Genomic DNA, 162,411 nt, shown 5'->3' on the forward strand with positions numbered 1-162,411 from the left:
CCTGCGGCTGGCTGGCCTCGCTGACGAGATCCTCGACGCTTTGCGGCAGGGCCAGATCAGCCTCGAGGTGGCGACGGAATACGCCAAGACCGCCGATCAGGCACTCCAGTCGCGCGTGTTCAGGCGCGAGTGCCGGCCCAACAACTACCAGCGCCACAGTCTGTGGAATATCCGCGCGGCCTACAGCGCCGAGCAGCTGACGGAGGCGTGCAGCGTCTTCCAGTTCATCGATCGCGATACCTACGAACGCGAGGGTGGGGGCTACGAGGAGGATCTGTTCTCCACCGCAGCCGATGGCGCGCCTCGCAAGCTCGCGAAGGGTCAGCTTGCCCGCGACATCGCGAACCGCTGCCTGCAGCTGCAGGCGGTGAGGGTGCAGATGCAGGCGCAGCGGGAATATCCCAGCGTGTCGGGCATGGTCATCACCGCAGATCTGACGGTCAACGGCAAGGTCGATGCGCCGGCCGGGCATGCTGCGATCACCGGCGGGTGGAACGGCGATCTCGGTACGCACGTCGGCATCGATGACTGTTGGAAGCGTGCCTTGGACCGCAACGTCCCCATCCAGATCGTGGTCGGGATCGGTCAGGAGGAGCCAATCGGCGAGGACGACGACGGTAGCCCGCTTGGCTATGTTGCGCGCTGGGACCGGACGCGGTTCTTCGTCCCGCGCGAACACCGCAAGGCGGTCCTGCCGGAAAGGCGCGAAACGTCCTATGGCGGCCCCCAGCTGACACCGGAACAGGAAGAGGCGCAGGCGATCGCCCGCCTGGGGCGCGTCTGGGCTGCTCGCCTGTCCGTGCCGAAGTTCAGCGAGATCCCCGGCATGGATGGCCGCGCCTATTATGCCAACGACTGGCTGGGTGAGAGAACGAAGCCGGGCGACCTGCACTCCGGCCCGCGCACCCCCTGCTTCGAAATCCATATGTTCGTCACCGAGGACGAGATCGCAGCGAACCTGTCCGCCGGCATCGAGCTCGCGCGGGAGGAAATCGCCGACCGGAAGCGTCGGAAGGAGGAGCGCGAGGCCGCCGCCATCGCAGCCAAGGATGCCGTGGAAGCGAGCTGGCAAGAGCTATGCGCGGCCGACCCGGCCCCCGAGGTGCTGCTAACAGTCGACGGCGACCTATGGGTGAAGGGGCCGCAGGGCTGGGGGGTCGATGGCGAGGACGGCGACAACATCGCCGAGGACTTCAGCGAGCTCCTGGAGGTGCTCGACCCCGGTTACGTCGAGGGCTGGTGGGCGACGCGTGCGGATTACGATGCGCATCGGGCACAGCAAGCCGGGGAGGGTGGTCGATGAACCGCCAAACCGCAGTCGAAGAACGCTGCGCCGCTGTCGCCGACACCCTTGTGCCGAATTATCGGAATGGCTCGCGCGCTTATAGCTGTGCCGGTCACGTCGCCAAGATGTGGCAGGCGGCATACGACGGTGCTGCGGCTGTCCTGGCGGACCCGCTGCCCGCTGACGTGCGCCGGCTGGTAATTGCCGCACGCGAAGTGACGGACTGTGGAACGGACGAAGACGAGACGCGCGAATTGCTCGATGCCGTCGAGGCGTTCAGCAGCCGGGTGCCTTACGAGGACCAGCCCGACGACATGGCTGATGCGTCTGTTCCGGATCGCCTGGCACGTCGGATGGGTGCCGAGTTCGTTGCCCGCGATGCCACCCCACCGGTGGAGGGGCTGACCTGCGGGGAGGGAGAGCCGGCTGGCGCGGTGCTGATCTGCGATCAGACCGGTGGCACCATGTTTACGTGGTGGCCTGTGCCGCAGCACCAGAAGCAGGAAGCGGACAGCATCTATGGCAGTCACGGCGGATACCGCACCGTGCCGCTCTACGCCGTCTCCCCCAAGGCCACCGTCGCTTCACAGGAGCAGCTGGAGAGCGCTTTCCCACTAGAGATAGGTCGTCTGCACCGTGGCGAGCGCCGATCCGATGGCGAGCGCCTGTGCAGCCACAGCCACGCCGTCCCCGCCGGCCATCCGCTCTACTGGCCCCAGCAGATCAGCCAGTATGACGACAGCGACCCGCTGTGCCTCCAACACGCGATCGAGCAGGCCGTAGATGATAACGGCTATTGCGAGAAATGCACCGCTGACGACTTTTCCCCCAAGGCCACCGCGAGCGTGCGGGAGGATCAGGCATGAGGCTGTCCTTCGCGATGTTGGAGCGATTGAGCGCGATCAGTCGCGCCGGCCTCGACGGGTGCAAGTCATGGCACGGCCGAACGAACGACGCGCTCTTGCGCCGCGATCTTATCCGGTTTGAGCCCGCGCCCGGTAAGGTTGCCCATGCCCTGTTCTTCGTCACCGACAAGGGACGCGCTGCCCATCAACCTGCGGACAGCGGTACTGCCGCCACCATCGGGGGAGAGCGGGCGTGAGCGGGCAGACGTGCGAGCGCTGCGGTGGGCGTGGCGAGATTGAGACTGGCACCGTCTCGAAAGGTCCGGGCGGCTATGGCTACGACACCGTTCCATGCGGCTGCGAAGAACGGCAGGCATATCACGATGCGGCCGAGGATGCTGGCTGGCTGATCGAGATGCAGACCTTCGACGCCCATGAAGGTCCGCTTCCCACCGCGTGGGCTGCTGCCGGCACCTACACCTTAGGCCCGCCGATCCCGCGGCATCAGGTGCCAGCCGGCGCTGTCTATGAATACGGCTACGATCTCGGCAAGCTATGGCTGAACGACGAGCCTCACCTGATGACGCGGGATGATGGACCATTCGCGCCAACATACCGGGTCGCCACCATCGGGGGAGAGCGGGCGTGAGCGATATGCCGCCGATCAGCGCGACCGAGTTCGTCGGCATCGCCGCGATCGCCGAGCATCTGCGCGACGCTCGCGCTGCCGGCGACCAGCGGCTGGTCGACGAGGGCAAGATGACGGCGTCGGTCGCGGCCGATCGGCTTCGGGTGGCGACGGCGCTGGCCGCTGACTGGCGGCGGGTCGCCGATTGCTCGCAGCGGCCGCCGCAAACCGCGGACGACTCCGAGATCCTCGCCATGCTTGCCCAGGCTCTGCCGGCCGCGATCGCTAGGCGGGACAAGGCATACAAGGCGCTCGTCGCCGGCGCGCCGCACTACCGGCACTACGACCTGGACGAACTCTACGCCCTATGCGCTCGGCTTGGGTGCTTCAGCGAGACGGTGCAGGACGACATCGTCGAATATGTCCGCCCGTGGTTACAAGCACAGAACGTCGCGAGCGGCCTCGCCGCGATGCTCTGGTGGCAGCAGCGCACCGGCGTTGAGTCGGTCCACTTCCTGGTCGACACGACGATCGCCCTGCGCGAGCGCGCCCGGGCTGAAGGCGAGGCGAGGCTAGCAGCATGAACCTCGCCCGCCTGGAGCGGCTTCCGGATTGGCCCGCCCGCATGACGGCCGAGATCGCAGCCGCCTACATGGGCGTGTCAAAGACGACGTTCCTCAACCGCTTCGGCGCCACGGGCGTGAAGGAGGGCACCAACACCCTTTGGGCCAAAGTCCAGCTGGACAGCATGATTGCCAAGCAGTTCTCGATCAAGCAGCCTCGCGCGGGCGCGCAGGATCGGGACACGTCATGGGACGACTTTCGTTGAAAAACGTCACGGAGCGGAAGGGTCTGCTCTACTTCCGTCGTAAGATCGGCGGGAAGGACACATACATCCGCCTCCCGGATCTCGATGACCCTGACTTCCATGCGGAGTACCGCCGGCTGATGGAGGAAGGGCCGAAGAAGGAAGGACCGGCGCCCGGGACCATGGCTGCGTTGATCGCGGCCTACCGTGGCAACCCCGAGTTTGCGGCCCTGGAGCTCAGCACGCGCACGAATCAGATGCGCTACCTCGACATGATCGTGGCAGAGATCGGCGAGCGCGGCGTGAAGGGCCTGCGACCCATGCACATCTACACCATGCGGGATCGGATGGCCGACACCCCGGGCAAGGCCAACGCCTGGCTCAGCGTGATGCGCGCGCTGCTCGCCTACGCTACCCGCATCGACATGCGGGCCGACAACCCGGCGTCGGGGATCAAGCGCCTAGAGCTTGGGGAGCACGAGCCATGGCCCGCCGATCTGCTCCGGGTCGCGCTGGAGGAGGCTACTCCGATGACACGCCTCGCGATCGTCACCGGCCTATGTTCCGGGCAGCGGGTCAGTGATTGCATCAGGATGCAGTACGGCTGGATCGAGGGCGGCATCATGGAATTCGCGCAGAAGAAAACGGGCAAGGACGTCGCGGTCCCAATGCACCCCTTCTGGCTCGACGAACTGAAGAAGCTACCGCGCCGGTCGACCACGCTGCTCTACGAGCGCAGCGGGGCGCCGTTTAACACCACTGGCGCCATTCAGGCGCGCCTGCGCGATCTGATGGCCATGAAGGCCGTACGGGAGGTTCACGCTGACCTGGTAGCGCGTGAGGTGATCTCGGCCGACGCGACCTTTTCGTTCCACGGCTTGCGCAAGAACGCCTGCTGCTACCTGCTGGAACTCGGGCTCAGCGACACAGAAACCGGCTCGATCCTAGGCATGTCGAGCGAGATGGTGCGGCACTACGGGAAGCGCGCGCGGGCGCTGATGATCGCCCGCGGAGCGGCCCAGCGGGTGACCGGGGGCAAAATCGTTCCGATTGCGGGGGCAACCGCTTCAAGCCGACCAGCCAAAAACGGCTGATTTCTGCGGCTGGTGACCCCTACGGGACTCGAACCCGTGTTTTCGCCGTGAGAGGGCGACGTCCTAGACCGCTAGACGAAGGGGCCGTGTGCGGTGGAGGGGCGCGTCTAGGCTTGGGGGCGGGGGGCGTCAAGCGGGATTGTTGACGCCCCCTTCGCGAATTGCTGCGATCAGGCGGCGGCCTTGCGGCGTTCGGCCATTTCGGTGTTCAGCATTTCGGCGAGCAGGAAGGCGAGTTCCAGGCTCTGGCCGGCGTTGAGACGCGGGTCGCAGTGGGTGTGGTAGCGATCCGCTAGGCTCTGTTCGGTCACGTCGATCGCGCCGCCGGTGCATTCGGTGACGTTCTGGCCGGTCATCTCCGCATGGATGCCGCCGGCATGCGTGCCTTCGGCGCGGTGGACGTCGAAGAAGCCGCGCACCTCCGCAAGAATGCGGTCGAAGGGGCGGGTCTTGTAGCCGGTCGCGGCCTTCACCGTATTGCCGTGCATCGGGTCGCACGACCAGATGACGGGGTGGCCTTCGCGCGTCACGGCGCGGACGAGCTTGGGCAGATGCGCCTCGATCTTGTCATAGCCGTAGCGGGTGATGAGCGTCATGCGGCCGGGCACGCGACCCGGGTTGAGCGTGTCGAGCATGCGGAGCAGCGCGTCGGGATCGAGGCTGGGGCCGCACTTCACGCCGATCGGGTTGCCGATGCCGCGCAGGAACTCGACGTGCGCCGAATTTTCGAAGCGGGTGCGGTCGCCGATCCAGAGGAAGTGGGCGGATGTGTCGTACCAGTCGCCCGTCAGGGAATCCTGGCGGGTCAGCGCCTGTTCGAACGGTAACAGCAGCGCTTCGTGGCTGGTGTAGAAATGCGTCTGCGACAGCTGCGGCACGGTTTCGGGATCGATGCCGCACGCCGCCATGAAGTCGAGCGCTTCGCCGATGCGGTCCGCCGTTTCCGCATATTTGCGGCTCCACGGGCTCCGACCCATGAAGTCGTGCGTCCAGCGATGCACCTGGTGCAGGTTCGCGTAACCGCCCTGCGCGAAGGCGCGCAGCAGGTTGAGGGTCGCGGCCGACTGCGAATAGGCGCGGATCATCCGCTGCGGATCGGGGATGCGGCTTTCGGGCGTGAAGGCGATGTCGTTGACGTTGTCGCCGCGGTAGCTGGGCAGTTCGACGCCGTCGATCACCTCGGTCGGCGCGGAGCGCGGCTTGGCGAACTGGCCGGCCATGCGGCCGAGCTTCACCACCGGCAGCTTCGAGGCGAAGGTGAGGACGACCGCCATTTGCAGGATCACGCGGAAGGTGTCGCGGATGTTGTTCGCGCTATGCTCGGCGAAGGATTCGGCGCAGTCGCCGCCCTGGAGCAGGAAGGCCTTGCCCTCTGCGACCTTGGCGAGTTCCGCGGTCAGGTTGCGCGCTTCGCCGGCGAAAACGAGCGGCGGAAAGCTCGCGAGCGTGTCCGTCGCGCGCGTCAGTGCCGCGGTATCGGGATAGTCGGGAAGCTGGCGGGCTTCGGCGCGGGTCCAGCTGTCGGGGGCCCAGTTCGCGGCCATAATGTCGTCCTTCGGGGTGTAAACGTCGCGGCACATGCGCCCAAAACGGATTTTGCGCAATGAAGGAACGCTTAAGGGGCGTATCGATCGGCCGGTGGCGTGCTATGCACACGATACAGATATAGGTGGCGATGATGCGGAAGCGACTGGCGGCGGTGCTGATCGGAACGGCGATGGTGGCTGGCGCGATGGTGTCGGCCCGCGACCTGCCGGTGCCGGCGGACAAGGGCTGGCGTCATGCCGAGACGGGTGTCGCCCTCATGGCGCAAAACGCGGGGCTGACGCGCACGGCGTTGACCGATGCGACGCAGGGCGAGTTCGATGTCGCCGCGCAATATTGGGCGCCGGACAAGAGCGTCACGGCGACCGTCTATATCTTTCGCCCCGCGATCGCCGACGTCGGCCTGTGGTTCGATCGGTCGCAGACGGCGCTGGAGACGCGTGCCGAGTTCCGCAATGCGGCGCCCGCGAGCGCCGATCCGATCGCCTTCGCGCTGCCGGGCGCGGCCGCGGGGTCTGCGTTGCGCCAGACCTATGCCAATGCGAGTGGAGCCTATCGCAGCACGGCGCTGGCCGTCATGCCGCTCAACGGCTGGATCGTGGCGATTCGCATGAGCGCGACGACGCTGACGGCGGACAAACTCGATGCGGAGTTGCAGCAATTCATCGCGGGCGTCCGCTGGCCGAAGGTGACGGCGGCCGGCACGGCGGCAAGGCTGGTGAAGCCATGCGCGACGCCGCTGGTGTTCGGAAAGGCGAAGGAGGTGGCGGCGGGCGCGGGCGACCTGCTGATGTCCCTGATGATCCCGAGCCTCGCTGCGAGCGAAAAGGCCAAGACGCCCGCCAAGGCCGATGACGCACCTTTATGGTGTCGAGACGGCGAAGGTCGCACCGAATATGGCGTCTATCGCAATATGCGAGACGATCGGGGGTATACGATGGCTCTGTACGACGCCGGGCGCTCGGTGAGCGTGTTCCCCTCGGTCATGGGGCAGATCGACAAGACGGGCACGTACAGCGTCTCGCTGACGGACGTCGACGGATCGACGGCGGTCCTGCCCTCGTTCAGCGCGATGCCGCAGCCCAAGCAGGTGTGGGCGGTGGTGTCCCAGGGCAAGGTGCAGGGCAAGGCGGTCGGCAAGACGATCACGCTCGATGCGAAGGCGTTGAAATAGTGCGACGGGCGGTTCCGCTGCGTCGCGCGCTGCCGTAAGGAGCGGGGTCGAGTAAGCGTAAGGATGGTCGGCATGCGCTATGGGATTTCGTGGGCGGTCGCAGCGGCCGTGGCGGTTGCGGCTCCGGCGGTGGCGGCGGACCCGGATACCGCGGCGACGTTCGATGCGTTGCGGCAGGTCGACGGCCGGATGGCGGCGATCGCCTATCGGTTGACCACGGCCAATGCCCCGCTGTGTCGCTCGCTGGCGCCGACGCCGGGCTGGGCGATCCATAGCCTGGGGCAATATGATCCGGCGCTGCGCGACCAGGCGCGGGCGAGCTTCGGATTCGAAACGCCGATCGCGGTCGAGGCGGTGGTGCCGGGGTCCGCGGCGGCCAAGGCGGGGGTTCGAGCCGGTGATTCGATCGTGTCGGTCGATGGTCGGCCGATCGGTAGCGGCGCGCCGGGCAAGGACGCGAGCAGTGCCGCGAGTGATGCGGCGGTGGAGCAGATCGCGGGGCTGCCGGCCGATCGGCCTTTGGCGGTCGAGCTGATGCGCGAGGGGCGCACCCGTACCGTGACGATCCCCGCCTCGCCGGGCTGCCGGAGCGCGTTCGAGGTGCTGCTGGGGCCAGGCATGACCGCGTCGGCCGATGGGCGGATCGTGCAGATCGGGGTCCGCTTCTTCGAACGCTATAATGATGACGAGGTGGCGGTCGTGGTCGCGCATGAGCTGTCGCACAACATCCTGCGCCACGCCACGCGGCTGGAGGCGGCAGGCGTCAAGCGTGGCCTGCTGTCCGAAGTGGGGCGGAACGGCCGGCTGTTCCGGTTGACCGAAGATCAGGCCGATCTGCTGGGTGCCTATCTGCTGCGCAATGCGGGCTATGATCCGCAGATTGCGGTGCGGTTCTGGCGCGAGCATGGCGGGGACGTCGACGGCGGGCTGTTCCGCAGCCGGACGCATCCGTCATCCTCGGCGCGCGCGAAGGCGTTGGAGGCGGCGATCGCCACAATGCCGGCTGGCCATGGCTTTTACGCGCCCCCGCTCGCGGCGGAGGCAGATCGGCCGCTTCAGTAACCCGCGTCGAGGTCGGCGACGTTGCGCATCGGTTTGCCGGCGACGAAGGCCTGCACGTTTTCGAGGAAGAGCGCGGCGGCACGCTGGAACATCGTGTTCTGGCTGCGACCCGACAGATGCATCGAGATGAGGCAATTGGGCGCGCTCCACAGCGGATGATCCGCTGGGAGCGGCTCCGGCGTGGTGGGATCGAGGAAGGCGCCCGCGATCGTCCCGTCGGTCAGTGCAGAGACCAGCGCGTCCTGATCGATCATGTCGCCGCGGGCGATGTTGATGAGCCACGCGCTGCGCTTCATCGCCGCGAGTTGCTCCGCCCCGATCATCGTGCGGGTCGCATCGGTCGAGGGGGCGGCGAGGACGATCCAGTCGTATTCGCCGATCTGCGCCGCCCATTGATCGGGGGCGAGCGTGCCGTCGCGGCCGGAGCGGGTGACGCCGTTGACGTCCACGCCGAAAGCGGCGAGACGCTCGCCGATCAGGCGGCCGATCGTGCCATAGCCGATGATGAGCGCGCGCGTGTCTGCCAATTCGATGCGGCCCGGCGACACCATCGGCCATTCGCGGCGATCCGCCATGCGAACGACCTCATCATAGCGCTTCGCGGCGGCGAGGATGCCGAGCAACGCATATTCGGCCACCGCAACCGCATTGATCCCGGCGCCGTTGGTGACGGTGACGCGGCGATCGCGCAGCAGGTCGAGCGGGAAGGCATCGAGGCCCGCGTAGAGCGTCGAAACCCATTGCAGCTTCGGCCCCGCCGCGCGGATCGCCTGTTCGGTGAGGTGGGTCGGCTGCATGTCGACCCAGGCGATCGTCGCGTCGGCGATCATCGTTTCCGCTTCGGCCGGTGTGGTGAACCACATAGGCTCGACCTCGGTGGGGAGGTGCGGCTCGAGCAGGCCACGGGCGATGGCGGGCAGGACGGCCTTCACAGCGACAGCCTCCAGTCCCAGCCCAACGGATCGCCGTCCATCACCTCGACGCCGGCCGAGGCAAGTTCGTCGCGCAGCGCGTCGGAGCGTGCGAAGTCCTTGGCGGCGCGGGCCTCACGGCGCTCGGCGAGCGCGGCGGCGATGCCGGCTTCGTCGATCGTCGCACTGGCGGGGCGGACGCGCAGGTCTTCGCGCGAGAGGGTGAGGAGGTCGAGGCCGAGCACGGCGTCGAAGTCTTCGAGCGCGGCGAGGCGATCGGCCGGACTCAAGCGCTTGTCGGCGAGCAGTTCGTCGAGCACGGGCAGGGCCTTGGGCGTGTTGAGGTCGTCCGACAGCGCGGCGTCGAGCCGTTCGGCATAGGGCGCGACGGACGCGGCGCCCTTGGCCTCGCCGCGGGCGCGCAGGGCGGCGACGGTTTGGATCAGGCGCTTCAGGCGCGTCTGCGCGGCGGCGAGATTCTCCCACGAAAATTCCAGCTCGCTGCGATAATGCGCCTGCAGGCACATCAGGCGATAGGCGAGCGGGTGGAAGCCGCGGGCGACGAGGGCGGGCAGGGTGAGGAACTCGCCAGAGGATTTCGACATCTTTCCCGTGCGATCGACGAGGAAGTTGTTGTGCATCCAGAGCGTCGCACCGGTATCGGCGGTGCCGCCGATCGCCTGGTTCTGCGCGATCTCATTGGGGTGGTGGATCTCGCGATGATCGATGCCGCCGGTGTGGATATCGAAATGATCACCCAGATACTGCCGGCTCATCACCGAGCATTCGAGGTGCCAGCCCGGCGCGCCGCGGCCCCAGGGGCTGTCCCACTCCATCTGGCGGTTCTCGCCCGGCGCGCTGGTGCGCCAGATCGCGAAGTCGGCGGGGTGGCGCTTGCCCTCGACGCTGTCGATGCGGCCCTCGACCGGACCCTCATCGCGCGTGCCGGCGAGGCGGCCGTAATCGGGGACGGTGGTGGTGTCGAAATAGAGGCCGTCGGCCAGGCGGTAGCAATGCTTGTCGGCGATCGCCTGTCCGAAGGCGATCATGCCGTCGATATGGTCGGTTGCCAGCGGGAAGCGGGCGGGGTCGCGGACGTTGAGGTCCTTCAGATTGGCTTTGAACGCCTGCGTGTAATGGTCTGCGATCGCCCAGATATCCTGGCCGCTCTTCTTCGCGGCGGCCTCCATCTTGTCGTCGCCGGCATCGGCGTCGCTGGTCAGATGGCCGACGTCGGTGATGTTGATGATGTGGGTGAGGCCATAGCCCTTCCACGTCAGCGTCCGGCCGAGCGTATCGGTGAAGAGGTACGCGCGCAGATTGCCGATATGGGCGTAGTGATAGACCGTTGGCCCGCACGAATAGATGCGGACGTTGGCGGGGTCGGCGGGCTGGAACGGCTCCGCGGCTCGGGTCAGGCTGTTGTACAGCGTCATCGGCGTCATGCGCGCGGCCATAGCGCGGGCCGAGCGATGCCGCCAAGCCTCCAGCGGTACGGCTTTATCGACGAAGGGGCAGATCGCGGCGGAGATAGACGAGCAGGTGGGCGTCTTCGCGCGGGACGGTGAGGACCTGCCGATAAGAGCGGCCGAGCGTGGCAGTCATGATGCTCTCGGTCGCGGGATTCCACGGCGCCATCGGTTCGTCCATCGTCACGATCACCGGCGGACGGGTGGCGAGGATGCGGTTAAGCTCGGCGACCTCGTCAGCCCCGGACGCGCCACGCTCGGCGTCGTACGCGAGTGTCGAGGGGAAAGCGTAGCGCGTCGGGATGCAGGCGTCGGCGAGCAAATACAGCACCGAATCGCCCGCGAAGACATAGGGGCAGCCGCCGCGATCGTTGGCTTTCATCACCTGTGCGACGGCGCGGGCGGAGCTGGCATCGGTCGGCGGCAGCAGCACGCGGGCGACGAACAGGATCAGGCCATAGCCGATCAGCGCGACCGGCGCGGCGCGGTGGCGGTCCAACACCGGCGCGGCGATCATGGCGAGCGGCAACATCAGCGGCAGCGCGTAATGATCGAAGAAGGCCCCGATCATCGCGAAGGCGATCAGGGCGGCGGCGAGCCAGCCGAAGGCGATCCACCGCTCGGGCGCCATCGGGCGCTGGCCAAGGGCGATCACCGTACAGACGACGAAGGGGAGCAACTGGGCGCCCGTGCCGGCGAGCCGCGCGGCGATCTTGGCGGCGGGATAGCCCTTGCGCAGCGAGACGGAGGCGAAATTGGAGAACCAGAAGGCGTCGAAGACCGCCGGGCCGCGGCGCCAATACTCCGCGACGACCAGCCCGGTCGGCAGGATGCCGAGCAGCATCCACAGCAGCGCCGCGCCAATGCAGAGCCGTAGCGTGGCGCCCGCGCGATGCAGATACCAGAGGTGGGCCGCGCCGAAGAACGCGCCTTCGACGACGGGCGTGTATTTGGTCTGGATCGCGAGGCCGGCGAGCAGGCAGGCGGCCGCGCCGTTGAGGACGATCGCGCGCGTCGCACGGGCCTCAGCCAGCACGGGCAGACGCAGCGTCAGTACCGCGGCGCCGGCGGTGAAAAGGTTGTAGAAGACGGGCGACTGCCCCCCGCGACCGCTGAGCAGCGACAACCACAGGATGTAGGCCGCGCCCGCCATCAGGGCCGCCGCAGGTCGCGCGCCCAGCATCCGCCCGCCGCGTGCCACCAGCCACGCCGTGGCGGCGGCGAACAGCGTCGCGACCAACTGGTAGGCGAGGATGCCATCGCCGGGCAGCAGCCGGATCGCGGCGAAGATCAGGAACAGGCCGACGGGCTTGCGGTCCCACAGATCGACATACGGCAAGGCGCCGTGCAGCATCCGGTCGCCGACGAGCAGATAATATTGCTCGTCGACATGGATGATCGGATTGCCGAAATCGTGCGCACGCAGGGCGATCGCCCAGAGCAGCAGCAGCACGAACGCCACCCATCCGGTCGACGACAGCCGTGTGTCAGGGGCGGACGATGCGCTGTGGGCCATGGCGCGCGCTCATAGCAGCGCCGCCCGCGGCGTCATGCTCGAAATTAATTTCGCCGCCGCGGTGCGGGTCCGGACGATCGGCGTCGTCCTGTCAGCAAGGAACGGACGTGCGTGTCGCATGGCCGGCTGAAGCGTGGCTCGTGGGGGGCGTTGGAATGTATCTTGTTGTCGACCAGGATCGGATGGAGACGGGCGGTTCGCCGCTGTCGGCCGCCATGTTCGGCCCGGAGCGGCGCGCGACGCCGCTGTGGACCGTGCTGATCCCGTTCTTCAACGAAGCGGCGTTCTTAGGCCACACGATCGCCAGCCTCGCCTCGCAGACGGTGCCGTTCCAGCTGCTGCTGGTCGACAACGGTTCGACCGACGACAGCGTTGCGATCGCGCGCGCGGCGATCGCTGCGCATGGCCTGGATGCGACGATCATCAGCGAGACCGTTCCCGGCAAGGTCAGCGCGCTGCGCACGGGCCTGGGGCGCGTGCGGACCCGCTATGTCGCCACCTGCGATGCCGACACGCTGTATCCGCCGCATTATCTGGCCGAAGCGGAAGCGCTGCTGGCGCAGGACGGCTGCGTCGTTGCGGGTGCCTATTTCGTCGATCCGGGCGCGGACCAGAGCGCGCTCGACGCCGAGGCGCGCCGGATCCTGACCGCAGCACGCATGCTGCCGCGTCAATGTCATGCCGGCGGGGCGGGCCAGTGCTTCGACGTCGCGGCGCTGCGGGCGGTGGGCGGCTTCGATGCGGCGCTGTGGGGCTATATCCTTGAGGATCACGAGGTGATCCATCGCACCATGTCGCAAGGCGACATGCGGTATTCGAAGGACCTGTGGTGCATGCCGTCGCCGCGCGAGCGGGATCGCGCCTCGATCCGGTGGACGCTGTTCGAACGGCTCGTCTACGCCGCGGCGGCGCCCTGGGCTGGCGACTGGTTCTTCTACCATTTCCTGGCCCGCCGGTTGCAGCGCCGTCGCCTGATGAGCGTGCAGATCCGCGAGCGCGCGTTCCAGACCGTCACCAGCTTTGCCCATTTGCCCGTCCCGTCGAACCATGGAGGACCGATCCGTGCCGCGTCTCATCCTGTGCGCTGACGATTTCGCCTTTTCGCGCGATGTCAGCGAGACGATCGCCGGTCTGGCGCGCGAGGGGAAGCTCAACGCGACCAGCTGCATGACGCTGATGCCGGGCTGGGCGACCGATGCCGCGCTGCTGCGCGACCTGCCGCGCCATGTCGAGATCGGCCTGCACCTGACGCTGACCGGTGAGCGGCCGCTGACCGATATGCCGCAGTTCGCGCCCGATGGCGTGATGCCGGAGATCGATCCGCTGACCCGTTCGGCGGCGCGTCGCGAGCTGCCGCTCGACGAGATCGCCGGTGAAGTGGCCGCGCAGTTCGACGCCTTCGTCGCCGCAATGGGCCGTGCGCCGGACTTCGTCGACGGCCACCAGCACTCGCACGCGCTTCCCGGGATTCGCGACATCGTGCTGTTCGAAACCGCCCATCGCGCGCCGAACGCCTGGGTGCGCGACTGCGTCGACCGTGTCGGCGCGATGCTGCGGCGGCCGTTTGCGGGCAAAGCGATCGGCAGTGCCTTCCATTCGCGGGGCCTGAAACGGGACGCCGCGCGTTACGGCCTGCGTTGCAACGACAGTTTCGCGGGGCACTACGATTTCTCAACCGATTATCGGGGATTATTCCCACGGTTTCTACGCAAGGCGGCGAGCATGCATCTCGTGATGTGCCATCCCGGAGCGGGTAAACGACCCGGCGACGCGATCGCGGCAGCGCGTCCGCGTGAAGCCGATGCCTTGCGTACTTGGTCGATTGCCGACATGGCAGCGGCTGAGGGTCTGGCCTTTCCGGCCTGACATGAGGAGCTTGGGCGCAGATTGGCTGACGGGAGCACGGCGGATGGGGGGCTGCGTGCCGTCTTCCTCGCGCAGCGCGCGATGCTCCTGCGCCTGTTCGTCGCGCGCCTTGGCTCGCGGGAGGAAGCCGAAGACGCGCTCCACGATCTGTGGCTGCGGCTCGATCAGCTCGGCGCGACGCCCATCGCCCAACCTGCTGCCTTTCTATACCGCGTCGCCAACAATCTCGCGACCGATCGGCGCATCGCCGGCGCTCGGCGTGATGCACGCGACGGCGCGTGGCTCGCATCGCAGCCCGCGGCCGATGATATGCCGGATGCCGAACGGGCGCTCGTCGCGCGCGATGCCCTCCGCGTCGTCGAGCAGGCGATCGATGCCATGCCCGAGCGGATGGGGCGAGCGCTCCGTCTGTTCCGTATCGAAGGGCGCAGTCAGCGCGCCATCGCCGATGAATTGGGCATTAGCGTGAGCGGCGTGGAAAAGCTTCTGCAGCGCGCCTATCGCATCCTGCACGCGCGCCTCGCCGAGGTGAATGGCGCGATGCCGGTGCTCGGCATGGAGCAGGATCGATGAGCGCGGCCATGGCAGCGATCGTCGATCAGGCCGCGCTGTGGCACGTTCGTCAGGCGGACATGTCGGCCGACGAATGGGAGCAATTCGTATTCTGGCTGGAAGCGGATGACGAGCATGCGCGCGTCTATGATGCGATCGCCCTGCAGGATGCGCTGATTGCCGAAGCGCTTTTTCCAGACGCGCCGGCAACGCCGGTGGCCGCAAACGACGACGAGCGCGTGTTCCGTCGTCGCTGGCCGCTTGCCGGCACCGCGGGGGCGGCAATCGCCGCCGCGCTGGCGCTATGGCTGGTGCCGGGCGTGTTGTTCAAACCGTCGCCCCAGGCTGGCATGAGCGAGGTGATTGCCACTCGTGATGGCGAACGGCGCGATATCCGCATGGCGGACGGGACCCAGATCGCGATGAACGGCGGGACGGTGCTGCGGTTCGATCCGGCCGATCCGCGGACGATCGCGATGGATCGGGGCGAGGTGGCGCTGCACGTCGTCCATGACGCGGCGCATCCGTTTACGCTGCACGCTGGCGATCAAGTCATCCGCGACATGGGCACGACCTTCGACGTCACGCGCGACGGCGGCGATCTGTCGGTCGCGGTCGGCGAGGGATCGGTGATGTTCGAGCCGGACGGCGCCGCGGTGACACTGAGGGCTGGCGACGCTCTCACCCGCGACGGGGCGACCGGCCGGATCGTGCGTAGCACGATTCCCGCGGACAGTGTGGGTGGCTGGCGCCAGGGTGTGCTCAGCTTCGATGCGGCGTCGGTCGCCGAGGTCGCGGCTAGCCTGCGGCGATTACACGGGTTTCGCCTGCGGATCGCGAGCGGCTTGTCCACGCGTCCGTTCACCGGCATAATCCACCTCACGGGGGAAGCCGATCGCGACATTCCGCATCTGGCCGATCTGATCGGGGCAACTTGGCGGCGTGACGGGGCGGATTGGGTGTTGGCGGAACGGTAAGCGGCGATCCCGACGGGGTGCCGGCTGGTTTCTTGCCGCCTGTTCGCTGAGCCTGCCCGCCTCCGCATCGGCCAGTCCGCCGCAGCGGCGCGTCGCCCTCGCCATCGCGCCCATGACACTCGACCGTGCGGTGATCGCGCTCGCGCGCGTCGCGGGGGTCGATATCGTCAGTACGGAACGCGGTTTGCATGCCGTGCGGACGGCGGAGCTGCGCGGCACGCTGACGGTAAAGCAGGCGCTCGATCGCCTGCTGGCGGGCAGCGGCTTTCGTGCCGTGGCGAGCGGCCCCGGCAGCTATCGCATCGTCGTCGCGCCGCCGGCGCCACCGCCGCGGCCGGTCGCCCGCCCGGCAGCGCCCCCACCCCCCGAACCGGCGCCGGCGGATATCGTCGTGACCGCCAGCAAGCAGCGCGTGCCGCTGCTCCGCTATCCGGGTAGCCTGACGTTGGTGAGCGGCGTGCCGCGCCGCGCGAATGGGGCGACGGCAGACCTCAGCCAGATCGCGGGACAGCTCCCTATTCTGCAAAGCACGCAACTGGGGCTCGGCCGCAACAAGGTGTTCATTCGCGGGATCGCGGACAGCAGCTTTAATGGCACGACCCAGTCGACTGCGAGCGTCTATCTCGACGACGTGCAGCTCAACGCCTCCGGCCCTGATCCTGCGTTGCGCCTGTACGACATGCAGGCGGTCGAGATCCTGGAAGGACCGCAGGGTACGCTTTACGGGGCGGGTGCGATCGGTGGGCTGTTGCGGCTGACGACGCGCGCACCGGTGCTGGACGGTTTCGCGGGTAGTGCGAGTGCGGGCACCACGCTGACGCAGGGCGGCGCGCCGGGGTACGATGTGGCGCTGATGGCGAACGTGCCGCTCGTTGCGGGTAAGGCGGCGCTGCGGGGTGTTGCCTATCAGGTGCGCGACGGCGGATATATCGACGCGGCACGGCGGCGTGTGGTCGACGCCAACCATAGCGACACGACGGGGGCACGGCTGGCGTTGCGCGTCGATCCGGGGAGCGGCTGGCAGATCGATGCGAGCGGGGCGGCACAGCGGGTCGAATCGGCGGACGGGCAATATGGCGACGTGCGCCGATCGCCCTTTGCACAGCGCAATTATATCGCGCAGCCGTTCTTCGGGCGCTTGCTGTTCGGCCGGGTGACGATCGCCAAGGATTGGGAGAGCGGACTGCGGCTGGTGTCCGCGACCGGCGTCGCCGATTACCGGACGGTCGAGACGTTCGACGCGACGGGATTTGCGGCGCCGGTGTCACGGGGGGCGGCGCGGTACGACCTAGACAACGACAAGCTGCTGGTGTCGCAGGAACTGCGGCTGTCGCGATCGCTGGATGGCGGACGCTCGTGGTTGGCGGGCGTGAGCCTGTTGAGCGATCGGTCGATCCTGACGCGCTCGGTGGGGCTGGGCGGTGCGGCGATCGATATCGTCGGCGTCACCAACGTCACGCGGTCGGCGTCCGGGTTTGGCGAGGTGACGGCGCGGCTGTGGCGGGATCTGTCGGTGACGTTGGGCGGCCGCGTCACCACGGCGCGGGTCGATGGCGAACCGTCGAGTACGCGGCGGCCGGGCAATTACATCAAGGGCCGATCGACGCAGCGGTTCGATCCGACGATCGCGCTGTCCTATCGCATCGCGCCGGAGCTGGCGGCGTTCGCCCGCTATCAGACGGGCTTTCGCACCGGTGGTCTGGCGGTGGCGCAGGGCATCGGGCGGGTCGCCAATTACGATCCCGATTCGATCCGCTTTGCCGAGATCGGGCTGCGGCGGCTACGCAGCGGAGTGCGGGGCGTCAGCTTTGCGATCAGCGGGTCGACCGCGGCGTGGAGCAATATCCAGGCGGACCTAATCAACCGGCGCGGCCAGCCCTATACGACCAATCTGGGCGATGCCCGGATCCAGACGGTGGAGGCGTCGTTCGACTGGACGCCGACGACGCGGCTGACGATCGACGGGTCGGCGTTGTACACCCACAATATCGTCTACGGCGCTATCGCCGATCAGTCGCGGCTCAACAACCGGCGCCTGCCGCAGACGCCGCCGTTCGCAGCGCATGCCGGGGTCGCCTATCGCTGGCCGGAGGGACGGGTGACGCCGCGGATCGCGGCGAGCGCGGATTACGTCGGGCGGTCGGTGCTGGGGACTGGGGACCTGCTGGACGTGAGCCAGGGCAAGTATCTGACGATCGGCCTGACCGCGGGACTGCGTTGGCGGGGGATCGACCTGGGGTTGGGCGTCGAGAACCTGACCGACACCGCCTCCAACCGCTTCGCCTTCGGCAACCCGTTCGGCCTGCCGGGGCGGAACGAGACGACGCCGCTGCGCCCCCGCAATGTGCGGATCGGGGTGTCAACCACCTGGTAAATCAGCGTTTTCTGGTGAGTTCGCGCATCGCGTCGTCGAGGCCGGCGAGGGTGAGCGGGTACATGCGATCGGCCATCAATTCGCGCAGGATGCGGATCGACTGGCTGTAGCCCCATTGGTCCTTGGGCATCGGGTTGAGCCAGACCGCGGCCGGGTAGGTCGTCGTCAGGCGCTGCATCCAGACGGCGCCCGCTTCCTCATTGAAATGTTCGACCGAGCCGCCCGGATGCGTGATCTCATAGGGGTTCATTGACGCATCGCCGACCAGTACCAGCTTGTAATCATGACCGAATTTATGAAGCACCTCCCACAACGGCGTGCGTTCGGCGAAGCGGCGGCGATTGTCCTTCCACACGCCTTCGTACGGGCAATTGTGAAAGTAGAAGAATTCGAGGTTTTTGAATTCGGACGTCGCGGCGCTGAACAGCTCTTCGCACAGCTTGATCCACGGGTCCATCGACCCGCCGACGTCGAGAAACAGCAGCAATTTCACGGCATTGCGTCGTTCGGGCCGCATGCGCACGTCGAGCCAGCCGGCCCTTGCGGTGCTGTCGATCGTGCCGTCGATATCGAGTTCGTCGGCGGCGCCTTCGCGCGCGAAGCGGCGCAGGCGGCGTAGCGCGACCTTGATGTTGCGCGTGCCGAGTTCGCGGGTGTTGTCGAGGTTCTTAAATTCGCGCTGGTCCCAGACCTTGAGCGCGCGACCGTGCTTGCTCTCCCCGCCGATGCGCACGCCTTCGGGGTTATAGCCCGAATTGCCGTACGGGCTGGTGCCGCCCGTGCCGATCCATTTGTTGCCGCCCTGGTGACGCCCTTCCTGTTCGGCGAGGCGCTGTTTCAGCGTCTCCATGATCTCGTCCCACGAGCCTAAGGACTTGATCTGCTCCATTTCCTCGGGCGTCAGATATTTCTCGGCGACGGCCTTCAGCCAATCGGCGGGAATCTCGGTCGGCTGGGTGCCGTAGGTTGTCGCGATGCCGCGGAAGACCTTGGCGAACACCTGGTCGAACCGGTCGAGCAGCCCCTCGTCTTTCACGTAGGTGGCGCGGGCGAGATAGTAGAATGCTTCCGGCGTGCGGTCGATCACCTCGGCGTCGAGCGCCTCCAGAAGCACCAGATGCTCCTTCAGGCTGGCCGGAATACCGGCGAGTCGCAGCTCGTCGAGGAAGGTCAGGAACATGGCTGACTTCCGCCATTTCGAGCGTGGAAGTGGACGAAGTGGACGGTACGTACCGTCCCGAATGCGGCTGCGTGCAGGGGCGTCGGCAAGGCGGGGAACAGCGTCGGGGCGAACGGATCGGTCATGGCCTGCCACCGACGCTAGGAGCATTCGGTCGTGTAGGACAGCCCCTTTTTGAAGATCGGGTTTCGGCCGGCGATCAGCGTGCGGCGTAGGCGTCGATCAGCGCGCCGACGTAATCGGGGTTGCGGGTGGTGATCTGGGGCGAGGGGCGACCGCCGTAGATGAAGCCCTTCACCGGATAGATGCTGCTGCCCAGACCTTCCGAATCGCGGAACCAGACCTTCACTTCGCTCCAATCGTTGTCGGGCGACACGTCGTACAGCGTGACGTCGCGTTCGGCATGGCCGCGTTCGCCGTTGAAGCGCGACCAATTGGCGTGGGTGAGCATCAGCACGCGGCGTTCGACGACGCGGCTGACGACGGCGACATGGCCGAGCGGCAGGCGCCCGCTCTTGGCGAAGACGATGACCGAACCGACACGCGGATCGTGGCCGCGATCATAATGACCGTCCGCCTTCGACCACCAGGTCCAGGCGTCGCCGTAGATCTGGATGCCCGATGCCTCGCGTGCGAAGGGGACGCACTGGCCGACGTAATCGAGCAGATTGCCGCCCGCTGCGTTTGCCGGGGCGGCAAGCTGCGTTGCCGCTCCGATTGCCGCGGCGATCATGCCGCACTTGCGAAGAATGCCCTGCATTCGATGAGTTTTAGGGAAGGGGCGGTGACCGTTTGGTTGGGATTCGTGGTTAAGAAACGGTAATGCGGCAAAATATTGCCGGTCGTTTCGCTGCTGCAATGAGTGATTTTGTTCCGGCTGGACGGTGATTTTTTGTTGGTGCTGCTGGCACGCCGGTGGGTCCTAGGTACGCGTGGCGCCACCTAGCCGTCACCCTGGACTTGATCCGGGGTCCCGCTTTCCGCCGCCGCGAAAGAAGAAGCAGGATCCCGGCACAAGGCCGGGATGACGATGGAGGTGGGGTGAGGGGCGGTGGGGGTTCGCTGCTGTTATGTTTTGGGTGCAGCCGTTTGTGGTCGGTTGTTAGATGGGGCGGTTTGTTTTGGGGGTAAGGGCGGCCCTTACCTCCCCCTCCGTCACCGCTGCGCGGTGCCACCTCCCCCTGGCGGGGGAGGACTTTGGCGGGTCGGGTGCTGGGCACGGTGTTTTCTCCGTCATCCCGGCCTTGAGCCGGGATTCCGCTTCTTCTTTTGCCGCGGCGGCAAGCGGGACCCCGGATCACGTCCGGGGTGACGGTGGGGGCGCTTAGCGTCCCTGGCGTTTCGCCATGAAGGCCAAGCGTTCGAACAGCATGATGTCCTGTTCGTTCTTCAGCAGCGCGCCGTGGAGCGGGGGGATCGCCTTGGTAGGGTCGCGGTTCTGGAGGACGTCGAGCGGCATGTCTTCGTGCAGCAGCAGTTTCAGCCAGTCGAGCAGTTCGCTGGTGCTGGGCTTCTTCTTGAGGCCGGGCACCTCGCGGACGTCATAGAAGATGTCCATCGCCTTGCTGACGAGGATCTTCTGGATGCCGGGGAAGTGGACGTCGACGATCGCCTGCATCGTGTCGCGGTCGGGGAATTTGATATAGTGGAAGAAGCAGCGGCGCAGGAAGGCGTCGGGCAGCTCCTTTTCGTTGTTGCTGGTGATGACGACGATCGGGCGTTCGGTGGCGCGCACGGTTTCCTTCGTCTCGTAGACGTGGAATTCCATGCGATCGAGTTCCTGCAACAGGTCGTTGGGGAATTCGATATCGGCCTTGTCGATCTCGTCGATCAGCAGGACGGGCGGGGTAGGCCGGGTGAAGGCTTCCCACAATTTGCCGCGGCGGATGTAATTGGCGATGTCGTGGACGCGCTCATCGCCCAGCTGGCCGTCGCGCAGGCGGGCGACGGCGTCATATTCGTACAGGCCTTGCTGCGCCTTGGTGGTCGATTTGACGTTCCATTCGATCAGCTCGGCGCCGGTCGCCTTGGCGATCTCATGCGCGAGCACCGTCTTGCCGGTGCCGGGTTCGCCCTTCACCAGCAACGGACGGCGCAGCGTGACCGCGGCGTTGACCGCGACCTTCAGGTCGTCGGTCGCGACGTAATTCTGCGTGCCTTCGAAGCGCTTCATGGCCGGATCCCGGATATTGAATATCGGGTACGTCGTTGCCGGATCACAGCCGCGAGCGCAAGCGGGGGGAGTGGGGTACGCGCGCAACCGATTGCCGTACCTGCCGGCCTGATCCATGATCGACGAGGTTTCAGGGGGAGACAATATGATGATCGCGTTTCGTGCGCTGCTGATCGCTGCCTGGACTGCGCTGGCGATCTACACGGGGGTTGTGATCGCCAGGCATGGCATGGATCTGCTCCCGATCTTTTTCGGGGATATCGCACGCATGACGTGGTCCGGCCAGTTCAATGCAGACTTCTCATGCTTCCTGCTGTTGTCCGCATTGTGGACCGCTTGGCGTCATCACTTCACCCCCGTCGGCCTCGGTCTCGCGATCTTGGCGTTCTTCGGCGGCGCTGGATTTCTGCTGCTGTATCTTCTGCTGCTCAGCATCCAGACGCGAGGTGACATGACGGCCCTGCTGACGGGCGGTCGTCACGCAGCAGCGGGTGGCCGCGGCACAGTCCAATAGCCGCCTTACCCCTCCCGCGCGCTGGCCCTTGCCTCCAGCAAGTCCCAGATCGCGCGATGTTGCGCGAACAGTTGCTGCGCGCCGAAGCCGATGGCGCGTTCGGTCGCTTGGGTGCCGCCGAGGGCGTCGATGCTGGCGCCCGTTTCCAGATGCGGCGGGAAGGCGCGAGGGGCCGGCTCCACGCCGAAGCGGAGCGCGGCGGCGTCGAGCAGGCGACGGATCATGCCCCAGTCGTGGACCAGCGCGGCGACCGCGCCGGTCGCGCAGCCGCGGCGTTCGGAGGCGCCAAGCGTTTCGAGCGTGTGGCGGCTGGTGGTGAGCGCGGTCTCGCTATCTGCCTGTCCGGGCGTGGAGGGCAGCGGGCCGGCGGCGGCGGCGAGATGGGCGATATAGGCGCGCTCGACGGCAAAGGCATCGGCGATCCGATCGAGCCAGTCGCAGGCGTCGGGCTGCGCGCACTGGCTGCGCGCCGCGGCGGCGAGGCCGGGGTGGACGCCATGGACTCCACAGAGCGCATGCACCGCATCGGACACGTCGCGCGCCGAGGCGCGTGGCGAGACGAGGCGGGCGAAGTGCGGATGCGCCGCGCTGCCGTCGACGGCCCCCAATCGGGCAACCATGTCCCATGCGCTTGGCGACCAGGCCGTCTGTACGGTGTTCAACATATCACTCCGGGACATTTACTGATGCCGCCCGCCGATCCGGTGCGACACGCCACCCTTGTCGCCCCGTACCTATACCGAACCACGTAAAGACACGGTTGATGCGCCGCTAACCCTGCCGCAATCCCGCTTTACGTCGGCGGATCGTGCCCTAAGAACGGCGATACGTTGGAGTTGGAGTAGGTGATGCGGACATGGTGGTTGGGGCTGGCGCTGGCATCGGTGGGCGCGATGGCGATAGGCGCTGAGGCGGGCGCGCAGACGGCCGCGGCGCCGCAAACGGACAAGCTGACGCTGGCGCGCGTCTTCGGCAGCCCCGATTTGTCGGGGTCGCAGCCGCGCGGCGTACGCCTGTCGCCGGACGGCACGCTGCTCACCTTCCTGCGCCCGCGCGCCGACGAAAAGGAGCGCACCGATCTGTGGGCGCGCGACACGCGCACCGGCGCGGAGCGGATGCTGGTCGACAGCAAGAAGGTGGGCACCGGCGCCGAACTGACCGAGGCGGAGAAGATGCAGCGCGAGCGCGCGCGCATCGGCGGGTCGAAGGGCATCGTCGCCTATGACTTCGCGCCCGATGGCCGCTCGATCCTGGTGCCGCTGGACGGCGATCTGTATCTTGCGACGCTGGACGGCAAGGTCCGTCGGCTGACCGCGACGCCGGGTGGTGAGCTCAACCCGATCATCTCGCCCAAGGGCAATTACGTCAGCTTCGTGCGCGACCAGAATCTGTTCGCCCAGCCGCTGAGCGGGGGAGAGGCGCGCGCGCTGACCACCGGTGGTGGCGGTACGGTGCATTTCGGCGAGGCGGAGTTCGTCGCGCAGGAGGAAATGGATCGGCGCACCGGCTATTGGTGGTCGCCGGACGAACGCTATGTGGCGGTCGAGCGGTTCGACGAGGCGCCGGTGCGCGTCTTCACCCGTGCGTCGATCGGCGCGGCGGGGACCAAGACCTATGAACAGCGCTATCCCGCGGCGGGGACGCCCAACGTGCTGGTCGACCTGTATGTGATGCGGCCGGACGGGTCGGGGCAGGTGAAGGTCGATCTGGGCAGCGACCCGGACATCTATCTGGCGCGGGTCGACTGGACGCCGGACGGCAAGACGCTGCTGGTGCAGCGCGAGAGCCGCGACCAGAAGACGCTCGATATGCTGGCCGTCGATCCGGCGACGGGCAAGGCGAAGGTGCTGTTCACCGAGAAATCGGGCGCGCGGAGCTGGATCAACCTCAGCGACGATTATCGCGTGCTGAAGGACGGCAGCCTGATCTGGCGGTCCGAGCGGGATGGCTATGGCCATTTGTACCTGCGCAGCCCGGCGGGCAAGTGGACGCAGCTGACCAAGGGGCCGTGGGTCGTGACGGGCCTGGTCGGGGTCGATGAGGCGAAGGGGCGTATCTACCTCACCGGCACGAAGGACGACGTGCTCGAGCAGCACCTCTATGTGGTCGATATCGCGCGGCCGGACGTGCTGACGCGGCTGACCGAGCGGGGGTGGACCAACAGCGCGTCGATGGACGGCGCGGCCAGCCGCTTCATCATCTCGCGCTCCAATGCGGGGCAGCCGACGCAGGTCTATCTCGCCGATACGACCGGCAAGCGGCTGGAATGGATCAACGAAAATGCGATCCGGCCGGGGCACCCCTATTATCCGTATCTCGCCAGCCACCAGCCGACCAAGTTCGGGACGATCAAGGCGAAGGACGGCAGCACGCTGTATTGGGAAATGATCACCCCGCCGCTGGTGCCGGGCAAGAAATATCCCGTGTTCTTCGAACATTACGGCGGTCCGGGTACCGGCCAGCAGGTGACGCGCGGCTGGCAGGGGGCGCTGCCGCAATATCTGGTCAGCCAGGGCTGGGTCTATTTCAAGATCGACAATCGCGGCTCGTACAACCGCGGCAAGGCGTTCGAGGACCAGATCTATCATGCGATGGGCACGGTGGAGGTCGAGGACCAACTGGCCGGCGCCAATTACCTGAAGTCGCTGCCGTTCGTGGATGGCGGCAAGATCGCGACCTATGGCTGGTCGTATGGCGGATACATGTCGCTGAAGATGCTGGAGAAGACGCCGGGCGTCTATGCGGCGGCGGTGTCCGGCGCGCCGGTGACCGACTGGCAGCTGTACGACACGCATTACACCGAACGCTATCTGGGCGATCCGGCCAAGGACCCCAAGAGCTATGCGACGTCGCAGGCGGTGGAGGATTCGCCGAAGATCAAGGACCCGCTGCTGCTGATCCACGGCATGGCGGACGACAACGTCTTCCTCGACAATTCGACCAAGGTTGCCGCGAAGATGCAGGCGACGGCGACGCCGTTCGAGATGATGTTCTACCCCGGATACACGCACCGCGTCGGCGGGCCGATGGTGAGCCAGCATCTGTGGGGGACGATCCTGGAGTTCCTGGATCGGAACGTGAAGAACAAGAAGTAAGGTTTTATAATTCCTCCCTCGCTTCAGCGGGGGAGGGGGACCGTTCGCGTAGCGAATGGTGGAGGGGGCGATGCCGCAAACGGTGAGGTCGCCGTATCCTCCCCTCCGTCACCGCTTCGCGGCGCCACCCCACTGGCGGGGGAGGACTGGTGGTGACGTGCGTTCGTCACGGTCCGGCGCTAAGGCGCCACCCCATGCACTTCGTCGCCGCCTTTCATCTGTGGCCGTTTCTCGACACGGTCGTCAGCTATCTCACCGCCTTCGTGCTCGGCACTGCGATCGGGGCGGAGCGGCAGTATCGGCAGCGGACCGCGGGGCTGCGGACCAATGCGCTCGTCGCGATCGGGGCGGCGGCGTTCGTCGATCTGGGGCAGCGGCTGGGCGGGGACGTCGAGTCGATCCGGGTGATCGCCTATGTCGTGTCGGGGATCGGCTTCCTCGGCGCGGGCGTGATCATGAAGGAGGGAATGAACGTCCGCGGGCTCAACACCGCGGCAACGCTCTGGTGTTCGGCGGCGGTGGGATCGATCGCGGGGTCGGACATGATCGCTGAGGCGACGCTGCTGACCGGCGTCGTGCTGTTCGCCAATACCGCGCTGCGGCCGCTGGTCGATGCGATTAACCGCATTCCGATCGCCGGCGGCACGGTGGAGGCGACGTATAGCGTGACGATCACCGTGCCGGTCGCTGCGGCGGGACCGATGGGGGACGTGCTGGTCGGGCATCTCGAGGAGGCGGGACTGCCCGTCGCCGACCTCGACACGCAGGTGCGCGACGACGAGCATGTCGCGCTCGTCGCGACGCTGGTCGGTAGCGGCGTGGTGGATGCGGAGCTCGACGCATTGGTCGAGCATCTGGGCCGCGTACACGGGATCGACCACGCGACATGGCAGCTGAGCACGCACGATTAGGAAAGTCGGTGGACGTTTCCGCGCAACCGTATTAGGCGGCGCACACTGAATTGGAGGACGTGATGGGTTATCGGGTGGTGGTCGCGGGCGCGACGGGCAATGTCGGGCGTGAGATGGTCAACATCCTCGCCGAACGCGACTTCCCCGCGGACGAGATCGCGGTGCTGGCGTCGAGCCGCAGCCAGGGCGACGAGATCGAGTATGGTGACACCGGTCGCATGCTCAAGGTGCAGAACATCGAATATTTCGATCCGACCGGCTGGGACATGGCGCTGTTCGCGATCGGCAGCGAGGCAACCAAGGTCTATGCGCCCAAGTTCGCCGCCGCCGGCTGCACGGTGATCGACAATTCGTCGCTGTACCGGATGGACCCGGACGTGCCGCTGATCGTGCCGGAGGTGAATGCCGACGCGATCGACGGCTACAAGGCGAAGAACATCATCGCCAACCCCAATTGCTCGACCGCGCAGATGGTCGTCGCGCTGAAGCCGCTACATGATGCCGCCAAGATCACGCGCGTCGTCGTGGCCACGTACCAGTCGGTGTCCGGCGCGGGCAAGGTGGGCATGGACGAGCTGTTCGAACAGAGCCGCAACATCTTCGTCGGCGATCCTGCCGAGCCCAAGAAGTTCACCAAGCAGATCGCGTTCAACGTGATCCCGCACATCGACAGCTTCCTGGACGACGGATCGACCAAGGAAGAGTGGAAGATGGTGGTCGAGACGAAGAAAATCCTCGATCCCAAGATCAAGGTGACCGCGACCTGCGTGCGCGTGCCCGTGTTCGTCGGCCATTCCGAGGCGCTGAACATCGAGTTCGAAAACGAGATTTCGGCCGAGGACGCCAAGCGTATCCTGCGCGAAGCGCCGGGCATCATGCTGATCGACAAGCATGAGGACGGCGGATACGCGACGCCGATCGAGGCGGCGGGCGACGACGCGACCTATGTCAGTCGCGTGCGTGAGGATCCGACGGTGGAGAACGGGCTGGCGCTGTGGTGCGTCAGCGACAATCTGCGCAAGGGCGCGGCACTGAACGCGGTGCAGATCGCGGAACTGCTGGGCCGGCGGCACCTTCAGAAGGGCGGTTGAGCGGCTGATAGCGGAGTGATAGCATCTGTCCCATGGGACAGGTGCTGATCCGCAATCTCGACGACGCGCTGATCGCCGACTTCCGGCGCGTCGCCAAGGCCAATGGTCGATCTTTGGAAGCCGAGTTGCGCGAGGCGCTGGCGCAGGCTCGACCTAAGGTGCGGTTGGATGGCGATGCACTCCGAACGCTGGTCCACGGTCTGTGGGCGATGACTCCACCCGAGGCGGCAGCGGTCGATAGCACCCCGTATATTCGCGAGGCCCGGGACGCAGGATGATCGTTCTCGACGCGAGCGTCGCGATCAAGTTGGTTACGCGCGAACCGGGTGCAGAGGCCGTATTGATCCGGGTAGTCGGGGAGGTGGAGCGGATCGCACCCGACTGGTTCCACGTCGAAGTAGCGAACGCGCTGGCCAAAAAAGTGCGGAATGATGGCCTGTCCGAAGCCGCAGCGGCGGCGGGTCTGACCGCTGCGCCCGACCTGCTGACCGATACGGTCGCTACGCTATCGTTACTCGACGAGGCCTTCGCATTGTCTATGCAGGCAGGTCATGCGGTGTATGACTGCCTGTACCTTGTGCTGGCTGTCAGAACTGATGCGATCGTCTTGACGGCCGATGCCGGCATGGCCCGGGCGGCAAAACGAGTGGGATTGGTCGGGCACGTTGAACTGATCGGTTGACGTCGATCCCCCCCTCCTCACACCCGCCGGTGTTTACCGCCGTAATGTTGGCCGACATATTGCCCGATGCGGGCCATTTCGGTGGCGGCGGCGCGGGTGGCTTCGGCGCAGCAGGGCAGCGGATCGCGTTCGGCCTGAGCGGCGCGCATCGCGACGCGTTCGGTGAGTTACTCGATGTCGGCGCGGCTGAGCACGTTCTTTTCACGCAGCAGGCACAACAGGCTTTGCAGGATCACGAGGCTCTCGTCGCCCGTGCCGGTCCGATGCAGGTCCATCATCGCTCTCCTTGCTTGTTTTGAAGAGAGAGTATGCCTTTTTGGGGAGATTGGGAAGCGGGTAGGTGGAGGTTTGGGGATGGGCTTTGTGCTGGGTGTGGATCGGTGTTCGTGATGCCGAATTAAGATAGCCTTGTTCCGTCACCCCGGACTTGATCCGGGGTTTCGCTTCGGGGCTCGGGGGAAAAGCGGGACCCTGGATCAAGTCCGGGGTGACGGGTGGGGTGGGGGGCGGCCGCAAGACCCCAGTCTACGATCGGTGCTGGACAGGCGCGGGATCACGACCCACGTGGGGTCACGCTCGCAACCGATGGATGACGACCCTTGGCCCTTTCCCCCACCGATCCGCAGTATTTCGCCAGCTTCGACGGCACCCGCATCGCCTATCGCGAGCTGGGCGAGGGGCGGCCCGTCGTCCTGATCCATGGCTATTTCTCCACGGCGGAGGTCAATTGGATCAAATACGGCCATGCCGGCGCGATTGCGGCCAAGGGCTTTCGCGTCATCATGCCGGACCTGCGGGGCCATGGGTCGTCGGACAAGCCGCATGACCTTGCCGCCTATCCGGCGGATGCGCTGATGCGCGACGGGATGGCGTTGATCGCGCATCTAGGGCTGAGCGAGTACGATCTCGGCGGTTATTCGCTGGGGGGGCGGACGACGATGCGGATGCTCGCCAACGGGGCGAGGCCGCGCCGCGCGGTCATTGCGGGCATGGGGCTGACCGGGATCGTCAGCACGGCGGGGCGCGGCGGTTATTTCCGGCACGTGCTGACCAACCTCGGCAGCTTCGAGCGCGGGTCGGGCGAGTGGATGACCGAGGCGTTCCTGAAGACGACTGGCGGCGATCCGGTGGCGCTGCTCAACGTGCTCGAGACGTTCGTCGATACGCCGATCGAGGCGGTCGAGGCGATCGACGTGCCGACGCTGATCGTTGCCGGGATCGACGACGACGACAATGGATCGGGCGCGGCGCTGGCCGACGCGCTGCCGCAGGCGATCTTCCGCGAGATTCCCGGCAATCACATGAGCGCCGTCACCAAGCCGGAACTGGGCCAGACGATCGCCGACTTCCTGAGCGCCTGACCACAGGCGCTTGACCAAAAGGGGCGCCCCCGCGCATCGTGTCGGCAACGACAAGAAGTCAGTAGGGGATTGTTTTCATGCGTCTCGTTTCCACCGCCGCGCTCGTCGCGGCGCTGTTTGCCGCGCCCGTCGCGGCGCAGACTGCACCGGCTGGCCAGGCCGCGCCGGCGAAGCCGACCGCGGCCGAGGCCGACGCTTATGTCGCTGCGGTCGAGAAAGAGGCCGCCGACCTGTCGGTGCCCGCGCAGCAGACCGCCTGGGTCAACGCGACCTATATCACCGACGATACCGATGCGCTGGCGGCGAAGTCGGGCGCGGAGTTGACCGAAAAGGCGGTCCAATGGGCGAAGGGCGCGGCGCGCTTCAACGGCGTGACCGGCCTGTCCTATGACACAAAGCGCAAGCTCGACCTGCTGAAGAATGGCGTCGGCCTGCCTGCGCCGACGACACCGGGTGCGGCGACGGAGCTCGCGACGCTGACGACGCGCATGTCGTCGCGCTACGGCAAGGGAAAGGGCACGCTGGACGGCAAGCCGATCAACGGATCGGACATCGAGGCGGCGATGGGGACGACGCGCGATCCCGCCAAGCTGAAGGAGATGTGGGTCAGCTGGAACGACAATGTCGGCGCGCCGATGCGGGCGGATTACACGCGGATGACCGCGATCTCGAACGCGGGCGCGAAGGAGCTGGGCTTCGCCGATGTCGGCGCGATGTGGCGGTCTGGCTATGATATGACGCCGCAGCAGTTCGAGGCGCTGACCGACCAGATTTGGAAGGAGGTGGAGCCGCTCTATTTGTCGCTGCACACCTATGTCCGCTGGAAGCTGAACGAGAAGTACGGCGATGCCGTCCAGCCCAAGACCGGGCCGATCCGCAGCGACCTGCTTGGCAATATGTGGGCGCAGGAATGGGGCAATATCTATGATCTCGTCGCGCCCAAGGGGGCGGGCGACCTGGGCTATGACACCGGCGATCTGCTGAAAGCGAAGGGCTATGATCCCGTTCGCATGGTGAAGCAGGGCGAGGCCTTTTACTCGTCGCTCGGCTTCGCGCCGTTGCCCGAGACGTTCTGGCAGCGTTCGCAGATCGTGAAGCCCGCCGATCGCGAGGTGATCTGCCATGCGTCGGCATGGGATATCGACAATATGGACGATATCCGCATCAAGATGTGTACCAAGGTGAACGGCGACGACTTCGTCACGATCCACCATGAGCTGGGCCACAATTACTACCAGCGGGCGTACAAGAACCAGCCGTATCTGTACAAGAACGGCGCCAACGACGGCTTCCACGAGGCGATCGGCGATACGGTCGCGCTGTCGATCACGCCGGATTATCTGGTGAAGATCGGGCTGTTGCAGCCGGCGCAGGTGCCCGCTGCGGACAAGGACATCGGCCTGCTGCTCCGCCAGGCGATGGATAAGGTGGCGTTCCTGCCGTTCGGCCTGCTGGTCGACAAATGGCGCTGGGACGTCTTTTCGGGCAAGATCGCGCCGGGCCAGTATCAGCAGGGCTGGGACGCGCTGCGCCTGAAATATCAGGGGATCGTGCCGCCGGTGGCGCGCGATGAAACCAAGTTCGATGCCGGTGCGAAATACCACATTCCGGGGACGGTGCCCTATGCGCGCTATTTCCTGGCGCGGGTGCTGCAGTTCCAGTTCTACAAGGCGGCGTGCGAGCAGGCGGGCTGGAAGGGGCCGCTGCATCGTTGCTCGTTCTACGGCAACAAGGCGGTCGGCGAGAAGCTGAACGCGATGCTGAGCATGGGCCAGTCGAAGCCGTGGCCGGACGCGTTGCAGGTGATGACCGGCACGCGGCAGATGTCGGGCAAGGCGCTGGTGGAGTATTTCGCGCCGCTGAAGACGTGGCTGGACCAGCAGAACAAGGGCAAGCCGCAGGGCTGGTGATGGAGCGGGGTGTTCGGGGCGATTGCTCCGAATGCCGCGTCACCCCGGACTTGGTCCGGGATCGATGCCGCGGGGGCAGCGCCTGAGCCTCAGGCCGTCGCCCTCGCCGCGGAGTGGACCCCGGACCAAGTCCGGGGTGACGGAGTGGGTGGGGTGAGCGGAGCGCGTCGCCCACCCCCTTCGCATCAGAGCGCGTCGAGCAGGTGTTCGGCGCTGCTGACCTTGAATTCGCCGGGGGCTTCGACGTGGAGTTGCTTCACGACGCCGTCTTCGACCAGCATCGCATAGCGCTGGCTGCGCAGGCCCATGCCGAACTTGCTGCCGTCCATCGTCAGGCCGACCGCTTTGGCGAAATCGCCGTTGCCGTCGGCGAGCATCGTGATGCCCTCGGCCTCCTGCGACTTGGCCCAGGCGCCCATGACGAAGGCGTCGTTGACCGAGGTGCAGGCGATTTCGTCCACGCCCTTCGCGGCGAGCGCGTCGCGCTTCTCGACGAAGCCGGGCAGGTGGCGGGCGGAGCAGGTCGGCGTGAAGGCGCCGGGCACCGCGAACAGCGCGACGGTGCGACCGCGGAAGAAATCGTCGGAGGACACCTGATCGGGGCCATCGGACGTGACCTTGGTCAGGGTGGCGCTGGGGATCGTATCGCCGACGGTGATCGTCATCATGGGTCTCCGGGTAGAAAGGTTGCGCGCGGGACCGTCGGCCACATCGCCGCCGATTTCAAGCATGGCGCCGGCCGACGGGACGGTTATGGTGGCAAGGTTATGGAAGGTCCCGTTTATCTGTCCGGCCAGTTCCTGCTCGCGATGCCGGGCATGGCCGATCCGAGTTTCGACCATGCGGTGATCGCGATGTGCGCGCATGACGCGGGCGGCGCGCTGGGCGTGGGGCTCGGCGCGACGATCGATGGGCTGACGCTGCACGACCTGCTCGACCAGTTCGAGATCGCGCACGGCGCTGCACCGCCCGCCCCGGTACACTTCGGTGGGCCGGTGGAGCCGCGCCGCGGGTTCGTGCTGCATGCGCTGGATTGGGCGGGACAGGACACGGTCGAGGTAGCCGGGCGGTGGGCGCTGTCGGGCACGATCGACGTGCTGCGCGCGATTGCCGACGGAACGGGGCCGTCGCGCTACGTCGCCACGCTGGGCTATGCCGGCTGGTCGGCCGGGCAGCTCGACGCGGAGCTGTCGCAGCCGGGGTGGTTCCATGTCGCGGGCGACGATGCGCTGCTGTTCGACACGCCCGCGCCGCAGCGATGGAGCAGCGCCTTCGCCAAGGCGGGGATCGACCCGCGGCTGCTGGTGGTGGGCACCGGAACGGCCTGACGCGAGATATAAAGATATCTTTATATTTGATCTGTAGAGGCGGAGCGGTTAGGGGCAACCCATCCAAACCTCTTCAGGAGCATGCCACGTGGCTACTGCGCTCGCGCCCAACGGCACGAACACCGATTACGTCATCAAGGACATCGGCCTCGCCGATTTCGGTCGCGCCGAAATCAAGATCGCCGAAACCGAGATGCCTGGCCTGATGGCGCTGCGCGACGAATTCGGCGCTGCTCAGCCGCTGAAGGGCGCGCGCATCACCGGTTCGCTGCACATGACGATCCAGACCGCCGTGCTGATCGAGACGCTGACCGCGCTCGGCGCCGACGTTCGCTGGGCGACCTGCAACATCTTCTCGACGCAGGACCATGCCGCCGCCGCGATCGCCGCGACGGGCGTGCCGGTGTTCGCGGTGAAGGGCGAGAGCCTGGCCGAATATTGGGACTATGTCGGCGACATCTTCACCTGGGACGGCGACGTCGAGGGTCAGACCGCCAACATCATCCTGGATGATGGCGGCGACGCGACCATGTTCGCGCTGTGGGGCGCGAAGCTGGAAGCCGGCGCGACCTTCGCCGAGCCGGAGAATGAAGAGGAAGTCGAGTTCCAGCGTTCGGTCAAGGCGTTCATCGCCAAGAAGCCGGGCTATCTGACCGAGACCGTCAAGAACCTGAAGGGCGTGTCGGAAGAGACGACCACCGGCGTTCACCGCCTGTACGAGATCGCGAAGAAGGGCGAGCTGCCCTTCCCGGCGATCAACGTCAACGACTCGGTGACGAAGTCGAAGTTCGACAACCTCTATGGCTGCAAGGAATCGCTGGTCGACGCGATCCGTCGCGCCACCGACGTCATGCTGGCGGGCAAGGTCGCCGCGGTCGCCGGTTTCGGCGACGTGGGCAAGGGTTCGGCCCAGTCGCTCCGCAATGGCGGTGCGCGCGTCCTCGTGACCGAAATCGACCCGATCTGCGCGCTGCAGGCGGCGATGGAAGGCTTCGAGGTCGTGACCATGGATGAGGCCGTGAAGCGCGCCGACATCTTCGTCACCGCGACCGGCAACGCCGACGTCATCACCGCCGATCACATGAAGGCGATGAAGCCCATGTCGATCGTCTGCAACATCGGTCACTTCGACAGCGAGATCCAGATTGCGGCGCTGTCGAACTACAAGTGGACCGAAGTGAAGCCCGGCACCGACCTGGTCGAATTCCCGGACGGCAAGCAGATCATCGTGCTGGCCAAGGGCCGCCTGGTGAACCTGGGCTGCGCGACCGGCCACCCCAGCTTCGTGATGTCGGCCTCGTTCACCAACCAGACGCTCGCCCAGATCGAGCTGTGGACCAAGGGCGAGAACTACAAGAACGAAGTGTACGTTCTGCCCAAGCACCTCGACGAGAAGGTCGCTGCGCTCCACCTCGAAAAGCTGGGCGTCCAGCTGTCGAAGCTGAGCGAGAAGCAGGCCGCTTATATCGGTGTGCCGGTGGAAGGCCCGTTCAAGCCGGATCATTACCGCTACTGATCCGAACGGCGCCCGGTATCGGGTGCTGCGGATACGAAGAGGGGCGACACCGCGAGGTGCCGCCCCTTTTTTGTTTGCCCAGTGAACCCTTCCGTCACCCGAGCGAGGGCTGGTGTTTCCAGCGGCTCTCGCAATGCCTCTTGATGGGGCGATGCCGACCTTCGCTGGGATGACGCCCATGGCCGATCGACATTCGGGACAACGCGTTCATTCCTCCCCCGCCAGGGGGAGGTGGCGCCGCCGGAGGCGGTGACGGAGGGGGCGGATAGGAGTCGCTGCGTAACAGGACGCTACCCTTACCTCCCCCTCCGTCATGCCTGCGGCATGCCACCTCCCCCTGGCGGGGGAGGATTTGTCATCACGCTGATTGTCGATCGGCCTGCGGGGAATAGGAATAGTTCGCGGGCTGGCGCCGGACCGATGGGGGCGGTGGCCCGCCCCCAAGGCCTTACTTCGGCGCGGCGCTGCTGGTGGCGGCGCCGGTCGCCGAAGCCGCAGTTGCGGCGGCGAGCTGGGCGGCGGTGATGCCGACGATCACCTTGCCGCTGGCGTCGGCGCTGAAGCCGTTGATCGGCAGCTTCACCTCACCCTTGGCGGTGTTGAGCGTCACGAATTCGGCGTCGGCCGACTTGATCGTGCCGAGTGCCGCGCCGCCGAGACCGGTGACGGCGGTGCCGGGGACCAGCTTTGCCTTCACCGCGGCCTGGGCCTGCGCCTGCGAGCTGGCGATCGCCGCGTCGAGCTGTGCCTTGGTCATCGCCATGGCGAAGCCCTTCTCGGTCTTGCCGATCGAGGCCGGCGGCACGGGCACCTGCGCGGTGCCGGTGTTGAGGACGATCGCCTGCGGCGTGACGCTGGCGACGGTGCCGAGCGAGACGCCCGCGCTGTCATAGATCGTGGCGCCGACCGTCGGGGTGGTCGCGGTCGCGCTGGTACCGGCCTGCGCGCTCGCGCCGGCGGCCGGGGCCTGTTGTGCCACAGCCGCGGCGGGCATCAGCATCAGGGTGCCGATCGTCAGGGCCAAGGTACGCATCGAGTGTCTCCATTGTTGCTCGTTGTGACAAAGTAACGATGGGATTTCGGATGCGGTTCCGCCCGTTTTTGGCGGCGAGGCGAGTGTCCTTTCAGATCAACCGGTTATGGGCAGGCGGACCGTCCCGTCTTCGGCACGCTTCAGCGGACCGTAGCCTAGGACGGCCTCCAGCGGCAGCGGGCCGTAGAGGTGCGGGAACAGCTGGCCGCCGCGCGATTCCTCCCACTTCAGCGATGCGCCGAAGCTGCCGAGGTCGACCGCGGCGACGTGCAGGTCGGTCTGCCCGGCGAAATGCTTGTCGACCGTTTCGGTCAGCTGCTCGGCGGTCGACATGTGGATATAGCCATCCGCCAGGTCGACCGGCGCGCCGGCGAAGCTGCCGTCCCGTTCCAGCGCGGCCATCTGCTCCGCGGTCAGCACCTTATAGGCGACGAGGGGGAGGGCGCTCATGCGTCCTCCTCGCCATCGTCGCTTTCATCGACGCGTTCGTCCATCGTCGCCGGGCCGGTGCCGTCGTCCACGACCAAGGCGTCATCGGTGGGGGCCGCGGGGACATCGCCGATCTCGTCGGCAACGATCGCCTCCGCCTCGTTCTCGGGCTCTTCCTCCTCGTCGATCCGCGCGGCGGAGACGACATGCTCGTCCTTCGCCACGCTGAACAGCGTCACGCCCTGCGTGTTGCGACCCGTGACGCGGACGTCGCCGACCGACATGCGAATGAGCTTCGCCTGATCGGTCACCAGCATCAGCTGCTCGCCCGAATGCGCGGGGAAGCTGGCGACGACGGGGCCGTTGCGGCCCGCCGACACGATGTTGGTGATGCCCTGGCCGCCACGGTTGGTGCGGCGATATTCGAAGGCGGACGTGCGCTTGCCATAGCCGTTCTGGGTGACGGTGAGGATGAACTCCTCCGCCGCTTCGAATTCGGCCATGCGTTCGGGGCTGAGCGACATCTCACGCTCGCCTTCCTTCCACGGGGCGGCCTTCAGATAGGCCTCGCGCTCCTCGGTCGTCGCCGTGAAGCCGCGCAGGATCGACAGGCTGATGACCGCATCGCCCTCGGCGAGGCTGACGCCGCGGACGCCGGTGGAGGTGCGGCTCTGGAATTCGCGCACGTCGGTGGCGGCGAAGCGGATCGCCTTGCCCGCCTTGGTGGCGAGCAGGACGTCGTCGCTTTCGGTCAGCACCGCGACGCCGATCAGCCGGTCCTCGCTGCCCTCATCGAAGCGCATGGCGAGCTTGCCGTTCGACGGGATGTTGGCGAAGGCGTCCATCGCGTTGCGGCGGACGGTGCCGTTGGCTGTCGCGAACATGACGTGCAGGTCGCCCCAGCGGCCCTCATCCTCGGGCAGCGGCAGGACGGTGGAGATCGTCTCGCCCGGCGCCAGCGGCAGCAGGTTGATCATCGGGCGGCCGCGCGTCGCCGGCCCGCCCTCGGGCAGACGCCACACCTTCATGCGATACACCTTGCCGGCGGTCGAGAAGAACAGCACCGGCGTGTGCGTGCTCGTCACGAACAGGTTGGTGATCGCATCCTCGTCCTTCGTCGCCATGCCGGCGCGGCCCTTGCCGCCGCGCTTCTGCGCGCGGAAGGCGTCGAGCGGGGTGCGCTTGATATAGCCCTGCACGGTGACGGTGACGACCATCTCCTCGCGCTCGATCAGGTCCTCGTCGTCGATGCCGTCGGCGGCCGCGGCGATCTCGGTGCGGCGCGGGGTCGCGAAGATCGAGCGGACGTCGACCAGCTCCTCGCGCATCACCTCGTACAGGCGGGCGCGGTTGCCGAGGATTTCAAGCAGCGCGGCGATCGATTCGGCGAGGCCCTTCAGCTCGTCGCCGATTTCGTCGCGGCCGAGCGCGGTCAGGCGGTGGAGGCGCAGGTCGAGGATCGCCCGGACCTGCGTGTCGCTGAGCTTGTAGCCGTCGCCGACCTGCTCGCCTTCGACTGCCTCGACGAGGCTGAGGTAGGGCGCGATTTCCGCGATCGGCCATTCGCGCGCGAGCAGCGCGGCGCGTGCCTCGGCGGGGCTGGACGAGCCGCGGATGATACGGACGACTTCATCGAGGTTGGTGACCGCGATGACGAGGCCGAGCAGGATGTGGGCGCGGTCGCGTGCCTTGTTCAGCTCGAACTTCGAGCGGCGGGTGATGACCTGTTCGCGGAACTGGACGAACGCCTGGATGATGTCCTTGAGGTTCAGCGTTTCCGGCCGGCCGCCGCGGATCGCGAGCATGTTGGCGGGGAAGCTGCCCTGCGCAGGCGTGTGGCGCCATAGCTGGTTGAGGACGACTTCGGGGGTCGCATCGCGCTTCAGGTCGATGACGATGCGCACGCCTTCGCGGTTCGACTCGTCGCGGATGTCGCTGACGCCCTCGATCCGCTTGTCCTTCGCCGCCTCGGCGATCTTTTCGACGAGCGCGTTCTTGCCCTGCTGGAACGGGATGGCGGTGAGGACGATCGAGCGGCGATCGCCACGACCTTCCTCGATGACGTGGCGCGAGCGGACGATGATCGAGCCACGGCCGGTGTGATAGGCCGAGCGTGCGCCCGCCTTGCCGAGGATGATCGCGCCGGTGGGGAAGTCGGGGCCGGGGACGATCTCGATCAGCTCGTCGATGCTGATCGATTCGCCGGCCATCGTCTTGTCGATATAGGCGAGGCAGGCATCGACCACTTCGCCGAGGTTGTGCGGCGGGATGTTGGTCGCCATGCCGACTGCGATGCCGCCGGCGCCGTTGACGAGCAGGTTGGGGAAGCGCGCCGGCAGGACCTGCGGCTCGCGCTCGCTGGCGTCGTAGTTCGGCTGGAAATCGACGGTATCCTTGTCGAGATCCTCCATCAGATAATTGGCGGCGCGGGCGAGGCGCGCTTCGGTGTAGCGCATCGCGGCGGGCGGATCTGGGTCCATCGAGCCGAAGTTGCCCTGGCCGTCGATCAGCGGCAGCCGCATCGACCAGTCCTGCGTCATGCGCGCCAAGGCGTCGTAGATCGCGGTGTCGCCGTGCGGGTGGTATTTACCGATCACGTCACCGACGATGCGGGCGGATTTGCGGTAGGGCCGGTTGAAGAAGAAGCCGCTTTCCTGCGCGGAAAAGAGGATGCGGCGGTGGACCGGCTTCAGGCCGTCACGCACGTCGGGCAGCGCGCGGGCGACGATGACGCTCATCGCATAGTCGAGGTAGCTCGACTTCATCTCGTCGACGATCGAGATCGTCGAAATGCCCTCGGGATGGGCGGGGGGTTCGGCGAGGGTGGTCTCGTCGGCCAAGGTGTGACGCTTTCGGATTGTTACAGATGTATGGCCCCGGTTTAGGGGCATCCGTTCCGAAAGTCACGCGCGCGTACGCACACGCGTACGCGCGCGGGCCTATAGAGCGTTACTTCTTGCAGGCGGCCTTGTTCGCGTTGCCGGCCTTGCTGCAATTGTAGGTGATCGTCTTGCCCGTGCTGGTCTTGGTGGTGACCATGCGGCCGTTGGCGGCGACGGCGGTCTTGGTCGTCGTCCGGGTGGTGGCGGTAGGCTTGCCGACCGCGGGCTTGGTGGTCGTGGTCGTCTTGCTGGTGGCGACCGTCTTGGCCTGGGTCTTGGCCTGCATCTGTGCGCCGGTGGCCATCGCCGCGGAGCCGCAGCAGAGCGAGGCGGTCGCAAGCAGGACGAAGGGCAGGGACGTCTTCATGGGGTTCCTCTCCACCTTGAACGGACGCAACGGGATGGCGTCGTGATGCAGGGGATGCGCCCCGTGGAATAACAACGGGATGGCCGGATCATGACGTTTTCGTCATGTTGGGTGGGCACTTCGCGGCCCGTCACCCCGGACTTGATCCGGGGTCCCGCTTTCATTGGGTGTAGCAGGAGAAGAAGGAGCGGGACCCCGGATCAAGTTCGGGGTGACGGTGCGTTGGTGGGGCGGCTCCCCGCTAGGGCGCGATTTCCTTGCCTTCGAAGTCGAACAGGCGGCCGGTGTCGGGCGCCTTCAGCCCGTCGATCACATCGAGCAGTTGCGAGGCGGCGCGGTCGGGGGTGAAGAGCGTGCCGGGGCGGACGTTGGCCTGGAACGGCTTGGACAGAGCGGTGTCGACCGTGCCGGGGTGGAGGCCGACGATGATGCTGCGATCGTTGCGGCGCTTGTCCTCAATGCTCAGCGTGCGGACGAGCTGGTTCGCCGCCGCCTTTGCCATGCGATAGCCGTACCAGCCGCCGAGACGGTTGTCGGAGATACTACCGATCCGCGCCGAGAGGATCGCGAAGACGCTGCGGCCCTGTTTGGGCATGATCGGCAGGATGTGCTTGGCGATCAGCGCCGGACCGATGGCGTTGACGCGCAGGTTGGCAGCGAGCCAGTCGGGATCGAGCTCGCGATAGCTCTTTTCGGGCAAGCGATCGCCCTGATGCAGCAGGCCGGTGGCGACGATCACCAGCACCGGCGCGGGGCCGGTGGCGATGCGCGCGGCGGCGGCGGCGATGCTGGCCTCGTCCTCGAGATCGATCGGATCGCTGCCAGAGCGCGAGAGCGCGTGGACGACGTCATACGTCCCCTCGTCGCGCAAGGCCTCGACCAGCGCGGCGCCAATGCCGCCGCTGGCGCCGATGACGACGGCGCTGGTTCCCTTCGTACTCATCGGACGAAGCGCCACTGGTCGTCGCTGCTGGCCGCCGCATCGAAGGCATAGCCGTCGCTATCGAAGCCGCGCATCGCGTCAATATCGGTGATGCGGTGTTCGATCATCCAGCGCGCCATCAGCCCGCGCGCCTTCTTGGCGTGGAAGCTGACGAAGCGGTCGCCCTCGCGGAAATCGACCGCGACGACGCGGATGCCGGCGGGCAGGCGCCCGGCGACCGCCGCCCAATATTCCTGGCTGGCGAGGTTGAGGACGACGCCGGTCTCTTCCGCCGTCACGTCCTCGGCCAGTGCCTGGGCGATGCGGTCCCCCCACCAGTCGGTCAGCTTGGGCTTCCGTGGTGCCCAACGGGTGCCCATTTCCAGCCGGTACGGCCGCATCGCGTCAAGCGGGCGGAGCAGGCCATAGAGGCCCGACAGCAGGCGCAGATGGTCTTGCGCGAACGTCACCGCTTCCGGCTCCAGCGTCTGCGCGTCGAGGCCGGTATAGACGTCGCCGGCGAAGGCGAACATCGCCGGCCGCTCGGGTGCCTCGGGGAAGTCGCGAAAACGGTCCGCGTTAAGCTTCGCCAGCGCGGGCGAGATCTTCATCAGGTCCGACAGGCGTTTCTGCGTCAGGTGCGACGCTGCGGCGGCGAGCGTGGCCGCTTCGGAATCAAAGCGGGGCCGCGTGGAACCCAAATCGGGCAGCGGCGTCTCGTAATCGAGGGTCTTGGCGGGGGAAAGGACGGCGATCATGCCGGTCCGGTACTGCGCCTTCGGCCACCGTTCAATTCCCGTTCACGGGCTTCAAGCCACTGCGGGATCAGTCCCCAGCGTCGCTTGTACCCGCTGCGGCGGCCGGTTACAGGCCGCGCGTACGTTAGCGGCAGCGATGCCCCAATTGTCGGAGAGAGAGTTAGCATGAAGACCCTTTCGAAGCTCGCGCTGGCCGCGGTGCTCGCTACCGGTGTGAGTGGCCTTGCGTTCGTCGCCCCGGCGATGGCCAAGAAGGAAGAGCAGCAGGCGCCGGGCTTCAAGCTCAGCAAGCCGGTGCAGGCGATCGCCTACAATGCGCAGCAGGCCGTGAAGGCAAAGGACGTCGCCACGGCCGAGCCGCTGGTCGCGCAGATCGAGGCGGCCGCCACCACCGACGACGACAAATATGTGGCCGCGGCGCTGCGCTATGACCTGGAAAACACCAAGCTGGTGCTGGCGCAGCAGGCGAACCCGAATGCGCCGCTGAACGAGACCGCGCTGGCCAAGCCGCTCGACGCGCTGATCGCCGCGGCGAACACGCCGGCGGCCGATCGCGGCAAGTATCTGTTCCGCCGCGGCCAGCTCGCGTTCAACGGCGGCCAGTATGCCGTCGCGTCGCAATATTTCACCAAGGCGAAGGAAGCGGGCTTCAACAGCCCCGATTTCGATCTGCAGCTCGCCAAGGTGAAGGTGCAGGCGGGTGACGTCGCGGGCGGCCTGGCCGACCTCGACCGCTATATCACCGCGCAGAAGGCGGCGGGTCAGGCCGTGCCGGAATCCTATTACCGCTTCGCGATCGCGACCGCGAACAACAAGAAGATGGCGCCCGAGACGCTGGCGTGGATGCAGAAGTACGCCGCCGCCTTCCCGAATGCGAAGACGTGGCGCGACGTGATCCTGCAATATGCCTTCGCGCAGAACAGCATCGCGACGCCGGACAAGGCGCAGACGCTGGATCTGTACCGCCTGCTGCGCGCGGCCGGCGCGATGCCGGACCAGTCGAGCTATGAGGATTATGCCCGCATGGTCAGCGACCGCGGCAATCCCTACGAAGCGGCTGCCGTGCTGAAGGAAGGCATGGCGTCGGGCAAGATCCCGGCGAGCAGCACCTATGCCAAGAGCCAGCTGGCGGCGGCGAACACCGCGATCCAGCGCGACGGTTCGCTGGCGTCGAGCGAGAAGACCGCGCTGGCGTCGAAGGACGGCAAGATCGCCTCGGCGACCGCCGATGCCTATCTGGGCCAGAACAACTACGCCAAGGCGGCAGAACTGTACCGTGCGGCGCTGTCGAAGGGCGGCGTCGATGCGAACGAGGTGAACACGCGCCTCGGCATCGCGCTCGCCAAGTCGGGCGACAAGGCTGGCGCGCAGGCGGCGTTCGGTGCGGTGACGGGCCAGCCCCGCGCGGGCATCGCGGCGCTGTGGAACACCTGGACGCAGGTCGGTTCGGCGCCCGCTCCGGCGGCGTGATCGCGGCGATGATGGAATGAGAAGGGGCGGTCCGGCGACGGGCCGCCCTTTTTCGTTGCGGGTGGTGGCGACGGTGAACGTCGCCTTCGCTTCGGGACCTTTGTCACCTCGGCGGTGGCTGGGGTCGTTCGCGGCACCTGGTTCGCGCGCCAACGGGGAAAGCCCAGCCTGCGCTGGGATGACGGACTGGGAGGGCGTAGGGCGCCCAGGATGCGGGGCGTCACCCCCTCATCGCGGTGGATCAGTCGACCGAGACGGGGATGCCCGAGGTCGATTTGGCGGTGCGGATCGTCAGCGAGGTCTTGACGCTGGCGACGTTGGGTGCCGGCGTCAGATGGGTGGTCAGGATTTCCTGGAAGCTCTTGAGATCGCTGGCGACGATCTTCAGGATGAAGTCGATTTCGCCGTTGAGCATGTGGCATTCGCGCACTTCGGGAATGTCGGCGACATGCGTTTCGAAGGCGGCGAGGTCGTGCTCGGCCTGGCTGCGCAGCGAGACCATCGCGAAGACGGTAATTGGGAAGCCGAGGCTGGCGGGATCGAGATCGGCGTGATAGCCGCGGATCACACCCGCTTCCTCCAGCGCACGCACGCGGCGCAGGCAGGGCGGCGCGGTGAGGCCGACGCGTTCGGCGAGCTCGACGTTGGTCATGCGCCCATCCTGTTGCAGATGAGCGAGGATTTGACGATCGATCCGATCGAACGACATTGCGTGAGCCACTCCTAAGACGCGCCGAACGATATCGGCGATTTCCTCTAAGCATAAGAAAATTGCGGCGCAACGCAATTGTCCCACTTTGCGACGGCCTGCGGACAGTCGGAAAATCACCTGTTTCCCCTGCGACTCCGGCTCGTTAAGGAATCGGTGTTGCGCCCCGCTGGCGTAACGCCTTCCGGGAGTGAGCGTGCGCTTCGACGACAGCCTCAAGACGGTGCTTTCCGCCGACATGGACAGCGGCTTCGGCGCGCAGTCGGCGTGGCGGCAGCTCGTCGACCTGATGGGGCGCGGACGGATCGCGGCGGACGAGCCGGGCCTGGCGCGGCTGCGGATGCTGCGGCAGGCGGTGCCGCTGGCGGTGCGGTCTGCCAGCGCGCGGGCGCTCGCCTTTGCAACACCACCCGCGCCGCTCGTCGGGCTGTTTGCGGAGGATGCCTTTGCGGTTGCGGCGCCGTTGCTGCGCACGGTGACGCTGGACGCGGATACGTGGATCGCACTGCTGCCGCGCCTGTCGCCGCAGGGGCGGGCGTTGCTGCGCCACCGGCGCGACCTGCCCGCGGCGGTGGAGCGGGCGCTTGAGAGCTTCGGATCGGTCGATTTCGTTTTGCCCGATGCGGCGGTCGCGGCCGATGTCGCTCCGGTGCCGGTCGCGTCGGATGTGGGGCCCGCTGAGGTAGAACCGGCGGTCGCGCCGACGCCTGTGGTGGACGCGTCGGAGCCCGAGCCTGTTGTAATCGCGCCGCTCCCTGCACCGGTCGAAGCGGAGCCGATCGTTGTCGCTCCCCGCGTGGTCGCGATGCCGACGGTCGCCGTTGCGCCGCCGGAGCCGCGGCCGATCGCGGCGGGTGGGTTTCAGATTGCCGATGTCGTCGCGCGTATCGACGCCTTTCAGCGCCAGCGCGAACCGCTCGCGGCGCCCGCCGAGGCGGTGGAGCAGGCGCCTGCCACCTGCTTCCGCTTCGATACCGACAGTGCCGGCGTGATCTTCGCGGTGGACGGCGTGACGCGCGGGCCGCTGATCGGCGTGTCGCTGGCGGTGGGCGCGCCGCAGGGCGTGGTTCGCATCGATGCCGGCATCAACGGCGCGTTTCGTCAGCGCCAGCGCTTCGCCGACGTGCGGCTTGACGTCGGCGGATCGTCCGATGCGGGCGGCGCATGGCGGGTGACGGGCGAGCCGCAATTCGATGCCGCGACGGGCCGCTTCACCGGCTATGCCGCGATCGCCCGCCGACCGCGCAGCGACGAGGAAGCGGGACGGCCTGCGCAGGGTAGCGGTGCGTCCGATTCGCTGCGCCAGCTGGTGCATGAGCTGCGGACGCCGACCAACGCGATTTCGGGCTTTGCCGAGCTGATCGAGGCGCAGCTGCTGGGGCCGGTATCGCCCGTGTATCGCGATCACGCCGCGACGATCCGCCGCCACGCCGACGGCCTGATCGCGGCGATCGAGGATTTGGATACCGCCGCGCGGATCGAAGGCCGCGCGCTGGAGCTGCGCCCGCGGGCCGTCGCGATCGAGCCGCTACTGGAACGGATCGCGGCCGATCTGGCACCGCTGGCGGCGTTGCGCGGGACCGCGCTCGACATCCATCCGATGGGCGATCATGCCGCGCTGGCCGACGATCGGGCGATGGAGCGGCTGCTGTCGCGCCTGCTCGCCACCTTGACCTCCGCTGCCGTCGCCGGGGAACGGATCGATATCGCCGAGGCGCCGGCGCCGGCGGGGCAGGTGGCCCTGTGCTTCGCGCGCCCGCAGGCGCTGGGCACCGGCGGTGAAGATGCGTTGCTCAGCATCGACGCCGACGCCGGTGAGGAGGGTGCGCCGCTGCTGGGCGCGGGCTTCGCACTGCGGCTGGCGCGCAACCTGGCGAGCGAGATGGGCGGCGCGTTGATCTTCGGCGACCATCTGTTGACACTGCGCCTGCCTGCCGCCGTACAAGAGGGGATGGAGCAGGCGGCCAACTGACCCGTGCGACGAGGCACCATCCCGCCGTATCGGCCGCCCGCCCCGACGGTCGACACGCTGATTCGCTGGCCGGAGAGTTTCGGCGTCCGGTTCCTCGTGTTCGTCGACGTCGAGGAGGAGTTCGACTGGTCCGCCCCACTGGAGGCGCGGCATCGGTCGGTCACCGCGATGCGGGCGCTGCCGGCGGCGCATGCGCGCTTTGCGGATCGGGGCGTGGGGCTGGTCTGCCTCGTCGACCATCCGGTGGCGAGCGATACCGAGGCGGTGGCGATCCTGCGCGACGTCGTGGCGGACGGGCGATCGACGATCGGGGCGCAGCTGCATTCCTGGGTCACGCCGCCTTATGGTGCGCCAACGCCGGGCGACAGCTATCCGGGCAATTTGCCGCGGGCCGCACAGGCGGCGAAACTGGATGTGTTGACCGATGTGCTGGGCGCAGCGTTCGGCGCGGCGCCGATCGCCTATCGCGCGGGACGGTACGGCATCGGCCCAGATACGGCGCAGCTGTTGGCGGAGCAGGGCTATCGCGTCGAAACCTCGATCCGTGCGCGCTACGACTATTCGGCCGATGGCGGGCCGGATTTCAGCCGGATCGGCAGCGAGGCCTATCGATTGGGGTCGTTAATCGAGGTGCCGTTGACCAGCGTGTTCACCGGCGCGCTGCGCGCTCGCGGCCCTGAGTTTTATCCGGTGCTGGGGCGCGTGCCGCATGGTCGGGGCATCGCGGCGCGAAGCGGACTGTTGCAGCGAATCGCGTTGACGCCGGAGGACATGCCGATCGAGCAGGCGTTGGCCGCCGTGCGAATCGCGGTACGCGACCAGGGACAGCGGCTGCTCACCTTCTCCTTTCATTCGCCATCGCTGGAACCGGGGCACACGCCCTATGTGCGCGATGCACGCGATCTCGACCGGTTCTGGCGCTGGTGGGACCGGATGTTCGCCGAACTGGATGCGCTCGGCGTGAGGCCGACGACGCTGGAGGCGATGTTGACCGCTGCCGACGGCCAGGTATGACGCGCCGAAGGGGGCGTATTGCAGGCGGATTTGCGGTGACAGAGGCAAAACCGAAGATTGGGTACGCCCGATATTGACGCTGATAAACATCCGGTGCGGCTTGTTCGGCCAGATGTGCGCACATGCAAATAGGACGATACGCGGTCATCATTCGCTGGGATAACGCACGCCGTCATGAGACAGTAACACTAGAGCACATGCTGCCGACTTGCTTGGTACATTTGCAACACTGGCGCCTGCCTTTTGGGCGATGCGACGATTTTACCTTGAATTCGATGAATTATATGTCATTGGAGCATCTCAACCTACCAAAGAGGGGACCATCATGGTTGCCAAGTATCTGATGGCTGTCGCTGCAGCCGCCCTCGCCGTGGCCCCCGCTGCGGCCGCTCCGTCGAACCCCGCCGCGAGCCTGTCGGTTGCCAAGTCGGTTCGCACCGGTTCGGCGTCGGCCAAGAAGAACGAACTGGCCGGTGGCGGTCTGATCGTTGCCCTGGTCGCGGCGGCTGCCGTCGTTGCCGGCATCGTGATCGTCGCTGACAGCGGCGACAGCAACTAAGAGTTTTTGACGATCCGGCGGAGTTCCCAAGACGCTCGCCGATCGACATGACTTTAAAGGCAAGGGGGGCTTCGGCTCCCCTTGTTGATTCTGGGGCCTGTCGAACGGTCCAAAGTGACGAACTGAAGCGGCTTCGCGGTCGTCGGCGGTCCGCATCGTCAGCCAGTTACGGGGCGACGGCATTGCCGTGAATTGGTGGCGTCGGGCAAATCGGTTCGCAACATGAACAAGGCGCCCGGACTGTACGATCCGAGCGCCCCTGATCACTTCTAAGGAAGTGCTACGTCGGCTTACGCAGCCTTGGCGGCGTCCGCGTTGTTGTCGACGGCGGCCAGCGGCGCACCGGTCTTGATCGCGATGCTCTTAGGCTTCATCGCTTCCGGCACTTCGCGGACCAGATCGATCACGAGCAGACCGTCGTTAAGCCGCGCGTCTTCGACGAACACGAAATCGGCGAGTTCGAAGCGCCGCTCGAAGCTGCGGTTGGCGATGCCGATGTGCAGGAAATTGGCGTTGGCCGCCTTGTCGTCCTTCTTGCCGGCCACGAGCAGCAGGTTCTGCTGCGCCGTGATCTCGATTTCGTCGCGGCTGAAGCCGGCGACGGCGAGCGTGATCCGGTAACGGTCGTCGGCGATCCGTTCCAAGTTGAAGGGCGGGTAGTTTTCCGCGGTCGCGGCGCGCGCGTTGCTTTCCAGCATGTCGAATAGACGGTCGAAACCGATGGTCGAGCGGCGATACGGGGTCAGGTCGAGTCGCATGTCAAATCCTCCAAATGAAGCGAGTTGAACGACGGCATCCACAACGGTGCAATGCCGGCGCATGGCCCATCGTTGGCGCCATGCGTCCCCGAATTTGGGAAGATCCGTATCGGCTTCAAGAGGGGATGGGCCGGAAAAAATCGTAAGTGATTTCAGCGCACGAAGCCCGGCTATCGCGACCCCAAGCTTCTCCATCTTTGTAATCCCATCGATTCGGGGGAGTTTGGCGGCAACGATAAAAGGGAGCTTTCGATGTCGCTGACGCTTGCCATGCTGCTTGCCGGCCAGACCATGCCGCAGCCTACGCTCGAGCCGGTGCCGACACCCGAAAGCGCGCAGGCGCAGGACGACGCCGGCACAGGGCAGGGCGCCCCCGCCCCGGCGGGTGCCGGCGACATCGTCGTTACCGCGCGCCGTCGCGCCGAATCGGTGCAGCGGGTGCCGATCGCGATTTCGGTGATCGGCGGCGCCGAGCTGGACAAGACGGGGGCGTTCAACGTCAACCGCCTGCAGCAGCAGCAGCCCTCGCTGCAATTCTATTCGAGCAACCCGCGCAACTCGGCAATCAACATCCGCGGGCTCGGCGCGCCGTTCGGCCTGACTAACGACGGGATCGAACAGGGCGTCGGCTTCTACGTCGATGGCGTGTACATCGGGCGGATCGGCGCTTCGACCTTCGACTTCGTCGATGTCGAGCGGGTGGAGGTGCTGCGCGGGCCGCAGGGCACGCTGTACGGCAAGAATACCACGTCGGGGGCGCTGAATATCACGACCCGGCCGCCGAGCTTCACCCCCGAGGCGCGAGTCGAGCTGACCGCCGGCAATTACGAATTCGTCCAGGCCAAGGCGTCGGTATCGGGCCCGCTGTCGGATCGGGTCGCGCTGCGCCTGTCTGCGTCGTCGACGCAGCGCCAGGGTACGATCTATGACGTCACATCGGGGCGCAACCTGCACCGGCTCGAAAACAATGGCGTGCGTGGGCAGTTGCTGTGGAACGCGAGCGACAGCCTGAACTTCACGCTGTCGGGCGATTACAACGTGCAGAATCCGCTCTGCTGCGTGCAATATTACGCTCGGGTCGGCACCACGCAGCGGCCGATCGCGCGGCAATATGCGGCGCTCGCCGCGGCGTTCAATTATCGGCCGCCCAGCACCAATCCGTTCGATCGCGTGACCGACCTGGATGCGCCGATCAATTCGCGGCAGGAGATCGGCGGCGTCTCGCTGGTCGGCAATTGGGATTTGGGGCCGGCGACGCTGACCTCAGTCAGCGCGTGGCGCTATTGGGATTGGCAGCCGCAGAACGATCGCGATTTCATCGGCCTGCCGATCACGACGGTGTCGCAGAACCCGTCGCAGCAGAAACAGGTGTCGCAGGAGCTGCGCCTCGCCTCTAATGGCACCAACCGGCTGGACTATACGGTCGGCGCGTTCTTCTTTCACCAGACGATCAACACGCAGGGGTCGCAGGTCCAGGGATCCGCGGCGAGTCGGTTCCTGCTGTCGGGCAATGACGCGAACAATCCCAATGTACTCAACGGCCTGACGTCGACGAACACGATCAACTTCGACAACACCAGCTTCGCGGTGTTCGGCAAGCTGAACTGGGCGCTGACCGATGCGCTGCACATCCAGCCGGGCCTGCGCGTCAATTACGACCGCAAGTCGGGCTTTTACGAATCGGTCGTCAGCATCCGCAACGCGCAATATGCCTTCACCGCGACGGCGGACAATGTGGCCGCTCTGCTGGCATCGCAGCCGACTGCGGCGGCGCGCACGACGTTTCAGAACCAGATCAACACGCTGGCGCCGCAGCGCTACAGTCCGCGGTTCAGCGCGTGGAACACGTCGGGCGACATCACCTTGTCGTATGACGTCAGTCCCGACATTCACGCTTATGCGACCTATGCCCGCAGCTTCAAATCGGGCGGTATCAACCTGTCGGGCTTGCCGCTCAATTCCACCAGCACGGGTGTCGATTTGTCGACGCAGACCGTGAAGCCCGAGAAGGTCAACAATTACGAGATCGGCTTGAAGACGCAGTTCCTCAACCGGCGGCTAACGCTGAACCTTGCCGGATACTGGACCGATGTGTTCGATTATCAGGCAACGGTGAACAACAATGCGATCAACGTGATCCGCGGCTATCTTGCCAATGCGGGTCAGGTGCGGTCGCGCGGATTCGAATTCGATACGAGCTTCCGGCCGAGCAGCCGGCTGAACCTGTACGTCAACGGCGCCTTTACCGACGCGAAATACGTCCGCTTCGCCAACGCGCCCTGTCCGCCGGAATTGTCGGGCGGTTCTGCGGCCAGTGCCACGAACCCGGCGAGTCGGGCAGGGCAGGCCGGCAGTGCCACCCAACCGTCGTACAGCCCGGCCCAATGCGATATCTCCGGTCAGCGGCTGCCCGGCATCTCGAAATGGTCGTTCTCGTTCGGCGGTGAGTATAACGTGCCCGTCGGGAGCAAGGGCGGCGAAGCCTATGTCGGCTATGACGGCAGTTACCGCTCGCGCTTCTCGTCCAACCCGTCGCCGTCGGCCTATACCTGGATCGAGAGCTATTCGCTGTCCAACGTCCGCGCCGGCTATCGCGAGGGCGGTATCAACGTCTTCGGCTGGGTGCGCAACGTGTTCGATAAGCAGTATTTCGAGCTGCTCTCGACGCAGTCTGGCAGTACGGGGTTGATCGTGGGACAGCCGGGCGATCCGCGGACTTATGGTTTGACGCTGTCGACGCGGTTCTAGAGGTTTCCCCCGTCGTCTTGGCATAGCCCAGGATGACGAAGAGTGCGGCAGTATACGCTCTTCGTCATTCCCGCGGAGGCGGGAATCCAGACGCGCTAGGCTCGCGGCTCGATTCGCGGACGTTCGCCAATCTGGATTCCCGCCTTCGCGTGAATGACGGTTGGAGGGTGGTTGGGCGCGGCCTCGCGTACCGGCCAAACCGGCGTCCATCATGAGAACGGCCCCGCGTTCGGACGACGTTCAGCTTTGATCTGCGATAAGAGACGATGCCGGACGGGGGGCGTGAATTGGAAGCTCCCGCCCTTCGCCCGGCGCCGTCGAGGCGGTCCGGACAAGCAAACGCCCGGACCGTTTCCGATCCGGGCGCCTGCGTGACGAGAAACCCGTCAGCCCCCTTAGGTCGTGTCGTGGACGATCGCGCGTTTTCGCTGCGTCGCCGGAACACTGTTTCCCCGAACCACGGCCGTTGCCTGTGTCTCAGATGAGTCTGTGCTAGGCAGGGGCAGGGGCTTTGTCACCGGATATTGTCGCCCGTCATTTCGATTGCGGCTGCCCTGTGTCGAATCCGCAACATTTGTTGCTTGTCGCCGTCTCTCCGCCTAGAGCCGCGGCCATGATCCTCTCTACCTATGAACGGATGATCGCGCGGCGATATCTGCTGCCGGGCAAGGGGGAGGCGTTCATCTTCCTCGTCGCCTCGATCAGCCTCGTCGCGGTGATGCTCGGTGTGGCGGCGCTCGTCATCGTCATGAGCGTGATGAACGGCTTTCGCGCCGAGCTGTTCGACAAGATCGTCGGCCTAAACGGCCACGCGGTGATCCAGTTCGATCCCACTCGCCCCGTCGACTGGCGGCAGGTGGTGGCCGAGGCGAAGCGCACGCCCAACATCACGTCGGCGGTGCCGATGATCGAACAGCCGCTGGCCGCGACCTATAACGGGCGGGCGGAGGCAGTGCTGGTGCGCGGCGTGCGGATGCAGGACATCGCGCCGGTGATCGGCAACAAGGTGGTGATGGGGTCGCTTGCCGGCGTGACGCCGGGCAGCGGCCGGATCGCGATCGGCAGCCGGCTGGCCGAAGCGCTGGGCGCGACCGTCGGCAGCGACATATCGCTGTTCAGCCCGCAGGGGCAGACGACGCCGTTCGGCACCGTGCCGCGTATCGTCAGCTACAAGGTTGCCGCGATCTTCGAGATCGGGCTGTACGATTACGACAAGCAATATGTCTTCATGCCGATCGAGGATGCGCAGACACTGCTGCTGCTCGGCGACAATGTCGGCATGGTAGAGATCGAGACGAACAACGCCGACAAGGTGGGGCAGATCCTGGCGCCACTGGGCGACAAATTACCGCCCGGCGCGGTGATCAGCGACTGGCGGAGCATGAACGCGCAGCTGTTCCAGGCGCTGGAGGTCGAGCGGGTGGCGATGTTCACCGTGCTGTCGATCATCATTCTGGTCGCGGTGTTCAACATCCTGTCCAGCCTCATCATGCTGGTGCGCGCCAAGACGCGCGACATCGCGATCCTCAGGACGATGGGTGCGACGCGGGGCGGGTTGATGCGCATCTTCATGGTGGTCGGCACGACGATCGGCGCGCTCGGCACGGTGGCGGGGCTGCTCCTGGGCTTCGTGTTCCTGTTCTATCGCCAGGCGGTGGTGAATTTGGTGCAGATGGTAACGGGGCAGAATCTTTGGGATCCGTCGATCCGCTATCTCACCGAACTGCCGTCGAAGCCCGATCCCGTCGAGATCATCGTGATCGCGATCATGGCGCTGGTGTTCAGCTTCCTGGCGACGCTGTATCCGGCGTGGAAGGCGGCGAGCACCGATCCGGTACAGGTCCTTCGCTATGAATAATGTCCTCGAAACCGGTCGGCTGACGCGCAGCTTCACGCAGGGCGGCGAGACGATCCACGTCCTGCGCGGGGTCGACTTGACCGTGGCGCCGGGCGAGATCGTCGCGCTGGTCGGGCCGTCGGGATCGGGCAAGTCGACGCTGCTGCAGGCGGTGGGCTTGCTGGAGGGCGGGTTCGAAGGTTCGATCCGGATCGCCGGCACGGAGGCGGCGAAGCTCGACGCGCATGGCCGCACCGTGATGCGTCGCGATCATCTGGGCTTCGTGTACCAGTTCCACCATCTGCTGCCCGACTTCAACGCGACCGAGAATGTCGTGCTGCCGCAGCTGGTGCATGGCGCGGCGCGCAAGGCGGCGGACGATCGCGCGGTCGCGTTGCTGACTGCACTGGGGCTGGGGCATCGCCTGACGCACCGGCCGAGCCAGCTCTCGGGCGGCGAGCAGCAGCGCGTCGCCGTGGCGCGTGCGCTGGCCAACCGGCCGGCGCTGGTGCTGGCGGACGAGCCGACGGGCAACCTCGACGAACATACGGCCGACATCGTGTTGGCCGAGTTCCTGCGGCTGGTACGCGGAGAAGGTTCGGCGGCGCTGATCGCGACGCATAACGAGCGGCTGGCGCAGAAGATGGACCGCGTCGTCCGCTTGCATGAGGGCGTGCTGTCGTGAGCGATGCGTGGCGGACCACCCCGACCTTGGTCGGCCGTCACGTCACATTGCGGCCGCTCGTGGCCGAGGATAAGGACGCGCTGGTCGCCGCCGCTGCGGCGGATGACCTGTGGGATATATTCTACGCGAGCGTCTCGCAATTAAAGGATGCGGATCGCTGGTTTGCCGCGACGTTCGCGCAGGTCGAGCAGGGGCGGGCGCTGGTATTCGCGGTCTGCGATCCGGCGGGAGCGGTCGTCGGCACCACGCGCTACATGCGGATGAACGAAGGCCATCGGCGTCTGGAGATCGGCGGCACCTTTTATGCGACGCGGGTCCAGCGCACCGGCGTGAATACCGAGGCAAAGCGGCTGCTGTTGACGTATGCCTTCGACACGATGGGCGTGCAGTGCGTGCAGATCCGCACCGATGCGCTCAACATCCGCAGCCAGCGCGCAATCGAACGCTTGGGCGCAAAGCGGGATGGCGTGCTGCGCGGTCACCAGATCGTCGGCGGGCGGCTGCGCGACAGCGTCGTCTATTCGATCCTGGACCGTGAATGGCCGGGCGTGCGCCAGAATCTCGATTATCTGCTTGCGAGGTACGCATGAGCGGCATCACCGATCTCACTGTGCGGGGGGCGGACGGCAACCCGCTGTCGCTGGACCGCTGGGCGGGGCAGGTGCTGCTGATCGTCAACACCGCGTCGAAATGCGGGTTCACGCCGCAGTATGAAGGCCTGGAGGCGCTGCATCGGCGGTTCGCCGACAAGGGTTTCGAGGTGCTGGCCTTTCCCTGCAATCAGTTCGGGGCGCAGGAGCCGGGCGATGCGGCGGAGATCGCGAATTTCTGTTCGCTGACCTATGACGTGACGTTTCCGGTGTTCGCCAAGATCGACGTCAACGGTGCGGCGGCCGATCCGTTGTTCGAGCGGCTGAAGACGGCGGCGCCCGGCGTGCTGGGGTCGAAGGCGATCAAGTGGAACTTCACGAAGTTCCTGGTGGATCGGTCGGGGCAGGTCGTGCGGCGCTATGCGCCGACGGCGAAGCCCGAGGATCTTGCGGCGGATATCGAGGCGTTGCTGTAGGGCTGGCTTCGCCCCACACTCGCGTCACCCCGGACTCGTTCCGGGGTCCACTGCGCGGCGAGGGGGACGGCTAGAGCCTCTTGCCATTCCCGGGCGGCCCGGTGGACCCCGGAACGAGTCCGGGGTGACGGGGTGGGTGGGGCCGGCGGCGTGGCTTACAGCGCCGGGGCGGCGAAGGGCTTGGCGCCTGTCTTGTGATGCAGTGCCGACAGGATCGAGGTCACGCCGCCGAACACGAAGCTGATGCCGAGGATGAAGCCCGGCAGCGTCAATGCCGACCAGGGCAGGGTGGCGAGGACGTAGATCGCGAGCAGGATGTTGACGACGCCAAGCGCGACCATCAGCCCACGGCCGCGCTTGAAGCGTGCGCCGAGGCCGATTTCCATCGCGCCGCGGATACCGAGCCACACGCCGACCAGCAGCGTCAGCGACAGCGCGCCGGACATCGGATCGAACGCCATCAGCACACCGATGACCAGCGACAGCAGGCCGAAGCCGATCGCATAGCCGCGCCCTTCGTGCTTGCCCATCACGCCCGCCGCGAGCGAGACGATGCCGGCGGCGATGAAGAAGGCGCCGATCACCAGGGTCGCGGCATAGGTGGCGGCGAAGGGATTGAGGAACGCAAGCACGCCAAGCGCCAGCGACAGCACGCCATAGGCGAGGATCCAGGCCCAGCCCGCACCTGCGGCGGCCGGTGTGAGCGGATCATTGAACGTACGCGTGTCGGTCATGGCGATGTCTCCTCGTTGTGGGCGCGAAACGAGGTTATCCACCGCTGGTTCCGTCCATTCCGGGCGGGTCGCCTGTTCGAATCGGGTCGGAGTCGCTAAGTGGTTCGCATGGCTCATTCGGGTTTCGTGCCGCTTCGCATTTTTTCGTCCTACACGATGCTCGACGGGGCGATCGATCCGAAGGCGATCGCGAAACAGGCCAAGGCACAGAAGTTTCCGGCAGCCGGCCTGACCGATCGCAACGGGCTATACGCGGCCATGGCCTTTTCGGACGCGGCGAAGAAGGATGGCGTGCAGCCGGTCATCGGGACGATGCTGTGCGTCGCGCGGCCGGATATGCCCGATGGCGTCGCCGCGCCGCTCGACTGGATCGCGCTTTATGCGCAGGATATGACGGGCTACGACAATCTGTGCGCGCTGGTCAGCATGGCGCATCTCGACCGACCGATCGAATTGCCGGCGCATGTCGATTTCGCCGCACTGGAAGGCCGGACCGATGGCCTGATCGCGCTGACCGCGGGGGCCGAAGGCGGACTGGCGCGCCTGTTCCACGAGGATCAGCCTGACCGCGCGCGTGCCTATTGCGACCGGTTGCAGGCGCTGTTCCCCGACCGGCTGTACATCGAGCTCGTCCGCCGGGGCGACGTGGTGGAGGAAGCGGCCGAACAGGCGCTGATCGACCTGGCCTATGATCGCGACCTGCCGCTGGTCGCGACCAATCCGTGCTGCTTTTCCGACAGCGGTTTCCTCGACGCGCACGACGCCATGCTGTGCATCGCGCATTCGACCTATGTCGAAAGCGAGGATCGCGTCCGCTCGTGCCCCGATGCATGGCTGAAGCCCGCCGAGGTGATGAAGCAGCTGTTCGCCGATCTGCCCGAGGCGATCGACAATACGCTGGTCGTGGCGCAGCGCTGCGCGGTGATGGCGCCCTATCGCAAGCCGATCCTGCCCAGCCTGGCGGGCGATCGCGACGGCGAGGCGGCGATGCTGCGCGATCAGGCGGCGGCGGGACTGGAAGCGCGGCTCGACCGGATCGAGGAGCTGGGTGCGCAGCCCGACGATCCCAATTGGCGCGACGTGTATCGCGAGCGGCTGGCGTTCGAGGTGAACGTCATCGTCCAGATGGGTTTCCCCGGATACTTCCTGATCGTCGGCGACTTCATAAAATGGGCGAAGGATCACGACATTCCGGTGGGGCCGGGGCGTGGTTCGGGCGCGGGCTCGGTCGTCGCCTGGGCGCTGACGATCACCGATCTCGACCCGATGAAGCTGGGCCTGCTGTTCGAGCGATTCCTGAACCCGGAACGCGTGTCGATGCCCGACTTCGACATCGACTTTTGCGAAACCCGGCGTGGCGAGGTCATTCGCTACGTGCAGGAGAAATACGGCCGCGATCAGGTGGCGCAGATCATCACCTTCGGTAAGCTGAAGGCGCGCGCGGTGTTGAAGGACACCGGCCGCGTGCTCCAGATGAGCTATGGCCAGGTCGATCGCCTCGCCAAGCTGGTGCCCAATCACCCGACCGATCCATGGGACCTGAAGCGCGCGCTGAACGGCGTGCCCGAGTTGGCGAAGGAATATGCCAACGACAATCAGGTCCGCCGCCTGCTCGACTTGGCGACCAAGCTGGAGGGCCTGCCGCGCCATTCGTCGACGCACGCCGCGGGCGTGGTCATCGGCGACCGGCCGCTGAGCCAGCTCGTCCCCCTCTATCGCGATCCGCGGTCCGACATGCCGGTGACGCAGTTCGACATGAAATATGTCGAGGGCGCGGGGCTCGTAAAGTTCGACTTCCTCGGCCTGAAGACACTTTCGGTTCTGAAGAAGGCCGTGCAACTGCTTGGCAAGCGCGACATTTCGATCGACCTGGATGCGCTGCCCTGGGACGACGAAGCGACGTACAAGCTGCTCCAGAAGGGCGACACGGTCGGCGTGTTCCAGCTGGAATCGGAGGGCATGCGGCGCACGCTCAGCGCCGTCCGCCCGACCAATTTCGGCGACATCATCGCGCTCGTGTCGCTGTATCGCCCCGGCCCGATGGACAACATTCCCTCGTTCGGCCGGCGCAAGCAAGGGACGGAGGAGATCCTCTACCCCCACCCGCTGCTGGAACCGATCCTGAAGGAGACCTACGGGATCTTCGTCTATCAGGAACAGGTGATGCAGGCCGCGCAGATCCTGGCGGGCTATAGCCTGGGCGGCGCCGATTTGCTGCGCCGCGCGATGGGTAAGAAGATCAAGGCGGAGATGGACGCGCAGCGCGCGACCTTCGTCGCAGGATGCGCCGAGCATAACGGCATCAAGGCGGATTACGCCAACCAGCTGTTCGACTTGATCGACAAGTTCGCGGGCTATGGCTTCAACAAGAGCCACGCCGCCGCCTACGCCCTGCTCGCCTATCAGACCGCGTGGCTGAAGGCGCACCACCCGCACGAATTCTTCGCCGCCTCCATGTGTTACGACATGGCGCAGACCGACAAGCTCTGCATCTTCGTCGACGACATGCGACGGCTGGGCGTCGATATCGTCGGGCCGGACATCAACCAGAGCGATGCCGAATTCGATGTGCAGACGGTGGGAGAGGGCGAGGAACGCCGCCTCGCGGTCCGCTATGCATTGGGTGCGCTGAAATCCGTTGGCGAAGGCGCGATGGAGAAACTGATCGTCGAGCGGGTCGCGGCCGGGCCGTTCAAGAGCCTCGACGACCTCGCCAATCGCGTCGATCCGCGACTGATCAACAAGCGGCAGCTCGAAACGCTGGCCGCAGCGGGGGCGTTTGATGCGATCGAGCCGAACCGGGCCGCGGTGCATGCCGTCGCCGAGACGATCCTGGGCCTCGCCGCCTCGACGCATGCCGGGCGGACGAGCGGTCAGGGTGGCCTGTTCGGTGGGGACGAGGTGGCCGGCGACACGATCCGGCTGCCGCAGGGGCTGCGCTGGACGATGGCGCAGGCGATGGAGCAGGAAAAGGACGCCTTCGGCTTCTATTTCTCCGCGCATCCCGTCGACCGGCATGCGCACCTCGCCAAGATGCATGGCGCGCGGCAATATGTCGCGCTGACCGAGTTGCGCATTCCGGAAGACGGTACGCGCGCGGGGGCGACGATGGCGGTGCTGGTCGAGGATGCGCGCTGGCGCACCTCGGCACGCGGCAAACGGTACATGATGGCGACGCTGTCGGATGCGAGCGGCCAGTTCGTCGCGACATGCTTCGACGATGGCGTCGCGGCGGAGCTGGAAGAGGCGGCGCGCTGTGGCGGGTGCGGTCTGATCACCGTCGAACTCGATCGGCGGCCCGGCGAGGAAACGCCGCGCGTGTCGGTCAAGCGCATCCAGCCGTTCGAGGGGCTGGCGTCGATGGCGCGCTTCACGATCGAGGCGCGGGTGGCGACGGCGGAGGCGTTCGCGGCGTTGGCGACCTTGCTTAGCGAGGCGCGCGGTGCGCGCGGCGAAGTGCGCGCGCGCATTCCGGCAGGCGATGGCGAGGCGGTGGTGTTGCTGGGCCGCGATTTCCTGCTCGACCTCGAACTGGTCGAGGCGATCCAGGCAATTCCGGGGATCAGCAACGTGGCGCTCGACCGGGTCGCTTCGCAGTTGCGGGCGGTGGGCTGATGCCGATCGACCCCGATCTGCCGTTCCGCGCGATCAATATCGCCGTGCTCACCGTCTCCGATACGCGGGGCCTCGCCGAGGATCGGTCGGGCGATACGCTCGTCGCGCGGCTGGAGGGCGCGGGGCATCGCCTCGCCGATCGCGTCATCCTGCGCGACGACATCGAGGCCATCGTCGCGCAACTGGAGCGGTGGATCGACGATCCCGCGATCGATTGCGTCATCACGACGGGGGGCACGGGCGTGACGGGACGCGACGTGACGCCCGAGGCAGTCGAGCGGGTCGCGACCAAGATGATTCCCGGGTTCGGCGAGCTGTTCCGGTATCTGAGCTTCGCCAAGATCGGCACGTCGACCGTCCAGTCGCGCGCCTGCGCCTGCGTGGCGCGGGGGACCTATATCTTCGCGCTGCCGGGCTCGACCGGGGCGGTGAAGGATGGATGGGACGGCATCCTCGCCGATCAGTTGGACAGCCGGCATCGGCCCTGCAACTTCGTCGAGCTGATGCCGCGCCTGACCGAACGATAGGGCGGACCTTCGCGGGCGTCCGCGACGTTGTGCGGGCATGGATGACGATCGATTCGAGGCACGGCATCGGGCGGTGCCGACGGGCAGGCTTGCGCGACTAGGCGGGTTCGGGCGGCTTGCCGGCGGTGTGGCGGGCGGCATGCTGGCCGAGGGCGCGCGGCGGCTGGCGCAGGGCGAGCGGCCACGGATGGGTGATCTGGTGATGACCCCGGCGAATGCGGCGCGTGTCGCCGACCGATTGTCGCACCTGCGCGGCGCGGCGATGAAGCTCGGGCAGATGATCTCGATGGACGCCGGCGATGTGCTGCCGCCCGAACCGTCGGCGATCCTCGCGCGGCTGCGCAACCAGGGCTATCGCATGCCGCCGCAGCAGCTCGACCAGGTACTGGCCCGCGAATGGGGTCGGGACTGGCGGCGCCGGTTCCGGCATTTCGAGGCGGCGCCGGTTGCGGCGGCCTCGATCGGGCAGGTGCATCGCGCGACGCTGCCCGACGGGCGGCGGCTGGCGATCAAGGTGCAATATCCCGGTGTTGCGGAGAGCATCGATTCCGACGTCGACAATGTCGCGACGTTGCTGCGCGTATCGGGGCTGCTGCCGCGCGGGCTGGATATCACGCCGCTGCTCGACGAGGCGAAGCGGCAGCTGGCCGAGGAAGCCGATTATACGCGCGAAGGCGAGCAGATGCGCGCTTATGCCGCGCGGCTGGATGGGGACGCGCGCTATGTCGTGCCGACGCTGGAGTCGGAGCTGACGACGCGAAACGTGCTGGCGATGAGCTTCGTCGAAGGGCAGGCGATCGAGACGCTGGAGGGTGCCTCGCAGGACGCGCGCGATGCCGCGATGACCGCGCTGGTAACGTTGGTGTTGCGCGAATTGTTCGAGTTCGGCGTGATGCAGACCGATCCCAATTTCGCCAATTACCGCTGGCAGGCGGATAGCGGCGCGCTGGTGCTGCTCGATTTCGGGGCGACGCGCGCGGTGCCGGCGGAGACGGCGGATGCCTATCGCCGGTTGATCGAGGCGGGACTGGCACGCGATCGGGACATGATCCGCGAGGTGGCGGTGGAGACGGGCTTTATCGGGGTCGACGCCGCGCGGGCGCACCGTGGGGCGGTCGATCGGATCATCGCGGCAATCGACGCGGCGCTCAACCGGCCTGGCACGTTCGACTTCGGCGACCGCGCCTTCGTGCCGGTGGTGCGTGAGGAGGCAAAGGCGATGATCGCCGATCGCGACACCTGGCACGTACCGCATGTCGAAACGCTGTTCGTGCAACGCAAGGTCAGCGGCACGGCGCTGCTCGCCGCGCGGCTGAAGGCGCGGGTAGACGTGCGCGGGCTTGCCGCCGCGGCAATCGGGCGCGCCTAGCGGGCGGTGTGGCCGCTCATCTCGGCACCGGCGTCGGCCGCGAACCGGCGGTTCCAGATGACCGCCGATGCGGAGATGGTGGCGACGACGACGAAGGCGAGCGAGAAGGTGAGCAGCGTCGGCTGGGGGGTGCCCTCCATCACCGAGCCGATCTCCAGCACCGTCGCGGCGGTGCAGATGCCGAGCGACAGCGTCAGCTGTTGAAAGGTCGCGTAGAAGCTGGTCGCCGCGCTCATCTGCGCCTTGTCGGTGTCGGCATAGGCGATGGCGTTGTAGCCGGTGAACTGGAACGAGGTGAAGAAGCCCGAAATGCCGAGGACCAGCACGATCGCGGCCGTCGGCCAATCGGGGCGGAACAGCGCGCAGGTCGCATAGCCGAGGCTACTGGCGATCCCCGAAACGATCAGGCTGCGGCGAAAGCCCCAACGACGCAGTACGCGCGGGGCGAGCGCCTTCATCGCCAGCGCGCCGATCGCGCCGGCCATGGTGATCGTGCCCGTCTTCGCTGCGGTGAGGCCGAAGCCGAGCTGCAGCATGAGCGGGAGCAGGAACGGCTGCGCCCCTTGCGTGATGCGGGTCAGCGATCCGGCGATCACCGACAGGCGGAAGGTGGGCACCCGCATCAGCGCGGGGTCGAGGATCGGATCGGCCACGTGACGGGCGTGGCGGAAATAGGCGACGCCCATGCCGAGGCCCGCGACCAGCAGGATCAGCGCGACCAACCCGGTGCCGGGGCGGCTCGCCAACTCGAAGCCGAACAAAAGGCAGCCGAGCGACACGCCCGACAGAATGAAACCGACCAGATCGAAACGGGCGCGCGCGTCGCCGCGCACCTCCGGCACCAACAGCAACGCACCGATGATGCCCATCACGCCGAAGGGGATGTTGAGGTAGAAGATCCAGCGCCAGTCGAGCCAGGTGACGATGAAGCCGCCGATCGGTGGCCCCAGGATCGGGCCGGCGAGCGCGGGCATGACCAGCCAGGACAAGGCCTGGACCATGTCCTCCTTGGCGACGCTGCGCAGCAGGACGAGACGGCCGACCGGCACCATCATCGCGCCGCCGATCCCCTGGACGAAGCGGGCGGCGACCAGTGTCGGCAGCGACCCGGCCTGCGCGCAGGCGATCGAGCCGAGCAGGAAGACGACGATCGCCCAGCAGAAAATGCTGCGGGAGCCGAAGCGGTCGGCCAGCGTGCCGCTTGCCGGGATGAACAGGGCGAGCGCCAGCAGGTAGCTGGTGAGCGCGAGGCTGAGGCTGGTGGCGGGCGTGCCGAGATCGCGGGCCATGGTGGGCAGGGCGACGGTCAGCACGGTCCCGTCGAGCTGCTGCATGAACAGCGCGGAGGCGACGACCAGCGCGATGACGCGATAGCTGCGGGTGGTGGCGGGCGGTCGCGCCGCGCCGCTGGTGACGGCTTCGACCGCGGGCGCCAGTCCGTCGCCGACATCGGCGCTCATCGAAGCGAGGTTACGTCGTCTCCACCGCATGTCGTTCGTTCATGCTCCTTCGCCCGGCGCGGGGGCATGCGCCGACCCGCTTCGATCGTGATCCTCACCCGGTTCGATGGCGGTGTTCCGTCCGGCGTTTGCGCTCGACGAGAGCTGTGCCGGGTCGTTCATGGAACGACCGTCTGCGGAGCACCTAATCCCATCCGCCTCGAAACACACGGCGAAAACGTCGGCATGGAAAAAGGGGCACCGCCGTTGCCGGCGATGCCCCCTTGGTGTCGATGCGACGGATCGCGGGTCAGTTGACGCTCAGGCTACCGCTGCCCGAGGCGCTGCCGCTGGCCGAGGCCGAGCGGTTGCCCGCGGTCGCGGAGCCGCTGCCATTCGCCGAGCCCGAACCGGCAAGCGATAGGCGCGTGCCGTTGGCCGCGCCGTTAGCAGCGCCTCCGGCGGCGAGGGCGCCTTCGTTCACCCGGTTGCGGGTGGCATTGGCCGCCGTCGTGGTGCGGTCGCGGGCGATCGCCGCCGTGGCGGCGGCGCGATCGCGCACGGCGCCGGCGGTCGAGGTCGCCCGGTTGCGGGCTGCCGTCGCGGTGGTCGTAGCGCGATCGCGCGCGGCGCCGGCCGTTGCCGCCGCGCCGTCACGGGCGCCGCGGACGGTGTTGGCGACCTGATCGGTGCCGACCAGCTGCGCGTCGACGCCGCCGTTCGCGCTGCCGCTGGCCGAACCGCTCTGGCTCAGCGCCCCGTTGAGCGCGCCGCCCCGCGGGCCGGTCGCGCCGAGCGCGCCGTCGGTGCTGCGGCTGACGCTACCGGCGAGGCCGCCATCGGCGCTGGCGCGGCCCGAGCGGGTGTCGATCGAGCGGCTGCCATGCGCCCGTGCCGTACCGTTGACGGTGTTCGACACGCGGCCGCTCGTCTGCCCAACGGTCGAGCCGAGCTGGCCTGCGCCGTTCAGCGTGCCCGACACGGCGCCGCCAAGGTTGCCGGCACCGCCCAGCATGCCACCGACGCCGCCACCGCCCAGCAGCTGCGCCGAAGCGGGGGCCGTCATCAGCATGGTCGTCGCGATCAGGGCGAAACGGATCGTGGGGGTCATGAGAAATCTCCTTTCGTCCGAGCCGGGGTGGGGGACTGCCCGGCTTCCGAAAAGGACAACGATGGACCTTTTCGGTTTAATCCCGGCATCGCGAAAATTATTTCAGGCCGACCACCCTCGGGGGCGTGCGGCACGTGTCGCAGACGATCCCGCGGCCGATGCGGCCGCTGCCGGGCTTGGCCTCCGCGGCGAGCGCGGCAGGCGTTCCGACACGGGCGAGCGTCGCGGCGACGAGGGGCGCGGCGAAGCTGGTGCCGCGCAGCACCTCCCACCCGCCGCCGGGCACCGCTCCGACCATGTCCGCGCCCGGTGCCGCGTAATCGAGATGGAGCGGCTTGCCGGCCTCCATCAACGCCTTGCCCTTGGCGTCAACGCCGGTGACCGCGATCACATCGGAGTAGGAGGCGGGATATTGCGGCGGGGCGGCAGGGCCGTCGTTGCCGACCGCGGCGACGACACGGATGCCCTTGGCGGTCAATGCACGAATGCCTGCCGCGAGCAGCGGGTTAGGCGGGCCGACCAGGCCGATGTTGACGACCTTCGCGCCATTCTGGGCGAGCCAAGACGTGGCGCGGACGATGGCGACGGCCGAGCCGTTGCTCGCCGATCCGCCATAGACGTCGGCGACGAGTAATCCGGCACCGGGCGTCGCGCCATGGAAGGCGCCGCTGCGGCCCACCATCAACGACGCGACGGCGGTGCCATGGCCGCTGGGCTTGGCCTCCCCCGCAAAGCCGCGTTGCTCGATGGCGATGCCGGCAAAGGCGGGATGGCGGCCGACGCCGCCGTCGATCAGACCCATGCGCAACGGGGCGCTGCCGATCGCCGCGCCGCCGCCCGCCAGCGCGCCGGCCATCGCCGCCAGCGGTACGTGCGCGGGTTCGTAGATCGCGTCGAGCGCGTAGGTGCCACCGGGATCGAGCGCGCGCAGCGCCTCGATTGCCTTGCGCACCGGCTTGCCGCGCGGGGGTGCCAGTATGGATGTGCTGACATCGAGGCCGTCGATCGTCTCGGTGCTGGTCAGCGTAAAGCCCGCGGCCTTCGCCTTTTCGAGCGTGTCGGGTGAGAGGGCCAGCGCGAGGATCACATCGCGCCGCACCGGATTGCCGTCGTCATCCACGTCCAGCGTCGCGCGGTTTTCGCGGACCAGTGCGCGCAGGCGTTCCTTGCGCAGCGCCAGTAGGTCGCGGGGGCTGAGCGCACGCAACGCGCCGTCGGCCATCAGCAGCGGCCCGCCGAGACCGGACGCCACGCCCTGCGACAGCGCGTCGGACGCCTGTTGCCGTGATCCGAGCATGCTGCCCGTGGCACGCTGCACGGTGTCGGTGACCCCGCCGAGCGGTGTCCCCAATCCGCCTGCCGGCAGGCCACCGCCCAGCAGCTGCGCCGCAGCCGGGCTGGCCAGACCGATCGTCAGCATCAGCGCCCATCGCTTCATCTTTGTCTTCCTTTTTTGGCTCGCTCCATGGATGAAACGACCGCCGGGTGACGTTTCATCCGCATGGACGAAGGACAGGGCCACTTTGGACGAAGTCGAGCGACGTTTGGCAAGCCTGTTGCCGCGGCTGAGGCGTTTTGCCCATGGCCTGGCACGCAGCGGCCCCGATGCCGACGATCTCGTGCAGGCGGCGGCGGAGCGCATGCTGAAGGCGCGCGATCAGTGGCAGCCGGGCACGCATTTCGAGGCCTGGGCCTATCGCGTCGTCCGCAATCTGTGGATCGATACGGCGCGATCCCGCCAGCGCCGCGAGGCGGTGCATGCGCCCGAGGAACAGGGGATGCAGGTCGGCGTGGCGGGCGATGCCGAGGCGCGGGTCGAACTGTCCTACTTGATGCGGGCGCTGGACCGCCTGCCGGACGAGCAGCGCGAGGCGGTGGTGCTGGTGATGATCGAGGGCAAGAGCTACGCCGAAGCGGCGGAGGTGCTCGAGGTGCCGATGGGCACGCTGACCAGCCGGCTGGTGCGCGGGCGGCAGGCATTGATGGCGGCGGTGGAGGCTTGAGCGATGGGTGCTGATCCGGTGGACGAAGCGGCGATCATCGCCTGGGTCGACGGCGAACTGACCGGGGCGGAGGCCGCGCGGGTCGAGGCCGCGGTGACGAACGATGCCGACTGGCGTGCGCTCGCCGACCGGCACCGTCGGATGAAGGCGCGCTTTGCCGCAGCCTTCGATCCCTTGGCGCGGCCGCCGGCGGAGGTGATTTCGCTCGCCGACGTGCGGGCGCGGCGCGCGGCGAACGCGGCGCCGGCGCCCAGCCACGGCTGGCGGCGTTGGGCGGCGGGCGGCGCGATCGCGGCGAGCCTGGTGGTCGGGCTGTTCGTCCTGCAGGATCGGGGCGGGGCGCCTGGTGGCGACGTGCCGGCGCCGGTGGCCGTGGCGCTCAACGATCAATTGTCGGGCGATGCGGGCCCGGTGCGGGTCGCTTTGTCGTTCCGCGACAGGAACGGGCAATATTGCCGCAGCTTCACGGGGGAAACGCTGTCCGGAATCGCGTGCCGCGCGGGCACGGACTGGCAGATGCGCTATACCGCGCCCGGATCGGCGCCCGCCACCGATTATCGCATGGCGGGGACCGACGGCGCCCGGGCGACGGCGATCATGGGCATGATCGCCGGTGAGCCGCTCGACCGCGCGCAGGAAGACGCCGCGCGGCGGGCGAACTGGCGCTAGACGCAGATCGGGCGACCGTCGTCGGCCCATGCCGCACTGACCGCGGCGAGGCTTGCCAGCACCGGATCGACGCGACGCACGCCGAGCAGGTCGCTCATCAACAGCCGGGCGGTGTCGGGCGCGGTCTCGATGCGCGCGATGACGGTCAGCAAGGCGCGCTCGGCGGCGGTCATGCGGGCGCAGCAGCATGGCGCGATCGCGATCGTATCCGCGGCGGTCGAGGCCAGATCCGTCATCAGTGCGCGCATCAGCACCAACGGGCGGCGAAAGCCCTCGCCGAACATCGTGAACAGCGCATGCGTGGCGCGCGCGTCGTGCAGCCCATGCGCACCCATGCGGCGCAGCGCGAACAGCGCGATGCGCGCGTTGGGGCAGGCGGGTAGCGCATGCGGCAATGCTGCGACGGTCGTGGTGATTTCGGACATGCGGCGACTCCTTCGTTCGCCGCCGACAGTCTTAAATCCGCTATTGCAAGTCAATCGCAATTAATCGGTCAGTCGGGCGCCTCGTCGTTGCGGGCGAGCGCCTCACCGGCGAGGTAGAGCGAACCGGCGATCAGCACGACGTGCGGCGGCTCGGTAGCCAAGCTCTCCAGCGCTGTTTCCAAGCTATCCGCGGACGTCGCGGAAACGCCAAGCCGCTGGGCCACCGCGGCGAGGTCCGCCGGCGCATGGCAGGCGTGATTCGGCACGGGTACCGCAACGACACGTGACACCATCGGCGCGAGCAGCCGTAGCACACCCTCCGCATCCTTGTTCGACAGCATGCCGAGAACGAGCGTGACGGGGCGGCCATCGGCGATCCGGTCGAGGCTCTGGGCGACCGGGCGGGCTGCGGAGGGATTATGCGCGCCGTCGAGCCACAATTCGCTGCCGTCGGGAAGGCGCGCGTGGAGCGGGCCGTGGCCGAGCCGCTGCATACGTGCCGGCCATCGCGCCCATTCTGCCGCCGCGCGCATCGCGGCTTCGGGAACGTTGATCGCGCCCTGATGCCGCAGCATGGCGAAAGCGAGCGCGAGGTTGCGCGTCTGGTGCGGGCCGACGAGGCGTGGGCGCGTGCTGACCAGGGTGAAGCCGGTGTCGCGGTAGCGGACGGCATTGCGACTGGTGTCGCTCCACCACGCCGCGTTGCGGGCGATGACGGGCGCCCCCGCCGCGTCGGCCACCGCCGCGATGCGGGCGGTGCAGGCGGCGGAATAGTTCATCGTGACGAGCGGCACGTCGGCCTTGGCGATTCCCGCCTTCTCACCGGCGATGTCGAACAGGCGGTTGCCGAGGAAGGCCTCGTGGTCCATCCCGAGCGCTGCAATGCCGGTGACGGCTGGGCGGCGGATAACGTTGGTCGCATCGAGCCGACCGCCCAGGCCCACCTCGACGATCGTCGCGGCGGCGGGCGTGCGGGCGAAGGCGAGGAAGGCGGCGGCGGTCGTGATCTCGAAGAAACTGGCGCCGATGCCCTCCGCATGATCCAGCACGTCGGCCAGCAACGCGGCGAGCGATGCGTCGTCGATCAGCTTGCCCGCGATGCGGATGCGTTCGTTGAACCGCACCAGATGCGGACTGGAGAAGACGTGGACGTCATGCCCCGCCGCCTCGATCGCAGCGCGCAGGAAGGCGCAGGTGGAGCCTTTGCCGTTCGTGCCGGCGACGTGAAACACCGGCGGCAACGCGTCCTGCGGGTTGCCGAGCCGGTCGAGCAATCGCGTGATCCGCTCCAGGCCCAGCACGTCGGCCCCGGGCGACAATGCCCAGAGCCGGTCGAGCTGTGCCTGCACGGCGGGATCGGTCGAGATGGCGTGATCCGGCACGGTGGCGTCCCGATGCGGCTGGTTGGCGTCAGGCGGCGCGGGCGGCCGTCAGATAGCCGATCACCGTCGCGAGCTGGTCGCGCAGATTCTTCCGGTGAACGACCATGTCGAGCATGCCGTGATCCAGCAGATATTCGGCGCGCTGGAATCCTTCGGGCAGCTTTTCGCGGATCGTATTCTCGATCACGCGCTGGCCGGCGAAACCGATGAGCGCGTTGGGTTCGGAAATCTGCACGTCACCCAGCATCGCATAGCTGGCGGTCACGCCGCCGGTCGTCGGATCGGTCAGCACAACGATATAGGGCAGGCCGGCGTCGTGCAGCATCTGGATCGCGACGGTGCTGCGCGGCATCTGCATCAGGCTGAGGATGCCTTCCTGCATGCGCGCGCCGCCGGCAGCGGTGAAGATGACGTAGGGGGCCTTGTCGGCGATCGCCGCCTCGACGCCGCGGACGAAGGCTTCGCCGACCGCGAGGCCCATCGACCCGCCCATGAAGCCGAAGTCCTGCACGCCCATGACGACGCGGTTGCCCAGGATCGTACCGCGCGCGTTGATGAGCGCATCCTGTTCCTGCGCGGACGTGCGTGCCGCCTTCAGGCGATCGGTGTAGCGCTTCGAATCACGGAACTTGAGCGGATCTTCCGGCACGCGCGGCGCGGGCAGTTCGCTGCAGCTGCCTTCGTCGAGGATCTGCTTGAACCGCTCCTTCGGCCCGATGCGCTCATGGTGATCGCACTTCGGGCAGACGTACAGGTTCTCCTCCAGTTCGCGGGTGAAGATCATCTGCCCGCAGCCCTTGCACTTGTGCCAGAGGTTTTCTTCCGACGTTTCGCGCTTGGTGCCGAAGGGGAGGGCGTTGCGGACGCTGGTAATCCAGCTCATCGATTTACCTTTCGCGCAGAGGCCAGTGCCTCGCTCAGCGATTGAACATAGGTGCGGACGGCGTCGGGCGCATCGGCGCCGTGCTGCGCCACGATCTCGACGATCGCGGAGCCGACGACGACGCCATCGGCGACGGCGCCGATCGCCGCGGCCTGCGCAGGCGTGCGGACGCCGAAGCCGACCGCGATCGGCAGGTCGGTCGCCGCCTTCAGCCGCGCGACGGCGTGGTCGATCGAGCCTTGTGCCGCCTGTTGCAGGCCGGTGATGCCGGCGACGGAGACGTAATAGAGGAAGCCGCTGGCGCCATCCAGCACCTGCGGCAGACGCGCGGCGTCCGTGGTCGGCGTTGCGAGGCGGATCGGGTCGATGCCCTTCGAACGCAAGGCAGGCCCGAGCGCGTCGTCTTCCTCGGGGGGAATATCCACGCAGATCACGCCATCGACGCCCGCCTGTGCCGCAGCCTCGGCGAACCAGTCGGCGCCACGACGGAGCATCGGGTTGGCATAGCCCATCAGCACCAGCGGCACGTCGGGATGGCGCGCGCGGAAAGCGGTCGCGATCGACACGATGTCGGCGGTGCGCGTGCCCGCAGCCAGGCTGCGGATATTGGCGGCCTGGATCGCGGGGCCGTCCGCCATCGGATCGGTGAAGGGCATGCCCAGTTCGATCACGTCCGCACCGCCCGCGACGAGCGCGTCGAGGATTGCGCCGGTGGCGTCAGGCGTGGGATCGCCGGCGGTGACGAAGGTCACGAGCGCGGGATGGTCTTTGGCGAAGGCGTCTGACAGGCGGCTCATGGGCGCTTTCCTCCCTGTACCAGCCGCGAGGCGCCGATGCCGAGGCCGATGGCCAGCGCAGACACCAGATGCGTGTTGCCATCATAGCCGCGCAGGACGAGGCTCACCACGCCCGCCACGGCCGCCGCCACGACGATGCTGGTCAGCCCTTGTCGCCAGTCGAGGGTCATATCGCCACCCCCAGCGCATTGGCGACGGTGAAGATGTCCTTGTCGCCGCGGCCGCACAGGTTCGCGAGGATGATCTGGTCGCTGCGCATGGTCTTCGCGCGCTTCGCGACGGCGGCGATGGCGTGGGCGGGTTCGAGTGCGGGGATGATGCCCTCGGTCCGGCAGAGCAGCTGGAAGGCGTCGAGCGCCTCGACGTCGGTCGCATTGGTATATTCGACGCGGCCGATGTCGCGCAGCCACGCATGTTCGGGACCGATGCCCGGATAGTCGAGGCCGGCGGAGATCGAATGGCCCTCGGCGATCTGGCCGTCCTCGTCCTGCAACAGATAGGTCTTGTTGCCGTGGAGCACGCCGGGGAAACCGCCCGCCAGGCTGGCGGCATGTTCGCTGCCTTCGAGGCCATGGCCCGCCGCCTCGACGCCGAGCATGCCGACATCGGGATCGTCGAGGAAGGGGTGGAACAGGCCGATCGCGTTCGACCCGCCGCCGATCGCGGCGACGAGCAGGTCGGGGAGCTTGCCCGTGCGTTCGAGCAATTGCGCGCGCGCTTCACGGCCGATGATGCTCTGGAAGTCGCGCACCAGCTCCGGGTAGGGGTGCGGGCCGGCGGCGGTGCCGATGATGTAGAAGGTGTCGTGGACGTTCGCGACCCAGTCGCGCAGGCCCTCGTTCATCGCATCGGACAGCGTCTGCGCACCGCTGGTGACGGGGCGGACTTCGGCGCCGAGCAGCTTCATGCGGAAGACGTTGGGCTGCTGCCGCTCGACGTCCTTCGCGCCCATGTAGATGACGCAGGGCAGGCCGAAGCGCGCGCAGACCGCCGCGGTGGCGACGCCATGCTGGCCGGCGCCGGTTTCGGCGATGATCCGCGTCTTGCCCATGCGGATCGCGAGCAGGATCTGGCCGATGCAATTGTTGATCTTGTGCGCGCCGGTGTGGTTCAGCTCGTCGCGCTTGAACCAGACCTGCGCGCCCATGCTGGGCTCGGCGCCGTCCCGCAGCGCGTCGCTGAGGCGCTCGGCATGATACATCGGGCTGGGACGACCGACGTAATGCGTCATCAGATCGTCGAACTGCGCGGCGAAGGCCGGGTCCGCCTTGGCGGCGCGATATTCGCGCTCCAGGTCGAGGATCAGCGGCATCAGCGTTTCGGCGACGTAGCGGCCGCCGAACTGCCCGAAGTGACCGCGATCGTCGGGCTGCGCGCGGAAGGAGTTGGGGGCGTTCATAGCTGCGCCGCTTTAAGGAAGGCTGCGATCTTGTCCACATCCTTGACCCCCGGTGCGCTCTCGACGCCGGAGGACACGTCGACCAGCGGTGCTCCGGTGCGACGGATCGCCTCGGCCACGTTGGCAGGATCGAGACCGCCGGAGAGCGCCCAGGGCAAGGGGGGACGGACGCCGTCGAGCAGGCTCCAGTCGAAGCGCAGGCCCATGCCGCCTGGCAGCGCGGCGCCGTCCGGCGTCTTGGCATCGTACAGGATGCGGTCGGCGGCGCCGGCGAAGTCGCGCGCGGCGTCGAGGTCGGTGCGGGTCTTTACGGCGACCGCCGCCCAGGTCTCGCGACCGATGCGCGCGCGGATCGCAGCGACGCGGGCGGGGGCGGTCTTGTGGAGTTGCAGGGCGTCGAGCCGGCCGGCGTTGATCGCGGCGTCGAGCAGCGCGTCGTCGGGATCTACGAACACGCCGACGCGGGACACGGGGGAGGGGACCTGCGCGGCCAAGCCGGCGGCTCGATCGAAGGCGAGGTTGCGGGGCGAGGCCGCGAAGAAGACGAAGCCGACGTGGCTCGCACCGCCTGCGAGGGCGGCGCCCAGCGTGTCGGCCGTCGTCAGGCCGCAGATTTTGGTCAAGACGGGCATGGGGTCGCTATACTGCGATGTGTGCGGCGCGGAAGGGGTGGTTTCGTACACGTCTCCGGTCGCGCGCGCGGTGGCAACCTATCGCATTCTCGTTGGCCTGGACGGGCGCAGCACTGTCGCAGCGGCTGGCTAGTTGGATGCTGGCACGTCTTCACATACGTGCCACAGCACACCTGCGGGATCGACCAACATGCCGACGCGCAGGCCCCATGGCTTCATCTCAGGCGCAGCGGGGGGCCGGACGCCAAAGCGCTCTGCCAAGGTCGCGGTGCGTTGCCACCAGTCGTCGAGATCACGGACAAACAGCTGGAGCATGGAATTGCCCGCCCAATCCTCGACATAGTAATTCTGGAGCAGGATGCCCGCTCCCTCGTAATCGTAGATTGCAAGGTCGGCGTCGGCGTAGACGAGGATGAAGCCGATCGCTTCGTAGAAGGCGCGCGACTGCGCAAAGTCCTTTGCAGGGAGGAAAGGACGAACCAGCGCCACGACTACAGCGTCGCGCCGATCGCGCGGGCGGCGGCGTCGGGGTCTTCCGCCTGGGTGATCGGGCGGCCGATGACGAGGATCGAAGCACCGGCGTCGAGCGCGGCGCGGGGGGTGACGACGCGCTTCTGGTCGCCGGCGCTGCCGTTGGCGGGGCGGACGCCGGGGACGACGAAGAAGCCCTTGGGCCAGGCCGTTTTGGCCGCGCGCACCTCTTCGCCCGAACAGACGATGCCGTCGATGCCGGCTTCGTGTGCGAGATCGGTGAGGCGCAGCACCTGATCGTGCGCGCTGCCCGTGATGCCGGTGGCGGTGAGATCGTCGGCGTCGAGGCTGGTCAGCATCGTGACCGCGACCACCTTCGTATTGAGCGGGGCGGCGGCCTTCGCATCCTCCAGCATCGCGCGGCCGCCGCTGGCGTGGACGGTGAGGATCGCGGGTTCGAGCGGCCCCAAAGCCTGGATCGCCTTGGCGACGGTATTGGGGATGTCGTGCAGCTTCAGGTCGAGGAAGATCGGTAAGCCGAGCTTCGCCATCTCGTGTACGCCGTGCTGCCCATGGGCGCAGAAGAATTCGAGGCCGAGCTTGATGCCACCGACATGGGTGCGGGTGCGTGTGGCTATCGCCTTGGCGCGGGCGAGATCGGGGGTGTCGATCGCGACGTAGATCGGGCTCATGCGACGGGCTCTTCGACGATGGCCGGCGTTGTGACGGGTGTAGCGACCGGCAGCGCACGGGCGTCGGCCAGCATGCGTTCGCACGTTGTCAGGCGCTGGCGCAGCCGCCAGCGGACCGTGCCGAGGTACAGGTAGGTCGGTACGAAACCGATCAGGAACGTCACCAGCAGCAGCAGCGGCAGGTTCACGTCGGCGATCAGGCCGCTCCACAGATTGATCTGGACGCGCGTCCAATTGCCATAGGTGAACAGCGCCGCGACGAACGCGAGCAGGAACCAGAACAGGATCTTAAGGAACTGCATGCAACACTCCTGAGGTGCGCGGGAGGGTAGCCGCAGAGGCCGAGGAAGGCCAGCCTATCCGATTTCGACACGCAGGCTGGCGAACAAGGCGGGGATGGCGGTGAGCCGCGGTTCCTCTTCGTCGAGGATCGCGCGGAAGGCGGCGCGCTTGATCGCGGCGACGCGGCCGGCCTTCATCCGGACGGTGGCGGGCAGCGTCGACACGCAGATGTCGATCATCCGTTCGGCGCCGTGCAGGCGACCCCACAGATAGTCGTTTTCCCGATAGGCGCGGCTGAAGAAGGCGCCGAAGCTGTTGAACTGAATGCCCTTCAGCGTCGCCTCCGCGCCGCCGGAGCGGATCGCGACGGCATCGTCGGGGGCGATGCGATCGACCTTGATCGGATCGAATTCGTCGAGCCCCTCGCCCTGAAGCAGCGGCAGCGTCGCGGTGTCGAAATAGGGGAAGCCCAAATAGGTGAGCAGCAGTGAGCGGCGGGTGGTCTTGTCGACCGTCGCCAGTGCCTCGGCCAGCCGTTCGTCGGTGGCGGCATCGAGCGCGGTCAGGTCGAGCACCTGGGCCAGCGCATCGAGCAACGGTGCGGCGTCCTGACCGCGCATCTGGCGGACCAGCATGCCCAGGTGCAGGTGGTCGTCGGCGCGCTGCCGATCGAGATAGGTCGCCAGCGAGGCATAGATCGCTTCGCGCATCGCAGCCGTGCCGCTGGCATCCTCCGCCTCGCCATCGATCTCACCAAGCCGGCGCGCCATCAGCCGCAGGCGCCGGATGCGGAAACCGATGTCGAAGGTGCGCAGGAAATCGATCGTCGCGGCGCTTTCCTTACCCGAGAAGCTGGGCGCCGCGCCGCCGAAGCCGCGTTCGGCGATCGCCGCCTCGATCGCCGAGCGGATGCGTTGCCAGCGCTGCTGCCCCAATTCGCCGCCGACGCGGTAGAGCAGCGCGGTGATCGTCGCGACGACGTCGCTCAGCTTCAGATGGCCATAAGCGGCGTAGCTGTAGCCGGCGCGCGTGGCGGCGGCGGTCTGCGCGCGGCGGCGCCAGGCGACGAGGCGCGCGGGCGTCGGTCGGTCGAGGAACAGGGTGTGGCCGAACAGCGCCTCGATCTCTTCGTCCACTGCCGGGCGCAGGGCGGTGACGATGCCGCGCATCCGGTCGATCCGCTGCGAGCGGGCGGCGATGGCGTCGAGATTGTCGCGGATCGGCTGCTGGCGGGGCAGATCGCTCAGCGCGCCGAGGATGGTCTGAAAGAAGCCGGGCGCTTCGCCGGGCGTGCCGAGGCGGATCTTGATGCCGGGCGAGGGGTCTATGTAGACGAAGCGGCGGTCGATCTCGCGGCGGGCGGGGCGTTCCTTCAGCGCGTCGATCGCGGGGCGAAAGGGCGCGTTGGCGAGGACGGATCCGTCGATCAGCACGGCCTTGTCGACCTGCCGCGCGGCATATTGGCGCGGCAGCGATCGGCGCAGGAAGTCCTCGCGACCCGGCCATGCCACGTCCCGCTCGGCGAGCACGCCGTCCAGCTCGCCGACGGTGAAGGGCGGGAAGGCGCCGGGAAAGCTCGAGGTCGCCCGCGCGGCGAAGGCGAGTTCGGGGATCGCGCCGATCGTGCCGGTGGCGCCGTGATCCGAAAAGCCCAGCACGATGCGATGTTCGGTTTCGAGCACCTCGGGCGGGGAGTTGAGCTTCAGTCGCTCGGGATGGCCCGTGAAGTCGGTGCAGGTGACGAACAGGTCGAGCGGCTGGCTGTCGGGCAGCAGGCGCGGGCCGGCTTCGCTGCGCGCCATGGCATCGAAGGCGTCGAGCAGCAGGCCAGTGAAGGTAGCGCCGCCGAACGGCGGTTCGAACCAGCGCGAGCGGACGAAATGCGACAGCTTGGTGCGCACCTCGTCGCGCGTGGCGTCATCGAGCGCGGCGACCGAATCGGCGCTGCGCCCGGCGGCGACCCAGGCGAGCGGCAGCGCCCACATCTTCGAAAAGCGGCTGGCCGGCGCGGCCTCGGGATCGATCAGCGCCTCGACGTCCGCCGAGGTGAGCCAAAGGTCGGTCAGCGGTTCCAGGCTCTGGCCGGTCGTAATCGCCTGCGCGAGGAAGATGCCGTTGATGCCGCCCGCAGACGCCCCGGCGATGATGTCCGCGAGGACGCGGAAACGGATGCCGGCGAGCGCCTCCATCTCCTCGAGCAGTGCCCGATAGACACCCTGCGTGCCGTCGGCTGGCGGCTCACCCGCATGCGCGGCACGGCTGGCGCGGACCATGCGCCACACCTCCTTGGTGATCCCGTGCATATAGACCGCGAGGCTGATGCCGCCGTAGCAGACGAGCGCGAGGCGGAGCTCCTTTTCCCGCATCAGGGTGCCACGGCCAGCGTCGCCCAAATGGGCAGATGGTCCGACGTCTTGCGCGCCGCGGCGCTGGCGTGGACGCCGCAGTCGGTGACGGTCAGGTCGCGCGACACCATGATCCGGTCGAGCCGCCCGACCGGCCGGCGCGAATGGAAGCTGGGGCCGGTCGCCGCCATGCGATAATCGCGGCCGAAGTCGCGCAGGCACCCGGCGGCGGCGGTCCATTCGTTGAGGTCGCCCATCAGCACGGTCGGACGCCGCTCGCTGCATCCGTCGACATGCGCGCAGATCGCAGCGGCCTGCCGCCGGCGCCACAGCCCGGACAGGTCGAGGTGCATGCCGACGATGCGGAACACGCCGGCCGCCGTGGCAATGTCGGCCATCACTGCGCCGCGGGGTTCGAGCGCGGGCAGATGGATGGGGGTGTGGTGGACGATCTCGGCGCTCTTGCGGACGAGGATGACGTTGCCATGCCAGCCCATCGACAGCGCGCGCATGCCGAAGGGCACGGGCTTCCAGTCGCTGTGGTCGTCAAGCAGGTGGAGCGGCAGCACCGATTCGCGGGTGCCGAAACGGCGGTCGGCCTCTTGCAGGGCAATGACGTCGGCATCCACCTCGCGCAGCACCTCCAGCACGCGTTCGGGGTTGCGCCGGCGGTCGAGGCCGATCCCCTTGTGGATATTATAGCTGGCGACCTTCAGGGGACGAGAAACCATTGCGGAGGCGTAACGCCGGGCGACCGAGTTTGTGCCGATAGCTGTCCGCCCCCGTGATGCAAACCAATTACCAGGAGATGTCCACCTCGCCGGAGTGGAAAGTGAGCGGAGTGGCGGCATTTAACGGCAGGCCTCTGGGACCATCGGCAGACGTTACGAAGCGCGTCAGCTCGGTACGGGTATTACCGGCGTGGTCGACGTATTCGACGGCAACCGTCAGAAAAAAACAATGTGTGCCGGCGCGTATGTTGCTCCAGGCGGTAGGTGTTATTGATAGAGAAATCGTAGATGATGTCTTCATCGTGGGATGAAGGATTTTGGTCAATCCCTCCATTTGTCCGACCGCCGGGCAGTTGGTAATCGGATAGGGCAGGACATTAATCAGGATGTTCGAGCGAAAATCAATCGCCGGGGTCGAACCGAAGTTCCTAAAATCGATGGAAGCCCCATAGGACGCACCGCCGTCGTGGGTGTGCGGCGCGATGTGGTACATGGCGGCCTTAATTCCAACATACGCTCGCAGCTGTCGCAGCGTTTGTTCGGCGGTGATTGCGACCTGACGCTCCGCCGACTCGGCGTTGCGCTTCGCGAGGGATAGCGCCCGCTCGGTATCGATGGTGGCATCGGCAGCAATACGCGCGGTCTTTCGAGCATAGAACAATGTGCCGATCATGCCGATTGGCGCGACGATCAACGACCCCAACGCCCAGCGCTCCGATTGATTGGCAGCATGCGCGGCTATCCATTGGGCGCAGATTTCCCCCGGTATGCGGGACTTGGTCACTTGGCAGGTTTGGTGGAGCGCGGAATCGATCGGGTTTCCAGCTGATGGAGCCGGCGTAGCATACCGCGATGCGGCCAAATAGCCGAGCAGCGCGCTGAAAACGATCAGGCCGCAAAGACAGCACAAAACGAGCGCGTGCCACTGATTTTGCGGCGATCTTTCGCTTGTGTTCGCCAAATACCGGTCCCTTCTCTTCGTGACCAGTTTGATGGTGCCGAGTGCAGGGATCGAACCCGCGACCTTCGGTTTACAAAACCGCTGCTCTACCAGCTGAGCTAACCCGGCGCGGCACGCCCCATGCGACAGGCGCGCGCCATAGTCCAGAGGGCGTGCGTCACCGCCGTTTCGCACGCAGGCCGTTCCAGTGCGCGAGGCGTTCCTGCAGGCGTGCTTCGAAGCCGCGGCCGGTGGGTTCGTAGAACGTCTGCGGCGGGAGTCCGTCGGGCCAATAATTGGCGCCGGAAAAGCCGTCCTCGGCATCATGGTCGTAGGCGTAGTTCGCGCCATAGCCGATCTGCTTCATCAGCTTGGTGGGGGCGTTGAGGATGTTGGCAGGGGGCATCAGGCTGCCGGTTTCCTTCGCCGAGCGCCATGCGGCCTTTTGCGCCTTGTAGGCGGCGTTCGATTTGGGGGCGGTGGCGAGGTAGAGGCACGCCTGGGCGATGGCGAGTTCGCCTTCGGGGCTGCCGAGGAAATCGTATGTGTCCTTCGCCGCGATGCACTGGACCAGCGCCTGCGGGTCGGCGAGGCCGATATCCTCGACCGCGGCGCGTGTCAGGCGGCGCAGGACGTAGAGCGGTTCCTCGCCCGCGGTCAGCATGCGGGCGAGATAGTAGAGCGCGGCCTGCGGGTCGGAGCCGCGGATCGATTTGTGGAGCGCGCTGATGAGGTTGTAATGCCCCTCGCGATCCTTGTCGTACACGGGCACGCGGCGCTGGAGGAAGGCGGAGAGGCCGGCCGGATCAAGCGGTTCGGGCAGGTCGACCGAGAACAAGGTTTCGGCCTGGTTGAGCAGGAAGCGGCCGTCGCCATCGGCCTGCGCGATCATCGCGGCGCGGGCATCGGGCGTGAGGGGGAGGGGGCGATCCTCCAGTTCCTCGGCGCGGGTCAGGAGCTTGCCGAGCGCTTCGGGCCCGAGGCGGTGGAGGATCAGCACCTGCGCCCGACTGAGCACGGCGGCGTTGAGTTCGAACGAGGGGTTTTCGGTGGTCGCGCCGACGAGCGTCACCGTGCCGTCCTCGACATAGGGCAGGAAGCCGTCCTGCTGCGCTCGGTTGAAGCGGTGGATTTCGTCTACGAACAACAATGTGCGCTTGCCTAGGCGGGCATGGTCCCGCGCCTCGGCGAACGCCTTCTTGAGGTCGGCGACGCCCGAGAAGACCGCGGAGATGGCGAGGAAGCGCAGGCCCACCGCGTCGGCAAGCAGGCGCGCGATCGTCGTCTTGCCGGTGCCGGGCGGCCCCCAGAGGATCATCGACGACAGGCGGCCGGCGGCGACCATGCGGCCGATGGCGCCTTCGGGACCGGTGAGATGCTCCTGGCCGACGACCTCGGCCAGCGTCTGCGGGCGCAGGCGATCGGCGAGCGGGGCGTCGGCGGCCGGTGGGGTGGGGGTCGGCTCCGGTTCGAGGCCGGTGAGCAGGTCTGCCATGACGGTCAGATAAGGCGTGGGGAGTGGGGCGTCACCCCCATCGCGGTCGGGGGGGCGGTCCGCCGTTTTGCGCGGCATGGATAACGTGAACACTTTCGCGAGACGACCGAGGTCGATCGTTTCCATTCTGGTGGCATTGGATCGCGACGTGCGAGAGCGCGGGGCATGTTGCAGGCGTAATATGGTGCGCGCAGTGTAGGACAGCTGCCGGGGGTTCCGCCCTTCCGATCCGTTACGCCAACTGTGCTCCAACACGGGCTTGGACCAAACAATTTTCGACGCAATTGTAAGTCCTCCCCCGCAAGGGGGAGGTGGCGCCGCCGAAGGCGGTGACGGAGGGGGCGGACGGGAGCGTCTCCTATAACCAAGCGCTACCCTTACCTCCCCCTCCGTCATGCCTGCGGCATGCCACCTCCCCCTGGCGGGGGAGGACTTCGGGCCTTCGCGAATGTCGATCTACCGGAACCGCCGCACCCGCTAAAAATATATCTTGATCGGGCTTGCGATCCAGCTTCTGTGATATATCTTGAGTGCATCGAAATACACAAAGGACGCATGATGTTTGGTCATGGACATGAACACCGCCATGGGCGGGGATATCGCCACGCACGCGATCACGGTTTCGGACCGCGCGGGGGCTGGGAGCAGTGGGGCGAGAAGCTCGACCAGCGTTTTGCCGAGGTGTTCGGCGAAGGGCGTGGCGGCGGCGGGCGGAGCCGCCGGATGTTCGATGGCAGCGAATTGCGGCTGGTGCTGCTGAAGCTGATCGCGGACGAACCGCGCCACGGCTATGAGTTGATCAAGGCGGTCGAGGAGTTGACCGGGGGCGCCTATGCGCCGTCGCCGGGCATGGTCTATCCGGCGCTGACGATGCTCGCCGACATGGAATTGATCGCCGAGCAGGCGTCGGAGACGACGCGCAAGCGCTATGCGATCACCGAGGCGGGTGCCGCGCACCTCGCCGAGAATGCGGAGCTGGTCGCGGCGCTGATCGCGCGGCTGACCGACGTCGGCGAGCATCGCGCGCGGGCCGATCGCGCGCCGATCCGGCGGGCGATGCGCAACCTGCGCACGGTGCTGCAGAACCGGCTGGAGGCGGGCGACCTGTCAGAAGAGGCGGGGCATGATGTGGCCGAGCTGATTGACGAGGTCGTGCGCAAGATCGAGCGGCTGAAGTGAGCGGCGCGTCCCACATCTCCGTCGTTCGCGTGCCGACGCATTCGGCAAGCCGCTATCTCCAGCAGCTTGCCAAGCACTGGAGCCACAAGATGACGGTGGTCTTCACCGAGGAAGAGGGGACGATCACCTTTCCCAACGGATCGGTGCTGGCGATGCAGGCGGACAGCGAGAGCCTGGATCTGGTGCTGACCGTGCCCGAGGGCGAGGACATGGGCCGTATGCGCGAGGTGGTGGCAAGCCACCTCGACCGGTTCGCGTTTCGCGAGGCGCCGCTGACGTTCGATTGGCGGGAGGGGGAGTGACCCATTGGCTTCGTCGTTCGCGCGAAGACGAGAAGACGCGACGTAGAAAGAAGATCGGGTGACCGCGGAGGCGCGGCGAGGAAGAGGGGGCGTCGCTGTCCTCGATCGAAGGGACGGCAGGAGTCCTCAAATCCTACCTTCCGTCATTCCCGCGGAGGCGGGAATCCATAACCTCTGACGTTTCGCTTCCATCGCAGACGTTAGCGTGTTTGGATTCCCGCCTTCGCGGGAATGACGTATGTGGGTTGGGGGCGCGGATCGTGTGACGGCGTTGGTAGGGCCTTTGAGGGGGGGGGCATTGCTGCCGGCACGCGAGATTCGTCACCCCGGACTTGGTCCGGGGTCCACCGGGCCGCAGGGGGGCGATAGAAACTCCGGCCGTTCCCCTCGCCGCGGAGTGGACCCCGGAACAAGTCCGGGGTGACGGGTTTGCCGGGGTTGGCGTAGGGGCCCCTTCAACGCATCCGCCCGCCAGGACACGACAAGAGCTGCGACGGGATGCGCCGTCTAGCGACCGGCGTGCGGTCCGTCGTGCAGTTCCAGGTACGTGTCGAGCACCGCCTGGTTCGCCGTTTCCCAGCGATATTGCTCGGCCTTGGCGTGGCCGGCTTCGCCCATGCTGGCTTTCAGCGCGGGGTCGGCAACGATGCGTTCGATGGCGTCGGCATAGCCCGCAATGTCCTTTGGATCGACGAGGAAGCCGGTGACGCCGTCCTCCACCAGATCGACCGCGCCCGTCGCGCGCGCGGCGACGACGGGAACGCCGGCGGCCATGGCTTCGGTGGTGACGTTGCCGAAGGTTTCGGTGATCGAGGGGTTGAAGAAGACGTCCATCGACGCGACCGCGCGGCCGAGGTCGTCGCCCGACTGGAAGCCCGCGAAGATGGCGTGCGGGGCCTGTTGCGCGAACCAATCTTCCGCCGGGCCCTTGCCGACGACGAGCACCTTGTGCGCCACGCCGCGGCGGGTGAGCTCTTTCACCACCTCGGCAAAGACGTCGAGCCCCTTTTCCTTCACCAGCCGGCCGAGGAAGCCGATCGCGACCTCATGATCGGCGATGCCGAGGCTGCGGCGCCAGGCGCAATCGCGCCGGTCCGGCTTGAAGCGATCGTGATCAATGCCGCGCGACCAGATAGTGATCGGCGTGGTGACGCCCCATTCGCGGAGCGCTTCGCCCATGCTGGGGCTGGGCGGCATGACGCGATCGACGCGGTTGTAGAAGCGCGTCATGATCGCCTTGATCATCGGTTCGATGAAGCCGATCCGATAATAGCGAAAATAGGTTTCGAAGCGCGTGTGGAACGACGCGACCGAGGGCACGCCGTGCCGGCGCGCCCAGGTGACCGCGCCGTGGTTGAGGAATTCGGGCGCGGAGACGTGGACGATGTTGGGCGCGAACGCCTCCAAATCCTCGCGCGTCGCCTTGGGCAGATAGCGGCCCAGGCGATATTCGGCGCGGCCACCGGGCATCGGGATCGCCGGCACCGACACCAGGTCTCCGGTGGGCGGGAAGGCGGGCGGATCGATCGTCGGCGAATAGACGCGGACGTGCACGCCGCGGTCGAGTAGGTGGCGCACGAGCAGGTTCAGCGCCTGGTTGGCGCCGTCGCGGGTGTAATTGTAATTGCCGCTGAAGAGCGCGACACGAAGGTCCGACGGGTGCATGATGGCGTCGGCCATAGCGTTGCGATTGCGGCGTGACTATGTCGCTTGGGGGTGGTTGTCTCATCCACGCCGTCACCCCGGACTGGTTCCGGGGTCCACTCCTCCGCATGGGGGAGTCCCGAGCCTCCAGCCGTCCCCCTGCCGCCCGGTGGACCCCGGAACAAGTCCGGGGTGACGGGGGATTAGGGGTTGCCGATAGCCCGAAATCTGTTCCCTTCCCGTTCTCATTCCGCTAAACGCTTCGCCATGGCGAAACCGCAGAAACGATATGTGTGCCAGGCGTGCGGATCGGTGTCGCATCGCTGGTCGGGGCAGTGCGGCGATTGCGCCGAATGGAACACGCTGGTCGAAGAGGCGGGCGCGGTCGTTACGCCGTTCCAGGCCAAGCATAATCTGCACACCGGCGGGCGGACGGTGCAGCTGGTCGGGCTGGATGCCGAGATCGCGCTGCCCGAACGGATGGCGACGGGAGTCGCCGAGCTGGACCGGGCGCTGGGCGGCGGCTTCGTCGAAGGCTCGGCAACGCTGATCGGTGGCGACCCGGGGATCGGCAAGTCGACGCTGCTGCTACAGGCGGCGGCGAAGTTCGCGCTCGCCGGGCGGTCGGTCGCCTATGTGTCGGGCGAGGAAGCGGCGGATCAGGTGCGGCTGCGTGCGCGGCGGCTAGGGCTGGGAAGCGCGCCGGTGCAGCTCGCCGCGGCGACCTCGGTGCGCGATATCCTGACGACGCTGTCGATCGGCGCGCCGCCGGCGCTGCTGGTGATCGATTCGATCCAGACGATGCACAGCGACCTGATCGAGGGCGCGCCGGGCACGGTGAGCCAGGTGCGCGCCTCGGCGCAGGAGCTGATCCGCTTCGCCAAGGAACGCGGGACCGCGTTGGTGCTCGTCGGCCACGTGACCAAGGATGGGTCGATCGCGGGGCCACGCGTGCTGGAACATATGGTCGACACGGTGCTGAGCTTCGAAGGCGAACGCAGCCACCAGTATCGCATCCTGCGGTCGATCAAGAACCGCTTCGGCGGGACGGATGAGATCGGCGTGTTCTCGATGCAGAGCGAGGGGCTGGCCGAAGTCGCCAATCCGTCGGCGCTGTTCCTGACGCAACGCGACGAGGGGGTGAGCGGGACGACCGTGTTTCCGGCGCTGGAGGGGACGCGGCCGGTGCTGGTCGAGATCCAGGCGCTGGTGGTGCGCCTCGCCAGCGGCGCGACGCCGCGGCGCGCGGTGGTCGGCTGGGACAGCGGGCGGTTGGCGATGATCCTGGCGGTGCTGGAGGCGCGGTGTGGCCTCAGCTTCGCGACGGCGGAAGTCTATCTGAACATCGCGGGCGGCTATCGCGTGCAGGATCCGGCGGCGGACATGGCGGTCGCGGCGGCGCTGGTGTCGGCGCTGTCGGAGCGGCCGATGCCGGTCGATGCGGTGGCGTTCGGCGAGGTCGCGCTGTCAGGCGAGCTGCGCCCGGTGGCACATGGCGCGTTGCGGCTGAAGGAGGCGGGGAAGCTCGGCTTCGAACGCGCGATGTTGCCGATCGCGCTGGCCAAGGACGACAGCGCGCTGCGGCTGACGGGGTTCCGGACGCTGGGGCAGTTCGTGGATCATATGCTGGGGCGGGGGTGAGGGGCTTCGGCGGGTTTTCGGCTGTAGGTGAGGTTTGTTCGTCGCCCCGTTCGTCCCGTTCGTCCCGTTACCGCTTCTGTCGTCGTCCCGTTACCGCCGTCATTCCCGCGTAGGCGGGAATCCATAACCTCTGACGTTGCGGTTCTTTCGCTAACGGTAGCGCGTCTGGATTCCCGCTGCGCGGGAATGACGGCGGTGGGTGGGGAAGGCGGGGCGGCAAACGCTGGGCGCCAAACGCGTGTCGTGGCAGTTGGGTAGGGCAGCGATAAAACGTCAGGGACGGCGCTAGCGGCGTAGCGGCGTCACGTTCTCCGCCGCGTATCGCAGTTCGTCCGATGCAGGACTAGCCGCGGGCGTCCGGCGTCCTTATTCCCGGGGGTCTATGGGTCTTACCGCACTCGATATCATCGTCCTGCTGCTCGTCGGGGGCGCGGCGCTGCTCGGTGCGCGGCGGGGGTTCGTCGCGGAGGTGTTGTCGATGTTCGCCTGGGTGGCGATCGTCGCGATGCTGAAGCTGTTCCACGTCGCGCTCGCGGCCAAGCTGGCGGGGACGGTCGGAACGCCGTCGGGCGCGGCAGTGGCGGCGTTCGCGATCATCGCGGGCGGCACCTATCTGGGCGGCAAGCTGGTCGCCAATGCGATTGGCAAGCGGACGCGCACGTCGATCCTGGGGCCGGTCGATCGGGCGCTTGGCTTCGGCTTCGGCGCGCTGAAGGGGCTGATCCTCGCGAGCCTCGCCTTTCTGCTCGCGGCGTTGCTGGTCGATACCGCGCGTGGCGGGCCGGCGCGGCGGCCGGACTGGATGACCCAGTCGAAATGCTACAATCTGCTCAACGCGACGAGCGCGGGGATCGCCGATTTCGTCGATCGCCGCCGTCGCGGGCTGCCCGTGTTCGGTTCGCGCGCGATGCTGGATCGCGAGGCGGGCCAGCCCGACAATGGAAGTGACGCGCGATGAACGCCCCCTTGTACAATGCCGAAATCCTGCGGCTGGCGGCGTCGATCCCGCACCATGAGCGGCTGGCGCATGCGCAGGCGACCGTGGAAAAGCGATCGCCGATCTGTGGCAGCCGGGTGACGGTGGACGTGGGGCTGGGCGATGACGGCCGAGTGGCGGAGGTCGGGCTGCTGGTACGCGCCTGCGCGCTGGGGCAGGCATCGTCGTCGCTACTGGCGGCGGACATCGTCGGCAAGACTCCCGAGGAGCTGGCCGCGGCGCGCGATGCGCTGACCGCGTGGCTGGCGCGGGAGGGGGATACGCCTAATTGGCCGGGGATCGACGTGTTCACGCCGGCACTGGACTATACCGCGCGGCACCCCTCGATCCGGCTGGCGTTCGAGGCGGCGGCGGAGGCCGCGTTCGCGGCGCGCGCGGAGACGGCCGATGCATGAGGCGGCAGAGGGCGTGTCGATGCTGCGCGACGGGATGATCCTGCTGGGCTTCGGCCTGGGGTTCGTGCTGCTGTTCCGGCGGATCGGCCTGGGTGCGACGCTGGGCTTCCTGGTCGCGGGCGCGGTCGTCGGGCCGCATGTGCTGGGCCTCGTGGGCGATGCCGAATCGAAGATGGGGATCGCCGAACTCGGCATCACGCTGCTGCTGTTCGTCGTGGGGCTGGAGCTGAACCCGTCGCGGCTATGGCGGATGAAGCAGGAGATTTTCGGGCTGGGCCTGTTGCAGGTCGTCGCCTGCGGTCTTGCCGTCACCGGTGTGATCTGGGCGTTCGCGCATTTCTCCGTCCCCGCATCACTGGCGCTGGGCCTGCCGCTGGCGCTGTCGTCGACGGCGCAGGTGCTGCCCATGCTGCAATCGTCGGGGCGGCTGCGCACGCCGTTCGGCGAGCGAGCGTTTTCGATCCTGCTGTTCCAGGACCTGTCGATCGTGCCGCTGATCACGATCGTCGCGGCGATGAGCCGCAACCCCGCCGATGCGGGCGGGCCGCCGGGGTGGCTGCTGGCGCTGTACACGGTCGGGGCGGTGGTCGGGCTGATCCTGTCGGGTCGGTTCCTGCTGCGGCCGCTGTTCCGGCTGATCGGCAATCTGGGCGAGCGCGAGATGTTCGTGTTCGCGGCGCTGTTCACCGTCATCGCCAGCGCCGCGCTGATGGAGGCGCTGGGCCTGTCCACGGCGCTGGGCGCGTTCATCGCGGGCGTGATGCTGGCGGACAGCCCGTACCGGCACGAGCTGGAGGCGGACGTCGAGCCGTTCCGGTCGATCCTGCTCGGCCTGTTCTTCCTGGCCGTGGGCATGATGCTGGACCTGCAGGCGATCGCCGAGCGGCCGCTGTTCGTCGCGGCGATGGCGGCGGCGCTGATCGTCACCAAGACGGCGGTCATCACCGGCATCGGCATGGCGTTCAAGATGACGTGGCGCAGCGCGCTGGCGCTGGGACTGCTGCTGAGCCAGGGCGGCGAGTTCGGCTTCGTGCTGTTCGCGCAGGCGCAATCGGGCTTCCTGATCGCACCCGAGGCGGCGAGCCTGTTCGGCGCGATCATCACGCTGTCGATGGCGACGACGCCGTTCCTGATGGCGGCGACCAAGCGGTTCCGCGAGGAGCCGATCGCCAAGGACGAACCGCGCGACGGCCCGACGGCGGACGGCGCCAATGCGATCATCGTCGGCTATGGGCGCTTCGGGCAGACGGTGGGGCAGATGCTGCTGGCGCAGGACATCCCCGTCACGCTGATCGACACCGATATCGAGATGATCGACATCGCGGGCGAGTTCGGCGCCAAGGTCTATTATGGCGATGGCACGCGGATCGACCTGTTGCGGCAGGCGGGCGCGGCGGAGGCGGAGCTGATCCTGTTCTGCATGGACGGCGACCAGATCGATGCGGAGATGCTGGAGGGCATCCACGAAGCCTTCCCGGAAGCGGCGATCTACGTCCGCGCATTCGACCGGCGGGCGCTGGTGCGGCTGAAGAAGAGTTCGGCGGTGTACGTCGTGCGCGAGGTGCTGGAGTCGGCGATCAAGATGGCGCGGGTCGCGATGCGCGACCTGGGCATCGGGCAGGCGGATATCGATCGCGCCGAGGATATGTACCGCAGCCGTGACAAGGAACGGCTGCGCATCCAGATCGAGGCGGGCGACCTGCGCGCGGCGCGGGCGCTGGTCGCCGAACAGCAACCCTGGGGGAATGACCCGCGATGATCCTTGGCCTGCTTGCCGCGCTGTCTGGCGCGATCGCCGTCGCTGCCGGCGCGTTCGGGGCGCATGGCGCGAGCGGCCCGGCGGTCGAGTGGTTGAAGACCGGGGGGCAGTATCAGCTGATCCATGCGGTGGCGGCGCTGGTGGCGCTGCGGTTCGAGGCGCGCGGGCCGGCGTGGCTGTTCGTGGCGGGATCGGCGATCTTTGCAGGCACGCTGTACCTGATGGCGCTGGGCGCGCCGCGCTGGCTGGGGGCGGTGACGCCGATTGGCGGCACGCTGCTGATTATCGGGTGGTTGTGGTTCGCCTGGGGGTTGCGGGGGGCTTAGGGTGGCGGGTTTCAGACGAACCCGTAGCGTTTCGCCCGTGCGGCGATCGTCTTGCTCAAACCCTGCGCCGTGGCGATGTCGCGATCGCCGTCGGCGGTGCGGCCGAGATGGCGTTCGGCGAGGCCGCGGCCGTACAGCGCCCAGACCAGTTTGGGATTGATCGCCAGCGCCGCGGTGAAGTCCGCCACCGCGTCGGCATAGGCACCCTGGCGGAAGGCGACGAGGCCGCGGCCGTCGAGGTAATTGGCGTCGGTCGGAACGGCGCGCACCGCGGCGGCACAGTCGGCCTTCGCAGCATCGATATCCTTGTTCGGCAACAGGCGTGCCCAGCAGCGGCCGTTCTGTGCTTCGGGTCGGCGGGCGTCCTCGCGATGGCTGGCGAGCCACAGGTCGTATTGGCCGATCGCCGCGTCGAAGGCGTCGGATTCGAGGTAGAGCTGCCCCATCCAGAGCCGCTGATTGTCCTCCTTGGGCAGGCGGCCGGCGGCATCGTCGAGGTCGCTGATCGCGCCGGCGTCGTTACGCGCGCGCATCCTGAGCTCGGCGCGCAGCAAGCGGGCGCGAACGTCGGTGGGATCGAGCACGAGCGTCGTGCCCAGATCGTCCATCGCCAGCACGGGGCGGCGATCGGCGATATAGGCGAGCGCGCGCTGGCGAACGTAGCGCGCTTCCTTGGGCGCGAGCGTGACCGCGTGGCTGAAGGCGTCGATCGCGCCCGACAGGTCATGCTGCGTCTGAAGCATCGCGCCGCGCTGGCTATAGCCCTCTGCCGTCGTCGGCGCAGCGGCGTCGACGCCGCCGACCGCGGCGATCTGGCTGGCCGCATCGATGTGCGATTTGGTGTCGAACAGCCGGCCGCCGGTATAGGTGAAATAGATGCGGTGCTGCGCGTTCGACACGTACAGCCGGTGCGAGACGAACCAGTCGGCGCCGAGCAGCATGTCGTTGTCGAATGACGGGCCGAGATCCGCGAAATGAAGGCGGATGTTGTGCAATTCCTCGTTGCCGATCTTCAGCAGCGCGAAATGGCCAATCCATCCTTGGGTGACGTGGCGGCCGATGCCGGTTTCCCAGCCCGACGCCTCGACGCCCGGATCACCGGGGTGGACGCCCGCGCGCGCGGCGGCTTTCAGCGTCAGTACGGTCTGCGCGGCGCCGGTGTCGAAGACGGTGCGCAGCTTCGCGCCGTTCAGTTCGGTGGTGCCCACGGTGTGCGATAGGGCGCTCTGGCGCGCTTCGATGGGGAGTTCGAAGAAGGGCTTGCCTTGCGTCCAATAGGCCATGGCGAGCTTGCCGCAGCCCTGCGCGCGAAACAGGCGGACGGCGCCGCCGGGCAGATCGTATTCGACGTCGCCGATGCTGAGGACGTTCTGGCCGAGCAGGCCGGTCTGGCCGACGTCGGTGCCACCGACGAGGAACTGGACCTGCGGAATATCCGCACCGGCGAGGCCGAAGTGGCGGACGGTCGTGAGATCGACGTTCGATTCGCCGCCGATCCCCTTCATGCGCAGACCGACGGGTGCGGGTTGCAGATGGAGGCCGAACGCCTTGGCGACGGGCGCGGGCATCATGCTGTACGAGGCGCCGCTGTCGAGGATGAAGGGGGCGGGCTTGCCGTCGATCGTGGTCTGCACGATCGGGCGCCAGCCCTGCATGGTAATCGGCAGATTGGCGAGGATACCGGCCTTGCAGGTAGCGGCGTCGGCGGGGGTGATCGCGGTGGCGGCGAGCAGGGTGGCGGCGATTGCCGATGCCGTGATGTGCCGCGCCATGTGCCGTTCCCCCAGATGTGTGTGGGAGAGGGTAGAGGGGGAAGCTGACAAGTGGCTTACGGGTGGGGGTGTGAGGTGGCGGTTGCCCCACACGCTCTGTCACCCCGGACTGGTTCCGGGGTCCACTCTGCGGCGAGGGGGGTGGATTGAGCCTCTTGCCGTCCCCTGGCGGCCCGGTGGACCCCGGAACGAGTCCGGGGTGACGGTGAAAGTGGGGCGGATGGTGAGACGACCCAGGGCCGCGTTACCGCTTCTTGCGGCAGGCGTCGGAGCAGTAGACGACGTTGTCCCAGTCGCGCGCCCATTTCTTGCGCCAGGTGAAGGGGCGGTTGCAGGCGGGGCAGACCTTAGTCGGCAGGTCGCGCTTGGCGGTGCCGTTGGGCATCAGCGCGGCTGTCGGTCGAGGAACGCCGCGACGTCGGCTAAATCGACGGTCTTGTCGAGGTAGGTTTGCCCGATGCCGCGGGCGAGCAGGAAGGGCAGGGTGCCGGCCGCCATCTTCTTGTCGTGGCGCATATGGTCGACCAGGCGCGCGCCGCTGGCGGCGATGCCGGCGGCGGCGAGGCCATCGGGCAGGCCGACGGCGCGCATGTGCGCGGCGACGCGGGTAGCGTCGTCGGGCGGGCACAGGCCGTGCGCGGTGGAATAGGCGAAGGCGAGCGCGCAGCCGGCGGCGACGCCCTCGCCATGGATCAGGCTGCCGTCGAAACCGGCTTCCGCCTCCAGCGCATGGCCGAAGGTGTGACCGAGGTTGAGCAGCGCGCGCGTGCCGTTGGTTTCGTGCTCGTCGGCGGCGACGATGCGCGCCTTGGCGGCCACCGCATGCGCGATGGCATAATGGCGCGCGGCGGCGTCGCCGGCGAGCAAAGCGGCGCCATTGGCTTCGCACCAGGTGAAGAAGGCAGGATCGTCGATCAGGCCGTATTTGACGACCTCGGCATAGCCGGCGCGCACTTCGCGCACGGGCAGCGTGTCGAGGACGGTCGGGTCGATCAGCACCAACGCGGGCTGGTGGAAGGCACCGATGAGGTTCTTGCCGGCGGGGGTGTTTATCGCGGTCTTCCCGCCGACCGAACTGTCGACCTGTGCGAGCAGGGTGGTGGGCACTTGCACGAAATTGCAGCCGCGCTTCAGGATGGCGCAGGCGAAGCCGACAAGGTCGCCGATCACACCGCCACCGATCGCGATGACATGATCGCCGCGCTCGACACCGAGGCTGAGCAGCCGGTCGCACAGCTCGCTGAGGTGCGGCCAGCTCTTGGTGCCCTCACCCGGCGGCAGCACGATCGTCTCGCTGGCGACGCCGGCCGCGGCGAGACTGTCGCGCACGGTATCGGCATGGGGCAGGACGTGGTCGTCGGTGACGATCGCCATCGTGCGGCCGCGGGCGAGCGGGGCCAGATGCTCTGCGGCGCGGGCGAGCAGGCCGTCCTCGATCAATATAGGGTAGCCGCGGTCGCCCAGTTCGACCGTGATGCGCGCGCTCATGCCGGCTTCCCCGGCTGACGGATCGCCTTCAGGATCGCATTGACCGTGGTTTCGTGCGGCGACTTGTTGCTGGTGATGTGGATATGCGCCTCGGCATAGATCGGGTTGCGGATCGCGGCGAGCTCGGCCAGCACCGCGCGCGGGTTCTTGCCGCGCAGCAGCGGGCGGGTGTCGCGCCGGCCGACGCGCTCGGCGAGCACGTCCGGGTTGGCGTGCAGCCAGATGGCGGTCGACGATTCGAGGATCAGCGCCCGCGTATCGGGATTGATGAAGGCCCCGCCGCCGGTCGCGATTACCTTTGGCGTGCCGTCGATCAGCCGCGCGATGACGCGGCGTTCGCCGTCACGGAAATAGGCCTCGCCGAAGCGTTCGAAGATTTCGGCGACGGTCATGCCCGCCGCCTCCTCGATCGCGTGATCGGCATCGACGAAGGGCAGGCGCAGGCGGGCAGCAAGGCGGCGCCCTACGGTCGACTTGCCGACCCCCATCAACCCGACGAGCACGATCGCGCGTGGCGGTTTCGCGGGGGCATGATCGTCGGACGGGGGAACAGCGCTTTGCAACATCGGTCTCGGCGCTATACAGCGGGTCAGGACGGGGCAACAGCTCCGGTTTGCGTTTACGTGTTGCAAGGTACGGTATGTCCCGCTTCGTCCTTTCCGTCATCGTCGTTCTCGTGGTGATCGTCGGTGGCCTGTTCCTGCTCGCCGGTCGGGCCTCCGAACGGCCGCAGACCCATGTCGAGAAGGCCGTGACGCTTGCCAACCTCAGCTAGGACGCGCGTCCGCCTGCTGGCCCGGGGTGCGGCGCTGACCGCGATCGCGATCGCGGCGGTGCCGGCGTTCACCTCCGCCATCGGGCAGGAGCGTCCCGAATCGATCCTGCCGCCGGGCTTCGGCGAGCCGGCGTCGCAGCCGGCCGCACGGCCGACACCGGCGCGCACGGGTGCGTCTGCCGCGCCCGCTCCCGCCGCGAGCGGCACACCGGCGTCCGGCCAGGCGGCCGGCGCAGGCATGGTCCAGCCCTTGCCCAGCGATACGCCAACGCCCGTCGTTAGCGCGACGCCAACCCCGGTGGCGACGATCGATCCGTCGGTGCTGGCTCAATATGAGATGCCGGCCTTTGCCCGGCGGTCGCTCGACCGCGTCGGCCCGGCCGGCGTCCGCGAGGGCGGGCTGGAGGCGAATGCCTTTGCGGGCGCGGACGGGCGCTTTGCCGAGGCGTTGATGCGCCGGGTGGCAGCGCCGCTGCCGTCGCGCTGGCTGTCGATCCTGCTGCGGCGGACGCTGGCAGCGCAGCTCGACACGCCCGAGAATGTCGATGGCGCGGACTTTGCCGCCGAGCGTGCGTGGCTGTTGCTGCGCATGGGCGAATCGGTCGCGGCGCGGGCCGTGGCGCAGAGCGTCGACAATGCGAACTACACGCCGAAACTATATCAGGTCGCGATGAACACCGCGCTCGCCACGGGTGACCCGGGCGAGCTGTGCGGGATCGCCGATGCGGGCCTCGCCGCGACGCACGAACGCGGCTGGACGATGGCGCAGGCGATGTGCGCGGCGCTTGCCGCCGAGCCGGGCCGCGCCAAGACGCTGCTGGCCGCGGCGAAGCGACGCAACGTCGCGAGCGGCATCGATTATCAGCTGGCGCAGAAGGTGGTCGGCGCTGGTCCCGATGGTGGGCAGGCGGTGACGATCGAATGGGCGGGCGTCGACGTGCTGACCGCGTGGCGCTTCGGCCTCGCGATTGCGACCGGCGTGACCGTGCCCGATACGCTGTTCGCGACGACCGGGCAGCAGGCGCGCTATTGGTATGCGCTGTCGCCGAGCGTGCCGCTGGGCGACCGGGTGCCCTATGCCGAGGCGGCGGCGGGGCAGGGCGTGCTATCGTCGGCGGCGTTGGTCGATCTGTATGGCGCGGTGGATGCCGCGAACGATATGCCGAGCGGTGCCGCGGCGGCGGCGAACGATCTGCGTGCCGCCTATGTCGGCAATGACGTGGATACGCGGCTGGCGGCTATGCGCCGGCTGTGGGGCGGGGACGATAAGGGCGCCGAGCCGTCCTATGCGCGACTGGTGCTAACCGCGCGCGCGGCGGGGCGCCTGCCGGCGCGGCTGGGCGTCGCGGATGCACGCTACCTCGTTGCATCGATGCTGACCGCGGGTCTCGATCGCACCGTGACGCGCTGGCGTCCGGCGGTGGAAGAAGGCGGTGACGCCTGGGCGATGATCGCGCTCGCCGATCCGGATATGACGGGGCAATTGAGCTATCGTCAGCTGTCCTCTTACGTCGGGCGCGGCGATGCGGCGCTGAAGCAGCGCTTGTTCTTTGCGGGCCTCGCCGGCCTGGGGCGGCTGTCTGCCGACGATATCGAGCGGGCGGCGAAGGCGCTGGACGTGCGGATCGGAGCCGAAAACACGTGGACGCGCGCGATCGATCGCGCCGCGGCCGACGGGCAGCAGGGCATGGTCGTGGTGCTCGCCGCGATCGGCATGCAGACGCCGCGCTGGGACGGCGTGCCGCCTGCGATGCTCTACCGCATCGTCGGCGCGCTGCGCGCCGTCGGGCTGGAGGGCGAGGCGCGAATGATCGCGGCCGAGGCGCTGGCGCGGGCCTGATCGCGGGGATCATGGCCACCGACCGCGCGCTGATCGAGCGGTTCCTCGAGATGCTGGCCGCCGAAGCCGGCGCGGCGGCGAACACGATCGCGGCCTATCGCAGCGACCTGTCGCTGGCGTCCGAGGTGCTGGGCGGCGGGCTGGTGGAAGCGGACGCGGCGGCGTTGCAGCGGCTGGCGGAGGCATGGCGCGCGTTGGCGAAGAGCAGCGTGGCACGCAAATCGGCGGCGTTGCGGCGTTTCTATGCCTTTCTGGTCGATGAGGGGCATCGCGCGGACGATCCGGGGGCGGCATTGCCCCGGCCGGGGACGGCACGGCCGCTGCCGAAGGTTCTGAGCGTGGGCGATGTCGACGCGCTGTTCGGGGTGATCGGCGATCGGCTTGCGTCGGCGACGCCGACGCAAGCCGACCTGCGGCTCGCAGCGCTGATCGAGCTGCTCTACGGATCGGGGCTGCGCGCGACCGAGCTGGTCAGCCTGCCGCGCAATGCCATTCATCCCGACCGGCCGTTCCTCATCCTGAAGGGCAAGGGCGGGCGCGAGCGGCTGGTGCCGATATCCGATCGCGCCCGCGCCGCGGTGGCGGCGTGGCGGATGCATGTCGCTCCGGATCGCGCGTGGCTGTTCCCGTCGGGCAAGGGGCATCTGACGCGGGTGCGCTTGTATCAACTGGTGAAGGCGCTGGCGGCGGAAGCGGGCATTCCGCCCGATCGGGTCAGCCCGCACGTGCTGCGCCATGCCTTTGCGACGCATCTGCTGGCCGGTGGTGCGGATTTGCGCGCGTTGCAGGCGATGCTGGGCCATGCCGATATCGCGACGACCGAAATCTATACGCATGTCGACGCCAGCCGCCTCGTCGCGCTGGTCAACACGCGCCACCCGCTGGCCGACCCCGAACGGCGCGACAGCGGCACGCGTTGACGCGACGGGCTGTGGCCCGTAACCGGCGGCACTATGGCGAGCTTCCTCGAATTTGAAAAACCGATTGCCGAACTGCAGGGCCGGATCGACGAACTGCGGGCGACCGCGGCGGATGGCACCGTGGACATCGCTGCCGATCTGGTGCGGCTGCAGGGCAAGTCGGACAAGCTGCTGCGCGACACGTTCGCGAAGCTGACCCCGTGGCAGAAGACGCAGGTCGCGCGGCATCCCGAGCGGCCGCATTTCAAGGATTATGTCGCCGGGCTGTTCGACGAGTTCGTGCCGCTGGCCGGCGACCGGGCCTTTGCCGACGACCAGGCGATCATGGGCGGCTTCGCGACGTTCCGCGGCACGAAGGTGATGGTGATCGGCCACGAAAAGGGCTCCGACACCGCCACCCGCCTGCGCCACAATTTCGGCATGGGTAAACCCGAAGGCTATCGCAAGGCGATCCGGCTGGTCGAGATGGCCGACCGCTTCGGCCTGCCGGTGGTGACGCTGGTCGACACGATGGGCGCCTTCCCCGGCATCGAGGCGGAAGAGCGCGGCCAGGCCGAGGCGATCGCGCGCTCGACCGAGGCGTGCCTGGCCGCGGGCGTTCCCGTGGTCGCTGCGATCGTCGGCGAAGGCGGATCGGGCGGCGCGATCGCGCTGGCGGCGGGCAATCGCGTGCTGATGTTCGAACATGCCATCTATTCGGTGATCAGCCCCGAAGGCTGCGCGTCGATCCTGTGGCGCACCGCGGACAAGGCGGCGGAGGCGGCCGAGGCGATGCGCGTGACGGCGCAGGATCTCAAGACCTTCGGCGTGATCGACACGATCGTGCCCGAGCCGCTGGGCGGCGCCCACCGCGATCCCGCCGAGGCGATCCGCCTGCTGGGTGACGCGCTGCGCGACGCGCTGGCGTCGCTGTCGGGCCGTGATGCCGCCACGCTGCGGCGCGAGCGGCGCGAGAAGTTCCTGGCGATGGGGCGGCTGTAAGACACGGCCAGTTTCCGGTGCGGGACGATGGCTTCCGCCTCGCGTCCTTCGTCAAAACGAAAAGGGCGGCGAACCCGTAAGGTCCGCCGCCCTGTTTCGTTCGATCGAACGGTAGCGCTTAGGTGGCGCTCATGTTCGACGAGACGTTGTTGAAGGTCGTGGTCAGCTTGGTGCCCAGGCCCTTCATCGCAGCAATGGCGGCGACGGCGATCAGCGCGGCGATCAGGCCGTACTCGATGGCGGTGGCGCCCTTGCTGTTCTTGATGAACTTACGAATCGCTAGCATTCCGGTCTCCATGTTCGAACTTCAGTCACCCGGCTGAACCGGAAGTCCGGAGCAGCGGGGACGGGTGTACGGGGGTGAGGTTGCCAAAGGTTTAAGACGAGCGGCTAAGGTATTGCTCAAAACGGCGGATTTCTGCGGCTGGTTAGCCAGCCTTGCTGACCTGGTCGGACACGTTGGTCCACATATTGACGGTGACGCCCGCGACCCCGCGCAGCGCGACGATCATGACCAGCACGACGAGCGCGAGAATCAGTCCGTATTCGACCGCCGTCGCGCCGCGCGCGTTGCGCAGGGCCGGAGCGAGCCGCCGGACGAGACGACGAAGGTACGCACGCGCTGTCATGGCGTCGGCGATAGGGGAAAGCGCTTAAGAAATGGTCGACAGGTGTAACGATACCGCCGGCGAGGCCGTCACGCTGTTGCCGGTCGTGGCGGCGGCGATGCTGGATGGTGAGGGACGCGTGCTGCTGCAGCGGCGCCCGCCGGGCAAGCAGATGGCGGACCTGTGGGAATTTCCGGGTGGCAAGATCGATCCCGGCGAACGCCCCGAAGCCGCGCTGGTGCGCGAACTGGCCGAGGAGCTCGGCATCGTCGTCGATCAGGAGGGCTGCGTTCCGCTGACCTTCGCCAGCGCGCCGTTGGGCGGGCGGCATTTGCTGCTGCTTTTATACGTGATTCGCCACTGGCAGGGCGATCCGGAGGCGCTGGAGGCGACCGAGCTGGCGTGGGTGACGCCCGCGGCGATGCGCGATCTGCCGATGCCGCCCGCCGACGTTCCATTGGTGGCGATGCTGGATCGCTGGTTGACCGGAAACGATGCAATCGGCGGTTGACGCCACGGGGAAAACCGATCATCAGCCGCCCTCCCGCATCGAGGCGCGATGGCGGAGTGGTGACGCAGAGGACTGCAAATCCTTGCACCCGGGTTCGATTCCCGGTCGCGCCTCCAGATGCGGGGATCAGATGTGAGGACGGGGCCTCAGCCCTCGTCCGGCATCTTCACGCGCGCGGCGTCGCGCGCCAGCAGCATCGGGCGCAGGCGGATGCCCAGGCAGATCACCGTGGGCCAGAACAGGGTGTTGGCGATGTCCGACGTCGTGTCGGCCCAACGCCATGACCCGAAATTCAGCCGGTCCATGATCTCGTTGAACGCCTCCGCCGCGGCGACGAACGACCAGGGGACGAAGCTGCCCAGCGATCGCCGTGTGACGATGCGCGCGACCATCAGCACCGCCATGCCGGCATGGATGTGCAGGATGGTGTCGGGCAGGCCGGTGCCGTCGCCGATCCAGTCGATGAATGTGTGATAGAGTTCCGGGATCATGGCGCGCCCATACGGCCTTGCGGCCCTGCTGACCATCCGCGGACGATTGCGCCCTCCACACGCATCCGCCGCTTGGCGCGACGGATTGCGCGCGATACAAGCCGGACTGTCACGAAGTGTATTGCGCAGCTAATACGGTTGTGCGAGAGGGGTCATCATGAACGTCAGCATCGATAACGGTCTGGGTAACGCGGCGGCATCGGAGGCGATGCGCCATGCGATGGTTGCCAGCCAGTTGCGGACCAATGCGGTGAACGATCAGCGCGTGCTGGTCGCGATGAACACGCTGCCGCGCGAGGCCTTCGTGCCCGCCGAGGCGCGCGCCATCGCCTATCGCGATACGGCGCTGCCGGTCGCCGGCGGCCGGGCGATCAACCTGCCGATGGTCACCGGCCGGCTGCTGACCGAAGCCTATTTGCAAAAGGGCGACCGCGTACTGCTGATCGGCGCCGCGGGTGGCTATACCGCCGCGATCCTGGCGCAGATCGTGGCCGAGGTGGTGGCGGTCGAAGAGGATGCGGGCCTCGTCGGGCTGGCGAAGGACGCGCTGGCGGGCACGCCGAGCGTCACGCTAATCGAAGGCGCGCTGGCCCAGGGCCATGCCGCGGGTGCGCCGTATGACGTGCTGATCGTCGACGGCGCGGTAGAGCATCTGCCCGACACGCTGGTCGATCAGGTCGCGACCGGCGGGCGCGTCGTCACCGGCATCGTCGATCGCGGCGTGACGCGGCTGGCGACGGGGCGCAAGACCGATGGCGGGTTCGGCCTGTCGCCGTTCCTCGATTGCGATTGCGTGGTGCTGCCGGGCTTTGCAAAGCCTAAGGCATTTACATTCTAAAATAAGTTAGTGGGGGGATGATGCGAGGATTGCTGTTGGGGAGCGTGGCGCTGGTCGGACTGGCGATGTCGGCAATGCCGGCGGAGGCAGAGACACTGCGCGATGCGCTCGCCAAGGCCTATGCGTCGAACCCCACGTTGACCGGCCAGCGCGCCGCACAGCGCGCGACGGATGAGAATGTGCCGATCGCACGGGCGAGCGGGCTGCCGGGTGTCGCCGCCACCGGCTCCGTCACGGACAACATCCTGCAGGCGAACAACAACTTCCTCAATCCCGAGCGCAGCGGCAACGGCGCGCTCAACCTCTCCGTTCCGCTCTTCCAGGGCGGCGCGGTGAAGAATGCGGTGCGCGCGGCGGAAACGCGCGTCGATGCGGGCCGGGCGACGTTGCGCGGTGTGGAGGCGTCGACCTTCACCAACGTCGTCGCGGCGTACATGAACGTCATCCGCGACGAGGCGATCACGTCGCTTAATCAGCAGAATGTCCGCGTGCTGGAGGTCAACCTGCAGGCGAGCAAGGATCGCTTTCAGGTCGGCGATCTGACCCGCACCGACGTCGCCCAGTCCGAGGCGCGGTTGGCGCTCGCCCGCGCGCAATTGCAGCAGGCCGAGGCGCAGCTGATCTCCAGTCGCGAGAATTATGTCGCGGTGGTGGGCACTCCGCCGGTCGCGCTGGAACAGCCGCCGGCGCTGCCCAAGCTGCCCGCATCGCCCAACGAGGCGGTGAGCGAGGCGCTGAACCTCAACCCCAATCTGATCGCCGCCCGGCGTCAGGCCGATGCGACGCGCTACGATATCAACGTCGCGCGCGCGAACCGCCTGCCCAAGCTGTCGGCGGTGACGGGCGGGACCTATTTCACCTATCTGGGTTCGCTGCCGCCGGCATCGGTGGCGCAGGGTGTGCCCAACTCCGGCACGGCCGCGACCGCCGGGCTGCAATTCTCGCTGCCGATCTTCCAGGGCGGGCGCCCCGCGGCGCAGGTGCGGCAGGCGGAAGCGCAGCGCAGCCAGGCGCTGGAGGCGGTGACCGCGACCGAGCGCAACGTCATCGCGCAGGCGCGATCGGCCTATGCGGTGTGGCAATCCTCGCAGCAGGTGATCGCCTCGTCCGAAACCGCGGTCAGCGCCAACAAGCTGAGCCTGGAGGGCGTGCGCGCCGAAAATAGCGTCGGCACGCGCACCGTGCTCGAAATCCTGAACGCCGAGCAGGAACTGCTCAACAGCCAGGTGACATTGGTGAGTGCGCGGCGCGATGCCTATGTCGCGGGCTTCGCGCTGCTGGCGGCGATGGGCCATGCCGAGGCGCGCGATCTGGGACTGGAGGGCGGCGCGCTGTACGACCCGGTGCTCAACTACAAGCGCGTGCGCAACCGGATCAACGACTTCGCGGGCGATGGCGAGCCGGAACCGGTCGCCACGTCCACCGCGCAGACGCCCGCGCAGACCGCCACCGTCGCGCGGAACTTCGACCCGATGCTCGATACGCCGGTTGACAGAAGCCCGGCGTTAACCACAGGTGCGTCCTCGCCGAACCGCCAGTAACGGCGGTAAGAACTCGGGGCAGGGACACAAGAGGGCAATGGGGGACATGAGCGCCGAACCGTCGATGGAAGAGATCCTTTCGTCGATCAAACGGATCATCGCCGAAGAAGGCGAGGGGACGCAGGCGCGTGCCCGCCGGGCGCGTGCCGCACCGCAGCCGATCGAGCCGGAACCCGAAGAGGTGCTGGAACTGAGCGATCCGATGCCGCATTCGCGGATGGAGCCGGCGCGGGTAGAACAGCCGCGCGTGGAGCGCGACATGGCGCGCGTCGCCGCGCCGCAGCCGGTCGCCCAGCCTGCGCCCCAGCCCGTCGCGCAGCCCGCGCCCCAGCCTGTCGCGCAGCCCGCGCCCCACCATTACGCACCGGAGCCCGAACCTGCGCCGCAGCCAGCGCAACCTCCGCGGCCCGCGCCCGTTGAGCCTGCAATGTCGGACGAACCCATTTTGTCCCAGCGTGCCGCCGCAGCGAGCCTGGGGTCGCTCGAAACGCTGAGCAAGCTGCTGGTCAAGCCCGAGCCGGAGAGCGACGGCACGCTGGAGGGGCTGGTCCGCGAGATGCTGCGCCCGATGCTGCGCAGCTGGCTCGACACGCATCTGCCCGAGATGGTCGAGACGATGGTCGCACGCGAGATCGCCAAGATTACCGCACAGATGCGCTGAGACCGACGGCGGGGCAGGGCGTGGCGGCCTGCCGCACATCTCGCGTGTCCCGCCTGACTTGCCACCGTCACGGGCTTTGCGTAGCCATCGGGGATGACCAAAGCTTCCCAGATCGTTTCCGAACTCGACCGCCTCTACCGCGCTTCCGTCGACCGCCTGCAAGCGGCCCTCAACACCTATCTGACCGACGGCACGCCGCCGTCGCCGCAAAGCCGGCTCGACGGCTCGTTCGCCTATCCTGTCATCCGCCTGCGCTATGCCGCGACGAGCGACCGGCCCGCGCCGCCGCGGTCGTTCGGGCGGCTGGTATCGCCCGGCGACTATACGATCAGCGTCACCAAGCCCGCGCTGTTCGCGGATTATCTGACCGAACAGCTGACGCTGCTGATCGAGGATTATGACGTCGAGGTCGAGGCGGTGCCGGGGCGGCAGGAAATCCCGTTCCCCTATGTGCTCGATCCGGGTCATGCGCTGAGCCTCGACACCGTGTCGGCGACCGAGCTGGCGCGGCATTTCCCGGCTACCGAACTCGCGCATATCGGCGATGAGATCGCGGACGGTCTGTGGATCGCCGAAGGCGGCAGCCGTCCGCTGGCGCTGTTCGACGCGTTGCGCACCGATTTCAGCCTGGCGCGGCTGCGTCACTATATGGGGACGCCATCTGAGCATACGCAGCGCTTCGTATTGTTTACGAACTATCACCGCTATGTCGATGAATTCGTTCGCTGGGGTGCGTCGCAGCTGGGCGAGGGTTCGCGCTTCACGGCACTGTCGGGTGCCGGCAATATCGTGATCGACAAGCCCGGCGACGTCGACAAGCTGGTCAACGATAGCGCGTGGCGGCGGCATCAGATGCCGGCCTATCACCTGATGGCCGACGATCGCACGGGCATCACGCTGGTCAACATCGGCGTGGGGCCGTCGAACGCGAAGACGATCTGCGACCACCTCGCCGTGATGCGGCCCGAGGCGTGGCTGATGATCGGCCATTGCGGCGGCCTGCGCCCCAGCCAGCGGATCGGCGACTATGTGCTCGCGCACGCCTATCTGCGCGACGATCATGTGCTCGACGACGTGCTGCCGCCCGAAATTCCGGTGCCGGCGATCGCCGAAGTGCAACAGGCGCTGGCCAAGGCGTCCGAGATCATTTCCGGCCAGTCGGGTGAGGAATTGAAGCGACGCCTGCGGACGGGCACGATCGTGACCACCGACGATCGCAATTGGGAATTGCGCTATTCGGCGTCGGCGCTGCGCTTCTCGCTCAGCCGTGCGGTTGGGATCGACATGGAATCGGCGACGATCGCGGCACAGGGCTATCGCTTCCGCGTGCCGTACGGGACGTTGCTGTGCGTGTCGGACAAGCCGCTGCATGGCGAACTGAAGCTGCCGGGCCAGGCCAATCGCTTCTACGAACGGGCGATCAGCGAGCATATGCGGATCGGCATCGAGGCGTGCGAGCAGTTGCGCCTGGAGGGCGATCGCCTGCACAGCCGCAAGCTGCGCGCCTTCGATGAGCCGCCCTTCCGCTAAGTTATTGAAATGACGTCGGCGTGCGGCGGAGCGGGAAACGATCCGCCGCACGTGCGTTACGCCTCCGAATCAATCAGGGAGCCGTATCGTGGCCGACGACACCGACACGCCCAAGACCGACACCCCCGCGGCCACGCCGCGCCGTCGCGCGCCGCGCAAGGCGAGCACGACGCGCACTACCGCTGCGAAGACCGGCACGACGAAGCCTCGCGCGCCGAGAAAGGCTGCCGCGCCGTCGACCGTCGAGAAGGTCGAGACCGCGATCAGCGATGCGGCCACCAAGACGACGCGCCGCGCTCGCACGGCGGTGAGCAAGGCGGAAGGCGCCGTCGCATCGGCCGCCAAGGCGGTAAAGCCCCGGTCGACCAAGCGCGCCGCGCCGCGCCCGGCGACCAAGAAGCCCGCGACGAAGACGACGGGCAAAAGCGGCGATCTGCTGGGCGGCAAATGGGGCGTTGCCGCCGTCGGTGCCGGTGTCGCGGCCGTGGGCGCCGCGGCGGCGGCCGCGTTGCTGACGCTGCGGGGCAGCACGCCGAAGGACAAGGACGCGGGCCGCAAGGCGCACGCGCCGGATGGCGAAGACGCCTCCGCCTCGTTCCAGGCGAGCATCGCCGACGAGAATACCATCCCCGAAAAGGTGTGATGCGCGCCGCGCGGTCCCGATGGGATCGCGCGGCGGATCAATGACATTGCCGCTGCCCCGTTTTCCGTTCTACACGTCGGACGCCACGCCCGCCGGAGCGGCGTGATGAGGGGTGAGCGTTGATCCAGCTTTCGGTGATGACGGCGGTCGTGTGCGGCGCGGTGCTCGCGCTGCTCGTCGGCGGTGCGGGCTACGCGCTGTTCGTCGGCCGGCGGCTGGCGGCCGAGGCCGAGGACGCGAGCGCGCGGGTCCGCGAGGCCGAGGCGTTGCGTAGCGTCTCACCCGCGCTGCCCATGCTGGTGCGCGCGGATGGGCGGGTCGAGATGCCGCCGCGGCTGGTCGATTGGTTGGGTCTCGCCGTCGCGCCCCGCTTTCTGCAGGATTTGTCGGCCGATGGCGCGGGCCTGCCCGCCGACGAGGCGACGGCGTTGGCGAATGAGGTGAAGGCGGCGCAGCGGTCGGGGCGGGCGTTCGTGCGAGCGCTCCACCCGCAAGGGTCGGGGCGAGCGATTACCGTGCGGGGCAGCCGCGCGCCGGGCGAATTGGGCGCAACGGGCGCGGTCGTGCTGTGGACGATGGACGCGACCGACAGCGAGAGCGAGATCGGGCGGTTGCAGACCGAGGTCGACGATTTGTCGACTGCGTTCGACGCGCTGTCCGGCCTGATCGAGGCGGCGCCGCTGCCGATGTGGTATCGAGGCTCCGACCTGCGGCTAGCCATGGTCAACAGCGCCTATGTCCGCGCCGTCGAGGGCGCCAATGCCGCCGATGTGATCGCGCGAGAGCTGGAACTGGTCGAGGGTTCGGGCCGGGGCGGTCCGCGCGCGGGCGCGCAGGCGGCGCGGATCAGCGGCAAGCCGCAGCGCGAAATCCTGCCCGCCACGATCGACGGCGAACGCCGCAGCCTGGAAGTGCATGACGTGCCGCTGCCGACGGGCGGTGTCGCGAGCTTCGCGGTCGATGTCGAGGATTTGGAGCAGTCGCGGGCCGGGGCCAAGCGCTTCGCCGAGGCGCAGCGCGCGATGCTCGACCGCCTGTCGGCCGGCGTCGCGCAATTCGGCGCGGACCGCGGCCTCGTCTTCTGCAACCAGCCGTTCCGCCGCATGTTCGCGATGCGTACCGAATGGCTGTCCGACCGGCCCGAATTCGATCGCGTGCTGGAGCGGATGCGCGAGGCGAACCGGTTGCCCGAGGTGCGTGATTTCCCGTCGTGGAAGGCGGAGCGGCGCGCGTGGTTCGTGCCCGGCGAGGATGCGGCGGAGGAAAACTGGCATCTGCCTGGGGGCACGCATCTGCGGGTGGTGGCGCAGCCGCTGCCCGATGGTGGTTTGCTGGTCATTTTCGAGGATCGGACCGAGCAGGTGCAGCTCGCTTCTGCGCGCGACACGCTGCTGCGGGTGCGGACCGCGACGTTCGACAATCTGTTCGAGGCGTTGGCGGTGTTCGCCGGCGACGGCAAGCTGCAATTGTGGAACAATCGGATGCGCGCGGTATGGGGGTTCGAGGAGGAATTCCTCGCCGGCCATCCGCGCGTTGATACCTTTGCCGAGGCTGCGGCCCCCAAGCTGGCGACGCCCAATCGCGCCGCGCTGATCCCCGAACTGGTGCGATCGGCGACGGTCGAGCGGCAGCAGCGTGGCGGACGCGTCGCCTTCGCCGACGGGCGGCATTTCGAATTCGCCGCTGTGCCCTTGCCCGACGGCAATGCGTTGCTGACGATGCTCGACATCACCGACAGCCGCCGCGCCGAACAGGCGTTGCGCGAGCGCGCCAATGCGCTGGAGGCCGCCGACCGCGTGAAGACGCAGTTCGTCGCCAATATGAGCTACGAATTGCGTACGCCGCTGACCTCGATCAGCGGGTTCGCGGAGATGCTGCACGGCGGCTATGCGGGTAAGCTCAGCAAGGATGCGGACACCTATGTCGAGGCGATCCTGCAATCGGTCGAGCGGCTGGGGCTGCTGATCGACGACGTGCTCGACCTGACGCAGGGGGGCGACGACGCCGAGATCGAGCGGGTCGACGTCGATCTGGCGGTGGTCGCCCGGGCTGCGGCGGATACGATCATGCCGGCGGCGAAGCGGCGCAAGCTCGACTTCGCGGTGGAGGTCGCGCGCTCGGCGGGGCGGGTGACGGGTGATCCCAAGCGGTTGAAGGAAGTGATCGAGCATCTCTTGCGCCATGCCGTCGCGGCGACGCCCGAGGGCGGGCGGATTCTGCTGCACGCCGATGGCAGCGCGACGGGCGCGCGGATCGTCGTATCGGACGACGGTTTCGGGATGGATGCGGAAAGCGTCGCCAAGGCGTTCGACCGGTTCGGCGAGCCTGGCATGCAGCCGACGGGCGAACGCGCGCTGGGGCTGGGCCTGCCGCTGGCGAAGCAGTTCGTCGAGGCGCATGGCGGGCGGATCGATCTGGTGTCGCAGCCGGGTGAGGGGACGCTGGTGACGGTCGAGCTGCCGCGGCGGTGATGGTGCGTGTGCGGATGACCCATACGCGCCGTCACCCCGGACTGGTTCCGGGGTCCACTCCGCGGCGAGGGGAGTGGCTTGAGGCGTGGGCCGTCCCCTTGCGGATCGGTGGACCCCGGAACGAGTCCGGGGTGACGGAGTGGGCGTGGTGAGTTCGCTTCATCTCGCAGACGCGGCGGCAACCGAGGCGTTCGGGGCAAGCCTCGCCGCACGCGTTCAACCCGGCGACGTCATCGCGCTGAGCGGCGACCTTGGCATGGGCAAGACGAGCATCGCGCGCGGGTTGCTCGCCGCGCTGGGGCTGGTGGGCGAAGCGCCCAGCCCCAGTTTCGCGATCGTTCAGCCCTATGACCCGCCCGAGGTGCGACTGCCGGTCTTGCACGTCGATCTGTACCGGATCGAGGACCCGGAGGAACTCGAGGAGCTGGGGCTCGACGAGGCGCTGTCCGACGCAGTGCTGCTGGTCGAATGGCCGGAGCGGGCGCCGGGATACTGGCCGCATGCGTTGCGGCTGACCCTGGCGCCGGCACCGGACGGCGGACGAATCTTGACAGCCGACGTCCCGGCGTCATGGAAGCCGCGATGGCCGATATGACCCCGCCCGCCGGTGCGCCCGCCTTCCTCGCGATCCATGGCTGGTCGGGCACGATCAGCCCGGTGGCGGGGGATGCGTCGTTCCGCCGGTATTTCCGCGTAACCCAAGCCGATCGCACCGCAATCCTGATGGATGCACCGCCGCCGCACGAGGACCCGCGGCCCTTTATCGCGATCGCGCAATGGCTTCGCGAACGCGGCTTTGCGGCGCCTGCGATCCATGCCGCGGACCTCGACCAGGGCCTCGTCCTGCTCGAGGATTTCGGCGATGCGCGGCTGCGCGAGGCGGCGGATGCCGACGCTGCGGCGGCACTGCCGCTGTACGAGGCCGCGATCGACCTACTCGTTGCGCTGCGCGGGCATGCCCCGGCGGAGATCGCGCCGTACGATCATGATGTGCTGCATCGCGAGGCGGCGCTGCTGCCCGAATGGTATGCCCCGGCGGTCGGGCTGGATGTCGATGTCGCGGGCTATCATGCGGCCTGGGATGCGGTGTTCGATCATGCCCTGACCGATGCGCCCGTCACCGTGCTGCGCGATTACCATGCCGAAAACCTGATGCTGGTGGGGTCGGCAAAGGGGCTCGGCCTGCTCGATTTTCAGGACGCGTTGGCGGGCCACCCGGCCTATGACCTCGTATCGCTGCTGCAGGATGCGCGACGCGACGTCGATCCGGAGGTCGAGCGCGTGATGCTGGATCGCTACCGCGCGGCGACGGGCGTGGGCGAGAGTTTCATGGACGCCTATCATGTGCTGGGCGCGCAACGGAACGCGAAGATCATCGGCATCTTCACCCGCCTGTGGCGTCGCGACGGCAAGCCGCGCTACGCCGCGCTGTGCCCGCGCGTGTGGAGCTATCTGGAGCGGGACCTGTCGCAGCCGGCACTGGCGCCGGTCGCGCGCTGGTTCGACGAGAACGTGCCGCCCGAATTGCGCGGCGATCCGAAGGTGCTGTCCGCATGACCCGTCAGCGATCGCTGCGTCCCGATCCCGGCGGCGCGGTGCCGCACACCGCGATGGTGATGGCGGCCGGTATCGGCAAGCGCATGCGCCCGCTCACCGCGACGCGGCCCAAGCCGCTGGTCGAAGTAGCGGGCAAGCCGCTGATCGATCATGTTTTCGACCGGCTGATCGACGCGGGCGTGGCCAAGGCCGTCGTCAACGTCCATTATCTGGCGGATACGCTGGAGGCGCATGTCACCAACCGGTTCGACGGGATCGAGGTGGCGATCAGCGACGAGCGCGCGCAGCTGATGGAGACGGGTGGCGGGCTGGTGCAGGCCCGCGGCCAGTTGGGCGACGACCCGATCCTCGTGGTCAACAGCGACAATCTGTGGATCGACGGGCCGGTCGACGCGATCAAGCTGCTGAGCCATCGCTGGGACGATGCCACGATGGATGCGCTGCTGCTGGTCGTGCCCTATGCGCGCGCCCACAATCACAAGGGGCAGGGCGATTTCCGGGTTGCCGCCGACGGCCGGATCGTCGGGCGGCGCAAGGCGGGGGCGACGGCGCCGTTCGTCTACACCGGCATCCAGATCCTGCACCCGCGCCTGATCCGCGACTGGCCGGAAGGGCCCTTCTCGACCAACCTGTTCTGGAGCCGTGCGATCGAACAGGGTCGGGCCTATGCGCAGGTCCATCAGGGCCTGTGGTTCGACGTCGGCACCCCCGCCGCGATCCCCAAGACGGAGGCGATCATCGCCAATGGCTGAGGCGCGTCCTGATGGCGGTTCCGGCCCGCTCCCCCTCCCGGCCACCCACACGGTATCCTGATGGGTGGCCGGGAGGGGGAGCGGGCCGGAACCGTCGAGCATAAAAAGCGCCCGCAACTCTTCACCATTCCGGCGCACCGCGCGTTCGCCGACACGCTTGTCGCAGGGCTGATGAAGCGCACGGGCGGCGATGCGATGGCGCTGGCGCGCGGCCTGATCCTGCTGCCGAACAACCGTGCCGCCCGCGCGGTGTCGGCGGCGTTCGTGCGGGCGAGCGGCAGTGGCCTGCTGCTGCCGCGGCTGGTGACGCTGGGCAGTCCCGATCTCGGCGAGGCGGTGGGCGCGGCGCTCGACCCGGTGGACGATGCCGATCCGCCGCCACCGGCGATCGCGCCGATGCAGCGCCGCATGATCCTGGCGCGGCTGGTGTTCGAGGAGCGCGCTGCGGCGGGCGTGCCCGTCGATGCCGCGGAGGCGGTGCGGCTGGCGGGCGAGCTATGTCACACACTCGATCAGTTGCTGGTCGAGGAGGTCGCGCCCGAAGCCTTGCGCGATCTCGATCTGGCGCCCGAGCTGACCGATCACTGGCAGCGGGCGCTCTCGACCTTCCGGATCGTGCTGGAACGCTGGCCGGGTGAACTCGCACGACTGGGTCGGATCGACGCGGCGACGCGGCGGCGAATGCTGCTCGACCGGCTGGTGACGCGCTGGCAGACCCGGCCGCCGGCGGGCTTCGTCTGTGCGGCCGGCGTGACCGATCCCGCGCCCGCGGTCGCGCGACTGCTGCGCTGCGTCGCGGAGGCGCCGCTGGGACTGACGGTGTTCGCCGGGCTCGACCTCCAGATGCCCGAGGCCGAGTGGGATGCGCTGGGGCCGCACGGGCCCGATCCGGTGACCGGGCGCATCCGCCGGTCGATCGAGACGCATCCGCAATTCCACCTGAAGCTGATCCTCGACCGCATGGGCGTCGGCCGCGGCGAGGTGGCGCATTGGCCGGGCAGCGCCGGGCCGGACGCGGGGGCGTTGCGCGGGCGCGCGATCGCCAACGCTCTGGCGCCGGCCGCCTTCACCGGTAAATGGACCGAGCTGAAGGCCGAGGACCGCCGCCTGACCGGGGTTGCCGCCGTGGAACTCGCGACGCCGGCGGAAGAGGCGCAGGCGATCGCGCTGGCGCTGCGGGGTGCGATCGAGGAACCGGGCAAGACCGCCGCGCTGGTGACGCCGGATCGAGCGCTCGCCCGCCGGGTCAGCGCGCATCTGCGGCGGTGGCAGATCGAGGCGAACGATACGGCAGGCCGGCCGCTGTCGATCCTGCCGCCGGGCACGCTGCTGCTCGCGCTCGCCGAGGCGGCGGCGCAGCGGTTCGCGCCGCTGGCGCTGCTGGCGCTACTCAAGCATCCGCTGGTCAAGGTCGACCCCAGTGACCGCGCCCTGCGAGGCGCATGGCTGGACGGGACGCGCACGCTCGATCGCGCGCTGCGGGGCCCGCGACCGGCGGCGGGCCTCGACGGGATCATGGGGCATCTGCTGGCCAACCGGCGGGACCGGGCGGCAGCGTGGTTCGCCGAGCCGGTTAACTTGCTGAAACCGATTGAGCTGGTGTGCGATCAGGGGCCGCAGCCGCTATCGGCGCTGTTGGCGGTGCTGCGCGAGACGGCGCAGGGGCTGTGCGGCGACAATCTGTGGTCGGGACCGGCGGGACGGGCTGCGGCAGAGTTTCTCGACGCGCTGGAGGCGGAGGCGGCGGTCGGGCCGCCCCGCGTCGCGCCAGATGGCTTCCCGCCGTTGCTGCGCGGGTTGCTCGACGAGGTGGCGGTGCGGCCGGGATCGGGCGTCGGCCATCCGCGCATCGCCATTTATGGCCCGATCGAGGCGCGGTTGCAGACCGCCGACCTGATGGTGCTGGGCGGGCTGAACGAGGGCGTGTGGCCGGGGCGGCCGGCACCCGATCCGTGGCTGGCGCCGCGTATCCGGGCGGCGCTGGGGCTGGCCGGGCTGGAGCGGAGCGTCGGTATCGCGGCGCACGATTTCGGCCATGCGCTCGGCGCGCCGCGCGCGCTGGTCACGCGGGCGCGGCGCGATGCGGCCTCGCCCGCGCTCGCGTCGCGGCTGTGGCTGCGGTTGCAGGCGATGGCGGGGGATCGTTTCGTTCGGGCCCATGATCTGGAAGGGTGGGCGCTCGCGCTGGACGATCCGCGCGAGCATGTGCCCGCCGACCGGCCGGCGCCGATGCCGGGACCGGCGCTGCGGCCGAAGGCGATCTCCGTCACCGAGATCGACCGGCTGAAGGCGGACCCTTACGCCTTTTACGCGCGCCGGGTGCTGGGGCTGATGCCGCTCGACCCGGTCGATGCCGATCCCAGCGCGGCGTGGCGCGGCACCGCCGTCCACGACATCCTGGAGCAATGGTGGAAGCAGGACGGTTGCGCGCCGGACGCGCTCGTCGCGCGCGCCACTGCGATGCTTGAGGACGAGCGGACGCATCCGATGATGCGCGCCTTGTGGCGACCGCGGCTGATGGAGGCGGTGGGCTGGATCGCCAACACCGTGACGGCGCAGGACGCTGAAGGACGCACGGTCGCCTCGGCCGAGGGCAAGGGCCATGTGACGATCGCCGGCGTCACGTTGTCGGGCCGGTACGACCGCGTCGATCGGCTGGCGGACGGAACGCTCGCGATCGTCGATTACAAGACCGGCAAGCCGCCCTCCGCCGCCGCGGTGCGCGCGGGGTATAGCCTGCAACTCGGGCTGCTCGGCGCGATCGCGGAGCGGGGCGGCTTTCAAGAAGTGAAAGGCAAGGCCGGCGGCTTCGAATATTGGTCGCTCGGCAAGAAAAAGGACCAGTTCGGCTATATCGAGACGCCGGTGGATGCCGAGGGCAAGCGCGACAAGATCGTCACGACCGAATTCACGACGATCGCGGTCAGCAATTTCGTGGACGCTGCCGGCACGTGGTTGACCGGCGATGCGCCGTTCACTGCGAAGCTGGTGCCGGAATATGCGCCTTATGCCGAATATGACCAACTGATGCGTCGGGACGAATGGTATGGCCGGGACTGAGCTCGCCACCCTACCGCGGCTGAAGGGCGCGCAGGCGGCGGCGAGCGATCCGCACGCGCACGTCTGGCTCTCGGCGTCGGCCGGCACGGGAAAGACGCAGGTGCTTGCCGCGCGCGTGTTCCGCCTGCTGCTACGGGGCACCGATCCATCGGCGATCCTGTGCCTGACCTTCACCAAGGCGGGCGCGGCCGAGATGGCGCAGCGGATCAACAACCGGCTCGCCGCCTGGGTGCGGATGCCGGCACCGCAGCTGTACGCTGATCTGGAGGCGCTGGGCGAGAAGGGCACGCCGGACTTGCAGGCGCGGGCGCGCACGCTGTTTGCAGGCGTGCTCGACGCTCCGGGTGGCGGCCTGCGTATTCAGACGATCCATGGTTTCTGCCAGAGCCTGCTCGCGGCGTTTCCGGTCGAGGCGGGGCTGACGCCCGGCTTCCGACCGCTGGAGGCGCGCGAGGAGGCGGTGCTGGCGCGCGAGACGCTGGCGACCTTGCTGACCGATGCCGAGCGCGAGGGCCGCGAACGGCCGATCGAAACGATCGGCGCGCTGTCTCTGCGGCTGGGTGAGGGCGGGGCGGAGAGCTTCCTGCTCGCCTGCGCACGCTCGCTGCATGCGCTGGAGGCGCTGCCGATTGGGATCGGGCCATGGTTGCGGCGCGCGCTTGACCTGCCGCAGGGGGATATCGGCGAGGCCTTGGCCGAGGGCTGCGACTGTATCGACACCGATCTGGTCGAGCGGCTGGCAGCGGCGAACACCGCCTGGGGTGCGGCGACGGGGGTGGGGCATGCCGACACGCTCAACCGCTGGCTCGCGGCGGCACCGGCGGAGCGGGCCGCGACGCTTGGCGACCTTGCCGGCGTGGTGCTGACGGGAAAGAACGAGCCGCGCAAGGCGTCCAAGAAGCTGATCGATGCCGAACCTGATTATGCCGAGCTGGCGGCCGCGCTGGGGCAGCATTGCCTCGACCTGCTGTCGCTCACCGCGCGGGCTGCTTATGCCGATCTGCTGGCCGACGCGCTGGAGGTGGGCCGCGACTATGCACGCGCCTATGCCGCGGCGAAGCGGCGGACCGGGGCGGTCGATTTCGACGATCTGATCGGCGTGACGGTGCGACTACTCGAACAGCCGGGTATCGGCGAATGGGTGCGCTACAAGCTCGACCAGGGCACCGAGCATGTGCTGATCGACGAGGCGCAGGACACCAACCTCAACCAGTGGCGGATCGTCACCGCACTGGCAGGCGAGTTTTTCGTCGGGCGCGGCGTGCATGCGCCCTCGACCCGGACGCTGTTCACCGTCGGCGATTTCAAGCAGGCGATCTTCGGCTTCCAGGGCACGGACCCGATCAACTTCCGCTGGGCAGAGGGGCATTTCGCCGGTCGCGCGGCGGAGGTGGAGGGGGCGGACGACTGGCCGGAGGCGGAACGCGGCCTGCCGTTCCAGCGCCTGTCGCTGACGCATTCGTTCCGGTCGACACGGCCGATCCTGGAATTCGTCGATGCCGCCGTCGCCGCCGCGGGCGAGCCGGGCCTTGGTGCGATCGACGCAATGCAGGCGCATGCGAGCGAGGTGCCCGGCCCGGGTACGGTCGAGCTGTGGCCGCCGGTGATCGCGGGCGGCAGCGAAACGGACGAGGAAGCGTGGATCGACGATGCCGTCCGCGAACAGGCCGTGCGGATCGCGCGCGCGGTGCGCGACTGGCTGAACGGCGGCCTGATGCTGGAGAGCAAGGGGCGGGCGCTCAGGCCCGAGGACGTGATGATCCTCGTCAAGCGGCGCGGCGACCTCGCCTCGCTGATCGTCGCGCGCCTGTATGCCGAGGGCGTGCCGGTCGCGGGCGTCGACCGGTTGCGGCTGAACGCGCCGCTGGCGGTGCAGGATTTGCTCGCCGCAGTGCGCTTCGTCCTGCAGCCGGAGGACGACCTGTCGCTCGCCGCACTGCTCGTGTCGCCGCTGATCGGCTGGACGCAGGACGAGCTGATGCATGCCGCGCCGCGCGAGCATGGCAGCCTGTGGCGCCACGTGACGCAGACGCTGTCGGAGGAGCGGCTCGCGCCGCTGCGCGCGATGCTGTCGCGCGCCGATATCGCGACGCCCTACCAGTTTCTCGAAGAGATCCTGTCGGGGCCGCTCGACGGGCGGCGCAAACTGCTGCGCCGGCTGGGGGCGGAGGCGCGCGATCCGATCGAGGAATTGCTCAACGCCGCGCTGGCGTTCGAGACGACGTCCACGCCGTCGCTGCAACGCTTCCTCGACTGGTTCGACCGCGGCGATGTCGAGATCGTGCGCGACCCGTCGGCGCCGCTCGACGCGGTGCGCGTGATGACGGCGCATGGCGCGAAGGGGTTGCAGGCGCCGCTGGTGATCCTGGCGGACGCCACCGTCGATCCCACCGCCGCGCCGCGCGCGCTGGTACGCTGGGTGCCGGAACCGGGGGCGCAGCCGATTCCGATCTTCCGGCCGCGGTCGGGCGAGCGTGGCGGGCCGCTGGATGTAGCGATCGGCGAGGTCGAGCGCCGCGAATTGGAGGAGCATTGGCGGCTGTTCTATGTCGCCGCGACGCGGGCCGAGGAACGGCTGGTGATCGGCGGTGCGCTGGGGCCACGCGCGCAGGGCGAGCCGCCGGTCGCGAGCTGGTATGCCGCGGCGGCACGCGCGCTGACCGAGCTGGGCGTGCCGGAGGAGGGGCCGCGGGTGTTCGTTGGCTCCGATCCCCAGCCGCCGGTGAAGCCGCGCGGCGCTGCGCTGGCACGCCCGCCCGAACGGGTCGTGCTGCCCGATTGGGCGCATGTGCCCGCGCCGCCCGAGAGCCGCCCGTCGCGCCCGCTGACCCCGTCGGCACTCGGTGAGGATGAGGTGAGCGATCCGCCGCCCGGCCCCGCGATGCGCGCCGCCGCCGAACGCGGGCGGCTGTTCCATGCGCTGTTCGAACGCCTGCCGCCGGTCGAGCCGCAGCATCGCGCCGGCTGCGCGGATCGCTGGCTCGCCACCGCGGGCGGTGTCGCCGATGCGGGCGAGCGGCAGCGGATCGTCGCGGGCGTGCTCGCGGTGATTGACAACCCCGCCTATGCGCCGCTGTTCGGCCCCGACAGCCTGGCCGAGGCGCCGATCGCGGCGACGCTCGCCAACGGCATGGTCGTGTCGGGCACCGTCGATCGGCTGCTGATCGCGCCGGACGCGATTCGTCTCGTCGATTTCAAGACGGGGCGGCGGGTGCCGGATACCCTCGACGATATCCCGCCCTATCACCTCGATCAGATGGCGGCCTATGTCGCGGCGCTGCGCGTGATCTTCCCCGATCGCACGATCGAGGCGGCGCTGCTCTACACCGGCGGGCCGCGCCTGTTCGGACTGCCCGCCGACACGCTCGCCGCGCACAAGCCGCGCTTTCGCCTTCCGGAGCAAAGCTAGGGCCCTGACGGTTGAGCCGGGCGGCACGCCATCCTAGATGGACAGCAAAGGAGATATTCATGGCTACCAAACAGATTACCGACGCCAGCTTCGACGCCGACGTCCTCAAGGCCGATGGCCCCGTGCTCGTCGATTTCTGGGCCGAATGGTGCGGTCCGTGCAAGATGATCGGGCCGAGCCTCGAAGAGCTGTCCGAAGAGCTGGGCGAGAAGGTGACGATCGCCAAGCTCAACATCGACGATAATCCCGATGCGCCGGGCCGTTATGGCGTGCGCGGCATCCCGACGATGATCCTGTTCAAGGGCGGCGCGCCCGCGGCGACCAAGGTCGGTGCCGAGCCCAAGGGCCGGCTGAAGGCCTGGCTCGAGGGCGAGCTGGCGTAAGTTGGCGAAGGGCGGGCCTGATGGTCCGCCCTTTCTCTTTCTACCGTTCGCCCCGAGCCTGTCGAAGGGCGCGTGCCACGAGCGCGACGCTTGCGGAAAGCCATCCTTCGACCGGCTCAGGGCGAACGGGTTGGGAGGGTGGCCTCAGGCGTCCTCGCGGACCAGCCCCACCGCCCGCTCCCACATCGCCTCGCTCGCCGCGGCGATCATCACGTCGCGGGGATCGCCGATGCGGTAGGGGGTGCCATTCAGCTGACGCACCACACCGCCCGCTTCGGTGAGGAACAGCGCACCGGCGGCATGATCCCAGGGCAGCGAGCGCTGGAAGATGGCGGCATCGTCCACCCCCAGCACCAGCCGCGGATATTGCTCCGCCGCACAGCGCGGCATCGGGTGGAGCGTCCAGTCGTCCCCCGCCCGGGCCGCCAAATCGGCCTGCTCCGTACCGTCGAGGAAGTAGGTCGGCACGCCCAACACGGGGCGTTCGTCCGTACGGGGACGCGTCGTCACCGCGACATCGTCGATGAATGCGCCGCCGCCGACGACGGTGTGGCACAGCCGGTCTGCGACGGGATCGAGGATCCAGCCCGCCAGCACCTCGCCGTCCTCGGCGAGCGCGATCATGATGCCGAACGGTGTCTTGCCGCTGGCGTAATTGTTGGTGCCGTCGATCGGGTCGACGATCCACACCCGGCCCTGATCGATGCCGTCGAGCAACGTCGCATCCGCCGCCACCGCTTCTTCACCCACCACCCGCGCCGATGCGTCGATCGTGACGAGACCGGCGGTCAGCGCTTCCTCGCTCAGCCGATCGGCGATCGTCACCATGTCGTCCGCGGCCTTTTCCTCCACCTCGTCGGCGGCAAGGTTGCGGAAGCGCGGCAGGACGATCTCGGCCGCGACGCGCCGCATCAGCTGGACGACGGCGTCATGGTGCGGGTGGTGCATGTCAGCTCCTATAATCGGCGTTGATCGAGATGTAGCCGTGGGTCAGATCGCAGGTCCAAACCGTGGCGGTGCCATCGCCCAGGCCGATGTCGACCCCGATTTCGATATGCTGGCCTTTCAGGTGCGCGGCGACCGGCGCCTCGTCATAGCCCTCGACCGCGAGGCCTCCTTGCGCGACCTGCGTGTCGCCGAAGCGGATTGACAGACGGTCGCGTTCGGCGGGTTCGCCCGCCTTGCCCACCGCCATCACGACGCGGCCCCAATTGGCGTCCTCACCCGCGATTGCGGTCTTCACCAGCGGCGAATTGGCGATCGACATGGCGATGCGGTGCGCGGAACGGTCGCTCTCCGCGCCCTCGACCGCGATCTCGATCAGCTTGGTCGCGCCCTCGCCGTCGCGGACGACCAGCATCGCGAGCTGGTGGCAGAGCTCGGCAAGCGCCGCGGCGAAGGCATCGGCGCCCGCGCTGTCGCTGCTCTCGATCGGCGCATTGCCTGCGGCGCCCGTGGCGAAGGCGAGGACCGTGTCGCTGGTCGACGTATCGCCATCCACCGTGATGCACGAGAAGGTCTTGCCATTCGCCGCTGCCAACGCGCCTTGCAGAAAGCCGGGCGCGACCGCCGCATCGGTGAAGATGAAGCCGAGCATCGTCGCCATGTCCGGTGCGATCATGCCCGATCCCTTGATGATGCCGACCAGCGTGACGGTCCGGCCATCGACGATGGCGGTCGTCATCGCGCCTTTCGGATAGGTGTCGGTGGTGCCAATCGTCTCCGCGACCGCGAGCCAATCGCACGGGGTCGCGGCGAAGGCGGCGTCGAGGCCGGCTTCCGCCTTGTCGATCGGCAGCGGTACGCCGATGACCCCGGTCGAGGCGACGAACACGTCGGACGGCTGGCAACCGACGTGCTGCGCGGTGCGCGCCGCGATCGCCTCCACCGCCGCGCGGCCGCGATTGCCGGTGAACGCGTTGGAGTTGCCGGCATTGACGACCAGCGCACGCGCCCGACCCAAAGTGAGCGCCTGCCGACACCATTCGACTTCGGGCGAGGGACATTTGCTTTGCGTCAGCACGCCCGCCACGCTCGTGCCCTCGGTCAGCGTCACGAAGGTGAGATCGCAGCGATCCCACGTCTTGTACTGCGCGCGGGCGACATGCGGGGTGACACCGGCAATGGCGGGCAGGGCGGGGAAGGGCGTGGCGAGGGGGGAGATGGACGTGGACATGGCCGTGCCATAGGCTGCTTCCAAGACAGGGCAAAGACGCATGAGCGACGAAGACGCGCAACCGACGCGGGTGACGGTTCTGAAGGGCGATGTGCGGCCCCCGCCGCGCGAGGGCGGCTCCAAATTGACGGGCGAGCGCCGCGATCTGATGATCGGCGTGCTGGTGCTGGTAGTGCTGGTGTTGCTCGCGTTGATGGTCGTCGGCGGCGAACTGGTAAGGCGCGCCTTCGATCAGGCAAGCCCGCCCCGGGTGTGGACAGGGCCGTCGACTGTGCATGACGGGACAGCGAGCCGGGGCAGCATGAATCCGGCGGATTGGATCACCAACGACGATTATCCGCCCGAGGCCCTTCGGCACAACGAGCAGGGGACTGTTACCATCCGCTGGTCGATTACATCTGCCGGCCGGGTGCGCGATTGCGAAGTCCTGGAAAGCAGTGGGCATGCGAGCCTGGACGCCGCTGCCTGTCGCGCGATTACCCGGAACGGCCGCTATCCGCAGATTGCGGCCGATGCGCCGGTACGACAGTCAACGCGCCGGGTCGTATGGAAAATTCCCGAAGATGGGCCGGCCGCGGGTGAGGCAGCTCGACCGATCGATATCGCCACCGCACGAAACCAAGACTCCTCAATCGAGATCGCCATTACCGTCGGATATGATGGCAGGGTCGAATCGTGCCGCGTCGTCGGAGCGCCGCCGCCATCCGGAGGCGATCCGTGCGCTGCGACGCCGCGCGGCACATGGATGGGACCGGGGTTCGTCCGTGACGGCAAGCCGGTCAAGGCGGTGCTTCATCGCCGGTGGTCGTCGACGACGACATTCGAATAGATGCGACGGACGGATGCGGATGGACGACGGACCGCATCTGCAATAGGGACTGCCCCCGTGAACCTGCTGCTGCTCCTTTCCGCGCTGCTGTCCGCCCTGACCGGCGGTGCCTCTGCGGTGCGTGCGCCGGTGGCGGCGCATGCCGCAGCGGGGATCGTGGCGAGCGTGCAGGCCGAGGTGCGGGCCGCCCGCGCGGCCAGCCGGCCGCAACAGCGGGTCCCGCGGCTGGCCGCGCTGGCCGATCTGGGCACCACGACCGTGCTCGCGCTGCCTGCGGTCGAGCCTCTTTTTGCGAGCCGCCGGCGCGAATAGCGCGCGCGTGCGTTGCTTCGGCCACGGCCGACCCCATCTTTTCATGCACTCGACGCTGCGCGCCCTTCGTCCGTGCGCGCGCGCACAATCATCAGGAATCAGCCTATGTTCGGCGGCCTTGCCAAGTCCATTTTCGGGTCATCCAACGATCGTTACGTGAAGTCGCTGGGTAGCATCGTCCACAAAATCGCTGCGTTCGAACCGCAGCTCCAGGCGCTGTCCGACGAGGAACTGTCGGGCCAGACCGCCAAGTTCCGCGAGCAACTGGCGAACGGCACCAAGCTCGACGATCTGTTGCCCGAAGCCTTCGCCACGGTGCGCGAGGCGGCGGTGCGCGTGCTCGGCATGCGCCACTTCGACGTGCAGATGATCGGCGGCATCGTGCTTCATCGCGGCGAGATCGCCGAGATGCGCACGGGTGAGGGCAAGACGCTGGTCGCGACGCTGGCCACTTATCTCAACGCGCTGCCGGGCGATGGCGTCCACGTCATCACCGTCAACGACTATCTCGCCGCGCGCGACGCGGAGTGGATGGGGCAGGTGTATCGTTTCCTCGGCCTGACGGTCGGCGTCATCATCCCGAACCTGACCGACGAGCAGCGCCGCGCCGCCTATAACAGCGACATCACCTACGGCACGAACAACGAGTTCGGCTTCGACTATCTGCGCGACAACATGAAGTATGAGCGCAGCAGCATGGTGCAGCGCGCCTTCGCCATGGCGATCGTCGACGAGGTCGATTCGGTGCTGATCGACGAAGCGCGCACGCCGCTGATCATCTCGGGGCCGACCGACGACAAGTCGGAGCTGTACATGAGCGTCGACGCGATCGTGAAGCAGCTGACCCCCGACGATTACGAGAAGGATGAGAAGCAGAAGACGATCATCCTGACCGAAGACGGCACCGAGCGCGCCGAGCGTCTGCTGGAGGCAGCCGGCCTGTTGCAGGGCGCGAACCTGTACGATTTTGAGAACACGCAGGTCGTCCACCACCTGAACCAGTCGCTGCGCGCCAACATGATGTTCAAGGCGGATACCGATTACATCGTCAAGGACGGCAAGGTCGTCATTATCGACGAATTCACCGGCCGCATGATGGACGGGCGCCGCTGGTCCGACGGCCTGCACCAGGCGGTCGAGGCGAAGGAGGGCGTCACGATCGAGCCCGAGAACCAGACGATGGCCTCGATCACCTTCCAGAACTATTTCCGCATGTACCCGAAGCTTGCCGGCATGACCGGCACCGCGGCGACCGAGGCGGCCGAGTTCTACGATATCTACAAGATGAACGTCGTGACGATTCCCACCAACGTGCCGGTGCAGCGGATCGACGAGGAAGACGAATTCTACAAGGATACCAACGACAAGTTCCGCGCGATCGCCAAGAAGATCCGCGAACATGCCGCGCTGGGCCAGCCGGTGCTGGTCGGCACGGTGTCGATCGAAAAGTCCGAACTGCTCAGCGAATTCCTGGTCCAGGAGGGCGTCGAGCATAAGGTGCTGAACGCGCGCTACCACGAGATGGAGGCGCATATCGTGGCGCAGGCGGGCCGCAAGGCCGCCGTCACGATCGCGACGAACATGGCGGGCCGCGGCACCGACATCAAACTCGGCGGCAACCTCGAATTCCGCATGCTCGACGAGCATCCGGATCTGGCCGAGGGCACGCCCGAATATGAAGCCGAGGCGACGCGCATTCGCGCCGAGATCGAGGTCGAGAAGCAGGAAGTGCTCGCCGCAGGCGGCCTGTTCGTGCTCGGCACCGAACGCCACGAATCGCGCCGCATCGACAACCAGCTGCGCGGCCGTTCGGGTCGTCAGGGCGATCCCGGCCTGTCGCGTTTCTATCTCAGCCTTGATGACGACCTGCTGCGCATCTTCGGGCCGGACACACTGTTCGCGCGCATGATGCGCTCGAACATCGAGGACGGCGAAGCGATCGGCAGCAAGTGGCTGTCGAAGGCGATCGAGACCGCGCAGAAGAAGGTCGAGGCGCGCAACTACGACATCCGCAAGCAGGTCGTCGAATATGACGACGTGATGAACGACCAGCGCAAGGTCATCTACGAACAGCGCGCCGACATCATGGATGCCGACGCGGTGGGTGATGTCGTTACCGATATGCGTGCCGAGACGGTCAACGTGATCGTCGGCGGTGCGTGCCCGCCCAACAGCTATCCCGAGCAATGGGATATCGAAGGCATGAAGGCGGGTCTGGTCGACGTGCTCAACCTCGACCTGCCGATCGACGACTGGCTGAAGGAAGAGGCGATCGACCCCGAGATCGTCGAAGAGCGCGTGCAGGAAGCGGCCGACGCCGCCATCGCCGCCAAGTCGGCGGAGCTGGAGCCGGAGACGTGGACGCAGGTCGAAAAGTCGATCCTGCTCCAGAATCTGGACCATCACTGGAAGGAGCATCTGGCGACGCTCGACGCGCTGCGTCAGGTCGTCCACCTGCGCGCCTATGCGCAGAAGACGCCGATCAACGAGTATAAGCAGGAGGCCTTCAGCCTGTTCCAGCGGATGCTCGACGCGATCCGCGAGGACGTGACGAAGACGATCGCGCACGCGCAATTCCAGCTGCAGCCGCTGCCGACCGACCTGCCCGAACTGCCGGACTTCATCACCACGCACTTCGACCCGTTCACGGGCGAGGACGATTCGAACGACATCGATGCTGGCACGATGGGGCGCATCACCGCGCAGATCCCGCCGATGCAGATGATGCAGCCGGATGTGCCAACCGAGCTGGGCGACAATCCGGAGCTGTGGGACGGCCGCGTGAACCGCAACGCGCCGTGCCCGTGCGGTTCGGGACGCAAGTACAAGCACTGCCACGGTGCGGTGACGGTGTAAGGGGCGCCTTCCCACACATCCTCCGTCATTCCGGGCTTGGTTCGGGGTCCACTCCGCGGCGAGGGGAGGTCTATGCGCCTCCAGCGCTGCCCCGGCGGCCCAGTGGACCCCGGACGGAGTCCGGGGTGACGGTGGATTTCCGCAACCGCTAAACACAAAAAAGGCCGGGCCACACTGCGGTGACCCGGCCTTTTTCGTTACATCTGAAGCAGTCTTACTTCGGCAGCACCACGCTCGGGCCGATGCTGTTGACCACCGCGCGGGCGTCGAAGGCGCGCAGGTTGTCGCGCGGGATCGGGCCCTTGCGCATCACGATCTCGGCACTCGCTTCGTAGCGATCGATCGTGCGAATATCAAAATCGTTACCCCAGGGGCCGAAGCCGCCGCCGAACCACGGATCCCAGGTGCGCCAGCCAAACCCGCGACCATAATAGCGCCACGACGGACCCCAATAACCGCCGAAGCCACCATAGCCCCAGCCGCCACCGATGCCCGGCGTCGTGTAGGTGCGCGACTGCAGATCGGTGTCGCGGTTGGCCATGACAAAATAGTCATAGCCGTTCTGCAGCGTCAGCTCCGCGGCACGGAACAGCAGATAGCGTTCGACCGTGTCGCGCGAGGTCACGCTATTGCCGGCAAAGTTGACCAGGAAGCGACCCGGCTCGATCTGACGATCGCTATAGCCGGTGCGGTTGAAACCCTGCCCGGTAGCGGGACGATAGGTGGTTTCGGTCGCGCAACCCGCGACCATCAACGTGGAGGCGGCGAGCGCCGCGACCATAGCCTTGCGGCCAAGATGCATCATGACACCAATACTCCATTCGCGCGCGGGTGCGGCGAACCCCCGCGCGTATATCCACTTCCGTCCGAACGAGCGATGAACGACTTGGCTCCGTCCGGCAACGTTTCGTCGCGATCACGCGCCGATGACATGCAAAGCGATGCTGCGGCGATGCGGCGCAATCCGGTGTTCGAACAGATAGATACCCTGCCATGTCCCTAGCATCGGTTCGCCGTCTGCGACCGGTATCGACAGCTGAACGCCGGTCAGCGTCGCTTTCAGATGTGCGGGCATATCATCCGGCCCTTCGTCGTCATGTTCGTACGCGGCGCTTTCGGGGGCGAGTCGGTCGAAATAGGCCTCCATGTCGCGGCGGACGGCCGGTGCGGCATTCTCCTGGATGACGAGCGAGGCCGAGGTATGCCGGCAAAAGAGCGTGAGCAGGCCTTCGCCGATCCCCTGCGCCGCCAGCCACTCGCGGACGGGCGCGGTGATGTCGACCAATCCTTTGCAGCGCGTCTGGATCGTCAGCGTGCCGACCGACTGATGCATGTTGGCTCCTCTTCGCGGTTCAGATCCGTTGCCAACGCGCTGTCGCCGCGTTTGGACCCTGACCGCGCCAAAGGATAAAGACGATGCCCGCGCGAAATCCGTTGCATCGCGGCGTTCAGTGCCGCGCATGCCGTCCTCACGCTCGACGATCGCGGAAACCTAGGCAAGCGGTGCCTGTCTAATCGCCTCCTATGCGCACGATAGCCACCAAGGGGGCGCCACGCACTGGACGTTTGCAATGGAGCGGGGTCGACCGGCGCGGGACGGCGCACGCGCGGCGTCGCGCCCGGATCCTATCCGTCGGAAAATTATTCGCTGTCGACGGGCTTCTTGGCGGTGACGGCCATCAGTACGGGGACGGTCAACAGGGCGGCAGCCATGGCGCCGATCGCCACTTCCAGAAAGATCATAGCAAAGCCTCTCCAGCGGAAGCGTTGATCGCTTCTCGCATCGGGGCATGATGCGGACGAGTCGATGCCGGCGCAAGCGATTTCGCTGCCCGGCTGCGTACAAGACGCTGACGATGTGGGTGAAAATGGCTCCCTGAGTAGGATTCGAACCTACGGCCGCTCGATTAACAGTCGAGAGCTCTACCGCTGAGCTATCAGGGAACGCTGCGTCGTGGAGGGCGTCTATACCCACGAATTTTTGCGGCGCAACCCGTTAAAGCGAGTTTTCCACAGCTTCGTGCGGCATAAGCAACTCAGGCGATGAATTGCTCCATCGTGATGCGGTCGTCGAGCGCATGTTCGGGGTCGAACAACAGGGTCAGCTCGCGCGCGCGGTCGATTGCGACGCTGACTTCGGCGACGTCGCGGAATTCGCGCTGGTCGGCGACGGCGGATACCGGGCGTTTGGCGGCATCGAGCACGCGCAGCGAGATGCGCGCCTTGTCGGGCAGGATCGCACCGCGCCAGCGCCGCGGGCGGAACGGGCTGATCGGCGTCAGCGCCAACATGTTCGACCCCAGCGGCAGGATGGGACCCTGCGCGGACAGGTTGTAGGCGGTCGACCCCGCCGGCGTGGCGACGAGGATGCCGTCGCACGCCAGTTCCGGCATGACGACGCGTTCGTTGACGGTCACCTCAAGCTTCGCGGTCTGGCGGGTTTCGCGCAACAGCGAGACTTCGTTGATCGCGGGCGCCTGATGCACGCGGCCGTCGATGCCGGTGACGGTGGCGGCGAGCGGCGACACCTTGAACGGCTTGGCGCGTGCCAGCCGCTCGTCGATGCCGTGGCGGCGCCACTCGTTCATCATGAAGCCCACCGTGCCGAGGTTCATCCCGAAGACGGGGACGGGCGGCCGCCGCCGGTCGAGCAGGCCGTGCAGCGTCTGGAGCATGAAGCCATCGCCGCCCAGCGCGATGATGACGTCGGCCTCGGCCGGGTTGACCCAGTCGGCGGCGTCCGCCAGCTCGGCGGCAGCGGCGCGGGCAGGGGCCGTGGGCGAGGCGACCAGCGCCCGCCGCTGATAATCGGTCATCCCCCGGTCACGCTCATATGGCGCGCCACCGCAGGCGCCGCGCCCGCCGCGATGCGGAAATCGTGGCGGGCAGGCTTGCGCAGCAAGCCGCGATCGATCGCGGCATCCAGCCCGTCGATACCGCCGTCGCGCAGCGCCGCCTTGAGGTCGACCTGATCGTCATGCCCCAGGCACATATAGAGTTTGCCCTCGGTCGTCAGCCGTACGCGGTTACAACCGTCGCAAAAATTGGCGGTGAGCGGGGAGATGAGGCCGAGGCGGGTCGCGGTGCCCTCGACCTGCCAATAGCGCGCCGGGCCGCCGGTGCGATGCGTGGCGCGATACAAGGGGAAGCGCGCCGACAGCGCATCGAACACGCGGGTCAACGGCACGAAGCGGTCGGTGCGATCCTCATCCACCGCGCCAAGCGGCATCGTTTCGATCAGCGACAGGTCGTGGCCTTCGTCGATGCACCATTGCAGCATCGCCGGAATTTCGGCTTCATTGAGGCCCGCAAGCGCGACGGCGTTGATCTTCACCGCCAGCCCGGCGCGCTTTGCGGCGGCGATGCCGTCCAGCACCTGCGTCAGGTCGCCGTGACGCGTGATGTAGCGGAAGCGATCGGGGTCGAGGCTGTCGAGACTGACGTTGATGCGCCGGATCCCGGCATCGACCAGCGCATTGGCGTGCTGCGCGAGCCGCGTACCGTTGGTCGTCATCGTCAGTTCGTCGAGTCCTGCCCCCACGTGCCGGCCCAGCCGCTGGACCAGATCGGCGACGTCGCGGCGCACCAGCGGCTCGCCGCCCGACAGGCGGATTTTCGTCACCCCGCGCGCGATAAAGCGTTCGGCGATGATCGCGATTTCGTCGAGGGTCAGCAGCTTGGCCCGGGGCAGAAAGGTCATTTGCTCCGCCATGCAGTAGCGGCAGCGCAGGTCGCACCGATCGGTGACGGAGATGCGCAGGTAGCGGATCGTCCGTCCCTGCGGATCGACCAGCGGGTCGGCGGAGGGGGCAAGGGCGCTGGTCATGACATGGGGCTAGGCCGACAACCATCCGCCGACAAGTCCGTTCCGTTAAGCCCGCTTCACCGTGACACAGCATTGTCGGTTAACCCCCGCGCGCTTAGGCAGGAAGGGAATGGGGACCGTTACCGACAGCACACGATTGTTCATCGTCGCGCAGGACGACGATGCGGCAGCGCTCGCGGCGCTGGCGCAGGACGACGGCTGGGCGCCGGTCGTCGATACCGGCGGGCGCGAACTGGTCGCCCGGGCGCTGGCGAGCGGCGCGGCGGTGATCCTGGTCGATGGGCGGAAGGCGCCGGCAGCCGGTCTGGCGGCGGTCCGCGCGCTGGGCGGCCTGATCGCCGCGACCGGCGCGGCGCTGCTGGTGCTGACCGACGACGGCGATACGCTCGACCAGCTCTACGCCGCGGGCGCGACGCATTTCCTGCGCGAGACGGGCGATCCGGCCGACATCCAGCTCGCCTTGCGCTTTGCGGCGCGGCACGCGACCCGCCATCAGGGCGAGCGACGCGGCCCGGCGTTCGGGCTGCGCGCCGATCCGGAAGACGTCAGCGAACCGATTTCCGCCTGGCTCGAAGCCGGGCGGCATGTGGGCATCGTCAGGATCGCGCTCTCGCGGCTCGATATCCTGAATGCCGCACGGGGGCGGGCGGTGGGCGATGCGCTGATCGCCGAGGCGCATCGGCAGGTTCGCACGATGGCCGCGGAGCTGCTGGGCGACGATGCGGTGGTCGGCGCGCCGCGCGGCGGCGATATCGTCGTCGCGGCGGTGGCGGAGCAGGGCGCGCTGGTCGGCCTGGCGCGTGCGCTGGATGGTGCCCTGTCGCGACCCATTGCGGTCGGGGGGCGACAGGCGGTGCTGGGCAGTCGCTGGAGCCTGGCGGAGAGCGCGCCGGGCGACGATGCCGCCAGCCTGCTCCACCGCGCGGCGGAGGCGTTGGTGTCGGCGAAGGCCAGCGACGGGCCGACGATCCGCGTCGCGGGACCCGAGCACACCGCGCCGATCGATTCGCTCGCCATCGACCTGCACTTCGCGATCGAGCGCGACGAGATCGACATTCTGTTCCAGCCGCAGGCGCGAATCGATTCGCGGCGGATCACCGGGGTCGAGGCACTGGCACGCTGGCGGCATGGGCGGCTGGGGCCACTGGGCGCCGACGTGCTGTTTGCCGCGGCGGAGCGTGCCGATCTCGGCCTCGTCCTGTCCGATCATATCCAGGGGCTGGTGCTGGCGCGAATCGCCGCGTGGCCGGAGACGCTGTCGCATGTGCGTGTCGCGCTCAACATCACCGCCGGCGACCTCGGCCGGCCCGGTTTCGCCTATTCCTTCCTGCGGCGCGTCGGTGCCAGCGGCGTGGCGTGCGACCGGCTGACGGTCGAGGTGACGGAGAGTGGCGCGATCCACAATCTTGATCGCGCGGCGGCGATCCTCACCGACCTGCGCGCGGCGGGGCTGCGCGTGGCGCTCGATGATTTCGGTACGGGCTATTCCAGCCTCGCCTATCTCACCACGCTGCCGCTCGATTACCTCAAGCTCGACAAGGCGCTGGCGCTGGGGATCGAGCGGACGCGGCGCCACCGCGGCGTGGTGCGCGCGGTGATGACGCTGGCGCGCTCGCTGGGCCTCGCCGTCGTGGCGGAGGGGATCGAAACCGATACCCAGCGGCAGCTGCTGGCGGCGGAGGGCTGCGCCTTTTACCAGGGCTTCCTGCTGGCGCCCGCACTGGATGACGCAGCACTGGCAGCGATGGTGGGAGACGGGACATGCTGACGATCGTGGCGGCGCTGGCATTGCCGGCCCCGGTGCAGGATGCGCAGGCGGCGATCGAGGCGGCGCTGGCGGACAGCGCGGCAGGCTGGAGCGCCGGTGACATGGCCCGCTTCCTCGCGATCTACGCCGACGATGCCGTGTTCGTGACGAAGAACGGCCTCGTCCGCGGCAAGGCGGCGATCGCAGCGCGCTATGACAAAAGCTATGGCGCCGACGCGAGCAAGCGCGGTGCGCTGTCGTTTCGGATCCTCGGGGCGCGGGCGGTGGATACGACGTACCGCATGCTCTGGGCGGAATGGCAGCTGGCCTATCCCGATGGCCGTAGCGACAAGGGCGTGACGTCGCTGCTGTTCGAAAAGCAGGCCCGCGGCTGGAAGGTCATCGCCGATCACAGCAGCTGAGCCCGAAACCCGGGAAAATCGCCGTTACCCCGCCGCTTTCGCCAGCCCCTTCGACAGCTGCAACGCCCCATGCAGGCGCGACTTGGCGTCCGGCCACGCCCGCTGCAGCACCAGCTTGCTGTCGGGGCGCAGCTTGGCAACGCCGTTGAGCCGCTCGACATAGGCGAGCAGCCCGGCGACGTTCGGCGGCGTATCGTCGTGGAAGCCGACCAGCACGCCGCGCGGCCCCACGTCCATCTTGGCGATGCAGGCCTTGCGCGCATTCAGCTTGATCTCGATCACCTTGATGAGATTTTCGGTCGCATCGGGCAGCGGACCGAAGCGGTCGATCATCTCGGCGGCGAAGGCTTCGATCTCGCGATTGTCTTCCAGCTCGTTGAGGCGGCGGTACAGGCCCATCCGCAGGTCGAGGTCGGGCACGTAATCGTCGGGGATCAGGATCGGCGCGTCGACCGTGATCTGCGGCGAGAAGTCGCGCGGACGATCGCTCTTCAGCCCGCCGGCCTTGGCGTCCATGATCGCCTCTTCCAACATCGATTGGTAGAGTTCGTAGCCAACCTCCTTGATATGCCCCGATTGTTCGTCGCCGAGCAGATTGCCGGCGCCGCGAATGTCGAGGTCGTGGCTGGCGAGCTGGAACCCTGCGCCCAGGCTGTCGAGGTCGGACAGGACCTTCAGCCGCTTCTCCGCCGTATCGGTCATCATCCGTTCGGGCGGCGTTACCAGATAGGCATAGGCGCGCGTCTTCGACCGACCGACGCGGCCGCGTAGCTGGTAGAGCTGGGCGAGGCCGAAGCGGTCGGCGCGATTGACGATCATCGTGTTGGCCGAGGCGATGTCGATGCCGCTTTCGATGATCGTGGTCGAGACGAGCACCTCGAACTTCTTGTCGTAGAAGGCGCTCATCCGCTCCTCGACCTCGGTCGCACTCATCTGGCCATGCGCGATGACGTAGCGGACCTCGGGCACCTCGTTGCGGAGATACTCCTCCAGGTCAGGCAGGTCGGCGACGCGCGGCGTGACGATGAAGCTCTGCCCGCCGCGATAATGTTCGCGGAGCAACGCCTCGCGCAGCACGACCGGGTCCCAGGGGATGACGTATGTGCGCACCGCGAGGCGATCGACCGGCGGCGTCTGGATCACCGACAGTTCGCGTATGCCGCTCATCGCCATCTGCAACGTGCGCGGGATCGGCGTCGCGGTGAGGGTGAGCATATGCACGTCCGCCCGTAGCGCCTTCAGCCGCTCCTTGTGGGTAACGCCGAACCGCTGTTCCTCGTCGACGATCACGAGGCCCAGGCGCTTGAAATCGATCGCCTTTGCCAGCAGCGCATGCGTGCCGATGACGACGTCGATGCTGCCGTCCGCCAGCCCCTCCTTGACCCGTTTCGCTTCCGCCGCGGGAACGAGGCGCGACAGGCGACCGATGTTCATCGGAAAGCCTTCGAACCTAGCGCTGAAGTTGTTGAAATGCTGCCGCGCGAGCAACGTCGTTGGGCAGACGACCGCGACCTGCTTGCCCGCCATCGCCGCCACGAAGGCGGCGCGGAGCGCGATCTCGGTCTTGCCGAAGCCGACGTCGCCGACGATCAGCCGGTCCATCGGACGGCCGGCGCCGAGGTCGCCCAGCACGTCTTCGATCGCGCGATCCTGGTCGTCCGTTTCGGCATAGGGGAAGCGATCGACGAAGCTCGGATAGCCGGCGGGATCGGGCTCCAGCACGTCACCCGGATGCAGCGCGCGTTCGGCCGCGGTCTTGATGAGCTCACCTGCGATCTCGCGGATGCGCTCCTTCATCTTCGACTTGCGCCGCTGCCACGCCTCGCCGCCCAGCCGGTCCAGGCTCGCGCCCTCTTCCGATGAGCCGTAGCGCGACAGGACCTCGAGATTCTCGACCGGCACGAACAATTTGTCGCCGCCGGCATATTCCACCGCGACGCAGTCGTGCGGCGACTGGCCGACGGGGATCGAGGTCAGCCCCAGATATTTGCCGATGCCATGATCGGCGTGGACGACGAGATCACCCGGTGTCAGCGTCGCCAGTTCGGCAAGGAAGGCATCCGCCGACTTCTTGCGCTTCGCCCGGCGGACGAGGCGGTCGCCGAGCATGTCCTGTTCGGTCAGTACCGCGATGTCGGGCGCGGTGAAGCCATGGTCGAGCGGCAGCGCGACTAGCGCGACGCCGGCACTCTTCGACGTATCGGCGATGCCCAGCGCCTCATGCCAGCTGTCCGCCGCCTTGGCGCCGTTGAGCCCGTGATCCTTCAGCAGATTGCCCAGTCGCTCGCGCGCGCCGACAGAATAGCTGGCGAGGACCGGCTTCTTGCCCCGCTTGCGCAGCGCGCCAAGGTGCTTGACGACGGCTTCGTAGACGTTCGCGCCGCCCGACCGCTCGGGCGCGAAATCCCGCGCGCCGTCGACGCCGAAGTCGAGCACGCTCGCACTCTCCGGCTCGTGGAAGGGCGTGGTCAGATGCGCGTGGCACGCCTCCAGTCCTGCCGCCCATTCCTTGGCGTCGAGGTACAGGGTCTTGGCGGCGAGCGGCCGATAGCTGCCGGGCTGCGCGGCCTCGGCGCGCTGGCGGTTCTCGTAATAATCGGCGACCGCCTCCATCCGCCCTTCGACCGCGCCGGGCACGCCGAAATCGCGCACGATGACGTCGTCGGCGGACAGATGGTCGAACAGCGTCGCCAATTTGTCCTCGAACAGCGGCAGCCAATGCTCCATGCCGGCAAGGCGGCGCCCATCGCTGATCGCCTGATACAGCGGATCGCCGGTCGCGGTCGCGCCGAACTTGTCGCGATAGCGCGTGCGGAAGCGCTTGATCGATTCCTCGTCGAGCAACGCTTCGGACGCGGGCAGCAGCGTGAAGCCGTCGATCCGGCCGGTGGTGCGCTGATCCTCGGGGCTGAAGGTGCGTACCGTCTCGATCTCGTCGCCGAAGAAGTCGAGGCGCAGCGCCTGCTCTTCCCCGCTTGGATACAGGTCGACGATGCCGCCGCGCACGGCATATTCGCCCTGGTCGTGGACGGTTTCGGTACGGACATAGCCGTTCGCCTGGAGCAGCTTGGCGAGATCGTCGCGATCAATCCGTGCGCCCGGCTCCAGCGTCGCCACCAGCTGGCGGATGCGGAACGGCGTCAGCACGCGCTGCGTCGCCGCATTGGCGGTCGTCAGGACGAGCTGCGGACCCTTGGCGGGGCGCTGCAACCGGTAGAGCGCCGCGATCCGTTCGGCCATGATGCGCAGCGTCGGCGAGGCGCGGTCATAGGGCAGGCAGTCCCAGGCCGGGAAGACGATCACTTCAAGCTCGGGCGCGAAGAACGGCGCCGTCGCCGCGACGGCGCGCATCGCGGCATCGTCCGGCGCGACGAACACCGCGCGCCCCTTCGCGGCGCGGGCGAGGTCGGCGAGCAGCGACGGCTGGAACCCGGCGGGTACGCCCGACAGCGTCAGCGGCGTCTTGGCGGTCAGGATCGTCTTGAGGTCGGGCATCATGGTCCTTGAAGAAGGCAGGCGACTTACGGGCGAACGGCTGCCCCAAATCTAACGTCACCCCGGACTTGTTCCGGGGTCCACCGGGCCGAACGGGAAAGGCAAGAGGCTCAGGCTATTCCCCTCGCCGCGGAGTGGGCACCGGAACGAATCCGGGGTGACGAAGGGTGTCGGGCGAGCTCAGCCCGCTCTCACTCCGCCACCGGCACGTAGCTCAGCGAGCGCATCTGCGTCATCATGTCGCCCTCCCATTCCGGCGGGCAGGGCATCGATCCGATCGCCCAGGCCATGATATCGACGTCCTGCTCCTCCAGCAGCGCCTCGAACCAGTCGAGCTGTTCGGGCGTCCACCCTGCGCCATGCGCATCGAAGAAGCCGCCGATCATCAGGTCCGCCTCTTTCGTGCCGCGATGCCAGGCGCGGAATTTCAGGCGCTTCAACCGGGTGGCGTGATCCATAGGTCATCCAATACGAATAGCCCGGCGGATGCTGACGGCATCGGTCGGGTAGGCTAGAGGGGTCATGTAGTCATGCGTCCCGCCATCCTCAATCCGCTGTTCGCCGAGGTCACCGCGCTGAAAGGCGTGGGGCCTGCGCTCGCCAAGCCGCTCGACCGGCTGGGGCTGGAGCGCGTGGTCGACGTCGCCTTTCACCTGCCGAGCGGCTGGATCGATCGCCTGCCCCGCGAAGAGCTGGACGTCGCCGACGCCGGTCGCATCATTGCGATCACGCTGACGCCGCGCGACTATCGCACCAGCACCGGTCGCGGCCCGACGCGCGTGCAGGCGACCGATGCGAAGGGCAATTACGTCTCCCTCGTCTATTTCGGCGGCTCGTCGGGCTGGGTGAAGAAGCTGCTGCCGCTGAACGAGCCGCGCCGCGTGTCGGGCAAGCTCGAAAGCTATGGCGAGACGCTCCAGATCATCCATCCCGATCTGGGCGAGCCCGACGAACCGTTCCGCGAACGCGAGGCGATCTATCCGCTGTCGGAAGGCATGACATCCCGCCGACTTGCCGGGTTCGCCGCGCAGGCGATCGAGCGGGCGCCCGATCTACCCGAATGGATCGACCCCAGCCTGAAGGCGAAGCGCGGCTGGCCCGACTGGCGCGACGCGCTTGCCCGCATCCATGCCGACCCGGCCGACAAGATGGCGCGCGAACGCCTGGCCTATGACGAGATCTTCGCCAACCAGTTGGCGATGACATTGGTGCGGGCGGACACGCGCAAGCGGCGGGGCAGGGCGCTGGTCGGCGACCACCGCCTGCGTGACCAGCTGCGGCTGCCCTACAGCCCCACCGGCGCGCAATCGCGCAGCATCGCCGAGATCGAGGGGGACCTCGCGCAGACCGCGCCGATGCTACGCTTGCTGCAAGGCGACGTCGGGTCGGGCAAGACGCTGGTCGCGGCGATGAGCCTGCTGATCGCGGTCGAGGCCGGGGCTCAGGGCGCGATGCTCGCGCCGACCGAAATCCTCGCACGCCAGCATTACGAGACGCTGCGCAAATTGCTGTCGGGCGTCGACGTGAACATCGCCGTCCTGACGGGCCGCGACAAGGGCCGCGCGCGCGAGGCGACACTGATGGCGCTGGCGAGCGGCGAAATCGATATCCTCGTCGGCACGCACGCGATCTTCCAGGAAGCGGTCGGCTATCGCGACCTCGCGCTGGTGGTGGTCGACGAACAGCACCGGTTCGGCGTCGCCGAGCGGATGATGCTGCAAGCCAAGGGCAAGGCGCCGCCGCACCTGTTGGCGATGACCGCGACGCCGATTCCGCGCACGCTGACGCTGGCCCAATATGGCGAGATGGACGTCAGCCGCCTCGACGAAATGCCCCCCGGCCGCGAACCGATCGAGACGCGCGTCGTGTCCGAGGATCGGCTGGACGAGGTCGTCAACGCGATCGGGCGCCATATCTCCGACGGCGGCCAGGCCTATTGGGTCTGCCCTTTGGTCGAGGAGAGCGAGAAGAGCGACTTGGCCGCCGCCGAAATGCGCGCCGAATCGCTGCGCGCGCGCTTCGGGGACAAGATCGGCGTCGTCCATGGCCGGATGAAGCCGCCCGAAAAGGATGCGGTGATGGAGGCGTTCGCCGGCAACCGCCTGTCCGTTCTCGTCGCGACGACGGTGATCGAGGTGGGGGTCGACGTGCCCAATGCCACGCTGATCGTGATCGAACATGCCGATCGCTTCGGTCTTGCGCAGCTCCACCAGCTGCGTGGACGCGTCGGGCGTGGCGGCGGGCTGTCGCGCTGCCTGCTGCTGCGTGGCGCGTCGCTCAGCGAGACGTCGCGCGCGCGGCTTGCGCTGATGCGCGAAACGAACGACGGCTTCCGCATCGCGGAAGAGGATCTGCGCCTGCGTGGCGGCGGCGAACTGCTCGGTACGCGTCAGTCGGGCGAGGTTACGTTTCGTCTGGCGTTGCCGGAGATGCTCAGCGACCTGCTCCACTGCGCGCAGGACGATGCCCGTTTGCTGATCGATCGCGACGGCGGGCTGGAGGGACCGCGAGGACAGGCCGCGCGGATCGCCTTGTATCTGTTCGATCGCGACGCCGGTGTGGCGCTGCTGCGATCCGGGTAAAGGGCTAGCAGGTCAGCCCTGCATCGCGCCCAGGACCGCGTGATATTGGTTCGCCGGTATCGCCTTTTCGAACTGGCAGCCGATCCGGCCGCCAAGCGCCCAGCGCACGGCCGCCTGCATCTCACCGACCACGGGCAGCGTCACGCGCAGCCATTCGCCGACGCTTACCTCGGCATCGCTGCGGATCATCACGCCCTGCGGCGACAGGTTCACCGCCAGCACCGACAGCGTCCGACGATCGGTCAGCAGGGCACGGCATCGATGATGCACCTCGTCGCGCGGCTCGGCACGGCCGTCGATCGGGTGGGACAGGGCTTGCGACATGGCCGATACTCCTCACGCCCCGGACGTGGCCGTGACCATTCCGGACTGAAGCGATAGAAGAGTAACCGTTTACGCTTGCTTACTGTTCCCGCACCAGCAGGCCGTGGTTCTTCTTTCCCGCAGACAGGCGAACCGGGTCATCGCCGACCGCAATCATCAGCGCCTCGTCGCTCACCTTATCGGTGCCGATACGGGCCCCGCCGCCGGCGATCAGACGACGCGCCTCGCCCTTCGACTTGGCGAAGCCGAGCGCGATCAGCGCATTGACGACGTTGATCGATCCCCCCGCGACCGTGACGCTGGGCAGCGCCGCGCCGCTGGAGCCTTCCTCGAACGTACGGCGGGCGGTCTCAGCCGCCTCCTCGGCGGCGGCGCGACCGCGGCACATCGCCGTCGCCTCGTTGGCGAGCACCTTCTTGGCTTCGTTGATCTCCGCGCCTTCCAGCGCTTCCAGCCGGGCGATCTCGTCCAGCGGCAGATCGGTGAACAGGCGCAGGAAGCGGCCCACGTCGCGATCGTCGGTGTTGCGCCAGAATTGCCAGTAATCGAAATGCGGCAGCTGGTCCTCGTGCAGCCACACCGCGCCCGCGACGGTCTTGCCCATCTTCTCGCCCGAGGCAGTCGTCAGCAGCGGGGTGGTGACGCCGAACACCTCGGTGCCGTCCATGCGGCGGGCAAGCTCGATCCCGTTGACGATATTACCCCATTGATCGCTGCCGCCCATCTGCAGCCGCACGCCGCAGCGGCGCGACAGCTCCATGAAGTCATAGGCTTGCAGGATCATGTAGTTGAATTCGAGGAAGGACAGCGACTGTTCGCGATCCAGCCGCAGCTTCACCGAATCGAAGCTGAGCATACGGTTGACCGAGAAATGCTGGCCGACGTCGCGCAGGAACGGAATGTATTCCAGCGCATCGAGCCATTCGGCATTGTCGAGCATGATCGCGTCCGTCGGGCCGTCCCCGAACGTCAGGAAGCGTTCGAAGATCCGCTTGATCGACGCGACATTGGCCTGGATCCCGTCCTCGGCGAGCAGCTTGCGCGCCTCGTCCTTGAAGCTGGGGTCGCCGATCTTGCCGGTGCCGCCGCCCATCAGCACGACGGGCTTGTGCCCGGTCTGTTGCAGCCGGCGCAGCAGCATGATCTGCACCAGGCTGCCGACATGCAGCGACGGCGCGGTCGGATCGAAACCGATATAGCCGGGCACGACCTGCTTCGCCGCGAGCGCATCCAGCGCGGCCGCATCGGTGAGCTGGTGGAGGTAGCCGCGCGTCGCGAGCGTGTTCAGCAGATCGGACTGGTAGGTCATGGCGCGCGGTTAGCAAGCCGAACGCCGTCCGTCACCTGTCCTGCACCTATCCTGCGCAGGGCGAGGGGATCGCGCGTTACCGCCCCGATAGCTGGCTCAGCGGGTCGACGGGCGTACGCCCCTTGCGCAGCTCGAAATGCACCTCTGGGCGGTCGGCAAGGCCGGTGTCGCCCGACAGCGCAATCGTCTGTCCCCGCTTCACGCTCTGGCCCCGCTGGACGAGCAGCTTGCTGGCGTGGCCATAGACGCTGGTCCAGCCGCCGCCGTGCTTGATGATGATCAGGCCGCCCAGCGCCGCGATCCCGTCGCCGGCATAAGCGACGACGCCGTCCGCACTCGCATGGATCGCCGTGCCCACCGGGACTGCGATCTTGATACCGTCGTTGCGCTCGCCGCTGCGGCCGGGGCCGAAGCGGCGGACGACCTGACCGTCGACCGGCCAGACGAAACCGCCCTGTAGCCGCGCCGGCGCTGCGACGACTTCCGTCGGCGGCAGCACGCGCCGCGGGTTGGCGACGGGCCGCGCGGGCGCCTGACGTGGGGCGGGGGTCGGCTCGCCGCCGGTCAGGATGTCGTCGATGTCGAGGCGGAAGGCGGCGGCGCGCTCGGCGAGGCTGGGCACCTGCGTGGGATCGCCGGGGATCAGGATACGCTGGCCGGCCCGCAGGATATAGGGTTCCTCCAGCGCATTGGCGGCGACGATCCGCGACCATTCGATGCCATAGGCGCGGGCGATGGCGATGCCCGTCTCGCCCTGCCGCACCAGATGATAGCGACCGCCCGGGATGGTGAGTGTCTGCCCCGTCTGCACCGCAAAGGGCGGTTCGAGCGCGTTGGCGCGCGCGATCGCCTCTGCGCTGGCGCCGGTCCGCTCGGCGATCCGGCGCAACGTGTCGCCCGGGGCGACGGTGTAGCTCTGGGTCGCGACCACCTGCGCGTCTGGTGTCACGGGCCGCGCCTCCCATGCGGGGCGCGCGGTGGTCGGCATGGCCACCTGCCGCGAGGGAGGGGGCATCTCCTCACGCAAGGGCTGCGGGGCGTCCTGTTCGGGATAGCGCGGAGCGGGCTCGGGCGGCGGGTAAGCGGCGGCCGGGGGATAGGCGGGGCGGGGCGGGGGCGGGGCTTCGGTCGAGATGTCGTCGACGCTCGGAATACACGCCGACAGCATCAGCCCGGCCAGCGCTACCCCCGTGACGGTCCGACCCCGCGCCATCCGATCAGCCCTGCGGTTCCAGCCGGTCGAGCCCGCGGAGATAGGGTCGCAGCACCGCGGGCACGACGACCGATCCGTCCGCCTGCTGATAGTTTTCCAGCACCGCGACCAGCGTACGTCCGACCGCAAGGCCGGACCCGTTGAGCGTGTGAACGAAGCGCGGGGCCTTCTCACCTTCCGCTCGGTAGCGCGTGTTCATCCGCCGCGCCTGGAACTCGCCGGTGTTCGAACAGGACGAAATCTCGCGCCACGCCTGCTGGCCCGGCAGCCATACTTCGAGGTCGAAGGTCTTGCGCGCGCCGAAGCCCATGTCGCCCGTGCAGAGCAGGATGCGTCGATAGGGCAGGTCCAGCGCCTCCAGCACGCTTTCCGCACAGCGCGTCATGCGCTCATGCTCGGCGTCGCTGTGCTCGGGACGGCAGATGCTGACCAGCTCGACCTTCTCGAACTGGTGCTGGCGGATGAACCCGCGCGTGTCGCGTCCGGCCGCGCCCGCCTCGCTGCGGAAGCAGAGCGTATGCGCGGTGAGCCGCATCGGTTCGGCGAGCGTGTCGAGGATCTGGCCCATCACCGATGCGGTCAGGCTGACCTCGGCGGTCGGGATCAGCCAGCGGCCATCGGTGGTGCGGAACGAATCTTCGGCGAACTTGGGCAGCTTGTCCGTGCCGTACATCGCCGGGTCGTTGACCAGCACGGGCGGGTTGCACTCGACGTAGCCGTTGTCTGCGGTCTGGTGGTCGAGCATGAACTGGGCGAGCGCCCGGTGCAGCCGCGCCATTGGCCCGCGCAGGAACGTGAAGCGCGCGCCCGACAGATCGGCGCCGGTCTTGAAGTCCATGCCCAGCGCCGGACCGATGTCGGCATGTTCGCGCGGCGTGAAGTCGAACGCGCGCGGGGTTCCCCAGCGCGTCTGTTCGACATTGCCCGCCTCGTCCTCGCCGTCGGGGACGTCCGCGGCGGGCAGGTTTGGGATGGTGGCCAGCGCGCGTTCGAGCGCCAGCCCCGCTTCGGCATCGGCCGCTTCGAGACCGGGCAGCGCCTCTTTCAACGCCGCAACCTCGGCCATCAGTGCCTGCGCGCGCGCTTCCTCCTTCTGCGCCTTGGCCTGACCGATGCCCTTTGACAGCTCGTTCCGGCGGGTCTGCGCGTCCTGGGCGGCGGCGATCGCGGCGCGGCGCGCGTCGTCCAGCGCGATGAGCTCGGCGGACTGGGGGGCAGCGCCCCGGCGGGCGAGGGCGGCGTCGAAGGCGGCGGGATCGTCCCGGATGGCGCGGATATCGTGCATGGCGCGGCTATGCCCCGCCGCGCGTCAGGCGGCAACCCGCCCGCCTCGGCTGCGTTGAGCAGGGGATAGCAACGATCAGGAGAAGCCGCGATGCAGGTCCCCCACAATGCCTTCGTGCTCGTCGCCGACGGCCGCAAGGCGCTGTTCTTCCGCAACGAGGGCGATGCGGACTATCCCAATCTTCAGGTCGAGCATGCCGAGGAAAAGGTGAACCCGGCCGATCGCGACCAGAAGACCGATGCCGCCGGCCAGGCTTCCTCGACGCAAGGCGGCACGATGGGCGAAACCGACTTCCACCAGCAGGAGGAGGATCGCTTTGCCGCCGAGACGGCCGATATGCTGAAGCGCCGCGCGCTGGCCAACGATTTCGAATCGCTGATCATCGTCGCCCCGCCCAAGACGCTCGGCGAGTTGCGCAAACACTATCACAAAGAGGTCAGCAACCGGCTTGCGGGTGAGCTGGCCAAGGACCTGACCGGCCATCCGGTGCCGGATATCGAACAGGCGCTGCGGTCCGCCTGACGCACCGCCCAACGAAAAAGGGGCTGCCGAGCGATCACTCGGCAGCCCCTTTTTTGTTGCGGAACCGGGCTTCGGGTCAGGCCGCCTGCGGCTTGGCGAAGCGCTTGCGGGCGACCAGAGCGGCGGCAGCGGCGCCGAACAGCAGCACCATCGGCGGCGCGGGCACCGGCGCAGGCGGGCCGCCCGACGATCCGGTCGAACCCGGCGGCGGCGGGGGCGGCGGCGGTCCGCCGGTGGAGCTCCAGCCCTTCGAACTCGAACCATACTGGCCCTGACCTTGGCCCTGACCCTGGCCTTGCCCCTGGCCCTGACCTTGGTTCTGCCCCTGACCTTGGTTCTGGCCTTGGCCCTGATTCTGGCTCTGGTTGTTGTTGTTATTATTGTTGTTGTTGTTTTCGTTGTAATTCTGGTTCGTGTTATTGTTCTGGTTGTTGTTGTTATTGTTGTTCTGATTGTCGACGACGACGTTCGCGCCGCCCGTGGAGCTGCTGGTCGACGAACTGCTCGATACGTTACCCGACGAGCTGCTCGACACATTGCCGGACGACGAGGAACTGCTGGACGAACTGGTCGAGCTCGACCCGCCGCTGGACGTCGACGAAATCACGATGCTGCCCGACGATCCGGACGATCCGCCGCCGAAGAAGCCGCCCCCGAAGAAGCCGCCGCCGCCGCCACCCCAGCCGCCGCTGCCGCCGACGACCACAGGCACGCCGCCACCGCCGCCGGTTACGAAGCCTTCGGACGCGGGCAGGGGCACCGGCACCGGTGCAGCCTGGCTGGCGACCGTCACCACTGCGGGGGCGCAGGCCGTGGTGGTCGTCGTGGTCACCACGCGACGGCGCACGGCCTTACGCTGGAACGCGGCGACCTGCCGATGCGCGACCACGCGCTTCTTGACCTGTTTGGTGTAAACGGGGCGGCTGGGACGTTCGGCGACGTGGACGGCGCCACCGCCGATCAACGCACCGCCACAGGCGCATGCGCACAATTTCGCCAAAGCCATCCGTACGGACATCGGGTCTCTCTTTCATTGCCGGTCCCTGCGGCCCGGATCGTCCTGTCGCAGCAACGGAGTGCCGCCTATGCCATTCAACGCAAAACAAACCGTTAAGTGCAAGTTTGTTAACCAGCAATTCGCTGCTTTTGCAGTGCTTCACTGAGATTGCACCATCTGATTCGCGGTTAACGTACCAGAGTGAAACAGCGGTGGGTTTCGCAATCGCGTTCCGACCGTAACGCAGCTTAGTCGCTGACTTGCAACCGTTCTGGTCCCATTCGCAATAAAAGTTCGTGTTGGCGATCGATTCGGTAACTCGCATCGCTTGTGGTTCCGTTCAGCCGCGATTATAGGCGCCTCACCAATATGGGGGCGGTCCCGGGTTCAAGTTCAGGGACCGGAGGGAGAGTGGCATGGCAACGCACGTAAGCCGCGTACACGACAGGAATGCCGACATGTTGCCCGCGAATGACGCCGGCGACTGGAGCGACGATGGTTATCGGCCCAGCCCCGATGAGCCGTTCATGAATCTCCGCCAGCAGACCTATTTCCGCAACAAGCTGCTCCGCTGGAAGGACGCGATCCTGCAGGACGCGGCCGGAACGCTCAACCAGCTGCAGCTCGACTCGCTGCGCGAAGCCGACCTGACCGATCGCGCGTCGAGCGAGACGGACTGGTCGATCGAACTGCGCACCCGCGATCGCCAGCGGAAGCTGGTGTCGAAGATCGAAGCCGCCATCCGCCGCATCGACGAGGGCGAATACGGCTATTGCGAAGTCACCGGCGAGCCCATCAGCCTCGGCCGGTTGGAGGCGCGCCCGATCGCGACGATGACGCTGGAGGCGCAGGAGCGCCACGAGCGTAACGAGAAGATTTCGCGCGAGGATTGATCGTGCGCCGGCCGTCGCGCTGCGATGCGCCGGCGTTTACGTTCTGGTAAGATTCGGGGCGGCATGCGGTGGGAGTTTCCCGGCCGATCATGACGAGGGCACCGGATATGGACAGCCTCTTCCACGCGTCTCTTACGGCATCCGACGATGCCGGGCCTGTCGACGGCGGCATCGTGCGGCCGCGCCAGCCGCCGCGCGAAAGCCTGTTGCTCCCGGCGCGTCTATGGCTGCACGGCGATCATTGCGATCGCGGGGTTCGGATGCGCAACCTGTCGCCGGGAGGGGTGATGGTCGACTGCGGTGTGCTGAGGGAGCCGGGATCGCTGGTGCGTCTGGAGATGCCGGGGCTGGGAACGGTCGCGGGGAAGGTCGCCTGGTGTACCGCGGGACGGATGGGGATCGCGTTCGACGCCCCGATCGATCCGGCGCTGGTGCGCGACGAGGTCACTGCGGTCTAAGGTTCGCGGCGGGCGTTCCCCTTCGACGTGCCGCCCCTGCAAAAAGCCCCTCCGGGTTGGGGAGGGGCTGAATGGCGTCAGGCTCTACAGGCCCGTAAGCTCTTCCTTCAATTTCAGCTTTTGGCGCTTCAGGTCGGTGAGGATCGCGGAGTTGGGCATCGGGCGATGGGATTCGTCGGCGATGCGGCGGTCGAGCGCGGCATGCTTGGTTTCCAGTGCCTGTTGATGCGTCGTCTGCATTTCGGTGTACCTCCTGATGCATGCGTGTTGGGGGACTGAGTAAACCACCGAACATCCTAAAAGTCGTCACCGAAAATGGTTGAACGCGATTAGCCGAGGGGCATGATGCGACGACTTGGGTTGGTCGTCCGGCTGCGCTAGGGGCAAAGCGGGCCGCAGGGTGGTGGCAGGGGGTTTTACCATGGACGACGCGCAGATCATCGCCCGCCTGGAACAGCTGCGCACCGAGCATCGCGATCTCGACGCGGCGATCACGGCCTTGGGCGCCAGCGCGACGCCCGACCAATTGCAGCTCGCCCGGCTGAAGAAGCGCAAGCTGCGGCTGCGCGACGAGATCGCCTTATGCGAAGACCAGCTGATCCCGGATATCATCGCCTGAGCCGCCGGTGGTGTTTTTCCGTTTTGGCACAGCATCGACAGCAACGGCCGCTGGGCAGGCGGGGCGCGCTATGTCACCGGTGAACGCATGACTGTCAGTCGTTCCGAATCACGCATCCACCGTCGCCTGATCGATTCGCTCTATACGGAGGCGATGCTGCTGGCGGACGAGGCGCGCAGCTATTTCGACGAGGCGGGGCGGCTGGAGCGGGAAGCGCTCGACCCGCTGATCCGCGTCGGCTTTTCGTGCGAATCGCTGAAGGTGACGACGCGGCTGATGCACGTCATCGCCTGGCTGCTGACGCAGCGTGCGATCGATGCAGGCGAGATGCAGCCGCGCGACGCGCTCGATGGGAACCGACGGCTTGGCCACGCGCCGCAATTCGACGCGGACTTGGTCGCGGCGCTGCCGCAGCGTGCCCGCGCTTTGGTCGAGGCGAGCGCGAACCTGCATCGCCGGGTCGGTCTGCTGGATGCGGCGCAAGTCGATGCGGTCGCCCCCAGCCCGGTCCAGCGCCTGCACGATCGGCTGGCGCTGGCCTTCTGACCGCAACGCGGCGCCGGGTCAGCCGGCGATCCGCGCCTTTGCCGCCGCATATTCGCGCGCGAAGCGATCGACTCGGTCGGCGACGCTTTCCACCGCATCGATCACGCCGATGCCCTGGCCCGATCCCCAGATGTCCCGCCAGGCCTTCGCCTTCGACCCGTTGTTGCCGCCGAAATTCATCGTCTTCAGGTCGCCCTCGGGCAAATGATCGGGGTCCAGCCCGGCCGCTTCGATCGAGCTGCGCAGGTAATTGCCGTGCACGCCGGTGAACAGGTTCGAATAGACGATGTCGGCCGCCTTGCTCGCGACGATCGACGCTTTGTAATCGGGCGCGGCATTCGCCTCGGTCGTAGCGATGAAGGGTGAGCCGATATAGGCGAAGTCGGCGCCCATCGCCTGCGCCGCCAGGATCGCACCGCCCGTCGCGATCGAGCCAGACAAGGCCAGCGGTCCATCGAACCATTGGCGGATTTCCTGGATGATCGCGAAGGGGGAAAGGCGCCCCGCATGGCCGCCGGCCCCGGCCGCCACCGCGATCAGCCCGTCCGCGCCCTTTTCGATCGCCTTGCGCGCGAAGCGATCGTCGATGACGTCGTGCAGCGTGATGCCACCCCAGCCATGTACCGCAGTGTTCAAATCCTCGCGCGCGCCCAGCGAGGTGATGACGATCGGCACCTGCCATTTGGCGCAGGTGGCAAGGTCGGCTTCCAGCCGGTCGTTCGATTTGTGCACGATTTGGTTGACCGCGAACGGCGCGGCGGGGCAATCCGGGTGCGCCCGATTATGCGCGGCAAGCTCTTCGGTGATCTGGTGCAGCCATTCGTCGAGCAACGCCTGCGGCCGGGCATTGAGCGCCGGAAACGATCCGACGATGCCCGCCTTGCACTGCGCGATCACAAGTTCCGGCCCGGAAATGATGAACAACGGCGAACCGATCACGGGCAGGCGCAGGCGGTCGAACAGCGTGGGCGTCGTCATGGTCGGGCGGCTCCTCTTCGTATGATCGGTTGTCTAGCGAAACCTATCCGCCTGTCCAGCACGACGGCGCTTGCGGCGCGCGCGCAAAGCCGTCAGACGGGACGTAACATTGTATCCGGAGTTACCAGTCCATGAAACTCGCCGTCGCCGCCGCTCTCGCGATGACCGTCTCTGCGCCTGCGCTCGCCGCGGGCAGCCTGCCGACCGATGTCGTGCCCGTGCTGTATGATATCGCCGTGACGCCTAATGCGCAGGCGATGACCTTCACCGGCACCGAGACGGTCACCGTGGACGTGAAGGCGGCGACCCGCACGATCACGCTCAACGCCGCCGATCTGGACATCACCTCGGCGACGGTCGACGGCAAGGCCGTGCGCTTCGCACTGGATAAGGACAAGCAGCAGCTCGTGCTGACGCTGCCCGCCGCCGCGACCGTCGGCCGTCACACCGTCGGCTTCGCGTGGAGCGGCAAGATCAACCAGTCCGCCGCCGGCCTGTTCGCGATCGATTACACCAATCAGGACGGGTCGAAAGCGCGCATGCTCGCGACGCAGTTCGAAGCACCCGACGCCCGCCGCTTCGCGCCGATGTGGGACGAACCGGCGTTCAAGGCGAAGTTCAAGCTGAAGGCGGTGGTGCCGGCGGGGCAGCTCGGCATTTCCAACATGCCGGCAACGTCGGTGACGAAGCAGGCCAACGGCACGCAGCTGTACAGCTTCGCCGAAACGCCGGTGATGTCGAGCTACCTCCTGTACCTCGGCATGGGTGATCTGGACCGCAAGACGGTGCAGGCGGGCAATGTCGAGATCGGCGTCGTGACGCGTCGCGGCGTCGCGGACCAGGGCGATTACGCGCTGGCGCAGGCCAAGCGGCTGCTCGGCTATTACAACAGCTATTTCGGCACCCCCTATCCACTGCCGAAGATGGACATGATCGCCGGCCCCGGCTCCAGCCAGTTCTTCGGCGCGATGGAGAATTGGGGCGCGATCTTCTATTTCGAGCCCGAACTGCTGTTCGATCCCAAGCGCGCCACCGAAAGCGGCCGCCAGCGCATCTTCACCGTCGTCGCGCACGAAATGGCGCATCAATGGTTCGGCGATCTCGTCACCATGCGCTGGTGGGACGATCTGTGGCTGAACGAGGGCTTTGCCTCGTGGATGGAGAACAAGTCCGCCGCCGATCTGAACCCCGACTGGAATGCGGAAGCCGGTGCGGTGATGAGCGACCGCGAGGCGGCGATGAGCATCGACGCGACCTCGGCCACGCATCCGATCATCCGCAAGATCGAGACGGTCGATCAGATCGGCGAGGCGTTCGACGGCATCACCTATATGAAGGGGCAGGCCGTGATCGGCATGCTCGAGTCGACGCTGGGCCCGGACAAGTTCCGCGACGGCATCCGCCGCTACATGGCGAAGTACAAATACGGCAACACGGTCACCGAACAGTTGTGGGCGGAACTGTCCGCCGCGGCGGGGCAGCCCGTTGCGGAGATCGCGCACGGCTATACGCTGCAGGGCGGCGTGCCGCTGGTGACGCTGTCGAACGCGCAGTGCGTCGGCGGCATGACGCAGGCGACGCTGGTGCAAGGCCGTTTCGGCTTGGATGAGGCATCGAAGAAGCCGCAGACGTGGAAGGTGCCGATGGTCGTCGGCACGCTCGGCGGCGGTGAGACGCGCACCATCGTGACCGGCCCATCGACCAAGGTCAGCGTCAAGGGCTGCGGCACGCTGGTGCTGAACCAGGGCAAGGGCAGCTACACGCGCGTGATGTACGATCAGCCGGCGCACGACGCGCTGGTGCGCGACTATACGCGGCTGGAGCTGAAGGACCGCCTCGGCACCCTCGCCGACGATTATGCGCTGGCGGCGGGGGGATATCAGGACCTGTCGCGCTTCTTCGCGCTGATGGGCCGGGTGGGCGAGGGCGCCGATCCGCTCGAATGGCAGCTGGTATCGGGACGCCTCGGCAGCCTAGCCGGGCTGTATGAGGGCACGCCGCTGGAGACGGCGCTGCGCAATCGCACGGTCGCGATCCTCGGCCCCGTTCTGCGGCGCATCGGCATGACGGCGCAGCCGGGTGAGTCGCCGCTGGTGACGAACCTGCGCGAATCGCTCGTCTATCGCCTGGGCGCGGCAGGCGACGGCCAGGTGCTGGCGCAGGCGCGCAGCTATGTCGCGCAGCTCAAGACCAACCCGACCGCGATCCCCCCCGCCATCCGCGCACCGGTGCTGTCGACCTTCGCCACCTATGCGACGCCCGCCGATTGGGATGCCCTGCTGGCGCTGACCCAGGCGGAAACCAATCCGGTCACCAAGAACCGGTATGTGTCGCTGCTCGGCGCGGCGGAGGACGATGCGGTCGCGACCCGCGCGCTGGCCTTGCTCAAGACCGACACGTTCACCGCCCCCCAGAAGGCGGCGCTGCTGCGGGCGATCTCGGGCAGCCATCCCGATATGGCGTTCGACTGGGCGGTGGCGAACCACACGCTGGTCGATGGCTTCATCGAGGAAAGCAGCCGGTCGGGCTTCATCGTCGGTCTGGGCGGTGGCTCGTCCGACCCCAAGATGCCGGGCAAGATCGAAAGCTTCGCGCAGACGCTGCCCGAAACCTCGCGTGCGCCGGCGCGTCGCGTGATCTCGGGCATCGCGGTGCGCAAGGCGGCGGCAGAGCGCCTGCGCCCCGCAGTGGAGACGTGGCTGAAGTCGGGGAAGTAACGAAGTTATCGCAACTGGGTGGGGCAAGCCTTCGCCTCACCCGGTTCGTCATGACGGACGCGGTCCGAATATTCCGTAGCTCAGAGGGCTATCGCGCCCACCAAGCTGCGCATCATGTGGTGACGGTGTGGGGCCGGCGAACCGACCCCTCTACCCTTACGCCACCTTCGCCATGCCGCCGATGATCTTGTCGAGCGTGATCGGATATTCGCGAACGCGCACGCCGGTCGCATTGTAGATCGCATTGGCGATCGCCGCGCCGACGCCGCACAGGCCGAGCTCGCCGACGCCTTTCGCCTTCATCGGCGACGTCGTCGGATCGGTTTCGTCGAGGAACACCACCTCCTGGTGCGGGATGTCGGCGTGGACGGGCACCTCATAGCTCGCAAGGTCGTGGTTGACGAAGAATCCGAACCGTTTGTCGACCGCGAGTTCCTCCATCAGCGCCGCGCCCACGCCCATCGTCATCGCGCCGATCACCTGGCTGCGCGCGGACTTTGGGTTGAGGATCCGCCCGGCGGCGCACACCGCCAGCATGCGGCGGACCCGGATCTCCCCGGTATAGGCGTCGACGCCGACCTCGACGAAATGCCCGGCGAAGGTCGACTGCTGCACCTTCTTCGCCAGGTCGCCGAATTCGATGCTGTCCTCGGCGGACAGACCTGCGTCGCCCGCGGCCTGACCCAGCGGCACGCTGCGATTGCCCGAGCGGACCTTGCCATCCTCGAACACAACATCGGCCGAATTGAAGCCCAGCTTCTGCGCGACCGCCTCGCGCAGCTTGACGCAGGCGGCATAGACGCCCGCGGTCGCGCTGTTCGCGCCCCACTGTCCGCCCGATCCGGCGGCGACGGGGAAGTCGCTGTCGCCGAGCAGCACGCGAACCTTGTCGAGGGGGACGCCCATCATCTCGGCGGCCGTCTGCGCGATGATCGTATAGCTGCCGGTGCCGATGTCGGTCATGTCGGTCGCGACCGTCACGATGCCCTTGGCATCAATGCCGACGCGGGCGCCCGACTTCATGTTGATGTTGTTGCGGAAGCCCGACGCGACGCCCATGCCGACCAGCCAGCGGCCGTCCCGCACCGCGCGCGGCTTGGCCTGGCGCCGGCTCCAGCCGAAGCGATCGGCCCCCATCTGGAGGCACTGCACCAACTGGCGCTGCGAGAACTGGCGTTCAGGCTTTTCGGGATCGACCTGCGTGTCGTTCGCGATGCGGAACGCGACCGGGTCCATGCCCAGCTTTTCCGCCATCTCGTCCATCGCGACCTCAAGCGCCATCAGCCCCGGTGCTTCGCCCGGTGCGCGCATCGCATTGCCTTCGGGCAGGTCGAGCACCGCGAGGCGCATCGACGTCAGCCGGTTGGCGCCGGCATAGAGCAGCTTGGTCTGCGCCACCGCCGTTTCCGGTCCGCCGCCGGGCAAATCGCCCGAACCGCTTTCATGCGCGATCGCGACGAGCTTGCCGTCCTTGCCCGCGCCCAACCGGATGCGCTGGCGCGTCGCCGGGCGGTGCGTGGTGTTGTTCGCCATCAGCGGCCGTTGCAGCGCGACCTTCACCGGCCGCCCCGCCGCCTTGGCACCCAGCGCCGCAAGGATCGCATCGGCGCGCACGAACAGCTTTCCGCCGAACCCGCCGCCGATATAGGGCGAGATCAGCCGGACATTCTGTTTCGGAATACCCAGCGTCTTGGCGACGTCGCCCTTGCCCCAGGCGATCATCTGGTTCGACGTCCACAGCGTCAGCCTGTCGCCATTCCATGCCGCGGTGCTGGCATGCGGCTCCATCATCATATGGCTCTGGTCGGGCGTCTCGTAGCGCGCATCGAGCGTCACGGGGGCCGCGGCGAATGCCTTGTCGAAATCGCCGACACGGTCGACGGGCGGCGCGGCGCTGCCTTCACCGCTGCTGTCACCCTTCAGCGGCGCCGTCTTGAGCGCGCTGTCGAGGTCGAAGCGGCCCTTGCCGCGCGCATAATCGACGCGGATCAGGCCTGCCGCGGCGCGCGCCTGTTCGAACGTCTCGGCAACGACGAGCGCGATCGCCTGATGATAATGGTCGACCGCCGGACCGCCGAGCAGCTTGGCGGTATTCATGTCGCCCTTGCCGAGCGGCCCGGCCGTGTCCGCGGTGACGATCGCCAGCACGCCCGGCGCGGCCTTGGCGGCGCTGAGATCCATGCTGCTGATCCGGCCCTTGCCGATGCCGGCGCCGACTACATAGCCATAGGCGGCATTCGGGGCGACGTCATGACGCTCATAGGCGTAGCGCGCCGTGCCGGTGGTCTTGTATTTGCCGTCGATACGATCGGTCGGCTTGCCGACGACGTTCAGCTGGTCGATCGGGTTGGTGCCCGCAGGCTGATCGAACTTCACGCGGCGCTCCTGCTCTTGGCTTGGGCCATCACACCGGCGAGCGTGCGCTCGACCAGCGGCACCTTAAAGGCGTTGTCGGCGGTGGGGCGAGCGCCGGCGAGCAAGCGGCTCGCCACCGCCTTCGCCCCCTGCGGCATGGCGGCATCCGCCTCGGGCGTCCGCCACGGCTTGGGCGCAATGCCGCCGATCGCGGCGCGGCCGGTGCCGTCGGGCTGGATCACCGCGGCCACCGACACCAGCGCATAGGCGTAGGACGCGCGGTCGCGCACCTTGTGATAGATGTGCGTCCCGCCGAGCGGCTTGGGCAGCGCCACCGCCGTGATGAGCTCGCCCGGCTGCAGCGCCGTTTCGATGTGCGGCGTGTCGCCCCACAGGCGGTGGAAGTCGGCGATCGGAATCGAGCGCGTCGTGCCCGATGGCTGCACCGTTTCCACGCTCGCGTCGAGCAGCCGCATCGCCACCGCCATGTCGCCGGGATAGGTCGCGATGCACGCATCGCTCGTGCCGATGATGCCGAGCTGCCGGCTGTAGCCGCCGATCGCCGCACAGCCCGATCCGGGCTTGCGCTTGTTGCACGGCTGGTTGGTATCGTAGAAATAGGGGCACCGGGTGCGCTGCAACAGGTTGCCTGCGGTGGTCGCCTTGTTGCGCAGCTGCCCGCTGGCGCCCGCGACGATCGCGCGGGTCAGGACGCCATAGTCGCGGCGTACGCGTGCGTCCGCAGCGAGGTCGGTGTTGCGCACCAGCGCGCCGATGCGCAGGCCGCCAGTGTCGGTCGGCTCGATCCGGTCGAGCTTCAGCCGGTTGACGTCCACCAGATGCACCGGCTCCTCGATCTGCAGCTTCATCAGGTCGAGCAGGTTGGTGCCGCCCGCGATGAACTTGGCGCCGGGGCGAGCGGCTACCGCCTGGGCAGCGGCGGCGGGCGTGTCGGCGCGTTCGTAGGTGAAGGCCTTCATGCTTTGGCTCCCGCGACGTCCCGCATCGCGTCGATGATGTTCGAATAGGCGCCGCAGCGGCAGATGTTGCCGCTCATCCGTTCGCGCATTTCCTCGGCGGTCAGCGCAGGCGCGCCGGCGACGTCGTCCTGCACATGGCTGGGGACGCCGCGCTTGATCTCGTCGAGCACCGCGACCGCCGAGCAGATCTGGCCGGGGGTGCAATAGCCGCACTGATAGCCGTCGTGCTTGACGAAGGCAGCCTGCATCGGATGCAGCTTGTCGGGCGTGCCGAGCCCTTCGATCGTCGTGATCTCGTCGCCATCGTGCATCACGGCGAGGCTGAGGCAGCTGTTGATGCGCCGCCCGTCGATCAGCACCGTGCAGGCGCCGCACTGGCCGTGGTCGCAGCCCTTCTTCGTGCCGGTCAGCTTCCAATGTTCGCGCAGCGCATCGAGCAGCGTCGTCCGCGTGTCGAGCGCGACCTGGCTGGTCCGGCCATTGACCTTCAGCGTCACCGGCATCGTCGGCGGGGCGGGCCGTTCGTCGAGCGGCACGGCTGCCGCCTCAGTGGGCATGGCGGTCGCCGCCGCACCGATCGCCCCGCTCGCGAGCACGCCGCGGCGAGACATGGACAATTCGTAATCGCTCATCAAAGGCCCCTTGATGCATCTGACATACCGACGTTTTCGACGCGGTGTACGCCACTGGCGGGGTAGGCCTTATCGTTTCGACGCAGCGCAAAGCAAACCCTTGTTATCAGTACGCAAAGAAACGGGCCCAGGTTCCAACGGAACCCGGACCCGCAACGTTTTGATGCAGATAGGCGGCGGGATCAGAAGCCGATATGCGCGCCCGCCGACAGAACGACCGCATGGGCATCGCGCAGGGTGCCGCGGGTCAGGACGTTGGTCTGCGCCGCGGTGCCGACATAGGCCGCGGTCTGACGGTCGATCGTCGTGTCTTCGAAATCGACATAGTTTGCAGCGAGATCGAAGCCGAACTTCGGAGTCACCTGGAAGGTGCCGCCGACGCCATAGTTCCAACGGTTCGAATCCGGCACGCGCGCGTCGCGCAGGCCGTCCTGCGTCGGGGTCAGCGCGCGCTGCACGCCGGCGCGGACCGTCAGGCTGGGCGAGACGGCATAATCGACGCCGCCGGCCAGGCTGTAGCTGTCGCGATAGTTTTCGGGCAGCGCGGTGTTGAGCGGCGCGCCGAGGCGGATCGCGTCGAACTTGCTCCAATTGTAGCGCACCGCCTGGCCGTTCAGCGTCAGCGCCGGCGTCACCTTGATGCGCGCACCGACGATCGTCTGCGCAGGCGTGTAGAAGCTCGCCTGCACGCCGGTCAGCGTGCGGTTCTGGCCGGCAAGCGGGCCGACCAGGCCGGCGACGGTCAGGTCACCCGTCAGCGTATGCTCGATGCGCGACTTGTAGCTGATGCCGACGGTCGCCCAGTCGTTGTGCATCTGGACGCCCGCGGTCCAGCCGATGTCCCAGCCCTTGCCTTCCAGCTTCTGCGAGCCGTCGGCGGTGGTGGTCAGGTTGGGCAGCGCGTTGCCCAGGCTGGCATAGACGTGCTCGACGTTGGCACCGCCGCCGACGCGCAGCCAGTCGGTCAGCGCTACGGCGATCGACGGCTGGATGTCGATCGTCATCAGCTTGGTGCGCGTCGCGCTGTAGCGGGTCCAGCTGTTGTTGTCGTAGTCTGTGGTGAAGCTGTAGGGCGACGTCACCGCGAGGCCGAACGCGACCGGACCGAACGGCAGGGCGATCGCGCCCGAGGGCAGCAGGCCCTTGTCAATCGGGTTGCGTGCTTCCTGCGCACCGCCGACCGGCTGGTAGTTGGCCGGGTTGGCGCACGACACGCCGGCCGGGCGACACACCACGGTGCCGTTGTTGACGACGCGGCCGCGCGGCAGGATGCCCGACGCGTTGATCGCTGCCTCGCCGCGCTCCATCCCTGCGATCGATGCCGGGTTCCACCACAGCGACTGCGGGCCGGTATCGGCGACTTCACCCGAGAAAGCGCGGCCGGCGCCACGCGCCGACTGCTCCTGCAGGTAGAAGGCCTGGGCGTGCGCCACCGAGGCGAAACCGAACGAGCCGAGGACGGCAGTGGCGAGCAACGAAGTCTTGATACGCAGGGACATGAGCGGTCTTCCTTAAGCTTACTGGTAGGTCGAAACGGGTCAGATTAGCGCACGCGCGTCCAAGTCTGCGTCTTGCAGAGCGGCACGAACACGCAGCCACGCACCTTCAGCGTGTTGGCGTCGACGGGCGTCACCTTCGCCTTGTACGTCTTGCCGTCGTCGGGATTGTAGATCTTGCCGCCGCTCCAAGCATCGCCGTCGGCGGTGAAGCCGCTGATCAGCAGCAGCCCCTTCAGCAGGCGGCCGCGCTGCGCCGGATCCTGATTGTTGACGTCCTTCAGGTCGGGCTGCTGGCGGAGCAGTTCGGACGAGATCAGCCGGCCGCAGATCGATGCGCCGCAGCGCTGGATTTCGACGATGCCGTTGCGCGTCTCGGTCTTCCACCGGCCCAGCGCGACGTCGGGGGTGGGCGCGGGCGCAGGGGCGGCGGCCAGCAGCGCGCCAATCAACATCAAGGACATGGTTACTTCTCCTCTCCCGGATGGACGCGAACGGCCGCGCCCATCGAACAAGCCGTTCAAGCCTTGCGCCGTATCTGTACGGTCGCATTGTGGCGCCGCGGAGGCCGCCCGATGCCGGGCCATGACCTATTGGCGAGCCAGATGCCGTTTACGGCAATCTGATGCCCGTCTAGCCCCGGGGCGCAGTGTGTCAAGTGTGATGACGTAAACCGCGGTGCACAAAGCATCTTTTCCCGCGGACGGCATCGGATCATGCCAACCGCCATGCGGTCGGGCGGTTCCAGGCCTCGCACTCGCAAGCCCTGAACCCGCCCGATGTAGCATCAGTTGCGCAACGGCTTCCCCGTGGTCAGCATCTGCTGCACGCGCGCCTGTGTCCGCGGGTCGCGCACGGCCTCCATGAACGCCGCACGCTCCAGCGTCAGCAGGTCATCCTCCTGCACGGTATCGACCAGATCGGCCTCGCCGCCGGTCAGCACGGTCGCGAGCCGGCCCGAGACGACCTCGTCATACTCAGTCGCCATGCCCTTCTTGCGGAAGCCCTCGACGACGCCGGCGATGCCGGTGCGGCCGCTTTCGCCCGGCAGGCGGAAGGTCGGCTTTTCGGGTGCCTTATAGCCGTCGACCAGGCTGAGCGCCTTGGCCTTAGCGTCGGCGAGCAGGCGGTCGCGGTTCATCGTGATGCCGTCGCTGGCTTTGAGGAACATCATCTCCTTCGCCAGCGCGGCCGACTTCGACACCTGCGCGGTCGAGATCGTCTCGAACGCCTTGGCGACGGCGGGCATCGGCCCGCGCGGCATCATCGGCGCCTTGGCGAGGCGATCGAGCAACTCGCCGTTGCCGCCCCAGCCGGGCAGCAGGCCGACGCCGCACTCGACCAGACCGATGTAGCTTTCGGCATGCGCCTGCACCGCATCGGCGTGGAGCACGACCTCGCAACCGCCGCCCAGCGCCATGCCGGCCGGCGCCGCCACGACGGGGAAGGGAGCGTATTTCAGCGCCTTCAGCGCCTGCTGCCCGCCCGCGATCAGCTTTTCGATCTCGCCCCACATGCCCGCGGCGACGGCGAACATCGCCATGCCTAGGTTGGCGCCGGCCGAGAAGTTCGAGCCTTCGTTATAGATCACCAGCGCCTTGAAGCGATCCTGCACCAGCGGGATGGCCTGCTGGATCAGGCTCATGATCTCGCCGTCGAGCGCGTTCATCTTGGTGGTGAACTCGAGCGCGGCGACGCCATCGCCGACATCCCACAAAGCGGCCGACGCGTTCTTGAGCAGCGGTTCGGAGCGCAGCTTGATGTCTTCGAGCAGTAGCACGCCATCGCCGCGGACGACGTCATGATAGTCGCCGTCCGTGCCCAGGAACTGGCGCTTGCCCTCGACGACGCGGTAGAAACTGCGGTCGCCGGCCGTCTCGAGGATCGCCGGAACGCTGCGGCCTTCGTCGCGCAGCCGCTGCGCGAAGGTGGCGGCACCGATCCGGTCGAGCAGCTCGAACGGGCCGAACTTCCAATTATAGCCGAGCTTCATCGCATCATCGATCGCGACGATATCGTCCGCGGCTTCGCCGACCAGCATCGCCGCATAGGACAAGGTCTTGCCCAGGATCTCCCAGGCATAGTCGCCGACCTTGCCCGGCGTCGCGATCAGCGCGCCCAGATCCTTTTCCGCCTTGGGCGGTAGCGGCGCGGGCTTCTGCCCCCCGCGATACTCACCGGTCGCGAGATCGAGCGCGAGCTTGGTTTTCGTCGCCTTGTCGAAGCGATAGAAGCCGCCCTTGCCCTTGCGACCCGTGAAGCCCTCGGCGATCATCTTATCGACGAGCGGCATCGGACGGACGGTGTCGAAATAGGGGTCGCCCTGCGGCAGCGTGGATGACAGGCTCTTCGACAGCAGCGGCATCAGGTCGACGCCGACGAGGTCGACGAGGCCGAAGATGCCCGTCTTGGGCACGCCCATCGGCCGGCCGCCGATCTGGTCGGCCTCTTCGACGGTCAGGCCCTGATCCATCGCTGCATTGATCGCGAGGGCGAGCCAATAGGTGCCGATGCGGTTGGCGATGAAGCCCGGCGTGTCCTTGGCGCGGACGATCCGCTTGCCCATGAAGCGATCGACGAAGTCCTCCACCTTTTCGGCCACCGCCGCGTCGGTGTGTTCGCCGCGCACGATCTCGATCAGCCGCATGTAGCGCGGCGGATTGAAGAAGTGCGTGATGAGGAAGTCGGCCTTGAACTGGTCCGAGCGCCCGTCGACCAGATGGCCGAGCGGAATGGTCGACGTGTTCGAGCTGACCGCGGTGCCGGGGCGCTTGAGCGCCTCGAGCTTGGCGTACAGCGCCTGCTTGATGTCGAGCCGTTCGACGATCGCCTCGACGATCCAGTCGCATTCGGCGACGCGATCGAGATGGTCGTCGATATTGCCCGTTTCGACCAGCTTCGCCGCACCCTTCGACATGAACGGCGCGGGTTCGGTCTTGAGCATCTTGGCGACCGCATTCTTGGCCACCGCGTCGCGATCGTCACCCTCCTTGGGCACGATATCGAGCAGCAGCACCGGGATGCCGGCGTTGGCGACCTGTGCGGCGATGCCGGCGCCCATGACGCCCGCACCGATCACGCACACCTTTTTGATGGATTCGCTCATGTTATGCGCGCTCCAGCACCGTGGCGATGCCCTGGCCGCCGCCGATGCACTGGGTCGCCAGTGCATAGCGACCGCCCTCGCGCTCCAGCAGCGCCGCCGCCTTGCCGACGATGCGCGCGCCGGTCGCGCCGAGCGGGTGGCCGATCGCGATCGCGCCGCCGTCGAGATTGATCGTTTCGTCCTTCAGGCCGAGGTCGCGGATGCAGGCGATCGCCTGGCTGGCGAACGCCTCGTTGATTTCGACGACGTCCAGGTCGCCGACCGACACGCCGGCGCGCGCCAGCGCCTTCTGCGAGGCGCTGATCGGGCCGAGGCCCATCGTCTCCGGCTCGATGCCCGACACGCCCACCGCCTTGATGCGGGCGAGGATCTTAAGGTCGTGCTTGTTGGCGAACTCTTCCGACGTCACGAGGACCGCGCTGGCGCCATCCGTCAGCGGCGACGAGGTGCCGGCGGTGACCGATCCGTCCTGGCTGAAGGCGGGCTTCAGGCCGCCCAGCGCTTCGACGGTGGTGTCGGGGCGGATCGTGCCGTCTTCGCTCACCGTGCCGGCCTTCGTCTGGATCGGCACGATCTCATCGCTCAGCCGGCCATCGGCGCGCGCGGCGGCGGCCTTCTGCTGGCTCTTCACCGCGAACGCATCCTGCTCAGCCCGCGTGATCTGATATTTGGTCGCGACATTCTCCGCCGTATCGCCCATGCCCATGTACGCACCCGCATTCTTCTTCGCGAGAACGGGGTTGGGCAGGGGGTTGTAGCCGCCCATCGGCACGCGGCTCATCGATTCCAGACCGGCGCAGATGAACGCCTCGCCCGCACCGATCTGAATCTGGCCCATCGCGATATGGATCGCGCTCATCGACGATCCGCAGAAGCGGTTCACCGTCATGCCGCCGACCGACAACGGCAGGTCGGCGAGCAACCCGATCATCCGTGCGACGTTGAGACCCTGTTCGCCTTCGGGGAAGGCACAGCCGAGGATGATGTCCTCGATTTCGGCGGCGTAGACGCCGGTCTTTTCGATCAGGCCGCGAATCGTCTGCGCGGCGAGATCGTCTGGACGGACGCGGGCGAGGGCGCCCTTGCCGGCGAGGTGGAACGGCGAGCGCGCATAACCGGCGATGACGACGTTGGTCATGAAATCCTCTCTTTGGCAGGCATCGGGATGCAAGGGCAGACTTGCGTGATGCCGTATAGGTGCGATACCTTCCCATTACGTCAAGTGGATCGAGCCCACAATATGCTCGATGATGTGCATGAGAGGATGAGGGAATGAGCGACACCGCCACCGCCGGAACGACGGCGCAGGGTGCAGCGCCGCTGGCGATCAAGCAGGGCGTGCCGCTGCCGAGTCGGCCCCGCCTGCTCGGCGACCTGCTCGACCATACCGTCGCACGCTTTCCCGGCCGCGCGGCGATCGACTTCATGGGGTCCGTCACCAGTTGGGGCGACCTCGGCAAGGCGGTCGATCGCGCCGCGGCGGGCTTGCAGGCGCTGGGCGTGGTGAAGGGGACGCGCGTCGCGCTCTGCCTGCCGAATACGCCCTATTATCCGATCCTGTTCTTCGCGACGCTGAAAGCGGGCGGCATCGTCGTCAACGTCAACCCGCTCTACGTCGAGCGCGAGCTTGCGCATCTGATCCACGATTCGGGCGCGGAGATCATCGCGACACCCGATGTCGCCGAAATCCAGGCGCGGGTGCTGAAGGTCGCGGGCGAAGCGGGCATGCGCCACGTCATCACCTGCCCGATCGCCGACGCCCTGCCGACGATCAAGAAATTCGCCTACAAGCTGGTCAAGCGTCAGGAGATCGGCCGCGCCCCGCGAGATGCGCGCCATCTGTTCTTCGCCGACCTGATGGCGAAGCGCGCCACGCCTGCTCCCGTCGCGGTCGCGCCGGACGAGGTGGCGGTGCTGCAATATACCGGCGGCACCACCGGCGTGCCCAGGGCGGCGATGCTCTCCCACGCGAATATCGTCGCGAACACCGATGCGATGCTGGTCCATGTCGGCGGCGAGACGCCCGACCAGGATCGCGTGCTCGGTGTCTTGCCACTCTTCCACGTCTTCGCTCTGACCAACGTGCTGACCTTCTCGACGTTGGTCGGTGCAGAGATGATCCTGCTGCCGCGTTTTGAAATGAAGCAGTTGCTCGGCACGCTGAAACGCACGCGGCCGACCTATTTCCCGGCGGTGCCCACGATCTACAACGCGCTCGCCAATCTGGGGGAGGGGCAGCGTCCCGACCTGTCCGCGATCAAGGTCTGCATTTCGGGCGGTGCACCGCTGCCGATCGAGGTGCGCCATGCGTTCGAGACGAACACGGGCGCGAAGTTGGTCGAGGGCTATGGCCTGTCCGAAGCCTCGCCGATCATCACCTGCAACCCGTTCGACGGCGTCAACAAGGAAGGCTCGGCCGGTCTGCCCTTCCCCGGCACGACGATCGAAATCCGCGACCGCGAAGACCCGACGCGGATCATGCCCAAGGGCGAGAAGGGCGAAATCTGCGCGCGTGGGCCGCAGGTCATGAAGGGCTACTGGCACAAGCCTGCCGAAACCGACGCGGCCTTCGCCGATGGTGCGCTGCGGACGGGCGACGTCGGCTATCTCGACGACGACGGCTATCTCTTCATCGTCGACCGGATCAAGGACATGATCCTGTGCGGCGGCTATAACGTCTATCCGCGCGTCATCGAAGAGGCGCTGTACGAGCATCCCGCCGTCGTAGAAGCCGTCGTGATCGGCGTACCCGATGCGCATCGCGGCCAGGCACCCAAGGCCTTCGTCGTCCTCTCTGAACCGGGCAGCGTGACGGGGGCCGATCTGCGCGACTTCCTGCGCGACAAGATCAGCAAGATCGAGCTTCCCCGCGAGGTCGAAATCCGCGACAGTCTGCCCAAGACGTTGATCGGCAAGCTTTCCAAAAAGGAGCTGGTCGAAGAGGAAATGGCGAAGGCGGCGCGCTAGACGCCGGCTCGCTTCAGGTGAGGGTGCAAGGGGTGAACGAGGACAGAGGCGAATTGCAGGGTATTCAGGAGGTGGCCGACATGCTCGGCATCACGCCGCGAACCTTGCGCTTCTATGAAGACAAGGGGCTGATCGAGCCCTGCCGCATCGGGACGACGCGCGTCTATCGTCGGCGCGAGATCGCCCGGATGCAACTGATCCTGCGCGGCAAACGGCTGGGGTTTTCGCTCACCGACATCGCCGAATTCCTCGACCTGTACGACGCGGACCCCCAGCATCTCGAACAGATGCGCGCGCTGGCCGAGCGGGTCCGCATGCGGATCGAGGAGCTGGAAAAGCAGCGCGATGCGCTCGACCAGACGCTGGGCGAATTGGCCAAGCTCGAAGGCGAGGCGCTCGCCCGGGTGCATGCGCACGAACCGGAAGCGCAACGGGCGGCGGGATAACACCTCCCCCGCCATGCCGGACATGATCCTGGGTGACGGCGTGACGCCATAGATGGGATGACCACCTCTCGCCAATGCCGCGGGCGGGCGGTAGGAGGATCGCATGTCCGACCCGCGCGAAACCGACCCGACCCTCGATCCCAAATACGACGCCGCCGGCCTCATCACCGCGGTCGTCACCACGCGCGACGGTGCGCTGCTGATGGTGGCGCATATGAACGCCGAGGCGCTGGCCGCGACCCAATCGAGCGGCGAGGCCACCTTCTGGTCGCGCAGCCGCGGCCGGCTGTGGAAGAAGGGCGAAACCTCCGGCAACGTCCTGCGCGTCGTCGAGATGCGGATCGACTGCGATCAGGATGCGCTCTGGATCATCGCCGATCCGGCCGGCCCCGCGTGCCACACCGGGGCGACGAGCTGCTTCTACCGGCGGATCGACGGCGATCGGCTCATCCGCGTCGCATGAAGGCGTTGCCGGCGCTGGCGGCGGCGGTCGCCCTGCTGGCGGGCTGCGGATCGCGACCGCAGCCGTCCGCCGACGCCGCGACGGCCGGTGCGCAGCTGGAAGCGGCGGCGATCCGCACCGGCCTGATCGACGATCCGACACGCGCCGATCTGCTCGGTTCCTGGGCGCTGGACACCGATCGCGTCTGCGTCGTGCCTGGCGCGAAAGGTCTGCTGCGGCTGGGAGCGCTCGTCGATTACGGCGAGGGGCAGGGATGCGCGGCATCCGGCACCGCGCGGCGCAGCGGAGACCGCGTGCAAGTGGCCTTCGGCGCCTGCCGTTTCGAGGCGCGGTTCGAAGGCGATCGAATCGTCTTTCCGGCGGAATTGCCGGCGAGCTGCGACAGTCTATGTACCGGGCGCGCGTCCCTCGCCGCACTGACCGTCGAGCGCCTCAGTACGTCGACGGCGGAGGCGGAAACGCTGCGCACGCCGGGCGGAAAATTGCTGTGTCCCACTGCGTCAGTCAATTGACGTTGACGTAAACGTGATGTAGTCGGAGCGCATGGCTTCGTCTCCCGCTTATGCGATGATCGAACATCGCCACGACCGCGACCATTTCACGATCTCGGACCTGTCCGAGGAGTTCGGCGTCACCGCGCGGGCGCTGCGCTTCTATGAGGATGAAGGCCTGATCGCGCCCGAGCGACGCGGCACGCAGCGCATCTATTCGCACCGCGACCGCGCGCGTCTCGCCTGGATCCTGCGCGGCAAGCGCGTCGGGTTCAGCCTGAGCGAGATCCGCGAAATGATCGATCTGTACGATCTGGGCGACGGGCGGCGCGTGCAGCGGCAGGTGTCGATCGACCGCTGCCAGGCGCGCATCGCGCTGCTCGAACGGCAGAAGCAGGACATCGACGCCGCCATCGCCGAACTCACCGAATTCGTGGAGGTCGTCTCGGCCGTCCACAATACCGAACAGCAAGGATAATCGGATGCCCCAGTATACGCCCCCCGTCCGCGACACCCGCTTCCTGCTGGAGCATGTCGTCGGCCTGCAGAACTACAGCAACCTGCCCGGCTTCGACGCCGCCACCCCCGACGTCGTCGAGGCGGTGCTGGAAGAAGGCGGCCGTTTCGTTGCCGAGGTGCTGTTCCCCATCAACCAGTCGGGCGACCAGGAAGGCTGCACCCGCCACGAAGACGGCAGCGTCACGACGCCCAAGGGCTTCAAGGAAGCCTATAAGCAATATGTCGAGAGCGGCTGGGCGACGCTGGGCAACCTGCCCGAGCATGGCGGGCAGGGCATGCCGCACGTCGTGTCGATCGCGTTCCAGGAATATATGATCTCGTCGAACATGGCCTTCGCCATGTATCCGGGCCTCACCCACGGCGCGATCGCCGCGCTGATCGCCAAGGGCAGCCCCGAGCAGCAGGCGATGTACGTCCCCAAGATGGTGTCGGGCGAATGGGGCGGCACGATGAACCTCACCGAGCCGCAGTGCGGCACCGACCTGGGCCTGATCCGCACCAAGGCGGAGCCGCAGGCCGACGGATCGTATGCGATCACCGGCACCAAGATCTTCATCTCGGCCGGTGAGCACGACCTGACCGACAACATCATCCACCTCGTCCTGGCCAAGACGCCGGGCGCGCCGGACAGTTCGAAGGGTATTTCGCTGTTCGTGGTGCCCAAGGTGCTGGTGAACGAGGACGGCAGCCTGGGCGAGCGCAACGCCGTCACCTGCGGCTCGATCGAGCACAAGATGGGCATCCACGCCAATTCGACCTGCGTCATGAACTATGACGGTGCGAAGGGCTGGCTGGTCGGCGAGGAGATGAAGGGCCTGGCCGCGATGTTCATCATGATGAACGCGGCACGCCTCGGCGTCGGCCTTCAGGGGCTCGCCATCGCCGAAGTCGCCTATCAGAACGCCGTGCAATATGCGGGCGATCGCCGTCAGGGCCGCGCGCTGACCGGCCCCAAGGAGCCGAACGAAAAGGCGGATACGCTGTTCGTCCACCCCGACGTGCGCCGCATGCTGATGGAGGCGAAGGCTTGGACCGAAGGCCTGCGCGCTTTGTGCCTGTGGGGCGCGCTGCAGGTCGACCTCGAGCATAATGCCGCCACCGAGGAAGAGCGCGAGATGGCGGGCGACCTGATCGGCCTGCTCACCCCGGTCATCAAGGGCGTCGGCACCGACAAGGGCTATGAGATCGCGACCAACGCGCAGCAGGTGTACGGCGGCCACGGCTACATCCAGGAATGGGGCATGGAGCAGTATGTCCGCGATGCCCGGATCGCGATGATCTACGAAGGCACCAACGGCGTGCAGGCGATGGACCTCGTCGGCCGCAAGCTCGCCACCAAGGGTGGTCGCGCGGTGCAGGCGCTGTTCAAGATCGTGACCGAGGAAACCGCGGCGGCTGAGGGTGTCGAGGCGACCGCCGGCATCGCGGCAGCGCTGAAGAAGGCGCTGGGTGAGCTGCAGGCCGCGACGATGTGGTTCATGGCCAATGGCATGAAGAACCCGGAAAACGTCGGCGCGGGCGCGGTGCCCTACATGCACCTCATGGGCATCGTCGCGACCGGCCTGATGTGGCTGCGCATGGCCAAGGCGGCTGCCGAGCAGAAGGCGGCGGGCGAGGGCGATGCCGCCTTCCTCGACGCCAAGCTGGTCACCGCACGCTTCTTCGCCGAGCGCATCTGCCCGGACGCCGGCGCACTGCGTCGCAAGATCGAAGGCGGCGCGGAGAGCGTGATGGCGCTGCCGCCCGAAATGTTCCGCGCAGCGTAACAGCCTATTCCTCCCTCGGCGCAGCCGGGGGAGGGGGACCGTTCGGCGCCAGCCGAATGGTGGAGGGGGCGGCCCCGCACACGCTGCGCTCGCCCTATCCTCTCCCCCGGTCAGCGTAGCCGCGTCGCCACCTCGCTTTCGCGGGGAAGGATCGATCTAAGGCAAGCGGTCCGCCAGTGCGCGGATCGCCTGTCCTTCGAACGCCGCGACCGTCTCGCCGTCGATCACGACGGCGCGTTCCGGCCGCAACACCGCTTCGTTCTGCAAGCCATTGTCCAGCGCCAGCCAGGCCCGCACCGCCTGCTCCAGGCTGGTCACCTCCGCCAATTCCGAGCCGCCGCGGTCGACATTGGCCAGCACCGCGCTCATCCGCCAGTCGATGCCGCTCATGCGAGATCGTTCTCGCTGATCACCACCAGCGCCTGATCGGGATCGCGCGCCAGCGCATCGGCGGCCAGCGTCTGGATCCGTGCGCGGTGGCGCTGGAACAGCGGCATCGCGTCGAATGTCGCATCAACGGCCAGGGCTTCCAGCACATCATAGCGCAACGCGAAGGCATAGCGTTCGCCGCTCGCCTCGCCGGCGAACTCGACCTGGCGGTCGGCGATGTTGTCGAACACGCTCGCCGTGTCGATCGTAACGCGGTCTTCGGCCATCATTCGTTCCTTGCATCGGGGATAAGCCGCCGGCGGCGGCGATAGAACAGGGCGCCGATCCCGGCCGCGGCCATGGCGGCGGTCGCGGTCATCGCCGGGTGTAGCGCTGCGCGGGTGTAGGTGCTCGTCTGGCGCGCCGCGGGATGCTCGCCGGACCGCACCCGGCCGGTATCGGTCGACGCGAACAGATTGGCTGGCGCGGGCTGTGATTTGGCCGGATCGACGAAGGTCTTCGCCGCGATCGGCGCCAGGCGTTCGAACAGGCGCGGAAAATGCGCGGCGAACAGCGCCTGCGCCCGTCCGGCACCGCCGACGGTAATGTCGCGCCGCGGATGCGTGGCACAGAACAGGATCGTGCGCGCCACGACCTCCGGGGCGTAGACGGGCGGCGGAATCTGCGCCTCGCCCGCCTCGTGGTTCACCGCATGCTGAGCGATGGGGGTATCGATCCCCGATGGCTTCACCAGCGTGACCGTGATCGGCACGTCGTCCGCGGCCAGTTCGATCCGTAGCGCCTCGACATAGGCTTTGATCGCATGTTTGCTCGCTGCATAGGCGCCCATGATCGGGCTGGGCAGGTCGGACGCGATCGATCCGATCGTGATCAGGGTCCCGCCGCTATCCCGCAGATAGGGGATCGCTGCCTGACAGCCGTTCACCACGCCGAAGTAATTCGTGTCGAACAGCGCGCGATGTTCGTCCAGCGGCAATCCGACAAGCTTGCCGTAGATCGCGCTGCCCGCCGCATTGACCCAGGTATCGATCCGACCGAACCGTTGCTGGGCATGGGCTGCCGCACCGCGAACCGCGTCGGCATCGGTGACGTCCGCGGCGTAACAGTCGGCGGTGCCGCCCGCCGCGGTGATCGTCCGTACGATCTCGCGCAGCGACCCGTCGTCGCGCGCGACCAACATCACCCGTGCGCCCTGTTCCGCCGCCATCCGGGCGGTGGCGAGGCCGATCCCCGAGCTTGCGCCGGTCAGAACGATCACCTGGTCGGCTAAGGGTTTGGGCATGGCGGCCACGGTGATCTTCTCCTGACGGGGCGTATGAACCCCAGCCCGTCCCGCGCGGTTCCGTTAACATTGTGTCATGAAGGGCGTATTCCTTGGCGATCGTCGGGAACTCCAGCCACGCACGGCGGGTTCGCGCCGCCATGACCGATCAGGACCGCCAGACCGCCGCGAGCAAATATCCCTTGCTCGCCCACCCCCATATCCAGCTGCATGGGACGGTCGACGACATGATGTACGCCCGCTTCAAGACGCAGCTGGCCGAGGCGCCGGTGGACGGGCCGCTCGTCGTGTCGCTGACCACGCTGGGCGGCGACCCTGAGATGGGGCGGGCTATGGGTGACGATATCCAGCTGCTGCGCGACTATACCGGGCGCGAGACGCTGTTTCTGGGCAAGGTCGCGGTCTATTCGGCGGGCGCGACCTTCATGGCGGCCTTCCCGGTCGAGAAGCGCTTTCTCACCCACGGTACGCGCCTGATGCTGCACGAGCGGCTGATGAGCAGCAGCGTCCAGCTCTCCGGTCCGCTGACGACGCTGCCCGCGGTGCTGAAGGCGAAGCTGCATGAGATCGAGGAATCGATCAAGATTCAGGAGGAAGGGTTTCGCGAGATCGTGCGCGGATCGTCCGTCTCGTTCGAGGAGCTGTGCGAAAAGGCGCCCTCCAACTGGTATATCGAGGCGGAAGAGGCGCGGAGCCGCGGGCTGGTGCTCGACATCATCTGACGGTGCCAAAGGGGTTGCGTCCGCGGTCCGACAGGCATAACCGCAATTGCAGCATTTCGAAGGAGCGTCACGGCGATGGCCGAGTTCACCCTGCCCAAGAACAGCAAGGTCAAGGCGAAGGGCAAGGTCCATAAAGCGACCGGTGACGCCAAGCGGATCAAGACGTTCAAGGTCTACCGCTACGACCCCGACACGGGCGAAAACCCGCGCTACGACACGTTCGAGATCAACCTCGACGAATGCGGCCCGATGGTGCTCGATGCGCTGATCAAGATGAAGGCGGAGCAGGACAGCTCGCTCACCTTCCGCCGCTCGTGCCGTGAAGGCATTTGCGGGTCGTGCTCGATGAACATCGATGGTCGCAACGGCCTCGCCTGCACCACGGCGATCGAGGACGTGAAGGGCGAGGTGAAGATCACCCCGCTGCCGTCGATGGACGTGATCAAGGACCTCGTCCCCGATTTCACGCACTTCTACGCACAGTACAGCTCGATCAAGCCGTGGATGCAGACGGTCAGCCCGCCGCCCTCGGGCAAGGAGCGGCTGCAGTCGCCGGAGGATCGCGCGAAGCTCGACGGCCTGTACGAGTGCATCCTGTGCGCCTGCTGCTCGACGTCGTGCCCCAGCTATTGGTGGAATGCCGACAAGTTCCTGGGGCCGGCGATCCTGCTCCAGGCCTATCGCTGGCTGGCCGATAGCCGTGACGAAATGACCGGCGAGCGCCTCGATCAGCTGGAAGATCCCTTCCGCCTGTATCGCTGCCACACGATCATGAATTGCGCGAACACCTGCCCCAAGGGTCTCAACCCGGCCAAGGCGATCGCCGAGGTCAAGAAGATGGAAGCCGAGCGCATCCTGTAAGGATCGTGGACGCGCCGGAATCCCCCGTCTTCTCGTTCGACGACGATCCGGAACTGCCCGGCTGGAAACGCTGGCAGCTGCGCGACGGGGGGCGGTTCAACTCGGCATTCGATCCGCTCTACGTTCGGGTGGAGGATGGTATCGCGCGGGTGCGGATTACGCCGCGCCGAGGGCATTCGAACATGCGCGACCACGTCCATGGCGGTGCGCTGTTGGGGTTCATCGACATTGCGCTCTTCGCTGCGGCCCGCGGCCTGGGGGTGTTGCAGGCGGGCGGGGCGGTGACGCTCGATCTGTCGGCACAGTTCATCGGTGCCAGCGCGATCGGCGAGCCGTTGGAGGCGCGGATCGAGTTGCTCCGCGAGACGGGTCGGATGCTGTTCCTGCGCGGGCTGGTTGTGCAGGACGGATGGCCTACCGTCGCGAGCTTCACCGGCACCCTGCGCAAATCGACCCCGCCGCCGTCCTTGCGGTGATTTGCTATAACGTCGGTACTTCTCTCTTCGTCACCCCGGACGTGTTCCGGGGTCCACTCCGCGGCGAGGGGATTGGCTAGAGGCTCTAGCGCTACGCCCGCGGCCCGGTACATCCTTGAATACGTCCGGCGCGACGGTGGAGCGAATGGCCCGCGCAAAGACCATCACGAAAGCCTGACATGACCAAAGTCCTCGCCGCTTATGGCGCGCTCATTGCCGCGGGCGAACTGCGCCCGGATGCGGAGCAACGGGCCGCCGCCATCCGTCTCGATACGCTGGCCACTGAACTCGAAGCACCGAAAAAGGCCGGCCTGTTCGCCCGCCTCACCGGCCGCGGCGGCACCGTTCCTCGCGGCGTCTATATGTTCGGCGATGTCGGGCGCGGCAAATCGATGCTGATGGACCTCTTCTTCGCCAACGTGGCGGTCGACCGGAAGCGCCGGGTTCACTTCTCGGAATTCATGCTCGAGGTCCACGGCCGCATCGCGATCGAGCGGCGCAAGGAAAGCGGGGATCCGATCGCCCCCGTCGCCGCGGCGCTCGCCGAGGAGACGCGGCTGCTGGCCTTCGACGAGATGATGGTCACCAACTCGCCCGACGCGATGATCCTCAGCCGCCTGTTCACCGCGCTGATCGAGGCGGGCGTGACGATGGTCACGACCTCCAACCGCGCGCCTGGCGATCTCTATAAGAACGGCCTCAATCGCGAACACTTCCTGCCCTTCATCGCGTTGATCGAGGGGCGGCTGGACGTCGTGACGCTGAACGGTCCGATCGACTATCGCCGCGACCGGCTGGGCCAGCAGAACACCTGGCTGGTGCCCAACGGGCCGGAAGCGACCGCGAACCTGTCCGCGGCCTTCTTCCGCCTCACCGACCATGAGGTGACCGAGCCGATCCCCTCGGAGGATCTCGCCGTGCAGGGGCGTACGCTTCACGTGCCCAAGACGCTGAAGGGCGTCGCCGTCTTCTCGTTCAAGAAACTGTGCGGGGAAGCACGGGGCGCGGCCGACTATCTCGCCATCGCCCGCCGCTATCACACCGTGATCCTCGTCGGCATTCCCCAGCTTGGCCCCGAAAACCGCAACGAGGCGGCGCGCTTCGTCCAACTGATCGACGCGCTGTATGAACACAAAGTGAAACTACTCGCCGCCGCAGACGCCGAACCGGACGCACTCTACCCCGAAGGCGATGGGCGTTTCGAATTCCAACGCACCGTCAGCCGCCTCGAAGAAATGCGATCCGAGACCTATCTGGCGCAGGGGCACGGAGCAATCTGACGCGTGCCAGGCGTTCGCGAATCCTCGGTTCGGGTATTGCCGCGCACCAAAGAGCGAAACACAGCGATAGTGCGCCAACCACCATCGATGCCAAATAATAAGGTGCTCCTGCCGCCGTCAGCCACGCGATCACCACCGCCCCAGCGGCCTGATGGACCAGATAAAGCGGATAGGTCGCCATGCCGATGCGGGCGGCGTGCCGTGCCGGCACTGTAATAGCCATCACGGGTTGGAGCCGTACCGCCAGCGCAACGACGACGACACCCGCGAGGAACACGGCGATCGGGAGGTACGGACCGATCGCCAGCTGGTAATCGCGTGCCACTGTTGCCGCGCGCACCGCAATTTCGAAGCAACACCCCCAAGCGAGCGCAAGAGAGAAGCCGGCAAGTTGCCACGACCAACTCTTGGTCGATAGACGGTAGAGCACCGCGCCCAATGCGAAGAAGACGCCATGTGGCAGCAAGGTCAGCATGCGGGCACGTGTGGGGAAGGCAGGGTCGTGCGCGAAAGCGGCCTGCATCATCCAGTAATCGAGACTGATTGCGCCGAGAAACAACACCACCTTCCAACGCGCGCGCT

The 162,411-nt window shown here is 67.4% G+C and carries 152 protein-coding genes, 4 tRNA genes and 2 pseudogenes; 85 read left to right on the plus strand and 73 right to left on the minus strand.

Going from position 1 to position 162,411, the window contains the following annotated elements:
* From GGR47_RS13225 to GGR47_RS13255, 7 genes and pseudogenes are all read left to right on the plus strand, one after another.
* Positions 1 to 1,303 (plus strand): annotated as a pseudogene (locus tag GGR47_RS13225) (hypothetical protein); the annotation flags it as partial.
* Entirely contained in the window at positions 1,300 to 2,151 is an 852-nt protein-coding gene (locus GGR47_RS13230; RefSeq protein ID WP_147035873.1) for a hypothetical protein, read from the plus strand. The pseudogene GGR47_RS13225 and the gene GGR47_RS13230, both read left to right, overlap by 4 nt.
* Entirely contained in the window at positions 2,148 to 2,387 is a 240-nt protein-coding gene (locus tag GGR47_RS13235; protein ID WP_147035872.1) for a hypothetical protein, read from the plus strand. The genes GGR47_RS13230 and GGR47_RS13235 overlap by 4 nt, the downstream gene beginning before the upstream one ends.
* Positions 2,384 to 2,779, plus strand: a complete 396-nt coding sequence (locus GGR47_RS13240; protein WP_147035871.1) for a hypothetical protein — start codon at positions 2,384 to 2,386, stop codon at positions 2,777 to 2,779. Before GGR47_RS13235 ends, GGR47_RS13240 begins: the two co-directional genes overlap by 4 nt.
* A complete protein-coding gene (locus GGR47_RS13245) occupies positions 2,776 to 3,342 on the plus strand; it encodes a hypothetical protein (protein WP_147035870.1) in 567 nt (188 codons plus the stop codon). Before GGR47_RS13240 ends, GGR47_RS13245 begins: the two co-directional genes overlap by 4 nt.
* On the plus strand, positions 3,339 to 3,587 hold the full coding sequence (locus GGR47_RS13250) for a hypothetical protein (protein WP_147035869.1): 249 nt from the start codon (positions 3,339 to 3,341) through the stop codon (positions 3,585 to 3,587). The genes GGR47_RS13245 and GGR47_RS13250 overlap by 4 nt, the downstream gene beginning before the upstream one ends.
* Positions 3,584 to 4,660 carry a tyrosine-type recombinase/integrase gene (locus GGR47_RS13255; protein WP_147035868.1) on the plus strand — a complete coding sequence of 359 codons (1,077 nt, stop codon included), beginning with the start codon at positions 3,584 to 3,586 and terminating at the stop codon, positions 4,658 to 4,660. The genes GGR47_RS13250 and GGR47_RS13255 overlap by 4 nt, the downstream gene beginning before the upstream one ends.
* Positions 4,661 to 4,670: 10 nt before the next feature.
* Here the strand turns inward: GGR47_RS13255 and GGR47_RS13260 are convergent.
* Together GGR47_RS13260 and GGR47_RS13265 are read right to left on the minus strand one after the other, a co-directional pair.
* A tRNA-Glu gene (locus tag GGR47_RS13260) sits at positions 4,671 to 4,746 on the minus strand.
* A gap of 84 nt (positions 4,747 to 4,830) precedes the next feature.
* Positions 4,831 to 6,204: a class II 3-deoxy-7-phosphoheptulonate synthase gene (locus GGR47_RS13265; RefSeq protein ID WP_147035867.1), complete on the minus strand. Its 1,374-nt coding sequence runs from the start codon at positions 6,202 to 6,204 to the stop codon at positions 4,831 to 4,833.
* 131 nt (positions 6,205 to 6,335) lie between these two features.
* On the opposite strand from GGR47_RS13265, the gene GGR47_RS13270 reads away from it, so the two are divergent.
* Entirely contained in the window at positions 6,336 to 7,379 is a 1,044-nt protein-coding gene (locus GGR47_RS13270) for a hypothetical protein (protein ID WP_147035879.1), read from the plus strand.
* 72 nt (positions 7,380 to 7,451) lie between these two features.
* Positions 7,452 to 8,441, plus strand: coding sequence for a M48 family metallopeptidase (locus GGR47_RS13275; protein WP_147035866.1), 990 nt, complete (start codon positions 7,452 to 7,454; stop codon positions 8,439 to 8,441).
* Here the strand turns inward: GGR47_RS13275 and GGR47_RS13280 are convergent.
* Genes GGR47_RS13280 through GGR47_RS13290 form a run of 3 tightly spaced genes read right to left on the minus strand, consistent with a single transcriptional unit; the run spans position 8,435 to position 12,337 of the window.
* Positions 8,435 to 9,373, minus strand: coding sequence for a D-2-hydroxyacid dehydrogenase (locus tag GGR47_RS13280; protein ID WP_147035865.1), 939 nt, complete (start codon positions 9,371 to 9,373; stop codon positions 8,435 to 8,437). The genes GGR47_RS13275 and GGR47_RS13280 overlap by 7 nt on opposite strands.
* Entirely contained in the window at positions 9,370 to 10,809 is a 1,440-nt protein-coding gene (gene cysS / locus GGR47_RS13285) for a cysteine--tRNA ligase (protein ID WP_147035864.1), read from the minus strand. The genes GGR47_RS13280 and cysS overlap by 4 nt, the downstream gene beginning before the upstream one ends.
* A 43-nt stretch (positions 10,810 to 10,852) precedes the next feature.
* On the minus strand, positions 10,853 to 12,337 hold the full coding sequence (locus tag GGR47_RS13290) for a hypothetical protein (protein WP_221204796.1): 1,485 nt from the start codon (positions 12,335 to 12,337) through the stop codon (positions 10,853 to 10,855).
* A 155-nt stretch (positions 12,338 to 12,492) separates the two neighbouring features.
* Here GGR47_RS13290 and GGR47_RS13295 point away from each other — a divergent pair, with 155 nt between their 5' ends.
* The 5 genes from GGR47_RS13295 (at position 12,493) to GGR47_RS13315 (ending at position 18,106) form a co-directional block, all read left to right on the plus strand.
* Entirely contained in the window at positions 12,493 to 13,425 is a 933-nt protein-coding gene (locus GGR47_RS13295) for a glycosyltransferase family 2 protein (protein ID WP_147035863.1), read from the plus strand.
* Positions 13,400 to 14,203, plus strand: a complete 804-nt coding sequence (locus GGR47_RS13300; protein WP_020486477.1) for a ChbG/HpnK family deacetylase — start codon at positions 13,400 to 13,402, stop codon at positions 14,201 to 14,203. Before GGR47_RS13295 ends, GGR47_RS13300 begins: the two co-directional genes overlap by 26 nt.
* Before the next feature lie 81 nt (positions 14,204 to 14,284).
* On the plus strand, positions 14,285 to 14,776 hold the full coding sequence (locus tag GGR47_RS13305; protein WP_147035877.1) for an RNA polymerase sigma factor: 492 nt from the start codon (positions 14,285 to 14,287) through the stop codon (positions 14,774 to 14,776).
* Positions 14,773 to 15,732 (plus strand): FecR family protein, encoded by a 960-nt coding sequence (locus GGR47_RS13310; protein ID WP_147035862.1) that lies wholly within the window; start codon positions 14,773 to 14,775, stop codon positions 15,730 to 15,732. The genes GGR47_RS13305 and GGR47_RS13310 overlap by 4 nt, the downstream gene beginning before the upstream one ends.
* 112 nt (positions 15,733 to 15,844) lie before the next feature.
* Positions 15,845 to 18,106 carry a TonB-dependent receptor gene (locus GGR47_RS13315; protein ID WP_244305014.1) on the plus strand — a complete coding sequence of 754 codons (2,262 nt, stop codon included), beginning with the start codon at positions 15,845 to 15,847 and terminating at the stop codon, positions 18,104 to 18,106.
* Between the two features lies 1 nt (position 18,107).
* On the opposite strand, the gene GGR47_RS13320 is transcribed toward GGR47_RS13315, so the two are convergent.
* The 3 genes from GGR47_RS13320 to GGR47_RS13330 all read right to left on the minus strand — a co-directional run bounded on the left by GGR47_RS13320 (position 18,108) and on the right by GGR47_RS13330 (position 21,459).
* The gene (locus tag GGR47_RS13320; protein WP_147035861.1) at positions 18,108 to 19,286 is read right to left on the minus strand and encodes a vWA domain-containing protein; all 1,179 of its coding nucleotides are present in this window, start codon (positions 19,284 to 19,286) and stop codon (positions 18,108 to 18,110) included.
* 199 nt (positions 19,287 to 19,485) lie between these two features.
* Positions 19,486 to 20,046: a CHAP domain-containing protein gene (locus tag GGR47_RS13325; protein ID WP_043059575.1), complete on the minus strand. Its 561-nt coding sequence runs from the start codon at positions 20,044 to 20,046 to the stop codon at positions 19,486 to 19,488.
* A 564-nt stretch (positions 20,047 to 20,610) separates the two neighbouring features.
* Positions 20,611 to 21,459: an AAA family ATPase gene (locus GGR47_RS13330; protein ID WP_017978595.1), complete on the minus strand. Its 849-nt coding sequence runs from the start codon at positions 21,457 to 21,459 to the stop codon at positions 20,611 to 20,613.
* 115 nt (positions 21,460 to 21,574) lie between these two features.
* Here GGR47_RS13330 and GGR47_RS13335 point away from each other — a divergent pair, with 115 nt between their 5' ends.
* A complete protein-coding gene (locus GGR47_RS13335) occupies positions 21,575 to 21,973 on the plus strand; it encodes a hypothetical protein (RefSeq protein WP_244305013.1) in 399 nt (132 codons plus the stop codon).
* 5 nt (positions 21,974 to 21,978) lie between these two features.
* Here the strand turns inward: GGR47_RS13335 and GGR47_RS13340 are convergent, their stop codons facing one another.
* Positions 21,979 to 22,638, minus strand: coding sequence for a DUF6975 family protein (locus GGR47_RS13340; protein ID WP_147035860.1), 660 nt, complete (start codon positions 22,636 to 22,638; stop codon positions 21,979 to 21,981).
* 183 nt (positions 22,639 to 22,821) lie between these two features.
* Between GGR47_RS13340 and GGR47_RS13345 the strand changes: the two genes are divergently transcribed.
* The 5 genes from GGR47_RS13345 (at position 22,822) to GGR47_RS13365 (ending at position 27,752) form a co-directional block, all read left to right on the plus strand.
* Positions 22,822 to 25,068 (plus strand): S9 family peptidase, encoded by a 2,247-nt coding sequence (locus GGR47_RS13345; RefSeq protein ID WP_147035859.1) that lies wholly within the window; start codon positions 22,822 to 22,824, stop codon positions 25,066 to 25,068.
* 194 nt (positions 25,069 to 25,262) lie between these two features.
* Positions 25,263 to 25,979: an MgtC/SapB family protein gene (locus GGR47_RS13350; RefSeq protein ID WP_017978599.1), complete on the plus strand. Its 717-nt coding sequence runs from the start codon at positions 25,263 to 25,265 to the stop codon at positions 25,977 to 25,979.
* A 62-nt stretch (positions 25,980 to 26,041) separates the two neighbouring features.
* Positions 26,042 to 27,070, plus strand: a complete 1,029-nt coding sequence (locus tag GGR47_RS13355) for an aspartate-semialdehyde dehydrogenase (RefSeq protein WP_063688823.1) — start codon at positions 26,042 to 26,044, stop codon at positions 27,068 to 27,070.
* A 32-nt stretch (positions 27,071 to 27,102) separates the two neighbouring features.
* Positions 27,103 to 27,348, plus strand: coding sequence for a FitA-like ribbon-helix-helix domain-containing protein (locus tag GGR47_RS13360; RefSeq protein ID WP_017978601.1), 246 nt, complete (start codon positions 27,103 to 27,105; stop codon positions 27,346 to 27,348).
* Positions 27,345 to 27,752, plus strand: a complete 408-nt coding sequence (locus tag GGR47_RS13365) for a type II toxin-antitoxin system VapC family toxin (RefSeq protein WP_147035858.1) — start codon at positions 27,345 to 27,347, stop codon at positions 27,750 to 27,752. Before GGR47_RS13360 ends, GGR47_RS13365 begins: the two co-directional genes overlap by 4 nt.
* Positions 27,753 to 27,769: 17 nt before the next feature.
* Here GGR47_RS13365 and GGR47_RS19390 read toward each other — a convergent pair whose 3' ends face one another.
* The gene (locus GGR47_RS19390; RefSeq protein ID WP_371859731.1) at positions 27,770 to 27,901 is read right to left on the minus strand and encodes a hypothetical protein; all 132 of its coding nucleotides are present in this window, start codon (positions 27,899 to 27,901) and stop codon (positions 27,770 to 27,772) included.
* Positions 27,902 to 28,351: 450 nt separating this feature from the next.
* Here GGR47_RS19390 and GGR47_RS13375 point away from each other — a divergent pair, with 450 nt between their 5' ends.
* Positions 28,352 to 29,113, plus strand: a complete 762-nt coding sequence (locus GGR47_RS13375) for an alpha/beta fold hydrolase (protein WP_147035857.1) — start codon at positions 28,352 to 28,354, stop codon at positions 29,111 to 29,113.
* 77 nt (positions 29,114 to 29,190) lie between these two features.
* Positions 29,191 to 31,023, plus strand: coding sequence for a M2 family metallopeptidase (locus tag GGR47_RS13380; RefSeq protein ID WP_147035856.1), 1,833 nt, complete (start codon positions 29,191 to 29,193; stop codon positions 31,021 to 31,023).
* Positions 31,024 to 31,208: 185 nt separating this feature from the next.
* Here GGR47_RS13380 and GGR47_RS13385 read toward each other — a convergent pair whose 3' ends face one another.
* On the minus strand, positions 31,209 to 31,688 hold the full coding sequence (locus GGR47_RS13385; RefSeq protein ID WP_147035874.1) for a peroxiredoxin: 480 nt from the start codon (positions 31,686 to 31,688) through the stop codon (positions 31,209 to 31,211).
* A 102-nt stretch (positions 31,689 to 31,790) separates the two neighbouring features.
* On the opposite strand from GGR47_RS13385, the gene GGR47_RS13390 reads away from it, so the two are divergent.
* Together GGR47_RS13390 and ahcY are read left to right on the plus strand one after the other, a co-directional pair.
* Positions 31,791 to 32,351 (plus strand): YqgE/AlgH family protein, encoded by a 561-nt coding sequence (locus GGR47_RS13390; RefSeq protein WP_147035855.1) that lies wholly within the window; start codon positions 31,791 to 31,793, stop codon positions 32,349 to 32,351.
* A gap of 88 nt (positions 32,352 to 32,439) precedes the next feature.
* Positions 32,440 to 33,867, plus strand: coding sequence for an adenosylhomocysteinase (gene ahcY / locus GGR47_RS13395; protein ID WP_063688836.1), 1,428 nt, complete (start codon positions 32,440 to 32,442; stop codon positions 33,865 to 33,867).
* Positions 33,868 to 34,315: 448 nt separating this feature from the next.
* Here the strand turns inward: ahcY and GGR47_RS13400 are convergent, their stop codons facing one another.
* From GGR47_RS13400 to yaaA, 6 genes are all read right to left on the minus strand, one after another.
* Positions 34,316 to 34,900 carry a hypothetical protein gene (locus tag GGR47_RS13400; RefSeq protein ID WP_147036174.1) on the minus strand — a complete coding sequence of 195 codons (585 nt, stop codon included), beginning with the start codon at positions 34,898 to 34,900 and terminating at the stop codon, positions 34,316 to 34,318.
* 96 nt (positions 34,901 to 34,996) lie between these two features.
* Positions 34,997 to 35,350: a DUF952 domain-containing protein gene (locus GGR47_RS13405; RefSeq protein ID WP_147036173.1), complete on the minus strand. Its 354-nt coding sequence runs from the start codon at positions 35,348 to 35,350 to the stop codon at positions 34,997 to 34,999.
* Positions 35,347 to 38,169 carry a DNA gyrase subunit A gene (gene gyrA / locus GGR47_RS13410; protein WP_147036172.1) on the minus strand — a complete coding sequence of 941 codons (2,823 nt, stop codon included), beginning with the start codon at positions 38,167 to 38,169 and terminating at the stop codon, positions 35,347 to 35,349. Before gyrA ends, GGR47_RS13405 begins: the two co-directional genes overlap by 4 nt.
* Positions 38,170 to 38,278: 109 nt before the next feature.
* Positions 38,279 to 38,578 (minus strand): hypothetical protein, encoded by a 300-nt coding sequence (locus GGR47_RS13415; RefSeq protein ID WP_147036171.1) that lies wholly within the window; start codon positions 38,576 to 38,578, stop codon positions 38,279 to 38,281.
* Between the two features lie 241 nt (positions 38,579 to 38,819).
* The gene (locus GGR47_RS13420) at positions 38,820 to 39,521 is read right to left on the minus strand and encodes an SDR family NAD(P)-dependent oxidoreductase (RefSeq protein WP_147036170.1); all 702 of its coding nucleotides are present in this window, start codon (positions 39,519 to 39,521) and stop codon (positions 38,820 to 38,822) included.
* Positions 39,518 to 40,258, minus strand: coding sequence for a peroxide stress protein YaaA (gene yaaA, locus GGR47_RS13425; protein WP_147036169.1), 741 nt, complete (start codon positions 40,256 to 40,258; stop codon positions 39,518 to 39,520). Before yaaA ends, GGR47_RS13420 begins: the two co-directional genes overlap by 4 nt.
* A 165-nt stretch (positions 40,259 to 40,423) precedes the next feature.
* Between yaaA and GGR47_RS13430 the strand changes: the two genes are divergently transcribed.
* Positions 40,424 to 41,728 (plus strand): hypothetical protein, encoded by a 1,305-nt coding sequence (locus GGR47_RS13430; protein WP_147036168.1) that lies wholly within the window; start codon positions 40,424 to 40,426, stop codon positions 41,726 to 41,728.
* A gap of 241 nt (positions 41,729 to 41,969) precedes the next feature.
* Here GGR47_RS13430 and GGR47_RS13435 read toward each other — a convergent pair whose 3' ends face one another.
* Positions 41,970 to 42,437, minus strand: coding sequence for an Lrp/AsnC family transcriptional regulator (locus GGR47_RS13435; protein WP_017978616.1), 468 nt, complete (start codon positions 42,435 to 42,437; stop codon positions 41,970 to 41,972).
* A 196-nt stretch (positions 42,438 to 42,633) separates the two neighbouring features.
* Between GGR47_RS13435 and GGR47_RS13440 the strand changes: the two genes are divergently transcribed.
* From GGR47_RS13440 to GGR47_RS13450, 3 genes are all read left to right on the plus strand, one after another.
* Positions 42,634 to 44,409: a histidine kinase dimerization/phospho-acceptor domain-containing protein gene (locus GGR47_RS13440; RefSeq protein ID WP_244305052.1), complete on the plus strand. Its 1,776-nt coding sequence runs from the start codon at positions 42,634 to 42,636 to the stop codon at positions 44,407 to 44,409.
* A 3-nt stretch (positions 44,410 to 44,412) separates the two neighbouring features.
* The gene (locus GGR47_RS13445; RefSeq protein WP_147036166.1) at positions 44,413 to 45,423 is read left to right on the plus strand and encodes a polysaccharide deacetylase family protein; all 1,011 of its coding nucleotides are present in this window, start codon (positions 44,413 to 44,415) and stop codon (positions 45,421 to 45,423) included.
* A 325-nt stretch (positions 45,424 to 45,748) separates the two neighbouring features.
* The gene (locus GGR47_RS13450) at positions 45,749 to 45,982 is read left to right on the plus strand and encodes a hypothetical protein (protein WP_018250831.1); all 234 of its coding nucleotides are present in this window, start codon (positions 45,749 to 45,751) and stop codon (positions 45,980 to 45,982) included.
* A gap of 290 nt (positions 45,983 to 46,272) precedes the next feature.
* On the opposite strand, the gene GGR47_RS13455 is transcribed toward GGR47_RS13450, so the two are convergent.
* Positions 46,273 to 46,740: an Hsp20 family protein gene (locus GGR47_RS13455; RefSeq protein ID WP_017978620.1), complete on the minus strand. Its 468-nt coding sequence runs from the start codon at positions 46,738 to 46,740 to the stop codon at positions 46,273 to 46,275.
* A gap of 252 nt (positions 46,741 to 46,992) precedes the next feature.
* On the opposite strand from GGR47_RS13455, the gene GGR47_RS13460 reads away from it, so the two are divergent.
* The 5 genes from GGR47_RS13460 (at position 46,993) to GGR47_RS13480 (ending at position 53,076) form a co-directional block, all read left to right on the plus strand.
* A complete protein-coding gene (locus GGR47_RS13460; RefSeq protein WP_147036165.1) occupies positions 46,993 to 49,488 on the plus strand; it encodes a TonB-dependent receptor in 2,496 nt (831 codons plus the stop codon).
* Positions 49,489 to 50,101: 613 nt separating this feature from the next.
* Positions 50,102 to 51,346, plus strand: a complete 1,245-nt coding sequence (locus GGR47_RS13465) for a lipoprotein-releasing ABC transporter permease subunit (RefSeq protein WP_024310526.1) — start codon at positions 50,102 to 50,104, stop codon at positions 51,344 to 51,346.
* On the plus strand, positions 51,339 to 52,010 hold the full coding sequence (locus GGR47_RS13470; protein WP_017978623.1) for an ABC transporter ATP-binding protein: 672 nt from the start codon (positions 51,339 to 51,341) through the stop codon (positions 52,008 to 52,010). The genes GGR47_RS13465 and GGR47_RS13470 overlap by 8 nt, the downstream gene beginning before the upstream one ends.
* A complete protein-coding gene (locus GGR47_RS13475) occupies positions 52,007 to 52,600 on the plus strand; it encodes a GNAT family N-acetyltransferase (protein WP_147036164.1) in 594 nt (197 codons plus the stop codon). The genes GGR47_RS13470 and GGR47_RS13475 overlap by 4 nt, the downstream gene beginning before the upstream one ends.
* The gene (locus tag GGR47_RS13480; RefSeq protein ID WP_147036163.1) at positions 52,597 to 53,076 is read left to right on the plus strand and encodes a glutathione peroxidase; all 480 of its coding nucleotides are present in this window, start codon (positions 52,597 to 52,599) and stop codon (positions 53,074 to 53,076) included. Before GGR47_RS13475 ends, GGR47_RS13480 begins: the two co-directional genes overlap by 4 nt.
* Positions 53,077 to 53,231: 155 nt before the next feature.
* Here GGR47_RS13480 and GGR47_RS13485 read toward each other — a convergent pair whose 3' ends face one another.
* On the minus strand, positions 53,232 to 53,810 hold the full coding sequence (locus GGR47_RS13485; protein WP_147036162.1) for an HdeD family acid-resistance protein: 579 nt from the start codon (positions 53,808 to 53,810) through the stop codon (positions 53,232 to 53,234).
* A 108-nt stretch (positions 53,811 to 53,918) separates the two neighbouring features.
* Between GGR47_RS13485 and dnaE the strand changes: the two genes are divergently transcribed.
* The 3 genes from dnaE to GGR47_RS13500 are packed head-to-tail and all read left to right on the plus strand — an operon-like array spanning position 53,919 to position 59,321.
* Positions 53,919 to 57,425 (plus strand): DNA polymerase III subunit alpha, encoded by a 3,507-nt coding sequence (dnaE, locus tag GGR47_RS13490; protein ID WP_147036161.1) that lies wholly within the window; start codon positions 53,919 to 53,921, stop codon positions 57,423 to 57,425.
* Positions 57,425 to 57,952 carry a molybdenum cofactor biosynthesis protein B gene (gene moaB, locus GGR47_RS13495; RefSeq protein WP_147036160.1) on the plus strand — a complete coding sequence of 176 codons (528 nt, stop codon included), beginning with the start codon at positions 57,425 to 57,427 and terminating at the stop codon, positions 57,950 to 57,952. Before dnaE ends, moaB begins: the two co-directional genes overlap by 1 nt.
* Before the next feature lie 37 nt (positions 57,953 to 57,989).
* Positions 57,990 to 59,321, plus strand: coding sequence for an ABC1 kinase family protein (locus tag GGR47_RS13500; RefSeq protein ID WP_147036159.1), 1,332 nt, complete (start codon positions 57,990 to 57,992; stop codon positions 59,319 to 59,321).
* Here the strand turns inward: GGR47_RS13500 and GGR47_RS13505 are convergent.
* The 3 genes from GGR47_RS13505 to GGR47_RS13515 form a co-directional block, all read right to left on the minus strand.
* Positions 59,318 to 60,781: an MFS transporter gene (locus GGR47_RS13505; protein WP_147036158.1), complete on the minus strand. Its 1,464-nt coding sequence runs from the start codon at positions 60,779 to 60,781 to the stop codon at positions 59,318 to 59,320. The two genes, GGR47_RS13500 and GGR47_RS13505, sit on opposite strands and share 4 nt — an antisense overlap.
* Positions 60,782 to 61,070: 289 nt before the next feature.
* Positions 61,071 to 61,871, minus strand: coding sequence for a hypothetical protein (locus GGR47_RS13510; protein ID WP_183949556.1), 801 nt, complete (start codon positions 61,869 to 61,871; stop codon positions 61,071 to 61,073).
* A 97-nt stretch (positions 61,872 to 61,968) separates the two neighbouring features.
* Positions 61,969 to 63,309 (minus strand): S8 family serine peptidase, encoded by a 1,341-nt coding sequence (locus GGR47_RS13515; protein ID WP_147037447.1) that lies wholly within the window; start codon positions 63,307 to 63,309, stop codon positions 61,969 to 61,971.
* Between the two features lie 106 nt (positions 63,310 to 63,415).
* Between GGR47_RS13515 and GGR47_RS13520 the strand changes: the two genes are divergently transcribed.
* Together GGR47_RS13520 and GGR47_RS13525 are read left to right on the plus strand one after the other, a co-directional pair.
* Positions 63,416 to 63,874 carry an RNA polymerase sigma factor gene (locus GGR47_RS13520; RefSeq protein WP_020486481.1) on the plus strand — a complete coding sequence of 153 codons (459 nt, stop codon included), beginning with the start codon at positions 63,416 to 63,418 and terminating at the stop codon, positions 63,872 to 63,874.
* A 3-nt stretch (positions 63,875 to 63,877) separates the two neighbouring features.
* Positions 63,878 to 64,543, plus strand: a complete 666-nt coding sequence (locus GGR47_RS13525; RefSeq protein ID WP_221204797.1) for a hypothetical protein — start codon at positions 63,878 to 63,880, stop codon at positions 64,541 to 64,543.
* Here GGR47_RS13525 and GGR47_RS13530 read toward each other — a convergent pair.
* The 15 genes from GGR47_RS13530 to GGR47_RS13600 all read right to left on the minus strand — a co-directional run bounded on the left by GGR47_RS13530 (position 64,540) and on the right by GGR47_RS13600 (position 77,017).
* Entirely contained in the window at positions 64,540 to 64,968 is a 429-nt protein-coding gene (locus tag GGR47_RS13530) for a DUF6628 family protein (protein ID WP_017978635.1), read from the minus strand. The two genes, GGR47_RS13525 and GGR47_RS13530, sit on opposite strands and share 4 nt — an antisense overlap.
* 68 nt (positions 64,969 to 65,036) lie before the next feature.
* Positions 65,037 to 66,350: a bifunctional folylpolyglutamate synthase/dihydrofolate synthase gene (locus GGR47_RS13535; protein WP_147036507.1), complete on the minus strand. Its 1,314-nt coding sequence runs from the start codon at positions 66,348 to 66,350 to the stop codon at positions 65,037 to 65,039.
* Positions 66,351 to 66,378: 28 nt separating this feature from the next.
* Positions 66,379 to 67,233, minus strand: coding sequence for an acetyl-CoA carboxylase, carboxyltransferase subunit beta (gene accD, locus GGR47_RS13540; RefSeq protein ID WP_147036508.1), 855 nt, complete (start codon positions 67,231 to 67,233; stop codon positions 66,379 to 66,381).
* Complete coding sequence (gene trpA, locus GGR47_RS13545; protein WP_147036509.1) at positions 67,230 to 68,030, minus strand: tryptophan synthase subunit alpha; 801 nt, start codon at positions 68,028 to 68,030, stop codon at positions 67,230 to 67,232. Before trpA ends, accD begins: the two co-directional genes overlap by 4 nt.
* The gene (locus GGR47_RS13550; RefSeq protein WP_167509752.1) at positions 68,027 to 68,200 is read right to left on the minus strand and encodes a hypothetical protein; all 174 of its coding nucleotides are present in this window, start codon (positions 68,198 to 68,200) and stop codon (positions 68,027 to 68,029) included. The genes trpA and GGR47_RS13550 overlap by 4 nt, the downstream gene beginning before the upstream one ends.
* The gene (trpB, locus tag GGR47_RS13555) at positions 68,197 to 69,429 is read right to left on the minus strand and encodes a tryptophan synthase subunit beta (protein ID WP_147036510.1); all 1,233 of its coding nucleotides are present in this window, start codon (positions 69,427 to 69,429) and stop codon (positions 68,197 to 68,199) included. Before trpB ends, GGR47_RS13550 begins: the two co-directional genes overlap by 4 nt.
* A complete protein-coding gene (locus GGR47_RS13560) occupies positions 69,426 to 70,061 on the minus strand; it encodes a phosphoribosylanthranilate isomerase (RefSeq protein ID WP_147036511.1) in 636 nt (211 codons plus the stop codon). Before GGR47_RS13560 ends, trpB begins: the two co-directional genes overlap by 4 nt.
* Before the next feature lie 129 nt (positions 70,062 to 70,190).
* Entirely contained in the window at positions 70,191 to 70,550 is a 360-nt protein-coding gene (locus GGR47_RS13565) for a VOC family protein (protein ID WP_147036512.1), read from the minus strand.
* A gap of 2 nt (positions 70,551 to 70,552) precedes the next feature.
* Positions 70,553 to 71,224, minus strand: a complete 672-nt coding sequence (gene pyrF / locus GGR47_RS13570) for an orotidine-5'-phosphate decarboxylase (RefSeq protein ID WP_147036513.1) — start codon at positions 71,222 to 71,224, stop codon at positions 70,553 to 70,555.
* Positions 71,221 to 71,526: a lipopolysaccharide assembly protein LapA domain-containing protein gene (locus GGR47_RS13575; RefSeq protein WP_147036514.1), complete on the minus strand. Its 306-nt coding sequence runs from the start codon at positions 71,524 to 71,526 to the stop codon at positions 71,221 to 71,223. The genes pyrF and GGR47_RS13575 overlap by 4 nt, the downstream gene beginning before the upstream one ends.
* Positions 71,527 to 71,580: 54 nt before the next feature.
* On the minus strand, positions 71,581 to 73,872 hold the full coding sequence (locus tag GGR47_RS13580; protein ID WP_147036515.1) for a patatin-like protein: 2,292 nt from the start codon (positions 73,870 to 73,872) through the stop codon (positions 71,581 to 71,583).
* Entirely contained in the window at positions 73,872 to 74,582 is a 711-nt protein-coding gene (locus GGR47_RS13585) for an endonuclease/exonuclease/phosphatase family protein (protein ID WP_147036516.1), read from the minus strand. The genes GGR47_RS13580 and GGR47_RS13585 overlap by 1 nt, the downstream gene beginning before the upstream one ends.
* Before the next feature lie 67 nt (positions 74,583 to 74,649).
* Entirely contained in the window at positions 74,650 to 75,543 is an 894-nt protein-coding gene (locus GGR47_RS13590) for a hypothetical protein (RefSeq protein WP_147036517.1), read from the minus strand.
* A 32-nt stretch (positions 75,544 to 75,575) separates the two neighbouring features.
* Positions 75,576 to 75,651 (minus strand) — tRNA-Thr (locus tag GGR47_RS13595).
* Positions 75,652 to 75,700: 49 nt separating this feature from the next.
* Complete coding sequence (locus tag GGR47_RS13600) at positions 75,701 to 77,017, minus strand: replication-associated recombination protein A (protein ID WP_147036518.1); 1,317 nt, start codon at positions 77,015 to 77,017, stop codon at positions 75,701 to 75,703.
* Positions 77,018 to 77,575: 558 nt separating this feature from the next.
* On the opposite strand from GGR47_RS13600, the gene GGR47_RS13605 reads away from it, so the two are divergent.
* A complete protein-coding gene (locus GGR47_RS13605; protein ID WP_147036525.1) occupies positions 77,576 to 78,196 on the plus strand; it encodes a PadR family transcriptional regulator in 621 nt (206 codons plus the stop codon).
* A complete protein-coding gene (locus tag GGR47_RS13610; RefSeq protein WP_147036519.1) occupies positions 78,193 to 78,498 on the plus strand; it encodes a DUF2218 domain-containing protein in 306 nt (101 codons plus the stop codon). Before GGR47_RS13605 ends, GGR47_RS13610 begins: the two co-directional genes overlap by 4 nt.
* 507 nt (positions 78,499 to 79,005) lie before the next feature.
* Here GGR47_RS13610 and GGR47_RS13615 read toward each other — a convergent pair.
* Positions 79,006 to 80,163 (minus strand): glycosyltransferase family 4 protein, encoded by a 1,158-nt coding sequence (locus GGR47_RS13615; protein ID WP_183949567.1) that lies wholly within the window; start codon positions 80,161 to 80,163, stop codon positions 79,006 to 79,008.
* Positions 80,164 to 80,409: 246 nt separating this feature from the next.
* Between GGR47_RS13615 and radA the strand changes: the two genes are divergently transcribed.
* From radA to GGR47_RS13640, 5 genes are all read left to right on the plus strand, one after another.
* On the plus strand, positions 80,410 to 81,783 hold the full coding sequence (radA, locus tag GGR47_RS13620; RefSeq protein ID WP_147036521.1) for a DNA repair protein RadA: 1,374 nt from the start codon (positions 80,410 to 80,412) through the stop codon (positions 81,781 to 81,783).
* A gap of 382 nt (positions 81,784 to 82,165) precedes the next feature.
* Positions 82,166 to 82,741 (plus strand): CvpA family protein, encoded by a 576-nt coding sequence (locus tag GGR47_RS13625; RefSeq protein WP_063688930.1) that lies wholly within the window; start codon positions 82,166 to 82,168, stop codon positions 82,739 to 82,741.
* Positions 82,738 to 83,175, plus strand: coding sequence for an iron-sulfur cluster assembly scaffold protein (locus GGR47_RS13630; protein WP_147036522.1), 438 nt, complete (start codon positions 82,738 to 82,740; stop codon positions 83,173 to 83,175). The genes GGR47_RS13625 and GGR47_RS13630 overlap by 4 nt, the downstream gene beginning before the upstream one ends.
* The gene (locus GGR47_RS13635) at positions 83,168 to 84,934 is read left to right on the plus strand and encodes a cation:proton antiporter domain-containing protein (RefSeq protein WP_147036523.1); all 1,767 of its coding nucleotides are present in this window, start codon (positions 83,168 to 83,170) and stop codon (positions 84,932 to 84,934) included. Before GGR47_RS13630 ends, GGR47_RS13635 begins: the two co-directional genes overlap by 8 nt.
* Positions 84,931 to 85,260, plus strand: coding sequence for a DUF423 domain-containing protein (locus GGR47_RS13640; RefSeq protein WP_017978655.1), 330 nt, complete (start codon positions 84,931 to 84,933; stop codon positions 85,258 to 85,260). Before GGR47_RS13635 ends, GGR47_RS13640 begins: the two co-directional genes overlap by 4 nt.
* Before the next feature lie 11 nt (positions 85,261 to 85,271).
* On the opposite strand, the gene GGR47_RS13645 is transcribed toward GGR47_RS13640, so the two are convergent.
* The 4 genes from GGR47_RS13645 to GGR47_RS13660 all read right to left on the minus strand — a co-directional run bounded on the left by GGR47_RS13645 (position 85,272) and on the right by GGR47_RS13660 (position 89,086).
* Positions 85,272 to 87,032, minus strand: coding sequence for a retroviral-like aspartic protease family protein (locus tag GGR47_RS13645; protein WP_183949557.1), 1,761 nt, complete (start codon positions 87,030 to 87,032; stop codon positions 85,272 to 85,274).
* 244 nt (positions 87,033 to 87,276) lie between these two features.
* On the minus strand, positions 87,277 to 87,417 hold the full coding sequence (locus GGR47_RS13650) for a DUF2256 domain-containing protein (protein WP_017978657.1): 141 nt from the start codon (positions 87,415 to 87,417) through the stop codon (positions 87,277 to 87,279).
* The gene (aroB, locus tag GGR47_RS13655) at positions 87,417 to 88,520 is read right to left on the minus strand and encodes a 3-dehydroquinate synthase (protein WP_147037361.1); all 1,104 of its coding nucleotides are present in this window, start codon (positions 88,518 to 88,520) and stop codon (positions 87,417 to 87,419) included. Before aroB ends, GGR47_RS13650 begins: the two co-directional genes overlap by 1 nt.
* Positions 88,517 to 89,086, minus strand: coding sequence for a shikimate kinase (locus GGR47_RS13660; RefSeq protein ID WP_147037362.1), 570 nt, complete (start codon positions 89,084 to 89,086; stop codon positions 88,517 to 88,519). The genes aroB and GGR47_RS13660 overlap by 4 nt, the downstream gene beginning before the upstream one ends.
* A 74-nt stretch (positions 89,087 to 89,160) precedes the next feature.
* On the opposite strand from GGR47_RS13660, the gene GGR47_RS19300 reads away from it, so the two are divergent.
* From GGR47_RS19300 to GGR47_RS13675, 4 genes are all read left to right on the plus strand, one after another.
* A complete protein-coding gene (locus GGR47_RS19300; protein ID WP_018250826.1) occupies positions 89,161 to 89,295 on the plus strand; it encodes a hypothetical protein in 135 nt (44 codons plus the stop codon).
* 238 nt (positions 89,296 to 89,533) lie between these two features.
* Positions 89,534 to 91,135, plus strand: coding sequence for a hypothetical protein (locus GGR47_RS13665; RefSeq protein ID WP_246343061.1), 1,602 nt, complete (start codon positions 89,534 to 89,536; stop codon positions 91,133 to 91,135).
* Positions 91,136 to 91,146: 11 nt separating this feature from the next.
* Positions 91,147 to 92,055, plus strand: a complete 909-nt coding sequence (locus tag GGR47_RS13670; protein ID WP_183949559.1) for a tyrosine recombinase — start codon at positions 91,147 to 91,149, stop codon at positions 92,053 to 92,055.
* A 33-nt stretch (positions 92,056 to 92,088) separates the two neighbouring features.
* Positions 92,089 to 93,036 (plus strand): acetyl-CoA carboxylase carboxyltransferase subunit alpha, encoded by a 948-nt coding sequence (locus tag GGR47_RS13675; protein WP_063688953.1) that lies wholly within the window; start codon positions 92,089 to 92,091, stop codon positions 93,034 to 93,036.
* A 118-nt stretch (positions 93,037 to 93,154) separates the two neighbouring features.
* On the opposite strand, the gene GGR47_RS13680 is transcribed toward GGR47_RS13675, so the two are convergent.
* Both GGR47_RS13680 and GGR47_RS13685 read right to left on the minus strand, forming a co-directional pair.
* Positions 93,155 to 93,322, minus strand: a complete 168-nt coding sequence (locus GGR47_RS13680) for a Flp family type IVb pilin (protein WP_018250824.1) — start codon at positions 93,320 to 93,322, stop codon at positions 93,155 to 93,157.
* Between the two features lie 142 nt (positions 93,323 to 93,464).
* Entirely contained in the window at positions 93,465 to 93,665 is a 201-nt protein-coding gene (locus GGR47_RS13685) for a Flp family type IVb pilin (RefSeq protein WP_017978665.1), read from the minus strand.
* A gap of 31 nt (positions 93,666 to 93,696) precedes the next feature.
* Here GGR47_RS13685 and GGR47_RS13690 point away from each other — a divergent pair, with 31 nt between their 5' ends.
* Together GGR47_RS13690 and GGR47_RS13695 are read left to right on the plus strand one after the other, a co-directional pair.
* Positions 93,697 to 94,155 (plus strand): (deoxy)nucleoside triphosphate pyrophosphohydrolase, encoded by a 459-nt coding sequence (locus tag GGR47_RS13690; RefSeq protein WP_147037307.1) that lies wholly within the window; start codon positions 93,697 to 93,699, stop codon positions 94,153 to 94,155.
* Between the two features lie 42 nt (positions 94,156 to 94,197).
* A tRNA-Cys gene (locus GGR47_RS13695) sits at positions 94,198 to 94,271 on the plus strand.
* Between the two features lie 30 nt (positions 94,272 to 94,301).
* On the opposite strand, the gene GGR47_RS13700 is transcribed toward GGR47_RS13695, so the two are convergent.
* The gene (locus GGR47_RS13700; protein WP_017978667.1) at positions 94,302 to 94,646 is read right to left on the minus strand and encodes a hypothetical protein; all 345 of its coding nucleotides are present in this window, start codon (positions 94,644 to 94,646) and stop codon (positions 94,302 to 94,304) included.
* Between the two features lie 157 nt (positions 94,647 to 94,803).
* On the opposite strand from GGR47_RS13700, the gene GGR47_RS13705 reads away from it, so the two are divergent.
* From GGR47_RS13705 to trxA, 12 genes are all read left to right on the plus strand, one after another.
* Entirely contained in the window at positions 94,804 to 95,484 is a 681-nt protein-coding gene (locus GGR47_RS13705) for a protein-L-isoaspartate O-methyltransferase family protein (RefSeq protein WP_147037308.1), read from the plus strand.
* Between the two features lie 17 nt (positions 95,485 to 95,501).
* Positions 95,502 to 97,025, plus strand: coding sequence for a TolC family outer membrane protein (locus GGR47_RS13710; protein ID WP_183949560.1), 1,524 nt, complete (start codon positions 95,502 to 95,504; stop codon positions 97,023 to 97,025).
* Positions 97,026 to 97,062: 37 nt separating this feature from the next.
* On the plus strand, positions 97,063 to 97,686 hold the full coding sequence (locus tag GGR47_RS13715) for a DUF2497 domain-containing protein (RefSeq protein ID WP_420877042.1): 624 nt from the start codon (positions 97,063 to 97,065) through the stop codon (positions 97,684 to 97,686).
* A 93-nt stretch (positions 97,687 to 97,779) separates the two neighbouring features.
* A complete protein-coding gene (locus tag GGR47_RS13720) occupies positions 97,780 to 99,216 on the plus strand; it encodes an AMP nucleosidase (RefSeq protein ID WP_017978671.1) in 1,437 nt (478 codons plus the stop codon).
* Positions 99,217 to 99,304: 88 nt separating this feature from the next.
* The gene (locus GGR47_RS13725) at positions 99,305 to 99,859 is read left to right on the plus strand and encodes a hypothetical protein (protein WP_147037190.1); all 555 of its coding nucleotides are present in this window, start codon (positions 99,305 to 99,307) and stop codon (positions 99,857 to 99,859) included.
* Positions 99,860 to 99,978: 119 nt separating this feature from the next.
* Positions 99,979 to 102,330 carry a sensor histidine kinase gene (locus GGR47_RS13730; protein ID WP_147037189.1) on the plus strand — a complete coding sequence of 784 codons (2,352 nt, stop codon included), beginning with the start codon at positions 99,979 to 99,981 and terminating at the stop codon, positions 102,328 to 102,330.
* A gap of 145 nt (positions 102,331 to 102,475) precedes the next feature.
* Positions 102,476 to 102,925 (plus strand): tRNA (adenosine(37)-N6)-threonylcarbamoyltransferase complex ATPase subunit type 1 TsaE, encoded by a 450-nt coding sequence (gene tsaE, locus GGR47_RS13735; RefSeq protein WP_147037188.1) that lies wholly within the window; start codon positions 102,476 to 102,478, stop codon positions 102,923 to 102,925.
* Complete coding sequence (locus GGR47_RS13740; RefSeq protein ID WP_183949568.1) at positions 102,922 to 103,887, plus strand: aminoglycoside phosphotransferase family protein; 966 nt, start codon at positions 102,922 to 102,924, stop codon at positions 103,885 to 103,887. The genes tsaE and GGR47_RS13740 overlap by 4 nt, the downstream gene beginning before the upstream one ends.
* Positions 103,884 to 104,639 (plus strand): nucleotidyltransferase family protein, encoded by a 756-nt coding sequence (locus GGR47_RS13745; protein ID WP_017978676.1) that lies wholly within the window; start codon positions 103,884 to 103,886, stop codon positions 104,637 to 104,639. Before GGR47_RS13740 ends, GGR47_RS13745 begins: the two co-directional genes overlap by 4 nt.
* A gap of 60 nt (positions 104,640 to 104,699) precedes the next feature.
* Entirely contained in the window at positions 104,700 to 107,699 is a 3,000-nt protein-coding gene (gene addB / locus GGR47_RS13750; RefSeq protein WP_183949562.1) for a double-strand break repair protein AddB, read from the plus strand.
* On the plus strand, positions 107,686 to 111,108 hold the full coding sequence (gene addA / locus GGR47_RS13755) for a double-strand break repair helicase AddA (RefSeq protein ID WP_147037300.1): 3,423 nt from the start codon (positions 107,686 to 107,688) through the stop codon (positions 111,106 to 111,108). The genes addB and addA overlap by 14 nt, the downstream gene beginning before the upstream one ends.
* 59 nt (positions 111,109 to 111,167) lie before the next feature.
* A complete protein-coding gene (gene trxA / locus GGR47_RS13760; protein ID WP_017978679.1) occupies positions 111,168 to 111,491 on the plus strand; it encodes a thioredoxin TrxA in 324 nt (107 codons plus the stop codon).
* Positions 111,492 to 111,635: 144 nt separating this feature from the next.
* Here trxA and GGR47_RS13765 read toward each other — a convergent pair whose 3' ends face one another.
* Positions 111,636 to 112,439 (minus strand): inositol monophosphatase family protein, encoded by an 804-nt coding sequence (locus tag GGR47_RS13765; RefSeq protein ID WP_147037299.1) that lies wholly within the window; start codon positions 112,437 to 112,439, stop codon positions 111,636 to 111,638.
* 1 nt (position 112,440) lies between these two features.
* Positions 112,441 to 113,667, minus strand: coding sequence for a bifunctional glutamate N-acetyltransferase/amino-acid acetyltransferase ArgJ (argJ, locus tag GGR47_RS13770; protein ID WP_183949563.1), 1,227 nt, complete (start codon positions 113,665 to 113,667; stop codon positions 112,441 to 112,443).
* Between the two features lie 40 nt (positions 113,668 to 113,707).
* Here argJ and GGR47_RS13775 point away from each other — a divergent pair, with 40 nt between their 5' ends.
* The 3 genes from GGR47_RS13775 (at position 113,708) to secA (ending at position 117,664) form a co-directional block, all read left to right on the plus strand.
* Positions 113,708 to 114,496: an energy transducer TonB gene (locus GGR47_RS13775; RefSeq protein WP_147037218.1), complete on the plus strand. Its 789-nt coding sequence runs from the start codon at positions 113,708 to 113,710 to the stop codon at positions 114,494 to 114,496.
* 57 nt (positions 114,497 to 114,553) lie between these two features.
* Positions 114,554 to 114,808 carry a hypothetical protein gene (locus GGR47_RS13780; RefSeq protein ID WP_147037217.1) on the plus strand — a complete coding sequence of 85 codons (255 nt, stop codon included), beginning with the start codon at positions 114,554 to 114,556 and terminating at the stop codon, positions 114,806 to 114,808.
* A gap of 105 nt (positions 114,809 to 114,913) precedes the next feature.
* A complete protein-coding gene (gene secA, locus GGR47_RS13785) occupies positions 114,914 to 117,664 on the plus strand; it encodes a preprotein translocase subunit SecA (protein ID WP_147037216.1) in 2,751 nt (916 codons plus the stop codon).
* A gap of 214 nt (positions 117,665 to 117,878) precedes the next feature.
* Here the strand turns inward: secA and GGR47_RS13790 are convergent, their stop codons facing one another.
* From GGR47_RS13790 to moaA, 5 genes are all read right to left on the minus strand, one after another.
* A complete protein-coding gene (locus tag GGR47_RS13790) occupies positions 117,879 to 118,469 on the minus strand; it encodes a CC0125/CC1285 family lipoprotein (protein WP_017978685.1) in 591 nt (196 codons plus the stop codon).
* A gap of 111 nt (positions 118,470 to 118,580) precedes the next feature.
* Positions 118,581 to 118,997 (minus strand): secondary thiamine-phosphate synthase enzyme YjbQ, encoded by a 417-nt coding sequence (locus GGR47_RS13795; RefSeq protein ID WP_147037215.1) that lies wholly within the window; start codon positions 118,995 to 118,997, stop codon positions 118,581 to 118,583.
* A gap of 536 nt (positions 118,998 to 119,533) precedes the next feature.
* Positions 119,534 to 119,608, minus strand: a tRNA-Asn gene (locus GGR47_RS13800).
* Between the two features lie 92 nt (positions 119,609 to 119,700).
* Positions 119,701 to 120,480 carry an NAD kinase gene (locus GGR47_RS13805; RefSeq protein ID WP_147037214.1) on the minus strand — a complete coding sequence of 260 codons (780 nt, stop codon included), beginning with the start codon at positions 120,478 to 120,480 and terminating at the stop codon, positions 119,701 to 119,703.
* Positions 120,477 to 121,490 (minus strand): GTP 3',8-cyclase MoaA, encoded by a 1,014-nt coding sequence (moaA, locus tag GGR47_RS13810; RefSeq protein ID WP_183949564.1) that lies wholly within the window; start codon positions 121,488 to 121,490, stop codon positions 120,477 to 120,479. Before moaA ends, GGR47_RS13805 begins: the two co-directional genes overlap by 4 nt.
* A gap of 109 nt (positions 121,491 to 121,599) precedes the next feature.
* Between moaA and GGR47_RS13815 the strand changes: the two genes are divergently transcribed.
* Positions 121,600 to 123,258 carry a GGDEF domain-containing phosphodiesterase gene (locus GGR47_RS13815; RefSeq protein WP_147035651.1) on the plus strand — a complete coding sequence of 553 codons (1,659 nt, stop codon included), beginning with the start codon at positions 121,600 to 121,602 and terminating at the stop codon, positions 123,256 to 123,258.
* Positions 123,252 to 123,659 carry a YybH family protein gene (locus GGR47_RS13820; RefSeq protein ID WP_147035652.1) on the plus strand — a complete coding sequence of 136 codons (408 nt, stop codon included), beginning with the start codon at positions 123,252 to 123,254 and terminating at the stop codon, positions 123,657 to 123,659. Before GGR47_RS13815 ends, GGR47_RS13820 begins: the two co-directional genes overlap by 7 nt.
* 24 nt (positions 123,660 to 123,683) lie before the next feature.
* Here GGR47_RS13820 and mfd read toward each other — a convergent pair whose 3' ends face one another.
* A complete protein-coding gene (mfd, locus tag GGR47_RS13825) occupies positions 123,684 to 127,154 on the minus strand; it encodes a transcription-repair coupling factor (protein WP_147035653.1) in 3,471 nt (1,156 codons plus the stop codon).
* Between the two features lie 191 nt (positions 127,155 to 127,345).
* Entirely contained in the window at positions 127,346 to 127,612 is a 267-nt protein-coding gene (locus GGR47_RS13830; RefSeq protein ID WP_147035654.1) for an FAD assembly factor SdhE, read from the minus strand.
* A 72-nt stretch (positions 127,613 to 127,684) separates the two neighbouring features.
* Between GGR47_RS13830 and recG the strand changes: the two genes are divergently transcribed.
* The gene (gene recG, locus GGR47_RS13835) at positions 127,685 to 129,736 is read left to right on the plus strand and encodes an ATP-dependent DNA helicase RecG (RefSeq protein WP_147035655.1); all 2,052 of its coding nucleotides are present in this window, start codon (positions 127,685 to 127,687) and stop codon (positions 129,734 to 129,736) included.
* A 12-nt stretch (positions 129,737 to 129,748) separates the two neighbouring features.
* Here recG and GGR47_RS13840 read toward each other — a convergent pair whose 3' ends face one another.
* The 4 genes from GGR47_RS13840 to serS all read right to left on the minus strand — a co-directional run bounded on the left by GGR47_RS13840 (position 129,749) and on the right by serS (position 133,867).
* On the minus strand, positions 129,749 to 130,060 hold the full coding sequence (locus tag GGR47_RS13840; RefSeq protein WP_147035656.1) for a PilZ domain-containing protein: 312 nt from the start codon (positions 130,058 to 130,060) through the stop codon (positions 129,749 to 129,751).
* 79 nt (positions 130,061 to 130,139) lie between these two features.
* Positions 130,140 to 131,369: a tyrosine--tRNA ligase gene (tyrS, locus tag GGR47_RS13845; RefSeq protein ID WP_147035657.1), complete on the minus strand. Its 1,230-nt coding sequence runs from the start codon at positions 131,367 to 131,369 to the stop codon at positions 130,140 to 130,142.
* 76 nt (positions 131,370 to 131,445) lie between these two features.
* Complete coding sequence (locus GGR47_RS13850; RefSeq protein ID WP_147035658.1) at positions 131,446 to 132,582, minus strand: M23 family metallopeptidase; 1,137 nt, start codon at positions 132,580 to 132,582, stop codon at positions 131,446 to 131,448.
* A 4-nt stretch (positions 132,583 to 132,586) separates the two neighbouring features.
* A complete protein-coding gene (serS, locus tag GGR47_RS13855; RefSeq protein ID WP_147035659.1) occupies positions 132,587 to 133,867 on the minus strand; it encodes a serine--tRNA ligase in 1,281 nt (426 codons plus the stop codon).
* 90 nt (positions 133,868 to 133,957) lie between these two features.
* On the opposite strand from serS, the gene GGR47_RS13860 reads away from it, so the two are divergent.
* Positions 133,958 to 134,389 (plus strand): host attachment family protein, encoded by a 432-nt coding sequence (locus GGR47_RS13860; RefSeq protein WP_017978699.1) that lies wholly within the window; start codon positions 133,958 to 133,960, stop codon positions 134,387 to 134,389.
* Between the two features lie 76 nt (positions 134,390 to 134,465).
* Here GGR47_RS13860 and GGR47_RS13865 read toward each other — a convergent pair whose 3' ends face one another.
* Positions 134,466 to 135,407 (minus strand): hypothetical protein, encoded by a 942-nt coding sequence (locus tag GGR47_RS13865; RefSeq protein ID WP_167509724.1) that lies wholly within the window; start codon positions 135,405 to 135,407, stop codon positions 134,466 to 134,468.
* A gap of 437 nt (positions 135,408 to 135,844) precedes the next feature.
* Here GGR47_RS13865 and dksA point away from each other — a divergent pair, with 437 nt between their 5' ends.
* Entirely contained in the window at positions 135,845 to 136,279 is a 435-nt protein-coding gene (dksA, locus tag GGR47_RS13870) for an RNA polymerase-binding protein DksA (protein WP_017978700.1), read from the plus strand.
* A gap of 107 nt (positions 136,280 to 136,386) precedes the next feature.
* Complete coding sequence (locus GGR47_RS13875; RefSeq protein ID WP_147035661.1) at positions 136,387 to 136,737, plus strand: PilZ domain-containing protein; 351 nt, start codon at positions 136,387 to 136,389, stop codon at positions 136,735 to 136,737.
* 84 nt (positions 136,738 to 136,821) lie between these two features.
* On the opposite strand, the gene GGR47_RS13880 is transcribed toward GGR47_RS13875, so the two are convergent.
* Positions 136,822 to 136,977 carry a YdcH family protein gene (locus GGR47_RS13880; protein ID WP_017978702.1) on the minus strand — a complete coding sequence of 52 codons (156 nt, stop codon included), beginning with the start codon at positions 136,975 to 136,977 and terminating at the stop codon, positions 136,822 to 136,824.
* Positions 136,978 to 137,158: 181 nt separating this feature from the next.
* On the opposite strand from GGR47_RS13880, the gene GGR47_RS13885 reads away from it, so the two are divergent.
* Positions 137,159 to 137,356 (plus strand): YdcH family protein, encoded by a 198-nt coding sequence (locus GGR47_RS13885; protein WP_017978703.1) that lies wholly within the window; start codon positions 137,159 to 137,161, stop codon positions 137,354 to 137,356.
* Positions 137,357 to 137,443: 87 nt separating this feature from the next.
* Positions 137,444 to 137,902 (plus strand): DUF1465 family protein, encoded by a 459-nt coding sequence (locus GGR47_RS13890; protein ID WP_183949565.1) that lies wholly within the window; start codon positions 137,444 to 137,446, stop codon positions 137,900 to 137,902.
* Between the two features lie 18 nt (positions 137,903 to 137,920).
* Here GGR47_RS13890 and GGR47_RS13895 read toward each other — a convergent pair whose 3' ends face one another.
* Positions 137,921 to 138,880 carry an NAD(P)H-dependent flavin oxidoreductase gene (locus tag GGR47_RS13895; RefSeq protein WP_147035663.1) on the minus strand — a complete coding sequence of 320 codons (960 nt, stop codon included), beginning with the start codon at positions 138,878 to 138,880 and terminating at the stop codon, positions 137,921 to 137,923.
* Between the two features lie 131 nt (positions 138,881 to 139,011).
* Between GGR47_RS13895 and GGR47_RS13900 the strand changes: the two genes are divergently transcribed.
* Positions 139,012 to 141,597, plus strand: a complete 2,586-nt coding sequence (locus GGR47_RS13900) for a M1 family metallopeptidase (protein ID WP_147035664.1) — start codon at positions 139,012 to 139,014, stop codon at positions 141,595 to 141,597.
* Between the two features lie 156 nt (positions 141,598 to 141,753).
* Here GGR47_RS13900 and paoC read toward each other — a convergent pair whose 3' ends face one another.
* The 7 genes from paoC to GGR47_RS13935 all read right to left on the minus strand — a co-directional run bounded on the left by paoC (position 141,754) and on the right by GGR47_RS13935 (position 151,304).
* Entirely contained in the window at positions 141,754 to 143,973 is a 2,220-nt protein-coding gene (gene paoC, locus GGR47_RS13905) for an aldehyde oxidoreductase molybdenum-binding subunit PaoC (RefSeq protein ID WP_147035665.1), read from the minus strand.
* A complete protein-coding gene (locus tag GGR47_RS13910; RefSeq protein WP_147035666.1) occupies positions 143,970 to 144,932 on the minus strand; it encodes an FAD binding domain-containing protein in 963 nt (320 codons plus the stop codon). The genes paoC and GGR47_RS13910 overlap by 4 nt, the downstream gene beginning before the upstream one ends.
* Positions 144,929 to 145,564: an aldehyde dehydrogenase iron-sulfur subunit PaoA gene (gene paoA / locus GGR47_RS13915; protein ID WP_147035667.1), complete on the minus strand. Its 636-nt coding sequence runs from the start codon at positions 145,562 to 145,564 to the stop codon at positions 144,929 to 144,931. Before paoA ends, GGR47_RS13910 begins: the two co-directional genes overlap by 4 nt.
* 182 nt (positions 145,565 to 145,746) lie before the next feature.
* Positions 145,747 to 147,063 carry an OmpP1/FadL family transporter gene (locus tag GGR47_RS13920; protein ID WP_017978710.1) on the minus strand — a complete coding sequence of 439 codons (1,317 nt, stop codon included), beginning with the start codon at positions 147,061 to 147,063 and terminating at the stop codon, positions 145,747 to 145,749.
* Between the two features lie 44 nt (positions 147,064 to 147,107).
* A complete protein-coding gene (locus GGR47_RS13925; RefSeq protein WP_017978711.1) occupies positions 147,108 to 147,524 on the minus strand; it encodes a DUF2147 domain-containing protein in 417 nt (138 codons plus the stop codon).
* Between the two features lie 323 nt (positions 147,525 to 147,847).
* Entirely contained in the window at positions 147,848 to 150,166 is a 2,319-nt protein-coding gene (locus GGR47_RS13930) for a 3-hydroxyacyl-CoA dehydrogenase/enoyl-CoA hydratase family protein (RefSeq protein WP_147035668.1), read from the minus strand.
* Position 150,167: 1 nt separating this feature from the next.
* Positions 150,168 to 151,304 carry a thiolase family protein gene (locus GGR47_RS13935; protein ID WP_147035669.1) on the minus strand — a complete coding sequence of 379 codons (1,137 nt, stop codon included), beginning with the start codon at positions 151,302 to 151,304 and terminating at the stop codon, positions 150,168 to 150,170.
* A gap of 134 nt (positions 151,305 to 151,438) precedes the next feature.
* On the opposite strand from GGR47_RS13935, the gene GGR47_RS13940 reads away from it, so the two are divergent.
* From GGR47_RS13940 to GGR47_RS13965, 6 genes are all read left to right on the plus strand, one after another.
* Entirely contained in the window at positions 151,439 to 153,133 is a 1,695-nt protein-coding gene (locus GGR47_RS13940) for a long-chain-fatty-acid--CoA ligase (protein WP_147035670.1), read from the plus strand.
* Positions 153,134 to 153,165: 32 nt separating this feature from the next.
* A complete protein-coding gene (locus GGR47_RS13945) occupies positions 153,166 to 153,579 on the plus strand; it encodes a MerR family transcriptional regulator (protein WP_043059007.1) in 414 nt (137 codons plus the stop codon).
* 103 nt (positions 153,580 to 153,682) lie between these two features.
* A complete protein-coding gene (gene hisI, locus GGR47_RS13950; protein ID WP_147035671.1) occupies positions 153,683 to 154,042 on the plus strand; it encodes a phosphoribosyl-AMP cyclohydrolase in 360 nt (119 codons plus the stop codon).
* Positions 154,039 to 154,554, plus strand: coding sequence for a hypothetical protein (locus GGR47_RS13955; protein WP_244304992.1), 516 nt, complete (start codon positions 154,039 to 154,041; stop codon positions 154,552 to 154,554). The genes hisI and GGR47_RS13955 overlap by 4 nt, the downstream gene beginning before the upstream one ends.
* A gap of 31 nt (positions 154,555 to 154,585) precedes the next feature.
* Positions 154,586 to 155,011 (plus strand): MerR family transcriptional regulator, encoded by a 426-nt coding sequence (locus GGR47_RS13960; RefSeq protein ID WP_020486487.1) that lies wholly within the window; start codon positions 154,586 to 154,588, stop codon positions 155,009 to 155,011.
* A 4-nt stretch (positions 155,012 to 155,015) separates the two neighbouring features.
* A complete protein-coding gene (locus GGR47_RS13965) occupies positions 155,016 to 156,818 on the plus strand; it encodes an acyl-CoA dehydrogenase C-terminal domain-containing protein (protein WP_147035672.1) in 1,803 nt (600 codons plus the stop codon).
* Between the two features lie 156 nt (positions 156,819 to 156,974).
* Here the strand turns inward: GGR47_RS13965 and GGR47_RS13970 are convergent, their stop codons facing one another.
* The 3 genes from GGR47_RS13970 to GGR47_RS13980 are packed head-to-tail and all read right to left on the minus strand — an operon-like array spanning position 156,975 to position 158,490.
* Positions 156,975 to 157,208 carry a hypothetical protein gene (locus GGR47_RS13970; protein WP_063689056.1) on the minus strand — a complete coding sequence of 78 codons (234 nt, stop codon included), beginning with the start codon at positions 157,206 to 157,208 and terminating at the stop codon, positions 156,975 to 156,977.
* Positions 157,205 to 157,477, minus strand: a complete 273-nt coding sequence (locus GGR47_RS13975) for a DUF1488 family protein (RefSeq protein ID WP_244304993.1) — start codon at positions 157,475 to 157,477, stop codon at positions 157,205 to 157,207. The genes GGR47_RS13970 and GGR47_RS13975 overlap by 4 nt, the downstream gene beginning before the upstream one ends.
* On the minus strand, positions 157,474 to 158,490 hold the full coding sequence (locus GGR47_RS13980; protein ID WP_147035673.1) for an SDR family oxidoreductase: 1,017 nt from the start codon (positions 158,488 to 158,490) through the stop codon (positions 157,474 to 157,476). The genes GGR47_RS13975 and GGR47_RS13980 overlap by 4 nt, the downstream gene beginning before the upstream one ends.
* A gap of 140 nt (positions 158,491 to 158,630) precedes the next feature.
* Between GGR47_RS13980 and GGR47_RS13985 the strand changes: the two genes are divergently transcribed.
* The 4 genes from GGR47_RS13985 to zapE all read left to right on the plus strand — a co-directional run bounded on the left by GGR47_RS13985 (position 158,631) and on the right by zapE (position 161,829).
* Complete coding sequence (locus tag GGR47_RS13985) at positions 158,631 to 159,212, plus strand: ClpP family protease (protein WP_147035678.1); 582 nt, start codon at positions 158,631 to 158,633, stop codon at positions 159,210 to 159,212.
* Positions 159,213 to 159,287: 75 nt separating this feature from the next.
* Positions 159,288 to 160,073, plus strand: coding sequence for a succinate dehydrogenase iron-sulfur subunit (locus GGR47_RS13990; protein WP_043059011.1), 786 nt, complete (start codon positions 159,288 to 159,290; stop codon positions 160,071 to 160,073).
* 5 nt (positions 160,074 to 160,078) lie between these two features.
* Complete coding sequence (locus GGR47_RS13995; RefSeq protein ID WP_147035674.1) at positions 160,079 to 160,549, plus strand: PaaI family thioesterase; 471 nt, start codon at positions 160,079 to 160,081, stop codon at positions 160,547 to 160,549.
* 179 nt (positions 160,550 to 160,728) lie between these two features.
* Positions 160,729 to 161,829 (plus strand): cell division protein ZapE, encoded by a 1,101-nt coding sequence (zapE, locus tag GGR47_RS14000; protein WP_147035675.1) that lies wholly within the window; start codon positions 160,729 to 160,731, stop codon positions 161,827 to 161,829.
* On the opposite strand, the pseudogene GGR47_RS14005 reads toward zapE, so the two are convergent.
* Positions 161,768 to 162,411, minus strand: a pseudogene (locus GGR47_RS14005) (acyltransferase family protein); the annotation flags it as partial. The gene zapE and the pseudogene GGR47_RS14005 sit on opposite strands and share 62 nt — an antisense overlap.

Origin of the sequence: Sphingomonas aquatilis (assembly GCF_014196115.1) — a bacterium.
GTDB lineage: Bacteria > Pseudomonadota > Alphaproteobacteria > Sphingomonadales > Sphingomonadaceae > Sphingomonas > Sphingomonas aquatilis.

What these genes read in the sequence shown, in the direction of transcription:
- serS (WP_147035659.1), bottom strand. Translation starts at nt 133,867, where the DNA reads ATGCACGATATCCGCGCCATCCGGGACGATCCCGCCGCCTTCGACGCC.
- GGR47_RS13630 (WP_147036522.1), top strand. Translation starts at nt 82,738, where the DNA reads ATGAACGCCCCCTTGTACAATGCCGAAATCCTGCGGCTGGCGGCGTCG.
- GGR47_RS13335 (WP_244305013.1), top strand. Translation starts at nt 21,575, where the DNA reads ATGATCGACGAGGTTTCAGGGGGAGACAATATGATGATCGCGTTTCGT.
- GGR47_RS13640 (WP_017978655.1), top strand. Translation starts at nt 84,931, where the DNA reads ATGATCCTTGGCCTGCTTGCCGCGCTGTCTGGCGCGATCGCCGTCGCT.
- GGR47_RS13615 (WP_183949567.1), bottom strand. Translation starts at nt 80,163, where the DNA reads ATGCACCCGTCGGACCTTCGTGTCGCGCTCTTCAGCGGCAATTACAAT.
- GGR47_RS13450 (WP_018250831.1), top strand. Translation starts at nt 45,749, where the DNA reads ATGGTTGCCAAGTATCTGATGGCTGTCGCTGCAGCCGCCCTCGCCGTG.
- GGR47_RS13290 (WP_221204796.1), bottom strand. Translation starts at nt 12,337, where the DNA reads ATGGCCCACAGCGCATCGTCCGCCCCTGACACACGGCTGTCGTCGACC.
- GGR47_RS13510 (WP_183949556.1), bottom strand. Translation starts at nt 61,871, where the DNA reads ATGACCCCCACGATCCGTTTCGCCCTGATCGCGACGACCATGCTGATG.
- GGR47_RS13350 (WP_017978599.1), top strand. Translation starts at nt 25,263, where the DNA reads ATGCACTTCGTCGCCGCCTTTCATCTGTGGCCGTTTCTCGACACGGTC.
- GGR47_RS13465 (WP_024310526.1), top strand. Translation starts at nt 50,102, where the DNA reads ATGATCCTCTCTACCTATGAACGGATGATCGCGCGGCGATATCTGCTG.
- GGR47_RS13355 (WP_063688823.1), top strand. Translation starts at nt 26,042, where the DNA reads ATGGGTTATCGGGTGGTGGTCGCGGGCGCGACGGGCAATGTCGGGCGT.
- GGR47_RS13600 (WP_147036518.1), bottom strand. Translation starts at nt 77,017, where the DNA reads ATGGCAGACCTGCTCACCGGCCTCGAACCGGAGCCGACCCCCACCCCA.
- recG (WP_147035655.1), top strand. Translation starts at nt 127,685, where the DNA reads ATGCGTCCCGCCATCCTCAATCCGCTGTTCGCCGAGGTCACCGCGCTG.
- GGR47_RS13405 (WP_147036173.1), bottom strand. Translation starts at nt 35,350, where the DNA reads ATGAGCGCCCTCCCCCTCGTCGCCTATAAGGTGCTGACCGCGGAGCAG.
- GGR47_RS13345 (WP_147035859.1), top strand. Translation starts at nt 22,822, where the DNA reads ATGCGGACATGGTGGTTGGGGCTGGCGCTGGCATCGGTGGGCGCGATG.
- GGR47_RS13485 (WP_147036162.1), bottom strand. Translation starts at nt 53,810, where the DNA reads ATGACCGACACGCGTACGTTCAATGATCCGCTCACACCGGCCGCCGCA.
- GGR47_RS13990 (WP_043059011.1), top strand. Translation starts at nt 159,288, where the DNA reads ATGGCCGAGTTCACCCTGCCCAAGAACAGCAAGGTCAAGGCGAAGGGC.
- GGR47_RS13400 (WP_147036174.1), bottom strand. Translation starts at nt 34,900, where the DNA reads ATGCGTACCTTGGCCCTGACGATCGGCACCCTGATGCTGATGCCCGCC.
- GGR47_RS13975 (WP_244304993.1), bottom strand. Translation starts at nt 157,477, where the DNA reads ATGATGGCCGAAGACCGCGTTACGATCGACACGGCGAGCGTGTTCGAC.
- GGR47_RS13385 (WP_147035874.1), bottom strand. Translation starts at nt 31,688, where the DNA reads ATGACGATCACCGTCGGCGATACGATCCCCAGCGCCACCCTGACCAAG.
- GGR47_RS13340 (WP_147035860.1), bottom strand. Translation starts at nt 22,638, where the DNA reads ATGTTGAACACCGTACAGACGGCCTGGTCGCCAAGCGCATGGGACATG.
- GGR47_RS13525 (WP_221204797.1), top strand. Translation starts at nt 63,878, where the DNA reads ATGGGTGCTGATCCGGTGGACGAAGCGGCGATCATCGCCTGGGTCGAC.
- accD (WP_147036508.1), bottom strand. Translation starts at nt 67,233, where the DNA reads ATGAGCTGGATTACCAGCGTCCGCAACGCCCTCCCCTTCGGCACCAAG.
- GGR47_RS13970 (WP_063689056.1), bottom strand. Translation starts at nt 157,208, where the DNA reads ATGAGCGGCATCGACTGGCGGATGAGCGCGGTGCTGGCCAATGTCGAC.
- GGR47_RS13635 (WP_147036523.1), top strand. Translation starts at nt 83,168, where the DNA reads ATGCATGAGGCGGCAGAGGGCGTGTCGATGCTGCGCGACGGGATGATC.
- GGR47_RS13530 (WP_017978635.1), bottom strand. Translation starts at nt 64,968, where the DNA reads ATGTCCGAAATCACCACGACCGTCGCAGCATTGCCGCATGCGCTACCC.
- GGR47_RS13505 (WP_147036158.1), bottom strand. Translation starts at nt 60,781, where the DNA reads ATGAGCGCCGATGTCGGCGACGGACTGGCGCCCGCGGTCGAAGCCGTC.
- GGR47_RS13955 (WP_244304992.1), top strand. Translation starts at nt 154,039, where the DNA reads ATGAAGGCGTTGCCGGCGCTGGCGGCGGCGGTCGCCCTGCTGGCGGGC.
- GGR47_RS13380 (WP_147035856.1), top strand. Translation starts at nt 29,191, where the DNA reads ATGCGTCTCGTTTCCACCGCCGCGCTCGTCGCGGCGCTGTTTGCCGCG.
- addA (WP_147037300.1), top strand. Translation starts at nt 107,686, where the DNA reads ATGGCCGGGACTGAGCTCGCCACCCTACCGCGGCTGAAGGGCGCGCAG.
- GGR47_RS13435 (WP_017978616.1), bottom strand. Translation starts at nt 42,437, where the DNA reads ATGTCGTTCGATCGGATCGATCGTCAAATCCTCGCTCATCTGCAACAG.
- GGR47_RS13575 (WP_147036514.1), bottom strand. Translation starts at nt 71,526, where the DNA reads ATGCAGTTCCTTAAGATCCTGTTCTGGTTCCTGCTCGCGTTCGTCGCG.
- GGR47_RS13775 (WP_147037218.1), top strand. Translation starts at nt 113,708, where the DNA reads ATGAGCGACGAAGACGCGCAACCGACGCGGGTGACGGTTCTGAAGGGC.
- GGR47_RS13585 (WP_147036516.1), bottom strand. Translation starts at nt 74,582, where the DNA reads ATGGTTTCTCGTCCCCTGAAGGTCGCCAGCTATAATATCCACAAGGGG.
- GGR47_RS13710 (WP_183949560.1), top strand. Translation starts at nt 95,502, where the DNA reads ATGATGCGAGGATTGCTGTTGGGGAGCGTGGCGCTGGTCGGACTGGCG.
- GGR47_RS13910 (WP_147035666.1), bottom strand. Translation starts at nt 144,932, where the DNA reads ATGAAGGCCTTCACCTACGAACGCGCCGACACGCCCGCCGCCGCTGCC.
- trpA (WP_147036509.1), bottom strand. Translation starts at nt 68,030, where the DNA reads ATGAGCCGCCTGTCAGACGCCTTCGCCAAAGACCATCCCGCGCTCGTG.
- trxA (WP_017978679.1), top strand. Translation starts at nt 111,168, where the DNA reads ATGGCTACCAAACAGATTACCGACGCCAGCTTCGACGCCGACGTCCTC.
- GGR47_RS13605 (WP_147036525.1), top strand. Translation starts at nt 77,576, where the DNA reads ATGTTTGGTCATGGACATGAACACCGCCATGGGCGGGGATATCGCCAC.
- dksA (WP_017978700.1), top strand. Translation starts at nt 135,845, where the DNA reads ATGTTGCCCGCGAATGACGCCGGCGACTGGAGCGACGATGGTTATCGG.
- dnaE (WP_147036161.1), top strand. Translation starts at nt 53,919, where the DNA reads ATGGCTCATTCGGGTTTCGTGCCGCTTCGCATTTTTTCGTCCTACACG.
- GGR47_RS13455 (WP_017978620.1), bottom strand. Translation starts at nt 46,740, where the DNA reads ATGCGACTCGACCTGACCCCGTATCGCCGCTCGACCATCGGTTTCGAC.
- GGR47_RS13670 (WP_183949559.1), top strand. Translation starts at nt 91,147, where the DNA reads ATGGCCACCGACCGCGCGCTGATCGAGCGGTTCCTCGAGATGCTGGCC.
- GGR47_RS13705 (WP_147037308.1), top strand. Translation starts at nt 94,804, where the DNA reads ATGAACGTCAGCATCGATAACGGTCTGGGTAACGCGGCGGCATCGGAG.
- GGR47_RS13275 (WP_147035866.1), top strand. Translation starts at nt 7,452, where the DNA reads ATGCGCTATGGGATTTCGTGGGCGGTCGCAGCGGCCGTGGCGGTTGCG.
- GGR47_RS13690 (WP_147037307.1), top strand. Translation starts at nt 93,697, where the DNA reads ATGGTCGACAGGTGTAACGATACCGCCGGCGAGGCCGTCACGCTGTTG.
- GGR47_RS13665 (WP_246343061.1), top strand. Translation starts at nt 89,534, where the DNA reads ATGGTCCAGCCCTTGCCCAGCGATACGCCAACGCCCGTCGTTAGCGCG.
- moaB (WP_147036160.1), top strand. Translation starts at nt 57,425, where the DNA reads ATGCCGATCGACCCCGATCTGCCGTTCCGCGCGATCAATATCGCCGTG.
- GGR47_RS13745 (WP_017978676.1), top strand. Translation starts at nt 103,884, where the DNA reads ATGACCCGTCAGCGATCGCTGCGTCCCGATCCCGGCGGCGCGGTGCCG.
- moaA (WP_183949564.1), bottom strand. Translation starts at nt 121,490, where the DNA reads ATGACCAGCGCCCTTGCCCCCTCCGCCGACCCGCTGGTCGATCCGCAG.
- tyrS (WP_147035657.1), bottom strand. Translation starts at nt 131,369, where the DNA reads ATGACCTACCAGTCCGATCTGCTGAACACGCTCGCGACGCGCGGCTAC.
- hisI (WP_147035671.1), top strand. Translation starts at nt 153,683, where the DNA reads ATGTCCGACCCGCGCGAAACCGACCCGACCCTCGATCCCAAATACGAC.
- GGR47_RS13815 (WP_147035651.1), top strand. Translation starts at nt 121,600, where the DNA reads ATGGGGACCGTTACCGACAGCACACGATTGTTCATCGTCGCGCAGGAC.
- addB (WP_183949562.1), top strand. Translation starts at nt 104,700, where the DNA reads ATGGGTGGCCGGGAGGGGGAGCGGGCCGGAACCGTCGAGCATAAAAAG.
- GGR47_RS13890 (WP_183949565.1), top strand. Translation starts at nt 137,444, where the DNA reads ATGACTGTCAGTCGTTCCGAATCACGCATCCACCGTCGCCTGATCGAT.
- GGR47_RS13720 (WP_017978671.1), top strand. Translation starts at nt 97,780, where the DNA reads ATGACCAAAGCTTCCCAGATCGTTTCCGAACTCGACCGCCTCTACCGC.
- GGR47_RS13310 (WP_147035862.1), top strand. Translation starts at nt 14,773, where the DNA reads ATGAGCGCGGCCATGGCAGCGATCGTCGATCAGGCCGCGCTGTGGCAC.
- GGR47_RS13325 (WP_043059575.1), bottom strand. Translation starts at nt 20,046, where the DNA reads ATGCAGGGCATTCTTCGCAAGTGCGGCATGATCGCCGCGGCAATCGGA.
- GGR47_RS13820 (WP_147035652.1), top strand. Translation starts at nt 123,252, where the DNA reads ATGCTGACGATCGTGGCGGCGCTGGCATTGCCGGCCCCGGTGCAGGAT.
- GGR47_RS13660 (WP_147037362.1), bottom strand. Translation starts at nt 89,086, where the DNA reads ATGTTGCAAAGCGCTGTTCCCCCGTCCGACGATCATGCCCCCGCGAAA.
- GGR47_RS13865 (WP_167509724.1), bottom strand. Translation starts at nt 135,407, where the DNA reads ATGTCCGTACGGATGGCTTTGGCGAAATTGTGCGCATGCGCCTGTGGC.
- aroB (WP_147037361.1), bottom strand. Translation starts at nt 88,520, where the DNA reads ATGAGCGCGCGCATCACGGTCGAACTGGGCGACCGCGGCTACCCTATA.
- GGR47_RS13415 (WP_147036171.1), bottom strand. Translation starts at nt 38,578, where the DNA reads ATGAAGACGTCCCTGCCCTTCGTCCTGCTTGCGACCGCCTCGCTCTGC.
- GGR47_RS13840 (WP_147035656.1), bottom strand. Translation starts at nt 130,060, where the DNA reads ATGTCGCAAGCCCTGTCCCACCCGATCGACGGCCGTGCCGAGCCGCGC.
- GGR47_RS13700 (WP_017978667.1), bottom strand. Translation starts at nt 94,646, where the DNA reads ATGATCCCGGAACTCTATCACACATTCATCGACTGGATCGGCGACGGC.
- GGR47_RS13850 (WP_147035658.1), bottom strand. Translation starts at nt 132,582, where the DNA reads ATGGCGCGGGGTCGGACCGTCACGGGGGTAGCGCTGGCCGGGCTGATG.
- GGR47_RS13875 (WP_147035661.1), top strand. Translation starts at nt 136,387, where the DNA reads ATGGACAGCCTCTTCCACGCGTCTCTTACGGCATCCGACGATGCCGGG.
- GGR47_RS13860 (WP_017978699.1), top strand. Translation starts at nt 133,958, where the DNA reads ATGCAGGTCCCCCACAATGCCTTCGTGCTCGTCGCCGACGGCCGCAAG.
- cysS (WP_147035864.1), bottom strand. Translation starts at nt 10,809, where the DNA reads ATGGCCGCGCGCATGACGCCGATGACGCTGTACAACAGCCTGACCCGA.
- GGR47_RS13985 (WP_147035678.1), top strand. Translation starts at nt 158,631, where the DNA reads ATGACCGATCAGGACCGCCAGACCGCCGCGAGCAAATATCCCTTGCTC.
- argJ (WP_183949563.1), bottom strand. Translation starts at nt 113,667, where the DNA reads ATGTCCACGTCCATCTCCCCCCTCGCCACGCCCTTCCCCGCCCTGCCC.
- GGR47_RS13920 (WP_017978710.1), bottom strand. Translation starts at nt 147,063, where the DNA reads ATGTCCCTGCGTATCAAGACTTCGTTGCTCGCCACTGCCGTCCTCGGC.
- GGR47_RS13790 (WP_017978685.1), bottom strand. Translation starts at nt 118,469, where the DNA reads ATGATGCATCTTGGCCGCAAGGCTATGGTCGCGGCGCTCGCCGCCTCC.
- GGR47_RS13960 (WP_020486487.1), top strand. Translation starts at nt 154,586, where the DNA reads ATGGCTTCGTCTCCCGCTTATGCGATGATCGAACATCGCCACGACCGC.
- GGR47_RS13235 (WP_147035872.1), top strand. Translation starts at nt 2,148, where the DNA reads ATGAGGCTGTCCTTCGCGATGTTGGAGCGATTGAGCGCGATCAGTCGC.
- GGR47_RS13500 (WP_147036159.1), top strand. Translation starts at nt 57,990, where the DNA reads ATGGATGACGATCGATTCGAGGCACGGCATCGGGCGGTGCCGACGGGC.
- GGR47_RS13935 (WP_147035669.1), bottom strand. Translation starts at nt 151,304, where the DNA reads ATGACCAACGTCGTCATCGCCGGTTATGCGCGCTCGCCGTTCCACCTC.
- GGR47_RS13330 (WP_017978595.1), bottom strand. Translation starts at nt 21,459, where the DNA reads ATGAAGCGCTTCGAAGGCACGCAGAATTACGTCGCGACCGACGACCTG.
- trpB (WP_147036510.1), bottom strand. Translation starts at nt 69,429, where the DNA reads ATGAACGCCCCCAACTCCTTCCGCGCGCAGCCCGACGATCGCGGTCAC.
- GGR47_RS13965 (WP_147035672.1), top strand. Translation starts at nt 155,016, where the DNA reads ATGCCCCAGTATACGCCCCCCGTCCGCGACACCCGCTTCCTGCTGGAG.
- pyrF (WP_147036513.1), bottom strand. Translation starts at nt 71,224, where the DNA reads ATGAGCCCGATCTACGTCGCGATCGACACCCCCGATCTCGCCCGCGCC.
- GGR47_RS13315 (WP_244305014.1), top strand. Translation starts at nt 15,845, where the DNA reads ATGACACTCGACCGTGCGGTGATCGCGCTCGCGCGCGTCGCGGGGGTC.
- zapE (WP_147035675.1), top strand. Translation starts at nt 160,729, where the DNA reads ATGACCAAAGTCCTCGCCGCTTATGGCGCGCTCATTGCCGCGGGCGAA.
- GGR47_RS13885 (WP_017978703.1), top strand. Translation starts at nt 137,159, where the DNA reads ATGGACGACGCGCAGATCATCGCCCGCCTGGAACAGCTGCGCACCGAG.
- GGR47_RS13680 (WP_018250824.1), bottom strand. Translation starts at nt 93,322, where the DNA reads ATGCTAGCGATTCGTAAGTTCATCAAGAACAGCAAGGGCGCCACCGCC.
- GGR47_RS13265 (WP_147035867.1), bottom strand. Translation starts at nt 6,204, where the DNA reads ATGGCCGCGAACTGGGCCCCCGACAGCTGGACCCGCGCCGAAGCCCGC.
- GGR47_RS13550 (WP_167509752.1), bottom strand. Translation starts at nt 68,200, where the DNA reads ATGACCCTCGACTGGCGACAAGGGCTGACCAGCATCGTCGTGGCGGCG.
- GGR47_RS13470 (WP_017978623.1), top strand. Translation starts at nt 51,339, where the DNA reads ATGAATAATGTCCTCGAAACCGGTCGGCTGACGCGCAGCTTCACGCAG.
- GGR47_RS13295 (WP_147035863.1), top strand. Translation starts at nt 12,493, where the DNA reads ATGTATCTTGTTGTCGACCAGGATCGGATGGAGACGGGCGGTTCGCCG.
- GGR47_RS13560 (WP_147036511.1), bottom strand. Translation starts at nt 70,061, where the DNA reads ATGCCCGTCTTGACCAAAATCTGCGGCCTGACGACGGCCGACACGCTG.
- GGR47_RS13515 (WP_147037447.1), bottom strand. Translation starts at nt 63,309, where the DNA reads ATGAAGCGATGGGCGCTGATGCTGACGATCGGTCTGGCCAGCCCGGCT.
- GGR47_RS13925 (WP_017978711.1), bottom strand. Translation starts at nt 147,524, where the DNA reads ATGTCCTTGATGTTGATTGGCGCGCTGCTGGCCGCCGCCCCTGCGCCC.
- GGR47_RS13250 (WP_147035869.1), top strand. Translation starts at nt 3,339, where the DNA reads ATGAACCTCGCCCGCCTGGAGCGGCTTCCGGATTGGCCCGCCCGCATG.
- GGR47_RS13360 (WP_017978601.1), top strand. Translation starts at nt 27,103, where the DNA reads ATGGGACAGGTGCTGATCCGCAATCTCGACGACGCGCTGATCGCCGAC.
- GGR47_RS13320 (WP_147035861.1), bottom strand. Translation starts at nt 19,286, where the DNA reads ATGTTCCTGACCTTCCTCGACGAGCTGCGACTCGCCGGTATTCCGGCC.
- GGR47_RS13980 (WP_147035673.1), bottom strand. Translation starts at nt 158,490, where the DNA reads ATGCCCAAACCCTTAGCCGACCAGGTGATCGTTCTGACCGGCGCAAGC.
- GGR47_RS13625 (WP_063688930.1), top strand. Translation starts at nt 82,166, where the DNA reads ATGGGTCTTACCGCACTCGATATCATCGTCCTGCTGCTCGTCGGGGGC.
- GGR47_RS13895 (WP_147035663.1), bottom strand. Translation starts at nt 138,880, where the DNA reads ATGACGACGCCCACGCTGTTCGACCGCCTGCGCCTGCCCGTGATCGGT.
- GGR47_RS13830 (WP_147035654.1), bottom strand. Translation starts at nt 127,612, where the DNA reads ATGGATCACGCCACCCGGTTGAAGCGCCTGAAATTCCGCGCCTGGCAT.
- secA (WP_147037216.1), top strand. Translation starts at nt 114,914, where the DNA reads ATGTTCGGCGGCCTTGCCAAGTCCATTTTCGGGTCATCCAACGATCGT.
- GGR47_RS13795 (WP_147037215.1), bottom strand. Translation starts at nt 118,997, where the DNA reads ATGCATCAGTCGGTCGGCACGCTGACGATCCAGACGCGCTGCAAAGGA.
- GGR47_RS19300 (WP_018250826.1), top strand. Translation starts at nt 89,161, where the DNA reads ATGTCCCGCTTCGTCCTTTCCGTCATCGTCGTTCTCGTGGTGATCGTC.
- GGR47_RS13880 (WP_017978702.1), bottom strand. Translation starts at nt 136,977, where the DNA reads ATGCAGACGACGCATCAACAGGCACTGGAAACCAAGCATGCCGCGCTC.
- GGR47_RS13365 (WP_147035858.1), top strand. Translation starts at nt 27,345, where the DNA reads ATGATCGTTCTCGACGCGAGCGTCGCGATCAAGTTGGTTACGCGCGAA.
- GGR47_RS13715 (WP_420877042.1), top strand. Translation starts at nt 97,063, where the DNA reads ATGGGGGACATGAGCGCCGAACCGTCGATGGAAGAGATCCTTTCGTCG.
- GGR47_RS13305 (WP_147035877.1), top strand. Translation starts at nt 14,285, where the DNA reads ATGCTCCTGCGCCTGTTCGTCGCGCGCCTTGGCTCGCGGGAGGAAGCC.
- GGR47_RS13930 (WP_147035668.1), bottom strand. Translation starts at nt 150,166, where the DNA reads ATGAGCGAATCCATCAAAAAGGTGTGCGTGATCGGTGCGGGCGTCATG.
- GGR47_RS13645 (WP_183949557.1), bottom strand. Translation starts at nt 87,032, where the DNA reads ATGGCGCGGCACATCACGGCATCGGCAATCGCCGCCACCCTGCTCGCC.
- GGR47_RS13390 (WP_147035855.1), top strand. Translation starts at nt 31,791, where the DNA reads ATGGAAGGTCCCGTTTATCTGTCCGGCCAGTTCCTGCTCGCGATGCCG.
- paoA (WP_147035667.1), bottom strand. Translation starts at nt 145,564, where the DNA reads ATGAGCGATTACGAATTGTCCATGTCTCGCCGCGGCGTGCTCGCGAGC.
- GGR47_RS13740 (WP_183949568.1), top strand. Translation starts at nt 102,922, where the DNA reads ATGACCCCGCCCGCCGGTGCGCCCGCCTTCCTCGCGATCCATGGCTGG.
- mfd (WP_147035653.1), bottom strand. Translation starts at nt 127,154, where the DNA reads ATGCCCGACCTCAAGACGATCCTGACCGCCAAGACGCCGCTGACGCTG.
- yaaA (WP_147036169.1), bottom strand. Translation starts at nt 40,258, where the DNA reads ATGATCGCCGTCCTTTCCCCCGCCAAGACCCTCGATTACGAGACGCCG.
- GGR47_RS13675 (WP_063688953.1), top strand. Translation starts at nt 92,089, where the DNA reads ATGGCGAGCTTCCTCGAATTTGAAAAACCGATTGCCGAACTGCAGGGC.
- GGR47_RS13480 (WP_147036163.1), top strand. Translation starts at nt 52,597, where the DNA reads ATGAGCGGCATCACCGATCTCACTGTGCGGGGGGCGGACGGCAACCCG.
- GGR47_RS13460 (WP_147036165.1), top strand. Translation starts at nt 46,993, where the DNA reads ATGTCGCTGACGCTTGCCATGCTGCTTGCCGGCCAGACCATGCCGCAG.
- radA (WP_147036521.1), top strand. Translation starts at nt 80,410, where the DNA reads ATGGCGAAACCGCAGAAACGATATGTGTGCCAGGCGTGCGGATCGGTG.
- GGR47_RS19390 (WP_371859731.1), bottom strand. Translation starts at nt 27,901, where the DNA reads ATGCGCGCCGCTCAGGCCGAACGCGATCCGCTGCCCTGCTGCGCCGAA.
- GGR47_RS13805 (WP_147037214.1), bottom strand. Translation starts at nt 120,480, where the DNA reads ATGACCGATTATCAGCGGCGGGCGCTGGTCGCCTCGCCCACGGCCCCT.
- GGR47_RS13650 (WP_017978657.1), bottom strand. Translation starts at nt 87,417, where the DNA reads ATGCCCAACGGCACCGCCAAGCGCGACCTGCCGACTAAGGTCTGCCCC.
- GGR47_RS13420 (WP_147036170.1), bottom strand. Translation starts at nt 39,521, where the DNA reads ATGAGTACGAAGGGAACCAGCGCCGTCGTCATCGGCGCCAGCGGCGGC.
- GGR47_RS13940 (WP_147035670.1), top strand. Translation starts at nt 151,439, where the DNA reads ATGAGCGACACCGCCACCGCCGGAACGACGGCGCAGGGTGCAGCGCCG.
- GGR47_RS13230 (WP_147035873.1), top strand. Translation starts at nt 1,300, where the DNA reads ATGAACCGCCAAACCGCAGTCGAAGAACGCTGCGCCGCTGTCGCCGAC.
- GGR47_RS13765 (WP_147037299.1), bottom strand. Translation starts at nt 112,439, where the DNA reads ATGCACCACCCGCACCATGACGCCGTCGTCCAGCTGATGCGGCGCGTC.
- GGR47_RS13270 (WP_147035879.1), top strand. Translation starts at nt 6,336, where the DNA reads ATGATGCGGAAGCGACTGGCGGCGGTGCTGATCGGAACGGCGATGGTG.
- GGR47_RS13685 (WP_017978665.1), bottom strand. Translation starts at nt 93,665, where the DNA reads ATGACAGCGCGTGCGTACCTTCGTCGTCTCGTCCGGCGGCTCGCTCCG.
- GGR47_RS13900 (WP_147035664.1), top strand. Translation starts at nt 139,012, where the DNA reads ATGAAACTCGCCGTCGCCGCCGCTCTCGCGATGACCGTCTCTGCGCCT.
- GGR47_RS13430 (WP_147036168.1), top strand. Translation starts at nt 40,424, where the DNA reads ATGAAGACCCTTTCGAAGCTCGCGCTGGCCGCGGTGCTCGCTACCGGT.
- GGR47_RS13580 (WP_147036515.1), bottom strand. Translation starts at nt 73,872, where the DNA reads ATGCGGGAAAAGGAGCTCCGCCTCGCGCTCGTCTGCTACGGCGGCATC.